General features: G+C 64.2%; 214 protein-coding genes and 1 tRNA gene (2 of these 215 only partly in view). 94 read left to right on the forward strand and 121 right to left on the reverse strand.

Features of this window, described 5'->3' with window-relative positions; genetic code table 11:
* The 4 genes from trpA to truA form a co-directional block, all read right to left on the reverse strand.
* A protein-coding gene (gene trpA, locus NFG58_RS12035) for a tryptophan synthase subunit alpha (protein WP_108133029.1) crosses the window boundary here: on the reverse strand, positions 1 to 346 show its 5' portion. Its footprint begins 458 nt before the window's first position; the window shows 346 of its 804 coding nt (coding positions 1–346); its start codon is at positions 344 to 346; the stop codon falls past the left edge of the window.
* Positions 347 to 361: 15 nt separating this feature from the next.
* Positions 362 to 1576, reverse strand: coding sequence for a tryptophan synthase subunit beta (gene trpB / locus NFG58_RS12040; RefSeq protein ID WP_181248630.1), 1215 nt, complete (start codon positions 1574 to 1576; stop codon positions 362 to 364).
* An 81-nt stretch (positions 1577 to 1657) separates the two neighbouring features.
* Complete coding sequence (locus tag NFG58_RS12045; protein ID WP_108133027.1) at positions 1658 to 2296, reverse strand: phosphoribosylanthranilate isomerase; 639 nt, start codon at positions 2294 to 2296, stop codon at positions 1658 to 1660.
* Entirely contained in the window at positions 2296 to 3318 is a 1023-nt protein-coding gene (gene truA, locus NFG58_RS12050) for a tRNA pseudouridine(38-40) synthase TruA (RefSeq protein ID WP_348826577.1), read from the reverse strand. Before truA ends, NFG58_RS12045 begins: the two co-directional genes overlap by 1 nt.
* 441 nt (positions 3319 to 3759) lie before the next feature.
* Here truA and NFG58_RS12055 point away from each other — a divergent pair, with 441 nt between their 5' ends.
* Both NFG58_RS12055 and NFG58_RS12060 read left to right on the forward strand, forming a co-directional pair.
* Positions 3760 to 11949: an Ig-like domain-containing protein gene (locus NFG58_RS12055; protein WP_348826578.1), complete on the forward strand. Its 8190-nt coding sequence runs from the start codon at positions 3760 to 3762 to the stop codon at positions 11947 to 11949.
* 742 nt (positions 11950 to 12691) lie between these two features.
* Positions 12692 to 14260: a hypothetical protein gene (locus NFG58_RS12060; protein WP_348826579.1), complete on the forward strand. Its 1569-nt coding sequence runs from the start codon at positions 12692 to 12694 to the stop codon at positions 14258 to 14260.
* 113 nt (positions 14261 to 14373) lie between these two features.
* Here the strand turns inward: NFG58_RS12060 and NFG58_RS12065 are convergent, their stop codons facing one another.
* The 5 genes from NFG58_RS12065 to leuC form a co-directional block, all read right to left on the reverse strand.
* Complete coding sequence (locus tag NFG58_RS12065) at positions 14374 to 14961, reverse strand: uracil-DNA glycosylase (RefSeq protein ID WP_348826580.1); 588 nt, start codon at positions 14959 to 14961, stop codon at positions 14374 to 14376.
* Positions 14962 to 15168: 207 nt separating this feature from the next.
* Entirely contained in the window at positions 15169 to 16281 is a 1113-nt protein-coding gene (gene asd, locus NFG58_RS12070) for an aspartate-semialdehyde dehydrogenase (protein ID WP_348814415.1), read from the reverse strand.
* 127 nt (positions 16282 to 16408) lie between these two features.
* The gene (gene leuB / locus NFG58_RS12075) at positions 16409 to 17479 is read right to left on the reverse strand and encodes a 3-isopropylmalate dehydrogenase (RefSeq protein WP_348826581.1); all 1071 of its coding nucleotides are present in this window, start codon (positions 17477 to 17479) and stop codon (positions 16409 to 16411) included.
* 94 nt (positions 17480 to 17573) lie between these two features.
* Positions 17574 to 18227, reverse strand: a complete 654-nt coding sequence (gene leuD / locus NFG58_RS12080) for a 3-isopropylmalate dehydratase small subunit (RefSeq protein WP_045992650.1) — start codon at positions 18225 to 18227, stop codon at positions 17574 to 17576.
* A 3-nt stretch (positions 18228 to 18230) separates the two neighbouring features.
* A complete protein-coding gene (leuC, locus tag NFG58_RS12085; protein ID WP_348826582.1) occupies positions 18231 to 19676 on the reverse strand; it encodes a 3-isopropylmalate dehydratase large subunit in 1446 nt (481 codons plus the stop codon).
* Positions 19677 to 19941: 265 nt separating this feature from the next.
* Between leuC and NFG58_RS12090 the strand changes: the two genes are divergently transcribed.
* A complete protein-coding gene (locus NFG58_RS12090) occupies positions 19942 to 20847 on the forward strand; it encodes a LysR family transcriptional regulator (protein ID WP_124803678.1) in 906 nt (301 codons plus the stop codon).
* A 33-nt stretch (positions 20848 to 20880) separates the two neighbouring features.
* On the forward strand, positions 20881 to 22197 hold the full coding sequence (locus NFG58_RS12095; RefSeq protein WP_348828132.1) for a hypothetical protein: 1317 nt from the start codon (positions 20881 to 20883) through the stop codon (positions 22195 to 22197).
* Positions 22198 to 22253: 56 nt separating this feature from the next.
* On the opposite strand, the gene NFG58_RS12100 is transcribed toward NFG58_RS12095, so the two are convergent.
* Positions 22254 to 22766 carry a zinc ribbon-containing protein gene (locus NFG58_RS12100; RefSeq protein WP_045992653.1) on the reverse strand — a complete coding sequence of 171 codons (513 nt, stop codon included), beginning with the start codon at positions 22764 to 22766 and terminating at the stop codon, positions 22254 to 22256.
* Positions 22767 to 22997: 231 nt separating this feature from the next.
* On the opposite strand from NFG58_RS12100, the gene leuS reads away from it, so the two are divergent.
* The 7 genes from leuS to NFG58_RS12135 all read left to right on the forward strand — a co-directional run bounded on the left by leuS (position 22998) and on the right by NFG58_RS12135 (position 30442).
* Positions 22998 to 25574: a leucine--tRNA ligase gene (gene leuS / locus NFG58_RS12105; protein ID WP_124803680.1), complete on the forward strand. Its 2577-nt coding sequence runs from the start codon at positions 22998 to 23000 to the stop codon at positions 25572 to 25574.
* A 111-nt stretch (positions 25575 to 25685) separates the two neighbouring features.
* The gene (lptE, locus tag NFG58_RS12110) at positions 25686 to 26177 is read left to right on the forward strand and encodes an LPS assembly lipoprotein LptE (protein WP_253551926.1); all 492 of its coding nucleotides are present in this window, start codon (positions 25686 to 25688) and stop codon (positions 26175 to 26177) included.
* A gap of 7 nt (positions 26178 to 26184) precedes the next feature.
* Entirely contained in the window at positions 26185 to 27246 is a 1062-nt protein-coding gene (holA, locus tag NFG58_RS12115) for a DNA polymerase III subunit delta (RefSeq protein WP_045992656.1), read from the forward strand.
* A gap of 201 nt (positions 27247 to 27447) precedes the next feature.
* Positions 27448 to 28524: a GGDEF domain-containing protein gene (locus NFG58_RS12120; RefSeq protein ID WP_348826583.1), complete on the forward strand. Its 1077-nt coding sequence runs from the start codon at positions 27448 to 27450 to the stop codon at positions 28522 to 28524.
* Between the two features lie 148 nt (positions 28525 to 28672).
* Positions 28673 to 29062, forward strand: a complete 390-nt coding sequence (locus NFG58_RS12125) for a PA2779 family protein (protein ID WP_045992681.1) — start codon at positions 28673 to 28675, stop codon at positions 29060 to 29062.
* 13 nt (positions 29063 to 29075) lie between these two features.
* The gene (locus tag NFG58_RS12130; protein ID WP_348826584.1) at positions 29076 to 30020 is read left to right on the forward strand and encodes a PA2778 family cysteine peptidase; all 945 of its coding nucleotides are present in this window, start codon (positions 29076 to 29078) and stop codon (positions 30018 to 30020) included.
* Entirely contained in the window at positions 30017 to 30442 is a 426-nt protein-coding gene (locus NFG58_RS12135) for a DUF488 family protein (RefSeq protein WP_213227178.1), read from the forward strand. The genes NFG58_RS12130 and NFG58_RS12135 overlap by 4 nt, the downstream gene beginning before the upstream one ends.
* A 138-nt stretch (positions 30443 to 30580) precedes the next feature.
* On the opposite strand, the gene sthA is transcribed toward NFG58_RS12135, so the two are convergent.
* From sthA to NFG58_RS12180, 9 genes are all read right to left on the reverse strand, one after another.
* Positions 30581 to 31972: a Si-specific NAD(P)(+) transhydrogenase gene (gene sthA / locus NFG58_RS12140; RefSeq protein WP_253028623.1), complete on the reverse strand. Its 1392-nt coding sequence runs from the start codon at positions 31970 to 31972 to the stop codon at positions 30581 to 30583.
* 113 nt (positions 31973 to 32085) lie between these two features.
* Entirely contained in the window at positions 32086 to 32343 is a 258-nt protein-coding gene (gene nqrM / locus NFG58_RS12145; protein WP_045992660.1) for a (Na+)-NQR maturation NqrM, read from the reverse strand.
* A 341-nt stretch (positions 32344 to 32684) separates the two neighbouring features.
* Positions 32685 to 33917: an NADH:ubiquinone reductase (Na(+)-transporting) subunit F gene (nqrF, locus tag NFG58_RS12150; protein ID WP_045992661.1), complete on the reverse strand. Its 1233-nt coding sequence runs from the start codon at positions 33915 to 33917 to the stop codon at positions 32685 to 32687.
* 63 nt (positions 33918 to 33980) lie between these two features.
* Positions 33981 to 34598, reverse strand: a complete 618-nt coding sequence (gene nqrE / locus NFG58_RS12155; protein WP_045992662.1) for an NADH:ubiquinone reductase (Na(+)-transporting) subunit E — start codon at positions 34596 to 34598, stop codon at positions 33981 to 33983.
* A 1-nt stretch (position 34599) separates the two neighbouring features.
* On the reverse strand, positions 34600 to 35268 hold the full coding sequence (locus tag NFG58_RS12160) for an NADH:ubiquinone reductase (Na(+)-transporting) subunit D (RefSeq protein ID WP_045992663.1): 669 nt from the start codon (positions 35266 to 35268) through the stop codon (positions 34600 to 34602).
* Between the two features lie 2 nt (positions 35269 to 35270).
* Positions 35271 to 36089, reverse strand: a complete 819-nt coding sequence (locus NFG58_RS12165; RefSeq protein WP_108132830.1) for a Na(+)-translocating NADH-quinone reductase subunit C — start codon at positions 36087 to 36089, stop codon at positions 35271 to 35273.
* Positions 36089 to 37315, reverse strand: coding sequence for an NADH:ubiquinone reductase (Na(+)-transporting) subunit B (locus NFG58_RS12170; RefSeq protein WP_348826585.1), 1227 nt, complete (start codon positions 37313 to 37315; stop codon positions 36089 to 36091). The genes NFG58_RS12165 and NFG58_RS12170 overlap by 1 nt, the downstream gene beginning before the upstream one ends.
* Positions 37315 to 38664: a Na(+)-translocating NADH-quinone reductase subunit A gene (locus NFG58_RS12175; protein ID WP_108132831.1), complete on the reverse strand. Its 1350-nt coding sequence runs from the start codon at positions 38662 to 38664 to the stop codon at positions 37315 to 37317. Before NFG58_RS12175 ends, NFG58_RS12170 begins: the two co-directional genes overlap by 1 nt.
* Before the next feature lie 294 nt (positions 38665 to 38958).
* A complete protein-coding gene (locus tag NFG58_RS12180) occupies positions 38959 to 40416 on the reverse strand; it encodes a glyceraldehyde-3-phosphate dehydrogenase (protein WP_045992667.1) in 1458 nt (485 codons plus the stop codon).
* A gap of 183 nt (positions 40417 to 40599) precedes the next feature.
* Between NFG58_RS12180 and mfd the strand changes: the two genes are divergently transcribed.
* Together mfd and NFG58_RS12190 are read left to right on the forward strand one after the other, a co-directional pair.
* On the forward strand, positions 40600 to 44049 hold the full coding sequence (mfd, locus tag NFG58_RS12185; protein ID WP_348826586.1) for a transcription-repair coupling factor: 3450 nt from the start codon (positions 40600 to 40602) through the stop codon (positions 44047 to 44049).
* Positions 44050 to 44166: 117 nt separating this feature from the next.
* Positions 44167 to 45222, forward strand: coding sequence for a L,D-transpeptidase family protein (locus tag NFG58_RS12190; protein ID WP_108132833.1), 1056 nt, complete (start codon positions 44167 to 44169; stop codon positions 45220 to 45222).
* Between the two features lie 475 nt (positions 45223 to 45697).
* On the opposite strand, the gene NFG58_RS12195 is transcribed toward NFG58_RS12190, so the two are convergent.
* The 17 genes from NFG58_RS12195 to NFG58_RS12275 form a co-directional block, all read right to left on the reverse strand.
* Positions 45698 to 45961: an Lpp/OprI family alanine-zipper lipoprotein gene (locus tag NFG58_RS12195; protein WP_045992670.1), complete on the reverse strand. Its 264-nt coding sequence runs from the start codon at positions 45959 to 45961 to the stop codon at positions 45698 to 45700.
* Between the two features lie 198 nt (positions 45962 to 46159).
* Positions 46160 to 46726: a L,D-transpeptidase gene (locus NFG58_RS12200; protein ID WP_231498647.1), complete on the reverse strand. Its 567-nt coding sequence runs from the start codon at positions 46724 to 46726 to the stop codon at positions 46160 to 46162.
* A 216-nt stretch (positions 46727 to 46942) separates the two neighbouring features.
* Positions 46943 to 47410, reverse strand: a complete 468-nt coding sequence (locus tag NFG58_RS12205) for a DUF6586 family protein (RefSeq protein ID WP_045992672.1) — start codon at positions 47408 to 47410, stop codon at positions 46943 to 46945.
* Positions 47407 to 50040: a type I DNA topoisomerase gene (gene topA, locus NFG58_RS12210; RefSeq protein ID WP_045992673.1), complete on the reverse strand. Its 2634-nt coding sequence runs from the start codon at positions 50038 to 50040 to the stop codon at positions 47407 to 47409. The genes NFG58_RS12205 and topA overlap by 4 nt, the downstream gene beginning before the upstream one ends.
* Positions 50041 to 50372: 332 nt before the next feature.
* Positions 50373 to 53108, reverse strand: coding sequence for a DUF3141 domain-containing protein (locus NFG58_RS12215; RefSeq protein ID WP_348828133.1), 2736 nt, complete (start codon positions 53106 to 53108; stop codon positions 50373 to 50375).
* A gap of 224 nt (positions 53109 to 53332) precedes the next feature.
* Entirely contained in the window at positions 53333 to 54334 is a 1002-nt protein-coding gene (gene lipA / locus NFG58_RS12220; RefSeq protein ID WP_045992674.1) for a lipoyl synthase, read from the reverse strand.
* A 67-nt stretch (positions 54335 to 54401) separates the two neighbouring features.
* The gene (gene lipB, locus NFG58_RS12225) at positions 54402 to 55073 is read right to left on the reverse strand and encodes a lipoyl(octanoyl) transferase LipB (protein ID WP_348826587.1); all 672 of its coding nucleotides are present in this window, start codon (positions 55071 to 55073) and stop codon (positions 54402 to 54404) included.
* Positions 55073 to 55381 carry a DUF493 domain-containing protein gene (locus NFG58_RS12230; RefSeq protein ID WP_045992676.1) on the reverse strand — a complete coding sequence of 103 codons (309 nt, stop codon included), beginning with the start codon at positions 55379 to 55381 and terminating at the stop codon, positions 55073 to 55075. Before NFG58_RS12230 ends, lipB begins: the two co-directional genes overlap by 1 nt.
* Positions 55382 to 55524: 143 nt before the next feature.
* Entirely contained in the window at positions 55525 to 56745 is a 1221-nt protein-coding gene (locus NFG58_RS12235) for a D-alanyl-D-alanine carboxypeptidase family protein (protein WP_253551978.1), read from the reverse strand.
* 141 nt (positions 56746 to 56886) lie between these two features.
* Positions 56887 to 57957, reverse strand: coding sequence for a septal ring lytic transglycosylase RlpA family protein (locus tag NFG58_RS12240; RefSeq protein ID WP_348826588.1), 1071 nt, complete (start codon positions 57955 to 57957; stop codon positions 56887 to 56889).
* Complete coding sequence (gene mltB / locus NFG58_RS12245; protein ID WP_222569835.1) at positions 57924 to 58976, reverse strand: lytic murein transglycosylase B; 1053 nt, start codon at positions 58974 to 58976, stop codon at positions 57924 to 57926. The genes NFG58_RS12240 and mltB overlap by 34 nt, the downstream gene beginning before the upstream one ends.
* Before the next feature lie 130 nt (positions 58977 to 59106).
* Positions 59107 to 60264, reverse strand: coding sequence for a rod shape-determining protein RodA (rodA, locus tag NFG58_RS12250; RefSeq protein WP_108132837.1), 1158 nt, complete (start codon positions 60262 to 60264; stop codon positions 59107 to 59109).
* Complete coding sequence (gene mrdA, locus NFG58_RS12255) at positions 60264 to 62150, reverse strand: penicillin-binding protein 2 (RefSeq protein WP_108448861.1); 1887 nt, start codon at positions 62148 to 62150, stop codon at positions 60264 to 60266. Before mrdA ends, rodA begins: the two co-directional genes overlap by 1 nt.
* A gap of 33 nt (positions 62151 to 62183) precedes the next feature.
* Positions 62184 to 62651: a 23S rRNA (pseudouridine(1915)-N(3))-methyltransferase RlmH gene (gene rlmH / locus NFG58_RS12260; protein WP_108132839.1), complete on the reverse strand. Its 468-nt coding sequence runs from the start codon at positions 62649 to 62651 to the stop codon at positions 62184 to 62186.
* Positions 62648 to 63010, reverse strand: coding sequence for a ribosome silencing factor (gene rsfS / locus NFG58_RS12265; protein ID WP_108132840.1), 363 nt, complete (start codon positions 63008 to 63010; stop codon positions 62648 to 62650). The genes rlmH and rsfS overlap by 4 nt, the downstream gene beginning before the upstream one ends.
* A gap of 117 nt (positions 63011 to 63127) precedes the next feature.
* The gene (gene nadD, locus NFG58_RS12270; protein WP_108448871.1) at positions 63128 to 63757 is read right to left on the reverse strand and encodes a nicotinate-nucleotide adenylyltransferase; all 630 of its coding nucleotides are present in this window, start codon (positions 63755 to 63757) and stop codon (positions 63128 to 63130) included.
* 47 nt (positions 63758 to 63804) lie between these two features.
* The gene (locus NFG58_RS12275; RefSeq protein ID WP_083970559.1) at positions 63805 to 65043 is read right to left on the reverse strand and encodes a glutamate-5-semialdehyde dehydrogenase; all 1239 of its coding nucleotides are present in this window, start codon (positions 65041 to 65043) and stop codon (positions 63805 to 63807) included.
* A 176-nt stretch (positions 65044 to 65219) separates the two neighbouring features.
* Between NFG58_RS12275 and NFG58_RS12280 the strand changes: the two genes are divergently transcribed.
* Genes NFG58_RS12280 through NFG58_RS12290 form a run of 3 tightly spaced genes read left to right on the forward strand, consistent with a single transcriptional unit; the run spans position 65220 to position 68497 of the window.
* The gene (locus tag NFG58_RS12280; RefSeq protein WP_045994178.1) at positions 65220 to 66083 is read left to right on the forward strand and encodes a hypothetical protein; all 864 of its coding nucleotides are present in this window, start codon (positions 65220 to 65222) and stop codon (positions 66081 to 66083) included.
* Positions 66080 to 67030, forward strand: coding sequence for a diguanylate cyclase (locus NFG58_RS12285; protein ID WP_045994177.1), 951 nt, complete (start codon positions 66080 to 66082; stop codon positions 67028 to 67030). The genes NFG58_RS12280 and NFG58_RS12285 overlap by 4 nt, the downstream gene beginning before the upstream one ends.
* Positions 67031 to 67090: 60 nt before the next feature.
* Positions 67091 to 68497: a bifunctional DedA family/phosphatase PAP2 family protein gene (locus tag NFG58_RS12290; protein WP_348814425.1), complete on the forward strand. Its 1407-nt coding sequence runs from the start codon at positions 67091 to 67093 to the stop codon at positions 68495 to 68497.
* 93 nt (positions 68498 to 68590) lie between these two features.
* Here the strand turns inward: NFG58_RS12290 and NFG58_RS12295 are convergent, their stop codons facing one another.
* The 3 genes from NFG58_RS12295 to mpl form a co-directional block, all read right to left on the reverse strand.
* The gene (locus tag NFG58_RS12295; protein WP_045994175.1) at positions 68591 to 69214 is read right to left on the reverse strand and encodes a LysE family translocator; all 624 of its coding nucleotides are present in this window, start codon (positions 69212 to 69214) and stop codon (positions 68591 to 68593) included.
* A gap of 120 nt (positions 69215 to 69334) precedes the next feature.
* Entirely contained in the window at positions 69335 to 69976 is a 642-nt protein-coding gene (locus tag NFG58_RS12300) for a flavin prenyltransferase UbiX (RefSeq protein WP_222516574.1), read from the reverse strand.
* On the reverse strand, positions 69969 to 71351 hold the full coding sequence (gene mpl, locus NFG58_RS12305; protein WP_348826589.1) for a UDP-N-acetylmuramate:L-alanyl-gamma-D-glutamyl-meso-diaminopimelate ligase: 1383 nt from the start codon (positions 71349 to 71351) through the stop codon (positions 69969 to 69971). The genes NFG58_RS12300 and mpl overlap by 8 nt, the downstream gene beginning before the upstream one ends.
* Before the next feature lie 451 nt (positions 71352 to 71802).
* Here mpl and NFG58_RS12310 point away from each other — a divergent pair, with 451 nt between their 5' ends.
* The gene (locus NFG58_RS12310) at positions 71803 to 73062 is read left to right on the forward strand and encodes a 6-phosphofructokinase (protein ID WP_124803704.1); all 1260 of its coding nucleotides are present in this window, start codon (positions 71803 to 71805) and stop codon (positions 73060 to 73062) included.
* 401 nt (positions 73063 to 73463) lie between these two features.
* On the opposite strand, the gene NFG58_RS12315 is transcribed toward NFG58_RS12310, so the two are convergent.
* On the reverse strand, positions 73464 to 75185 hold the full coding sequence (locus NFG58_RS12315) for a bifunctional protein-serine/threonine kinase/phosphatase (protein ID WP_124803706.1): 1722 nt from the start codon (positions 75183 to 75185) through the stop codon (positions 73464 to 73466).
* A gap of 302 nt (positions 75186 to 75487) precedes the next feature.
* Between NFG58_RS12315 and ppa the strand changes: the two genes are divergently transcribed.
* The gene (gene ppa, locus NFG58_RS12320) at positions 75488 to 76018 is read left to right on the forward strand and encodes an inorganic diphosphatase (protein ID WP_348826590.1); all 531 of its coding nucleotides are present in this window, start codon (positions 75488 to 75490) and stop codon (positions 76016 to 76018) included.
* 195 nt (positions 76019 to 76213) lie between these two features.
* Here the strand turns inward: ppa and NFG58_RS12325 are convergent, their stop codons facing one another.
* Together NFG58_RS12325 and NFG58_RS12330 are read right to left on the reverse strand one after the other, a co-directional pair.
* A complete protein-coding gene (locus NFG58_RS12325; protein ID WP_348826591.1) occupies positions 76214 to 77488 on the reverse strand; it encodes an O-antigen ligase family protein in 1275 nt (424 codons plus the stop codon).
* Between the two features lie 3 nt (positions 77489 to 77491).
* Positions 77492 to 78505: an NAD-dependent epimerase gene (locus tag NFG58_RS12330; RefSeq protein WP_108132848.1), complete on the reverse strand. Its 1014-nt coding sequence runs from the start codon at positions 78503 to 78505 to the stop codon at positions 77492 to 77494.
* Positions 78506 to 79114: 609 nt separating this feature from the next.
* On the opposite strand from NFG58_RS12330, the gene NFG58_RS12335 reads away from it, so the two are divergent.
* Both NFG58_RS12335 and tviB read left to right on the forward strand, forming a co-directional pair.
* Positions 79115 to 81085, forward strand: a complete 1971-nt coding sequence (locus tag NFG58_RS12335; RefSeq protein ID WP_348828134.1) for a nucleoside-diphosphate sugar epimerase/dehydratase — start codon at positions 79115 to 79117, stop codon at positions 81083 to 81085.
* A 36-nt stretch (positions 81086 to 81121) separates the two neighbouring features.
* Positions 81122 to 82408: a Vi polysaccharide biosynthesis UDP-N-acetylglucosamine C-6 dehydrogenase TviB gene (tviB, locus tag NFG58_RS12340; protein WP_348826592.1), complete on the forward strand. Its 1287-nt coding sequence runs from the start codon at positions 81122 to 81124 to the stop codon at positions 82406 to 82408.
* Positions 82409 to 82760: 352 nt separating this feature from the next.
* Here the strand turns inward: tviB and NFG58_RS12345 are convergent, their stop codons facing one another.
* The 25 genes from NFG58_RS12345 to NFG58_RS12465 form a co-directional block, all read right to left on the reverse strand.
* A complete protein-coding gene (locus NFG58_RS12345) occupies positions 82761 to 83954 on the reverse strand; it encodes a DegT/DnrJ/EryC1/StrS aminotransferase family protein (RefSeq protein ID WP_348826593.1) in 1194 nt (397 codons plus the stop codon).
* A 240-nt stretch (positions 83955 to 84194) separates the two neighbouring features.
* Complete coding sequence (locus tag NFG58_RS12350) at positions 84195 to 85418, reverse strand: glycosyltransferase (RefSeq protein ID WP_348826594.1); 1224 nt, start codon at positions 85416 to 85418, stop codon at positions 84195 to 84197.
* 142 nt (positions 85419 to 85560) lie between these two features.
* A complete protein-coding gene (locus NFG58_RS12355; protein ID WP_348826595.1) occupies positions 85561 to 86673 on the reverse strand; it encodes a glycosyltransferase in 1113 nt (370 codons plus the stop codon).
* 144 nt (positions 86674 to 86817) lie between these two features.
* The gene (locus tag NFG58_RS12360; RefSeq protein ID WP_348826596.1) at positions 86818 to 87741 is read right to left on the reverse strand and encodes a glycosyltransferase family 2 protein; all 924 of its coding nucleotides are present in this window, start codon (positions 87739 to 87741) and stop codon (positions 86818 to 86820) included.
* Positions 87742 to 87771: 30 nt separating this feature from the next.
* Positions 87772 to 88719: an ATP-grasp fold amidoligase family protein gene (locus NFG58_RS12365; RefSeq protein WP_348826597.1), complete on the reverse strand. Its 948-nt coding sequence runs from the start codon at positions 88717 to 88719 to the stop codon at positions 87772 to 87774.
* Positions 88703 to 89689: an ATP-grasp fold amidoligase family protein gene (locus NFG58_RS12370; RefSeq protein WP_348826598.1), complete on the reverse strand. Its 987-nt coding sequence runs from the start codon at positions 89687 to 89689 to the stop codon at positions 88703 to 88705. Before NFG58_RS12370 ends, NFG58_RS12365 begins: the two co-directional genes overlap by 17 nt.
* Positions 89690 to 89716: 27 nt before the next feature.
* Positions 89717 to 91051 (reverse strand): lipopolysaccharide biosynthesis protein, encoded by a 1335-nt coding sequence (locus NFG58_RS12375; RefSeq protein WP_348826599.1) that lies wholly within the window; start codon positions 91049 to 91051, stop codon positions 89717 to 89719.
* Positions 91048 to 91641, reverse strand: a complete 594-nt coding sequence (locus NFG58_RS12380) for a sugar transferase (protein WP_348826600.1) — start codon at positions 91639 to 91641, stop codon at positions 91048 to 91050. The genes NFG58_RS12375 and NFG58_RS12380 overlap by 4 nt, the downstream gene beginning before the upstream one ends.
* Positions 91642 to 91643: 2 nt before the next feature.
* The gene (locus NFG58_RS12385) at positions 91644 to 92897 is read right to left on the reverse strand and encodes a glycosyltransferase family 4 protein (protein WP_348826601.1); all 1254 of its coding nucleotides are present in this window, start codon (positions 92895 to 92897) and stop codon (positions 91644 to 91646) included.
* Entirely contained in the window at positions 92894 to 94102 is a 1209-nt protein-coding gene (locus tag NFG58_RS12390; protein ID WP_348826602.1) for a hypothetical protein, read from the reverse strand. Before NFG58_RS12390 ends, NFG58_RS12385 begins: the two co-directional genes overlap by 4 nt.
* Before the next feature lie 82 nt (positions 94103 to 94184).
* On the reverse strand, positions 94185 to 95183 hold the full coding sequence (locus tag NFG58_RS12395) for a hypothetical protein (RefSeq protein WP_045993990.1): 999 nt from the start codon (positions 95181 to 95183) through the stop codon (positions 94185 to 94187).
* Between the two features lie 92 nt (positions 95184 to 95275).
* Complete coding sequence (locus NFG58_RS12400) at positions 95276 to 96607, reverse strand: DUF4910 domain-containing protein (RefSeq protein ID WP_348826603.1); 1332 nt, start codon at positions 96605 to 96607, stop codon at positions 95276 to 95278.
* A 108-nt stretch (positions 96608 to 96715) separates the two neighbouring features.
* A complete protein-coding gene (locus NFG58_RS12405) occupies positions 96716 to 97696 on the reverse strand; it encodes a polysaccharide deacetylase family protein (protein ID WP_348826604.1) in 981 nt (326 codons plus the stop codon).
* Between the two features lie 94 nt (positions 97697 to 97790).
* Positions 97791 to 98654: an SDR family oxidoreductase gene (locus tag NFG58_RS12410; RefSeq protein ID WP_213227210.1), complete on the reverse strand. Its 864-nt coding sequence runs from the start codon at positions 98652 to 98654 to the stop codon at positions 97791 to 97793.
* Positions 98644 to 99558: a Gfo/Idh/MocA family oxidoreductase gene (locus NFG58_RS12415; RefSeq protein ID WP_348826605.1), complete on the reverse strand. Its 915-nt coding sequence runs from the start codon at positions 99556 to 99558 to the stop codon at positions 98644 to 98646. Before NFG58_RS12415 ends, NFG58_RS12410 begins: the two co-directional genes overlap by 11 nt.
* Positions 99555 to 100403, reverse strand: coding sequence for an SDR family NAD(P)-dependent oxidoreductase (locus NFG58_RS12420; RefSeq protein ID WP_348826606.1), 849 nt, complete (start codon positions 100401 to 100403; stop codon positions 99555 to 99557). The genes NFG58_RS12415 and NFG58_RS12420 overlap by 4 nt, the downstream gene beginning before the upstream one ends.
* Positions 100400 to 101113 carry an acylneuraminate cytidylyltransferase family protein gene (locus tag NFG58_RS12425; RefSeq protein WP_348814436.1) on the reverse strand — a complete coding sequence of 238 codons (714 nt, stop codon included), beginning with the start codon at positions 101111 to 101113 and terminating at the stop codon, positions 100400 to 100402. The genes NFG58_RS12420 and NFG58_RS12425 overlap by 4 nt, the downstream gene beginning before the upstream one ends.
* A 46-nt stretch (positions 101114 to 101159) precedes the next feature.
* Positions 101160 to 102377, reverse strand: coding sequence for a UDP-N-acetylglucosamine 2-epimerase (gene neuC, locus NFG58_RS12430; RefSeq protein ID WP_124803734.1), 1218 nt, complete (start codon positions 102375 to 102377; stop codon positions 101160 to 101162).
* Between the two features lie 25 nt (positions 102378 to 102402).
* Entirely contained in the window at positions 102403 to 103467 is a 1065-nt protein-coding gene (gene neuB, locus NFG58_RS12435) for an N-acetylneuraminate synthase (protein ID WP_348826607.1), read from the reverse strand.
* Positions 103468 to 103614: 147 nt separating this feature from the next.
* Positions 103615 to 104238 (reverse strand): NeuD/PglB/VioB family sugar acetyltransferase, encoded by a 624-nt coding sequence (locus NFG58_RS12440; protein WP_108132864.1) that lies wholly within the window; start codon positions 104236 to 104238, stop codon positions 103615 to 103617.
* Positions 104239 to 104383: 145 nt separating this feature from the next.
* The gene (locus tag NFG58_RS12445; RefSeq protein WP_348826608.1) at positions 104384 to 106201 is read right to left on the reverse strand and encodes an ABC transporter ATP-binding protein; all 1818 of its coding nucleotides are present in this window, start codon (positions 106199 to 106201) and stop codon (positions 104384 to 104386) included.
* Between the two features lie 32 nt (positions 106202 to 106233).
* Positions 106234 to 108498 (reverse strand): polysaccharide biosynthesis tyrosine autokinase, encoded by a 2265-nt coding sequence (locus NFG58_RS12450; RefSeq protein WP_124803738.1) that lies wholly within the window; start codon positions 108496 to 108498, stop codon positions 106234 to 106236.
* A 43-nt stretch (positions 108499 to 108541) separates the two neighbouring features.
* Entirely contained in the window at positions 108542 to 108982 is a 441-nt protein-coding gene (locus NFG58_RS12455; protein WP_348826609.1) for a low molecular weight protein-tyrosine-phosphatase, read from the reverse strand.
* 3 nt (positions 108983 to 108985) lie between these two features.
* The gene (locus NFG58_RS12460; RefSeq protein WP_348826610.1) at positions 108986 to 110158 is read right to left on the reverse strand and encodes a polysaccharide export protein; all 1173 of its coding nucleotides are present in this window, start codon (positions 110156 to 110158) and stop codon (positions 108986 to 108988) included.
* A gap of 807 nt (positions 110159 to 110965) precedes the next feature.
* Entirely contained in the window at positions 110966 to 112225 is a 1260-nt protein-coding gene (locus NFG58_RS12465; protein WP_348826611.1) for a DUF2333 family protein, read from the reverse strand.
* Positions 112226 to 112442: 217 nt separating this feature from the next.
* Between NFG58_RS12465 and dsbD the strand changes: the two genes are divergently transcribed.
* The 7 genes from dsbD to purH all read left to right on the forward strand — a co-directional run bounded on the left by dsbD (position 112443) and on the right by purH (position 120606).
* Positions 112443 to 114362 (forward strand): protein-disulfide reductase DsbD, encoded by a 1920-nt coding sequence (gene dsbD / locus NFG58_RS12470; RefSeq protein ID WP_348826612.1) that lies wholly within the window; start codon positions 112443 to 112445, stop codon positions 114360 to 114362.
* 180 nt (positions 114363 to 114542) lie between these two features.
* Positions 114543 to 115013 (forward strand): acetyl-CoA carboxylase biotin carboxyl carrier protein, encoded by a 471-nt coding sequence (gene accB, locus NFG58_RS12475; protein ID WP_045993976.1) that lies wholly within the window; start codon positions 114543 to 114545, stop codon positions 115011 to 115013.
* Positions 115014 to 115059: 46 nt separating this feature from the next.
* Complete coding sequence (gene accC, locus NFG58_RS12480; RefSeq protein ID WP_045993975.1) at positions 115060 to 116400, forward strand: acetyl-CoA carboxylase biotin carboxylase subunit; 1341 nt, start codon at positions 115060 to 115062, stop codon at positions 116398 to 116400.
* Between the two features lie 86 nt (positions 116401 to 116486).
* Positions 116487 to 117404, forward strand: a complete 918-nt coding sequence (prmA, locus tag NFG58_RS12485) for a 50S ribosomal protein L11 methyltransferase (protein WP_108132870.1) — start codon at positions 116487 to 116489, stop codon at positions 117402 to 117404.
* A 146-nt stretch (positions 117405 to 117550) separates the two neighbouring features.
* Complete coding sequence (dusB, locus tag NFG58_RS12490; RefSeq protein ID WP_348828135.1) at positions 117551 to 118618, forward strand: tRNA dihydrouridine synthase DusB; 1068 nt, start codon at positions 117551 to 117553, stop codon at positions 118616 to 118618.
* The gene (fis, locus tag NFG58_RS12495; protein WP_045993973.1) at positions 118615 to 118947 is read left to right on the forward strand and encodes a DNA-binding transcriptional regulator Fis; all 333 of its coding nucleotides are present in this window, start codon (positions 118615 to 118617) and stop codon (positions 118945 to 118947) included. The genes dusB and fis overlap by 4 nt, the downstream gene beginning before the upstream one ends.
* A gap of 78 nt (positions 118948 to 119025) precedes the next feature.
* A complete protein-coding gene (purH, locus tag NFG58_RS12500; protein WP_108132872.1) occupies positions 119026 to 120606 on the forward strand; it encodes a bifunctional phosphoribosylaminoimidazolecarboxamide formyltransferase/IMP cyclohydrolase in 1581 nt (526 codons plus the stop codon).
* Between the two features lie 193 nt (positions 120607 to 120799).
* On the opposite strand, the gene NFG58_RS12505 is transcribed toward purH, so the two are convergent.
* From NFG58_RS12505 to folE, 3 genes are all read right to left on the reverse strand, one after another.
* Positions 120800 to 122260, reverse strand: coding sequence for an NAD-dependent succinate-semialdehyde dehydrogenase (locus NFG58_RS12505; RefSeq protein WP_348814445.1), 1461 nt, complete (start codon positions 122258 to 122260; stop codon positions 120800 to 120802).
* A gap of 129 nt (positions 122261 to 122389) precedes the next feature.
* Positions 122390 to 122809 (reverse strand): dihydroneopterin triphosphate 2'-epimerase, encoded by a 420-nt coding sequence (folX, locus tag NFG58_RS12510; RefSeq protein ID WP_045993970.1) that lies wholly within the window; start codon positions 122807 to 122809, stop codon positions 122390 to 122392.
* An 85-nt stretch (positions 122810 to 122894) separates the two neighbouring features.
* On the reverse strand, positions 122895 to 123452 hold the full coding sequence (folE, locus tag NFG58_RS12515) for a GTP cyclohydrolase I FolE (RefSeq protein ID WP_045993969.1): 558 nt from the start codon (positions 123450 to 123452) through the stop codon (positions 122895 to 122897).
* A gap of 451 nt (positions 123453 to 123903) precedes the next feature.
* On the opposite strand from folE, the gene NFG58_RS12520 reads away from it, so the two are divergent.
* The gene (locus NFG58_RS12520; protein ID WP_348826613.1) at positions 123904 to 124485 is read left to right on the forward strand and encodes a hypothetical protein; all 582 of its coding nucleotides are present in this window, start codon (positions 123904 to 123906) and stop codon (positions 124483 to 124485) included.
* A 46-nt stretch (positions 124486 to 124531) separates the two neighbouring features.
* Here NFG58_RS12520 and NFG58_RS12525 read toward each other — a convergent pair whose 3' ends face one another.
* Positions 124532 to 125524 (reverse strand): serine/threonine protein kinase, encoded by a 993-nt coding sequence (locus tag NFG58_RS12525; RefSeq protein WP_045993968.1) that lies wholly within the window; start codon positions 125522 to 125524, stop codon positions 124532 to 124534.
* Positions 125525 to 125575: 51 nt separating this feature from the next.
* Complete coding sequence (locus NFG58_RS12530) at positions 125576 to 126388, reverse strand: ComF family protein (RefSeq protein WP_348826614.1); 813 nt, start codon at positions 126386 to 126388, stop codon at positions 125576 to 125578.
* 60 nt (positions 126389 to 126448) lie between these two features.
* On the opposite strand from NFG58_RS12530, the gene bioB reads away from it, so the two are divergent.
* The 6 genes from bioB to NFG58_RS12560 all read left to right on the forward strand — a co-directional run bounded on the left by bioB (position 126449) and on the right by NFG58_RS12560 (position 131583).
* On the forward strand, positions 126449 to 127543 hold the full coding sequence (gene bioB, locus NFG58_RS12535) for a biotin synthase BioB (RefSeq protein WP_045993967.1): 1095 nt from the start codon (positions 126449 to 126451) through the stop codon (positions 127541 to 127543).
* Positions 127544 to 127606: 63 nt separating this feature from the next.
* Positions 127607 to 128779, forward strand: a complete 1173-nt coding sequence (gene bioF, locus NFG58_RS12540) for an 8-amino-7-oxononanoate synthase (RefSeq protein ID WP_222516601.1) — start codon at positions 127607 to 127609, stop codon at positions 128777 to 128779.
* Positions 128776 to 129699: an alpha/beta fold hydrolase gene (locus NFG58_RS12545; RefSeq protein ID WP_348826615.1), complete on the forward strand. Its 924-nt coding sequence runs from the start codon at positions 128776 to 128778 to the stop codon at positions 129697 to 129699. Before bioF ends, NFG58_RS12545 begins: the two co-directional genes overlap by 4 nt.
* Positions 129696 to 130571 (forward strand): malonyl-ACP O-methyltransferase BioC, encoded by an 876-nt coding sequence (gene bioC / locus NFG58_RS12550; RefSeq protein WP_348826616.1) that lies wholly within the window; start codon positions 129696 to 129698, stop codon positions 130569 to 130571. The genes NFG58_RS12545 and bioC overlap by 4 nt, the downstream gene beginning before the upstream one ends.
* Before the next feature lie 84 nt (positions 130572 to 130655).
* Positions 130656 to 131348, forward strand: a complete 693-nt coding sequence (gene bioD, locus NFG58_RS12555) for a dethiobiotin synthase (RefSeq protein WP_348826617.1) — start codon at positions 130656 to 130658, stop codon at positions 131346 to 131348.
* Positions 131349 to 131498: 150 nt separating this feature from the next.
* Positions 131499 to 131583 (forward strand) — tRNA-Leu (locus NFG58_RS12560).
* A gap of 12 nt (positions 131584 to 131595) precedes the next feature.
* On the opposite strand, the gene NFG58_RS12565 is transcribed toward NFG58_RS12560, so the two are convergent.
* Positions 131596 to 132495 carry a site-specific integrase gene (locus NFG58_RS12565; RefSeq protein WP_052704450.1) on the reverse strand — a complete coding sequence of 300 codons (900 nt, stop codon included), beginning with the start codon at positions 132493 to 132495 and terminating at the stop codon, positions 131596 to 131598.
* 92 nt (positions 132496 to 132587) lie between these two features.
* Entirely contained in the window at positions 132588 to 132905 is a 318-nt protein-coding gene (locus NFG58_RS12570; protein ID WP_348826618.1) for a helix-turn-helix domain-containing protein, read from the reverse strand.
* 80 nt (positions 132906 to 132985) lie between these two features.
* Between NFG58_RS12570 and NFG58_RS12575 the strand changes: the two genes are divergently transcribed.
* Positions 132986 to 133282: a hypothetical protein gene (locus NFG58_RS12575; RefSeq protein ID WP_348826619.1), complete on the forward strand. Its 297-nt coding sequence runs from the start codon at positions 132986 to 132988 to the stop codon at positions 133280 to 133282.
* A gap of 220 nt (positions 133283 to 133502) precedes the next feature.
* Here the strand turns inward: NFG58_RS12575 and NFG58_RS12580 are convergent, their stop codons facing one another.
* From NFG58_RS12580 to NFG58_RS12650, 15 genes are all read right to left on the reverse strand, one after another.
* Complete coding sequence (locus NFG58_RS12580) at positions 133503 to 133721, reverse strand: hypothetical protein (RefSeq protein ID WP_348826620.1); 219 nt, start codon at positions 133719 to 133721, stop codon at positions 133503 to 133505.
* On the reverse strand, positions 133718 to 133963 hold the full coding sequence (locus NFG58_RS12585; RefSeq protein ID WP_348826621.1) for a hypothetical protein: 246 nt from the start codon (positions 133961 to 133963) through the stop codon (positions 133718 to 133720). Before NFG58_RS12585 ends, NFG58_RS12580 begins: the two co-directional genes overlap by 4 nt.
* 97 nt (positions 133964 to 134060) lie before the next feature.
* Positions 134061 to 135017 carry a recombination-associated protein RdgC gene (locus NFG58_RS12590; RefSeq protein WP_348826622.1) on the reverse strand — a complete coding sequence of 319 codons (957 nt, stop codon included), beginning with the start codon at positions 135015 to 135017 and terminating at the stop codon, positions 134061 to 134063.
* A 232-nt stretch (positions 135018 to 135249) separates the two neighbouring features.
* Positions 135250 to 135624, reverse strand: coding sequence for a hypothetical protein (locus NFG58_RS12595; RefSeq protein WP_348826623.1), 375 nt, complete (start codon positions 135622 to 135624; stop codon positions 135250 to 135252).
* Between the two features lie 102 nt (positions 135625 to 135726).
* Positions 135727 to 136599, reverse strand: a complete 873-nt coding sequence (locus NFG58_RS12600; protein ID WP_348826624.1) for a hypothetical protein — start codon at positions 136597 to 136599, stop codon at positions 135727 to 135729.
* Positions 136592 to 137395 carry a Rad52/Rad22 family DNA repair protein gene (locus tag NFG58_RS12605; protein ID WP_348826625.1) on the reverse strand — a complete coding sequence of 268 codons (804 nt, stop codon included), beginning with the start codon at positions 137393 to 137395 and terminating at the stop codon, positions 136592 to 136594. The genes NFG58_RS12600 and NFG58_RS12605 overlap by 8 nt, the downstream gene beginning before the upstream one ends.
* Positions 137396 to 137461: 66 nt before the next feature.
* Positions 137462 to 137725 carry a hypothetical protein gene (locus NFG58_RS12610; protein ID WP_348826626.1) on the reverse strand — a complete coding sequence of 88 codons (264 nt, stop codon included), beginning with the start codon at positions 137723 to 137725 and terminating at the stop codon, positions 137462 to 137464.
* 8 nt (positions 137726 to 137733) lie between these two features.
* The gene (locus NFG58_RS12615) at positions 137734 to 137880 is read right to left on the reverse strand and encodes a hypothetical protein (protein ID WP_348826627.1); all 147 of its coding nucleotides are present in this window, start codon (positions 137878 to 137880) and stop codon (positions 137734 to 137736) included.
* A gap of 10 nt (positions 137881 to 137890) precedes the next feature.
* On the reverse strand, positions 137891 to 138142 hold the full coding sequence (locus tag NFG58_RS12620) for a hypothetical protein (RefSeq protein ID WP_348826628.1): 252 nt from the start codon (positions 138140 to 138142) through the stop codon (positions 137891 to 137893).
* Positions 138139 to 138384, reverse strand: coding sequence for a hypothetical protein (locus NFG58_RS12625; RefSeq protein WP_348826629.1), 246 nt, complete (start codon positions 138382 to 138384; stop codon positions 138139 to 138141). The genes NFG58_RS12620 and NFG58_RS12625 overlap by 4 nt, the downstream gene beginning before the upstream one ends.
* A gap of 85 nt (positions 138385 to 138469) precedes the next feature.
* Positions 138470 to 138637: a hypothetical protein gene (locus NFG58_RS12630; RefSeq protein WP_213226956.1), complete on the reverse strand. Its 168-nt coding sequence runs from the start codon at positions 138635 to 138637 to the stop codon at positions 138470 to 138472.
* Positions 138638 to 139115: 478 nt separating this feature from the next.
* A complete protein-coding gene (locus NFG58_RS12635; protein ID WP_348826630.1) occupies positions 139116 to 139394 on the reverse strand; it encodes a hypothetical protein in 279 nt (92 codons plus the stop codon).
* Between the two features lie 12 nt (positions 139395 to 139406).
* Positions 139407 to 139598, reverse strand: a complete 192-nt coding sequence (locus NFG58_RS12640) for a hypothetical protein (RefSeq protein WP_348826631.1) — start codon at positions 139596 to 139598, stop codon at positions 139407 to 139409.
* A 295-nt stretch (positions 139599 to 139893) separates the two neighbouring features.
* Positions 139894 to 140532 carry a type VI secretion system-associated protein TagO gene (locus tag NFG58_RS12645; protein WP_348826632.1) on the reverse strand — a complete coding sequence of 213 codons (639 nt, stop codon included), beginning with the start codon at positions 140530 to 140532 and terminating at the stop codon, positions 139894 to 139896.
* A gap of 27 nt (positions 140533 to 140559) precedes the next feature.
* Positions 140560 to 141309 (reverse strand): XRE family transcriptional regulator, encoded by a 750-nt coding sequence (locus NFG58_RS12650; protein WP_348826633.1) that lies wholly within the window; start codon positions 141307 to 141309, stop codon positions 140560 to 140562.
* Positions 141310 to 141353: 44 nt separating this feature from the next.
* On the opposite strand from NFG58_RS12650, the gene NFG58_RS12655 reads away from it, so the two are divergent.
* From NFG58_RS12655 to NFG58_RS12740, 18 genes are all read left to right on the forward strand, one after another.
* The gene (locus NFG58_RS12655; RefSeq protein WP_045993444.1) at positions 141354 to 141551 is read left to right on the forward strand and encodes a helix-turn-helix transcriptional regulator; all 198 of its coding nucleotides are present in this window, start codon (positions 141354 to 141356) and stop codon (positions 141549 to 141551) included.
* Positions 141552 to 141616: 65 nt separating this feature from the next.
* A complete protein-coding gene (locus NFG58_RS12660; RefSeq protein ID WP_348826634.1) occupies positions 141617 to 142063 on the forward strand; it encodes a phage regulatory CII family protein in 447 nt (148 codons plus the stop codon).
* A gap of 58 nt (positions 142064 to 142121) precedes the next feature.
* Positions 142122 to 142934: a hypothetical protein gene (locus tag NFG58_RS12665; RefSeq protein ID WP_348826635.1), complete on the forward strand. Its 813-nt coding sequence runs from the start codon at positions 142122 to 142124 to the stop codon at positions 142932 to 142934.
* Complete coding sequence (locus NFG58_RS12670) at positions 142931 to 143830, forward strand: helix-turn-helix domain-containing protein (protein WP_348826636.1); 900 nt, start codon at positions 142931 to 142933, stop codon at positions 143828 to 143830. Before NFG58_RS12665 ends, NFG58_RS12670 begins: the two co-directional genes overlap by 4 nt.
* A 2-nt stretch (positions 143831 to 143832) precedes the next feature.
* Positions 143833 to 144567 carry a hypothetical protein gene (locus tag NFG58_RS12675; RefSeq protein WP_348826637.1) on the forward strand — a complete coding sequence of 245 codons (735 nt, stop codon included), beginning with the start codon at positions 143833 to 143835 and terminating at the stop codon, positions 144565 to 144567.
* Complete coding sequence (locus tag NFG58_RS12680; protein ID WP_108448733.1) at positions 144564 to 145127, forward strand: hypothetical protein; 564 nt, start codon at positions 144564 to 144566, stop codon at positions 145125 to 145127. The genes NFG58_RS12675 and NFG58_RS12680 overlap by 4 nt, the downstream gene beginning before the upstream one ends.
* Positions 145124 to 145306 (forward strand): hypothetical protein, encoded by a 183-nt coding sequence (locus tag NFG58_RS12685; protein ID WP_348826638.1) that lies wholly within the window; start codon positions 145124 to 145126, stop codon positions 145304 to 145306. The genes NFG58_RS12680 and NFG58_RS12685 overlap by 4 nt, the downstream gene beginning before the upstream one ends.
* Positions 145303 to 145650 (forward strand): hypothetical protein, encoded by a 348-nt coding sequence (locus NFG58_RS12690; RefSeq protein ID WP_348826639.1) that lies wholly within the window; start codon positions 145303 to 145305, stop codon positions 145648 to 145650. Before NFG58_RS12685 ends, NFG58_RS12690 begins: the two co-directional genes overlap by 4 nt.
* Positions 145647 to 146102: a recombination protein NinB gene (locus tag NFG58_RS12695; RefSeq protein ID WP_348826640.1), complete on the forward strand. Its 456-nt coding sequence runs from the start codon at positions 145647 to 145649 to the stop codon at positions 146100 to 146102. The genes NFG58_RS12690 and NFG58_RS12695 overlap by 4 nt, the downstream gene beginning before the upstream one ends.
* Entirely contained in the window at positions 146099 to 146305 is a 207-nt protein-coding gene (locus NFG58_RS12700; RefSeq protein WP_222569785.1) for a hypothetical protein, read from the forward strand. The genes NFG58_RS12695 and NFG58_RS12700 overlap by 4 nt, the downstream gene beginning before the upstream one ends.
* Before the next feature lie 193 nt (positions 146306 to 146498).
* Positions 146499 to 146891: a DUF968 domain-containing protein gene (locus NFG58_RS12705; RefSeq protein ID WP_348826641.1), complete on the forward strand. Its 393-nt coding sequence runs from the start codon at positions 146499 to 146501 to the stop codon at positions 146889 to 146891.
* Positions 146884 to 147111 (forward strand): hypothetical protein, encoded by a 228-nt coding sequence (locus tag NFG58_RS12710; protein ID WP_222569782.1) that lies wholly within the window; start codon positions 146884 to 146886, stop codon positions 147109 to 147111. The genes NFG58_RS12705 and NFG58_RS12710 overlap by 8 nt, the downstream gene beginning before the upstream one ends.
* Entirely contained in the window at positions 147108 to 147410 is a 303-nt protein-coding gene (locus NFG58_RS12715; protein WP_348826642.1) for a hypothetical protein, read from the forward strand. The genes NFG58_RS12710 and NFG58_RS12715 overlap by 4 nt, the downstream gene beginning before the upstream one ends.
* On the forward strand, positions 147407 to 147748 hold the full coding sequence (locus tag NFG58_RS12720) for a DUF1064 domain-containing protein (RefSeq protein ID WP_108133142.1): 342 nt from the start codon (positions 147407 to 147409) through the stop codon (positions 147746 to 147748). The genes NFG58_RS12715 and NFG58_RS12720 overlap by 4 nt, the downstream gene beginning before the upstream one ends.
* Before the next feature lie 234 nt (positions 147749 to 147982).
* Entirely contained in the window at positions 147983 to 148624 is a 642-nt protein-coding gene (locus NFG58_RS12725) for a hypothetical protein (protein ID WP_348826643.1), read from the forward strand.
* 266 nt (positions 148625 to 148890) lie between these two features.
* Positions 148891 to 149394, forward strand: a complete 504-nt coding sequence (locus NFG58_RS12730; RefSeq protein WP_348826511.1) for a lysozyme — start codon at positions 148891 to 148893, stop codon at positions 149392 to 149394.
* Positions 149395 to 149431: 37 nt separating this feature from the next.
* On the forward strand, positions 149432 to 149746 hold the full coding sequence (locus tag NFG58_RS12735; RefSeq protein ID WP_348826512.1) for a hypothetical protein: 315 nt from the start codon (positions 149432 to 149434) through the stop codon (positions 149744 to 149746).
* A 104-nt stretch (positions 149747 to 149850) separates the two neighbouring features.
* Positions 149851 to 150327, forward strand: coding sequence for a 3TM-type holin (locus tag NFG58_RS12740; protein WP_348826644.1), 477 nt, complete (start codon positions 149851 to 149853; stop codon positions 150325 to 150327).
* 13 nt (positions 150328 to 150340) lie between these two features.
* Here the strand turns inward: NFG58_RS12740 and NFG58_RS12745 are convergent, their stop codons facing one another.
* Positions 150341 to 150487 (reverse strand): hypothetical protein, encoded by a 147-nt coding sequence (locus tag NFG58_RS12745; protein ID WP_222568922.1) that lies wholly within the window; start codon positions 150485 to 150487, stop codon positions 150341 to 150343.
* A gap of 611 nt (positions 150488 to 151098) precedes the next feature.
* Between NFG58_RS12745 and NFG58_RS12750 the strand changes: the two genes are divergently transcribed.
* The 25 genes from NFG58_RS12750 to NFG58_RS12870 all read left to right on the forward strand — a co-directional run bounded on the left by NFG58_RS12750 (position 151099) and on the right by NFG58_RS12870 (position 171380).
* A complete protein-coding gene (locus NFG58_RS12750; protein ID WP_289105843.1) occupies positions 151099 to 151251 on the forward strand; it encodes a hypothetical protein in 153 nt (50 codons plus the stop codon).
* A gap of 2 nt (positions 151252 to 151253) precedes the next feature.
* Entirely contained in the window at positions 151254 to 151562 is a 309-nt protein-coding gene (locus tag NFG58_RS12755) for an HNH endonuclease (RefSeq protein WP_348826645.1), read from the forward strand.
* Positions 151563 to 151570: 8 nt separating this feature from the next.
* Positions 151571 to 151753: a hypothetical protein gene (locus NFG58_RS12760; RefSeq protein WP_348826646.1), complete on the forward strand. Its 183-nt coding sequence runs from the start codon at positions 151571 to 151573 to the stop codon at positions 151751 to 151753.
* A gap of 104 nt (positions 151754 to 151857) precedes the next feature.
* Positions 151858 to 152334 (forward strand): hypothetical protein, encoded by a 477-nt coding sequence (locus NFG58_RS12765; RefSeq protein ID WP_348826647.1) that lies wholly within the window; start codon positions 151858 to 151860, stop codon positions 152332 to 152334.
* Positions 152335 to 152688: 354 nt separating this feature from the next.
* The gene (locus NFG58_RS12770) at positions 152689 to 154200 is read left to right on the forward strand and encodes a terminase TerL endonuclease subunit (RefSeq protein WP_348826648.1); all 1512 of its coding nucleotides are present in this window, start codon (positions 152689 to 152691) and stop codon (positions 154198 to 154200) included.
* Positions 154197 to 155480, forward strand: a complete 1284-nt coding sequence (locus NFG58_RS12775) for a phage portal protein (protein WP_348826649.1) — start codon at positions 154197 to 154199, stop codon at positions 155478 to 155480. Before NFG58_RS12770 ends, NFG58_RS12775 begins: the two co-directional genes overlap by 4 nt.
* Before the next feature lie 15 nt (positions 155481 to 155495).
* A complete protein-coding gene (locus tag NFG58_RS12780) occupies positions 155496 to 156365 on the forward strand; it encodes a head maturation protease, ClpP-related (RefSeq protein ID WP_348826650.1) in 870 nt (289 codons plus the stop codon).
* A 3-nt stretch (positions 156366 to 156368) separates the two neighbouring features.
* Positions 156369 to 157574, forward strand: a complete 1206-nt coding sequence (locus NFG58_RS12785) for a phage major capsid protein (RefSeq protein ID WP_348826651.1) — start codon at positions 156369 to 156371, stop codon at positions 157572 to 157574.
* A 359-nt stretch (positions 157575 to 157933) separates the two neighbouring features.
* On the forward strand, positions 157934 to 158332 hold the full coding sequence (locus NFG58_RS12790) for a hypothetical protein (RefSeq protein WP_348826652.1): 399 nt from the start codon (positions 157934 to 157936) through the stop codon (positions 158330 to 158332).
* The gene (locus NFG58_RS12795; protein WP_348826653.1) at positions 158329 to 158928 is read left to right on the forward strand and encodes a hypothetical protein; all 600 of its coding nucleotides are present in this window, start codon (positions 158329 to 158331) and stop codon (positions 158926 to 158928) included. Before NFG58_RS12790 ends, NFG58_RS12795 begins: the two co-directional genes overlap by 4 nt.
* The gene (locus tag NFG58_RS12800; protein ID WP_348826654.1) at positions 158922 to 159242 is read left to right on the forward strand and encodes a head-tail connector protein; all 321 of its coding nucleotides are present in this window, start codon (positions 158922 to 158924) and stop codon (positions 159240 to 159242) included. Before NFG58_RS12795 ends, NFG58_RS12800 begins: the two co-directional genes overlap by 7 nt.
* Before the next feature lies 1 nt (position 159243).
* Positions 159244 to 159576, forward strand: a complete 333-nt coding sequence (locus tag NFG58_RS12805; RefSeq protein ID WP_348826655.1) for a phage head closure protein — start codon at positions 159244 to 159246, stop codon at positions 159574 to 159576.
* The gene (locus tag NFG58_RS12810) at positions 159569 to 160036 is read left to right on the forward strand and encodes an HK97-gp10 family putative phage morphogenesis protein (protein ID WP_348826656.1); all 468 of its coding nucleotides are present in this window, start codon (positions 159569 to 159571) and stop codon (positions 160034 to 160036) included. The genes NFG58_RS12805 and NFG58_RS12810 overlap by 8 nt, the downstream gene beginning before the upstream one ends.
* 16 nt (positions 160037 to 160052) lie before the next feature.
* Positions 160053 to 160295: a hypothetical protein gene (locus tag NFG58_RS12815; RefSeq protein ID WP_222569764.1), complete on the forward strand. Its 243-nt coding sequence runs from the start codon at positions 160053 to 160055 to the stop codon at positions 160293 to 160295.
* Positions 160296 to 160297: 2 nt separating this feature from the next.
* Positions 160298 to 161101, forward strand: coding sequence for a hypothetical protein (locus NFG58_RS12820; RefSeq protein WP_348826657.1), 804 nt, complete (start codon positions 160298 to 160300; stop codon positions 161099 to 161101).
* Between the two features lie 8 nt (positions 161102 to 161109).
* Entirely contained in the window at positions 161110 to 161475 is a 366-nt protein-coding gene (locus NFG58_RS12825) for a DUF3168 domain-containing protein (protein WP_348826658.1), read from the forward strand.
* Positions 161476 to 161585: 110 nt separating this feature from the next.
* Complete coding sequence (locus NFG58_RS12830; protein WP_348826659.1) at positions 161586 to 162062, forward strand: phage tail tube protein; 477 nt, start codon at positions 161586 to 161588, stop codon at positions 162060 to 162062.
* Positions 162059 to 162448, forward strand: coding sequence for a phage tail assembly chaperone family protein, TAC (locus NFG58_RS12835; protein WP_348826660.1), 390 nt, complete (start codon positions 162059 to 162061; stop codon positions 162446 to 162448). Before NFG58_RS12830 ends, NFG58_RS12835 begins: the two co-directional genes overlap by 4 nt.
* The gene (locus NFG58_RS12840; RefSeq protein WP_206936982.1) at positions 162448 to 162705 is read left to right on the forward strand and encodes a hypothetical protein; all 258 of its coding nucleotides are present in this window, start codon (positions 162448 to 162450) and stop codon (positions 162703 to 162705) included. The genes NFG58_RS12835 and NFG58_RS12840 overlap by 1 nt, the downstream gene beginning before the upstream one ends.
* A gap of 45 nt (positions 162706 to 162750) precedes the next feature.
* Positions 162751 to 165084 (forward strand): hypothetical protein, encoded by a 2334-nt coding sequence (locus NFG58_RS12845; RefSeq protein ID WP_348826661.1) that lies wholly within the window; start codon positions 162751 to 162753, stop codon positions 165082 to 165084.
* The gene (locus NFG58_RS12850) at positions 165084 to 165542 is read left to right on the forward strand and encodes a hypothetical protein (RefSeq protein WP_348826662.1); all 459 of its coding nucleotides are present in this window, start codon (positions 165084 to 165086) and stop codon (positions 165540 to 165542) included. The genes NFG58_RS12845 and NFG58_RS12850 overlap by 1 nt, the downstream gene beginning before the upstream one ends.
* Positions 165543 to 165611: 69 nt before the next feature.
* Positions 165612 to 167708 (forward strand): M14 family metallopeptidase, encoded by a 2097-nt coding sequence (locus NFG58_RS12855; protein WP_348826663.1) that lies wholly within the window; start codon positions 165612 to 165614, stop codon positions 167706 to 167708.
* A gap of 87 nt (positions 167709 to 167795) precedes the next feature.
* The gene (locus NFG58_RS12860) at positions 167796 to 168287 is read left to right on the forward strand and encodes a DUF1833 family protein (RefSeq protein WP_348826664.1); all 492 of its coding nucleotides are present in this window, start codon (positions 167796 to 167798) and stop codon (positions 168285 to 168287) included.
* Between the two features lie 37 nt (positions 168288 to 168324).
* On the forward strand, positions 168325 to 168720 hold the full coding sequence (locus NFG58_RS12865; RefSeq protein ID WP_348826665.1) for a hypothetical protein: 396 nt from the start codon (positions 168325 to 168327) through the stop codon (positions 168718 to 168720).
* A complete protein-coding gene (locus NFG58_RS12870; RefSeq protein ID WP_348826666.1) occupies positions 168717 to 171380 on the forward strand; it encodes a host specificity factor TipJ family phage tail protein in 2664 nt (887 codons plus the stop codon). Before NFG58_RS12865 ends, NFG58_RS12870 begins: the two co-directional genes overlap by 4 nt.
* 19 nt (positions 171381 to 171399) lie before the next feature.
* Here NFG58_RS12870 and NFG58_RS12875 read toward each other — a convergent pair whose 3' ends face one another.
* Together NFG58_RS12875 and NFG58_RS12880 are read right to left on the reverse strand one after the other, a co-directional pair.
* A complete protein-coding gene (locus tag NFG58_RS12875; protein ID WP_348826667.1) occupies positions 171400 to 171693 on the reverse strand; it encodes a hypothetical protein in 294 nt (97 codons plus the stop codon).
* Positions 171690 to 172115 carry a thermonuclease family protein gene (locus NFG58_RS12880; protein ID WP_348826668.1) on the reverse strand — a complete coding sequence of 142 codons (426 nt, stop codon included), beginning with the start codon at positions 172113 to 172115 and terminating at the stop codon, positions 171690 to 171692. The genes NFG58_RS12875 and NFG58_RS12880 overlap by 4 nt, the downstream gene beginning before the upstream one ends.
* A 767-nt stretch (positions 172116 to 172882) precedes the next feature.
* Between NFG58_RS12880 and NFG58_RS12885 the strand changes: the two genes are divergently transcribed.
* The 4 genes from NFG58_RS12885 to NFG58_RS12900 all read left to right on the forward strand — a co-directional run bounded on the left by NFG58_RS12885 (position 172883) and on the right by NFG58_RS12900 (position 177109).
* Positions 172883 to 173287 carry a DUF3302 domain-containing protein gene (locus NFG58_RS12885; protein WP_108132880.1) on the forward strand — a complete coding sequence of 135 codons (405 nt, stop codon included), beginning with the start codon at positions 172883 to 172885 and terminating at the stop codon, positions 173285 to 173287.
* Positions 173287 to 174414, forward strand: a complete 1128-nt coding sequence (locus NFG58_RS12890; protein WP_108132881.1) for an HlyD family secretion protein — start codon at positions 173287 to 173289, stop codon at positions 174412 to 174414. The genes NFG58_RS12885 and NFG58_RS12890 overlap by 1 nt, the downstream gene beginning before the upstream one ends.
* Before the next feature lie 153 nt (positions 174415 to 174567).
* Positions 174568 to 175293 carry a hypothetical protein gene (locus tag NFG58_RS12895; protein WP_124803758.1) on the forward strand — a complete coding sequence of 242 codons (726 nt, stop codon included), beginning with the start codon at positions 174568 to 174570 and terminating at the stop codon, positions 175291 to 175293.
* 229 nt (positions 175294 to 175522) lie between these two features.
* Positions 175523 to 177109: an SLC13 family permease gene (locus NFG58_RS12900; RefSeq protein ID WP_348826669.1), complete on the forward strand. Its 1587-nt coding sequence runs from the start codon at positions 175523 to 175525 to the stop codon at positions 177107 to 177109.
* A 91-nt stretch (positions 177110 to 177200) separates the two neighbouring features.
* On the opposite strand, the gene NFG58_RS12905 is transcribed toward NFG58_RS12900, so the two are convergent.
* Complete coding sequence (locus NFG58_RS12905; protein ID WP_348826670.1) at positions 177201 to 177800, reverse strand: HD domain-containing protein; 600 nt, start codon at positions 177798 to 177800, stop codon at positions 177201 to 177203.
* A 173-nt stretch (positions 177801 to 177973) separates the two neighbouring features.
* On the opposite strand from NFG58_RS12905, the gene NFG58_RS12910 reads away from it, so the two are divergent.
* Positions 177974 to 179248 (forward strand): aminotransferase class I/II-fold pyridoxal phosphate-dependent enzyme, encoded by a 1275-nt coding sequence (locus NFG58_RS12910; protein WP_108132884.1) that lies wholly within the window; start codon positions 177974 to 177976, stop codon positions 179246 to 179248.
* Between the two features lie 248 nt (positions 179249 to 179496).
* Here NFG58_RS12910 and NFG58_RS12915 read toward each other — a convergent pair whose 3' ends face one another.
* Together NFG58_RS12915 and pmbA are read right to left on the reverse strand one after the other, a co-directional pair.
* Complete coding sequence (locus tag NFG58_RS12915; RefSeq protein ID WP_083970432.1) at positions 179497 to 180561, reverse strand: DUF1214 domain-containing protein; 1065 nt, start codon at positions 180559 to 180561, stop codon at positions 179497 to 179499.
* Positions 180562 to 180729: 168 nt separating this feature from the next.
* A complete protein-coding gene (gene pmbA / locus NFG58_RS12920) occupies positions 180730 to 182070 on the reverse strand; it encodes a metalloprotease PmbA (RefSeq protein ID WP_348826671.1) in 1341 nt (446 codons plus the stop codon).
* Between the two features lie 150 nt (positions 182071 to 182220).
* Here pmbA and yjgA point away from each other — a divergent pair, with 150 nt between their 5' ends.
* On the forward strand, positions 182221 to 182724 hold the full coding sequence (gene yjgA / locus NFG58_RS12925; protein ID WP_348826672.1) for a ribosome biogenesis factor YjgA: 504 nt from the start codon (positions 182221 to 182223) through the stop codon (positions 182722 to 182724).
* Between the two features lie 163 nt (positions 182725 to 182887).
* Here the strand turns inward: yjgA and tldD are convergent, their stop codons facing one another.
* The 7 genes from tldD to NFG58_RS12960 form a co-directional block, all read right to left on the reverse strand.
* Positions 182888 to 184339, reverse strand: a complete 1452-nt coding sequence (tldD, locus tag NFG58_RS12930; RefSeq protein ID WP_108448984.1) for a metalloprotease TldD — start codon at positions 184337 to 184339, stop codon at positions 182888 to 182890.
* Positions 184336 to 188262 (reverse strand): AsmA-like C-terminal region-containing protein, encoded by a 3927-nt coding sequence (locus NFG58_RS12935; RefSeq protein WP_348826673.1) that lies wholly within the window; start codon positions 188260 to 188262, stop codon positions 184336 to 184338. Before NFG58_RS12935 ends, tldD begins: the two co-directional genes overlap by 4 nt.
* Before the next feature lie 4 nt (positions 188263 to 188266).
* Complete coding sequence (rng, locus tag NFG58_RS12940; RefSeq protein WP_045993056.1) at positions 188267 to 189730, reverse strand: ribonuclease G; 1464 nt, start codon at positions 189728 to 189730, stop codon at positions 188267 to 188269.
* A 189-nt stretch (positions 189731 to 189919) separates the two neighbouring features.
* Entirely contained in the window at positions 189920 to 190570 is a 651-nt protein-coding gene (locus tag NFG58_RS12945) for a Maf family protein (protein WP_348826674.1), read from the reverse strand.
* Positions 190571 to 190616: 46 nt separating this feature from the next.
* Positions 190617 to 191105 carry a rod shape-determining protein MreD gene (gene mreD / locus NFG58_RS12950; RefSeq protein ID WP_045993054.1) on the reverse strand — a complete coding sequence of 163 codons (489 nt, stop codon included), beginning with the start codon at positions 191103 to 191105 and terminating at the stop codon, positions 190617 to 190619.
* Positions 191105 to 192001 (reverse strand): rod shape-determining protein MreC, encoded by an 897-nt coding sequence (mreC, locus tag NFG58_RS12955; RefSeq protein WP_045993053.1) that lies wholly within the window; start codon positions 191999 to 192001, stop codon positions 191105 to 191107. The genes mreD and mreC overlap by 1 nt, the downstream gene beginning before the upstream one ends.
* A 77-nt stretch (positions 192002 to 192078) precedes the next feature.
* Complete coding sequence (locus NFG58_RS12960) at positions 192079 to 193116, reverse strand: rod shape-determining protein (protein WP_045993052.1); 1038 nt, start codon at positions 193114 to 193116, stop codon at positions 192079 to 192081.
* A 177-nt stretch (positions 193117 to 193293) separates the two neighbouring features.
* Here NFG58_RS12960 and gatC point away from each other — a divergent pair, with 177 nt between their 5' ends.
* The 4 genes from gatC to NFG58_RS12980 all read left to right on the forward strand — a co-directional run bounded on the left by gatC (position 193294) and on the right by NFG58_RS12980 (position 197175).
* Positions 193294 to 193581, forward strand: coding sequence for an Asp-tRNA(Asn)/Glu-tRNA(Gln) amidotransferase subunit GatC (gatC, locus tag NFG58_RS12965; RefSeq protein ID WP_045993051.1), 288 nt, complete (start codon positions 193294 to 193296; stop codon positions 193579 to 193581).
* A 54-nt stretch (positions 193582 to 193635) separates the two neighbouring features.
* Complete coding sequence (gatA, locus tag NFG58_RS12970; RefSeq protein WP_222569743.1) at positions 193636 to 195096, forward strand: Asp-tRNA(Asn)/Glu-tRNA(Gln) amidotransferase subunit GatA; 1461 nt, start codon at positions 193636 to 193638, stop codon at positions 195094 to 195096.
* Positions 195096 to 196550, forward strand: a complete 1455-nt coding sequence (gene gatB, locus NFG58_RS12975; RefSeq protein WP_124803774.1) for an Asp-tRNA(Asn)/Glu-tRNA(Gln) amidotransferase subunit GatB — start codon at positions 195096 to 195098, stop codon at positions 196548 to 196550. Before gatA ends, gatB begins: the two co-directional genes overlap by 1 nt.
* 73 nt (positions 196551 to 196623) lie before the next feature.
* Positions 196624 to 197175, forward strand: coding sequence for a cupin domain-containing protein (locus NFG58_RS12980; RefSeq protein WP_045993048.1), 552 nt, complete (start codon positions 196624 to 196626; stop codon positions 197173 to 197175).
* Between the two features lie 253 nt (positions 197176 to 197428).
* Here NFG58_RS12980 and NFG58_RS12985 read toward each other — a convergent pair whose 3' ends face one another.
* Positions 197429 to 198925, reverse strand: coding sequence for an aldehyde dehydrogenase (locus NFG58_RS12985; protein ID WP_348826675.1), 1497 nt, complete (start codon positions 198923 to 198925; stop codon positions 197429 to 197431).
* A complete protein-coding gene (locus tag NFG58_RS12990; protein ID WP_348826676.1) occupies positions 198922 to 200325 on the reverse strand; it encodes an aspartate aminotransferase family protein in 1404 nt (467 codons plus the stop codon). The genes NFG58_RS12985 and NFG58_RS12990 overlap by 4 nt, the downstream gene beginning before the upstream one ends.
* Positions 200326 to 200632: 307 nt before the next feature.
* On the opposite strand from NFG58_RS12990, the gene NFG58_RS12995 reads away from it, so the two are divergent.
* Entirely contained in the window at positions 200633 to 202546 is a 1914-nt protein-coding gene (locus NFG58_RS12995; protein ID WP_348826677.1) for a Na+/H+ antiporter NhaC family protein, read from the forward strand.
* Between the two features lie 242 nt (positions 202547 to 202788).
* Here the strand turns inward: NFG58_RS12995 and NFG58_RS13000 are convergent, their stop codons facing one another.
* Complete coding sequence (locus NFG58_RS13000; RefSeq protein WP_348814460.1) at positions 202789 to 203130, reverse strand: hypothetical protein; 342 nt, start codon at positions 203128 to 203130, stop codon at positions 202789 to 202791.
* Between the two features lie 243 nt (positions 203131 to 203373).
* Positions 203374 to 204114 carry a gamma-glutamyl-gamma-aminobutyrate hydrolase family protein gene (locus NFG58_RS13005; protein ID WP_348826678.1) on the reverse strand — a complete coding sequence of 247 codons (741 nt, stop codon included), beginning with the start codon at positions 204112 to 204114 and terminating at the stop codon, positions 203374 to 203376.
* Positions 204115 to 204363: 249 nt separating this feature from the next.
* Here NFG58_RS13005 and NFG58_RS13010 point away from each other — a divergent pair, with 249 nt between their 5' ends.
* Both NFG58_RS13010 and NFG58_RS13015 read left to right on the forward strand, forming a co-directional pair.
* The gene (locus tag NFG58_RS13010; protein WP_108448974.1) at positions 204364 to 205740 is read left to right on the forward strand and encodes a glutamine synthetase family protein; all 1377 of its coding nucleotides are present in this window, start codon (positions 204364 to 204366) and stop codon (positions 205738 to 205740) included.
* A 186-nt stretch (positions 205741 to 205926) separates the two neighbouring features.
* The gene (locus tag NFG58_RS13015) at positions 205927 to 207420 is read left to right on the forward strand and encodes a Na+/H+ antiporter NhaC family protein (protein ID WP_348826679.1); all 1494 of its coding nucleotides are present in this window, start codon (positions 205927 to 205929) and stop codon (positions 207418 to 207420) included.
* 119 nt (positions 207421 to 207539) lie between these two features.
* Here the strand turns inward: NFG58_RS13015 and nhaB are convergent, their stop codons facing one another.
* Positions 207540 to 209081: a sodium/proton antiporter NhaB gene (gene nhaB / locus NFG58_RS13020; RefSeq protein WP_348826680.1), complete on the reverse strand. Its 1542-nt coding sequence runs from the start codon at positions 209079 to 209081 to the stop codon at positions 207540 to 207542.
* Between the two features lie 167 nt (positions 209082 to 209248).
* On the opposite strand from nhaB, the gene NFG58_RS13025 reads away from it, so the two are divergent.
* On the forward strand, positions 209249 to 209722 hold the full coding sequence (locus NFG58_RS13025; RefSeq protein ID WP_197037120.1) for a phosphate-starvation-inducible PsiE family protein: 474 nt from the start codon (positions 209249 to 209251) through the stop codon (positions 209720 to 209722).
* A 183-nt stretch (positions 209723 to 209905) separates the two neighbouring features.
* Here NFG58_RS13025 and NFG58_RS13030 read toward each other — a convergent pair whose 3' ends face one another.
* The 14 genes from NFG58_RS13030 to hemA all read right to left on the reverse strand — a co-directional run bounded on the left by NFG58_RS13030 (position 209906) and on the right by hemA (position 225396).
* Positions 209906 to 210466, reverse strand: a complete 561-nt coding sequence (locus NFG58_RS13030) for a glycine zipper 2TM domain-containing protein (RefSeq protein WP_045995242.1) — start codon at positions 210464 to 210466, stop codon at positions 209906 to 209908.
* 413 nt (positions 210467 to 210879) lie between these two features.
* Entirely contained in the window at positions 210880 to 212202 is a 1323-nt protein-coding gene (locus tag NFG58_RS13035) for an FAD-binding oxidoreductase (RefSeq protein WP_348826681.1), read from the reverse strand.
* Positions 212203 to 212496: 294 nt separating this feature from the next.
* Positions 212497 to 213864, reverse strand: coding sequence for a glutamine synthetase family protein (locus NFG58_RS13040; RefSeq protein ID WP_348826682.1), 1368 nt, complete (start codon positions 213862 to 213864; stop codon positions 212497 to 212499).
* A 111-nt stretch (positions 213865 to 213975) separates the two neighbouring features.
* The gene (locus tag NFG58_RS13045; protein ID WP_124803803.1) at positions 213976 to 215043 is read right to left on the reverse strand and encodes a spermidine/putrescine ABC transporter substrate-binding protein; all 1068 of its coding nucleotides are present in this window, start codon (positions 215041 to 215043) and stop codon (positions 213976 to 213978) included.
* A 98-nt stretch (positions 215044 to 215141) separates the two neighbouring features.
* The gene (locus NFG58_RS13050; protein ID WP_348826683.1) at positions 215142 to 215936 is read right to left on the reverse strand and encodes an ABC transporter permease; all 795 of its coding nucleotides are present in this window, start codon (positions 215934 to 215936) and stop codon (positions 215142 to 215144) included.
* Positions 215933 to 216850: an ABC transporter permease gene (locus NFG58_RS13055; RefSeq protein ID WP_348826684.1), complete on the reverse strand. Its 918-nt coding sequence runs from the start codon at positions 216848 to 216850 to the stop codon at positions 215933 to 215935. Before NFG58_RS13055 ends, NFG58_RS13050 begins: the two co-directional genes overlap by 4 nt.
* An 11-nt stretch (positions 216851 to 216861) precedes the next feature.
* Positions 216862 to 218019 carry an ABC transporter ATP-binding protein gene (locus tag NFG58_RS13060; RefSeq protein ID WP_222569730.1) on the reverse strand — a complete coding sequence of 386 codons (1158 nt, stop codon included), beginning with the start codon at positions 218017 to 218019 and terminating at the stop codon, positions 216862 to 216864.
* Between the two features lie 28 nt (positions 218020 to 218047).
* The gene (locus NFG58_RS13065) at positions 218048 to 219337 is read right to left on the reverse strand and encodes an FAD-binding oxidoreductase (protein WP_348826685.1); all 1290 of its coding nucleotides are present in this window, start codon (positions 219335 to 219337) and stop codon (positions 218048 to 218050) included.
* Positions 219338 to 219748: 411 nt separating this feature from the next.
* A complete protein-coding gene (locus tag NFG58_RS13070) occupies positions 219749 to 220684 on the reverse strand; it encodes a LysR family transcriptional regulator (protein WP_348826686.1) in 936 nt (311 codons plus the stop codon).
* Positions 220681 to 221454, reverse strand: a complete 774-nt coding sequence (gene moeB, locus NFG58_RS13075) for a molybdopterin-synthase adenylyltransferase MoeB (protein WP_348826687.1) — start codon at positions 221452 to 221454, stop codon at positions 220681 to 220683. Before moeB ends, NFG58_RS13070 begins: the two co-directional genes overlap by 4 nt.
* 6 nt (positions 221455 to 221460) lie before the next feature.
* Positions 221461 to 221961, reverse strand: coding sequence for an Lrp/AsnC ligand binding domain-containing protein (locus NFG58_RS13080; RefSeq protein ID WP_045995158.1), 501 nt, complete (start codon positions 221959 to 221961; stop codon positions 221461 to 221463).
* 169 nt (positions 221962 to 222130) lie between these two features.
* A complete protein-coding gene (prmC, locus tag NFG58_RS13085) occupies positions 222131 to 222985 on the reverse strand; it encodes a peptide chain release factor N(5)-glutamine methyltransferase (RefSeq protein WP_348826688.1) in 855 nt (284 codons plus the stop codon).
* A complete protein-coding gene (gene prfA, locus NFG58_RS13090) occupies positions 222985 to 224076 on the reverse strand; it encodes a peptide chain release factor 1 (protein WP_108448942.1) in 1092 nt (363 codons plus the stop codon). Before prfA ends, prmC begins: the two co-directional genes overlap by 1 nt.
* Before the next feature lie 54 nt (positions 224077 to 224130).
* Positions 224131 to 225396 carry a glutamyl-tRNA reductase gene (hemA, locus tag NFG58_RS13095; protein WP_213229693.1) on the reverse strand — a complete coding sequence of 422 codons (1266 nt, stop codon included), beginning with the start codon at positions 225394 to 225396 and terminating at the stop codon, positions 224131 to 224133.
* Positions 225397 to 225564: 168 nt separating this feature from the next.
* Between hemA and NFG58_RS13100 the strand changes: the two genes are divergently transcribed.
* Together NFG58_RS13100 and lolB are read left to right on the forward strand one after the other, a co-directional pair.
* The gene (locus tag NFG58_RS13100) at positions 225565 to 227334 is read left to right on the forward strand and encodes a tetratricopeptide repeat protein (RefSeq protein WP_261395448.1); all 1770 of its coding nucleotides are present in this window, start codon (positions 225565 to 225567) and stop codon (positions 227332 to 227334) included.
* Positions 227335 to 227374: 40 nt separating this feature from the next.
* Positions 227375 to 227379, forward strand: partial view of a lipoprotein insertase outer membrane protein LolB gene (gene lolB / locus NFG58_RS13105; RefSeq protein WP_108132915.1) — the 5' portion only. Its footprint extends 610 nt past the window's final position; only the first 5 of its 615 coding nucleotides appear in the window; it begins with the start codon at positions 227375 to 227377; its stop codon lies off the right edge, out of view.

Here is a 227379-nt window from a genome sequence, read left to right on the forward strand (position 1 = left end):
GGGCGAAGCGCTCGATACCCAGGCGCTCGATGGGATTGAGATAGCCCATCAGCACCACCGGGGTGTCGTCGTCCTGACGCCGAAATTCGGCCACCATGGCCAACAGGTCGGTCAGGCGGGTGCCGTGCTTCAAGGCACGCTCACAGGCCTTCTGGATGACCGGGCCATCGGCCATGGGGTCGCTGAAGGGGACCCCGAGCTCGATGATGTCGGCGCCGGACTCTACCAGCGCGTGCATGTAGTCGACGGTCACCTCAGGGGTGGGGTCGCCCCCGGTGATGTAGGGAACCAGCGCCTTGCGACCCTGATCGGCGAGAGAACGAAAGCGTTTATCGATACGAGACATGGAATTCTCTAGCTCCTACAGGTCGATTCCGTCGATCTTGGCAACGGTGAGGATGTCCTTGTCGCCACGCCCGGACAGGTTGACCACGATGTTCTGGTCCGGCGACAGGGTCGGCGCCAGCACCTTGGCGTGGGCCAGGGCGTGGGCCGATTCCAGCGCCGGCATGATGCCCTCGACGTGGGTCAGCTCACGGAAGGCCTCAAGCACGGCGTCGTCGTTGGCGGCCACATAGTTGACCCGGCCGACGTCCTTCCACAGCGCGTGTTCGGGTCCGACACCGGGGTAGTCGAGACCCGCCGAGATCGAGTGGGTATCGCTGACCTGGCCGCCCTCGTCGGACATCAGGTAGGTGCGGTTGCCGTGAAGCACACCGCGGGGCGCGCCGGAGGCCAGGGGCGCGGCGTGACGGCCGGTCTCGACCCCGTCGCCGCCGGCTTCGACGCCATACATCTCGACGCCGTCGTCCTCGACGAAGGGATAGAACAGCCCCATGGCGTTGGAGCCACCGCCGACGCAGGCGATCAGCGCGTCAGGCAGCTTGCCGAACTGCTCGAGCGACTGGCGCCGCGCTTCACGGCCGACCACCGCGTTGAAGTCACGCACCAGTTGCGGGTAGGGATGCGGCCCCGCCACGGTGCCGATGATGTAGAAGGTATCGTCGACGTTGGTGACCCAGTCGCGCAGCGCCTCATTCATGGCATCCTTGAGCGTGCGGGTGCCGGAAGTCACCGGAATGACGTTGGCCCCCAGCAGGCGCATGCGATAGACGTTGAGCTTCTGACGCTCGGTATCGGCCTCGCCCATGTAGACGTCGCAGCGCAGGCCCAGCCGCGCCGCCACGGTGGCGGTCGCCACGCCATGCTGACCGGCGCCGGTTTCGGCGATCACCCGGGGCTTGCCACTCTTCTTGGCCAGCAGCGCCTGGCCGATGGTGTTGTTCACCTTGTGGGCGCCGGTGTGATTGAGATCTTCGCGCTTCAGCCAGATCTGGGCACCGCCAAGCTGCGCAGACCAGCGCCGGGCGTGATAGAGCGGCGACGGACGACCGACGTAGTGCGCCAGGTCGTGGTCAAACTCGGCCTGAAAGTCCGGATCGTCCTTGAGGCTTTCGTAGGTGCGGCTCAGATCGTCCAGCGCAAAACTCAAGGTTTCCGAGACAAAGCGACCTCCGTAGGCCCCATAGTGCCCCCGAGCGTCAGGCCATTGGGTCAGTTCACTGAACTTGCTCACGTCGGACTCCTTGCGGATAAACTGGCTGAATGAAAAGTCGGTGATGGTCGCTCGCCACCGGGCGTGGGGCCTGCTGCCGCTTCAGCGGCGGGCGTCGCCCTGCCCCACGGCGCGCATAAAGGCCTGCATGCGCTCTGGATCCTTGGCGCCCGGCGCGCTCTCGATGCCCCCGGACACGTCGAGGGCGAAGGGCCTCACCCGGTCAATTGCCTCGGCGGCGTTGTCCGCCGAAAGGCCACCGGCGAGGATAACAGGTTTTGCCAGCGACGACGGGATGCGCGACCAGTCGAAAGTGTCACCGGTGCCGCCGGGCACGCCTGGGCGATAGGCGTCCAGCAGCAGTGCCTGGGCGCCGGCGTAGGTGCGTTCGGCCTCGTGCAGATCGAGGCCGTCGCGCATTCTCAGCGCCTTTATATAAGGGCGCGCAAAGCGCTCGCAGGCCTCGGCGCTCTCGCTACCGTGAAACTGCAGCAGGTCGAGACACGGCAGTGCCCTTTCGATGGTCTCGTCGTCGGCATCGACGAACAGCCCCACCCGGGTGACGAAGGCCGGCACCCGCGCCGCGAGTTCGGCCAGCCGCCCCAGGCTGACCGCCCTCTTGCTGCCGGGCCACAGCACAAAGCCCAAGGCATCGGCGCCCAACGCCACGGCGGCGTCGATGTCCTCTTCGCGGGTAAAGCCGCAGAACTTGACGCGGGTACGGTGCGCGGAAGCGATCATCAGGACTCCTTGTCCGCGGCGTGCGCCGCCGAAGCGCCGGCAGGTCCTTCAGCGAAACCGTCGCCGAGCCCGTCGACAAGCCCGTCGGCGAGCTCTTCGGCACGTACCGCCCTGCGCGTCTCGGCGATCGGACGTCCGCGGCGAAACTCCACCATGGGGCAGTCCGGCAGCGGGCGCTCTCCTGTCCACTCCCCCAGGAAGGCCAGCAGATTCGGCCCCAAGGGTTCGGCGGGCAGTTGCCACTCGGGGTCGTACAGGGTGTCGACGAAGTGCAACCCACAGCCTGGCGCCGTCACATCGCTCTGCTTGCGATCCTTGAGTGCCATCAGTCGCGCGATGTAGTCGGTGCCCTGCTCACCCCGTCCCACCGTCACCAGCGCGCCGACGATGTTGCGCACCATGTGGTGCAGGAAGGCGTTGGCCTGAAGGTCCACCACCACCAGCGGGCCGTGGCGGTGTACCTCGATAAAGTGCAGGTGGCGCCAGGGCGTCTTCGACTGACAGCCGGCGGCACGAAAACTCGAGAAATCGTGCTCGCCGACCAGCGCCTGGGCGGCCTCGTGCATGGCGTCGGCATCCAGCGGGTCGCGGCACCAGGTGGCGTTGGCACGCTCCAGCACCGGGCGGCTCGGCTGGTTGAGGATGACGTAGCGATAGCGCCGGCCCAACGCCTTGAAGCGGGCGTGGAATTCGTCGGGCACCTCGCGAATCCAGCGGATCGCCACATCCCGGGGGAGGTTGGCGTTGCCGCCGAACACCCAGGCCTTCTCGGAACGCTCCACCGGCGGGTCGAAGTGGGCGATCTGGCGGGTCGCGTGCACGCCTGAGTCGGTGCGTCCGCTGCAATGCAACGTGATCGGCACACCCGCCACCTTGGCCAGCGCCTTCTCCACCGCCCCCTGCACCGACGGGGCGTGCTTGAGCCGCTGCCAACCGCAATAGTGGGTACCGTCGTACTCGACGCTGAGCGCCAGACGACCCTTGAGGGGGGTACGTTCATCGAGATGGTGAAAGAAGGACATACGACCTGCTGAATACAAGATAATCAATAGAGGCAACCAGATCCGCGCTCCACAGCCGAATCTGCACCGCTGGCGCTAGTCGGCCATTATCGCCTATCCGCGTCGCGGCAGCCAGCCGTGCGCACAACTGGCGTTTTTCGCGTACAAACCAGGACCGGCTCATTACCATTTTTTCCCCCCAGCCATGGCAGCGAACCCCGCATCACGACATCGTCTCAAATACCGCCCGATATCCAATGTAAGGAAAAACCCTTTTAGGCAAAAAAAAGACGAAAAGGTCTTTAAAAACCATCCCACATTTCGGGCATTCAGCCCCCCTCTGCCACCCTCTACTCTGAATCCCTTGCACCCGCCCATGAGTACAATGTCGCCATCTTTTTTCCTTGCATACGTTTAACAAGCCCCGCCTTCCCTAACGGCATCCATGCAAGGAATTACCCAATGAACTTCAACACCGATTCATCATTGAATCAGTCCACTGCCGCCACACTGCTGGCGCAGGACAGCACCACCCAGGTCACCGCCCTGGCGCTGCTGGATGAAGATGGCTTGCCCAATGGCATTCCTGGCGGCCCACAGGATGCGGCTGGCCAGGACACCGTGGCAACCGGCACCCTGGGCTATAACTTCGGTGCCAACGGCCCAGCCGCGACCCACCCCTTTCGCTGGGAAACCACCGGCCTTCCTTCACTGACATCTGGCGGCGAGGCCCTTTCCTATCAGGTTTCCGCAAGCGGCCGGACCTTGTCCGCCTCCACCAGCGATGGCACCACCCTGCTTCAGGTCAGGCTGACCGATCTTGCCTCAGGCAGCTACAGCGTCTCGCTGCTCGGCCCGATCGATCATCCCGACGCAACCATCGAGAACAACCTGATCTTTTCGGTCTACTACACCATCACCGATGGTGATGGTGATAGCGCCACTGCACGCCTGGGCGTGGATATCGACGATGACTCGCCGACCACCACCGTTATCGCGCCCTCGAGCCTGGAAGCCGGCGATACCGTCACCGGTACCTGGTCACAGCAAGGCGGGGCCGACGGCGTCGCCGATACCGTCGTCAACCTCCAGGCCGACGACAACGAGTATCCGCTCGGCACCCCGATCGATACCGGCAAGGGCATCTTGACCGTCAACCCCAACGGCACCTGGAGTTTCAGCGCCGACAACGATGCCAGTGGCGCACTCGATTTCAACATCACCACCAAGGACGGCGACGGTGACAGCTTCAGCTCCAGTGCCCACATCGTCATCTCCGGCGGCAATGGGATAGGCCCCACCACCCCCGAGACGGATGGCAACTCTGCCACCGTGTCGCCCAAGGCAGTGGTCGATGAAGATGGCCTTCCCGGCGGCATCGCCGGTGGCATCAATGACTACCCGGGCGAACGCACCATCGCCACCGGCCGGCTGCGCTATAACTTCGGCGATGACGGCCCTGGCGGCTTCACCTGGAGCACCGCCGGCCTGCCGGTACTGACCTCCCAGGGAAGCCTGGTCAGCTGGGCACTCAGCGCAGACGGACGCTCTCTTCTTGGCACCAGCGCCAGCGGACAGCAGGTCCTCTCGATTGAACTGAGCGATCTTGCCGCCGGCACCTACCGGGTCGACCTGTTCAAGCCGCTGGATCACCCCCGAGCCGATGTCGAGAGCGACATCAACTTCAGCGTCGGCTACACCATCACCGACGCCGACGGCGACAGTGCGCAGGGCATCCTCCGCGTTACCGTGGATGACGACATGCCAGTGCCGGGCGACGATACCGCCACAGGCGACAACAGCGGGCCCATCACGGTTGACGTACTGGACAACGACAACTTTGGCGCCGATGGCCCCGGCGAGCTCACCAGTGTCACCGTCCAGGGCGGCCCGGATGTTGGCACCGCCACCATCAACCCTGACGGCACCCTGACCTTTGTTCCTCACCCTGGCTTTACCGGAAACGCCACGATTGACTACACCGCCACCGATGGCGATGGCAGCACCGTTACCGGCAATCTCAGTGTCGGGGTCGCGGACGGCGGCGGCACAGGTACAGGCCCCACCACGCCGGAAACCGATGGCAATCCCGACACCACCCCGCCAAAAGCGGTTCTCGACGAGGACGGCCTGCCTGGCGGCATCGCCGGCGGCATCAATGACGTGGCTGGCGAACGGCTCGCGGCGATCGGCTCGCTGGGCTACGACTTTGGCAGCGACGGCCGCGGCAGCTTTACCTGGAATACCGCCGGCCTCCCCGTCCTGACCTCCGGCGGCAGCCCGGTCACCTGGTCGCTGAGCGGCAATGGTCGTTCGCTGGTCGGCTTCAACAACGCGGGTGAACGTGTCATTTCCGTCCAGCTCACCGACGTTGCCAACGGCATCTACAAGGTGGTGCTGGCCAAACCGCTGGATCATTCCAACCCCAGTGTCGAGAGCGACATCAACTTCAGCGTCGGCTACACCATCACCGACGGCGTCGGTGACAGCGCCTCGGGCACTATCGCCATTACCGTCGATGACGACACGCCAGTGGCCAACGCCGACGTCGCCACCACCGACAACGACGGCTCCGTCACCGTCGATGTGCTCGGCAACGACCAGTTCGGCGCCGATGGCCCCGGCGGCATCACCAACGCCACCGTCCAGGGCGGCGCGGGTGTCGGTACCGTCACCGTCAACCCCGACGGCACCCTGACGTTCGTCCCCCACCCGAACTTTGTCGGCAATGCCAACATCAACTATACCGCCACCGACGGTGACGGCAGCGCTGTCAACGGCAGCCTCAGCGTCCAGGTGAATGATGGCGGCACTGGCCCCACCACGCCGGAGACCGATGGCAATCCCCACACCACGCCCCCCAAGGCGGTACTCGACGAAGACGGCCTGCCTGGCGGCATCGCCGGCGGCATCAATGACGTGGCCGGCGAACGGACTGCGGCGGTCGGCTCACTGGGCTACGACTTTGGCAGCGATGGCCCCGGCAGCTTTAGCTGGAACACCGCCGGCCTCCCCGTCCTGACCTCCGGCGGCAGCCCGGTCATCTGGTCGCTGAGCGGCAATGGTCGTTCGCTGGTCGGCTTTGACAACACAGGTAACCGTGTCATCTCCGTCCAGCTCACCGACGTTGCCAACGGCATCTACAAGGTGGTGCTGGCCAAGCCGCTGGATCATTCCAACCCCAGCGTCGAGAGCGACATCAACTTCAGCGTCGGCTACACCATCACCGACAGCGTCGGTGACAGCGCCTCGGGCACTATCGGCATTACCGTCGATGACGACACGCCGGTGGCCAACGCCGACATCGCCACTACCGACAACGACGGTTCCGTCACCGTCGATGTGCTCGGCAACGACCAGTTCGGCGCCGATGGCCCCGGCGGCATCACCAACGCCACCGTCCAGGGCGGCGCGGGCGTCGGTACCGTCGCGGTGAACCCCGACGGCACCCTGACCTTCACCCCCAACCCCGGCTTCATCGGCAACGCCACCATCGACTATACCGCCACCGACGGTGACGGCAGCGCGGTCGGCGGTAGCCTCAATGTCGCAGTCGCCGACGGCGGCACCGGCCCCTCCACGCCCGATAGCGATGGCAACCCCAATACCAACGCCCCTAATGCTGTCGTCGACGAAGATGGCCTGCCAGGCGGCATCGCCGGTGGCATCGGTGACGTCCCGGGGGAGCCTACCGTGGCGACTGGCTCACTGGGTTACAGCTTTGGCAGCGACGGCCCTGGCAGCTTTAGCTGGAGCACCGCCGGCCTCCCCGTCCTGACCTCCGGCGGCAGCCCGGTCAACTGGTCGCTAAGCGCCAACGGGCTTTCCCTGTTTGGTACGGACAGCAACGGCAATAGTGTCATTTCGGTGCAACTGACCAACATCGTCAGCGGCGCCTACAAGGTGATACTGGCCAAGCCGCTGGATCACTCCAACCCCAATATCGAGAGCGACATCGACTTCAGCGTCGGCTACACCATCACCGACAGTGCAGGTGACAGCGCCTCCGGCAGTATCGATATCACGGTCGATGACGACATGCCGGTGACCAACGCCGACGTCGCTACCACCGACAATGACGGTTCCGTCACCGTCGACGTGCTCGGCAATGACCAGTTCGGCGCCGATGGCTCCGACGGCATCACCAACGCCACGGTCCAGGGCGGCGCGGCTGTCGGCACCGTTGCGGTCAACCCCGACGGTACCCTGACCTTCACGCCCAACCCCGACTTCGTCGGCAACGCCACCATCGACTATACCGCCACCGACGGTGACGGCAGCACGGTCGGCGGTAGCCTCAGTGTGGCGGTCGGCGACGGCGGCACTGGCCCCACCACGCCGGAAACCGATGGCAATCCCAACACCACGCCCCCCAAGGCGGTACTCGACGAAGACGGCCTGCCTGGCGGCATCGCCGGTGGCATTAATGACGTGGCCGGCGAACGGACTGCGGCCACCGGCTCACTGGGCTACGATTTTGGCAGCGACGGCCCTGGAAGCTTTAGCTGGAACACCACTGGCCTCCCCGCCCTGACCTCCGGCGGCAGCCCGGTGACCTGGTCGCTGAGCGGCAATGGTCGTTCGCTGGTCGGCTTTGACAACACGGGTAGCCGTGTCATCTCCGTCCAGCTCACCGACGTTGCCAACGGCAACTACAAGGTGGTGCTGGCCAAGCCACTGGATCATTCCCACCCCGGTGTCGAGAGCGACATCAACTTCAGCGTCGGCTACACCATCACCGACAGCGTCGGTGACAGCGCCTCCGGCAGTATCGATATCACGGTCGATGACGACACGCCGGTGGCCAACGCTGACAGCGCCACCACCGACAACGATGGCACCGTCACCGTCGATGTGCTCGGTAACGACCAGTTCGGCGCCGATGGTCAAGGCGCGCTAACCGGTGCCACCGTTCAGGGTGGCGCGACCGTCGGTACCGTCGCAGTCAACCCGGACGGCAGCCTGACCTTCACGCCCAATCCCGGCTTCGTCGGCAACGCCACTATCGACTATACCGCCACCGACGGCGACGGCAGCACGGTCGGCGGTAGCCTCAATGTCGCAGTCGCCGATGGCGGCACTGGTCCCACCACCCCCGATAGCGATGGTGACCCAACCACCACCAACCCCACTGCTGTCGTTGACGAAGATGGCCTGCCTGGCGGCATCGCCGGTGGCGTCGGTGACGTGGCAGGCGAGAACACCGTCGCCAGTGGCACCTTAGGCTACAGCTTTGGCACCGATGGTCCTGCAGCCAACGGTGCCTTCACCTGGCGTCTTGCCGGCCTGCCATCCGATCTCGAGACCGCGGATGGTCGTGCGATAACGTTCACGCTTGGCAACGCTGGCAGCACCATTGTCGGTTTTGCCAGCGATGGTAGTGGCGGCACCGAGCAGGTAATCACCATCACCCTGACCGACCAGGCCTCGGGCACCTATCAGGTGACGCTGCACCAGCCGCTCGAGCACTCCCCGGGCAATGGCGAGAACGATCTCGGTTTCTTCGCTGGCTACACCATTACCGATGCCGATGGCAGCCAGGCAAATGGCTTCCTTTCGGTGGTGGTCGATGACGATACGCCCCATGCATCCGATGCCCAGGATGGGCTGCTGGCCTCAGGCACAGTCAACTTTGGCGATATTGCGGGAGCCGATGGCATCAAGTCCGTGCAATTTGGTGCCGGACTGAACGGGGCGGAGGTCAAGAGTGCCAGTGGCGGGATGCTGCTCACGTCTAATGGCGAGAGCCTGACCTACCAATTGAGCGGTGATGGCAAGACGCTGCAGGCCAAGACCGCTGGAGGTGACGTGGCGTTCGAGGTGAGTTTGGCGGCGGATGGTTCTACCTACGAGGTAGAGGTCCTCGATGATGGAATCCGAGCATTTGACGGTACCAGCACGCAAATCAGTGACGGCAGCAAACACATTGTGTTTGAGTTCGGAGACAATGGTTCCGGATCCGGGCATCGCTTCGTCGGCTTTGAGGGAACCGAGGGAGCAGCCGATGTTGTGGCATCCGCCTGGACTTACAATGGGCCTCATGCGTCCTGGCTGCGAACTGACGGGGATACACAGCTGGCTGCGGGCCACGATGACCTGACGGGCTTCAACGAGTCGGTTCGACTCGATTTCGTTGACAACCTCCGTTTTACCAACACCGAAGCAAGCTGGGATAACCATCGCGGAATTACCTATATCCGCCAGTTTATCAATACAGAAGCAACTTTTGCCGATATCGAGATCAGGGCCATTTCTTCAGCTGCTGATGGCACCGACACGAGCGGACATCCGGTTGCCGTCAGCGGTCAGGTGCTGGACCTTTCTAGGAGCGATGTTCGCTTCCTGGATAGTGCCGGCAATGACATCACCTCGTCGGTGACGATTGAGGAAAATGCCGATGGTACCATCAACGTGAGAAGCATTCCCGTCGGTGCTCAGCTGGTGCTTACGACCAGCGAGGCTTTTGAAGCGATCGAGTATCGCGGTTTGGATGGCACCCGGCCATTTTCTGTAGGGGACTTTGTCTACGCCGAAGCGGAGGATTCACCGACACTGGCATTGCCACTGGCCGTAACGGATAACGACGGCGATACAGCCGACGGTACTCTGGCGCTGGCTTTGCCGGATGGTGACCAGCTACTCGTCGGCGGCAGCGGCGATGACAGCACCACCGGTGGCAATGGTGACGACGTCATTCTCGGTGATGCCGGCGGTACCCATACCGTGCTCGAACCTGCGCAGAACCACAATGTGTCCTTTATTCTAGACGTGTCACCAAGCATGGGGCAGTTTCTGGAAAACGGACAATCACGCTTCAAGGTGGCCATCGAAGCGCTACGAGCCCAGCTTACCGAACTGGCTTCTTTCGAAGGATCGATCAATGCCCAGATCGTGACGTTCGCTGGAAAGGTGGCCAACTCGATCGAGTTCAATGATCTGTCAGTAGCGGATCTGGACGACATCAATGCCTACCTGGATAGCAGAGGGGTTATTTCTGGAACCAACTATGAGCAAGCCTTTGTTGTCGCCAACGATTGGATGACGTCTGTCAGTCAGGAGGGCTTCAACAACGTTGCCTACTTCATGTCCGATGGAGACCCCGTTTCTCATAACGCGAACGGAAATATTGGCGTCACTGATACAGGGGAAGGAAACGTCACCACCCTAGGTGATATTGTCAACTCTCTCGAAGGATACGATCCGCTGGCCGCTATCAGTCGGGTAGAGGCGATCGGGGTAGGCGACGACGCCAACCTTGAGGTATTGAAGGTTCTTGACAACACCTCAAGTGGTGGGTTGAAGATGGTGCCCACTCCCCTGGATGCCGGTACATCGGTAGGCGATGCGGAATTTCTTGCCACCTTTAATACGGGAGACACGGGAAGACTCGCATCCATCGATAGTTGGGCGCTGCAGACGGCTGATGGTGGAGTGACCATCGACAGTAGCTCGATCGGCACCTATCTACGCATTCGGGACAATGGCACGGGTGATGGCAGCACGATCGTCACCAGTGACGCTTTCGTCGTGAATGAACCTGCCGGTGTCAACCAGTTCTATAGCGTGTCATTTAACTTCGTGACCGACACCGCAAACGACCTGGAACAGGAAGGAAATATAAACGACAACTTCTCCTGGGAGCTGCAGACGCAAAATGATGAGGGAGGCTGGGATGCCGTTGCCACGGGGTTAAGATTTCGCTCGGGCAATATCAACAATAGTACTAATCAGATTGTGGCCAACGGGCTGGAAGGAGGAACCTATAGGCTACAGTTCGAGGTGGAGAACGCTAGAGGGGAATTCTTCACGTTGTACGTTCAGGATATCTCACTCGATCTTCAAAGCTACACAGACGACCAGCTTGTGCCAGCCGGTGAGGTGTCCATGATTGGCACCCCCGAGGAGTTTGCAACGGCGCTGGACGGTGGCTCGTCCTTCGATCAGCCGGCGGATCTCGGCGATGACGTTCTGGCCGGCGGTGCCGGCGACGACGTAATTTTTGGCGACGAGATCAACCCGGCGGGTGTCGGAGGAGAGAGCGGAAGTGGCTTTGTCGGACTGGTCGACTACCTGACCACGCAGAATGGCGCCGAGCCCACCAGGGATGAGACGGCCGCCTTTATCCGGGACAATGTCGATGCCTTGGCCAGCGGATCGCGCAGCGATGGTGGTGACGATCAGCTATCCGGTGGGGCGGGCGACGACATTCTGATCGGCGGCGGCGGAAACGATCTACTACTCGGTGGTAGTGATAGCGATCTGCTGATCGGTGGTGGCGATAACGATCAGTTGACCGGTGGTTCCGGAGCCGATGTCTTTGCCTGGGGGCTGGATGATGCCGGTAGCGCGGCCACGCCGGCACGGGATACCGTGACCGACTTCACCGTCGGTGAGTTTGGCGTCGATGCCGATGCCGATCGGCTCGATCTTGCCGACCTTCTCCAGGGTGCCGACGAGAACAACCTCGCAAACTACCTGCAGGCCAGCCAGGACGGAGACGACACCGTGCTGTCCATCAGCAGCGAGGGTAACCTCGCCGCCGGAGGCGGCAACGCTGACCAGGTGGTCGTTCTGATCGGCGTTCAGATGGGAGCAGATGGGGACACCTTCCTGCAGAACCTGCTCGACGATGGCCAGTTGAAGGTCGACTAGGGCAACGGAGGGAAAACGGGGTGGGCGGCCCGCCGCCCACCCACTGACAACAACCCGATGGCAAGCATTGGAAAGAACTGAAAATAGCGTCGACAAGTATGACCAGACCCACAATGGCTGGCCATCTCGTTCAGCCGGCGCTCAAAGCCTGAGTCCTGTTGTGTACAGGGTTCAGGCTTTTCGTTTCCGCATGAGGCGTTCGTGGTTGTCACCATGGGTGCACTGGATGCAAGCCTGCTGCGACGGTTCCATCGTGGCGAACGGATTCAGGTGAATAACCTCGGTCTTCAGGATTCAGACGTAGCTCTCCAATTCGCACCCCCAGAGCTGAAGCAACCTCCGCTTCTTCGACACGGCCGCAATCGATTTCTCCTCGAGTCTGGGCATGACCGCGTTGAATGTAGCCAGCAGCCTCCGGCTTTCGGTCTTCAAGACAAGGCGCGATGTACGAGATCGATGCTTTTTCCTCTAGTACATTGTCACACCCGTCGCTATCGATCCCTCTTACGACAATGACATAAAAACCTCTCATTCTTGACATTTTTGCTTCTGACGTCTGCCTATACCACTGATTGTATTACTACCAAAGCATCCCTCCCCTAACCAATAGCCACCCCTGCCCATGAGGGTAGAAGCAGGCGACTGGGTGCGGGGATTCTTCCTTCAGCATACTCTTCATATTCGCCAGAGCGTCGGATTCCCTGCAAACACCCTTCATCACTTACCGGCAAGGATTTTTACCATGAAATCTGGCTTGGATAGTTTCGTTGCCGTGCCCATCCTGTCGCCCCCGTTCGAGGAAGAAGACGATATCAGTACGGTCGCCAGCGTGGATGAGGATGGACTTCCCGGCGGTAATCTCGAAGACCCGAGCGACCTTGGCGGGTCTGCGACGGTGGTCACCGGCACCATCCCCTACAGCTTTGGCAGCCTGGGAGCGGCAGATTTCGCTCCCTTCTCGTGGTCGTCCAGCGGCCTGCCGAGCCTGTCGTCCCAGGGCGAAGCGCTACACTACGTTGTTTCACCCAGCGGCAAGACCCTGGCAGCCAGGACCCTGGACGGCCAGACCGTCTTGCACCTGACCGTTACCGATATCGATACCGGGGCCTATCGCCTTGCCCTGCGCGCGCCACTGGATCATCCCATCACAGGTAACGAGGATGATCTGGCCTTCTCGGTCAAGTACACCATTCGCGACAGCCAGAACAATCAAGCATCTGCCAGGGTAGGCATCGTGGTTGACGATGACTCCCCGACAAATACCATCGATTCCCCCGTCGCCGTGGACGCTGGCGACAACGTGACCGGCTTCTGGCGCCAGCGGGGCGGCGCCGATGGCGTCGGTTCCACCAAGGTGACCCTGGCCGGCAGCACCACCGAATTCGACCTGGATCAACGCATCTTTACTCCACAGGGAAGCCTGACGGTCAACTCGGACGGCAGTTTCACCCTGGACGCGAGCCCCAACATCACCTCAGACACAGAGCTGGTCTTTCAGATTGTCACCACCGATGGTGATGGCGATAGCGTGGCAAGCGAGGGTCGCATCAGCGTCAATGCAGCACTACTGTCTGACGATCGCCCAACGACGCCCTTGAGTGATGGTGACCTTGCAACCTCATCGCCACTTGCCTTGCTCGATGAGGATGGCCTGCCGGGGGGCGAGCCTGGTGGAATCGGCGACATACCCGGCGAAGCAACCGTCGCCATGGGCAACCTCGGCTACGACTTTGGAGACGACGGCGCCGGAGACGTGGTCTGGGAAATCCACAACCTTCCTGATATTTGTTCCGGTGGCACAAGGATCGACTGGCTGCCAAGCGCTGAGGGCAAGCAGCTGTCCGGTCTCGACGCCGATGGCAGGACAGCACTTCACGTGGAGCTGCTGGACGTGGCGGACGGTACCTACCGCGTCACCCTGGCTCGCCCGCTGGACCATGGTGGCGTCAACATCGAGGACAATCTGGATCTGAGCTTTGGCTACCGGATCACCGACAGCGACGGCGACAGCGCCCTGGGTGAGCTGCTCGTGCGCATCAACGATGACTCGCCGGTGAAGGGACGATCAAACCTGGACACTCCCGCAGCCGAGCCACTCGATATCGCCGAGCCACTCGATATCGCCGAGCTACTCGATGACAGCGAGAGCGCTGGCAAACTCACTGACCCCGCCATCACTCCCATCTTGGCCGATGATCCGAGTCCCTCGCCGACAGCGGCGCAGGCCTCTCTCGATAGCGAGATGGCTCCAGCGATCAACGACGATCTGCGCACTCTGCTGGAGGATACGACGATCCCTGCCGATATCTAAGGCGTGCACCAGAAGTGCCTTGGCTCATCGACTTTTCGAATTTTGACTGACACGCAGTCAGACCGCGCCCTGCAAGCAGGTCAATCGAGCGGTCTCGCTGTAGGGAACGCTTTCTAGCGAGCAGGGTCGGCAGTATCCAGCCGACTCATCAGCAGCCTGAGGCCGCGCTCGAATTCGGCCTTGCCGCCGTAGGAAGGGTGGCGCAGGGCGACGACCTCGCGCTCGGGAAAGGCAACCTGGGCCGCCAGGGTGCCCTTTCGCCCTACCCCAGCCACCATCATCGGCGTCGAGTGGGCAGCGACCAGCTGATCCAGCCGCCTGAGCCAGTCGATGCCTTCGCGCAGCTCTGCTGCGCGTGGCGCGCGGTTGCTGTGCGTCCGCGCTATTTGATGGGGGTGAAAGGGAAAGGCGTTCCACACCAGCGGCGTCAGCCCAAGACGAGCGAAGCACTCCCAGGCGATGGTGGCGGTGGCTTCGCTGCCGCCCTCCGGCACCAGGGCGAGGTTCGGCCTCAGCGTCTCGATAAAGGGATGCTTACAAGAGCGAAGTAGTGCTGGACTCGACAACGGGATTCCCGTCTCGCCACCACCCTTGAAGCCCAGTGCTTCGGCCACCAGCAGCAGTCTGGGCCGGCCAGCGGCGGTCGTTTCCCTGGCGTGTTCCAGCATCAGCTCGAGATAGGCCGTCAGGTTGTCGGCCAATGGTTTCTTGCGCCAGGGGTTGGCAACGTCCGGCCCATCTGGCCGCCTGCGTAATCGCCTGACGAATGAACGAACGGTGGTCTTGCCCAAGCGCCCTGCTCCGGTGCTGATCGATCATGTAAAAAACGCGATGGGCCCGCACATCAGAGGCCCAGAACGACGTCGGGGCGCCCAAAAGGCGCCCCGACGAACCGATAGTGCTTTGCCTTAGCGCTCGCGCAGTACCTTGAGCATGCGCTTGAGCGGCTCGGCGGCGCCCCACAAAAGCTGGTCACCGACGCTGAAGGCACTGAGGTACTCACCACCCATGTTCAGCTTGCGCAGACGACCCACCGGGATGCTCAGGGTGCCGGTGGCGGCAGTCGGCGTCAGCCCATCGATGGTGGCGTCCTTGTCATTGGGGATGACCTTGACCCACTCGTTGTGGCTGGCGATACGCTCCTCGATCTCGTCGAGCGGCACATCCTGCTTGAGCTTGATGGTGAACGCCTGACTATGAGAGCGCATGGCGCCGATACGCACGCACAGGCCGTCGATGGGGACCGGGCTTTCCTGGCGGCCGAGAATCTTGTTGGTCTCGACGTAGCCCTTCCATTCCTCGCGGCTCTGACCGTTATCCAGCTTGGAATCGATCCACGGCAGCAGGCTGCCGGCGAGCGGCGCACCGAAGTTGTCGGTGGGGATGGCGCCAGTACGCATCGCCTCGGTGACCTTGCGGTCGATGTCGAGGATGGCACTGGCCGGATCCTTGAGCTCGCTTGCCACGCTGTCACGCAGGCCGCCCATCTGGTTGAGCAGCTCGCGCATGTGCTTGGCGCCGGAGCCGGATGCGGCCTGATACGTCATGGAGGTCATCCACTCGATCATGTCCGCCTCGAACAACCCGCCGAGGCCCATCAGCATCAGGCTGACGGTGCAGTTGCCGCCAACGAAGGTGCGCGCACCGGCGTCGAGCTGGGCGTCGATCACCTTGCGGTTGACCGGGTCGAGCACGATGGTGGCGTCATCGCTCATGCGCAGGGTGCTGGCAGCGTCGATCCAGTAGCCCTTCCAGCCGGCACCGCGCAGGTCTTCATAGACCTTCTTGGTGTAGTCGCCGCCCTGGCAGGTGATGATCACGTCCAGCGCCTTGAGCGCCTCGATGTCGAAGGCGTCCTTCAGCGGAGGCACGTCCACACCCACGTCGGGGCCGGCCTGACCGACCTGGGAGGTGGTGAAGAAGACCGGCTCGATGCCGTTGAAATCTCCATCTTCCACCATCCGCTGCATGAGCACGGAACCCACCATGCCACGCCAACCGACGAAACCGACTTTCAACATGTGAAGTCCTCCAGAAATCGAGTGAGGCAATCATTATACAGAAACCGGCAGCACCTTTCAGATGCCACCGGCACAGTCAGGATGGGCGACGCCCGATTGCCGGGCGCCAGCACCATTAACAAAGGCGTTAAAGCGCCGCCAGCACCGCATCCCCCATCTCACTGGTGGACACCTGGCGGGTGCCCGGATAGGCGATGTCGGCGGTGCGCAGGCCCTGATCCAGCACCTTGCCCACCGCAGCCTCGATGCGCTCGGCCATGGCCGGCTCGTTGAGCGAATAGCGCAGCATCATCGCCACCGAGAGGATGGTGGCCAGCGGATTGGCGACACCCTGGCCAGCGATATCCGGGGCGCTGCCGTGGCAAGGCTCGTACATGCCCTGGCCGCCTTCGTTGAGCGAGGCCGACGGCAGCATGCCGATGGAGCCGGTCAGCATGGCGGCGGCGTCGGACAGGATGTCGCCGAACATGTTGCCGGTCACCACCACGTCGAACTGCTTGGGCGCGCGCACCAGCTGCATGGCGGCGTTGTCCACGTACATGTGCGACAGCTCCACGTCCGGGTACTCGGCGGACAGGCGCTCCATCACCTCGCGCCACAGGATGGTGACCTCCAGCACGTTGGCCTTGTCGACGCTGCAAAGCTTCTTGTCACGCTTGCGCGCCATCTCGAAGGCCACCCGGCCGATGCGCTCGATCTCGCTCTCGCTGTAGACGTAGGTGTTGAAGCCGACGCGCTCACCGTCACGCTCCTCGACGCCGCGAGGCTGGCCGAAGTAGATACCGCCGGTCAGCTCGCGCACGATCATGATATCGAGCCCGGACACCACCTCGGGCTTGAGGGTCGAGGCCTCCGCCAGCTGCGGATAGAGGATGGCCGGGCGCAGGTTGCCAAACAGCCCCAGCTCCTTGCGCAGCCCCAGAAGCCCCTTCTCGGGTCGCTTGGAAAGGTCCTCGATGGTGTCCCACTGGGGGCCGCCTACGGCCCCCAGCAGGATGGCGTCCGCCGCACGCGCCTTGGCCAGGGTCTCCTCGGGCAAGGGCACGCCGTGGACGTCATAGGCGCCGCCGCCTACCAGCGCTTCCTCCACGTCCACGTCGAGCCCCTTGGCCTTGAGCGCCTCGAGCACGCGGCTGGCCTGGGCGGTGATCTCGGGGCCGATGCCGTCACCGGGAAGGACAAGAATCTTGCGGGTCATGAGATGGGGTTCCTGAAAGCTGGCAGAAAGATGAAGATCGAGAGAATCGTAAGCCCCGCCATCGGGCGGGGCCAGCTGTCGATGACAGACAGGTCTACGCCTTGGCCGGCTCGCGGAACAGCCAAGGGCGAGCGGTGCGATGACGCGCTTCGAAGTCGGCGATGGCGGCCTCGTCCTTGAGGGTGATGCCGATATCGTCGAGGCCTTCAAGCAGGCAGTGCTTGCGGAAGGCGTCCACCTCGAACTCGAGGATCTCGCCGCCAGGGGTCACCACACGCTGGTGCTCGAGGTCGATATCGAGACGGTAGCCCTCGTTGGCCTCGACCTCGGCGAACAGCCGGTCGACCTGCTCTTCAGGCAGGGTAATCAGCAGGATGCCGTTCTTGAAGGCATTGTTGTAGAAGATATCGGCGAAACTCGGCGCGATGACCGCGCGGAAGCCGAAATCCTCCAGCGCCCAGGGCGCATGCTCACGGGAACTGCCGCAGCCGAAGTTGCGCCGTGCCAGCAGCACCTGGGCACCCTGATAACGCGGCTGATTGAGTACGAAATCCGGGTTCAACGGGCGCTGGCTGACGTCCTGACCGGGCTGGCCCTCGTCGAGGTAGCGCAGTTCATCGAACAGGTTGACGCCGAAGCCGGTACGCTTGATCGACTTCAGAAACTGCTTGGGGATGATCAGGTCGGTGTCGACGTTGGCCCGATCCATCGGCGCGACCAGACCCTCGAGGCGTTCGAACTTTTGCATGGCTCAGGCCTCCTGGCGAGCGGTGGTGGAATCAAACTGGCGCACATCGACGAAGTGGCCGGCGATGGCGGCAGCGGCGGCCATGGCAGGGCTGACCAGGTGGGTGCGACCACCATAACCCTGACGCCCCTCGAAGTTGCGGTTGGAGGTGGAGGCGCAATGCTCGCCGGCACCGAGCTTGTCGGCGTTCATCGCCAGACACATGGAGCAGCCGGGCTCACGCCACTCGAAGCCGGCCTCGATGAACACCTTGTGGAGCCCTTCCTCCTCGGCCTGGCGCTTCACCAGGCCGGAGCCCGGGACGACCATCGCCAGCTGGATGCTGTCGGCGACCTTGCGACCACGGGCCACCTTGGCCGCCTCACGCAGATCCTCGATGCGTGAGTTGGTGCAGGACCCGATGAACACCTTGTCGAGGCGAATATCGGTGATCTTCTGGCGCGGTGACAGCCCCATGTACTCAAGCGCCCGGGTAATGCCGGTGCGCGCGGTGTCGTCATCGGCCTCGGCGGGATCCGGGACCTCACCGCTGACACCGGTGACCATCTCGGGGCTGGTGCCCCAGCTGACCTGAGGCTCGATGGACGCAGCGTCCAGCGTCACCACCTTGTCGAACACGGCGTCGGCATCGGAGACCAGCTCGCGCCAGTCGGCCACGGCGGCGGCCCACTGCTCGCCGCTGGGGGCAAAGGGGCGCTCGGCCAGATACTCGATGGTGGTGTCGTCCACCGCGATCAGGCCGACCCGGGCTCCGGCCTCGATGGCCATGTTGCACACCGTCATGCGACCTTCCATCGACAGGCTCTCGATGGCGCTGCCGGCAAACTCGATGGCGTAGCCGGTGCCACCGGCGGTACCGATCTCGCCGATGATCGCCAGCACCACGTCCTTGGCGGTGACGCCCTCGCCCAGCTCGCCTTCGACGCGAACCTGCATGTTCTTCATCTTCTGCGCCAGCAGACACTGGGTGGCCAGCACGTGCTCGACCTCGGAGGTGCCGATGCCATGGGCCAAGGCGGCAAAGGCGCCGTGGGTGGCGGTATGGGAGTCGCCACACACCACGGTCATGCCCGGCAGCGTCGCACCCTGCTCGGGGCCGACCACGTGGACGATGCCCTGGCGCGGGTCATTGATGCGAAACTCCTCGATACCGAAGGCCTCGCAGTTGTCGTCAAGCGTCTGCACCTGGATCAGTGATACCGGATCCTTGATCCCGCTGTTGCCCTCGGAACGCTCCTTCACGGTGGTCGGCACGTTGTGGTCCGGGGTCGCCAGGTTGGCGTCCAGCCGCCACGGCTTGCGCCCGGCCAGACGCAGACCTTCAAAGGCCTGGGGCGAGGTCACCTCGTGCAGCAGTTGACGATCGATATAGATCAGCGCGGTGCCATCGTCGCGCTCCTTGACCAGGTGCTGCCGCCACAACTTGTCGTAGAGTGTCTGGCCTGCCATGCGGTGTCTCCTCCGGGGGCTTGGCTCCAGGCGCCACGCTGGCGGTGGGCCTGTCGGTCGTTCTGAAGCCGCCCCTCTCGGTTGATCGAAAACGGTCGTTTGCCGGTCCCGCGGGCCTTGCCCGGGGATGGGATAGGTCGAGTGTCGCGCCACTCGCCAATAAAATCAATTCATGTTATTTATTCAAACGATTCCCAAGTGGAATACATCATTACCCGGCAAATCGTCGCCACGTTTCCTCGTCATCCGCCCCGGGAGCACCGCCATGGATACCCAGAGCCTGCAGGCCTTTCTCGCCGTGGCCGACAGCGGCAGCTTCTCCCGCGCGGCGGAACAGCTTCACCTCACCCAGCCGGCCGTCAGCAAGCGTATCGCCAGCCTGGAGGCACTGACGCGCGCCCGACTGTTCGACCGTATCGGCCGCCGCGTCAGTCTGACCGAAGCCGGGCGGCTGCTGCTGCCGCGGGCACGCCAGATCCTGGTCATGGTCGACGACAGCCGCCGGGCCCTGAGCAACCTGAGCGACGAGGTCAGCGGAGAGCTGACCCTGGCCACCAGCCATCATATCGGCCTGCACCGGCTGCCGCCGGTGCTGGGCAGCTACGTCAAGCGCTACCCGGAGGTGCGCCTCGACCTGCGCTTTCTCGACTCCGAGCAGGCCTACCAGGGCGTGCTGGACGGCGATATCGAGGTGGCCCTGGTGACCCTGTCGGCCCACCCCGACCCTCAGCTTCGCGCCACCAGAGTGTGGGTCGACGACATGACCTTCGTTGCCGCCCCGGAGCATCCGCTCGCCCGGGAGAGCCGCGTAACCCTGGCGACCCTGTGCGAGCATGACGCCCTGTTACCGGGGCCACTGACCTTCACCCGCCAGCTGATCCTCGAGCGGCTGGCCAGGCACGGTCTGGCGCCGCGGGTGGGACAGTCGACCAACTATCTGGAAACCCTCAAGATGATGGCCTCGGCCGGGCTTGGCTGGAGTCTGTTGCCCGACCCCATGGTCGAGCGGGACATCGCCAGCGAAAGACTCGTCCGGCTGGCCCTCGAGGAGCCTGCCATACAGCGCCCGCTCGGCTACCTGGTGCACCGCGACCGCACCCTGTCCAACGCCGCCCGCTCGCTGCTCGAATGCCTCGACCAGGAAGCCGTGGCAAACCCCGCCTCGCCTTGAGCGCACCACCACAGGGACGTCTGTATGACTCGCATGCCTCTCCCTCCACCGCGACACCGTCTGGCCGGCGCACTGACGTTGGCGGGCCTGCTGACGCAGATCGCGGGCCTGGGCCTCGACGGGCTGCCGAGCTGGAGCGTCAGCCTGCCCTTGTGGGCCGCCAGCCTGCTGATGTGGCCGGACATTCCCCGGCGCAATCAGTGGCAGGCCGGCGTGCTGGCGGTGCTGGGGCTTGCCTTTCTGGTGTTGGCGGTGGTGGGCTTCGACGCCACCCCCGACATCACCACCTTGCTCGATGGCAACGCCTTCGTGGTGGCCATGCTGGTAGGGGTGAGCTTTATCGCCTTGATCGGGCGCCCCTCGGAGGGGCCACCGAACAGCGAACCGGTGACCGGGCGCCGAGGTCTGGCCGGGACCTGGCTGGGGGTGCAGCTGCTCGGGGCCATCCTCAACCTGTCCGCGGTCTTCATGGTCGGCGATCGCCTGGAGCGCCGCGGTCGTCTGCTCGAGGTTCAACTACTGGGGCTCAACCGAGGGCTTTCCAGCGCCGCCATGTGGTCGCCGTTCTTCGCCGCCATGGGCGTGGCGGTCTCCCTGGCTCCATCGCTTGAATACACCACGGTGCTGGCCGCCGGACTGCCGCTGGCCTTTGCCGGCGGACTCTACAGCGTGTTCGAACTGTCACGCCGCTTCGACGTCAGCGAGGTCCCTGGCTTTTCACTGTCCCCCCGCAGTCTGCTGATGCCGGCCAGCGTGGCCGGACTGGTGATGGTGTTTCACTACGTCATCACACCGTCTCTGACCATCGTCAGCATCATCACCTTCCTGATGCCGATGCTGGCGCTGGCCGCCAACCTGGCCAGGGGCGCTGCAGCGACCCGAGAACGCCTTATTCGCCACCTTCACTACCGACTGCCGGGCATGCGCGGCGAAATCACCCTGTTTCTGTGTGCGGGACTTCTGACCAAGGGACTCTCGATCCTGGTCGCCGCCGCCACCAACGGTGACTGGACACTGTTTGCCGACTTTGGCGTGGGGCCCGCCATGCTGAGTTATGTGGCCATCGTTGCCAGTGCCATCGCCGGGTTGCACCCGATCATCGGCATCTCGGTGCTGGCCTCGATGCTGGATCTGGATGGCCCCCACCAGACCCTGTTCGGTTTCGTCGCCCTGGCGTCCTGGGGCGTGGGCACCGCCGTCGGCCCGCTGTCGGGCATCAACCTGTCACTGCAGGGGCGCTACGGGATCAGTGGCTATCGCATGATGAAGCACAATCTACACTACGCTCTGGTCATGTCGGCGCTGGTGCTGGTGGCGATCGCCTGTCTGGCCCAGGCCGTATCGGCCTGAGCCGCACGCCAGACGATTGCCACCTGATATTGCGCCGACAGCGCGGTCGGCGGACGTCAGCCGACACGCCCAAAGTAGCGATGGCCGCACTGATGGCAGGGCTCGATGCGCTTGACCCCGTGCAGTTCGACCACGGCGTCGCAGTGCACGCAGGACATGCGTCCCGGCGCCGCCAGTTCGCCGGCGGTGTAGTCGGCACGGGAGGCCTCGAGGTCGTCCTCGAGCTGCTCGCGCTCGATCACGCTGCGATCGGCGATCGACAAAAGCGAGTCGACCACCTTGCGCGACAGGATGGTCAGGTCGATGCCGAGCCAGCTGGCCACGCCCTCGCCGCCGGCAGCCAGGTAGCGGCGCATGTCCTTGAGATCACGTTCGACCCAGGCCCTGAGCAGCGCCAGTTCGTCCTTGGTGTACTCCTCGAGCTCCGCCTCGAACTCCACGGCGTCATCGAGATCCTTCTGCAGGTTGTCCCAGGTGAGGTCCTCGGCCCCTTCCTTGAGCCGGGCCAGTACCCGCTCATAGCCGTCGCGCAGACGATGTTCGCCGGACGAAGAATGTTGATCACTCATGACGGTGTCCTCCTTGATGCAGACAAGGACCGCTCGGGGTAACCCGAACGGAACACTGGCGGCCCACCATAGCCGGACCCCGGGCTGCTGGGGTATCCTTGCGGGCATCATTGCCGCGCCGGTGACAGGGCCGCATCAACCTTGATTCTGCACAACCCTGCCGCCGGACGATACCCATACCCTGCGCGCCGCCTTGGGCGCGCCTTGATTGCAAGGTACTCGAAGACCGCGATGGACGCCCAGTACAAGCCCCACGAAATCGAACACGACGCCCAGCAGTTCTGGAATGAAAACCAGTGTTTCAAGGCGATCGAGGATCAGGATCGCGAGAAATTCTACTGCCTGTCGATGTTCCCCTACCCCAGCGGCAAGCTGCACATGGGGCATGTACGCAACTACACCATCGGCGACGTGGTCAGCCGCTTCCAGCGCATGCAGGGCAAGAACGTGATGCAGCCGATGGGCTGGGACGCTTTCGGCATGCCGGCGGAAAACGCCGCGATCAAGAACCAGGTACCGCCGGCCAAGTGGACCTACGAGAACATCGACTACATGCGTGCCCAGCTCAAGGCGCTGGGCTTTGCCTATGACTGGGATCGTGAGTTCGCCACCTGCGACAGCGATTATTACCGCTGGGAGCAGTGGTTCTTCACCAAGCTGGTGGAAAAAGGCCTGGTCTACAAGAAGATGTCCACCGTCAACTGGGACCCGGTGGATCAGACCGTACTGGCCAACGAGCAGGTCATCGACGGCTGTGGCTGGCGCTCCGGTGCGCCGGTGGAGCGCAAGGAAATCCCGCTGTGGTTCTTGAAGATCACCGACTACGCCGATGAGCTGCTGGCGGATCTGGACAAAGTCGAGTGGCCCGAGCAGGTCAAGACCATGCAGCGCAACTGGATCGGCAAGTCCAAGGGGGTCGAGCTGGCCTTCGACGTCGATGGCGACGAGCCGCTCAGAGTCTACACCACCCGCCCCGACACCCTGATGGGGGTGACCTACGTGGCGGTGGCCGCCGGCCACCCGCTGGCGATCAAGGCCGCCGAGGGCAAGCCCGAACTCGCCGCCTTCCTCGAGGAGTGCTCCCACGGCGGCACCTCGGAAGCCGAGCTTGCGACCATGGAAAAACGCGGCATGGCCACCGGCTTCGAGGCCATCCACCCGCTGACCGGCGACCGTGTGCCGGTGTATGTCGCCAACTTCGTGTTGATGGAATACGGCACCGGTGCGGTGATGGCGGTGCCCGGCCACGACCAGCGTGACTGGGAGTTCGCCACCAAGTATGAACTCCCGATCCGCGCGGTGATCGCCGACGCCGATGGCCAGGCCCCGGACCTGTCCCAGGGCGCCTGGGTCGAGCACGGCAGCCTGATCAACTCCGGCGAGTTTGACGGCCTCGACTTCCAGGCGGCCTTCGACGCCATCGCCAGCCGCCTCGAGCGCGACGGCCACGGCGAGGTCAAGACCAACTACCGCCTGCGCGACTGGGGCGTGGCCCGCCAGCGCTACTGGGGCGCGCCGATTCCGGTCAAGTACGGCCCCGAGGGCCAGACCGTGCCGCTCACCGACGACGAGCTGCCGGTGGCGCTGCCGCTGGAGGTCACCGTGGACGCTTCCGGCTCGCCGCTCAAGAAGATGCCGGCGTTCAGCGATCTGGGCGATGGCTGGACCCGCGAGACCGACACCTTCGATACCTTCATGGAGTCCTCCTGGTACTACGCGCGCTTCTGCTGCGCCGACAACCCGGAGGCCATGCTGGATGAGCGTGCCAACTACTGGCTGCCGGTGGATCTGTACATCGGTGGCATCGAGCACGCCATCCTCCACCTGCTCTACGCCCGCTTCTTCCACAAGCTGATGCGCGACTTCGGCCTGGTCGACTCCGACGAGCCGTTCCAGCGCCTGCTGACCCAGGGCATGGTGATCGCCGAGACCTTCTACCGCCCCGAGGCCAACGGCGGCAAGGAGTGGTTCAACCCCGCCGACGTCGAGGTCAAGCGTGACGACAAGGGACGCCCGCTCAGCGCCACCCTGATCAGCGATGGCCAGCCGGTGGAGATGGGCGGCATCGAGAAGATGTCGAAGTCCAAGAACAACGGCGTCGACCCCCAGGCCATGATCGATCGCTTCGGTGCCGACACCGTGCGCCTGTTCATGATGTTCGCCGCGCCCCCGGAGCAGTCACTAGAGTGGTCCGACTCCGGCGTCGAGGGCGCCCACCGCTTCCTCAAGCGGCTGTGGCGTCTGGTCGCCGAGCATCTGGAGGCCGGTACGCCGGCAGCGCTGGATGCCGCCGCCATCGCCTCGCTCGACGACGCCCAGCGCGAACTGCGCCGCAAGACCCACGAGACGATCAAGAAGGCCGGCGACGACATCGGCCGCCGCACCACCTTCAATACCGCCATCGCCGCGGTGATGGAGCTGACCAACGCCATCGCCAAGTTCGGCGATACCAGCCCTCAGGGCCTGGCGGTCAGCCGCGAGGCGATCGAGGCCTGCGTGCTGCTGCTGGCACCGATCACGCCTCACGCCTGCCACGCACTGTGGCGCTCACTGGGCCATGACGGCGCGGTCATCGATGCCACCTGGCCGGCGTTCGACGAAAGCGCCCTGGCGCGCGACAGCATCGAGCTGGTGGTGCAGGTCAACGGCAAGCTGCGTGCGCGCCTCGAGGTGCCCGCCGACGCCGACAAGGCCGCCGTCGAAGCGCTGGCACTGGCCAACGACAACGTCCAGCGCCATACCGACGGCAAGACCCTGCGCAAGGTGATCGTGGTGCCGGGCAAGCTGGTCAACATCGTAGCCAACTGACAGCTCGCGGCGGGCGTCTCACGCCCGCCGCTTCAGTCTGTCGGTAATACCAGGACATGATGCCGAGGGCTGTGCCTTCGGTTTTTCCCTCACGCTGGACAAGGAGTTCCCATGCAGCGTCGTCACTTCCTTGGTCTGACCCTGGCCTCCGGCGCCGCCCTGCTGCTCGCGGGCTGCGGCTTCCACCTGCGCGGCGTCGGCGGCGAGGTGCTGTCCCTGGACAGCCTGGCGCTCGACGGTGCCGACACCCCCTTCGCCGAGCAGTTGACCAAGCGTCTGGAAAGCCTCGGCACCCGCGTCGACGAGACGGCGTCGCTGCGTCTCAACCTGGGTGGCGAAGACGTCAGCATCCGTCAGGTCGGCGTGCTCGATACCGGCTCTCAGGACCAGCAACTGGTGCTGCGGATTCCCTACTCGATCCAGCGTGCAAGCGATGGCGCCTACCTGGCCGATCGCCAGGCGGTGGAGGTGCTCGAGGAGTTCTCGATCACCGACGACAACCTGCTGTCCCAGGATGAGCTGCGCACGGATGCCCTGGAAAATGCCCGCCGCGAGGCCGTACGCCAGATGATCGACCGACTGCGCGCCATCGAGGAAGCCTGATTCACCCATGAAGGTCTTTGCCGACAAGCTGCCGGACGCTCTTTCCAAGTCCGTACCCCCTGTCATCATCGTCGCCGGTGATGAGCCTCTGCAGCACATGGAGGCCTGCGATCAGGTCCGGGCACGTGCGCGCGAGTCGGGCGTCGAGGAACGTGAGGTGCTCCACGTCGAGGCCAACTTCGCCTGGGGCCGCCTCACCGAGTCGGCGGCGAGCCTGTCGCTGTTCGCCTCGCGCAAGTTGATCGAGCTGCGTCTGGGCAGCGCCAAGCCGGGCCAGGAAGGCGGCAAGGCGCTCAAGGAATACGCCGAACAGGCACAGGGCAGCGACAACATCCTGCTGGTCAGCTGCGCCAAGCTCGACGCCCGCGAGCAGAAGAGCGCCTGGTTCAAGGCGCTCGACAAGCTGGGGCTGTTCGTTCCGGTGTGGCCGGTCGACCCTTCCCGCCTGGGTTTCTGGCTGAGGGACCGCGCCCAGCGCCACGGTCTGTCGATGTCGCTGGACGCCGCCCGGCTGCTGGGTGAGCGCACCGAGGGCAATCTGCTGGCCGCCGACCAGGAACTGCAGAAGCTGGCCTTGATGCTTCCTCCTGGCGCTCAGGTATCCCCCCGTGACGTCGCCGGCGGGGTCGAGAACAGTGCCCGCTACGACGTCTTCACCCTGGTCGATGCCTGTCTGAAAGCCGAGCGCGAGCGCGTCCTGCGTATCCTTGCGGGACTTGCCGCCGAGGGCACCGAGCCGCCGATCATCCTGTGGGCCCTGACCCGCGAGATTCGCACCCTGCTGTCACTGCATCAGCACCTGGATCAGGGCCAGAGCTTCGAGCACGCCTGCAAGGCCCAGAAGCCTCCGATCTTCGACCGTCGGCGCCCCGCCTACCAGGAAGCCATCCGTCGCCTGCCACTCAAGCGTCTGCACAAGCTTCTGATGTTCGCCCAACGCCTGGACCTGTCGATCAAGGGCGCAGCGGACCTGCCGCTGGAACAGGGCATTCAGGACCTGGCGCTGACCCTCGCTGGCGGTCGTGGACTGCTGGCAGAAATGGCCTGGTCCTATCGCGTGGCGCCGTAGCCGACGATTCGTCTTCCTTGCTCTCGCATGATGTGGCCTGGCGTCACCCCTGTGACGCCAGGATGGGATAGGTCAGCCCGGCCAATGGGGGTATGACCCCGCACTGCGGGTACTCTGCGCATAGAATAGGGCAAGCACCTGCATCATTACCCCTTGGGCGCCCAGCGCGTCTGGTCGCCAGCGACCGCGAGTGCCCCCATCATGACCCGTGTCTTCCCGCTGGTTCTGGCCGCCGGCGTCACCTTGCTTTCGACCGCCAGCGCCCTGCTGTTGCTCGGCTACCTGAGCCAGGTGCGCCAGCCCATGGGCGTTGTCCGCGACGCCCTCATCATCGAAACGGCACGGTCTCAGGAAAATGTGGCGAGCATCGCTTCACTCAAGCAGTTTGCCGGCATCGACAACTCGCCCCGGGCTCACGAGCTCACGCAAGTGGCCGACACCCTCCAACACCGTCTGCGGACGCTGGCGGGCACCGCCACGCGACTGCCCACCTCCCAGCGGGACAGCGTGGTCGGCTACCTGCAACGTGCCGAGCACTCGATCGACCTGATCGCTCCTTCGCCTCTCTCTGGCACCACCGCAGACATCGACGACACCTTGCCGGGGCTCGCTTCGACCATCGATGAGCTGGCCATCTATCTGATGCAGACCGAGTCGCACCAGCGCAAGCTCGATCGACGCCTGGCATTGGTGGCCACTGTATTGACGGGACTGGTACTGATGGTCGGCACGGTGCTGTTTGTCGCCCTGCTGCGCCTGGAACGCCACAGCAACGCGCTGCGCTATCTGGCGATGACCGACGACCTCACCCAGCTCTACAATCGTCGCCAGTGGCTCGACCAGGCCCCCCACCTGCTGGCCCTTCGGCGCCCAGCGGACAGCCCAGTGGCGCTGATGCTGCTGGATCTGGACAACTTCAAACGCATCAATGACGGCTACGGCCACCCCACCGGCGACAAGGTATTGAAGTCCTTCGGCGAGATGCTCAAGCGAGTGGCCAGGCGCAGCGATCTGGCGGCGCGTCTGGGGGGCGACGAGTTCGCCCTGCTGATGCCCCAGGCCGACGCCCGCAACGCCGAAACCGTCGGCGAACGAATTCGCCACGAAACCGAGCACTTCGACCTGACCCAGCCGGCGGCCGGCGCCAACCTTACGGTCAGTATCGGCATCGCCGTCTCAAGCCATGCCGATGACGACTTCTCCACCCTGTACCGGCGGGCCGACCAGGCGCTCTACCAGGCCAAGCATCAGGGACGCAATTGCATCCGCCTGGGCTAGAGAAACCAACAACCTGCATGAAATTCCTGTACCACCTTCGTTATACTCCTGTTGTCGCCAACGCATCCGGCGGGCAGGATGCCACTGGATGCATGTCGCCATCACCAAGGATCGAACAATTCCCGACACCATCAACAAGGAAGCCCCCATGACTTCACGACTGCGCCGCTTGCTGTGTACCGTTCTGATGCTGTGCCTGACCCTGGGTGCCGCCAGCGCCGGGGCCGCCACCTCGGTCCCGCTGGCCTCGACCAACGACGTGCTGGCCTCCCAGCAGAGCCAGGACGCCCGAGAACGCATCCATCAGGTGCTGGCCCGCGATGACGTACGCCAGCAACTCGAACTCCAGGGCGTCGATCCCGGTGAGGTCGAGGACCGCGTAGCCGCCCTGTCCGACGCCGAAGCTCAGCAGATGGCCGACCAGCTCGACCAGATGCCCGCCGGAGCCAGCGTCATTGGCGTGCTGTTCGCGGTCTTCGTCATCCTGCTGGTCACCGACATCCTGGGTCTGACCGACGTCTACCCGTTCACCCGCTAAGGACATGCGCGTGATGCGCTCATTCGTCTCGAGCGCCCGCCTGGCGGGCGCTCTTTCGTTGGTGATGTGGCTCACGGCCTGTGCCAGCGCCCCCGAACTGGACCACAGCGTCACCGCTACGCTGCCCCAACGCCAGCTCCTCGAAGACGTCCCCTTTCACCCCCAGCGTGATTACCAGTGCGGCCCGGCCACACTGGCCATGGTGCTCAACCATGCAGGGGTCGACGTCGGCGTCGATCAACTGATCCCCGAAATCTACGTGCCCAGCCGCAAGGGCAGCTTCCAGCCCGAGATGCTGGCTGCCAGTCGCCGGCACGGGCGAATCCCGTTCACTCTGGCGCCGCGCTTCGCCTCGCTGCTCGAAGAGGTCGATGCCGGCCGCCCGGTGGTGGTACTGCAGAACCTGTCGCTGCCGGCCTTCCCGCTGTGGCACTTCGCGGTGGTCAACGGCTACGATCTCGAGAGCGAAGAGGTATTGCTGCGCACCGGCGTCACCCGTCAGGATGCCACCGATTTCGGGCGTTTCGACGCAACCTGGCAACGTTCCGAGCGCTGGGCCTTCGTGGCACTGACGCCAGGAGAGCTGCCGGTGACGATTGCACCTGAGGCGGCCATCCAGGCCACCTCGGACTTCGAACGGGTCCAGGGGCCAGCGCAAAGCCTGCCGGCCTGGCAAGCTCTGGTTGATCGCTTTCCCGAGGAGTCCATGGGGCACTTCGCGCTGGCAAACGCCTACCATGCGGCGGGCCAGCCTGACGCGGCCATCGACGCCTGGCTCAGCGCTGGCGCCAAGGATCCGTCGCTGGCGCCGGCCTGGTTGAACCTGGGTCTCACCCTGGCGTCCCAAGGAGATGACGAAGGGGCTCGAGAAGCGCTCAGGCGTGCGGCTTCGCTTGACGGGCCCTGGCAGCAAAGCGCCAGGGAGGCGCTGAACGAACAGCAAGGAGGAGCTCGATGAGCTACGACATCGTGTTCAAGGGCGTCTACCAGGCGCCCGAGCCCGACGACGGCGCCAGAGTACTGGTCGACCGCCTGTGGCCCAGAGGACGCAGCCGCGAGTCCCTGGCGCTTACCGAGTGGTACCGTGAGGCCTCACCCAGCAATGCCCTGCGACGCCAGTATCAGCTTGAGGAGATCAGTTCCAGGGTCTTCGAGATTCGCTACCGCGGCGAGCTACGCGACCACCCCGACCGGCTGTATCCGCTGATGCGCCTGGCCCGGCGCGGCCGCCTGACGCTGGTGACCGCGGCGCGCGATGTCGACAGCACCCATCTGCCCGAGCTGCGCCAGCGCCTGCTCGAGGCACTGCACCAGGAAGATCAGGAAGACGCCCTGCCCTCCTCGCCGCCTTGCTATGCCCACGAGAGCGGCCAGCACTAGGGCTTGTCTAAAAGTGCCTGCGCTCGTCGACTTTTCGGATATAGCCTAGCGCTCAGGTACCGGATCCAGCCGGAGCCATCCGACCCCAGACAAGAAAGGTGCCCAAGGGCACCTTTCTTGTCGGTCGTGCTGGCCGACTCAGAACACCCGGTTGAGGCCATTCTGGGCGGCCACCCGGTAGGCCTCGGCCATGGTCGGATAGTTGAAGGTGGTGTTGACGAAGTACTTCAGCGTATTCGCCTCCCCTTCCTGCTGCATGATCGCCTGGCCGATATGGACGATCTCCGAGGCCTGGTCGCCGAAGCAGTGGATGCCGTATATCTCCAGGGTATCCTGATCGAACAGGATCTTGAGCATGCCGACGGTATCGCCGGTGATCTGAGCGCGGGCGGTGTCCTTGAAGAAGGCATGGCCGACCTCGTAAGGCACCTTGGCCTCGGTCAACTCGCGCTCGGTGCGACCGAAGGAGCTGATCTCAGGAATGGTGTAGATCCCGGTGGGCACCTCGGTGACGTAGCGGAACTCCCGGTCCAGCAGCTCGTCGCAGGCGTTCAGCCCCTGATCGTAGGCGGCGCTGGCGAGACTCGGCCAGCCGACCACGTCTCCGGCTGCGTAAATGTGGGGCAGCGCCGTACGATAGTGCTCGTCGACCTGCAGCTGACCGCGGCCGTTGGCGGTGAGACCGATATTCTCGAGGCCCAGCTGGTCGGTATTGCCGGTGCGGCCGTTGGCCCACAGGAAGGCGTCGGCGCGCAGCCGCTTGCCCGACTTCAGATGCACCGTGACGCCGTTTTCGTCACCCTCGACGCGCTCGTACTCCTCGTTGTGGCGGATCAATACACCATGCTTGCGCAGATGGTAGGACAGCGCATCGCTGATCTCGTCATCGAGGAAGGACAAGAGGCTGCCGCGGTTGTTGATCAGATCCACCTTGAGTCCGAGCCCGGAGAAGATCGAGGCGTACTCACAGCCGATGACGCCGGCGCCGAAGATGATCAGGGTACGCGGGGTGTGCTGCAGACCAAGAATGGTATCGGAGCAGTAGATACGAGGGTGGCGAAAATCGATGTCCGCCGGACGATAGGGCCGTGACCCGGTGGCGATGATCACCTTGTCCGCTACCAGCTCTTCCTGGTTTTCACCACTGCCCCTTACCATCAGGGTGTGTTCGTCCTTGAAGCGTGCGATCCCGTGATACAGGTCGATGCGATTGCGCGCGTAGAAGTTGGTGCGCATGGACACCTGCTGATCGATGGTCACCCGGGAGCGTTCACGCACCTTGGGGAACGAGAACCAGCGCGGCTCGCCGATATCCCGGAACATGCTGTTGGTGTTGAACGACATGATCTGGCGGACCTGATGACGCAGCGCCTTGGAAGGGATGGTGCCCCAGTGGGTGCAATTGCCGCCGACCCGCGCCTGCTTTTCGACCACCGCGACCCGCTTGCCATGCTTGGCCGCATTGATCGCGGCGCTCTCGCCGGCGGGCCCGGTGCCGATCACCACCACGTCATAGTTGTGGACTGCCATCGTGTCTTCCTTCTCCTGGAAACCGACCCGGATGTGAGATGCCGGGCACTGCTTATCATGAGGACGGCGCCTCGAGAGGCGCCGTCATGGTCAGGGGGCGTCGATGCTGCCGCTCAGCGACGAGTCGCGTCGTAGCCCAGGTCCAGTCCGCGATTCTCGTCGGATTGGCGACGCTGACTGGTGGCGCGCTTCTTCGATTCTTCCTCGCACACCTCATCCTTGCCGCCGCAGATCTCGCAGCCGTCCTTCAGGCCAAGCTGGTTGAGCCCGCCGCAGGAGCCGGCGATGGGCTTGCGGCCAAGAATGACACCGATCGCCATGGCGCCGATGATCAGCAGCATGGCACCGAAAACGATAAGGTAGATGGTCATGATGGACTCCTCGCTGGATGGGGCAGGATAGCTCTGGTCACTTTCTCGCGAACACTTTGTCGCGAACACCATCGCCTGCCTTTCTCCCATTGGACAGCGGTTGGACAAGAGATATCCCTGGGCGGAACAACGAATGGCCGTCGCCATACGCCCGAGGCGTTGAAGGTACCGACTCGACAAGGTCCCGTGTCCACGCAGGGCAGTCCGCGGGGCATTCTCGAGTCAGCGCGACAATTATGCCAGAACTCCTCTCGCGGCAAAATCACAAGGCGCACAAACCAACGAGCCCCGCACGGGGCGGGGCTCGCAAGGTGCCCTTGGGCACACGGACAGGCGCGTGATCAGCCGCCGAAGTCATCCAGCATGATGTTCTCGGGCTCGACGCCGAGATCCAGCAGCATCTTGATGACGGAGGCGTTCATCATGGGCGGCCCGCACATGTAGTACTCGCAGTCCTCGGGAGCCGGATGGTCCTTGAGGTACATGTCGTAGAGCACGTTGTGGATGAACCCGGTCGGCCCTTCCCAGTTGTCTTCCGGCTGGGGGTCGGACAGTGCCAGGTGCCAGTCGAAGTTCTCATGCTCCTCGGCCAGCTTGTCGTACTCTTCGTTGTAGAAGGTCTCGCGCCAGGAGCGTGCGCCGTACCAGAAGGTCATCTTGCGCTCGCTGTTCAGACGCTTCAGCTGGTCGAAGATGTGGCTGCGCATCGGCGCCATGCCGGCACCACCGCCGATGAAGACCATCTCGGCGTCGGTATCCTTGGCGAAGAACTCGCCAAACGGCCCCATCACCGTGACCTTGTCACCCGGCTTCAGGCTGAAGACGTAGGTGGACATCAGGCCAGGCGGGTGGCTGGAGTTGGGCGGAGGCGTCGCGATCCGGATGTTGAACTTGAGAATACCCTTCTCTTCCGGATAGTTGGCCATGGAGTAGGCACGAATGACCTCTTCGGTGTTCTTGTGCGAGACGTCGAACAGACCGAATTTTTCCCAGTCGCCGCGGTACTCTTCCTCGATATCGAAGTCGGAGAACTTGATGTCGTAGGCAGGTGCCACCAGCTGCACGTAGCCGCCGGCCCGGAAGGCCACTTCCTCGCCTTCCGGCAGCTTCAGGTTCAGCTCCTTGATGAAGGTGGCGACGTTGGGGTTCTCGATGACCTCGCATTCCCACTTCTTGACGCCGAACACTTCCTCGGGGACCTGGATCTTCATGTCCTGCTTGACCGGTACCTGACAGGACAGACGCCAGCCGACCTTCTTCTCGCGCAGGGTGAAGTGGCTTTCCTCGGTGGGCAGGATCGAGCCGCCGCCCTCCTCGACCCGGCACTTGCACTGGGCGCAGGAGCCGCCGCCGCCACAGGCGGAGGACAGGAAGATGCCATTGGCCGCCAGGGTGTTGAGCAGCTTGCCGCCGGCCTGGGTGGTCAGGGTGTTCTCGGGATCGTCATTGATCTCGATGGTCACATCGCCCGAGCTCACGAGCTTGGAGCGGGCCGCCAGAATCACCGCCGTCAGACTGATGACGATGATGGTGAACATGACGACGCCGAGCACGATGACTGTTGTATCAACCATGTCGGTTTCCTATTGCTAGGGTTAGGGCCTGCACCGAGGGCTAGAGCCCCCGGTGCAGGGCACTCAGAGCTGGATGCCGGAGAAGGACATGAAGCCCAGGGACATCAGACCCACGGTGATGAAGGTGATGCCCAGTCCCTGCAGGGAAGCGGGCACATCGCTGTACTTCAGTTTTTCGCGGATACCGGCCAGGGCGGTGATCGCCAGCGCCCAGCCGACACCGGCGCCCAGGCCATAGACCACGGACTCACCGAAGTTGTAGCTGCGCTCGACCATGAACAGGGTGCCACCGAGGATGGCGCAGTTCACGGTGATCAGCGGCAGGAACACGCCGAGGGCGTTGTAGAGCGCCGGCACGAACTTGTCGAGGAACATCTCGAGGATCTGCACCAGTGCGGCGATGACGCCGATGTAGGACAGCAGACCCAGGAACGACAGGTCGATGTTCTCGGCGCCGGCGATGCCGGTCCAGGACAGCGCGCCTTCCGCCAGCAGATACTCGAGGATCAGGTTGTTCACCGGCACGGTGATGGTCAGTACCGCTACCACCGCGATGCCCAGACCGATGGCCGAGGATACCTTCTTGGACACGGCCATGAAGGTACACATGCCCAGGAAGAACGCCAGTGCCATGTTCTCCACGAACACCGAGGCAACGAAAAGGCTCAGATAGTGTTCCATGTTACACGGCCTCCTTCGGCTGGGTGTTTTCCTTCATCACGAACTCGTTGTCCTCGACCTGCTCCGGGTTGAGGCTGCGCAGCACCCAGATGATCAGACCGATGATGAAGAAGGCGGACGGCGGCAGCAGCAGCAGGCCGTTGGGCACGTACCAGCCACCGTTCTGCACGGTTTCCAGGATGGTCACGCCGAACAGGCTGCCGGAGCCGAACAGCTCGCGGAAGAAGCCGACGGTCATCAGGATGAAGCCGTAGCCCAGACCGTTGCCGACACCGTCGAGGAACGACAGCGTCGGGGTGTTGGTCATGGCAAAGCCTTCGGCGCGGCCCATCACGATGCAGTTGGTGATGATCAGACCGACGAATACCGACAGCTGCTTGGACATCTCATAGGCAAAGGCCTTGAGGATCTGGTCCACCACGATCACCAACGAGGCGATGATGGTCATCTGCACGATGATACGGATGGAGGACGGAATGTGATTGCGGATCAGCGAGACGAACATGCTCGAGAACGCCGTCACGAAGATCACGGCCAGACTCATGACCAGCGAGACGCTGAGGCTCGAGGTCACCGCCAGCGCCGAACAGATACCGAGGATCTGCAGGGCGATGGGGTTGTTCTTGAAGATCGGCGTCAGGATGACGCCCTTGGGAGTCGGTGCAGACATCGTCAGGCTCCTTCGCTGTCGTCAGAGGGGCTGGCGTCGGCGCTGGCCTGGCTGTCCACGCCATCGCGGAAGCGCGCCAGGTAGTGACCGAAGCCTTCCTCGCTCAGCCAGAATTGCACCAGCTTGGTCACGCCGCGGCTGGTCAGAGACGCGCCGGACAGGGCGTCGACCTCGGTGGACTCGCTGGCACCACCCTTCACCAGCTGGATGGCCGGCTCCATGGTGTCGCTCGAGGCGTAGATTTCCTTGCCTTCCCACTGCGCCTTCCAGCGCGGGTTGTCGACCTCGCCACCCAGGCCAGGTGTCTCGGCGTGGGAATAGAAGGTGATCCCGCCGATGGTGTTGCCGTCACCCTGCACAGACAGGTAGCCGCGCATCAGGCCCCACAGGCCCTGGCCACGAATCGGCAGCACGATCTGCTCGGGGTTGTTCTCGTCACCGACCAGATAGATGGTGGAGAACTGCTCCTGACGGCCGAGACCGGCGATATCCTTCTCCCCGGACAGGGTGCGCGACTGGGCCGGATCCTTGGCGGCCTGGAAGCCGTCATAGGTCTCGGGATCGACCTCATCTGTGTACTCCCCGGTGTCGAGATCGACGACCTTGGCGGTCACCGCCTGGGAGAACTCCTTGCCGACGTCCATGCCCGGCTCGTACAGGTCGGCCACGGCCAGGATGTTGGACTTGCGGTCCAGCTCCTGGTTGCGCTCCTGGCGCGCCTTGAGTCCCACCGCCGCCGTCGACACGATGATCGAGCAGACGATACACAGGGAGAAGGCGACCGTCAGGATCTTCTTGATGGAGTTGTTACCTTGTGCCATCAGGCGGTCTCCTCGGCCACGACAGCGGTGCGCTTGGCGCGACGCTTGATGTTGGCCTGAACAAAGAAGTGATCGATGAGCGGCGCGAACAGGTTGGCGAACAGGATCGCCAGCATGATGCCCTCGGGGAAGGCCGGGTTGACCACACGGATCAGAACCGTCATCACACCGATCAGGGCGCCGAAGATGAAGCGACCCGGGTTGGTCATGGACGCCGATACGGGATCGGTGGCCATGAACACCATGCCGAAGGCGAAGCCACCCACCACCAGGTGCCAGTACCAGGGCATGGCGAACATGGCGTTGGTGTCGGAGCCGATCAGGTTGAGAATGGAGCTCATCGCTACCATGCCGAGGAACACGCCGGCAACGATCCGCCACGAGGCGATCTTCATGCCGATCAGCACCACCGCCCCGATCAGGATGGCAAGCGTCGAGGTCTCACCCACGGAGCCGGGAATGAAGCCAAGGAAGGCGTCCCACCAGCTGTACTGGTCCTGCAGTGCGGCCATGCCGCTCTGGTAGGCGGTAGACAGCGGCGTCGCGCCGGTGAAGCCGTCGGCGGCGACCCATACGGCATCACCGGAGATCTGCGCCGGATAGGCGAAGTACAGGAAGGCACGACCGGTCAGCGCCGGGTTGAGGAAGTTCTTGCCGGTACCACCGAAGATTTCCTTGCCGATCACCACACCGAAGGTGATGCCGAGCGCCACCTGCCACAGCGGGATGGTAGCCGGCAGGATCAGGGCGTAGAGCACGGAGGTGACGAAGAAGCCTTCGTTGACCTCGTGGCCGCGCTTGATCGCGAACAGCACTTCCCAGAAGCCACCGATGACGAAGGTCACCAGGTAGATCGGGATGAAGTAGGTAGCGCCCAGCACGAAGTTGGACCACAGGCTGCCGGCGTCGTGGCCACCGGCGAAGGTCAGCAGGATCATCTCGCGCCAGCCGCCCATGGAGTCGTAACCCGCGGCGATGGCCTCGTTGGCCTGCCAGCCAGCGTTCCACATGCCGAAGAACATGGCCGGGAAGGTGCAGAACCACACCGTGATCATCATGCGCTTGAGGTCGATGCCGTCACGCACGTGAGCCGTGGTCTTGGTCACGCTGGGAGGCGCATAGAAGATAGTGTCCACCGCCTCGTACAGCGGATAGAACTTCTCGTACTTGCCACCCTTGTGAAAGTGCGGCTCGAGATTGTCGAGTGTCTGTCGAATACCCATCATCAGGCCTCTTTCTCGATCATGGTGAGGTTGTCACGCAGGATGGGACCGTACTCATACTTGCCGGGGCACACGTAGGTGCACAGCGCCAGGTCTTCTTCATCCAGCTCGAGGCAGCCGAGCTCCATCGCCGACTCGATGTCGCCGACGATCAGCGAACGCAAGAGCTGCGTGGGCATGATGTCCAGCGGCATCACCTTTTCATACGCACCCACCGGCACCATGGCGCGCTCGGAGCCATTGGTCGAGGTGGTCGGCGCATAGTTGCGCAGGCCCTTCAGGCTCGACAGGTAGATACCCAGTACCGAGTGACGATTGGCACCCGGCGACAACCAGCCCATGAAGGCACGCTTGTTGCCCTCTTCCAGCAGGGTGATCTGGTTGTGGAAGCGGCCCAGGTAGCGCAGGCTGCCTTCGGCGGTGAAGCCGGAGAACACGCCTCCGCTGATGACGCGGGTGTCATCGGCAGACTTGATCTCGTGATCCAGCAGCTCGTCAGTGCTGGCACCCACACGGGTACGCACCAGACGCGGACGCTCGGCACGCGGGCCGCCCACGGCGACCACCCGGCTCAGGTCCAGCTTGCCTTCACTGAACAGCTTGCCGAAGGCGATCACGTCCTGATAGCCGATGTGCCAGACGCGACGCTGCAGCGACACCGGGGACAGGAAGTGAATGTGGGTACCGACCAGGCCCGCAGGATGGGGACCGGCGAAGCTCTCGTGGTGGACGCCCTTGACCTTGGTGCCCGGAATCTGGGCATCGGTGGCGGTGCACAGGAACACCTTGCCCTCGGTCAGTCGTCCCAGCACCTTGAGGCCGTCCTCGAACGCCTCGGCCTGCTCGTTGATGACCAGCGACGGATCGGCGGCCAGCGGCTGGGTGTCGATGGCGGTGACGAAGATGTCGGTGGGTACGGCGTCGGGCGCCGGGGTACGCGAGAACGGGCGAGTGCGCAGCGCGGTCCACAGACCGGACTCCACCAGTTGGTCGACCACGGTCTGACGCTCGAGGGACTCGAGCGCATCGCGGCCATGGGCCGTGAAGGACTCGGCCTCGGCGCTGTCGTCGACCTCGATCACCACCGACAGAAGCCTGCGCTTTTCCCCGCGATTGATCGCCACTACTTCACCCGAGGCCGGCGAGGTAAAGCGCACGCCCTCGATCTTCTTGTCGGTGAACAGTAATTGGCCCAGCTTGACCTTGTCCCCCTCCTTGACCTCCATGGTCGGCTTCATGCCGATATAGTCGGTCCCCAGGAGCGCCACGTGGCGCACCGGTCGCGCATCCTCGATACGCTGCTCCGGCGCTCCCGTGATGGGGAGATCCAGGCCTTTCTTGACTTCGATCATAGACTCGCCCAGTTGATGGATCGTAGATAATGGACGGAGGTTCGGTGGAAATGAGAGGAATTCTTGTTATAAGCCACGCATCACCAGTCACGCCGAGGCGACATCGAACCACCCCGAAAAATCCCCAGCATTATAAAGACAAGCCAGTGGATTGACCACATGATCGAACGTCGCAGAACTGCGTGATTCTGCAAAACCGCTTCCATCCCAAACAGAAAAACCCCTTGCCAAACAAGGTTGGCAAGGGGTATTCAAGCTACCTCAACGCGAGACTCTCGCCCCGCTCGGCACGGACTAGGCGTGACGCGGCAGCTTACAGAAGGCCACGTTGGAGATCTGCTGCAGGATACGAATCACCTGGCAGCTGTAGCCGAACTCGTTGTCGTACCACACATAGACCACCGCGTGGCGGCCCTGGGCGATGGTCGCCTTGGCGTCGACGATGCCGGCGTGACGGTTGCCGACGAAGTCGGTGGAGACCACCTCCGGCGAGTCGACGAAGTCGATCTGCTTCTGGAAGGCCGAGTCGATGGACATCCGGCGCAGGTAGTCGTTGAGCGACTCGGCGTCGGTCTCGCGCTCGAGCGACAGGTTGAGGATCGCCATCGACACATTGGGCGTCGGCACGCGGATGGCGTTGCCGGTCAGCTTGCCACCCAGCTCCGGCAGTGCCTTGGAAACCGCCTTGGCAGCACCGGTCTCGGTCAGCACCATGTTCAGCGGTGCGCTGCGTCCGCGACGGTCACCCTTGTGGTAGTTGTCGATCAGGTTCTGATCGTTGGTGTAGGAGTGAACGGTCTCGACGTGGCCATGCTCGATGCCGTATTCGTCGTTCATCACCTTCAATACCGGCACGATGGCGTTGGTGGTGCAGGACGCCGCAGAGATGATGCGATCATCCTGGGTGATGTCGCCATGATTGATGCCATAGACGATGTTTTTCAGGTCGCCCTTGCCCGGAGCGGTCAGCAGCGCCTTGGACACGCCCTTGCACTCCAGGTGCTGACCGAGGCCAGCCTCGTCGCGCCAGATACCGGTGTTGTCGACCACCACGGCGTTGTTGATGCCGTAGGCGGTGTAGTCCACATCGCTCGGCGAATCGGCGTAGATCACCTGGATCACGTTGCCGTTGGCGGTCAGGGTGCGGGTCTCCGGGCACACGCTGATGGTGCCGTCGAAGGGACCGTGAACGCTGTCACGACGCAGCAGGCTGGCGCGCTTTTCCAGATCCTTGGCGATATCGCCACGACCGCGCACCACGATGGCCTTGAGGCGCAGCAGGTTGCCGCCACCGGCCTTCTCGATCAGCACGCGGGCCAGGATCCGGCCGATCCGACCGAAGCCGTAGAGCACCACGTCCTTGGGCTCGCCATTGCCGGCGTCAGGATCGTGACAGTCGACGATCTCGGCCAGCTGCTCGCGCATGAAGGCCAGCGCATCGCCACCGCCCTGCTTCTTGAATGCCACACCCAGCTTGCCCACATCGACGTGAGCCGGCCCCAGATTCAGCTGGGTCATCGCCTGCACCAGCGGGAAGGTATCCTGCACCGACAACTCGGTACCTTCGATCTTCCTGACGAAACGATGGTCCTTGAGGATGCGGATGACGCTGCGGTTGAACAGCGAACGTCCGAACATGGTGGTGACCACGTTATTGCGACGATACAGGCTGCCGATCAGCGGGATCATCTGCTCGGCCACGGCCTGGTTGTCGTGCCATTGCTGGAAGACGATATCGGGTTGCTGGCTCACGAGAGACCTCTAAGTCTGATGGGGAAACGAGCGTATTATCAGCCCCCCCCTTGAAAGGGGCAATGACTGTATGGTCGCACCTCCTGTAGGCCCGTTACACAAATCGCGGTTTGACTACATGAGCGAGATCGGGCTGGTATGATGCCTGCTCGACCTCTGAACGCCAGCGAAACGACATCCTCTATGCCTACCTTTTCGCCGCTCGATCCGCCGCATCCCCAGGGCGCCCGTGACACCCTGTACCTCACCACGCCCGCCGGCAGCGCCAGCGCCCTGGCGCTTTCGCGCCTGGCTGCCGACGCGCCACTGCTGGTGATTACCCAGGATACCGCCGAGGCACTGAGGCTCGAGAACGAACTGGCCTTCTATGCCGACGTGCCGGTACTGCCCTTCCCCGACTGGGAGACGCTGCCCTACGACAGCTTTTCGCCCCATCAGGACATCGTCTCGTCGCGGCTGCGCACCCTCCGGCATCTGCAGGATGGTGTGCACGGCATCGTGCTGGTACCAATCAATACCCTGATGCAGCGTCTGCCGCCCGTGGACTATATCGCCGGACGGGTGCTGACCCTGGAGGTCGGCGCCACCCTGCAACGGGAGACCTTCCGCGAACAGCTGTCACGGGCGGGCTACCGGGCGGTGGAGACCGTCTTCGAGCCGGGTGAATACGCCCTGCGTGGCGCCCTGATCGATCTCTTTCCCATGGGCAGCGACCATCCGCTTCGCATCGACCTGTTCGACGACGAGATCGACACCCTCAGGAGCTTCGACCCCGACACCCAGCGCAGCCTCGACAAGGTCGAGCGGATCGACCTGCTGCCGGCGCACGAGTATTCGCTGTCACGCTCGGCCATCGCCTGCTTTCGTGAAGGCTTCGAGACCCTGTTCGACGTCGACCCACGCCAGTGCCCGCTTTATGTCGATGCGCTGAAGGGCATCCCCTCACCCGGACTCGAGCAGTATCTGCCGTTGTTCTTCGAGGCCACCGCTTCACTGTTCGACCATCTTCCCGCGGATACCCGCGTCGCCCTGATGTCCGGCTGCCGCGAAGCCGCCGAGCACCACTGGCAGGCGATCACCAGCCGCTACGAAAATCTCGGCGTCGATCCGACCCGCCCCCTGCTGCCGCCCCACCGTGCCTTCATCCCGGAAGCGGAACTGTTCGGGCTGATCAAGACCCACCCCAGGGTCGAGCTGACAGCAGACAGCGAGCATCCTCACGCCCATCCCTCGGATGCCAGCGACGCCCCCCAGGTGGCGATCAATGCCAGGGCAAAGGATCCGCTGGCGGCGCTCAGAGGCTTTCTGAACGAGCACGCAGAGCGCCGGGTGCTGTTCGTGGCCGAGTCCCGGGGGCGTCGGGAAGCGCTGGAGGAGACCCTGGCCCCCGCTACCGGTGCACTGGACGCCGCGGACGGATTTTCCGACTTCCTCGCCGGCAGCTCTCGCCTGGCCATCGCCGAGGGGCAGCTCTCCAGCGGCCTGTCGCTCGGCTCCCCCGCGGTCAGTGTGATCACCGAGACGGAACTGTTCGGCGAGATCGTGCGCCAGACCCGCCGCCAGGCCAAGGCCACCGACGACAACGAACTCGCCGTACGCCATCTTTCCGAACTCAAGGTCGGCGCCCCGGTGGTCCACCAGTCCCATGGCGTCGGCCGCTACCGCGGGCTGGAAACGCTGGAAGCCGGCGGCCAGGCGGCCGAATTCGTCAGCCTCGAGTACGCCGACGGCGCCAAGCTCTACGTGCCGGTGGACAGCCTGCACCTTATTTCCCGCTACGCCGGTGCCGACGATGAACTGGCACCGCTGCATCGACTGGGCTCGGAACAGTGGGAAAAGGCCAAGCGCAAGGCCGCCGAGAAGATCCGCGATACCGCCGCCGAGCTGCTCGACATCTATGCCCGCCGCGAGGCCCGTGAAGGCTTCGCCTGTGCCGCCCCGGATGAGGAGTACGCTCGCTTCGTCGCCAACTTCCCGTTCGAGGAGACGCCGGACCAGCGCGTCACCATCCAGGCGGTGATCCAGGACATGACCGCACCGCGCCCGATGGACCGTGTCGTCTGCGGCGACGTCGGCTTCGGCAAGACCGAGGTCGCCATGCGTGCCGCCTTTCTTGCGGTACAGTCCGGGCGCCAGGTGGTGGTGCTGGTGCCGACCACCCTGCTCGCCCGCCAGCATTTCGAGAACTTCCGTGACCGCTTCGCCGATACCGCGGTGGATATCGAGCTGCTGTCCCGCTTCACCAGCAGCGGCAGTCAGACGGACACCCTCAAGCGCGTTCGCGAAGGCAAGGTCGATATCGTCATCGGCACCCACAAGCTGTTGTCTCGGAAGCTCGACTTCCCGGAGCTGGGGCTGGTCATCATCGATGAAGAACATCGCTTCGGCGTGTCCCAGAAGGAAAGGCTCAAGACCCTGCGTGCCGAGGTCGACGTACTGACCATGACCGCAACGCCGATCCCGCGAACCCTCAACATGGCCATGAGCGGCATCCGCGACCTGTCGATCATCGCCACCCCACCGGCCAGACGCCTGTCGGTGAAGACCTTCGTCCAGCAGCGGGAAGAAGCCGTGATCAAGGAGGCGATCCTGCGCGAGATACTGCGCGGTGGCCAGGTCTATTACCTGCACAACGAGGTCAAGACCATCGAGACAGCCGCCGAGAAGGTCCGCGAACTGGTGCCCGACGCCCGCGTCGCGGTGGCCCATGGGCAGCTGCCCGAGCGCTCGCTGGAACGGGTGATGTCCGACTTCTATCACAAGCGCTTCAACGTGCTGGTGTGCTCGACCATCATCGAGACCGGTATCGACGTGCCCAGCGCCAACACCATCATCATCGAGCGTGCCGACAAGTTCGGACTGGCCCAGCTCCACCAGCTGCGCGGCCGGGTAGGCCGCAGCCACCACCAGGCCTACGCCTACCTGCTGGCGCCGCCGCCTCGCTCGATCACCCGAGATGCGGTCAAGCGCCTCGAGGCGATCGGCCAGGCCGAGGACCTGGGCGCTGGCTTCACCCTGGCCAGCCACGACATGGAAATCCGCGGCGCCGGCGAACTGCTGGGCGACGAACAGAGCGGCCAGATGGAAGCGGTGGGCTACAGCCTCTATATGGAGATGCTCGACCGGGCGGTGAAGGCCATCCGTGAAGGCCGCACCCCGAATATCGAGGCACCGCTGCAGGAAGGCGTCGAGATCAGCCTAAATCTGCCGGCGCTGATTCCCGACGACTATCTCCCTGATGTCCAGCAGCGTCTGGTGATGTACAAGCGCATCGCCAACGCCGATAACGAGGCCGAGCTCAAGGAACTGCGCGTGGAGATGATCGATCGCTTCGGGCTGCTGCCCGCCCCGGTCAAGACGCTGCTGCGCCAGACCCGCCTCAGGCAGCGTGCCGAAAGGCTCGGTATCGTGCGCCTGGACGCGGGCGCCGAGCGCGGACGCGTGCTGTTCGGCGGCCAGACCGCGGTGGATCCGCTGACGCTGGTGGGGCTGATCCAGGGGGCGCCGGAACGCTATCGACTGGAGGGCGCCGACACCCTGCGCTTCCAGGCCGACATGGCCGTCGAGGAGACCCGCTTCGAGGCCGTCGAGGCGCTGCTGGACCAACTCAATCGAAAGACTCAGGCGGCCTGAGCCATCCCTTGCAAGGGACTGGCGCAACGCCGCATTAGCGGGCAATCTATGTACATAGGACACCGCAAATTCCGGCCGGGTGATCCCCGGCTTTCACCCATTATCGAGACTGCTGCAATGACTTCGACTTCACTTCGCCGGCCACTCGTCCGCCTCGCCACCCTGTGTGGCGTTGTGGGCGCGCTGGCGGCACCTCTGGCGGCGGCCGACGACCTGCCCCGGGGCCACTACCTGCTGCCCGAAGAAGGCGACCTGATCGGTGAGGTCTACACCGTCGAAGCCGACGAGGAAGACACCCTCATCGATATCGGACACGAGCACGGCATCGGCTTCAACGCCATCACCCGCGCCAACCCCGACATCAGCATCTGGTATCCCGGCGAGGGTACCGAAGTGACCATCCCGGCCCAGTTCATCCTGCCCGATGCACCGCGCAACGGCATCGTGGTCAACGTGGCCGAGATGCGCCTCTACTACTACCCCCCGGCCAAGGAAGGCGAGCCGCGTACGGTGCAGACCTACCCGATCGCCGTGGGCCGCATGGACTGGAAGACGCCGCTGGGCTCCACCACCATCACCCAGATGGTCAAGAATCCGTCCTGGTATCCTCCTGCCTCCATTCGCCGCGAACACGCCGAGGCCGGCGACCCCTTGCCCGGCGTGGTGCCGCCCGGACCCGACAACCCCATGGGCACGCGCAAGATGCGCCTGGGCATCCCCGGCTACCTGATCCACGGCACCAACAAGCCCGAGGGCGTCGGCATGCGCGTCACCCACGGCTGCATCCGCATGCTGCCCGACGATGTCGAGAATCTGTTCGATCAAGTCGCGGTGGGCACCCGTGTCCGACTGGTCAACGAACCGCTGAAGCTCGGCTGGTCCGACGAGCACCTCTATGTCCAGGCCTACCCCTACCTCGACGAAGAAGAAGGCGCGCCGATCGAGGACATGACCGCCGCTATCGAGGAGGTCGAGGCCGCCGTCAAGGACAAGGACTACGATGTCGACTTTGCGCGCCTGCGTAGCGCCATGGAGACGCCCAGCGGCCTTCCGGTCGCCATGCAGACCACCACCCCGGCAGAACCCAAGCCGCTGCCTGGCAGCCTCTATGACCATATCGAGTTGATCGCCGACGAGCCTGCCCTGCTGGGACAGGTCAGCCACGAAGGCTGAACCGGCGACCACAGGCACCACATCAAGCACGTGACGTGCACGGCGCCCCGACAGGGGCGCCTTTTTTTGGCGCCAACATTTCCAGCGGGGGCCTCGCCGGCATGGTGGCGACACCATGATCCAGCTCAAGCGATGCATCCGCAGCAGTCAGTGGTCAGGCAAAGGAGAGGCAGCCGTCAGGCGACAAGCGACAGGACAGGCAGCCGTCAGGCAGAGGAGAGGCAGCCGTCAGGAGACAAGCGACAGGACAGGCAGCCAGACAGGCAGCCGTCAGATGAAGGAACAGGCAGCGGTCAGACGATTGACTGGCAGCTCCCGCCCACCATCAATCGTCATGCAATGATCACACGCCACAAACGACTGAGGCCCCACCTTTCGGTGGGGCCTCAGCCTATCGTTTCATGACCTGGACGACCTGATTTCGATGAAACCCTGACGTCCTGTCGGTCAATCCCGCGAACGGGATGCGAAACGATTACTTGCGCATGGAGCGCTCGAACATGCGGTTCATCTCTTCGCGGTTCTGCTGAGACAGCTGCAGGGCCGCTTGAGCGTCACGCTGTGCCTGGTTGGCAGTGTTCTGAGCCTGAGTGGCGATGCTGCGAGCTTCTGCAGCGTCGGCCTGAGCGGACTCAGCGGTCATGCGGACTTCTTCCAGAGCGCTGGAAGAAGCACAGCCAGCCAGAACGGCCAGAGAAGCGGCGGCGGCGGTCAGCTTCAGGGTAGTCTTCAGAGTCATGGTGTTCTCCTTGAGTCTTCCTTGGTACTGCGTTGGTGACAGTAACATACCCGATCAGGGTATGTATCCATCAGGCTTCCTGCAAAGGCAGGCCTTTCTTGCAGCGACTTGTGCTGCTAAGCACAGGAGTCAAACGCTGTTTTATAATACACAACGGCGCTTGTCCATAGTCTTGAACGTCCCTTGCGCCCCTAAAGACTAGCGGATGACGACGCGAGTGCCAACATCAATCAAGCCGGAAAGTTCCCGAATTTCATGATTGGTCACGGCGACACATCCGTTGGTCCAGTCAAAGTTGCGATGGATGTCCATGTCTCCATCGCCGACTCCGTGTATGCCGATATAACCGCCCAGGATCGTCTGCTGGGGCGGGCTACGATGCCGGCGATAGTAGTCGAAATAGTCGTCGTAATCCTGCTGACTGTACAGCCCCGTCTCCAGCGCCATCCTGGCGTGGGTGGGCGTCGGATAGTCCAGGCCGATGAAGATGTCGAACTTGCTGTCGAAGTTGAAGCGATTGACGTGGAACTCGCCTCTTGGCGTGGTCTTGTCGCCCATGACCCGCTGGGACTTGGCGCCCCCTCTACCGACCGAAATCGGTGAGTATCGAGCCAGCTCCACCCCCCCGCGATACACCGTCAGGCGAGACTCCTGGTTATCGATCAGGACCCAGATCTCGCTGGAGGAGTCCGGGACAATGGCACGGCGAAGCTGGTCCTCCACCATGTCCATGCTGGCACTGACACCCAGAGGGAGTAGCAGCATGGCACCAAGTATCATTTGGATGAAACGGCGACGTTGACTCTGGGCGAACATGGATAAACTCACTGTGAATAAACGAAAACATCTGTGACGCAGTGTAATCCCGATTCTGCGGAACTTCACGCGGAACCTGGCCGATTTCACGGCAGTCAAACGAGCTCTGTCGCAGCTATCAAACGACGGCGCACAGAAGCGTCGCCGGCCGACGACACTCTGCCTTTACCATTCCTCACTGGTCTGGCGTAAGGCGGCGATCTCGACCTTGGCCGCCTCGAGGCAATGCTGCAATTCCTGCCCCAGATCCGCCTGCCGGTCCACGGCAATTACCCCGGACAATGCCGGCGAGCGAGGTCGACTCGCACCTTCATCGCCATGCAGCGCCTCGAGATGACCGATGACACGGTATAGCCAACTGCTGCCGTCGCGGGCCAGCTCACGTAGCCGATGAACCTCGGCCACGGCGGGTGGGTCATCACCCAGCAACAGGCTTCGCCAGTCATGTTCCGCCAGATGAGCGTGCTCGCAGACGTCGCGCAGCAGGGCGTCGATCGCCAGCTCGAACAACGCCAGGGCGCCCTCCTCGCTGGCCCTCTTTCTGGCGCCCTGGTGCTCGTCATCACCCGGCGCCACGTCCAGCAGCAACTGCGCCTGATACAACAACTGATTGGTGCGGGCCCGCGGTGTCACTTGCGCTTGTCCTCCACCACCCACTTGTTACCGTCCCAGCTCGCCTTCCAGCCACTGGCCTTGCCATTGTCGCCGTCGGTCATCACGAACTGCTCCTTGAGCTTGCGCGAGAAACGAATCTGAGCCGGGCGCCCATCCGGGTCCTGGTCCGGCGCATCGAGCAGGTAGTGGTACTTCTCCGGCAGCTCGGCGGCGTGAGGCTTCAGTTCCTTGACCAGAGGCGGACGGGTCTCCCGGTTCTTCGGGAACTTGCTGGCGGCCAGGAACAGCCCGCTGGCGCCATCGCGCAGCACGTAGTGGTCTTCCACCTTCTGGCAGGCCAGTTCCGGCATGGGAATCGGATCCATCTTGGGCGGAGCTACTTCACCGTTGCGCAACAGCTTGCGGGTATTCTTGCAGCTGTCACTGGTGCAGCCGAAGTACTTGCCGAAGCGCCCGGACTTGAGCTGCATCTCGGAGCCGCACTTGTCACACTCGATGACCGGGCCGTCGTAGCCCTTGATGCGGAACTTGCCCTGTTCGATCTTGTAGCCGTCACAGTCGGGGCTGTTACCGCAGATATGCAGCTTGCGCCCTTCATCGATCAGGTAGCTGTCCATGGCGGTGGAACACACCGGACAGCGTTCCTTGGCGCGCAGGGCATCGGTCTCGGCTTCTTCGCCGGCATCGGCGGCGACAGCTTCTTCACCCGGCAGCAGGTCGATGGTGGTCTTGCAGCGCTCCTTGGGCGGCAGGTTGTAGCCGCTGCAGCCGAGGAAGACACCGGTCGAGGCGGTACGAATCTGCATCTTGCGCCCGCAGGTGGGGCAGTCGATATCGGTGGGTACCGGCTGATTGGGCCGCATCCCCTCGTCGCTCTCGGCCTTGGCCAGCTCCCCGCGAAACTCCTGATAGAAGGCGTCGAGCAGCTCACGCCAGCTACGCTCGCCCTCGGCGATCTCGTCGAGGCTATCCTCCATGCGCGCAGTGAAGGAGTAGTCCATCAGGTCGGGGAACGACTCCTTGAGTCGCTCGGTGACGATGTCGCCCAGCTTCTCGGCGTAGAACCGTCGGTTCTCGAGCTTGACGTAGCCACGATCCTGGATGGTGGAGATGATGGCGGCGTAGGTCGAGGGGCGACCGATGCCGCGCTTCTCCAGCTCCTTGACCAGGCTGGCTTCGGTGTAACGGGCCGGCGGCTTGGTGAAGTGCTGCCTGGGGTCCAGCGCGTCGAGGTGCATCGGGGTGCCCTCGCCCAGATCCGGCAGCGCCTGATCCTCTTCCTTGCGCCCCATGGGGGTCATCACCCGGGTGTAGCCATCGAACTTGAGCACCCGGCCCTTGGCCTTGAGCTCGTAGCCGTCCACCACCACGCTCAGGGTCGACGACAGGTATTCCGCCGGGGTCATCTGGCAGGCGACAAACTGCCGCCAGATCAGTTCGTACAAGCGCTCGGCATCCCGCTCCATGCCCGCCAGGTCGGTCGAGCGACGGGACACCTCGGACGGCCGGATGGCTTCGTGAGCCTCCTGGGCGCCTTCCTTGCTGGAATAGCGGTTAGGGGCTTCGGGCAGGTAGCGATCGCCGAACTCCTCACCGATATAGTCACGCACGCTCTCCACCGCCTCGCGGGACAGGTTGGTCGAGTCGGTACGCATATAGGTGATGTAGCCCGCCTCGTAGAGCCGCTGGGCCAGGGTCATGGTCTTCTTCACCGAGAACCCCAGCCGGCCACTGGCGGCCTGCTGCAGCGTCGAGGTGATGAAGGGGGCGTTGGGCTTGGACCGGGTCGGCTTGTCTTCCCGCGAGGTGATCGCAAGACTGGCCTTGCGCAGCGCAGCGATGCGCTCGAGGGTCTCGCTCTCGCTGGTGGGCCTGAACGTCTTGCCATCCTGACGTACCAGCTCGAAGCGGATGGCCTCGCCGTCCGGCGTCACCAGATCGGCATGAACGTCCCAGAATTCCTCGGGCACGAAGGCGCGAATCTCGCTTTCGCGCTCGCTGATCAGGCGCATGGCCACCGACTGGACACGACCGGCCGAGAGCCCGCGGGCTACCTTGGCCCACAGCAGCGGCGACAGCATGAAGCCCACTACACGATCGAGGAAGCGGCGAGCCTGCTGGGCCTCGACCCTGGGCATGTTCAGCTGACCGGGGTCGGTGAAGGCTTCCTGGATGGCGTTCTTGGTGATCTCGTTGAACACCACCCGGCGATAGCGTTGCTCGTCCCCACCGATGGTCTCGCGAAGGTGCCAGGCGATGGCTTCCCCTTCGCGGTCCAGATCGGTCGCGAGATAGACGGTGTCGGCTTTCTCCGCCAGCTTCTTGAGCTCGGCCACGACCTTTTCCTTGCCCGGCAGGATCTCGTAGTTGGCCTGCCAGCCATGGTCGGGGTCGATACCCATGCGTCGTATCAGCTGGCTATGCGCCTTCTGCTGCTTGTAGACCGCCTTTTCCTCAGCCGACATCTTGCGCGTCGCGGCCGCCTGGCGAGCCCGCTCCTTGGGATCGGAAGCCGCCTTGCCAGAGCCGCTGGTCGGAAGATCACGGATGTGACCCACGCTCGACTTCACGATGAACTCGTTGCCGAGGTACTTGTTGATCGTCTTCGCCTTGGCGGGCGACTCGACGATGACCAGAGACTTGCCCATAGTACTCCACAGTAGTCAGGGCGCCGCGCTCCTTGGCGAACGCCAGTATGTGCCACTCCCGCCGATGGTGGACGGGAAAAATGCGCTTACCCTAACCCAGCGCCGAACGTCGCGCCAGTCACATCGGTTCGAGCCCCAGGCAGGCTAGACGCATGCCCAGCCGTTTCCCCACGACTGACGCCCTGGCGTCCACCTGACATCGCCAAGAGACTAGCCCTTACCTCGACGGCCGACAAGCCGCCCCTCAGAACCGACTTGCCCCTGCACGAAGCAGGGGCAAGCGGAATGGTCGATGTCTCACACTCGATCATCGAAGGCGGTCAGGCGCTTGACTAGCGCTTGCGCCGCTGCCCTCGGGGCGATCCAGTGCTGCGCCGACGGGTCGCTGCAGGCGCCTTCTCGGCGTCATTGCCTCCCTCGCGAGAGGCTGGCGTGGCGGCCTGGGCAGTCTTGGGCTCGGCCTCAGCCACAGGCTTGGTCTCGACCTCAGGTCTGGCCTCAGTTTTAGCGTTAGCCGCCGGTTTGGCCTCGGACTTGGTCTCGGACTTGGCCTCAGGTTTAGTTTCAGCCGCCGGCTTGGACTCGGGCTTGGTCTCGGGCTCGGCCTCGGTTTTAGCGTCAACCGCCGGCTTGGGCTCGGGCTTCGCCTCAGGTTTAGTTTCAGGCTTCGCCTCGGTCCTGGCCTGGGCCTTTGCCGCAGGCGCATCAGCAGGCTCGGCGTCAGCCTTGGGCGCGGCCTGGGCCTGCCCTTCGACGCGGGAAGCTTCGCTTGCAGATTGACGAGTGCCGCGCTTGGCTGACGTGCCGCGTGCGGACGCCGTCTTGGTGCTGCTGTTACCACTGGTCCCACTACTGCGGCGCGCCGTACGACGCGTTGCCGGACGGGCCTTGCCAAACAGCGCCTTGATACGCTCGAAACGAGCGGCGGCGTGCTCGCTGAGCTCACCGCTGGCCGCCAGCACATGCTCGATATGCTCGATATGGCCGTCGATCGTCTTGGCATCGAGCCCCTTGAGCAGCTCGGGAATGGCCTCCAGCGCAGCCTCACGATCCTGCTTCAGGATAAAGAACTGATCGCGCATCAGATGCTTGAAGTCTTCCAGCCGCAGCTCCGGCTCAAGCTCGCTGCGTGACGCCTGCAGGCGGCGGAAATTGCGGCCATCGGTAGCAGGAGCACCACCCAGCACGAAGATCACCGAGCGCATCACGGCCTCGTGGGCGCCGCCTTGCGCCACCTGCTCGCGCACCTCCTGCTGGCGACGCTGGATAAAGCGACGACGCTCCGGCTCGGAGCCAGGCACCTGACGCTCACCCTCCACGGCGCCTTTCAGCCCCACCAGCGACTGCAACAGCGGCTGACCGTAGAGGTCAAGGAAGGCCTTCTCGAGGGCGCGATCGCGCAGTACCCGCCAGGCATCCAGACTCCGCGAGATCAGGCTCGACCCGATGTCCTCATACACTCGGAAGATGTTGTCATCACCGAGTTCATGACGATGCTTGCGCACCGACTCCGCCATCACCGGCAACGACGACATCATCGGATTACGATCGGACAGCAGGCGATAGCCCATGCGATTGGGGTGCATCTTGCGCATCCAGCGAGCCGACTCGGGTGTCGACACGGCACGAATCCAGGGTTGCAGGAACTGACGATAGAGCCCCAGATTGATCTCCGAGACCCTGGCCACCGTGGCGAAACGCAGCTCGTCCTCGGGGCTATGCTTGACCACCTGATTCAGGTCGTCGAGGTCCCGGGTAGAGAACTCCAGCAGGTAGTCCCGCTCGATCAATTCGGCGTCGGGCCGCTCGCTGGCCTTGGACACGGTGGTCTCGTAGAGCCCCGGCGGCAGCACGTCGATGTAGTCCATGTTGGCGGTGAACTCGGCGTGTTCCTTGCGCGAGACGCTGCCGGAAACGAAGATGCCGAGGTGGCCGGTCTTGTCATGGACGCAGTAGACGATGGTCTGCTCGTTGGCGATGATGTCGTCGACGCCGTCGTAGAGATCACGCACCCAGCCAAGCGCCTGAGGCGGCGGCGTGATGTCATCACCTTGTGAGCAGAACACCACCACCGGGGAGCGCACGTTGCGAAGATCGATACGGCGCCCGTCGGACGTCACAAGCTGGGCCGTGGACAGGCGATTGCCGACAAACAGGTTGTCGACGATGTACTGGATCTCTTCTCCACCCAGCACCACATGGCCGCCCCACCAGCGCTCGAACTGAAGATAGCGATCGGCTTCGGTATCGACATGGGCGTACAGGTTGTACTGCTTGTCCCACCAGGTGTTGGCCGGATTGAGGCGTTCGAAGTTCTGCACCAGCCAGGCCCCGTCGAACAGGCCATCGCCCATGTCCGAGAGCATATGGGTGGCCCAGCTGCCGCCGGTCATGCCGCCGGTATAGCGCATCGGCGCCTTGCCGCGCTCCCCGGCCCAGTAGGACAGCGGTGCACCGGCGATCAGGATCGGTCCGAACAGCTCGGGCTCGAGCGCTGCCGCCATCATGATCTGCCAGCCCGCCTGACAGTTGCCCACGACCATCGGTTTTTCGCTATCGGGATGCAGCTCCGCGACGTGGCGCAGGAAGGTGACCTCGGCTTCAACCACGTCCTCGACCCGCTGCCCCGGGACGGGATAGGGCATGAAGGCGATGAAGTAGCAGGGATGGCCGGCGCGCAGTGCGATACCGATCTCGCTGTCGGGCTTGAAGCCACCGATACCCGGGCCATGCCCGGCGCGCGGGTCGACCACCACGAAGGGGCGTGCCAGTTCATCGGTCTCTACACCCTCGGGCGGGTGCACGCGCAAAAGCTCATAGTTGACGGGGCGAGGCAAGGTCTCGCCTTCCATCACGATGTCGGTATCGAAGCCAAGTACGGTGGGGCGGGTCTTCTCGATATGTTCGAGGTATTCGTTGCCGCGCTGGCGCATGACATCCCAGTAGAGGATGCTGCGCTCGACGCTGTCACGCCAGTAGTCGGCCGCGGCACGGCCGAAGCCGAAGGGGTCGAACAGTGGAGCAAAGGGTTCCGCCAGCGCGAACAGGGGCGCGGTGGCGCTTGGCATCAACGCATTCATATAGGCTCCCAGGGTTGCGTGATGCGCAGCAGGCGATCCTTGCGTCTGCGCACTTGTTGCAGTGCAATATAGCGCAATAATGCAGGTACTGCGAAGCCCCCTCCTTTCGGAGCTGCACATCGTGTAGGAGATTCACTGTAGAGCGGGTACGCTCAAAAACACAACGCCCGGCAATGCCGGGCGTTGTGGGTAGCTGAAATACCGCTTTCGCTCTACTTCACTTCGATACCGTGTGCCTGCTGATCGGCATGGTAGGACGAGCGCACCAACGGGCCGGAAGCCACGTGGGTGAAGCCCATGGCGCGCCCCTGCTCGGCGAACCAGTCGAACGTGGACGGCGGCACCCAGCGATCCACCGGCAGGTGATTGCGAGACGGCTGCATGTACTGCCCCAGGGTCAGCATGTCCACGTCGTGGGCACGCAGGTCGCGCATCACCTCGATGACCTGCTCGTCGGTCTCGCCGACACCCAGCATCAAGCCAGACTTGGTCATCACTTCGGGACGGCGGGCCTTGTAGCCCTTGAGCAGGTCCAGCGACCACTGATAGTCGGCCCCCGGCCGCACCTTGCGATACAGACTCGGCACCGTCTCCAGGTTGTGGTTGAAGACGTCGGGCGGCGTGGTCTCGAGGATGTCCAGCGCCACCTCCATGCGACCACGAAAGTCCGGCACCAGTACCTCGATCTCGATGCTCGGGCTATCACGACGAATCTCGCGGATGCAGTCGACGAAGTGCTGGGCACCGCCGTCACGCAGATCGTCACGGTCGACGGAGGTCACCACCACATAGTTCAGGCGCATCTCGGCGATGGCCTCGGCCAGTTCGCGCGGCTCGCGCTCGTTCAGGGCGTTGGGACGCCCGTGAGCCACATCACAGAACGGGCAGCGGCGGGTACAGATATCGCCCATGATCATGAAGGTGGCGGTACCGCCGTTGAAGCACTCGCCCAGGTTGGGGCATGAGGCTTCCTCGCAGACGGTGTGCAGGCCATGACGTCGCAGGGTCTCCTTGATACGGGTGACTTCCTTGGACACCGGCATGCGTACCCTGAGCCAGTCCGGCTTGCGCGGAATCTCCTCCGTGGGGATCACCTTGACCGGGATCCGCGCCACCTTGTCGGCGCCGCGAAGCTTCACTCCCCTTTCGCTGCGGGCGTTCTTCTTGGCCTTGGCGGCGGCGGCCGCCGCCTGGATGGCGGAACTGTCTGTCATTTCACTGTCCTGTGAGGATCGCTCGGGAGACACGTTGCTGTGACGGCCTTCGGCGTGCCCTGTGCGATCAGTCAAAATTGTGGGCGTCGAGCACTCCCGGCAAGCCGGGGCGCTGGATCAGTTCGCGTTGTCCCAGTCGCGTCGCCAGCGTGCGCAATAGCCGACGCGCTTCGGCTTCCATGTCCAGCCTCGAAGAGACCAGATCGGCCAGCCGGGTCATCTCGAGTCCAGCGTAGCCACATGGGTTGATAAACGAAAATGGCGTGAGATCGACCTCGAGATTGACCGCGATGCCATGAAAACTGGCACCCCGTCGAATCCTCAACCCCAACGAGGCAATCTTGCGTTCACCGACGTACACGCCAGGCGCGTCAGGCCGGGCGCTTGCCTCGATGCCATGCTCGCCCAGGGCATCGACCACGCTGTCTTCCAGCGCACTGACGAGGTCTCGGACCCCCAGTCTGGCACGCTTGACATCGATCAGCGGGTACAGCACAAGCTGACCCGGGCCGTGGTAGGTCACCTGCCCGCCGCGATCGGTCTCCACCACCGGAATCTCGCCCGGCATCAACAGGTGCTCGGGCTTGCCTGCCTGGCCCTGGGTGAACACCGGCGGGTGCTGGACCACCCAGATCTGGTCAGGCGTATCGCCATCTCGGGTGTCGGTCAGTTCGCGCATCGCCTGCCACACTGGCCGATAGGGCTTGAGCCCCAGATGATAGACGTCGATCGCCTCCATCACACCACCATGTGCACGCGGCCTGTGGCCTTGAGTTCGTCGAACAACGCCTTGAGCTGGGCTTCACCGGTGGCGCGCATCGTCAACCGCACCGACTGGAAACGCCCATTGCGACTGTCGACCACCTCGAGACTGCTGCCCTCGAAGGTCGGATCATGGCGATGCACGATCTGGCTGACGGTGGCGGCGAAGTCCTCGGCAGCATCTCCGACCACCTTGATCGGATAGTCGCAGGGAAAGGTGATGGTGACATCCGCCGGATCCGGCCCTGCCTGGGTGCGCAGATCGCGAAAGGTCCTGTCGTTCATCCGATGCCCCTTACAATGGATACCCGAGTATTCTACTCAACCTTGGCATCACGACCAAGGACGCCGGCCGAGGCGGCTCACCACGGCCGGCGTCAGGCGACCACAGGGCGCGCATTGACGCCAGGGCCGCACCACAGGGACGATCAGTCGAACCAGCCGCCGACCAGGTCGCTGAAGAAGCGCTGGACCTTGTCGATCATGCGCTTGAACAGCCCACCCTGCTCTACCGCTTCCAGCGCCACCAGGTCACGCTCGCCGACCACCTCGTCCCCGAGGCGCACCTCCATGGTGCCGACCCGCTGGCCGGCGGCGATGGGCGCGGTCAAGCCACTGTCGATGTCCAGGCGCGCGGTGAGCTCGTCATTTCGGTTGCGCGGCACGGTCATGTAGACGCCATTGTCGACGCCCACCTTGAGCTCGTTGGTGCTGCCTTCCCACACCCGCGGCGTATTGAGTACGGCGCCACGGTCATAAAGCTTCAGTGTCTCGTAGTAGCGGAAGCCATAGCTCAGAAGCTTCTGGGTTTCCTGGGCGCGGGCTTCTTCGGAGCTGGTCCCCATCACCACCGAGATCAAGCGCATGTCATCACGCTGGCCCGAGGACACCAGGCAGTAGCCGGCCTCTTCGGTCCAGCCGGTCTTGAGGCCGTCGACGCTGGGGTCGCGCCACAACAGACGGTTGCGGTTGGCCTGTTCGATGCCGTTGTAGGTGAAGTGCTTCTGGCTGTAGATGGCGTAGTGTTCCGGGTAGTCCAGAATGATGTGCCTGGCCAGACGCATCAGATCCCGAGCCGAGGAGTAGTGATTCTCCGACGGCAGCCCGGTGGCGTTCTCGTAGTGGGTGTTCTCCATGCCCAGCTGGGTGGCGTGCTGGTTCATCAGGTCGGCAAAGGGGGCCTCGCCGCCGGCCAGATACTCAGACATGGCGACGCTGGCGTCATTGCCGGAGACGATGACGATACCGTGGAGCAGTTCCTCGACGGAGACACGAGTACCGACCTCGACAAACATCTTCGAGCCGCCGGTACGCCAGGCCTTCTCGCTGATCGGCACCATGTCGTCGGGCTGGATGTTGCCCCGATCAAGTTCACGTTCGACCAGGTACGCCGTCATCAGCTTGGTCAGGCTGGCCGGCGGCAGGCGCTGGTCAGAATTGTGCTCGGCCAGGACTCGTCCGCTGTTGGCGTCGATCAGGATCCACGACTTGGCCGCCAGCTGAGGCGGTGCCGGGATCATGACCTGGGGCTCTGGCACGTCCGGTGTCGGCGAGTCGGGCTGCTGAGCACTCGTCAGGGGCGCCACCAGGGCCGCACATACAAAGGCCACGGGCAACCAGCGGCGAGTAAAGGATGACTTAGCGATCATGGTGAAATGTCTCGTTACAACAATCAGGGAAAGCGGTGATCAGGGCCACCGCACAATGCTTCCAACAGCCGGCCTCACTGGAACCGCCGGCATCGACCGGCCGGGACGATCAGCGAGGCGTCGGCTGCACTTCGTCGACACCTAGCGAGCATCGACGACAAAGGTCTGCGCGAATCCCGCCTGGCGCAAGCGTTCGCGGACCGGCTCCGCCTGCCCGCGGCTCGCCAGCGGCCCGACCTGCACCTTGTGCAGACCGGCGGCGCTGGCCACACGCACCTGCTGATTCAACCGCGTCTCCAGATCCGCCTTGAGGTCTCGGGCGCTGTCCGCCGACCCCAGGGCTGCCACTTGAATATAGATGCCGGGAGTCCCGGCCGCGGGCGCCTGCGGGGCGCTCTGGCCTGCTGCCGGCGACGCGGCGGACGGCGCGCTGGGCGCCGCATTGGCTGCAGTACGGGCTGTAGTACTGGCTGTGGTACTGGCCGTAGTTCTGGTCCCAGTACTGGCCGCAGCGCTGACTGGCGCGGCGCGCACACCCCCGCTGACCGAGTCGCTCGACGCACCCGCGCCGCGACTGGCCTGCCACTGATCGGGATCGATCACGCTGACCCGCACCCGGCCCGTGCCATGGTCGAGAATATCGAGCCGCGCGGCCGCTGCGTAGGACAGATCGATCTCGCGGTCGTCGTGGAAGGGGCCGCGATCGTTGACTCGCACGATCACCGACCGCCCGTTGTCCAGGTTGGTCACCCGGGCGAAGGTCGGCAACGGCAGCGACTTGTGCGCCGCCGTCATCTTGTACATGTCATAGATCTCGCCGTTGGAGGTCGCGTAGCCGTGGAACTTCTGACCGTACCAGGAAGCGGTACCCTCGCGCTGATAACCGCTCGGGTCATCCAGCACATGGTAGGTCTTGCCCCACACCTCATAGGTCGAGCGGTTGCCGGCGCGTGAGCGTGGCTCGTCGCGCGGCACCGCGTCCGGCACCTGACTGACGTCCGGCGGCGTCTCGGGATAGGCGTCGCCGCTCATGGCATAGCGCCCACCCGCCGTCGCCCGCGAATCCTGAGGCGTCGCGGCCGCCTGCTGAGTGGTCTCCGGGGCGGTCCCGCCACCGCCGGCACAACCGGTCAGGGCCACCAGCAGCGACAGGGTCGGCAACAAGGGCGCTCGCAGGGTCATGAACTCACCTCCGTGTCCAGGGCATGCCACCACTGGGGCTTTCCCAGCGAGCGCACCTCGGCGATGGCCTCCGACAGTTCCGTGACCGCCATGGCGTAGAGGTGGCTATGGTTATAGCGGGTGATCACGTAGAAGTTGCCCCCACCCAGGCGGTAGTGGGTGCTGCCGTCTTCCATGTCCAAAGCCAGCGGCACCACCTTGGCATCCCCCGGCAGCGGCTCCACCGGCTGGATGCCCTGGGCTTCCAGTTCGGCAACGCGGGCATAGGGCGGATCGGTGCGGTTGAAGCGAATCGAGGACGGCACCGAGCTGGGGCCTTCGGCCTCCCAGTACAGGGTGCCACCCGCCTGCCAGCGGTGCTCGGCGAAATAGTTGGCGACGCTGCCGATGGCATCCACCGGATCGGTCCACAGGTTGCGCTGGCCGTCGTCGTTGAAGTCGACCGCGTAGGCCTGATAGCTGGTGGGAATGAACTGGGGATAGCCCATGGCACCGGCGTAGGAGCCCTTCAAGGCTCCGGGATCGACGTTCTGCTGGTAGGCAATGTCGAGAAAGGCCTCGAGCTCCCCCTCGAAGAACTCACCGCGCCGGGGATGATGAAAGGCCAGCGTGGACAGCGAATCGAGCACCCGATGATCACCGGTGATACGCCCGTAGCGGGTCTCGACGCCGATAATCGCGGCGATCACCTCCGGCGGCACACCATAACGCGCTTCAGCGCGATCGAAGGCGTCACGATGGGCCTCGATAAAGGCCGCGCCCTCGTTGATGCGCTCTTCACCGAGGAAGATGCCACGATAGCGCTCCCAGGTCAGGTGATGCTCGGCGGCACCGCTCATGGCCTCGAGCACCGACGGCTGGAACTCTGCCCTGGCCATGGCGCGCTCCAGCCACTGGCGCGAGACGCCCTGGCGCTCGAGCCGATCCATCATCGCGTCGACCTCCGGCGAGGCGAAATCCTGCGCCTGGGCCGCCAGCGACAGCGAGGCCAGAAGCCCACACAACGCCGCGCCGAGGCCTTTCCTTCCCTGGACCAGGGGTACTGTCATCGATCTTCTCCCTTGGGGAACCCGCAGGCGCCGCCGCCCCTGCAAAGCCGGCAAGCGCTTCGCTCGCCGGCCCCACCGTGGCCACTGTCGCCGCCTCTCTCCGGGCTCCCGTTAGCCTGGTCGCCAGCCCCTAGCGTGGCAGCAACCGGCGATGTGCATTGACCGCCATGAGAATACCGAAACCGGCCATCAAGGTCACGCTGGACGTCCCCCCGTAGCTCACCAGGGGCAGCGGTACGCCGACCACCGGCAGAATGCCGCTGACCATGCCGATATTGACGAAGACGTAGATAAAGAAGGTCAGCATGATGCCGCCTCCCAGCAATCTGCCGAAGGTATCCTGGGCGGCGCCCGCCAGCCACAGTCCACGTGCGACGATCAGCAGGTAAAGCAGCAGGAAGGCCAGCATGCCGACCAGCCCGAATTCCTCGCCCAGCACGGCCACGATAAAGTCGGTGTGCCGCTCCGGCAGGAACTCGAGCTGCGACTGGGTGCCCTCGAGCCAGCCCTTGCCCCAGACGCCCCCGCTGCCGATGGCGGTGGTCGACTGGATAATGTTCCAGCCGGCGCCCAGCGGGTCGCTTTCGGGATCGAGAAAGGTCAGCACGCGCTGGCGCTGATAGTTGTGCATGTTCATCCACAACAGCGGCAGCGCTGCCCCCGCCAGCGCCACCATGACACCGATAAAGCGCCAGGACAGCCCCGCCAGCAGGATCACGAAGACCGCCGCTGCCGCCACCAGCAGCGAGGTGCCAAGGTCCGGCTGGCGCGCGATCAGGCCCACCGGCAGAGCGATCAGCAGCGCGCAACCGGCCAGCGCGCGCCAATTGGGTGGCAGCTCGTGGCGACTGAGCCAGGCCGCCACCATCATCGGCATGGCGATCTTCATCATCTCGGAGGGCTGAAAGCGCACCACGCCGGGAATCACCAGCCAGCGCTGAGCGCCCATGCCGACGTCGCCGAGGATCTCCACCGCCACCAGCATCACCAGGCCGGCCAGGTAGGCCGGCAACGCCCAGCGCATCAGCGTCGCCGGCGAAAACTGCGCCAGCACCAGCATGACCGCCCAGGCCACGCCGAAGCGAATCGCCTGGGCGGTGACCACGTGAACGTTCTCGCCACTGGCGCTGTAGAGCACCGCCAGGCCACTGCACATCAGCACCAGCAGCATGCCGAGCAACCAGGGATCGACGTGCATCCGCTGCCAGAACGAGGTGCGTCGAGCGATACCGCTGGCCGGGGGACGCACCGGGTGGCCGCGCAACGAGCGCACAAAATCGATGGCCATCAGTCTTCCTCCTCGGCGGCGGTCTCGTCGGTGCGCGGACGACCGGCGTTGTGGTCGAGAATCCAGGCATCGGCCATGGCCCGAGCCAGCCCCGCGGCGTGGGTCGACCCGCCACCGGCGTTCTCGACGATGACCGAAATGGCGATTTGAGGGTCCTCCACCGGCGCAAAGGCCATGAACAGCGCATGGTCGCGCAGACGCTCCCGCAGTTCGGCGGCGTTGTACTTCTGGTTCTGCCCCAGCGAGAACACCTGGGCGGTACCCGACTTGCCGGCCATGCGATACTGAAGGCCTGCCCCGGTGCGCCGTGCCGTGCCCTCGCGCCCGGACAGCACCTTTTCCATGCCGTTGAAGACCCGGGTCCAGTAGTTCTCGGGGGCCTCGATATCTGGCGGCGTGTCGGGCAGATCCACCGGCACCGGCTGGTCGCCGATGCGCTTGGCCAGCCGCGGGCGCACCCAGTGGCCGCGATTGGCGAGCACGGCGGTCGCGGCCGCCAACTGCAGCGGCGTGATCTGCAGATACCCCTGGCCGATACCCACCGACAGCGTCTCGCCGGGATACCAGGGCTGATTGAAGCGTGCCTTCTTCCAGTCTCTGGATGGCAGCAGACCATCCCCCTGCCCAGCCACGTCGGCAGCGACCCGGGTGCCGAAGCCAAAGGCCCCCAGGTTCTCGTCGATACGATCGATGCCGAGCTCGTGGGCCAATGAATAGAAATAGGTGTTGTTGGACACCGCCAGGGCGCGCTCGAGATTCACCCGCCCATGCCCCCAGCGCAGCCAGTTGCGGTAGCGCCGGTCGTCATTGGGCAGCTGATAGTAGCCCGGGTCGTAGATGACCTCGTCCGGGGTAACGGCCCCTTCGATCAACCCGGCCATAGCCATGAACGGCTTGATCGTAGACCCCGCCGGATAGCTGCCCCGGGTCGCCCGGTCGAACAGCGGCAGATCGATATCGCTCTGCAGCCCGCGGTAGGACTTGACGTCGATGCCGGTGACAAACTGGTTGGTGTCGAACCCAGGCACCGAGGCCATCGCCAGAATTTCGCCGGTCTGGGGCGCGATGGCGACGATGGCGCCACGCCTGCCATCGAGCAGATCCACAGCGAGCTGCTGCATGTCCATGTCCAGGGTCAGGGTCAGGTCCTGACCCGGCTCGGGGTCGGTGTGCCCCAGCTCACGCAGCACCCGCCCCCGGGCGTTGGTCTCGACCTTTCTCAGCCCCGCACGACCGTGCAACTGATCCTCGTAGAAGCGTTCCACCCCGGTCTTGCCGATAAAGTGGGTACCGGCGTAGTTGCCCGGATCCAGGCTCTCGAGCTCTTCGGCGTTGATCCTGCCCACGTAGCCAAGCGCATGAGACATGATCTCGGCGTCGGGATAGAAGCGCAGCAGCTGGGCCTGCACCTCCACTCCCGGCAAGCGGTGGCGATTGACCGCAAGCCTGGCGATCTGCGACTCGGTCAGATCACTCATCAACAGCGCCGGCTGGTAGGGACGCTGACGCTGGCGTGAACGCACCTTGAAGGCGTCCACCTCTTCGTCCGGCAGATCCAGCAGCTCGACCAGCAGCTCCAGGGTGGCATCGAGATCATCGACCCGCTCACGCACCAGGGTCAGGTTGTAGGTGGGACGATTTTCGGCCAGCAATTGGCCGTTGCGGTCGTAGATCAGCCCGCGGGTCGGGGGCAGCGGCTCCACCCTCACCCGGTTCTTCTCGGATCGGGTGCTGTAGACCTCGTGCTGGACGATCTGCAGATAGCACAACCGCCCCACCAGCAGGCCGGACAGCAGTACCACGACCACCCCGGCAAGCGTCGCACGCACACGAAAGATGCGCAGCGCGTTCTCGGGGTTCTTGAGGGTTTCGCGACGCTTACGCATGCGAGAGGCAATCCTTGTCTGACGCAGGAGCCATCATCGGTGGTAGGGGTGTCCCACCATCAGGGTCCAGGCACGGTAGAGCTGCTCGGCCAGCACCAGCCGCACCAGTGGATGGGGAAGGGTCAAGGGTGACAGCGACCAGCGCTGGTGGGCGCGGGCCGACAGCGTCGGGGCCAGGCCATCCGGGCCGCCCACCAGCAGCACCACATCACGCCCGGCATGACGCCACTGATCGGCCTCATCGGCCAGCCGCTCGGTGGTCCAGGGCTTGCCGAGCACCTCCAGCGCCACCAGATGCTCATCGCCCTTGAGGCGTGCCTCGATGCGCTCGGCTTCCTGGGCCACGGCGCGCGCGGTATCCGCGTTCTTGCCGCGATGGCCCGGGGCGATCTCTTCGACCTCCAGGCGAAAATCCCGCGGCAGACGCTTGCGGTACTCTTCGACACCGTCGGTCACCCAGCCTGGCATGCGTGTTCCCACCGCCAACAGGCGGACCTTCATGCCTTGGCCTCTTCCTCTGATGCCGGTGCATCGCTGGGAAGGTCCGACCACAGTCGCTCCAGGTCGTACAGCGCACGGGTGTCCGGCATCATCACGTGGACCACCACGCCGCCGAGATCGACCAGCACCCAGTCCGACCCGTTTTCACCCTCGACGCCCAACGGCTGAACGCCATTGTCCTTGGCGTTGGTAATGACGCTGTTGGCCAGCGCCGACACATGTCGTGTCGAGGTCCCGCTCGCCACCACCATCCAATCGGTCACACTGGTCAGCCGAGACACGTCGAGCACCTCGACGTCCTTGGCCTTGATATCGTCAAGCGACTCGATCACGAGCGCCTTCAATGCTTCAATCTGCATAGCCCCTCATCACTGGGTAGTCATCGACCTCCCATTGTACCTGTTGGGAAGCCGAGTGGCAGCGCCAATCCAGCGCCTGATCGAATTTCTCGGACCGCCTTGCCCTGGCTGCCGCGCTCAGACCGCGCGGTACAGGCGTTGCGCCTGGATACGCTCTTCCACTGCCGGGGGCAGCAGGTAGCGCACGCTCTTTCCCTGCATCAGGCTATGCCTAACGAAGGTGGCCGAGATCGCCATCCGCGACGGCAGCGACAGGCGCAGCAGTCGGCCCTGGGGCTTGGCCATCAGGGCATCGCCATGCTCGACCTCACGCCCCTCGATCAGCGCCTGAAGCGCTTCGGGCAAGGGCGCTTCGTGATCGGGGCGTTCGACCACCACCAGATGGGCAAGCGCGAAGATCCTTTCCGGGTTGTGCCAGTTCGCCAGCTTGAGAAAGGCGTCGTGACCAAGGGCCATGACGATGCGCGCCTCGTGGCCGTAGCGCTCACGCAGGGACTCGAGCGTCTGCACGCTGAACGACGGGCCCTCCCGTTCCAGCTCGCAGGGGTCCGCCGCCAGCCCCGGGGTATCGCCGATCCCCAGGCGCAACAGCTCGAGCCGTTTTTCAGCGGTGACCTGGGGCCGATCGCGCAACGGAGGCTGAGCCGCGGGGATCATGTGCACGCCATCGAGCGACAGCGCAGCGCGAAGCTCAAGCGCGGTGCGCAGGTGGCCTAGATGGACGGGATCGAAGGTGCCGCCAAGCATGCCGATGTGCGCAGGACGGCCCTCGACGTCAAAGCGAACGGCGCCACTCACTGTCGAATCTGGCCATCGCCGAAGACCACATACTTGCGCGTGGTCAGCCCTTCGAGCCCCACCGGCCCCCGGGCATGCAGTCGGTCGGTGGAGATGCCGATCTCCGCACCGAGCCCGTATTCGAAGCCATCGGCAAACCGGGTCGAGGCGTTGACCATGACCGAACTCGAGTCGACCTCTGCCAGAAAGCGGCGTGCCAGGCTGTAGTTCTCGGTGACGATGGACTCGGTGTGACGCGAGCTGTAGCGCTCGATATGCGCCATGGCCTCGTCGATGTCATCGACTACCCTGACCGACAGCACCGGCGCAAGGTACTCGGTGGCCCAGTCCTCGTCACTCGCCGTGAGCCAGTGATCGACGATCGCCCGGGCGCGGGCACACCCCCTCACCTCGACGCCCTTTTCCGCGTAGTCAGCGGCCAGGGTCGGCAGCAGGGCCTGCGCTACCTGTGCATTCACCAACAGCGTTTCCATGGCGTTGCACACGCCGTAGCGATGGGTCTTGGCGTTGACCGCGATGGCACGGGCCTTGTCCAGGTCGGCGGCGGCGTCCACATAGACGTGACAGATGCCGTCCAGATGCTTGATCACCGGCACCCTGGCCTCACGCGAAATACGCTCGATCAACGATTTGCCACCACGGGGAATGATCACATCGACAAATTCGTCCATGCTGATCAAGCGACCCACGGCGGCACGGTCGGTGGTCGCCACCAGTTGCACAGCGCCCTGGGGCAGTCCGGCTTCGGCCAGCCCAGAGGCAATGCAGCGGGCCAGCGCCTGGTTGGACGCGCTGGCCTCAGAGCCCCCGCGCAGAATGCAGGCATTGCCCGATTTCAGGCACAGGCTGGCGGCTTCCATGGTGACGTTGGGGCGAGATTCGTAGATGATACCGATGACACCCAGGGGCACGCGCATCATGCCGACCTGGATGCCGCTGGGCCGAGTGCTCAGGCCATCGATCTCACCGACGGGGTCGGGCAAGGCAGCGACCTGGGTCAGGCCCTCGATCATGGCGTCGATGCGGCCGTCATCCAGGGCTAGGCGATCAAGCAGAGCCTCGTCGAGCCCCTTGTCGCGACCGCGCGCCAGATCCTGCCGATTGGCCGACAGGATCTCTTGACGAGACGCGTCCAGCGCCTGAGCCATCGCCTTGAGCGCCTGGTTCTTGCGCGCGGGTGGCAGGCGACGCATATCGGTGGCAGCAACACGGGCCGCCTGGCCCATGGCGGTCATGTAGGCGTCGATATCGGCGACGCACTCGGCGGTGGCATTGGCGGATGAGTCGGACACGGTGAAACGAGTCTCCTGGTAGAACGAGGTCTCCGGGCAAAGAAAGAAAGCTTGCACCGGGATGACAACGCGGACGTGATGCGGATCGTGAACCACAGAAAGGATCATATTAAGACAGCATGCGGAACAAGTACAAAGTCGGCCTGTTCAAGCTGAACCTGTTCGCCGCGGCCGCACTGCTGGCCCTTTGCGCGGCGACCTCGGCGCGGGCGCTGGACACCACGCTGCTTGGTCTGGCCGCGCTATGGCTCGGGATCACCGGCATCGTCATCGAGTTCAGCCACCGCCGCCATGCCTACCGCGCCTGGCTGGTGGTGGCCAGCGTGCTGCTTGCCGCCCTGGTGATACTCTCGCCCGACGCCAACGGTGCCTGGCTGTGGGCCTGGCCTTTCCTGTTGATCCTGCCCCAACCCCAGTGGATGCTGATACTCAACGCCAGCCTTGCCGGGATAAGCTGGTGGAGCCTGATCACCCAGATGAGCCTTCACCATTGGGGCCTGGCTGGCGCGCTCTTGCTGTGCCTGTGCTTTCTTGCGATCGGACGTGCGCTGCCGGGCGGACATTCGCAACGCCTGATGCGCAGGAGAGCCCGTCTGGCGCCCGGACTGCCGCTGTGGTCGGCCAGCCAGCTGGAACGCGACCTGGCTCGGGAAAACAGCCGCGCCACCCGTGACGGCGTCCACGCCGAACTGGTGGTGATCCAGATCCATGGACGTTCTCTGTGGCGGGTCGCCCAGGACATCTGCACACGCATCAAGCGGTTCGAGAACGCCTATCGTCTCAACGGACGTACCGTCGCCGTGATGCTGACCAGTCGAGACGCCGTGCAGGCCAGGCAACGACGCCAGGAACTGCTGGAAGACATCGCCGTGCCGATCACGGTACGCACCGTATCGATTGCCAATCTGGACAACCTGCCCATGGTGCTGGCGGCCCTGGACAAGCAGTGCCCTGTCACCCAGGTGGTGGAGGACGACGCATGATCGAGCCACCCCAGTGGGTCCGTTCCTGGCGTGTCTGTGCCGATGTCATGGGGACCTTGCTGTTGGCGTCACTGGCCCTGTGGCACTATCTGCTGGGGCAATACGAGAGCATCCTGCTGCCGGCGTCCCTGAGTTGCCTGATGGCCGTGATCACGGTCTTCGATACCAGAAGAGCCTCGCGCGTCTCGAACTATCTGCTGCTGCTGTGCGGCTGCCTCGCCCTTTATGACCAGACGGTGCTGCAGGCATCGTTCGACGCCTTCTGGATCAGCGTACCTATCACCCTGATCCTGCTGGTACTGCCCTTCGGCCCTGCTCTGGTGCTGGCGCTGGCCGTCATGCCTATCTGGCTCATGGTGGTCGGCCAGTCTTCGCCAAGCCTCGATCAAATCAAGTTTCTGCTGACCTTCCTTGCGGTCACCTCCCTGGCCGGCTGGGAATACCTGCGTCAGCGCGACCTGAACCGGGCCACCGACCCCAGCGACGTCGACTGCGATGCGATCAATCGCGCCACCCTGCACGAGCGCCTGAACGGGGAGTTCGAGCGCGCCCAGCATCTGGACCAGCGGCTGGCGGTGGTGATCCTGCACCTGCCACAACTGGAAATCGCCAGTGAGCAGTACGGCTCTCGCACTCAGCTAACGCAACTCGACCAACTGTGCCAGGCGGTACGCCTTCACTGCCGTGACCACGATATTCTGGGACGAGAATCCCATGACACCTTCTGGCTGGTACTGCCCAACACCACCGAAAGCGGTGCCATGCTGGTGATCAAGCGACTGGAACAGGCGCTGTCCGAGGTTCGCCTGTCGGACATCGGCCCCTTGACCTTACGCTCACGGCTCTGCGCCCTGAACGCCAAGGAACCCTGGCAGCATTTCGAGCAGCGACTGGCTCGCCGCAGCGAGGCACTGGCCGTCACTCCCCTCCCACCCGGTCGCTCCTGACCACCCTGACTGTGGCAGAATGCCGAAACATCACGACGGCCCAACGCAAAGGAGAACAGGGTGGGAAATGCCGGGGACTGGTTGATTCAGTGGGCGCCTTCGCCCGGACTGTTGCTGCTGCTGATCTTTACCATCGCGCTGGTGGAGTCGCTTGCCCTGATCGGCGTGGTGGTGCCCGGCGTCGTTCTGATCACCGCCGCCGCCTCCCTGGCCGGCCACTACGACATCGCGGTTGGCTGGGTCATCGCCTGTGCCTTTGCCGGTGCCGTGGTGGGAGACGGCGCCAGCTACGCCATCGGCTATCGCTACCGTGAACAGGTCACCGCCATGTGGCCGCTGTCGCACCACCCGGAGTGGCTGGCCCGGGGTGCACGATTCTTCCAGCGTCATGGTCCTCTTTCAGTGCTGCTGGGGCGATTCGTCGGACCGGTCCGCCCCATCGTGCCGCTGGTGGCGGGCATTCTGCGCATGCCGCCGACGACCTTCACCTGGGCCAATCTTGGCTCCGCCCTGCTGTGGGCACCGGCCTACATCCTGCCCGGTTATCTGCTGGGTCGAACCTGGCAACAGTGGCTGGCATTGCCGGACGACCTGCACCCCTGGCTGACAGCGCTCGGCGTCACCGTGGCGGTGCTGGCGCTGCTGTTCTCGCTGGTCCGCCACCACGCCTCGCCTCAGGGCCTGCTGTACCGTAGCTTCGCCTGGTTCAGCCATCACCTGCCCGGCGGGAGGCGCCTGTGGCAGGCCCTGGCCCCCCACCACGAGGAAGAGCCTCCCCTGGCCAGTTGGCTGTTGCTCCTGGGTGCACTGACCGCGCTGAGCGCCTGGACGCTGGTCGTGCTCCAGGCAGACGGACCGCTGATGATGGATACGCGGCTTCACGCCTTGATCGGCGGGCTCGAGCTACCCGGACTTCTGGCGCTGTCCGAGACACTGGCCGAGGCGGGAGATACCCTCGGCGTGGCGGCATTGGCACTGCCCTGGCTGGTGTGGCTGGCCAGCCGCCGTCACTGGGCGGCACTGGGCCACGTGAGCGCTGGACTGATTGCCATCGCCACGCTCAACACCCTGGGCAAGGAGGTGATCGGCCGCCTTCGTCCGGATGCCCCTGACTATCTCGCCCACTCTCTGTCCTATCCCAGCGCCCACACCTCGACGGCGGTGGTCCTTTACGGCATGGCGGCCGCCTTTATCGCCCAGACGCTGCCACGCCGCCAACGCTTCTGGCCCTACTGGGTGGCGATCGCCATCGTCGTGCCCATGGCATTGTCACGCATCGTGCTGGGCGTGCACTGGCTGAGCGATCTCGTCGGGGGAGCCCTGCTTGGCCTGGTGGTCTGCGCCATGGTTCAACTGGCCTGGCTCAGGCGGGACCGGACGGCCCTGACGCCGTGTCCATTACCGGCGCTGCTGCTTGCCTCGCTGGCCCTGGTCAGCGCACGCATCCTGTGGCTGCCGCCGGTATAGGACAGTGACACGCCCCCGAACCGACACCTCTGGCAAGGCGGGCCCGGGGCCTTGTCCAGACATCGATGAGCGCAGGCACTTTTCAGACAAGCCCTAGCCCAGCGCCAGCCACAGGCCCACACCAATCATCAAGGTCCCGGCGATTCGGTTGAGCAACCGTACACTGCCCCCACGTGCGAGCAGGTGACGCAGACTCTTGCCGCCGCTGGCGTACAGCAGAAGGCAGGTGAACTCGAGACTCAGGATCACCAGAATCAACCCCGCCAACTGGGTCAGCACCGGCCGCGCCGGATCGATAAAGGGCGGCAGCAATGCCACGAAAAAGGCCCAGCCCTTGGGGTTGGCGACCGCAGTGACAAAGCCCTGCATGGCCAGCTCCCGTCGCTTCGGCGGCGCGGTATCCTCAAGATTGTCAGGGATCGCCATGCGCCCCCGTGAGCGCCACATCAGCCACCCCAGATAGACCAGGTAGGCCCCGCCCAGCCACTTGAACAAGGCAAACAGCGCCGGCAGCTTGAGCATCAGTGCCGCCACCCCCGCACCGGCGGAGAAGGCCACCAGCCCCACGCCAACCAGCTCCCCCAGCATCATCCACAGCGCCCGCTTCACCCCCTGGGTCATGCCCAGCACCATGGCCAGGGTCATGCACATGCCTGGCGTCAGCGAGACCAGAAAGAAGGTCGGAACGAACACAGAGAGAACGGACAGACTGGGCATGGATTTCCTTATCCCGAGCAGCGCTGGAGAGGTGTCTGACGGCGCGAGGTGATGATGGTATTAGGTGATGATGGTGCCAGGTGATGATGGTGTCTTGTGATAACGATGCCAGCTACGCACTCAGTCGCCGACGGTGGACCCGGAGGACCCCTCGCCCCACCTTGGCATAAGCTGATGATCGATACCCAGCTGATTGAGGATGCGCGCCACGATGAAGTCGATCAGATCATCGATGCTCTGCGGCTGGTGATAGAAGCCGGGTGCTGCGGGCAACACCACTGCCCCCATACGGGTCAGACTGAGCATGTGCTCCAGATGAATCGCCGAGAACGGCGTCTCCCGGGGTACCAGCACCAGGCGGCGGCGCTCCTTGAGCGCCACATCGGCGGCACGCTCGATCAGATTGTTGCTGGCGCCACAGGCCACCGCCGACAGCGTTCCCGTCGAGCACGGGCAGATCACCATGGCACTGCTGGCGCCGGAGCCCGACGCCACCGGTGCCATCCAGTCCTCACGGCCAAAGCAGCGGATCTGGCCCTCGGCCGCCGAGAACCGCTCGCTGAGCGCCTCGGCCAGCAGCGCCGGGCGTGGCGGCAACGACACCTCGGTCTCGGTGGCGATGACCAGATGCGCGGCCTTGGAGATCATCACCCACACCTCGTGCCCCGCCGACACCAGCGCCTCGATCAGCCTCAGTCCGTACTGGGCGCCGGAGGCGCCGGTCAGGGCCACGGTCACAGGGGGCTTGAAGCCTTCAGCCATGGGCGGCCTCCAGCGCCTTGAGCAGGCGCTCGTGGATGCCGCCGAAGCCGCCGTTGGACATCACCACGATACGATCATAGGGACGCGCCTGTGCCACCAGATCGTCGACCAGCGCATCGATCTCGCCACGACGGTGCGCCGGTATCGGCGAGGCCTCGACCAGTGCCTCCACCGACCAGTCTAGCCCCTCGGGCTGGTACCACCAGACCTGATCGGCCTGGGCCACGCTGTCCGCCAGGCGATCGCGCAGGGTGCCCAGACGCATGGTGTTGGACCGCGGCTCGATCACCGCCAGCAGGCGACCGCGCTGGGTCGAAGCGCGCAGCCCGGACAGCGTCGCCGCGATGGCGGTGGGATGATGGGCAAAGTCGTCGATCACCTGGACGCCGCCGACCTCGCCGCGCACCTCCTGGCGACGCTTGGGCGTCTCGAAACGCGACAGCGCAGCGGCGCCGCGCGCCAGATCCACGCCGAACACGCTGGCGGCGGCCAGGGCGGCCAGGGCATTGCGGGCGTTGTAGTCACCGGTCAACCCCCAGTCGACCACGGCGTCCTCGTCGACCCCGTCCGGCCGCCGCTGGATCACCCTGAAACGACTGGCATCGTCACGCTCTAGCTCGATGCGCCAGGCCGAGTCCTGCTGCTGCCCCATGCGCGACACCGGTGTCCATGCGCCTTGGGCCAGCACCCGGTCCAGCGCCGGCGCGTCGTCCGCCACCAGCAACTGGCCACGCCCGGGCACCGTACGCACCAGGTGATGAAACTGGCGTTCGATGGCAGCCAGGTCGGGAAAGATGTCCGCGTGGTCATACTCGAGGTTGTTGAGGATGGCGACCAGCGGGCGGTAGTGAACGAACTTGGAGCGCTTGTCGAAGAAGGCGGTGTCGTACTCGTCGGCCTCCACCACAAAGGGCGCCTGCTCGCCGCCCAGTCGCGCCGATACGCCAAAGTTCCTCGGCACCCCGCCGATCAGAAAGCCAGGCGCCAGCCCAGCGCTTTCGAGCAGCCAGGCGGTCAGGCTGGCCGTGGTGGTCTTGCCGTGGGTGCCCGCCACCGCGATCACCGGGCGCCCCGGCAGCACGTGCTCGGCCAGCCACTGGGCACCGGACACGTAGGACAGGCCACGATCGAGCACCGCCTCGACTTCAGGGTTGCCCCGCGACAGGGCGTTGCCGATCACCACCAGGTCCGGTGTCGTCGTCAGATTGTCGGCGGCGTAACCGCGCATCAGGGCGATGCCGGCCGTTTCCAGCTGGGTGCTCATGGGGGGATAGACGCTGGCATCCGAGCCGCTGACCTGGTGGCCAAGCTCCCGCGCCAACAGCGCCAGGCTGCCCATGAAGGTGCCGCAGATACCGACGATATGAAGATGCATGGCGCCTCCGGTGCGCTGCTGCTGCCCCGTCCCCGAGTCGACGCGCACGGCGCCCCCGGCAGACAACGGCACTCAAGGTTGGCGGCAGCCTAGCATGCCCCGACAAAGGCCTCCAGAGGCGGCGTCACGCCCTCGTCGCTGTTGCCGATCGCCCACTGTTTTACTTCGACGTCGGCGTTCGGCTGCGCCGGGGCATGCCGGTCGGATGCAGGCACCAGGCCGATGGGCTAGAATCGCCGACCATGTTCCGGCGCTGTCCCGGCGATGGTTGCCACGCGATGGCTTGCCACACGATGGCTTTAGTCCGCGAAGGCTTTAGTCCGCGAAGCCCTTCCCGACGAAGGCCTGGCCGACCGCGACGCGCCCACCGATCCTTTCCCTTCGCCACGCCGCGTGGGGACGTTGTTCGTTTCACCGTATTCACGATCCAGAACCAGGAGCCCCACGCCCCATGGCCCAGCACAACGCCTTCTACGCCCAGTCCGGCGGCGTCACCGCCGTGATCAACGCCAGCGCCTGCGGCGTCATCGAGACCTGCCGCCAGAACAGTGATCGCATCGGCAAGGTCTACGCCGGCCACAACGGCATCATCGGCGCCCTGACCGAGGACCTGATCGACGTAAGCCAGGAGTCCGATGACACCATCGCCGCCCTGCGCCACACGCCCGGCGGTGCCTTCGGTTCCTGTCGCTACAAGCTCAAGGACATCGAGAGCCATCGCACCCAGTACGAGCGCCTGATCGAGGTGTTCAAGGCTCACGATATCCGCTACTTCTTCTACAACGGCGGTGGCGACAGCGCCGACACCTGCCTCAAGGTCTCGCAGCTGTCCGAGAAGATGGGCTACCCGCTGACCGCCATCCACGTGCCCAAGACCGTGGACAACGACCTGCCGATCACCGACAACAGCCCGGGTTTCGGCAGCGTGGCCAAGTACATCGCCACCTCGACCCTCGAGGCCTCCATGGACATCGCCTCCATGTGCGCCACCTCCACCAAGGTGTTCGTGCTCGAGGTCATGGGTCGCCACGCCGGCTGGATCGCCGGTGCCGGTGGCCTGGCCGGCCAGGGCGAGGGTGAGCCACCCCACCTGGTGATCTTCCCCGAGATTCCCTTCGACCGTCGCCAGGTGATGGAGCGTGTGGAGTACGCGGTCAAGAACTACGGCTACTGCGTGATCGTGGTTTCCGAGGGCGCACGCTACGAGGACGGCACCTTCCTCGCCGACTCGGGCAACACCGACGCCTTCGGACACCGCCAGCTCGGCGGCGTGGCCCCGACCCTGGCCGGCATGGTCAAGCAGGACCTGGGCTACAAGTACCACTGGGCGGTTGCCGACTACCTGCAGCGCGCCGCGCGCCACCTTGGCGCCAAGACCGACGTCGAGCAGGCCTACGCGGTCGGCGTCAAGGCGGTGGAACTGGCGCTCGAGGGGCACAACGCCCAGATGCCGGCGATCAAGCGCGTCAGCGACAACCCCTACCGCTGGGAGATCGAGGCGGCACCGCTGGCCGATGTTGCCAACCGCGAGAAGTTCATGCCGCGCGAGTACATCCGCGAGGATGGCTTCGGCATCAGCGACGCCGGCCGTGCCTACCTGGCACCGCTGATCCAGGGCGAGGACTTCCCTCCCTTCGAGAACGGCCTGCCGAAGATGGCGCGCCTCAAGCTCGCGCGGGTTGAAAAGCGTCTGCCGGAATTCAGCCTGTAACTCAGTCTGTAACATAGACGCGCCACAGCTCGCTGCGGCCCGGCGCTGCATCACGCACGCACCGCGACCGAGACGCAGCCGACGCGACGCCGGCATGAAAAAAGCCCCGAGGCCTGGCCTCGGGGCTTTTCGTTTGACGCCGCAGGGTGTGTCAGGAAGACCAACGGGCCCGTCTCGCGGATCACCAAAGCCCCAGGCTTTCTCCGATAAGTCGACGAGCGCAGGCACTTTTCAGGCAAGCCCTAGGCGCTGTCCGAAAAGTCGACGAGCGAAGGTTAGACAAGGCAAAAATCGGTGAGAAAGCGCAGTTTACGGGGTGTAAATGAGCATTTTGACCGGGCTGGCGCACCAGCCGATTTTTAACGCCGTATTACCGAGCGCAGGCACTTTTCAGACAAGCCCTAGCGTAGCCACCAGGACAGGATCAACAGCACCAGCAACAACCCGGCGATGGCCTGCCACAGGTTGGCGGGTTCCTTCCAGGCACGGATCGAACGACTGGGGGCTTCAGACACCTGCTGGCGACCGGGCCGCACGCTATAGAGAAATTCCGACAGGCGCCGAAAACGCAGCGATCGCTGCGGGTCCAGGGCACGCTTCAAGGCCTCGTCGAGCTCCGCGCTGACGTCTGGCCGGTAATGACGCACGCTACGGTAGCTCAACTGCTCGAGATCGGTATGACTGCGCAGCTGATGGGTCGGCACCGCGTAGGGCAGACGTCCGCTGATCAACCAGTACACCGTGGACGCCAGGGCGTACTGGTCACTGCGCCGGCCGACCTCGTCATCGAGCGCATACTCGGGCGCACTGTGTTCGTTGAGCCCCACCTGGGCCACCAGCCGTCGGGAGCGCCGGTGCCCGTCGACATCGCGCAGATGGCAGGCACTGAAGTCGGTCAGTACCACGCGCCCCTGATCATCGATCAAGACGTTGTCTGGATGAACCTGCTGGTGAATCAGGTCACGGTGGTGCAACGCCTGCAGCGCCTTGCCCAGCTGCAGCGCGATGTCGAGTCGTTGACCGAGACTGGCACGCGGATAGCGCGCGACCCACTCGCTCAAGGTCATGCCATCGACGTAACGCATCAGGTAGTAGAGATGGCGGCGGGACCGGGAAGGCTCGACCACGCTGACCACAAAGGGCGAGTGAACCCTCTCCACCACCCACTGCTGAAGCAGGAAGTGCTCCAGGTAGGCGTTTCGATTGGACAGTTCAGGACTTGGCGCCTTGAGCACACAGACCCGCTCGGTATCCACATCGCGCACCCGGTAGACCCGTGAGTGGGCGGTGCGTGACATCACCGCTTCCACCACCAGTCCGTCGATCTGGTCACCCACCGCAAGCTCGGGGGGAATCGGCAGATCCCCGTACAGCCGACTGGGAGCGTCGCTGGCCGCATCAGGCAGTTCATCCACCCGGACCAGTTGAAAGCAGAAGGGATCACTACCGTAGCCCCGCTCACGAGCCCTGGAGCTTGCCGCCTCGGCCAGGCGCTCACAGGCCGCGTCCAGGTCACTGGCATCTTCGCGAATCAGCCGCACATAGTCGGAGGGCATCAGGGTCCCACGCACCCCCTGGGTGGTGAACAGAAAGATGTCCCCCTGCTTCAGCGGCCACTCCGAATAGTCGATGTCGATGCCGACATCCATGCCCAGCGCCCTGGCCGGGTAGCGATAGCCCCCCAGGTCGGTGACGTGGTCGCGGCTCAACTGCTCGAACTCGGCTCCCCGAAGCCGAAACACCAGGGTGTCACCTACATGAAAGAGGTGCGCGCCACGGTCCTTGAACACCACCGTCGACAACGACGACACATAGCTGCCGTCCTCCATCTGGCGGGTCATGCCATGACACCAGGCGTTGAGCGCACGCATCACTCGCTGGGCCGACGCCTTGATGGTCCAGTGCGCCGGAGTCGCGTAGTAGTCGTTGAGAAATCCGCGCACGCTGAGATCTCCCGCCTGCTTGGCCAGGGCATGGCCTGAGGCTGAATCGCTGATCAGCGCGCAGGCGCCCTTGGGCTCGCCCTCTTCCGGCAGGCGCACCGACATCGAACTGCGCTGCCGATGGCGTTCGGGCGCCACAAAGGCTTGCCCATAACTCAGAGCGAGACGTGCGGTGGCCAAGATCACCTCCTGTGACTCCAGCGTTGATGACGCGACAAGACGTGGGCCAGTGGGCCGACGCCTTCACCGGCGGTATGATACACACCGAATCCCTGATATGCCTGACAAGTCGCCTTTGGCTTTGTTTACTGTGCTTTGGTGGCACCTCACCCCGCCGTCTCGTCCCATGGTTGTCTTGCGCGCCTTGTTGCAGCGCGTCAAGATACGCCCACCATATTGGTAATCCCGTCATGGGGTTCGTATAATCCGACGGATTTTTTTCCGCCGCCCAGGCGGACATCCGCCCAACGAAGGACGCGAGCATGAACTTCGACAACATCCCCGCCGGCAAGGAACTCCCCAACGACCTCTTCGTCGCCATCGAGATTCCCGCCAATCACGCCCCGGTGAAGTACGAAATTGACAAGGACATGGGTGCCCTGCTCGTCGACCGCTTCATGGCGACGCCGATGTTCTACCCGGCCAACTACGGCTTCATTCCGCACACCCTGGCAGACGACGGCGACCCCCTGGATGCCCTGGTGGTCACCCCCTACCCCGTCGCACCCGGCAGTGTCATCCGCGCCCGTCCGGTGGGCATCCTCAACATGACCGACGAAGCCGGCGAAGACGCCAAGCTGGTGTGCGTCCCGCACCCCAAGCTGTCCAGCCTCTACGACGATGTTCAGGAGGTCACCGATCTGCCCGAGCTGCTGCGTCAGCAGATCGCCCACTTCTTCGAGAACTACAAGGATCTCGAGAAGGGCAAGTGGGTCAAGGTGGAATCCTGGGAAGGTGTCGAGGCCGCCCGCAAGGCCATCGAAAAGTCCGCCGCCGCCTACGCCAAGGCCTAAGCCTCGGCGCAGACGCGCCAGCGACGGTTGCTTCCCCAGGCCACGCCTGGTCCTGGGGAAGCGTCAAAAAAAGCCGCCCGGATTCGGGCGGCTTTTTTGCTGTGCCTGTTACTGTGCCTGTCTGGCGGGCTGGACGCTGCGCTCTTCCGCCTGCGCATCAACGGCTGCTGCTGCGGTCCTCGAGCGCCCGGGAGTTCAGCCTCGCGTTCTCAGCAGGGCAAAGCAGGCGGTGCACATCACCAGATAGGCGCTGAAGGTATGGGGGTCACGAAACATCGTCTGGGTCAGGCCGAACCCCGCATACATCACCACGATCAGCGCGCCGGACAGGGCGAGCACACGACACTGGCCATCGCCATGATCGAGGCGACGCACAAAGCTCGCCAACGGAATCCCATAGAACAGCAGCAGCAGCGCCACCCCCGCAAGGCCACGTCGAGCGGCGGTGTCCAGCACGTCACTGTGAAGCTGGAACCCGATTCCGGCCATGCCCTCGGGCAGCCGGCCCGCCGCGACCAGTGTCTCGAGCCAGGCGACCAGACCATCCTCTCCCCAGCCCCAGAGGGGCCTGGCTGCGAACGCCTCGCCAGCGATGCCCCACAGATGCCAGCGCAAGCCCGCGTTGGTGTCGACGGCCCCCTGGCGCCATAGCAGGACGATATCCTCGGCCAGTGCCCACAGCCGAGGCAGTGCCACCAGGGTCGCCACGCCGATCGCCAGGGTGGCGGTCATCCGGATGGCGAAGCGCCGGCGGGGTGTAAGCGTCGACCAATAGAGGCGCGCCCGCCGGCCGTGACGCAGGACCAGCACCAGCATCACCAGCGGCAGGGTCAGCCAGCCGCCCCGGGTGCCGGACAGCAGCGAGCCAAGCAGCCCCATCACCGCTCCCAGCGCCGCCCACCAGAGGAACAGGCCGCGCCGCCGTTCACTGACGTTGTCGAGCCACCACACCAGGCTGAGCACCCCGAGCACCAGGCTGAGATTACCAAAGGGAATGGCGTTGATCAGATCTCCAGCCCGACGCTCATCCTCGATCAGTCGGTCATACAGCGCCTTCAGCCCGGATAGCACCGCCCCCAGGGTAATCCCACGCCACCACCAGTAAAGCGAGGGAGGCCTGGCACGCCATGCCAATAACAAAAGCAGCCCAAGCCAGGGCCACCAGGGCAGTGACGGCACGCTATAACGCGCCAGGGGCGGCCCGCTACGCCCCGCGTCCAACACCAGCTGACAACCGAAAAGCGCCAGCATTGCCACCCATGCAAGGGACTCGGCGTCCCGGGGAAGGCTGCGCCGCACCAGCACCGCCATCGCCGCCAGTGACACCAGCAGCATTCCGGTGAACCGATACGCCCAGGGTAGCGTCAGCAGACTGGACAGGAAGACGAACAGTGCCAGCCCCTGGGTCGCCGACGAGGACTGCGCCGGCCATCCTCGATAGTGCCTTGCCACACCCGGCGGCGTGCGCATGGCTCAGGCGACAATGCCATGATAGGAGCGATACCAGTCGACGAATCGAGCCGCGCCCTCCTCGACCCCGATGCGCGGCTGATAGCCGGTAGCGCGATACAGTGCAGTGGTGTCGGCCCAGGTCCGAGGAACATCGCCCGGTTGCATTGGCAGGAAGTTGTACTCGGCCTTGCGCCCCAGTGCCGCCTCGATGGCGTGGATAAAGTCCATCAGCCCCACCGGGCTACCGTGTCCGATGTTGTAAAGCGCGTAGGGTGCACTGCTGCGATCCGGTGAGTCGTCGACCACGCCGGCGTCGGGGTCCGCGCTGGGGACCACTTCCAGCAAGCGCACGATGCCCTCGACGATGTCGTCCACATAGGTAAAGTCCCGCGACATCTCCCCGTGGTTGTAGACGTCGATCGGACGACCTTCGAGGATCGCCTTGGTGAACAGGAACATCGCCATGTCCGGTCGCCCCCAGGGGCCGTAGACGGTGAAGAACCTGAGTCCGGTGGTCGGCAATCCGTAGAGGTGGGAGTAGGTGTGCGCCATCAGCTCGTTGGCCTTCTTGGTCGCGGCGTAGAGGCTGACAGGATGGTCGACATTGTCGCGTGTGGCGAAGGGCACCACCTGATTCATGCCGTAGACAGAGCTGGACGAGGCATAGAGCAGGTGCTCTACCTGCTGGTGCCGGCATCCTTCGAGCACATTGAGATGCCCCACCAGGTTGGCATCCACGTAGGCGTGGGGATGGGTCAAGGAGTACCTTACCCCCGCCTGTGCCGCCAGGTGCACGACACGATCGAAGCGCTCGTCGGCAAACAGCCGGTCGACACCCTCGCGATCGGCCAGATCCAGCCGCACGAAACGTACGTTCTGCAGCTTTTCGAGACGTGCCAGCCGCGCTTTCTTCAAGGACACGTCGTAGTAGTCATTGAGGTTGTCCACACCGACTACCTCAAGCCCGTCACGGGCCAGACGTGCGGCCAGCGTCGAGCCGATGAACCCTGCCATCCCGGTAACAAGCACCTTCATCTGTTCCCTACTCCCATGGTGCTGGCAAGATCCGTCCACGGCACTCTCGCCACGTTTGACCGCCGTACTGTAGACGCCCTGAACCGAACACCAACAGGGCTTCACTAGTCCGACGACTGATCAATATCTAATGCTCTACGGCAAAGTCTCTAATAATATTTGCCGTATCAATCAACCGCGTTTCTCCTCCCACCAACAGACTACAACTGCACACTTTTTAACTTCCTGCACAGTAAATCTTACGAAACCCCTGCATACCCGCCATTATCAACACCTTTGCATTGACTTCAATGGAGGAGGAGCACATTTCCCTTGGACATCTAAGAATTTCGCCGCCATGACGTGACTCATTTCATACCCTCACATCATACGCACACCACTAATTTCACGCATAAAAATGACTTCTCTAAATCTCGTCAACCAATTATCAAAACCATCAACCAATAGGAGTTTTTTGACGCTGGTGAAATATTTCAATGCAGATATGATGCAGGAAAGGAATAGCACGTCGCAAAGCCAATCCAGACAACGAGGAAACAGCACATTCGTCCAAACAAAATCCTAAAATATGGACGATTTTCCAAGCAGGGGATCCCTACCATGGGCAACATGATCGAAGCCGCCTTGCGACTCCCTCGTCGCAAGAAAAGGATATTTCAGCTCGTCGCCGATATCATGCTTATCGAGACCAGCCTCGTCGTATCCATGGCTATCAACGGGCTTTTTGGCGCTTTTGTGCGCGCCCCTTCCGCCTACGCCTTGAACGTACTTGTCACGGCGATATCCCTGGTCGTCTTTATCAAGCTAGGCCTCTATCGCGCCGTACTCAGATACGTCGGAAGCCGCGCTATCGTGACCCTGTTCATTGGCGTCGCCACCTCGACGCTGGTGCTTGACCTGCTTGGCCGCGCGATATTCTCCCCGCTTCCTGCAGGTGTCCTTTTCGACTATTTCCTGCTCAGCCTGCTGCTGACCGGCGGCACGCGTTTTGCCCTGAGAAGCCTCTACCAGCATCGTCTGATGAAGGACAAGCCCAGGGTGCTTATCTATGGTGCGGGCTCTGCAGGCTGCAAGCTGGTGGCCTCTCTTCGCCAGGGAAGTGACTACCTCCCGGTGGCCTTCGTCGATGACTGGCGCGGCATGGAGGGTACCCATGTCGAAGGTCTCGAGGTCCACTCTCCTCGTCATATTGCAGAGCTGGTCGAGCGCCTAAACATCGAAAAGATCCTGCTCGCCATTCCCAGTGCCAGACGCAGACGTCGCCAGGAGATAGTGGCGTCACTGGACCCCCTCAATATCACGATCCAGACCATTCCACGCCTGGATGATGTGGTGCAGGGCAGAGCGAAGATCGAAGATATTCGTGACGTCAGTGTCGAAGAACTGCTGGGCCGTGACCCGGTCCCCCCGCGACAGGATCTGATGGACGCCAATATCCGCGACCAGGTGGTCATGGTGACCGGTGCCGGCGGCTCGATCGGGTCGGAATTGTGCCGACAGATACTGGCTCAACGTCCACGCCAACTGCTGCTCTTCGATAGCTGCGAGTACTCGCTGTACCAGATCGAACAGGAGCTTCTGGGGTTCCTGGACAGCCTGAGCCTTGCTGTTGAGCTGAAGCCATTTCTCGGCACGATCCAGGATCAGAAGCGTCTTCGCATCATCCTGCAGGGCTTCAAGGTGGACACCATCTACCATGCCGCCGCCTACAAGCATGTGCCCATGGTCGAGCACAACATGGTCGAAAGCCTCAAGAACAATACCTTTGGCACCCTGGCCGCTGCGCGAGCGGCCATCGACAGTGGGGTATCGACCTTTGTGCTGATTTCCAGCGACAAGGCGGTGCGCCCCACCAACGTCATGGGCACCAGCAAGCGCCTCGCCGAGCTGGTCTGTCAGGCGCTGGCAGAGCAATCGTCGACTACCCGCTTCTGCATGGTGCGCTTCGGCAACGTGCTGGGTTCTTCCGGCTCGGTGATTCCCCTGTTCCGGCGCCAGATTCAACAAGGTGGCCCGGTCACCGTGACCCATCCCGAGATCACCCGCTACTTCATGACCATCCCGGAAGCGGCGCAACTGGTCATACAGGCAGGCGCCATGGGCCAGGGGGGAGACGTGTTCGTGCTGGACATGGGGCAACCGGTGAAGATTCTCGATCTCGCCAGGCAGATGATTCGGCTGTCGGGACTGGAGCCTCGCACGGCCGACAACCCCCATGGCGAAATCGACATCGTCTTCACCCAACTACGTCCTGGCGAAAAGCTCTACGAGGAGTTGCTGATCGGACAGAACGACCAGCCCTCGGAGCACCCTCGGATCATGACCGCCAACGAAGGCTACTGGTCCTGGTCGCAACTGGCCCCCTACCTGGAGCAACTGCGCTCGGCACTGGACAGCGCTGAACTCGAGCGCGTGAGGGAACTGCTGCGTCTGCCGCCCACCGGTTACAGCCCCACTGGGGGTATCGCCGATCTTGTCTGGCGCCAGCACATGGCCCAGCCAGCCTCACCGACACGACGACTCGCTGGCGCCGCAGACCCCAATCCTGCCCCCCTTGCGCTTGCGGCAAAGCCACTCTAGCGCCGATCCCCCAGGTTCTGCTGACACGAGGCCCCCATGGAACATTCACTGACGCTGGACAAGGCACGCATCGCGGTCATCGGGCTTGGCTATGTCGGCCTGCCGCTGGCGGTCGAATTCGGCAAGCGCTACCCCACTCTGGGCTTCGATATCAGTGCCGAGCGTATCGCTCAGTTGCACGACAGTATCGATACCACGCGAGAAGTGACACCAGGCGAGCTGAACCTGGCGCCGCTGCTGAGTTTCACCTATCAGCCGGCCAGGCTGGCCGACGCCAATGTCTACATCGTCACGGTCCCCACCCCGATCGACGCCCAGCACAATCCCGACCTGACACCGTTGCTGGGGGCCAGTGCCACGGTGGGCAGGGTGATTGCCAAGGGTGATATCGTGATCTTCGAGTCGACGGTCTACCCCGGCGCCACCGAAGACGAGTGCATCCCGGTCATCGAGAAGCTGTCCGGGTTGCGCTACAACCGCGACTTCTTCGCCGGCTACAGCCCCGAGCGCATCAATCCCGGTGATCGCGAGCATCGGGTCACCAACATCCGCAAGGTGACCTCCGGCTCGACGCCGGCCAGCGCCAACTTCGTCGATGAGCTCTACGCCTCGGTCATCACCGCCGGCACCTTCCGGGCCAGCTCGATAACCGTGGCCGAGGCCGCCAAGGTCATCGAGAACACCCAACGCGACGTCAACATCGCCTTGATCAACGAGCTGTCCATCATCTTCGAGCGTCTGGGCATCGACACCGAAGAGGTGCTGGAAGCCGCCGGCACCAAATGGAACTTCTTGCCCTTCCGTCCTGGCCTGGTGGGCGGGCACTGCATCGGCGTGGACCCCTACTATCTGACCCACAAGGCGCAGCAGGTTGGCTACCATCCCGAGGTCATCCTGTCCGGCCGCCGTATCAATGACGGCATGGGCGCCTACGTGGCCAATCAGTTGATCAAGTGCCTGGCCAAGCGACGCATCCATGTGCAGGATGCCCGGGTACTGATCATGGGCCTGACGTTCAAGGAGAACTGCCCGGACCTGCGCAATACCCGTGTCATCGATATCATCGACGAGCTGCGCGAGTTCAACGTGGCGGTGGACGTGCTCGACCCCCACGTGGACCGTGACGAGGCGGTGGCCGCCTTTGGCCTTCGCCCTGTCGACGAACCGGAACCCGGCGCCTACGACGCCGTCATCATCGCCGTCGCTCACCACGAATTCCGTGATATCGGGGTCGAGCGAATCCGCGGCTGGGGCAAGCCGGAACACGTGCTGTATGACCTCAAGTATCTGCTGCCCAAGGGCGCGGCGGATCTGCGCCTCTAGCCTTTGTAGCTGCGCCTGGGGACATCTGTATCTGCGCCTCTAGCATCCTTAGCTACGCCTGGGCATCTGTATCGGCGCCTCTAGCGTCCGTAGCCACGCCTGGGGCATCTGCAGCGGCCATCGCCTTGCCTTCCTTCCTCCTTTCCTTCCTTCCGCTGCCGCCTGGCCGATCGCCGCGGCGGTGCAGGCGCAATAGGTGCCCGGCAGACAGCGAAATTGGTACCCCAGAAACGCAATGGGCAGGACCCGAAGGCCCTGCCCATTGCGGTTTTTCCAGAGGCGTAGCCGCGGCCACGCTCAACAGGTTCCACAGGCTCAACAGACTGACGTCGACAGCCCCACAGCGACAACGTCACTCGGGACAGAGTGCAGGCTGCGTTGCCCGCGCCATGACCTCCTCGAGCACCCGACAGGTCTTGTCCATCTGTTCCTCGGTCAGGGTCGGATGGATCAGCAGCATCAGGCTGGTCTCTCCCAGTTCCCTGGCCACCGGCAACGGCCGCGACGGGCGCCAGGGAGTGTTGTCGAAGGCGCGTTCCCGGTAGACCTCGGAGCAGCTGCCACTGAAACAGGGCACTCCCTGGGCATTGAGACACTGCATGATGGCGTCGCGGCTCCAGCCCTCGGCCAGGCGTTCGGGACGGACAAACACATAGGCCTTGTAGCCGGCATGGACGATGTGTTCGGGCGGACGCGGAGCCCGCAGTCCCGGACAGCGATCTGCGGCGTCGAGAATGGCGTAAAGATTGGCGCGGCGGCGCTGACTCCACTGAGCCATGCGCGCGAGCTGGCGTCTTCCCAGCACCGCCTGCATCTCGGTCATCCGCCAATTGGTACCGAAACTGTCGTGCAGCCAGCGGAACCCCGGCGGGTGGGCCCGCTCATGGACCGCTTCCCAGCTCTTGCCGTGGTCCTTGTAGGCCCACATACGCCGGTGCAGCCCAGGGTCGTCGGTGGTGACCATGCCCCCTTCCCCGCCGGTGGTCATGATCTTGTCCTGACAGAATGACCAGGCCGCCACATCACCGAAGGTGCCGACGCTGCGGCCACGATAGCGCGCACCGTGTGCCTGGGCGCAGTCCTCGATGATCGAAAGACCAAAGGTCTGCGCCAGTTCACCGAGGGCATCCATGTCACAGGGCCAGCCCGCCAGATGGACGGCGACGATGGCGCGGGTGCGTGGGCTCAGGCACTCCTCGACGCTGGCGACCGACAGGTTCTGAGAGTCACGCTCGATGTCGGCAAACACCGGGGTAGCGCCCGCATTGACGATGGCCGACACCGACGCCAGGAAGGTCCTGGGGGTCACGATCACCTCATGCCCTGGTCCGATATCCAGGGCATGCAGCGCCAGATCCAGCGCCAGGGTGCCGTTGGCTACGGCGACAGCGTGGTGGGCGCCTGTCCAGGCGGCGAATTCGCGCTCAAACTCGCGGCCCTCGTCGCCGGTCCAGTAGTTGACGCGTTGACTCAGCAGCACGTGCGATACCGCCTCGGCGTCGCCTTCATCGAAGCAGGGCCAGGGTGCGAAGGGGCCATTGAGCATAGGGGCTTCTCTCTACGGAGGTCTTGTCGGTGTACCACCGGCTAGGGCTTGTCTGAAAAGTGCCTACGCTCGGTAATACGGCGTTAAAAATCGGATCAACATGCTCATTTACACCCTGTAAACTGCGCTGTCTCACCGATTTTTGCCTTGTCTAACCTTCGCTCGCCGACTTTTCGGACAGAGCCTAAGGAGATGGGACGCTATCGTAAACTCGCTCCCACTCAGCGCACGTGGCGTGACTCATGGTCGAGTCGATGCTTCAGAAGCTGTTTCGGAAGCTGGTTCGGACGATGCTTCTGAGGACGGTGCAGACGGCAGACTACCGACCTGCGCCGGAAGGCCGATCCGCTGGTACAACTGCCGATACTGCTCAACCACCTGAGCAAGACCGAACTCGCTCACGATGCGCTCTCTTGCCTCTCGTCCCCGTTCCCGGCGCCTGTCGGCAGGTTCGTTCAAGGCTTCCAGCAAGGCCCGGGCGAGGGCCTGGCTATCTCGTGGTGGCACGATGCGTCCGCTGGTACCGAGGATGTAGTCGCTGTCACCGACGTCGGTCGCCACACAGCTCAGTTCGCAGGCCATGGCCTCCGCAAGGGCATTGGGGAAGGCCTCGAGCCATGAACTCTGACAGAACACATCCATCGCCTGCATCAGCTCGCCCACGTCGTCTCGCTCACCCGTCAGCAAGAAGCGCGAGCGGTACTCGTCCGGCACGATGCCCGCCAGCTCCGGCGCATCGAAATCGACGCCACGACCGACCACCAGAAAGCGCGCCTGAGGCATTCGTTCGGCGACGGTGACGCAGGCCCGCAACAGATTGGGATGATCCTTGATCGGGTGGCATCGGGCCACATGCCCCACCACCCATTGTTCATCGTTAAAGCCCAGACGCTTCCGCACGTGTTGCCGGCTGGCCGAATCCGGCGCCACGGCGGCGGTATCGAAGCCGTTGGGAATGACCAGTGCTGCGTCATCGCGGAAGCCGAAGTCGCGATGTTGCCGCCGAGACAGGCGACTGTTGAAGACGATCGCCCCGGGCCCGCCCGAGAGCCGTCGGTTGGCGCGAATGGCCCACCGGGTCAATGGTTTGTGGCGCTCGATCTGGTAGAGGCACTGGCGCACGTTCCAGCTCACCGCCGGCCGCTGGCGGCACAGGCGAGCCGCCATGCTGGCCATGAGGTTGCCGTGGTACATCCAGCCCTGAATGACGTCAGGGGCGAAACGTCGCACCAGAGCACCCAGACGAGGCAGGGTCCAGGGCGCGGGAATTCCCTGGCGCATGCCAAGAGCATGGACCTCGATGCCCAGCTCGCGAATACGTGGCCCGTAGCTACCCTCGTCCATCAGGGCGATCACTGCGACCTCGTCCGGGGCACTGACGCCTGCGGCCAGCAGATTGTAGAGATTTCGCTCCGCGCCACCGGTACCGAGTCCGGTGATGACATGAAGTACGCGCACAGACATGGGCAGACACATCCTGTGATGGGCAAGAAAGCGACAACAACGCAGTCGCTCAGGGAAAACGCAGAGGTGCCACGGAAATGGCGGTGGCCGAGATTTGCCGCGGATGGCCCGAGCACAGAGCCTTGCGCAGGCGCACCAGAACTCAGCCCTGCGACGCCATCGACGATACGCCGCTGTTCAGGCGAACAAGGTAGCGCTCGACGGCCAGTTCGGCGCCAAAGTCGGCGGCGCGCTGGTGAACCGATGGATGCTCGTCACGCGCCAGCACTTCGTCGAGCGCGTCTGCAAGCGCTTCGCTGTCGCCCATGGGAATCAGCCGCCCCCAGCGCCCGCCCTCGAGAATTTCCTGAGGGCCCGAGGGGCAGTCAGTCGCTACCACCGGGGTGCCGCAGGCCATCGCCTGGATCAGCACGCTAGGCAACCCCTCGGCGTAGGACGACAACGCGAAGACCCGGGCCTTGCGCATATACACAAAAGGATTGTCGACGAACCCGGGCAGCGATACGGCGTCGGCCACCCCGAGGCGATGCGCCTGGTCAAGCAGCGTGTCTCGCAGCGGTCCTTCGCCGAGAATCGTCAGTCGCACCTCTCGGTGCTCATGGCGCTGACGCAGGCGTGCCAGAGCGTCGATCAGCACGTCGAAACCCTTCTGCTCGATCAAGCGTCCCACCGCGACGATGCCGACTTCGCCGATATCCTCCACCGACGACTCGGCGAGCTGCACCAGCCGCTTGTCGACGATGGGATTGAAGATGACCTCGATCCGAGAAGGGTCCAGCGCCAGGCCTCTGGCCAGGTCATCGGCGACACCTTGGGAGACCGCCACCACGGCGTCGGCTCGCAGATAGGCATGGCGCATCAGCCGCCGCATCACCCGGGCATTGAAGCCGGTGTTTCTGGCGGTCACTGCAAAGTAGTTGGTGTGCTCGGTCACCACCAGTCGACAGTCGAGGCGGGCCAGCGCCCGCGCCGCCACCGCCACCACGTTGGCGTGGCCCATCGCCGACAACAGGGCAGCGGGCCGTTCGCGCTTCAGATAGCGCACCAGCGCAGGCAGACTGCTGGCGACCCTGGAGGCGCCCAGGCTGAAGTGGCGGATGCCGGGGGCGATTTCCGCCTGGTAGACGTTCTCGTCGCTGGCGGTCACCAGGTCGACCTCATGACCGGCCGCGACGAAGCCATTGGCGAGCAGCACCATGACCCGCTCCGCGCCGCCGCCCCGCAGCGACGGCAGAAACAAGGCAATCTTTTGCATAGGACTTCGAATAGCGCTTCGAATAGGGCTTCCAACAGGACTTCGAACAGGGCTTTGCATGGCGTCCTTTTCCTTTGCTCTTCGTTCAAGCATGACCAATGGTCGGGCGGGCTTGAACGAGCGCGATGGCGTCTCAAGGGAGACTTAACGCTGCATCGCGCTCGATCGGGAGCCCAGGCGCCTCAACCTCAGCGCCAACGTCAACAGCGCGGAGGCAGCTCCGATCAGCACTGGGTGACTGGCCAATCGAAATAGCGCGAGATCCCGCCGCTCGCGCCAGTTTCCAGGGGTGAATATCTCCACCTGAAAGCGGCAGGCGGTAAGGTCTCGTCTGCTCAGGCTGGACAACCACTGGCGTCGGGAAAAGGCGTTGCGATGATGGTCCTGACACAGGTAGCGCTTGACCACGTAACGACTGGCATCCAGATTGGCGCTGGAGCTCATGCGGCCCTGGCGCGTCACGTCCATGACTGCGGTCGGCTGCGGGTCGAACAGTAGACGCTCGCCCTGGTGAAAGGCGCGAATGGCGAAGACCCAGTCCTGGTGCTTGCGCGTCGCGTCATCGAAGCGCGTCCCCTGCCAAAAGGCCTTGCACAGCGACAGGGTGGAAGAACGCACGTCTCCACGCTCCACGAACAGGTAGTGACGCATGTCGCCGCCGCGGTAGGCCGGAAGTCGCGACGCGCTCAGGTGGGAGGCGTCGGCGAGGCGCGCGAGATAGTTACCAAAGATGACGCCGGCGCCGCTATCGCGGTGCATGGCCATGCGGCGCTTGAGTGCCCCTGGTGCCAGTGCATCATCGGAGTCCAGAAAGAAAACGAAAGCCCCACGGCTCTCCTCGAGTCCCCGGTTGCGGGACACGGCGGCGTTGGACCTGGCAGGCTTCTCGATCAGCCTGACGGCTTCGTATCGCTGCACCAGCCGCGAGAGCGCCTCACGATCATCCGAACAGTCGTCCACCAGCAGGATCTCGTGGCTCAACCCTTCGGTCTGGCTTACCACGGACAGCAGGGCTCGCTCGACGAAAGCGGCGCTATTGTAGGTCGGTATCACCACCGAGACCTGCATAGGTTTCCCTCCTGACGGTTCGGCCCTGACTTACCTGGGAGCCGCGACCTTGCCACCGTCGGATCGCCCTGCTGGGCGCTCCTGCGGAAGCCGAAGCAGCGAGCCAAGGTAATCGAGCCCTTCATCGCTGTAGCCATTGTCCATGTTGGCCGAGGGCGTAAAGGTCATCTCACCGAGAACGGGACGGCCGTGCTCGATGTAGAAGTCCACACGCACGAACGCAAAAGGCTCGGCCAAGGCGCGGGCGGACTCGAGCAGTGGTTCAAGACAAGCTGGACGGGCCAGATCGGCAGTGTCGGTGATGATCGGCACCTTGGCAGCCATCAGCTCAAGCGGCCCCCAGTCTCGATCGAAATAGGCGTAGCGAGTCTGCCCCTTGTCCGAGGCGCACAGCAGCACCACCAACGGCTCGCCGTTGAAGCAGTAGACCTTGTAGTCCAGGGGCGCGTCCCTCCCCCCGCTGTCCAGCAGGCGCTCGGCAAAGATCCGCGGCGCGATCTGATCGTAGTGATACTCGAGCTTGCGACGCCCATAGCGTTCGGTCATCCAGCGCGACAGATCCTGGCTGGCCTTGCGCCTTTCCAGGGTCGACTTGTCGTGCACCAGGATGTTGTAGCCGCAGCCGTGATTGCACTTCAGCACGAAGGCGTCTGGCAGGGCTTCCCAGTCGATCTCGTCGACACTGCGATAGACGCCCAGCAGATCATTGAGAATCGCACCCTGGCCTCTGGACCTCGCGTAATCGTGCAGCCCGAGCTTGTCGGCGCACCTGGCCATCAGCGGGTCACGATGAAACAGCTTGAGCCACTGAAGCTTCTCGTCGAAGCGCCTGGGGGTTCGAAGGTCAAGGCGACGCCGGGTCTTGCGTTGGTGCATCAGTCGCGTCGCCTGCTCGTTGGAGAAGGCGTCCAGCCCCAACATCCCCAACGTCCACAGGCGGGACTTGGCCGCGCCCATCCACTCATTCATGACCGCCATTGTCCGCTCCTTGCACGGTTCCATTGAAGCTCAATGACCGACCTGCCGTTACTTCGCGGTCGTGTCGGCAACGCCGGCCCACCTGCGTCAGATCGATCAGGTCGCCCAGGTAGCGCTGTCCGTAGGCGTTGTAGCGCCGTGATACGTTCGCCCCGGGTGTGAACGTCATCTCACCGAGCACCGCCCGCCCTTCCCGCTCGTAGAAGTCGACCCGGACGAAGACAAAACCCCGCGACAGCCGCTCGGCCAGTTCGAGCATCTCGTCGAGCGCTCGAGGACGGGCCACGCCAGCGGCGCTCTGATGCTGCCGGTCATTCAGCTCGAGCCGTTGCCAAGCCGGATCATGGAAGTCGAAACGCATGTCGCCTCCCCTGTCGGTGCAGACCAGCACCACGCAAGGGCGACCATGAAAGCAGTAGACCTTGTAGTCCACGGGCACTCCCCCGGTAGCGGTCTCGATGTACTCCTCGGCCAGCACTCTCGGGGGAATGGCGTCGTAGTGATACTCAAGATAGCGTCGGGCGTAGCGCTCCTTCAGCCAACGCTGCAGCCGTCGCTTGACCGCTCGCTCGTCCGCCTTGCGCTTGTCGTCGATGATCACGTTGTAGCCGCAACCGTGGGTACACTTCAGCGCGAAGCGCGCCGGCAGTTCCTCCCAGACGATCGCATCGACGCCTTCGTAGAGGCCGATCAGTCGACTGAGGGCAACGGCGCAGCCTCGCTCGGCGGCGAACTGTCGGACGGCGTACTTGTCGGCGCAGCGCGAAAGCCCTCGACGATCACCGTAAAGCTTGAGCCACTGCAGCTTGTCATTGAAATCCCTGGGATCGTCGAGTTCGAGCCGCTGCCCGTACTCTCGCCGGTGCACCAGCCTTGTCGCCAGACGCGGCGACAGGCGGTCGACCACCCCCAGAGCGCATCGCCACCCCAGCTTCTCCGTCCTGTCGAAGGCTCGCTGAAATCCTGTCATACGATAATCCCTTGTACAGAAGCGCTCTCACGTCTTGATCAACCCCTGGTCACGCCGTCTTGCCCGCAACAGGGTCACACCGACCAGCGCCAGATTGAGCATGGCGCCGACCAGAGAGAAGGCCACCACCGCAACGAGATCGCTGTGATACACCCGAAACCCCACATACAGCGCGGCCACACGGCCGAGCACGCTGAGTACCTCGTAGATCAGAAAACCCCGCTGCAGGCCCAGACTGGCGATGGAGGCCACACTGGGCTTGTTGAGAAAGGCAAAGTACAGCCAGACCGCCATCCAGCGTGCGTACTCGCCCGCCTGCCACCAGGGGTCACCGAACAGCAGAGCAAACAGACAGGGCCCCAGCACCACCATGGCGCCAAAGGGGACGAGCCCCACCGCCGCCATCACCAGGGTGGTCTTCGCCAGTGACGCAGTAATCGGCTCGCCGCGGTTGACCGCCGAGGCCACATGGGGATAGAAAACGTCGTTGACCGACTTCGCCAGCAGCACCATGGGCGCGGCCAGTACCGAGGCCGCCAGGCTGTAGTGCCCGGCGGCTGCGGTACCGAAGAATGCCGCCAGCAACAACACCGGCAACGACTGCGACAAGGCGTTGAGCGTCACCTGGGGTGCGCGATATAAGGGAAAGTCACGGTGGCGACGCGCCAGTTCCCGCCATGGGGCGCCCCGGCCCCCGCCGACCAGACCATCACCGAGTCGCCGGTCTGCCCACCACAGCAGCAAGGCGTTAAGCCCACTGGCGGCAGCGGTGACAAGCACCAGCGTCACCCCGACCGGATGCAGCACTCCGCCGGTTGCCTTGGCCAGGTTGAGGACCAGGGCATGGATCATCGCCACCTTGGCCGTCACCCCGAACCGCTGGCGCCGAATCAGCCACTGCTGCATGACCTGTTGCATGGCCGCCAGCAGCATGGCCACAGGCAGCAGCCAGATCAGCATGGCGGCAAGCCTCGGATCGAGATGCCGATCCAGCAGTGGTTGCAGCACAGTGAGCGCCGCCACGGCGGCCAGCGCCAGCAGCACCGCCAACCCCATGCTGAGTCGGGCCAGCCCCCGGGCGTCTTCGTCGCGCGGCGGCAACACCATGGCGACCGGGTAGGTCAGGGCCGCCAGCGGCGCGACGACACTGACCAGGGCGCTGAAGGAACCGGCCAGGCCGAAGGCGTCAGGGCTGAACAGACGGGTGATGAGTGGCGCAAAGGCCAGACTCAGCGCCTGTGCCCCCGCCGTGCCACCGGCTACCAGCAACACCTGGGACAGCAAGCGATGACGTCTGAGCGCTGTCAGCCAGCCCCGTTGCGGCAAGACCGCGGCCACCGAGTCGGTATCCCGGGGCGTCATTCATTGCCTCGAAAGGGCTTCATGGTGACGCTTCCTTGGCCACTGATACCCTCGCGGCGCAGCACCTTGACGGCCGTCATGGCCAGTATCCGGATATCGAGCGCCAGGCTGTGGTGGTCCACGTACCAGACGTCAAGCTGGAAGCGCTCGCGCCAGGAAAGCGCATTCCTGCCGTTGACCTGAGCCCATCCCGTAATCCCCGGTCGCACCTCGTGGCGACGGGCCTGGTCCCGGTCATACAGCGGCAGGTACTCCATCAGCAGCGGGCGTGGCCCGACCAGACTCATCTCGCCTTTCAGCACGTTCCAGAGCTCGGGCAGCTCGTCCAGGCTGGACGCCCGCAGCCAACCCCCGAGCGTCGTCATGCGCTGCTCGTCGGGCAGCGTGCGTCCCTGCTCGTCACAGCGCTGGGCGAGGGTCCTGAACTTGATCAAGCGGTAGGGACGGCCGTGCAGCCCAGGGCGCCACTGAAAGAAGAAGGCCGGCTTGCCAAGCCTCAGCCGGACGAGTCCCCAGATGCCGAGCATCAAGGGGAATAGCAGGACCAGCAACGAGGCGGCCACCAGCACATCCAGACAACGCTTGGCCATCATCATCTCACCACGCTGGGGTCGAGCCCTGCCGGGCAGGACGACGCCGTCTCGACCCCCATGGCGTCGAGGATGCTGTGATTGACGCGGTGCACGTCGTAGCGCTCCTCGGCGCGAGCGCGGGAGGCCTGGCCGTGCTGGACGATCAGCGCCGGCGTTTCCAGATAGCGTTGCAACGCCAGGCACAGGGCGTCGACGTCTTTCACCTCCACCAGATAACCGTTGACCCCCGGCGCGACGGTCTCGCGGCATCCCGGCGCGTCGGTGGTCACAACCGCACGCCCCAGGGCCATGGCCTCGAGCACCGTTCTCGGGGTCCCCTCGCGATAGGACGGCAGCACATAGACGCTGCATTCGGCGATGGCCGGACGGACATCATCTAGTCGACCGAGGTACTCGATGGCGCCGTCATCGATCCACGTCTGAAGCTCGTGCGCCTCGATGCTGTCGGGGTTGTCGTCCAGCCAACCCGCCAGGCGAAAGCGCACCTGGGGATGGCGCTGGCGGATACGCGTCGCCGCCTCGGCGTACTCGCGCACCCCCTTGTCACCCAGCAACCGAGCGATCAGCAGGAAGCTGACCGGCTCGGTCGCTGGAGCCACCGGCGAAAAATGCGCCAGATCCACTCCGGAACCGTTGATCACCCGGGACGCCGTGGTATCAAGGAGAATCCCCTCCTCGATGAACAGGCGACGATCATCCGGGTTCTGGAACAGCACCATATGAGCCCGCCCCAGAGCAACGCGGTACAACCGCCGCACCAGCGCCTTGATCAAGCGGCGCTTGTTGCCACCCTGGGCGCCACCCTGGGTGCCCTCCTGGGTGCCGGTAAAGGCATACCCCAGCCCGGTGACCAGCAGGGTGCGCTGGCGCACCCCCAACACCCAGGCAGCCAGTGCCCCGTAGACCACCGGCTTGATCGTGTAGGCAAAAAGCCCATCGGGGCGTACCCGCAGCATCAATTTCATCAGAGCCACCAGGGTCTTCAGATCGGCCAGCGGATTCATGCCGGTGCGCGAAAGCGGGATATCGTGCAGCGTCGCGCCGAGGGCCTCGAGACTGGCTTTAAGACGCGACGAAGCAGCCGAGCGATCGGCGTCACCCTCACCGCCGGCGTCACCGGTAGCGCCCCTGCCCCCCACGGGCGCGGCGACATGGACCTCGATTCCGCGAGCGACCATCTCCCTGATCAGCTCACCGCGAAACCCGACGATGGACTCGGGGTAGCTCGCTACCATCAACAGTCGCTTGATCATCTCGCCACTCCATTTGGCGTACTTTCGACAGACGGCGTAGAGCCCCCGGACGATTCGGCGTCGGTGGCTGTCTGGCGCGGGCGCCCCATGACGGACATCAACAGATAGATAAGCACCGGGGTAAACATCCACTTCTGACGCGCAGCGATGCCCAGATTGGCAGTTGTCATCGCCAGGATGGTCCAGGCCAGCAGCAGGTAAAACCACAGAAACAGTCGATTGGCGGGAGGCGCATTGCGCCCGGTGATGGCGGCGATGCCACCGACCACCATCAGATACAGCAGGATGACGTTATCCACCGAGGACGCCAGCTGGAACACACTGCTGGCTTCCATGGGCAGAGGCCTGAACATATAGGTGAAAAGCTGCATCGGCAGACTCATGGAGGCGATGTCCACCGCACCGCCGCCGGTCTGGTTGTAGCTCTGCCGCAATTCGATGTAACTCATCACCTGATCGGCATCGGAGCCGCTGCCGACCCCGGCGTAATCCAGCGCCAGGGGTACGATGATCGCCGCCCCGGCAAGCGCCGCAGTCCCCAGCAAAAGCCGCTGCCACAGCACGACGCCGGGCTGCAGACAGAAGGCAGCCGCCAAGGCGATCAGCTGTATACCGGCCATGTGCGGTCGCACCACCAGCATGATCATGACCGCCACCACCATCAGCAGGTGACGGCGTCTGAGATCAAGCGCCGCCCACAGCGAAAGCCCCATGGACAGAAACGACAGCGCATCCTTGCCGATGGCGGAGCCCCAGTAGTGCATCGAGGGCAGAAAGAGTACGGCCAGCGCCAGCAGACGAATACCCAGGGCACGCTCGGCAATGGCCTGATGGAGACTGCCGGCGAAGGCCAGCAGCCCGACATAGCCGGCCAGATTGAACACCAGAAAGGTCCCCAGAAACGACAGCACCAGCCCCTGGGTGAACAGCGAGGTGAACACGATCACCCCGGCGGTCCCGAAGGAGAACTCGACGCCGTCGTTCAACGACGCCCGGTAGTACATCAAGGAATCTCCGCCGTCGCCGTTGACGAACCAGGCGTAGAGCACGCAGAAGGCCGTGTGCCAGAGATAGAGCGGCAGACACAGCATGTAAGACAGCCCGAAGGCTCGCCCCACCGCTCTGGCAAGCCACAGACCGAGCACGAACACCGCCAGGGCGGAGTACACGTCCCAGGCGGAAGTGACATAAGGGATGGGAACCATCGGCGGTAAGCTCACTCATTTGACGTGCAGGCATGCCGTTCGACTACCACGGGGGCCAGGCGCTGGACGGACAGCGTCCTTCTCAGGCAATCGCCACATGGTCGATGTCGTCGTGACCGGGATCGCCCACGGCCAGATCGCAGACTCGTCGGATATGAACGTCGCCCTTGAGGTCGACGAAGGTCACCCTGTCGAGCAGATCCAGGCAGTAGAGCTCAGAAGACGAGGAATAGTGATACACCACCAGTTCGTCGACCCGGCTAGCCAGTAGACGAATCCACACCTCGGCGGGAATCCACGGCTGCTCCAGCACCTGGATATCAGCATCGAGCCAGGCGCAGCCGTCGTGGGGATGGGGCTTGAACAGCAACAGGGGATGACGTCGCTTGAGCTCGGCAAGCCTCTCGGCGGAGATATCGCCGCCCCCCCAGGTACCCAGTACCAGCGCCGGCGTTGCCGACGTCAGCCGGTCGAGCCAGGGCGACAGCAGTGCCTGCCAGTCCTCCCAGCCTTGCTCCAGCTCGCCGACGAGCCCCGGGCAATAGCGCGCCTTGTGAGCCAGGCGTGGATTCAATCGGGCGTAGGTCCGCGGCCGCGAAACGAACACCAGGTCGGTCCTGCGGCCGCCTCCGAAACGCAGTCCGCAACCGCGCACCAGGGCCACCAGGCTCCACTTCAACCGCCTGGACAGAGGCATCTCGTAGAGATAGGAGCTGAAGTAGGTGCTGACCCCCTCCTCGTAAAGGCACAGACAGCCTGTCTTCAGCGGCGCCAGCAGTAGGTACTTGCTGGTGCGATCGTTGTCGATGAACAGACTGTCGTAGTGCAAGGCGCCCAGCGCCTCGCGTGCCGCGGCCTGGGTCGGCACGCGGCGTATCTCGTCAAAGAGAGATCGATGGTGGCTCGCTTCGACAAAGGCGTAGAAGGCGTCATACTCGGCGATGCTTTCGGCCACCAGCAGCACCAGCGCCTGCTCGATTCGATAGTGACGAACGATCGAGGCACAGGTCAGAAACTGCAGCGGCTTGCAGCAGATAAAGACGCTTCGGCCAAACGACGCCTGCGTGCTCGTCGCCGGCACTGCCCCCCCTGTGTCGATCCCTTCCTGAAGCGGTGTTCCTGCCCCACCCGACGGATGCGCGCGCTCGCCACTCACCTCCTCCCTCGCCCGGTTCATACCAGCTCCACCAGACCACAATCGCGCCAGCGCTTGAGATAGTCGTGAACCACGCTCTCCTCGAGGCCGACCTCCCTGGCCAGCTGGCGCACGGTGGTCGGGCGCGTCAGGGTCGGGATGGAGTCCATCAACAGGCGCATGCGCCGGCGTGACTCGTCCGGCACGTCGCCGAAGGCGACCTGGCCAGGATCCACATAGAGGTCATGGCGGGGGTGCGACAGGCAGACGTTGCCCTCGAAGCGCTTCTTGATCAGCGGCGAGGACTCGATATCGTCGATGGCGGCGAGCACCACGTCACGCGCCTCGAGCAGGCGCTGCGGCGACATCAAGCCAAGGTTATCGGCGTCGGTGTGATACTCGGGATAGGGATAGCGCGATAGCGAGGCCATGGGGATGCCGTAGGCTTCCCACAGGTACTCGTCGTTGAGCAGCAGGCTCTCGAAGGCGCCCTCGCGGTAGGCGTGCCCACCCTCGCTGAGCACGCGCGACAACGCCTGCTCGATGTTCGATCCGGCACCTCGTGAGCGCTGCAGATTGAGTATGGTGGGCGAGCCCAGCATCTCGAGCATCACACCCTCGAACAGTCGAGCGCGCTCTGCGGCGGGAAGCCGCCCCAGGTAGTACTCGGTGCCCATGATGCCGGGGGCCAGCACCAGTCGATAGCTGAAGCGCCTGGGTCGCGCGGCAAGCGCCTCGAACACGGCGAGCCCCACCGCCACACCGGACAGACCATCGTTGGCGACACCAGGATGATCCAGGTTGGCCCCCAGCACGATGGTCTGCTCGAGCTGACCCGGCAGGTGATAGTCCAGGCAGCGCAGATACCCCGGCGCCTCACGGGTCTCGATCACCACCTCGTAGTCACCAGGCGCAAGACGCTCGACAAGACGACGTGGCACGCAGAACCCCCAGTCACGCTGCCAGCTGGTAAATAGCTGGCGAAAATGGAAAGGGATGCGCTCGTCGTAGCGGTGATCAAAATGCAGGTGGGACTTGAGTTCTTCTCGCGAGACCGTGCCTCGGAACGGCAGTGACAGCGCCATCACCGCCATGGGATGCCAGCGACCATCATAGATACACTCGCCATCCTTGTAGATGGCCGCCTCCAGCACGTCCCACCTGGGCGGAATCACCCAGCCATTGTGGACGTCAGAGGCCTCGAAACGATGTTCCCGGAGCGGCCAGCGCTCGGCCAGGTAGGCCACCGTGGCGTCGTAGTCGCTCGAGCAGATCACCCGATTCAGCGGAGTGAGGTCGGCCAACATGGCCATCATGGCGTCGCCGGCGGCGACAGACGCTGTCGTCGCGCTCTGCGTGCACGCTGTCATGACAAGATCCCTGTGCATGGTAGGTATGCTGGCGGCAAACCGCCGGGGCCGCGCCAGGCTCGGCGCAAATGGGGAAGACGTGGAAGTGGACGAGGATGTGGTCAGCTATCAAACCTGGACGGTCGCCGGGTCGCCAGGGCAGGCAGCGGCCTGGCTGGGCAGATCATTGGTGTCCAGGCGCGGCAGCAGCAAGGGGTCGTCCCGGGCCGGGTCGGCCTGTCGCGACGCCACGGTCAGCCCGGCGGCGCAGCCAAGCTGGCGTAGACGACCCAGCAGCGCTTCGTCGACGCCACCGTAGGGATAGCACATCACCCAGTCGTCGCCGAGCACCCCCAGGTTTCGAAGATGAGCGAGACTGACCTCGAGGTCCCTGCCCTGTTGTTCGGGCGTCAGACTGTCGAACCAGAAGTGCTGATCCCCGTGGCAGCCAATATGCATGCCGGCGTCGTGCAGCTGGCGGACCTCGGCATCGCTCAGATAGAGCGTTTCGGCGAAGGCTCGCTGGTCCGAGCTGACGAAGCGCGCAAACAGCTCATCGATGACGTCATGGCGAACCTCGAAGGGCAACTCCCGCTGCAGCAGACGCTTGAAGAACAGGGTATCGGGGTCATCGAAGCGTCCCTGGCGCGACAGCCGATGATAGACCCTGCGATGGATATCCTCGTAGGTCCCCAGGCCATGACGCTCGCGACGCTTGTCCAGTGCCCTGCCCAGAGCCGGCAGCAACTCTGCGGTGGAAGCGACGCTGGCCAGCACGAACTGGATCTTGTTGACGTCGAGGATCAGGCCGTCGCGCAGGGTACCGGTGCAGGGAAAGAAGCTACCCTGAAGGCCGCGTCGCTCGAGCTCCGGCAGCACATGTTCGAGGTGATCACGATAGCCGTCGTCGAAGCTCAACAGCACCGCCTGCTCGGGCAATGTCTGCTGGCCGCGCCAGGCGGCGATCACCTGTTCCATCGTCACCGGCCGATAGTGCCGCTCGAGATGGTCGAGCTGAGCGCGAAAGGCAGCAAGCTCCAGCGCCTTGAGGCGCGGATAGCGCGACCCGGCCAGCGGTCGGACATAGTGGTACATCACGATGGTCAACATCGAGCGAAACTCCTTCCCTGCCGTTCAACTGGTGCCGTTGATCGGGTGCCGTTCATCGGATGCCGTTTATCGGGCAGCGTGCATCGACGCCGTGCTACCAGGCGCTCAAGCCACCATCCACGTGAAGCGTCTGCCCCGTCACGTAGCCGGAGGCATCCGAGGCCAGAAAGATCAGCGCGCCGACCAGATCGGTCGGCGTTCCCATGCGCCCCAGCGGCACCCTGGCCGAATAGCGCTCGACGAAGGCTGAGTTCTGGCCACTCTCGATGCCGCCCGGTACCAGGGTATTGACGCGGATACCGTGGCCTGCCCAGAGCGTGGCGAGATAACGCGCCAGTCCAGACACCCCGGCCTTGGAGGCGGCGTAGACCGGAGGCGTGTTGATGGCCACCCCCAGGTACTCCGAGCCCTCGTAGATACGCGGATCGCAGCCCATCTCGCCGTAGATGGAACCGGTATGGATGATGCTGCCGCCTCGACCCTGCTCGATCATCTGCCGGCCTACCGCTCGCGACACCAGAAAGACACCGTCGAGATTGACCGCCATGACGTCACGCCACTGGGCCAGGGTGTAGTCTTCGGCCGGAGCGAAGAAGGCCTCCAGGTCTCGCGCCTTGGTCGCCGCATTGTTGTGCAGGATGTCGATGCCTCCCAGCGTCTTGACCGCATGCGCCACCATGGCCTCGACCGAGGCCTCGTCGCTGACGTCACAGCCAAGTCCGAGGCAAGGGCGACCGAAGTCGGTCTGAAGCTCGGCGGCGAAGCGCTCGGCCTCGGCAGCGTCGAGATCCGCGACCACCAGCGAGGCGCCGCATTCGGCGAGTCCTCGACAGAAGTGCCGCCCCAGGATGCCCAGGGCCCCGGTGACCAGTGCTACCCGACCGCTCAGATCGAACAGCGCCGATACCGCGCACGCCTGCGCGGGTACAAGGCCTGCACCCTCATTGTCAGAGCGCATCGAGACGTACCTCCTCTCCCCGTTCGGCCGCCAGACGCCCGGCGATCAACGTCCTGATCACCGCGAGTGTGGTCTGGCATTGATGACGATCCGGCCCCTGCTCGAGCATCCGCCAGAACTCCCACAGGGTGCGACGAAACATGCCGAAGTTGTCGCGGATGTCGGCACTGGTCTGGCCGGCATCACCAAACACCTCGATGCGAAAGACCGGCGGCACCTCGCCGAGCGCATCGATGCTCATCAGGCTGCCGTCACTCATGGTGATGGCGAAGGACTGGTGGCCTGCCCCAAGCGCTCTGACGGACACCGGCGTCGCCGCCGTCAACGGCAGGATGGCGTCGAGCAGGTGAACCCCGTAGCGCTCCCAGTCCTTGACGATGGCGCCCCTGGCCAGGCGCCAGTTGCCCAGCGCCCCCGGCGCCGCACGCAGGGCGTCGAGTTCGCTGGCAAAGCGCATGCCGGAACATGACATCAGGCGCCCTGCAGCCAGGTAGGGGGAAAAATAGGCCAGATCCTGCGGATCCAGGGTCAGCGGCTTGTCGATGAACACCGCCAGGCCCGCCTCGAGAAAGGGAGCCGCCAGTTCGCGGTGGCTCGCCGGATCGTCACGGGCGATGATGACCGCATCCACCTGCCCCAGCATGTCTCCAGGCTCGGCCACGGCCTCGTCGATATGGCAGGCGCGACATAGCCGTTCGGTGACGTCTCGATCCTGGGTCCAGGCACGGGTGACACGCAGATCACCGACGCCAAATTCCGAGCGATGTCGCCGTGCCAGATATTCATGGATCACCGGCCAGCCCGCCTCGGCCATGGCCGCATCGCGGTAGCCATTGAGGATGGCGGAAAACGAAAACGGGTGACCGTTGCCGGGACTCATGCCCAGCATGCCAATACGCCTCATCGGCACGCCCTGTCACTGCTGCTTACGTCCGCGCCACTGCTGTCGAGACCGCTGCTCTCGTCTGCCTCTGGCCAAAGCCGGGCAAAACCTGCCGGCGCGGTCCCCGCCAGCCAGTCGATGCCATCGAGGGACGGCGTCAGCGGTATCTCGTGCCCCAGCCAGAAGAAGCGCCCGCTGGCGCCATCCGCGGGCAAATCCAGCAGATGGTCCAGGGTCGGTAGACAGACCTCTGGCGCCATCGGTGCCTCCGGGGCCATCTTGCTGCGCACCGGGCCGGGGCTCATCAGGTTGATCTTGATATCCACGTCCTGATGTTCTCTGGCGGCGGTCACCGTCAGCGCATTCAGCGCCGCCTTGGAGGCGCTGTAGGCGGCATGCCCGGCGAAACAGTTGAGCGGTGCGCCGGAGGTGATATTGACGATGCGGCCAAAGCCACGACGGCGCATGCCGGGCAGCACCGCCGCCATGAGCATGGCCGGCGCGATGGTGTTGACCTCGAGCGAGCGCCGAAGCACGGCTTCGATGTCGGCGTCCACTGGCGCAGGCCGATTGAAGCCGGCATTGTTGATCAGATAGCCGACGTCGCCGCATTGCTCCAGTAGTGACGCGATATCACTTGCGATCTCACCGCCGGCGAGATCCAGGCAGTGGACCTCGACACCGGGAAGGCTTGCGGCCAGTGCTGCCAGGGCGTTGGCGTCACGCCCCAGAGCGATCACCCGAAAGCGGCGGTTCAGGTGGCGGCACAGGGCCATGCCGACCCCACCGGTAGCCCCGGTGATCATGATCGCCGGGCGCACATCGGTGGCTGCGGGAGTCACTAAGGCTTCGACAGGGTGGCTCAACGTGCTCTCCTCAACAGGCTTTCGACGATGACGAAGTCGTGCTCGCGGTCGATGTCGACCGAACGTTCCGCCGGCATGATCACCGCGCCACTGCGCCCGAACAGCAACGCCTTGCCATCCTCGGGAAGACGATCGGGACGGAAGGCATAGACGGCACCATTGAGCTGATAGGCCATGGGTAACGCCTGTCGCGGCAGCCAGGGATCGCTGCCGTCGATAAAGGCGGTGGGCCGGCCCCGCGCATCCAGCCGCCAGGTACGGTGAGGATTGACCTCGGCAGCCTTGAAGGTGGCCACCGAATCCAGCCCCTGCACCACCAGACGCGACAGGCACTCGGCCACATCCTGGGCACTGCGCAAGGGGCAGGTGGGCTCCAGCAGCACCATCACCTCGGGAGCCTCGCCGCCCTGGTTCAGCTCATCGAACACTTCGCGGATGGCGTCGATCACCAGCGCCTCGTCGGTGGCCAGATGCGCCGACCGACGGTGCACCTCGGCGCCATGCCGGCGGGCCACCTGGGCAATCTCGTCATCATCGGTACTCACGATCACCCGATCGATCGCCATCACCTGCCGTGCCACCTCGATCGACCAGACCAGCAGCGGGCGTCCGCCGAGCGGCCTCAGGTTCTTTCTCGGCACCGACTTGCTGCCGCCCCGCGCCGGTATCACCGCCGTCACCGACATTGCCGCCTCGGACACTGGTGTCATCTTCATTTCCTGAAGGTTGTTAGGGTCGTTATCGAAGCGACGAAGGTCAGCCCATCAGGCCTTTGGTCGGAGAAGAGGTGCCGCCCAGAGGGGACACCTCGTCGATGTCGAAGAACCACTTCTCACGGATGCCGGCATCCAGCTTGACCCGTTTCAAGGTGTTCTTGATTCGCCGCGAGGCGGCTCCATCCTCGAAGGGGTCATAGGGATTGCTCAGGGCGCCCAGCGAACGCTTGAAGGTCTCGCTCAGGGCGGTCTCGATGCCCTTGGCGATGGCCTCCTCCGAGGCCTCGACATTGATCACGTTTGCCGCCTTGAGGCGGCCGTCCTGACGCTTGCCGACATTGACCACCGGCCGACGGAAGGATGGCGCCTCGATCAGACCGCTGGAGGAATTGCCCACCAGCACATCCATGTGCTCGAGACAGCCGTGATAGAGACGCTGTCCCAGACTGTCGACCAGACGCCTGGCCTCGGGGCGCTCGGCACACCAGCGCGCCAGCCGGGCATTGATGCTGCGTCCATGACAGTCGGCGTTGGCCTTGCACACCAGCACGTCCAGATCCTCGAAACGCGACAAGGCCGCGATCAGCGCTTCCACGTCCTCGCCCGTGCCCGCGGTCACCGGGTGATAGGTGACCAGCGCGGTGGGTCGGTCCAGTGGCATGTCCAGGGCCCTTGCAAGCACTGCCCTGGTCGGCGTGCGGCTGCGGTACAGGTGATCGATGCCCGGCGCGCCGTGGACAAACACTCGGCCGGGGTCTTCCCCCATCTGCAGAATCCGCCGACGGTAGACCTCGGTAGCGGGAAAGTGCAGGTTGGCCAGCTTGGTCACCGCATGACGATAGTACTCGTCCAGGGCGCCACGACTGGTCTCGCCCCCGTGGAGGTGGGCCAGGGTGATACCGTGGGTGACCGCCGCCAACGCCACCGGCACGATTTCGAAACGGTCGCCCAGCAGGACCACCAGGTCGGGCCGGTCCTCGACCAGGGCATCGCCGACGCTCAACAGCGCCAGCCCCATGGCCTTGGTCATGGCGTTGCGTGAGTCCGACGCCAGCAGGATCTCGAGGCGTCGATGCAGACGAAAGCCGTCGCGCTCGATCTCGCTGACCGTGGAGCCGAACTCGGTGGACAGGTGCGATCCGCTGGCCACCAGCATCAGTTCCAGCGCAGGGTCTTCGTCGATTTCCCGAAGCAACCAGTAGAGCAGCCCATAGTCCGCTCGAGAGCTGGTCAGGACCCAGATCTTTCTCGGAGTCATGCCAGTCCCCCTCATGCCCAGGCCATCATGTCAGATCCGCCCAGTCCAGCAGGGCGTCACGACCGATACGGCGTCTGGCCACCCGACCGATCAACTGAGGCAGTGCGGCGGCCGGCAGACCGCTGCCAGGCCGCTTGAGCAGCAAATCGCCTTGCGCCAGCACTTCGCCGGCGTCGATATCGCGCCCGGCTACCACGCTGCGACGCACCAGCTCCCGCTGGGGCTGCTCACAGGGCGCCGGGCGCTTGCGCCCATCGCCGAGGGCCTGCTCGATACGACGAATGGCGGTCACCATCGCCAGGAAGGCCTGAGGATCCAGCGAGGCAGCATGGTCCGGCCCCGCCATGGTGGTATCCAGGGTCAGGTGTTTCTCGATGACCACGGCCCCACGCGCCACCGCCGCCAGCGCGATATCGATGCCATCGCTATGATCGGAGTAGCCGACCGGGCATCCGAAGGCCTGGGCCAGGGTATCCATGGCGGCGAGGTTGATCTGATCCACCGGCGCCGGGTATTCACTGACGCAGTGCAGTACCGTAACGTCGCCGGCTCCCGCCGCCGAAAGGGTCGCCAAGGCGGCTTCGATTTCCCCCAGGAAACTCATGCCCGTGGACAACAGCACCGGTTTGCCCTGGGCGCCGATACGTGAAAGCAGCGGCAGATTGGTCAACTCCCCGGAGGCCACCTTGAAGCAACCGACGTCCAGCGCAGCCAGCCACTCGACGCTGTCCTCGTCGAAGGGGCTGGCCAGGAATTCGATGCCACTGTCACGGCTGTACTGGGCCAATCGCCGAAAATCGTCAAGGCCAAGCTCCAGGCGCTTGAGCATGGCGTACTGGGAGCCGTCCTCCGGGCAGGCCTTTCGCTGGTAGCTTGCCTGGGCGGCGTCGGCGGTCACCAGTTGCTCCGCCTTGAACCACTGAAACTTGACGGCATCGGCGCCGCACTCACGTGCCGCGTCCACCAGCGCCATGGCGGTATCCAGGCACCCATTGTGATTGACGCCGGCTTCGGCGATCACCTGTACGCCTGGTGACTCGGCGCGGCTCGATGCCACCCTCCTGGTCTCGACAACCTCAGAATGACTCATTCGTGTCCCCTGCTTGCGCCTCTTGGCAGAAGCGCCTTCCCTGTTTGCGTAGACCTGCTTTTTGCGTAGACCTGCTTTAATTATTTTTTCGCCTTCTGGCGCTTTTCGCTGTGACGTCTTGTGGTGATGCGTGTCGGCCAGGCGCATTCATTGCCGTCGTCGCGCGGGCGTCCCGAGATACACTCCAGGGCGCGTTACGTCCCCTACCACGGTGGCGCCGGCGCCGATCACCGCCCCCGCACACACTTCGACCCCCTGGATCAGGTTAGCTCCGGTGCCGATCATCACGTCCGCCCCTAGCCTGACGCCCCCACTGAGCGTGGCACCGCAGGCGACGTGGACGTTGTCGCCCAACACGCAGTCATGGTCGACCACCGCCCGGGTGTTGATCAGACAGCCTCGTCCCAGACGACTGCCGGTGACCACCACGGCACCATCCAGTATCACGCTGCCGTCTCCCAGCTTCACGTCGTCATGCACCATGGCGTTGTGCGTGATCAACGGCGGGAGGTCGAATCCCTGCGCCAGGAAGGCCTCGATCAGCGAGCGCCGCCAGGGCGCGCTGGTGACCATACCGACCCCCAGGAAGGCGACGCCTGGCAGGCCTTCCGGCGACGCCAGTCGACAACGGTCCTGCCCCAGCCAGGGGACCGGCATGGCCGACGAGGGCTCCTGTGCCACGTAGCCGGCCACCTGCCAGCCAAGCCCGCGCAGTCCATGCAGCAGCACCCGCGCATGGCCGCCGCCGCCGATCACGAAGCACTGCTTCATCGGTGCCCGCCTCCCTTCATCGATGCGCGTTCGCTTTACCAGCGCTCCGTCCGTCACTTCGCCAGCGGTTCGTCCGTCGCTTCACCAGCGCTTCACCCATGCCTTCATCCGCGCCCTCGCTCGCGCCCTTCACCGGAGTCCCGTCTCAGGCGCTCTGCGCCATTCGCTTGAACACCTCGTTGCGCGACATCAGCTCCCGGTAGCTGCCCTGATCCACCAGGCGTCCACGCTCCATCATGTAGATGCACTCGCAGGCCATGACGGTGGTCAGTCGATGGGCGACCAGCACGATGGTCTTGCGACCGGCGAAGTCATGGATCGCGTCCATGATCAGCCGCTCGGTGATGCCGTCCAGGGCACTGGTCGCCTCATCCAGCACCAGCACCTCGGCCTCGTGATAGAGCGCCCGAGCGATGCCGATGCGCTGGCGCTGTCCCCCGGAGAGCTGGACACCGCGCTCGCCGACCAGGGTCTCGATGCCCTGAGGCAGCTCGGCCACGAACTCGGCCAGATGGGCGAGCCGAAGCGCCCTTTCGACGCGGTCGTCGTCGATGCACTCGGGGGCCAGACCGAAGGCCACGTTGTCGCGAATGCTGCCATCGCATAGATAGAGCTGTTGGGAGACGAAACCCAGCGCGTCCTGCCACTGGCGACGATTGGCCTCATCGATGACCTTTCCGTCCACGCTGATGCGCCCTCGCTGGGGCTGCATCAGCCCCAGCAAAAGATCGATCAGGGTGGACTTGCCGGAACCGGAGGCACCTACCAGGCCAATCACGCTGTTGGCCGGGATCACCAGACTGACGTCGTCCACCGCGGGAGAGCGTGCGCCGGGATAGCGAAAGCTGACACCCTCGAGGCGAATCTCGCGCCGGGCCTTGAGGGCTGAGCCGCCCTGGGCCGGGTCATCGCCCTGCCCAGGGGCGCACGCCTGGCCATGGGCATGGCTGGCCCGCAGGTCATTGCGAATTTCCTCGAGCGCATGCAGGTTCCCGCGGATGCTCGAGACACTGGCGTAGATATGCTGAAAAGCCGGCAGCAGCTTGAAACCCGCCAGGGCGTACACCGCCAGTACCGGCAGCATCGACGCCATCTCACCCTGGTGGGTCTTGAGCAGGTAGAACAACAGCAGGATCACCGAGGCGAAGGCCACCACTTCCATCGCATAGCGCGGCGCCTGCTTGAGCGCCTGATTGGTGCCCTGGGCCCGGGCAAAGCGTCGACTGGCCCGATCGAAACGCTCGGTCAGCTGGGTCTGACGCCCCAGCAGCAACAGATCCTTGATCCCCCCGAATCCCTCGGCCATCAGTCGAAAGCGCTGACCCTGGGCCGCCGACAGCGCCTCGCCGTTGCTCATCAGGCGACGCCGGGCGGTGTGATAGAGCAGCAGGTAGGCCAGCGAGTACAACGTCATGGCGCACAGCGCCACCGCGGGGTTGTAGATCAGGATGGCCAGCGACATGAACAGCGCCAGCACCACCTTGGCATTCATCTGCATCAACGGATCGATGACGCCCAGCATGACTCGCTGGCACTCCTGAGCGATCTGCTTGGTCAGATAGCTGCTGCTGCCTCCGGCGTGGAACAGCCAGTCCTTGTGCATGTAGTGGGCGAACAGTCGGGAACCCAGCTCCGCCCCGACGGTGGCGCCGTAGACCGCCAGCCGCCACACCGTCACCATCGACACCACCGCGGCGACCGACAACGCGCCCAGCACCCCCAGCCCAAGCCATAGAAGAAAGCGCTCCGGCGAGTCGGCACCGCTGGCCCGATAGAGCTCGCCCATCACGCCGTCCCCGCCAAGACGCTCCAGATCGCCCACTACCGCCATGAAGGGCGCGATGGAGGCGACGCTGAGCAGCTCGCACAGCGCCATCGCCACCACCAGCACCTGCAGCCGCAGCAGTTGCCGGCGCTGGTGGTGAGTCAGCAGGCCGTAGAGTTCGCGCAGATCAGTCAGCATCTCACCGTCCCTGGTTGTCGCCGCTGCCGTACTTACTGGTAGGCATAGACATAGTGACCATAGCCGTAACCATGCCTGGCGCTGGGGTCCATGGCGTTGAGGATGCAGCCCTTGACCCTGACGTTGGAGGTCTCCAGGCGCCTGAGCGCCACCCTGACCTCCTTGACCGGGTTGAGCTTGAAGCGCGTCACCAGCAGGCTGGTGCCCACCCGGTTACCGACGATGGCGGCGTCGGTCACCGCCAGCACAGGCGGGGTATCGACGATCACCAGATCGTAGTCGCGACTGAACTGCTCCATCAGCGTGGTGAAACGCTCGCGCATCAGCAGTTCCGAAGGATTGGGCGGGCATGCGCCTCGCGACAGATAGTCGAGGCCTTCCACCTCGGTCTGGCGGATGACCTCGGCCACCTCGCTCTTGTCCGACAACAGGTCCGACAGGCCACTTTCGGCCTTGGCGCCGAAGGCGCTGTGCAGGTGTCCCTTGCGCATGTCGGCGTCGATGACCAGGACCCGTTGACCGGCCTGGGCACAGATCACGCCCAGATTCAGCGAGATGAAGCTCTTGCCGATCTCGGGGCTGGGGCCGGTGATCATCAGGCAGTTGTTGGGCGCTTCCATCATCGCGAAGTGCAGACTGGTGCGCAGGCCACGCAACGCCTCGATGGCCATGTCGGTCGGTTGAGTCAGGGCCAGCAGGCCCTTGATCACCGGCTGACTGCGCCGGTCGCTGCGATACTTGACCCGCTTGACCAGGCGCTGCTGAAACTCGGAAAGCGGCACCGTGGCGTACACCGGCAGCCCCAGGTCCTCGAGCTGGTCCGGGCTCTCGATGCCGCGATTGAGCATGCCACGCACCAGTACCACCGCCACCGCCAGAAAGGCACCGATAACGGTGGCCAGGGCCATCATCAGGCCGGCGTTGGGTGCCACCGGATCGTCATCCACATACGCATCGTCGATGACCCGCACATTGCCGATGGTGCCGGCCTTGGCGACCGCCACCTCTTGCGCACGATTAAGCACATTGACATAGATCGCCTGGGTCACCTCCACGTCCCGGGTCAGGCGCACGATTTCCTGCTGGGACTCGGGCATCTCGCTGACACGCTCCTCCAGTCGGGCCTTCTCCTGGTTGAGGATGCCGCGCTGGCGCATCAACGCCTGATAGGTGGGGTGATTGCGGGTGAACCGCTGGACCAGTTCGGCTTCTTGGAAATCCAGGGTGTTGAGCTGTTCCTCCACCGAGATCAACTGCTCGACCACCGAGGCCGCCTCGGAGTCCAGGTCGATACTGTCCACCTCGACGCGATAGGCATTGAGCCGATCTTCCGCCGACGACAGCGAGGCCTTCAATGCCACCGCCTGCTCATCGAGAAAGGCCAGGCTCTGGTCGGCCTGGGCCGACTGCCGCTCGACATTCTGCATCAGGAAGGTTTCCGCCAGGACATCCAGCGACTCGCGCACCCGATCGATGTCGGTGCCGGTCAGGGTCAGGCGCAACATGCCGGTGCTGGCGCTCGAGCCGCTGCCCTGCTCGGTGACCGTCAAGCGAGCCAGCAGCGAATCGATGGCCGACACCTGGGGGCGCTTGGACAGGCTGAACTCTGCACCTGGCGCTGCGGTCATCTCGCGAACGCTCAACACCACATCGCCTCCGTCGAATCTTGCGGTATCGCCGACACGACCGACACCCAACAGATCACCGTCAGGACCAAATAGCTGATAGCCGGCATCGCGGCCTGCCACCAGGCGGAAGGCCGCGCCGCGATAGGAGTCAGCGACCTCGAGGCGCGCCAGTTGCAGCGACTCCCCTGCCCACACCAGATGGCTCAGATCCCATGCCTCGGGCATCAACCGCTCGAGCCATCCAAGCGGAGCAGTCATCCAGCCCAGCTCAGCCAGGTCCTCTCGGGTCACCCCTTCACGCACCAGATAGTCACCGACCAGCGGCAGACGGCGTGGCGACACCTGGGTGTCGAGGGCGAGGCGGTCAACCACCCGCCCCAGCACCATGCGAGACCGCAGTATCTGCACCTCTGCCGAGGTGTTCTCCTCTTCTCCCATCACCGTGGCCAGGTCCCCCAGCGGACTGACCGAGGCCCGACGCTCCACGTGCACCAGGGCGTCGCCCTCGTAGATGGGTGGCTTGAGCAAGGCGGACACATAACCTGCCGCTCCGAACAGCAGGGTGACGGCGAGGATCCACCACTTGTGCCGGAGCAGTAGCCCCAGGATGCGCCCGAGGTCGATATCCTCGCGGCCGGGAGCGGAAGGCAAGCGTGACATTTGGGTCATGACGGCAGGTCCTGTCGGTGGCCTCGAGCGCGGCGATACGAGGTCATGGCGCGAGCCTTCGGTGCCAGGCGTCGGCGGCATCGGAAAGCATCACGAATACCTGACGGTGTGCGTCCAGGCTCTTGCGGTAGGGGTCGGGGATATCGATCCCGTCGAGCCAGTGGGCAAACAGCAGGGTCTTGCCGGTGGCAAAGGGCGCAAGTTCGCTGACCGCCTGGCGCTGGGACGCACTCATCACCAGCACCAGATCGTGATTGGCGATCATCTCGGGCGTTGCCACCCGAGCGCGGTGGGCGCTCAACTCGAGCCCGGCTTCCCTGGCCAGCGCTTGCACCTCTGCGGGCGCGGCTTCACCTTCGCGCACCGCAGAAAGCCCGGCAGACTGAATCTCCATGGCGGGCAGCCGCCTCTGCAGCAGCGACGCACCGAGCGGACTACGACACAGGTTCGCTCGACACAGCACCAGCGCACTGGCAAAACGCACCGATCAGATCTCGCCGATGCGGGTGGTGGTGTCGGCGATGGTGCCGGGCAGCAGTGCCGACGGCAGCAGCAGGCTGATCACGTTGTTCCAGCGTGCCAGCGGGGCCGCGGTCACGTAGACCACGTCCTGGGGCTGCAGCGGGAAGTGGGTGCCCATGGTCAGCGAGGTGGCGTTGCTGATATCAAGCTGATAGACGGTGGCAAGCTTGGCATCGCCCGGCGGCTTGGGACGAATCACGAAGATCCCCGACGGTTCGGCGGTGGTCTCGATGACGCCGCCGGCTCGCGCCAGGGCGGTGGTCAGGGTGATACGTTCGTTGCCCAGCACCAGATTGCCGGGATTCCTGACCTGCCCCAGCACCGCGACGTTCTCGGACTCCAGGGTCGGGATATGCACCACGTCGCCATCGCGCAGCAGGCGGTTCTGGGTCTGGTCACCATGGCGCATCAGCGCGTACAGCGACAGCACCTCCCTGGTGCCATCACGATTGAGTACCACCTCGTGCCAGTTGGCCGTCTCCGATGGCCCCCCGGCCTGGCTGACCGCATCGACCAGGGTCAGCGGGACCGTGGTGATCGGCTGGGCGCCGGGGGTGGCAACCGCTCCACTGACGTAGATCTTCTTGGAATGGTAGGCGGCGACGTTGACGTCCACCTGGGGCTCGGTGATGTAGTTCGACAACATGCCGGTGAGGGTTCGGCGTATCTGGTCCACCGTCCGCCCGGCCACTCGGAAACGTCCGACATAGGGGAAATAGATGCGACCATCGGGCTGTACCGTCTTGCCGGTCTCTTCGGGGCTGCGCTCGGCGCCCCCCGGGATGGTCAGCTCGGGGTGGTCATAGACGGTGATGTTGAGCACATCACCCGGCCCGACACGGTACTCGTAGTCCGTCAACTGGGCCTTGAGGTAGGAAGGCATGGTGCTGGCGATATCGCCGGTGACGTTCTGGCGGAAGTTCGCCACCAATGCCGGGGTGATGGCCTGGATGTCGACCAGATGATCGATGTCCGGCGCCTCGGTCTCGTAGTCGATATGCCCGCCAGGGGCATAGGCACAACCACTCACGGTCAGCGCAAGCAGCACTGCGAAGACGGCACCCGCCAGCCAGCCGGGCGATCGTTGCGACTCGTCCACGACCCTTGTCCACTGGTGTGCCTGATTCACCTCGTCCATATCGTCCCCCTGAGCGTGTGACACGCTACCGCCCCAGGGTGATATCGATGGCATATCCCTGAAGCCCTGCGCGTAGACAGATGGTTATTGTCACCGTCGAGGCTGCGTCTTCTGCGAGACGATCGACCACCGACAGCCCGCAGCACCCGTCGACGCTCGAAGACTCGATGGCCGCCAGGTACTGCGATTTATGCCAGTACGATTGCATAGCCGCGCCGTCCTGGCAGTCCGAAATTCCTGGCGTACACAGGCTGACAAACCCCATATCGGTATCCCGGAAGCATGAGAGCGACTGTTTCCGCTTGTAATTGCGTGTTCCTTCAGGACACGTCGGGGGCGCCAGCGGACAGTTACCGTGGAGAAAGTGTTTCTTTAGCCGAATCATAAGGTTGGAAATGTGCGAAAAAAGCGCTGAGAAACCAGGATCGAGAATGTGGGCAAAGAGCGCGACCATGGGCCCTTCGCAGACGCACCATTGCAGTGCGACAGATCACTGATTCCTGATACGACGAGGTGATCGCTGCAGCAACCTCGGTTCATGCGCCGATATGACGCATCTAGTCATTGGCGACATGGCGCGTCAGCCAGGGGGACGCCAAGCCTCCAATTACCAAAGCGCGGAGCGGCAAAAAGTATCCGGGTGAACGAAGCAAACTGAGAAAAAAATGCCCCCGGCAACGAGGGCATGGTAGCTTGCGAAATTCAGGCAAGGACGAGGGAGAAAATCGGCAACCGGTCTCTCTCACCCCGTCATTGGGCCCCGTTCACGGCTCGGGGCTTTTGACTCGACTCTTGACTCGGCTCTTGCTACTCGGCGCTTTGCTCGGCAGGCTGCTGCTGGTTGGCGCCCTGCTCGTCGCTATTGGCTTCAGCGCTCTGCTCGTCGCCCTGCTCGTCGCCCTGCTCGTCGCTATTGGCTTCGGCGCCCTGCTCGCCGCTATTGGCTTCAGCGCCCTGCTGGCCACCCTGCTCATCACTCTTCTCATCACTCTGCTCAACGCCGGCTGACTCCGCTGCCTCCTCATCGTCGGGGCTACGGGTCACCTCGGTCACCGGCGGTGTCGCAGCCTCCGGGGCAGCGTTGGCGCCACCCAGGCCATCGATCAGGGACGCCAGGGCGCCGTCGAGTCGGCTCAGATGATGGGCCATGGTCAGCGGATAGTTGGCGAAGATGCCGAGGCCACTGCCGCGCAGCACCACCGGGCTCCAGAACTGACGTTGCATACGCTCGATCTCGGCCAGCGCCCGGGCGTAGCTGTCGCCGAGGCCCGCGCTTGCGATCAGATCCGCCTGGTCACGCTCGAGCGCCTCGAGCAGGTGTCCCAGCGCCCAGGTCTGACCGCGGGTCTCGTGGAACACGTTGTCGACGCGGTACCAGGGCACTCGACTGTCCTGTGCCACTTCGATACCCAGTTCCTTCAAGCGCTCGCTGTCGCTGACCGTGGATGACAGCCGCTCCCGCAACGAGGCCAACTGCTGGCGCACCGCGTCCAGATAGAGCGCCAGGCCCTGGCCCTGATCGACGAAGGACGCGCCGACCCCATCGTCGAAACGCGCCAGATAGGCGCGGGCCGAGTTCCCCGCCTGGGCCAGGTGATCCTCCATGGACGGGGCCAGCCAATCGTCGGCGTCCTGTTCGAGGGCAGCGATCAGAGTATTCACCGACTCACCGGCGCCGGGGTCGAAGTCCGCCAGGCTGGCGGCCATCAGCCTCGCCTGAACCAGCACACCAGTTTCCCAGGACGGCATATTGTCGAGCAGCAGTCCCGGCGGCATCAGGTCATTTCGCAGGTACCCGCCGGGCTTGTCCTGCAAGGTATCGATCAGGGTGGCCAGGGTCGCGACCGTAACGGTGCCTCTGGCCGCCGGCGCCGCGGAGATGCGCTGCTCCTGGGTGGCAGTCTCCACGTCGAAGCGCGACGGCGCCAGGCTCCACCAGATCCCCAGCCCCACCGCCACCATCACGGCAAGCACCAGCAGCACGGCGAGCGGTTTCCAGATCCATCCGTACTGCGGGTTCTCGAGCTCCTGACGACGCCTTTCGGCGCGCTGTCGACGACTGCTCATTTCGCTCTCCTTGTCGTTCATCAAAGGCCGGCCAGCCCTGCCTCCAATGAGGGAAAGCGCCGGCGCCAGTGGTAGAATACGCTTGCATCTGATCATAGCGCAGGGTCCGCGGGAACCCCGCCCCGCTTCCACGGTCACACAGCGGGGTCTGACACGGCAGGCGAATCCCGCCACGCCTTGCCCCGTCTTCCACACCCATCGTCAACAAGGATTCGACGTGTTCTTCGCCACACGCCTCTTGCTGTTCGTCTGTCTGCTGCTGTCCCCCTGGGTGGCCCAGGCCCAGTTCTTTTCCTCGTCGTCGAGCAGCGCCGAGTTTCTGCCGGTGAACGAGGCCTTTACCGCCAGCGCCTGGCACGACGGCGATCGGCTCTATATCGGCATGCAAAATGCCGACGGCTACTATCTCTATCGTCACCGCTTCTCGTTGGAACTGCCAGGCGAACCGGACGCCCTGGGTGAGCTGTCGCTACCGCCCGGGGAGGCCAAGACCGACGAATTTCTCGGCGACGTCAACGTCTTCTACGATCAGGTGGTGTTCAGTGCCCCGCTGGCCGACACCCGTCAGGGGCCACTGGACATCGCCCTGACGTTCCAGGGCTGCGCCGACGCCGGTCTGTGCTACCCCCCGGAACGGCTTGAGCTGGCCGCCGCCCAGAGTGAGCCCCCCGCCACCTTTGCCGACGCCCTGGAGGACGGCCAGACGGCCAACGACAACACAGCCCAGGCTACCCCAGCGGACCTCGCCGGACAGCCGCCCACGAGCCAGCAAGCAGGCAGCCTCCCTGCCGCCTCTGTCGATGCAGCTCCGCTCAGCGAAGACGGCCGCTTCCGCGCCCTGATGCAGGAAGCCAGCCTGCCGTTGATGCTCGGACTGTTCTTTGTGGCCGGCCTCGGGCTGACCTTTACCCCCTGCGTGCTGCCGATGATTCCGATCCTGTCGTCGATCATCGTCGGTCAGAACCCCAGCCGCCCCCGCGCCTTTGCGCTCTCGGCAAGCTACGTCGCCGGCATGGCCGCCACCTACGCCCTGGTCGGCGTGCTGATGGGGCTGTTCGGCGCGGGGCTGAACCTTCAGGCGCGCCTGCAGTCGGCCCCGGTACTGATCGTGTTCGCCGCCCTCTTCACCCTGTTCGCACTGGCCATGTTCGGGGTCTTCAATCTACGCCTGTCCTCGGGGCTTGGCTCACGCATCGATGCCTGGCAGGCACGCGCCCAGCGCAGCGGCCCCCTGGGTCTGGCGCTGGCCGGCGCGCTGTCGGTGCTGGTGGTCTCGCCCTGCGTGTCGGCACCGCTGGCCGGCGCCCTGGTATTCATCTCTTCTACCGGTGACGCCGTCATCGGTGGCGCGGCGCTGCTGGCCCTGGCGCTGGGCATGGGCGTCCCGCTGTTGCTGGTCGGCGGCTTCGGCACCACCCTGCTGCCGCGCTCGGGCGCCTGGATGAACGGGGTCAAGATCGCCTTCGGTGTGCTGCTGCTGGGCGTCGCCGTCTGGCTGATCGAGCGTTTGATCCCGGCCCCGCTCACCCTGCTCTTGTGGGCGGGTCTGGCCATCGGCACGGCGCTGGCCCTCGGCGCCCTCGATCTGGCGAGTACGCCGGGCTGGCCGCGGGTCCGCCAGGGCGCCGGTATCGTGCTGCTGGTGTGGGGCATCGCGCTGGTCATCGGCGCCGCCCGTGGCGGTGGCGATCCCCTTCGCCCCCTGGCCGCCGGCCCCATGAGCGCGACGAGCAGCTCTATCGAGGCGGCCCATCCCGATCGCATCGTCGAGAGCCTGGGCCAGCTTCAGGCGGCCCTGGCCGAGTCCACGACCCCCGCCTTCGTCAACGTCACCGCCGAATGGTGCATTTCCTGCAAGGTGATGGAGCGCGAGGTGTTTCCCGACCCCCGGGTACGCGAGGCCCTCGCCGGCTTCCGCTGGATCGACGTCGATGTGACCGACACCGACGCCGTGAGTCGTGAGGTGCTCGACCATCTGGGTCTGTTCGGCCCACCGAGTCTTCTGTTCTTCGACGGGGACCAGGAGCTTCGTCAGGCACGTATCCAGGGCGAACTCGATGCCGCTGCCCTGGCCGGCCATATCGCCGCAGTCAGCCGCGCCCTCGACGGCGCCCAGGCGGCTACCACCAGCGGGTGAAGGTGACAGCGAACAGCGTTCGGCCTCGCTGGACAACCTTCGCAATTTTCGGCAAACTCCGCACTACTCTGAATTCTGACACGATAGAGACGCCAAGAGCCGCCATCTTGCCGCGATCTCTAACGACTTGGACCGGGTTTACAGCGCCCGGTAGACACTTCACACGATCGAGACAACGTCATGGATATTCGTAAGGTCAAGAAGCTGATTGAACTGCTGGAAGAGTCCAACATCAGCGAAATCGAGATCCAGGAAGGTGAAGAATCGGTCCGCATCAGCCGTCATCCGCAGGGTGGCAGCTGGCAGCCGGCACCCGCCGCCCAACCCTGGGGCGCACCCGCTGCACCGGCGGCCGCACCTGCCCAGGCCCCGGCCGAAGCTCCCGCACCCAGCGCCGACAGCGGCCCGAGCTACCAGGGCCAGGCCGTGGTCTCGCCGATGGTCGGCACCTTCTACCGCTCCCCGGCACCCGGCGCCAAGCCTTTCGTGGAAGTCGGCGCCAGCGTGCGCAAGGGTGACACCATCTGCATCGTCGAAGCGATGAAGATGATGAACCAGATCGAAGCCGATCGTGACGGCGTGATCGAGGCCTTCATGGTCGAGGACGGCGAGCCCGTCGAGTTCGACCAGCCCCTGGTTGTCATCTCCTGAGAAGACTTGCGTCTTCCCTGATCATTCACTTTCGGCGGACACCACCATGTTGGACAAGGTTCTTATCGCCAACCGCGGCGAGATCGCTCTTCGCATCCTGCGGGCCTGCAAGGAGCTCGGGATCAAGACGGTTGCGGTCCACTCCAAGGCCGACCGCGAACTGATGCACGTGCGGCTCGCCGATGAGGCGGTGTGCATCGGCCCCGCTTCCTCGGCCCAGTCCTACCTCAATATCCCCTCGCTGATCAGCGCGGCCGAGGTGACCGACGCCAGCGCCATCCACCCCGGCTACGGCTTCCTCTCCGAGAATGCCGACTTTGCCGAGCAGGTCGAGCGTTCCGGCTTCACCTTCATCGGCCCGCGCGCCGAGACCATTCGCCTGATGGGCGACAAGGTCAGCGCCATCGAAGCGATGAAGAAGGCCGGCGTGCCCACGGTGCCAGGCTCCGACGGGCCGCTGGGCGACGATGAAGGCGAGCTGCTGGCCACCGCCCGGCGCATCGGCTACCCGGTGATCATCAAGGCCGCCGCCGGCGGCGGCGGACGTGGCATGCGCGTGGTGCACACCGAAGCCCACCTGATCTCCGCGGTCACGGTAACCCGCACCGAGGCCCACTCGGCCTTCGGCGACGGCACCGTGTACATGGAGAAGTTCCTCGAGAAGCCGCGTCACGTCGAGGTTCAGGTGCTGGCCGACGGCCAGGGCAATGCCATCCACCTGTATGACCGCGACTGCTCGCTGCAGCGCCGCCACCAGAAGGTGCTGGAAGAAGCACCCGCGCCGGGCCTTGATCCGGACGCCCGCGCCAAGGTGCTGGAAGCCTGTCGCGAAGCCTGCGTGGAAATCGGCTACCGCGGCGCCGGCACCTTCGAGTTCCTCTACGAGGACGGTGAGTTCTTCTTTATCGAGATGAACACCCGCGTCCAGGTGGAGCACCCGGTCACCGAGATGGTCACCGGCGTGGATATCGTGCGCGAGCAGCTGCGCATCGCCTCCGGCCTGCCGCTGTCGATCCGCCAGGAAGATGTCGAGCTCAACGGCCACGCCTTTGAGTGCCGCATCAACGCCGAGGATCCTCGCACCTTCATGCCTTCTCCGGGCAAGGTCACGCTGTACCACCCTCCGGGTGGTCTCGGCGTGCGCATGGACTCCCACCTGTACACCGGCTACACGGTGCCGCCCCACTACGACTCGCTGATCGGCAAGCTGATCACCTGGGGCGCCGACCGCGAGACCTCGCTGACGCGCATGCGCAACGCCCTGGACGAGCTGCTGGTGGAAGGCATCAAGACCAACACCGACCTGCACAAGGACCTGGTGCGCGACGGCTACTTCCAGCAGGGTGGCGTCAATATTCACTACCTCGAGAAGAAGCTCGCGCAGTAGCACGGCGGCTTTGTACCAAGAGCGTGACAACGGGGCGGCCCAGGCCGCCCCGTTGACGTTGCACCAGACCGAAGAGGAATACCGCCATGCCCTGGCTTCAACTCAAGGCCGAGGTCCCACCACAGCAGGCGGAACTGCTGGAGGAACTGCTGCTGGCCGAAGGCGCCACCGCGATCACCCTGCAGGACGCCCACGACGATCCGGTGTTCGAGCCGGACCGGGGCACCACCCCACTGTGGGACCAGACCATTCTCACCGGTCTCTACGATGACCTCGACGGCCTGGCGGACATGCTCGAGCGTCTGTCTGCCGCCTGGGCAGAATCCCTGCCCGGCGAGCCCTGCCCGGTCATCGAGCACGAGCTGATCGATGACCGCGACTGGGAGCGCGAGTGGATGGACAGCTTCGAGCCCCTGCGCATGGGTCAGCGACTGTGGATCGTGCCGAGCTGGCACCAGCCGCCCGAGGATGACGCGGTCAATCTGCATCTGGACCCGGGCCTGGCCTTCGGTACCGGCACCCATCCCACCACCGCGCTGTGTCTCGAGTGGCTCGATGGGCTGGCGCTCGACGGCGAACTCGACGGCATCGAACTGCTCGACGTCGGCTGTGGCTCCGGCATCCTTGCCATCGCCGCACTCAAGCTGGGTGCCGCCCGAGCCATCGGCACCGACATCGACCCGCAGGCGCTCAGCGCCAGTCGTGACAACGCCGAGCGCAACGCCATCGACGAGTCGCGCCTGACGTTGCGCTACCCGGAGCAGATGGGCGAGGAGCGCTTCACCCTGGTGGTGGCCAATATCCTGGCCGGTCCGCTGGTGGAACTGGCCCCGACCATCGCCGGCCATGTCGCCGACGGTGGTCGCCTGGCGCTGTCTGGCATCCTCGAGGCCCAGGCCGACGAGGTGATCGACGCCTACCGCCACGAGGGACTTTTCATGGACGAGCCGGAAGTCCGTGAAGGCTGGGTGCGGCTTAGCGGCCGGCGCCCCACCAAGGACTGAACATCGCGCCACGAGAGGCTGTCACCGGGCAGCCTTTCGCATTAAAACGTCTCGAACACGCCTTCACCAACGGTGCTTCGAGGCGTATGATATGCAGCCCCGGAACGACGGCAGCTCCCATGTCAGACCACGATCCCAGATCCCCCATGGTGCAACAGCAAGATTCAGGCATCACCACCTGCATTGGCCCGCATCAGCTGGCCGGCCCGGTGATCCTTGCACCTATGGCCGGGGTCACCGACCGCCCCTTCCGCGCGCTCTGTCGTCGCCTGGGCTCGGGACTGGTGGTGGGCGAGATGGTCACCTCCGATCCCAGCCTGTGGCACACCCGCAAGTCGCGCCTGCGCATGGACCACCGGGGCGAACCCGGCCCCAGGGCGGTGCAGATCGCCGGCGGCGACGCCGAGATGCTGGCCACCGCCGCCCGCCTCAACGCCGAACAGGGCGCCGAGATCATCGACATCAACATGGGCTGTCCGGCCAAGAAGGTCTGCAACAAGGCCGCGGGCTCTGCCCTGCTGCGGGACGAAGCGCTGGTGGCGGAGATCCTCGATGCGGTGGTGGCCGCCGTCGACGTGCCGGTGACCCTGAAGATCCGCACCGGCTGGTGCGCCGAATCCAACAACGCGGTGCGCATCGCCCGGCTGGCGGAAGATGCCGGTATCCAGGCGCTGGCCGTCCACGGCCGTCATCGCCAGCAACGCTATCAGGGCGAAGCCGAGTACGAGACCATCGCCGAGGTGGCATCAAGGGTCAGCATCCCCGTCTTTGCCAACGGCGATATCACGTCTCCCGAAAAGGCTCGGCGCGTACTCGACTATACTGGTGCGGATGCGGTGATGGTGGGTCGAGGCGCCCAGGGCAACCCCTGGATCTTCCGCGAGATCAGCCACTATCTGCGCCATGGCGAAATCCTGCCGGCGCCTTCCGACGCGGAACGACGCGACGTCCTCGGCTCTCACCTCGATGCCCTGCACGCCTTCTACGGTGACCATATGGGCGTGCGCATCGCGCGCAAGCATCTGGGTTGGTACCTGTCCAGCGATCGACGCCTCGACGACGATGGCCGTCGCCAGCTCAAGGCCACCTTCAACGGCCTGACCTCGACCCAGGCCCAGCGCGACTTTATCGACGAACTCTTTCGTCACGACCCCGCCAGCGCCCCCGAGCGCGTGGCCAGGGCCGTGGCACACCATGGAACCCGTGCCGCATGACCAGCCAGCAACCCATCGACCAGTCGGTGTCCGCCTCCAAACTCGACACCTCTCAGCGTGGCCTCGACGGCCTGGCACCCTCCGCACCGCAGGCCAGTGACGAACGTCCCCTGCGCGAGGCCGTGTTCGCCGCCATGGAACGCTACTTCGACCATCTCGACGGCGGCACCGTCACCGACCTCCACGCCATGGTGATGGCCGAGGTCGAGGCGCCTCTGCTGTCGTCGGTGCTCGTCTACACCAACGGCAACCAGACCCGTGCCGCAGAGATGCTCGGACTCAACCGTGGCACCCTGCGCAAGAAGCTCAAGCACTACGAACTGATCTGACCCGACCCCAAGGGAGCCCACGGCTCCCTTTTCTGCGCCAAGGCGCCCTTCGCTTCCCTTCGCAACAGAGACATCCCCATGGCCCAGCCCTCCTCTCTCGCCGTTCGTCGCGCCCTGATCAGCGTGTCGGACAAGACCGGTATCGTCGACTTCGCCCGCGCCCTCGCCGACATGGGCGTCGAATTGCTGTCCACCGGCGGCACCTACCGCCTGCTGGCCGACAACGCCATCGCCGTCACCGAGGTGTCCGAGCACACCGGGTTTCCCGAGATCATGGATGGCCGTGTCAAGACCCTGCACCCCAGGATCCACGGCGGCATCCTCGGGCGTCGCGGCCAGGACGACGAGGTCATGGCCGAGCATGACATCGCGCCCATCGACATGGTGGTGGTCAACCTCTACCCCTTTGCCGCCACCGTGGCGCGTCCTGACTGCAGCCTGGAAGACGCCATCGAGAACATCGACATCGGCGGCCCCACCATGGTGCGCGCCTGCGCCAAGAATCATGCTTACACCAGCATCGTGGTCAACGCCGACGACTACGACCGGGTGATCGCAGAGATGCGTGACAACGGCGGCGCGCTGGCCCAGGCCACCCGCTTCGACCTGGCGGTCAAGGCCTTTGAACACACCGCCGGCTACGACGGTGCCATCGCCGACTATCTTGGCCGTCGGGTCGAGGGAGCAGAGGACGGTTTCCCGCGCACCTACAACCTGCAGCTGACCAAGAAGCAGTCCATGCGTTACGGCGAGAACCCCCACCAGCAGGCGGCGTTCTACGTGGAAGAAGGCGCCAGCGAACCCAGCGTCTCCACCGCCGTCACCCTGCAGGGCAAGCCGCTGTCGTTCAACAACGTGGCCGACACCGATGCCGCGCTCGAGTGCGTCAAGAGCTTCGACGACACCGCCTGTGTCATCGTCAAGCACGCCAATCCCTGCGGCGTGGCCGTGGGCGAGAGCGCTCTTGCGGCCTACGACAAGGCCTTCGCCACCGATCCCACCAGCGCCTTTGGCGGCATCATCGCCTTCAACGTGCCGCTGGACGCCGACACCGCCCGCGCCATCATCGATCGTCAGTTCGTCGAGGTGATCATCGCCCCCGGGGTCAGCGACGAGGCCCAGGCCATCGTCGCCGAGAAGAAGAACGTGCGCCTGCTCGACGTCAGCGCCAACTGGCCCGGCCAGATGGCACCGGCCCACGACCTCAAGCGCGTCACCGGCGGTCTGCTGGTCCAGGACCGCGATCTGGGCACGGTCACCCGCGACGACCTGACAGTGGTCTCCGAGCGCGTGCCCTCGGAGCAGGAGATGCGTGACCTGGCCTTCGCCTGGAAGGTCGCCAAGTTCGTCAAGTCCAACGCCATCGTCTACGTCAAGGAAGGCCAGACCATCGGCGTCGGCGCCGGCCAGATGAGCCGTGTCTACTCGGCCCGCATCGCCGGCATCAAGGCCGCCGACGAAGGCCTCTCGGTGCCCGGCTCGGTGATGGCCAGCGACGCCTTCTTCCCCTTCCGTGACGGCATCGACGCCGCCGCCAGCGCCGGCATCACCGCGGTGATCCAGCCCGGCGGCTCCATGCGTGACCAGGAGGTCATCGACGCCGCCAACGAGGCCGGCATCGCCATGGTGTTTACCGGTATGCGCCACTTCCGCCACTGACGCGGTCGCGTGGCGGCACGGCGGGGCCCCAGGTCCCGCCGGTTCCGGCCCACCCAGGAGCCGCCCGCCAATCTAAGCGCCAATCTAAGCGCCAATCTACGACAAGGGCCCCGACGCAATGCGTCGGGGCCCTTGTGTGTGTGCTATCGCTGAGCGCGCTGCCGCCACCTGCAGGATGGCGGCAGTCTGAGGCTTACTCGCCGAGGTCGATGCACAGGTACTTGGTCTCGAGGAACTCGGCCAGGCCCTGGTGCCCGCCTTCGCGACCGAGGCCGGAGGCCTTGACCCCACCGAAGGGCGCCGCGGCGTTGGAGATCAGGCCGGTATTGATGCCGACCATACCGTACTCGAGGGCGTCGGCCACTCGCCACACCCGGCCCAGGTCCTTCGAGTAGAAGTAGGCCGCCAGACCGAACTCGGTGTCGTTGGCCAGTTCGATGGCGTCCTCCTCGTCATCGAACGGGAATACCGCCGCCAGCGGACCGAAGGTCTCTTCCCGGGCCACCTTCATCTCGCTGGTGGCACCGCTGACCAGGGTCGGCGTGAAGTAGTTGCCACCCAGCGGATGGGGGTGACCACCGATCCACAGCTCGGCACCCTTGTCCACCGCGTCCTGGACATGCTCGTTGACCTTGCCCACTGCCTTGTCGTCGATCAGCGGTCCGATGTTGACACCCTCGGTGGTGCCGTCGCCGACCGTCAGTTCGCTGTTCATGGCCACCGCCAGCTTCTCGCTGAAGGCGTTGATGACGCTGGACTGCACCAAAAAGCGATTGGTACACACGCAGGTCTGGCCGGCATTGCGGAACTTGGCCGCCATGGCGCCGTCCACCGCCGCGTCCAGATCGGCGTCCTCGAACACAATGAACGGTGCGTTGCCGCCAAGCTCCAGCGAGATCTTCTGGATATGCTGGGCCGCCTGGGACATCAGGGTACGCCCCACCTCGGTGGAACCGGTGAAGGTGATCTTGCGCACCACCGGTGATTCGGTCAGGGCCGCGGCGATCTCGCTGGCCGACCCCGGCACCACGTTGAACACCCCACGCGGTACCCCGGCGCGCTCGGCAAGCAGCGCAAGCGCGGTGGCCGACAGCGGGGTCTGACTGGCCGGCTTGACCACGATGGTGCAGCCTGCCGCCAGGGCCGCGCCAGCCTTGCGGGTGATCATGGCGGCGGGGAAGTTCCAGGGCGTGATGGCGCCGCAGACACCCACCGGCTGCTTGGTCACCACGATACGCTGGTTGGCCTTGGCCGCCGGAATGGTCTCACCGTAGACCCGGCGTCCTTCCTCGGCGAACCAGCGCAGGAAACTGGCGGCATAGACGATCTCGCCGGCGGCTTCCTTGAGCGGCTTGCCCTGTTCGAGGGTCATGATGGTGGCCAGCTCGTCCTGATGTTCGAGCATCAGCTCGTACCACTTCATCAGGATGTCTGCCCGCTCCTGGGCCGTCAGCGCGCGCCAGGCCGGCAAGGCGGCGTCGGCCGCGTCGATCGCCGCCTCGGTCTCGGCGCGACCCAGGCGAGGCATCTGGGCGATGGTCTCGCCACTGGCCGGATTGACGATGTCGATCTGCTCCCCGCTGTCGGCCGCCACCCAGCTTCCGTCGATATAGGCAAAGGGGCGAAACAGCGGCATGTCGTTAAGGGCTTTCATGAAGGCTCCTGGCTCGGGCTTGACGGAAAACTGCATTGACTGGCGACGACGCTTCAGCGACTGCGCGACGACGATATAGCTTTCATGCTAAGCGTTCCGCTGGCCGATCGCCAACTCGAAGCCGTCGCCTCAACTCACCGAATCCTGATCCCGCGGCGCCCTCGAGGCCGACAGCGTGATCGATACCGAGTCGGCAAAGCGCAGCGCATGGGGCTTGTCGATCTCCACCTGGGTGGTCAGCACCTGCTCGTGACTCATGATCAGGTCCAGCACTTCGCGGGTCATCCGCTCCAGCAGCTGAAAGCGGTTCTCCTCCACCAGCGCGATCACCTGTTTGGTGATGGTGCGGTAGTTGAGCGCCTGTTCGATATGATTGAACGCCACCGCCTTGTCGGCGCGGTAGCGGATCACCGCATTGATCACCACGTCCTGGCGATTGAGGATCTCCTCCTCCTTGATGCCGATGAAGGTCCTCAACCGCAGGTTCTTGATGCGGATGGTGGCAAGGTCGTGATCCAGGTGCTGGTCACCCAGTACATGCAGGGACATGGCCCCTCCCGTGCGTCATGCTTGAAAGCGGTAAACGAAAAGCATCGGCTTCAGCGCTTCGTGCGGCGGCCGTAGAACCGGCTCCTCAGCGGCTGTTGACCAACGTCAGGAACTCCTGACGGGTGCTCGGCTTCTCGCGGAAGGCCCCCAGCATCACCGAGGACGTCATGCTGGAATTCTGCTTTTCGACCCCTCGCATCATCATGCACAGGTGTCGCGCCTCCACCACCACGGCCACGCCCCGGGCATCGGTGACCTGCAGCACGGCATCGGCGATCTGACGGGTCAGATTCTCCTGGATCTGCATGCGGCGGGCGTACATGTCGACGATCCGGGCAAACTTGGACAGTCCCAGCACCTTGCCGTTGGGCAGGTAGGCGATATGGCACTTGCCGATGAAGGGCAGCAAGTGATGCTCGCACATGGAGTACAGCTCGATGTCCTTGACCAGCACCATCTCGTCGGTCTCGGACGAAAACACCGCACCATTGACGATCTCTTCCAGCGACTGGGTGTAGCCGCGGTTGAGAAACTGCATGGCCTTGGCAGCACGCTTGGGCGTATCCACCAACCCTTCTCGCTCCGGGTCTTCGCCCAGTTCCTCAATGATGTGTCGATAGTGATTGGCGAGTTCGTCAGTCATGATCCAGCCCTTCAGGGGAGTCGTCGGCTCGGGCGAACACCAGGCGGCCCGCCTGGCTCCACAAAACCTGTACAAAGAATTTTTGAAGTATAGCTTTTGCATTGCGTGAGCGATAGTCTACCGCAGCGTGTCGCCTTCCGCAGTTCGCCTGGCGTTTTTGCCCACCGTCCCCCCCCCCCCCCATCATTGGCGAGAAATCGGCGCGACACCCGGTCTTGCCACAGCCCGCGGCAAAAGCCCGTTGCCAAGGTCTATTGGGAGATTGCCGCCACCGTCGCGACGAGGTACGTGACAGAGAGTCGCGCAACGAGAGCGATAGCTGTCCACCCGACAGCCCTGTGCTATCGTCATCAGGTTGTCCATGTGCCAGGCGACACTGTCGGTGGCATGCCTCCATGCAGCTACCCGTCCTGTTGCCCGCATTTCGCCAGCCATATCGCGAGAATCGCCAATGCCTGCCCTTCGCCGCCTGCTTGCCCGGCCCAGCACGCCCCTCGTCGCCATTCTGACCTTCAGCGCCCTGACCAGCATGACGCCCGCTATGGCGGACAGCCTGGAGCTACCCGCCCAGGCACGCATCGACGTCAGCATTATCGAAGGCATCGACCTCGACTCCGCCGGACAGCGGCTAGATGATGTCATGCTCAAGCCCGCCGCCGATGCCGAGGGACGCACCGACCTGCCTCACTACTGCGTGCTGGTCGGCGACGCCAAGCGCGATGGCCAACGCCTGCGTATCACCACCGAGGCCCTCACCTGCGTCGAGACCGATGGCGGCGAAAGCCACATCTACTCCGGCGAACTCATCGCCGGCGCCTATGACGAGGATGGCCAGTTCGGCATCGCCGCCTGCGATGACGACGGCTGCCGCCTGGACGCCGACCGCGTGTTTCAGCTGGAACTGACCGAACCGCTGGCCATCGAGCAGATGCCCAACCCGTCTGCGCAGCTTAACGCCGAACGTCGTGGCGAAGACGCCGACAACGAAGCCAAGCAGGCCACCCCGTCGAGCCAGACCACTCCGTCCGAGTAGCGGCACCTATGGCGGACAGCACAAGACGTCCGCCAGCCCCCATCTGTCAGCCACCCGCCAGCCAGCGCTCGGAATCCGCCAGGGCCAGGCGTTGATGCTCCAGCTGGCGGATGTGCTCGTCCCAGTAGCCGGCGTCGGCGACCCAGGGAAACGCCCGGGGAAAGGCCGGATCGTTCCAGCGCGCCACCACCCAGGCGCTATGGCGCATCAACCTCAAGGCGCGCAGCGGTTCGATCAGGGCGAGCTGCTGGCGATCGAAATCGATCACCTGCTCGTAGCCCTCGATCACCTCCGATAGCTGCATCGCCCTTTCCTCCGGTCCCTGGGCGGTGAACAGCATCCACAGGTCCTGTACCGCCGGCGCCATCATCGCGTCGTCGAAATCGACCAGCGCAAAGCGATCCTCCCGCCCCAGCATATTGCCGATGTGGCAGTCGCCGTGAACCCTCTGCATGGGTGCACTGACACCCGCGGGTGGTGCCAGCGCCTCGATCAACTGCTGCGAGATGCGCTCGTAGGCCTTGCGCTGACGCTCGCTCAACCAGGGACTCTCGAGTACCGTGCGACGGGCCTGCTCGGCCATGGCGCGGGGCTCCTGCCGACAGCGATGGGCGAACTCACCGCGCCGGCCCACCTCGTGGACGCGTCCTATCAGCTCACCCAGGGCGAACAGATGGTCGGGGTTCTCGAGCTCAGGCGCCTGGCCGGGCAGGTGGGGAAACAGCGCCACGCGGTAGCCCCCCGCCCGATGCAGACTCTCGCCAGCGTCGTTGCGCCAGGGGGCCGCCACCGCCACCCCGGCATCGTCGAGCTCACGCAGGAAGGCGTGCTCCTCGCCGATGGCCTCATCGCTCAACCGGTCGGGGCGGTAGAACTTGGCCACCCAACGCTTGCGGTCATCGTCCTGCACCAGATAGACGCGGTTCTCGTAGCTGTTGAGCGCAAAGGGCTCGCCGGGCAGCCACAGGCCCAGTGATTCGATCGCCTCCACCACGCGCTGCGGAGAAAGTTCACTGAAGGGCGTGGGGGTCGTGGTCATGGGGGCTCCGGGTAAAAGCACAAATATCAAACGAGGCGAGAGGCGCCGAGCTTAACAGAGCCAGGGTGGCGGCGTCCTCGCCAGCGCCCAGGCGTCTACCCGGCGCGCCCCCGCCCGGCGACAGGCCTGCGCCAGCCGCTCAAGGGTGGCCCCGGTGGTCATGACGTCATCGACCAGCGCCACGTGCCGAGGCAGCCCTGACGCGATACCAAACATGCCCGACGCGATGCGACGGCGGGCCCGCGAACCGAGCTCATGCTGGGGGCGATCATCGCGGCGCCGCCAGGCCCGCCTCACCGGCACGCCGAGCCGGCGCCCCAGCTCGCAGGCCAGCCACTGGCCCTGATCGAAGCCAAAGCGCCTGGCCCTGACGGGATGACGCGGCACCCCGATCAGAGCGTCAGGCACGCCATTCTCGCCCACGAGGGATGCCTCGAGAAACAGTGCGACCAGCAACTGGGCGCTGGGCAGATGGGCCTCGGCCTTGAAGCGCTGGACGAGACGTCTGATCTCGTCGCGGTAGATCAGCGGCGTCCGCACCTCATGGAAGCTTAAGGGCTCCACCAGACAGCGACCGCACAGGCGTTCACCCGCCGGACGCCGCCAGCGGTGCTCGGGCAAGGGTTCGCCACAGCCCTCGCAGGGACAACGATTGAGTTCAAGCCCTCGGCGGCAGGGATCACACAGCAGGACGGTCACAGGACCCGGCGCAGCAATCACCGCGAGCCCCGATCTTGACCCTGACCCTGGCCCTGGCCCTGGCCCTGGCGCTAGGGTCGCCAGGCAGAACAGGCAGCGATCCGCCATCAGCTTCGCCACGCCATGGTCAACCTTGCCGATCACGCAGGTTGACAGCTTCGCCATACCACTTATCCTTGTCGTCAACCAATCCGATTTTAAAAAGTTGACCATAGCGAGACACCCATGTCTGCCGACTCGACGTCCACAGTTTCCACCCTAGCCGCCGATGCCGCCCCCCGTCACGACTGGACGCTCGATGAGATCGAAGCGCTGTTCGCCCTGCCCTTCAATGATCTGCTGTTCAAGGCCCAGTGCGTCCACCGCCAGCACTTCGATGCCAACGCCGTTCAGGTCTCGACCCTGTTGTCGATCAAGACCGGCGCCTGCCCCGAGGACTGCAAGTACTGCCCTCAGTCTGGCCACTACAACACCGGCCTGGACAAGGAGAAGCTGCTCGAGATCGAAAAGGTGGTGGAGCAGGCGAAGTCCGCACTCGATGCCGGTGCCAGCCGTTTCTGCATGGGCGCCGCCTGGCGCAGCCCGCGCCAGCGGGATCTCGAGGTGGTCATCGAAATGGTGAAAAGGGTCAAGGCGCTGGGGCTCGAGACCTGCATGACCCTCGGCATGGTCGACGAAGCCCAGGCCCACCAGCTGGCCGACGCCGGCCTCGACTACTACAACCACAATCTGGATACCTCGCCTGAGTACTACGGCGAGATCATTACCACGCGCAGCTACGCCGATCGCCTCGACACCCTGGGCAATGTGCGCCAGGCCGGCATGAAGATCTGCTCCGGCGGCATCCTCGGCATGGGCGAGACCGCTCGCGATCGCGCGGGGCTGCTCAGGCAGCTGGCCAACCTGTCACCGCACCCGGAGTCGGTACCGATCAACATGCTGGTCAAGGTCCCCGGCACGCCCCTGGAGGACGTCGAGGACCTGGACCCCATCGAGTACCTGCGCGCCATCGCGGTGGCCCGCATCATGATGCCGAAGAGCCACGTGCGACTGTCCGCCGGGCGGGAGCAAATGGACGAGTCGACCCAGGCACTGGCCTTCATGGCCGGCGCCAACTCGATCTTCTACGGCGACACCCTGCTGACCACCGGCAACCCACAGGTCGAGCGTGACCGCGCGCTGTTCGACAAGCTTGGCCTGCATCCGGAACGTCGCGACACCTGTGCCAGTGACGACGAACGCGAACAGGTCCTGGCCCGGCAGATCGAGCGCCAGGCCAGGGAAGCCAGCAGCGCCCAGTTCTATGACGCTGCGGTCTAGCCCCATGTGCGCCCGCTGCCAGCCCTGCGCTAGTGCGGTGCGTCCCCGCCAGGAGCCCACCCCATGAGCGCAGACTGGCATTCCCACCTGCGCCAGAGTGCCCAGGCACGCCACGAGGCGCATCGCTGGCGTCAGCGCCGTGTCCATCGGCAGGACGCGCAGCGACTCGACATGGCCGGCAATGACTATCTCGGCCTGGCCGCTGACCCGCGTCTGGCCGAGGCCGCCGCCGATGGTGCGCGGCGCTTCGGCACCGGGGCCCGTGCCTCACATCTGGTCACCGGACACAGCACGGTGCACGAGGCACTCGAAGAAGCCCTGGCACGCCTCACCGGACGCCCCCGGGCGCTGCTGTTCTCCACCGGCTACATGGCCAACCTGGGGGTGATACAGGCGCTCTGCGACAGCGGCGTGCATCTTCTGCAGGACCGGCTGAATCACGCCTCCCTGATCGACGGTGCCCGGCTGTCCGGGGCCCGCTCACGGCGCTATCACCACAACGACCTTGATGACCTGGCGCGCCTGCTGGATCGGGTGCCGGACGCCAGCCGCCGCCTGGTCATCAGCGACGGTGTCTTCAGCATGGACGGGGACTGCGCCGACGTCGACGGCCTGGCCGAGCTCAGCCGGCGCCACGGCGCCTGGCTGATGATCGACGATGCTCACGGCATCGGCGTGCTGGGCGAAAACGGCGACGGCAGCGTCGGGCGACGACTCGGCTGCGAGCGGGTCCCCGTGCTGGTCGGCACCCTGGGCAAGGCGCTCGGCACCGCCGGTGCCTTCGTCGCCGGCGATGACGCCCTGATCGAGCATCTGATCCAGTTCGCCCGCCCTTACATCTACACCACCGCCCTGCCCCCGCCGGTGGCGGCGGCGACGCTACAGTCTCTCGAGATACTGGCCGGCGAACCCGAGCGTCGCCGCCATCTCGATGGGCTGATCGCGCGATTCCGCCGCGAGGCCACCAGCCTGAAGCTGCCGCTGATGGCGTCGGCCACCCCCATCCAGCCGATCCTGCTCGGTGATGAGCAGCGCACCCTGGACTGGGCCAGTACCCTCGAGGACGCCGGCATTCGGGTGGGCGCCATTCGCCCGCCGACGGTCCCCGCCGGCGCCTCAAGGCTGCGTGTCACCCTGAGCGCCGCCCATGACGACCACGACATCGACCGTCTGCTCGAGGCGCTCTTGACCTGCCAGAAGCAGGAGTCGGCCACCTGCGCAGGGGCATCCCGATGATCCGGCTGGTTCTGCTGTCCGGTTGGGCCATCGACGCCAGAATCTGGTCACCGCTGGCGAGCCATTGGGGAACCTCGGTGACGGTGGAGGCCATCGACTGGCCTGGGATAGGCGGCAGGCCCACGCTTGCAGACGCAGGTGTCTCGGACGCAGACGCCTCAGACGCAGACACGGGGCTTTTCCAGCAGCAGGCACACCCGCCGTCTGGCCTTCAGACGCTGGCGAAGGCCATGGGGCCTTCCCTGTCGTCCCGCGACGGCGAGCCGGTCATCTGGGTGGGCTGGTCGCTCGGTGCGTTGCAGGCCGCCGCGCTGACCCGGCACCTGCCCGCCCCCGATGGCCTGGTGCTGCTCGGCATGGGCCCGACCTTCTGTCACCCGAACGGGGTGACAACGACCGCGCTGGCTGATTTTCGCGCCGCCTTCCGCCGCGACCCGACCAGGGCCAGAGAGCATTTTCTGCGCTGGCAGCTGTCCGGCGAGCCCTCGCCCCGTGACGCCCTGTGCCGGCTGCGCAGCCTGCTGACGCCTGACATCGGCGCCGATCACGCCACCCTGGAGCAGGGCCTCGCCACCCTGGCAAGCGCCGATATCGGTGACCTGCTTGGCGGCGTGCCAGGCCATGTCTCAGGCCAAGCGCCGGATAATGCAACTCCCGTCCCCGCCACGTCCCTGTGCGGTGCCACGGACCCCCTGCTGGCCCCTGCCGTACGCGCGGCCATGGACGAGCGGATCGAAGGCGCCGGACACTGCCCGATGCTGAGCCAGCCGGCCCGTCTGGCCGAGGCGATTCAGCGACACGCCTTGCGCATGCTAGATGAAGGAAAGGCACCCACCAGCCGTCGCGGGGCTCACTATGGTGACCGCGAAGCTATCGATGCCGACCGCGAAGTCCAGGGGTTTGACGAGGTGACGCCATGAACGCTCCGCTTGTGCAGCGCCAGCTCGAGCCCGCACGCTCCAGCGACACCGCCACGCCGGCCCAGGCTGGCGTCTCCGTAGCGCCCGATGCCACACCCGGTGACTGGCAGCGACGGGTCGCCCGGGCGTTCTCGCGGGCGGCCCCGCGCTACCGAGAACTGGCACGCGCCCAGATGGCAATGGCCGAGACGCTGTGGCCCCACCTGCCAGATCACGCCGAACGGATCCTCGATCTGGGTTGCGGGCCCGGCGACCTGACCCGGGGAGTAGCCCAGCGCTACCCTGACGCCAGCGTGCTGGGGCTGGATCTGTCCGCGGCGATGCTGGCACAGGCTCGCCAAGAGGCATCACCTCATCCGCGTGCCACGGCGTGCGCCTGGGTCTGCGCCGACGCCCAGGCGCTGCCGCTGGCCGATGCCAGTCTCGACCTGGCGATATCCAATCTGGCCATCCAGTGGTGTCCCGACCTGGAGCAGGTGCTGGCGGAACTCCATCGCGTCCTGGCACCTGGGGGACGGGCGGTACTCAACACCCTGCTGCCCGGCACCCTGACAGAGATCGGCCAGGTCTGGCGTCAACCGGGCAAGGCCAGTGGAGTGCTGGACTTCGCAAGCCTCGACGACCACCGGCGAGCAGTGCTTTCCCGCCGCTGGGCCGCCACCGCCTTCGAGCAGCGTGCCGAGCGCTTCTACTACCCGGACCTGGACGCCGTGATGGCCTCGGTCAAGGGCGTCGGCGCCCAGGTCGCCCGTCCCGGCGCCCGTCTGAGCCGTCAGGATATAAGACAGGCGCGGGCCCGCTATGAACACCTGCGCAGACCCGAAGGACTGCCGGTGACCTACCAGCGACTGACCTTGATTCTCGATCGCTGACGCCTGACCACCGCGCCCCTGAGTGAGGTGCCCCATCGTCGTTTCACCGCCACCAAACTTGCAGCACAGGATCCCGCACTCGCCATGCCAAGCTACTTTGTGACCGGCACCGACACCGACGCCGGCAAGACCCTGGCAAGCTCCGGCCTGCTGGCCCTGGCACGCCGCCAGGGCCAGACCACCCTCGGCCTCAAACCGATCGCCTCGGGGTGTGAGTCCACCGCCGAGGGACTGCGTAATATCGACGCCCTGACCCTGCAGGCTCAGAGCGTGCCGTCTGTACCCTATGACGACATCAATCCGTTCGCCTTCGCGCCCCCCATCGCGCCACACCTGGCGGCTCGCTATGCCGGCGAGGACCTGTCCCTCGACCGGCTCTGCCACACGCTGGGGGGAAGCCTTGAGCTCCCCCGTGATCTGATCCTGGTCGAGGGAGCCGGCGGTTATCGGGTCCCGCTCAACGACCAGGAGGACCTGGCGGGGCTCGCCACACGCCTTCAGCTTCCTGTGATCCTGGTGGTGGGACTGAAACTTGGCTGCCTGAACCACGCCCTGCTGACCGCCGAAGCCCTCAAGGCAGATGGCGTCACTTGCGCCGGCTGGATCGGCAACCTTGTCGATCCCGGCGTCGCCGAAGATGAAACCCTCTACCGGGACAACCTCGATCACCTGAAAGCCAGGCTGCCGGGGCCCTGCCTCGGCATCATTCCACGCCTAGATGGCAGCGACCATCGGGCACTGGCCGATCAAGCCGCCGATCATCTTTCGCTGCCATAGCTCGACCTCACAAGCCTCAGCCCCGCCCCCGAGCCGCTCGAAGCGTCCGGGCGGATAGCGGGGCCCTGGCTCGATCGAAGCGAGCGCACCTCACGGAAGTGTTTGACTTGCCAGGCCGGCAACGTAAAATATGCCCCGCCTACCCCGCGTGCGGATGTGGTGGAATTGGTAGACACGCTAGATTTAGGTTCTAGTGCCTTAGCGCGTGGGAGTTCGAGTCTCCCCATCCGCACCATCTTGATTTCCCTCAGCTTTTCCCGAATTCCAGCACATTGTCACGGCGCACTAGATTTTCGGGTGTGACCGGATTGTGACCGAGCCGATTCACTGCTTCCCTCACCCGGTGTGGCGCCAGGTGTGCATATCGCTCCGTCATCGTTATGCTGGAGTGACCGAGCAACTCCTTCACGACTTCCAGCGGCACCCCGTCTGTCACCAGCCATGATGCGGCGGTATGCCTCAAGTCGTGAATGCGCAGATCCTCGAGGCCGGCGCTCTTGCTTGCTTTCTCGAAACCACTGCGCAGCGACTTCACCTGGCCACCGCCTGGCCGGGCGAAGACCCAGGGCGACTGTGGCGCGTTCTCCGCACGCCAGGTCGCCCGCCTCTTGATTGCCGATGCCGCATTGGCGTTCAGCGGCACAACGCGAGGCTTCCCCGACTTCGTGTGCCTGGCGTTGAGCGTGATCGACTCCACTCCTCGCGTCAGGTCCACCCTGGCCCAGTCCAGGTTGAGCAACTCTCCTCGGCGACAGCCGGTGTAGACGGCAACCTCGATAAAGTCAGCGAGGATGTCACCGCTCCGCTGCTGCCGGGCCACCGCGATCAGCCGGCCCGCCTCGGCTCTCGTCAGATACCGCTCCCGGTGGTGTGGCTCCCGCAGCATCCTGCCCTTCACCGGATTCGGAAGATCCCACTCCCATTCACGATTGCAATGATTGATGGCCGAGGACAGGGCCGCCAGTTCGCGGTTGATCGTGGCGTTCGCTCGCCCCTGGTCTTTCCGCTGCCGGCAGTAGGCCTTGATGTCCTGGCCGGTCAGTCCGTTGACCTCCCTGCCCTTGAAGAAAGCCAGCAGGTTCTTCGTCTGCCGCTTCAAGGTCTCCAGGCTGCGCAAGTGCTCCGACCCGCGCAGGTATTCAAGCATCACTTCCTCGAACAGCCGCGGCGGCTTTACCTCCCAGTGCTGTTCTCTATGGGCCTGCGATCGCCACTTGGATTCGATCGCCTTGGCCTCGTTCAGGTCCGTTGAGCCAGTAGAGCGTCTAACTCTTTGGCCGCGTTCTTGGTATGAGGCCCACCAGTACGGTGACCCCTTCCTTCTGTGTGGCATGCAGTTTTCTCCATTTTCTGCACGCCGGGCGCACTGTGAGCGTCATACTCTGGTGCGCCGGCGTCAAGGTCGGCCAGCCGATGAATGCTCCCCAGGGTCACTTTCCGGCCCTTGCCGCTGCTCACGGTTCGCAGCGCCCCCTGGCTCGCCCAGCGCCGTACCGTCCAGTGGCTGACGCCAAGCATCTCGGCGGCCTCGCTGTAGGTCAGAAGCACCTTCTGCATACACCCTCCGCGCAAAAGAAAGCCGCCTCGAGGGCGGCGGTTATCGTTTCAAGTCGAGCCAGGCAACCCAGCCCAACAGGATGAAGAAGGCCAGTGTTTCAAGGCTCATCGCTTACTCCCTCGGCCTCACGCCGACGCTGGTCTCGAAGGCGTGCGAGGCGCTGAACGATGGTGCTGGCAGTCTGGTGCTTGATGCATTGGCAGCCCCCGTTCGTGTGCATGCCATCGGGCTTCTTCACAACGCAGCCTCCATCAGTACAGCCAGGCAGCCCTTCGAACGGCTCGTTCAGAAGCTCGGCATCGCGGCGGGCGAGGCTGGTGGGCAAATCTCTTGCAAATTCGCACAAGGCGCGGTGATCTGCTCCGCTTTCCGCTGATGGCGTGAGGAGGCCCATGGCCCTCGCCTCGGACACCACGTGCCGCAGCGCATCCCTCTCGGCTTCCAGCTCCTGCACTTTCCGCCTCGCACCCTGGTATTGAGTCTGCCAGTAGGTACTGCTCATACCCTTCTCCTCTGCTCTCTGTACGCCCGCCTCGCTTCTCTCAGTACCAGCGCCCCGCCGGCCATGATCAGCAGGCCGAGAATGATGGCCGCGATCATGCCGCCACCAGGCTGATCTTCTTCTCGCGGCCGCAGTGCGCAACACAGGCCCAGGCCTCAATCGTGTCGTACACTCCTGCCTCGCTCTGGTTCGGGGTGTAGCCGCGAGCATCTGGTCGCCACCACATGTGCCATTCTCCGGACCAGATTCGCACTTGGTCGAAGCGCTCCAGCTTCTCGGGGTGCTTCTTGAGGTGCTGGTGTGTCAGCTTCATACCGCCTTCCTCCAAGCCGGTATCCCGTCGAGCGTGCCATCGCGCTGAATCCGCCCGTGCTCGTGCCACTGCCGGATCGCCTCTTGGGCTGCCTCCGGCGCTTTCACCAACCGGTACTGGCCCATCACGGCGCCGAGGCCCGCCGCCACGTGCCGGGCGCTGAACCGCACCGGTAGCCCTTCCCTCACCCTGATCTCCTGCTGCACGGACACCAGGCCGCGCAGCCTGTCTACTCGCTGCATACCCACTCCCTCCACATCTGATCGGCCAGCGCCTGCTCGACAGCCCTGGCGCCGACCTCGCCCCAAACCTCGATGTCGCTGATCCACTCGGCTGGTGTCATGCGGCTCCCTGCCTCAACAGATCATCCTTGTGGCCCGCGCCGTACTGCTGGGCTTCGCCGCCCATCCACTCAACGACGCGATCCACGCTTTCGCCCAGGGCCTGAGCCATCAGCAGGAAGTCGGTCTCGAGGCGGGCTACCGCGTCATCGCCGTCATCAGCCTCGTTCGCCTCGTCAATCAGCGTGTCATCGAAGCGAATTGCCTTGATGGTCAGGTCGTCGTGGAGCACGAAGGTCATACGCCCCTCGAGCCCCAGGGCGAGCTTGCTTGCCTGGCGCCCGCTCTCCAGCAGGTGCTGCATGTCATCGCTGTCCAAGTCCACCTGGCGGCCGCGCACGACTCCGTCATCACCTTTTGCCTTGAGCTCGACCTGATCCCCGATCTGCATGTCGACCGGCCGGCTGCCGGGGTCCGTAAGCCAAGTCGTCATGGCGCGCATCGGAAGGGTCTGCGTAGCAAGCGGTGTGACCTTGAGGCTGCCCAGCGTCTCGCGCATAAGGTCCAGGGCTTCCTCTGCACGCTTGCGGCTCGAGGTGGCCACGCCGATCAGGTTGCGACTCACGTCCCACCACACGTCGAATCGCTGCGTCCGCACGAATGCCCGCGGCAACAGTTCCTCGTAAACCTGCTCCTTGATTGCCTGCTTCTCTTGGCGGCGCAGCTTTCTGCACTCCTCCGCCTCGATCGCCTCGACGCGCTCTTCGACCTCCTCTCGCACTACTGAGACGGGAAGGATTCGCTCTTGCCGGCACATGCTCATGAGGTGATGCCCCTGAAGCTCATGCAGGTAGTGGTCACCGCCGCGCCCGGCCGGCGGCACCCAGCCAACGCGACGTGCTTCGCTGCCACTGAGGGGGCGCAACGCCTGCTCGCCCAGCGCTTGCTCGAGCCACTCCAGGCTTGAGATATGGGCGCTGTGAACGCGGTAGAGATGGAGATTTTTGAACCACATGATCGTGCTCCCATGAAAAAGCCCCGGCGCGTGCCGAGGAGGCTGGAAAGAAATTGCCGCTTCACGTGCGGCACCCGGCCCGCCCTGCCGCCTACTGCTGTGCAGTGAGCTCGCCCGCGCTCAGCACGGGTGGAGCTGAGGAGACGGCGGCCAGCGGGCTGACTCCGTTTTGAGACACGGTGGCCTGGCCTCGGCTCCGGTCATTCAGCGCCACCGGGCACGGCGCGTTTATTCATGCCGCCCTGCGGCGACCTTTGATCCGTGAGCAGACAGCAGCGCGACGCCGGCTGCCATTGCGCTTGGCTCGGTTCTGTACCTCTGTTGGCATGCTGGCGATTCGCCGGTACACGCTTTGAACCGAGACCCTTCTCCCAATGCGGGCCAAGTGCTCAGCGACTTGAGGCACCGTCATCAAGCTGGCCTCGAGACAATCGACGATGATGGTGTCGATCTCTGGCCAGTCGTCTCGCCGGTTCCAGAAGCTGGCAGGCCGGGCTTTGGATAGGCCAATGCGCTGAATGGCGCCGCGCACAGACAACAGTTCCCGCTGCATCTCGTCAGCGATGTCTTCGTCATGCCAGCCTGCCAGCACCAGGCGCTCGAGCATGTCGAGATCCTCGCGAGGCCAGCGGTGGTATTTGCGTGGCATACCGCCTCCCACAAAAAAGGCCCCGGTGTGGGGCCTGGTTCTTCGTCGCCAGTAATTGCTTTACCGATGAAAAGCAATATGGCGGACGTCACCGCGCTGGATAGCAGACAGCACGTCCACCGCCTGGCTGGGGTCGAGGCCCAAGCACTGCAGATCCTCAAGGGCGTCGCCGAAGGGATCAGCGGACGGTACGTCCTGCAACGCGCTGCCCATGCCTTCCCAATCGTCGGAGTCTTCCTGGCTGAAGTCGGTGCCGCCGGCCGTGGCCACATCGCCGGCAGTCGGCTCGGCCGGTGCCTGCTGAGCCTTGAGGCGCTCCAGCTCGGCTTTCTGACGCTCGAGCTCGGCACGCTCGGCGGCCAGGCGTTCGCGCTCCTGGGCGCGGCTGTGCTGGTCGCGCAGCTCGCGCAGCACCCGGGCCTTTTCGTCTTCGGCCTCTTTTGTGACGTCGAAGTAGTTCTCGGTGTCGATGGCCTCGGCTGCGTCGATCAGCTCGACCAGGCCGGCCGAGTCGAGGCCCATAGCGGTGTCGAGGTAGCTGGTGACCTCCTTGTGCAGCTTCTCGCGCAGTCGGGCGATGCGCTCCTCCTTTTTCCGCTTCTCGGCCTCATCGACTTCCTGCTTCGCGTCCCGGTGGGGCGCCTCCAGCTTCTCGATCTCGGCAATCAGGCTCTTGGCGTACTGGTTGACCTGATCGATGAACTCGCGGTGGGGCTTGGTGATGGCCAGGCGCGCCTTGTCGGTACCGGTGCGGTAGGAGGTCAGCTCCTTGATCGAGGCCTTGCCGCAGGCATAGCCCTCCTTGGAGGTGTAGTCCGGCACCGTGCCGTGCTTGGCGCGCAGCTCGGCCAACTGCTTCTCGACGTCGTTGAGCTCGATCAGTTCGGCGGCATAGGGTTGCGAGGTGTCGAGTTTCACTGCGGCGTTACCCATGAGCGCTCTCCTGTGATGTCTTGTTGGCTGTCTTTTCTGCTGCTCGAGCCTGGCGGAGTTTGTCGATGGCTTCCTCAGCAGAGGCTTTGAGTTTTTCACCGGCCACCTGCTGCGCCTTCTCATCTAAGCGTGCGATGCTGGCTCGACGTGGCAGCTGTTCAAGCTGGATCGTGAGCACCTTTTGAATGCTCGCGGGGTGGGGGATCATGTCGAAGCCAGCGCACTGCTTCTCGAGCCAGGTTTTGAACTCGTCGCGCTTCTCCTGGAGAGCGGCGTCGTAGTCCTCGGCCTGCTCCAGCTCGGTCTCGGCCTGGCGCTCCTGCAGGTAGCCGTGGTTGTCGAACTTCCCGCCGTAGACGTCGGCGGCGAAGCCGAGCAGGCTCAGGCACTTCTTGATGGCGTCGGTGACCGACTTCTTCGGTGCCTCGCCGTCCGTCTTCCAGCGCCCGTTGTTCGTGCGGTAGACGGCGCGGGTGTGGCCGAACTGGGTGACCTCACCCTTCTCGCCATGCCAGCGGTACCAGAGCACCAGGCGAACGGTATGGGTCTGCTCGTGGGTGATCAGCTCGCCCGTCTTGGCGTCGAGGATCGGCGCGCCCTGGTCGTAGCGCTCGTCTTCGATGCGGTAACCCCAGCCGATGCCCATGGGACCGAACAGCTCGGTGGCTAGCTGGATCACATAGATCTGGTCCAGCGTCATGATCTTCTGGCCATCGACATCGGCGGGCTTGATCGCCGTCGTCGGCGTTTTCTCGACCTGCCGCCAGAGCGAAAGATTCTCCTCTTGTGGTGCCATGCTGCTACCCTCTCCTCGATACTGTTGGTATCCGCCCCAGTCCGACCGCCATCGGCTGGGGCTCCCTTATTCCTGCTCGGCCTTGTTAAGCCAGTACCTGTGATGCTCAGGCGTACCACCGTAGTCCTTGTCTGTCTCCGCTCCGATATCCACTATGCCGTTCGTCCACACCGTCATAACGTAAGATGGAAACGTTGCCGTTCGGGCAAGCCGCCAGCCATCTTTCTTTGCGATGGCAAGAGAACCTGCCATGCAATGAGTCATCACCAGCAGTCGGTAAACGTCATCGGGATTGGAGCTTGATGCAGAAATTGGCCGGATATCACTCATATCGCCCCCTAATCAATCCCGTGATGAATCGTCCCAGTGGACTGGATCATCGACCGCATGGCGTCGTAGCCGTGGCGATGTCCGAATTCCCGGTCGATCGGCTGGCTGCTACAGCCGGCCAAGGCCAGGGCGGTGATCAAGATCAGTGCTCGCATGCTTTCCTCCTCATGCCGCCCAGGCGTCCCGCTTCTCGTGGTATTCGCTGAGCAGCCGGTCGTAGTCGTCGTCGGTCAATTTCTGCTCGAGCCACGCCGCCGGATAACCGCGGCGGTCGAGGATGTCGAACTCGAATTCCTCCGGCTCGTCGGGATCGCAATCGCCGTATCCCCAACCGGTGGTGCGCATCGGTGCCCCATGGCTGTAGAACGTCACCCGGCACCGGCACGGAATGCCGGCAACAGTGGTCGTAAACGTCATGCCGCCGCCCTCCTCCGGTAGTGCTGATCCAGGGCGATCTCGATCGCTCGATTGACCTCTGAGCCGCCCCGATAGCCGTTGCTCAGAAACACCTCAGCAACGGCCATGATCAGACCGTCCATAGATAACTGGTCAGCCATCAGGGCCTCTTTGATCGCGTCATCGACCGGGTACGCTCCAGGCTCTTTGCCAGCTTCGCGCAAGGCTTCGATGTCACGGCTGTGCTTACTCCATCCGCTCATACCTACCTCCTGCCGCACCAAGCGGCGCCGATGAATGCCAGGGCGTAGAGAAGGGCCGCCACCGCGACCCAGCAAGAATCCGGTGTCATGCCCTACCCCTCGTGCAGATCCACCCCAGAAGGCCAGCCAGGCCGCCCAGGGCTGTGAAGAATGCGAAAAACGAACCCATCACGGTGATAGCGATGGTCTCGTTCGATGCGTCAGGGGGCAGCATGCTGACCGCCCAGACGGCGAACTCGCGGATTGGGTTCATGTGCTGCCCTCCTTGAATGGGGCCCATAAAAAAAGCCCGCACGGTGGCGGGCAAATGCAGGGAACAGATGGTGATGCGGGTGCATCGGGGAAGAGCCTGGCGGGCGATGTACAGTGGGCCCCGCCGCTATACGCCAGTCGCAGCACCGACGGCGCTTCACTTTTAGCCGACCGTGCTGGGTCGACACTCGCCAAGCCCTTCCCCGATGGCCCCGTACTCTGGCCCGGGGCGGGGCGCTGGGCCGCACTGCGTAGCGGATCACGTAACCTTTGGTTCGATAACGACTTCATGCGTCTCTGCGCAGTCGTCGCACAACACCCTCATGTCTCCGACATTCTCCAGCTTGTAGCGGCCGTCCCTGTCTCGCTTGCTTAGGTCGTAGTTGAGCTCTGCGTCATAAAACGCTTTGCAATCGCACATATCGCACCGGTAATAATCTGCTCCGGCCATCACTCCCCCTCGCCCGTAGGCTCCGTTGTCACGCCCTGCGGCGCAGTTCGCTGTAGATGTCCTGCATGAACTCCCGGCCCTGCATTCCAGCCAGCGTCTCGACGCCCGCCTTCTGATCTTCCTTATGGGCATCCAGCGCTTCGAAGGTCTTGCACGCCATGTGCTCGACGGCCCGCTGCGCCTCTTGCGCCACTTCCCGGCCCATCCGAGCCATTTCCGCATCGGTCTCCGGCATGCCGTTCTCGCTGATCCAGCGCTCGGCGGCGAGCAGGTGGTGCGGACTAACCATGTCCTCGGTGATGTGCATCGTGCCCCCTCGCTACTCGTTCATCTCGCAGTCGTCGCGAAGCCCTTCCAGCATGTTGCCGAGCGCCTTCGCCTCTTTGCTCGTGCAGCCATGCAGGCCGGTCATGGCCCGCTCAATGACGATCTGCATCTGCTCCATGTCGAGGCCGTCTTCTTTCAAATCTGCTGCGTCTACCATCGTGCTCTCCTGTCCGTTGTCATCCATCAGCCCTCTCGGCGAGAAGGCTGGTGGATAACCCTTTAGGGTCGCGGCTCGCCCTCTGTTGGGGCCTCGCCTCGCCAGCTCCGACTTCGCTGGGTCTACGGGTCGGCTACATCCGGTAGCTCGGGTGGTGGGCTGCTGCCCTGTCCACGCTTCCAAATATATGCACCCATGCATTCTACGTCAATGCATCAATGCATATTTCTGGCAAAAAAAATGCGCCCTTTATGCAGGCGCCTGTTTTTCGGGCATAAAAAACCCGCCAACGAGGCGGGTTGATGGTTCTCGCTGGGCTTTGCTACCAGTGGCAAGCCTCGCGTAGCGGAGTTATCTCGCTCTCCAGATCACGGACGTCGAATGTGACTGTGATGGGCGACTCGTTGAACGGCGTGGCCCGTACCAGCAGCGTTTCAGCACCGAACATCGACTTGATGACGGGAATTGACTGGCCTCCCCGGAATAGGCCGAGCAGGCTGTTATCAGTAGATGCGTCCATGCCTATAGTTCGTGCATTGCGAGAGTCGACGCGAAGGTCGACGTCACCCCAATCGTGGTAACGACTGCTTGCCATGTGGTGCCCGTTGAACTCGATATAAAGTGCCGTCGTGTTCTCCATGCACCGAAGCTGGAGTCTGGCAGGCGCAGCGCGCCCAGAGCGATATTTATGGGGCACGGGCTCGTTGGAATACGTGGTGAGCCAAACATTCGTCGAGTCGTCAATGGGGGATGTGTTCTGGCTGACCGACCAAGGGGAGCGCGGCTCGGGAGGTGTTGGCGGTAGGCTATCTTGCTGGGGCTCGCTGCCCTTGGCGGCGGAAGAAGGTGAAGTGCTACTCCCTTCTGAGCGCAGCGATTCAGGTTCTTGTCCAAAAATCGTGGCCAGGATTAGGACCAGGCTGGAAGCGCCTATGGCCAGGACTGCATTCTTGCTGGGCACTAAACCCTCCTCTTCATCAATCTGGCATCAAGAGCGCGGCACCCTCATACGCAGGTCGGCCACAACAACGCCAATGATCTGACAATTGCCATTGATGGCAACCCAAGGGTCAGGCCAGCTGGGGTTGCGGGCCTTCAGCATCTTGCCACCGCCTGGCTCCTCGACGTACTGCTTAAACGTCGCTTCATTGCTGTCCGTGAGCACTGCTACAACGTCATCACCATCAAATGGTAGCACCTCGGGATCAACGTACACGATTGTGCCCGGCTCATAGCGGGGAGACATCGACTGCCCCTTGACGCGTAGGGCGAAGGTTCGGTCCGAACAGGCCGGAGGCTTCGGCACCATCTCGTCGCTCAGGAAGTCGACATTGCAGACCTCTGTCCACGCGCCCGCCTGCACCCAAGAGATGACCGGCACATAGCCCTCCATCCTCGGTGGCGGAGCAACATTGGACTCCTTGAATGCCGGGTGCTCTGCGACACTTGCGGCACCAGGCTTCAAAGCTTCCCTCCCCCGCATCTGATCCCCGGACACGCCAAAGAATTCCGCCAGCTTCTCTATCTGGCGATCTGTTGGGTGCTCGATCTTGCCGTTCAGGATCCGCGAAAGCGTCGATTGCGCCACGCCTGACTCTCGCGCCACGTCGATGGCGCGCATACCTGACTCAGCTATGAGCTGCTGAAGAATCTCTCGAACGGGCTTTTTTTGCATGAGTGCAATGATCCCGCGAGGCAGTGCATACGGCAAATGCATTTGCCCTTGACTTAAATGCATGAATGCATATCCTGTGCATATACCCACACCAAGAGGGCTCCGCCATGTTTGGCGAAGAACTGGCCAAGAAGCTGGAGGCCATCCTGGCATCCGGGGCCACCTACAAGGCGGTCGCAGAGAAGGCTGGATGCGACATCTCAACCATCTATCGCATCCGTACTGGCGCGATCGCCAATCCCAGCTATTCGGTTGGCCGCTCCATCGACCTGATGCATTCGAAGCTCAAGAAGCGCGCCGCTTAACCACAACCACAGATTAGCCCAGCCCCGCAGCAGTGGGCAGGTTTCACCACCAGCGAGACATACACATGGACAAACTTACAGCAGCCATTCAGGAAGTCGCCGAGGACTACGGATACAAGCGCCTCGCCGCAGCAGTGGGATGTCCGTACCAGGTGCTGGTGAATCAGTGCAACCCGATCAACGACCGTCCCATCTCGCTGCGCAAGTTCTGGCTGATGTTCTCCATCACCAAGGATATGCGCCTGCTGGTGGCGTTTCTGGATGAAATCGGGGCAGTGGCCGTGGCCAAGGGTAAGCGCGACGAGGACGCCAGCCTGTTCGATCTGGTGGTGAATCACCAAGTCGCCGCCGGGACTGTCGCCCAGGTTATCCGCCAGGCGCTGGAAGACGGACTGATCACCGCCGAGGAAGCGCGGGACATCCGCAATGCCATCCGCGCCGAGATCGATTGTTTGACCGCTCTGGAATCAGAGCTGATGGAAATGGCCGAGCCGAGACTGGCCAAGGCCTAAACGCAAAACGCCCGGCTGGCTGGGGAGCTGAGACCGGGCGCTTCACTACACAAAGGTGATGATCATTATGACCAAAGCGAACGAAACCAGCAACCAAGTCGTTATCGAGCTTGATGGAACCAAGTACGTCATGCTCGGCAAGCTCTGCAAAGCCGCTGGTATTCCTTACAACCGAGGTCTCGAAGTGGCAAGGCTGAATGCGCAAAAGGTCGGTCGCGAGGCGCGACACATTAACGTCGGCAATACCAAAGCCACCTGCATTCTCCTTCCCCTTTCGCGACTCGGGGTTTGGCTGAAACTGCTGGACCCATCCTCGATTGGGGAATCGGCAGTGGCCAAGCAGATTGCTCATTATCAAAAGAAGTCCAGTAAGCCTGGCCGAGCGCCATACCCGCCTCGCATTGCCATGCTGCTGGATCCCGCATCTGGCCGGAGAATCGTCGAGGAAACCGTCGAAAGCATCACCGCTCCGGCAGAATTTTGCGATGCAGTGAGCTCGCCGCATCGCGAACCGCAAGGCCCCCTGGTGAGCATCGCAAGCAAGATTCAGAAGTGCGAGAGCCGTTTGCGAATTTCTGAGAGGGCGGCGGCTGCCAGCAGGAAAGAGCTTGCCGACCTAAAGAAAGAAATGGCCAAGGCCCTCGGCCTCAATGCCGAGCCCGAGTTCTCGACCGTTGCAGACTACTGCGCCCGCAACCGCATCAACCTAGACACCAAGATGGCTAGCGCTCTGGGGCGCGTTGCTTCGCGTTACTGCCAGGACCGCAACATCGAGACCGGGCTTGCCCCGCACCCTTTCTACAAAACCGTAAGAACTTACCCGGTTGAAGCGATTGAGTTCGCCCTGTCCGTTCAAGGTGGAACAGCATGAGCATGATCCTGATGGCCAAGGCATTCGGCATCAACGTGGGCAACGCCAGCCGCAAGCTGGTGCTGCTCAAGCTGGCCGACAATGCCAACGATAAGGGCGAGTGCTGGCCTTCCTATCAGCACATCGCCGACCAGTGCGAAATGAGCAAGCGCTCCGCAATGAATCACATTGATGCGCTGTGCGAGTCAGGCTACGTCTCGAAGCGCTCTCGCAAGGGAGTGAAGGGCAACTCAACCAACCTCTACCAGCTTCATCTTGAGGGTGAAAAACCTGCACCCCTAAACGGATCGAAGGGTGAAAAGGCTGCACCCCCTAGTGAAAATTCTGCACCCCCTAGTGAAACAGTTGCACCAGGGGGTGGTGAAAATCCTGCACCCGGAACCAGTCACTCTTCTGAACCTGTCACTGAACCCTCCAATGAACCAGGGTTAGAGCCGGGGGCTGCGCCCCTCGTCTCGACCGGCGAACTGGTGGAGCAGGGCCAGCCTGCTGACGAACCCCGCGCAGCCATCCCTGCGGACATGCCCGGCCCGAAGGATCAGAACACGAAGACCTTCAAGCCCTGGGCGAACTACGCCGTGACCTACCGCCGCCGCTACGGCGTCTGGCCGATTTGGAACGCCAAGGTGGCCGGGCAGCTTGGCCAACTGGTTGACCGGGTGGGTGCTGACCTGGCCCCCGGCGTCGCCGCGTATTTCCTGAGCATCAACTCGCAGTACTACGTCACCAAGGGCCACCCCGTCGGCCTGCTGCTGGCTGACTGCGAAAACATCGCGATGCAGATGCAGACCGGAAACCAGATGACCGCCACTCGTGCCCGCCAGATGGACGGCACGCAAGCCAACGCCAGCGCCGCCGACGAGGCCAAGCGCCTGCTGGGCAACTGGGGGGAATGACCATGCCGCTGACACGACAGGACGCCGAACAACTTCTCGAACAGCTCTACGCCACCGCCGAAGTGCTGGGCAGCGAAATCAAGCCCGCCGCCGCGTCGCTGATGATCCGTGACCTGAAGGACCGGGAGCGCGGTGAAGTCGAGCAGGCTCTGGCCCGGTGCCGCTCAGAGCTGTCTGGCCGCTTGACCCTGGCCGCCATTCTCGAGCGCATGGCGAGCAGCGATGACCACCTAACGCCCAACGAGGCGTGGGCCAAAGCGCTGGAATCGCAAGACGAGAACGCCACCGTGGTCTGGACCGACGAGATCGCCAAGGCCATGGGCGCCGCCAGCCCGGTGCTGGAGCTTGGCGACAAGGTGGGTGCCCGGATGGCTTTCATCGCCGCCTACGAGCGCGAGGTCTCCGCAACCAAAGCAAGGGGCGATAAGCCTCGCTGGTGGCCCACCCTTGGCGACAGCAAGGAGCTCCGCAAGGAGGCCATTGACGAGGCCATCAAGCAGGGCCGATTGGAGTCGCCCAAGGTGGAGCACCTGCTGCCCGCGCCGACTCGCCCGGAAGACGAGCCAGGATACGACCCGGAAAAGCGCGCCAAGGTCATTGCCCATCTGCGCGACCTGCTGAACCACAACGACGAGGCCGCACGCCAGCGTCGTCAAGAGGAAGTCGAACGCTTCGAGAAGCGCCGCCAAGAAGTGCTGGAGCAGGCCGAGAAGCATATGGCGGGGGTGCGGTCATGAGCGGACGCATCTGGACCGAGGCCGAGTTGACAACCCTTCGCCAGCGCCTGGCCGAAGGCGTCACCCACCGAGCCATCGCCGAGGAGCTTGGGCGGACCAAGAGCTCCGTCAACCACAAGGCGTGGGACCTGGGCCTGACTCGCCAGGCCGGCCCTCGCCAACCTTGGACACGCCAGGAGCTGGACAGGCTCGAGCAGATCATTGCCAGCGGCGCTACCTACCAGCAGGCAGCCGACAAGCTGGGACGCTCCCGCATTTCGGTGCGGGGCAAGGCCGCTGACATGGGGCTGTGCAACCCGGAGCGGGTCGGGGCCTTTCGCCGGAAAGACGTAGCCCTGGTGGCCGAGATCCACGACATCCTGGGCGACTGCATCGACTTCAAGGGCATGAACTGCTCGGAGTGCACCGCCTACCTCAATGCCATCGGCTACGAGGTCAGCAATTCATGGGTACACAAGCAGATCGGCGTGCTGGGCCCTAACTACCGCCGCTGGGCCAGGGAGAACGCCAAACGCCGCCGCTCCCTGATCATGAGCATGCGCAGGAGGGCCGCCGCATGACCACCTTCACAGATTCCGCAGCAGCTGTTGACGAGGCTGTCTGGCTTGCCGAGCAGGAAGGCAGGCCGCAGGCCATCGTCAGGTGCGAGGAAGGCCTTACGGTCATGAGCTACAGCGATGCCTGGTTCGAACACCGGGACATCCTTGAGGCCATCAGTCCAGTGGAGGGCGCGGCATGAGCATTCTTCGCAGTATTCACGACCGCCTGACCGGCGTGCTGGGCCGAGACTGCCAAGGCAAGCCGCTGCGCCCCGGCGATCGCGTCGAGGTGATCGACGACGGCACGGTCAAGGACGATTGGATCGGTTTCCGCACGACCGTGGCCGGCAAGGCGCCGGAAAACGAGGAGTATCCCGGCATGCCTCGGGTGCGATTGGCCAACGGCGCGACGGGGTGCGCACGCTGCCTGATGCGCGTCAACGACAACGACTCCGCAAGCTGGCGCGATGTGGTCAAGTCCACCGGCTGGACGCCTCGCCGAGTCACCACCGAGGAGCGGGAAGACGAGGGGGTGAGCCCATGAGCCGGGAACTGACCTACCAGATCGCCACCCTGCGGGACCTGGGCGGCGTTATACAGATGGCGGCCCGAATGGCTGGCCGGGGCCTGGAAGCAGGCCCTGTCGAGCTGGTGCTTCGCCGGCCGACCGAGATTCGTAGCCTGAGCCAAAACCGCAAGCTCTGGCCGATGCTGAGCGACGTCGCGGAACAGCAGCAGCTTGTCATTGATGGCGTGCCGGAGTGGGCCGCGCCGGAAGACTGGAAAGAGGTTTTCACGCACTCGCTCCGCAAACACCAGCGGATGGCCAAGGGAATCGACGGCGGCGTGGTGTTGCTGGGCGCTCGAACCAGCCGGATGAAGAAAAAGGAATTCAGCGATCTGATCGAGCTGATCTACGCCTACGGCGCCGCGAACGACGTTCAGTGGAGCGAGAAGGCGCTTGCTGTGTTCGACACCTACCGGGAGGCCGCATGAAAGACGAGATTTTCCTTTACAGCCTTGTTGTGTGGCTGTGGGTGGTAGCGACGTTTGTATGGGCGTTCCCGCTCTACTCGGCATGGCAGGCGGGTGTCCATGGCCCTGTGCTGCTCACTGCATTTGTCATTTTCGCAATAGCCACGCCAATCCTGGTGTGGTGCATCTTCAAGATTTTGCAGATTAAGCGAGGCGGCCAATGAACCCGACATTCGCCCTATTCGCCTTCGCAATCGTGGCCTGCCTCGGCGCCTGTGCCGCCCTGGCTTGGGCACAGCGCGAGGGGAAGCGCCGGGCCCGCGAGTCCATCCAGGAGCTGTTGGACAGGATCGACAGGAGGGATTCGTGAGGAGATCAGCCCTCCAGCGGAAGACACCGCTTCGCAGCCGGGCGCCGATGGCCCGCAAGCCTATGCAGAAGCGCCGCAAGACAGCACAGAAGGCGTCGAGCGACGCCCGGTGGCGCAGTGAGCGTTACCTGGCGTTCGTCCGGTCCCTGCCCTGCTGCCTGTGCGGTGGGCCGGCAAACTCAGCGCACCACGTAATTGGCATCTGGCAGCTGAGCGGGATGGGCCTCAAGGCGCCTGACAGCTTCACCATGCCTGTCTGTGATGGCCCGGGAAGCTGTCATGAAGCGATTCATGCGCGCCCGGAAGCACTGGCTTATCAGGCGGGATGGGTAGTCGACACCATCAACCGTGGCCTCGACCACTTCACAGACGAGCCCGTCGTCGGCGCCCTGGCCGACGCCCTCGAGTTCATCGCCGCCAAGGAGGATGCCCATGGCTGACATCGTTAAAAAGCTGGTCCAACGAGGCATCTCAATAGCCAGCCAAGTGGACCTGGCATGGATTGTAGGCACCACGTCGCACTGCATCTGGGAGACAGGAAAAGATAGCCCCTACGGCTACATACGGCGTATCGCCACAGGGAGTCGCGCGCGGGCAATCGTAAACCACGACCGCGTTCTCAACATCGAAGAGACCATGCGCCGGAGGGATGCCAAGTGACTGACCACATCGACAACGCCCTGCTCCGTCATGAGGAGACGCTCGTCAGCGTCAGGGATCTGGCCCGGCCAATCCGCATGGGTGATGAGAAGCCGCGCAACAAGTACCACCGCGAGATCAAGCCTGGCGTGTGGGTTGATGTCTACGATGTCCTCGCCGCCTGGGCCGTCGACAATCCAGCGCTGCAACACCTCATCAAGAAGTCATTGCAGCCCGGCGAACGGGGCCACAAGACCCGCGAGCAGGATCTGGCCGACATCGTGGCGAGCGCCAAGCGCGCCCAGGAGCTGGAGCAATGAGCGATCTAGCCCTGGGCCGCATGAAGGCCGGAAGGATGAACCAGACAGAGGCGGCCTATGCCGCCCTGCTCGAACAGCAGCGCGTTGCCGGCGAGATTGCCTGGTACCGCTTCGAAGGACTCAAGCTGCGTCTCGCAGACAACACCTTCTACTCACCCGACTTCGCGGTAATGCGAGCTGATGGGCTGATGGAGTGTCACGAGGTCAAGGGCTTCTGGCGGGACGATGCCCGGGCAAAGATCAAGATTGCCGCCGACCTCTACCCCTTCCGGTTCATCGCGGTCATGAAGCGCCGCAAGAAGGATGGCGGCGGCTGGTCCGAGGAGGTGTTCGAGTGAGCGACAAGCAGAGCGAGCGCCCGCCAGATCGGCGCTACCACAACAACGACCCGAGGCGCCGGTCGTGAAGTGGTCACGGAAAAGCGCCTACTCGATCCAAAGCGGCGAATTCGTGATCTGCAAGACGACTCACGGCGGCGTCGACCGATACACCCTCTGGCGAGGGTTTCAAAGCATCAGCGAGCACCGCACGGCGAACGAAGCCAAAGCACGAGCAAAACGGGAGAGCGCGGCATGACCATCACCAAAGACACACGCATGGCCTGGGCGCTGGCACGAGATGACGGCATGCGCAGCCAGCACGAGATCATCGTCGCGAGGCTCGAGCAGGGCTGTGACATCAATCCCGGCGCCAAGGGCGGCGTTGGGGCGGGCTTGCTCGCCGACTATGCGCGAGTCCACAGCTGCATCGAATCCCTGCCGGCGCCGCAGCGCCATGTGGGAGACGCATTGAACTGTCGCGGCGTGCTCAGCGATGCCTCCTACAAAAACGCGACGATTCAGGCAGCCTTGGCTGTTTCCCAGATTGCCACGCAGCGGATGCCTGGCTTCCCGCGCTGGGCCCCGGCCAGACAGCGCATGCTCTACTGGGTGGCACTGGCCGCAATCGAGCGCCAGTGGGTACTGATGTCGGGCATCCAGGAGAAGGTCGACTTCAAAGGGCGGGAGGAAGGCCGCACGCTCAACGAGCCCTGGAAGATCGGCAAGTGGATTCGCGGCAAGCATGGGCAGTCGCTCGACCTCAAGAACTGGGGCAAGCAGTGGTCGGGCCCATGGGATCTGCTCCAGGAGGTAATCAGGGAGCTGGACTTCTCGGGCCTGGAGTCTCTCGAAAAGCAGTGCTACATCCCCAAAAGTCTGAGAAAAGTCGGGTAAAGATATTGCCATGGTAGGCAAAGTGGACTAGTCTATTCCCAAGCTGGACGGCTTTGCCCAAACAGCTAACACATCTCAAAGCCTCGCCCTCACCGGCGGGGCTTTTTCGTTCCTGCGCCCTGGCCTCCCGCCGGGGCGTAGTTCGTTATGCCGCCCTGCGAGCCCTGTCCCTCGCCATCGAGTGGGCGGCACCTTTCCCGTGATGACGCCGCCACCTGGTGTCTTTGCCCGTTCCTGCGGGCTGTTTTATTCCCCGAGGTGCCGCCATGAAGACCAGCCAGCGCGGACTGAACCTGGTCGCCGAGTTCGAGGGCCTCGAGCTTGAGGCGTACCCCGACCCCGGTACCGGCGGCCATCCCTGGACCATCGGCCTGGGCACGACCCGGTACCCCGATGGCTCCCGCGTACAGCCCGGAGACACGATCACCGAGGATGAGGCGTTCGCCCTACTCCGCCATGACGTTGCCCGGTTCGAGGACGACGTCGAGCGCCTGGTGGCCGTGCCGCTCAACCAGAACCAGTTCGACGCTCTGGTCTCGTTCACCTACAACGTCGGCCCTGGCGCCCTCGAGACCTCTACCCTGCTGCGCAAGCTGAATGCCTGCGACTACCGTGGCGCCGCTGACGAGCTTCCCCGCTGGAACAAAGCCGGCGGCCGCGTACTGGCTGGCCTGACCCGGCGCCGAGCGGCAGAGCGCGATCTATTCCTGACGCCTGAGAGCGTCCAGTTCCATTGGCTTGACGAGACCGTCAGAGTCTCGCGGCCCTGATCCCTATTCCCATACGCAGGCCCACCCAGGAGGCGGGATGTCTGAAACGAGTCCCGATACTGCCTTGAAGGCCAAGCCTATCCTCGAGAGGCACGTTCAAACCGTGCTCTTAGCCCTCGTCGTCGGCCTGCTCGCCTGGTCAGGCAACACCACCCTGACCCTGATCGAGACATCAGCTCGCCAGGACGAGCGCATCAGTCAACTGATCGCCCTGACGGAACAGCTTCGTGCTGATCTGCGAGAGGTCGGCAACGACTACATGACGATCAACGACGCGGCCATGTACCGCGATCAGATCAACAGCCGCATCGATGCCCTGGGTGCCCGGGTGTCGCGCCTGGAGAACCGGTGATGAACTGGAGATCAGCCGTTGAAGAAGTCGCCAAGTACGCGCCTGCCGTGGCTACTGCGCTTGGCGGTCCTGCTGTGGGCGGCGCCGCAGCTGGTGCGTCTCTCATGGTTACTTCTGCGCTGGGCATCGAGAACGATCCTGCTGCACTGGTGGCAGCGACTCAGGATCCTGCCAAGCGTGCTGAGCTGGTCCGCCTCAACAACGAGCATCGCCAGGCACTGGAGGCTATGCGCCTCGAGGCTGAGAAGGCCGCTGCCGCCGAGCAGACGGCTCGACTGACCGAGACACAGCGCACCATGCGTGCCGAACTGGAGCACGAGGGCTGGTTTAAGAGCGGGTGGCGCCCTGCCCTGGGCTGGGTGTTCGCCTTCTCCCTGGGCTCACTGTCCGCCGTTATGGCCTACACCATAGTGATCGACCCCACGGTCGTGGGTGATCCCGAGTTCACTGGCATGCTGATCTGGCTATTCGTGACCATGGGCGCCGCCCTGGGCATCAACGTCCGCCAGCGCACCGTAAACAAGGCGCTCGAGCGTGGGCAGCAGCCCCGCACGTTCATGGATGCAATCAGAACAAAGTGAGCCCGACAGCTATTCAGTCAGCCTCGCTATCGCGGTTGAGTTTTTCGGCTTCTCGTTCAGCTGCTTCGCAGTCGTGGTAAGAAGCAATGACGTCGTCGTTCAAGTGCGTATCGACCACCTGCCAGTAATCGACCTTAGTGCTGTCGGGGTCAGTGAGCACTGAGCGAACCTGAAATCTAGCAGGCATTGTGGAGCTACCTCGCAATCACAAGGGTCACCCCTAGCATAGCCTAGGTGGCAGGCTCCACATTGAACGCTAGGGCTGCCGCTTCGGCACGAGCATCTTCTTCCAGGACGTGCCGCGAAACAACCTCTCTTGACTCTTCATTGTAGTGCTGAGAAAGCTTAACTACCGCCCACCGGACCCGCCGGCTCTTAGCGGTTAGGTAGCTCTCGACCAAATACTTGTCCACCTCCAGGTCTCCTACAGATCGACTAAGGCGGTGGCAGAGTATGCTGAGAACGAACCTATGGCAACAGCCTACTCATCGGTATAGCAACGGTTTCGATGCACGCCCATGCCCAAGGCTGATGTAAGACGCTTGAGCTTAGCGGTCGCTCCGTACCCACCCAGGCCCTAGCTCAGCACGCTAAACACCCTGCAGCACCCGGAGGTGGTCCCCACCTACCAAGGGCGGACGCTGTGAAGCGCTGCACTCCGTACCAGCCGCCTGAGAAAGCTCAGGCGGTCCCTATTCGATGAGGTCAGCATGGCATGCTCAGGCTGTGCCGCTCGACGTGAGCGCATAAAGAAGTGGAGGGCCATCGCCCATGAGCGAGCCAAGCGACTCTTTGCTCCGCGAGATACTGCTGGAGCAGAAGCGAACCAACGAGCTACTGGCCCTGCTGATCCAAGCCCTGGCCGACGAGGCTGACCCCGACGATCCCCCTACCACCTACCTGGATGGCACGCCTGCGAGGTGACCATGAAGGAACGCCCCTGGCGCCGCCTGTACAACACCAAAGCATGGTATCGACTCCGCGCTGCACAGCTGCGAGACGAGCCGCTGTGTCGCTTGTGCCAGCAGATGGGGAGAGTCACCGCCGCCGGCATCGCCGACCACATCATCCCGCACAAGGGTGACGAGGCATTGTTCTATGACCCCGGCAATCTCCAGAGCCTGTGCAAACACTGCCATGACAGTGCAAAGCAGAGCCAAGAGAAGACGGGGCAACTGCCAGGATGCGGAGAGGACGGATGGCCGCTCGACCCTGGTCACCACTGGATGAAGTGAGGAAGCAGATGGACAAGTCAAAAGTAGCCGCAGCCTTCAACCGCTGGATGGATGAGTACATGAACGACCCGGATGCCTTCGAGGACATCACAGCGACTGTACTGCGTCACCAGAAGGAGAAGGAGGATGGGTCCGAGCCTACCTATGGCGACGACTGTGCAGCCCTTCTGGAGCACTACATGAGCGATTGAGACGGGAGGGGGAGGGTCGAAAGTTCCCAGCAAGGTACAGAAGACCGCCGCCGAAGTCTTCTTTCATCGCTAACCCAGTTTTTCTCATATTTAGGCTTGACAACATGACGAAAAGTAACCGCCGCAAGCGTAGCGACAGCGCGGCTGCCGCTCAGTCGGCGGTTGCGTCAGCGGCGGCCGGAATCATCGAGCCGCCGAAGCACGTTCACCTGCCGACAGCGGCCCGGCCGTTCTGGGACGCCATCATGCAGACCCGCGCCGCCGACTCGTGGACGCCTGGCGATCTGGTGCTGGCTGCCCATCTGGCCAGGGTGAACGCCGACATCGAGCATTACACCAAGGTGGCTGAGGATGAGACGCGCCTGATGGCCGACCAGGCCGGTGTGTCGAAGATCCATCCAGTCCACAAGATCCTGACCGACCTTTCCGCGCAGGCGCTGTCCCTATCCCGCTCTCTGCAAATCCATGCCCGGGCTACTCAGGGCGAATCACGCGACCAGAAGAAACGCAACGGGCTGCATGCCGAGGCGCAACGAACCATGAGCGCTGCCGACGACCTGATTGCGCGACCAATGCACTGAGACGGTATTATGAATAGCAGTTGATGCGACGGCCTGAGCGCGATGAATGCCTGGCGTAACGCTTCAGTACTCTCAGGTTCAAAGTATAGGTGGCGCGATGAGCGAATGGATACTGGCAAGCGAAAGGCGGCCTTACAGCAAACCTGGCACGTGGTCAGAGCCGGTTATCGCACTTACATGGAGCGGGGACATCTTCAAACTCTCCTGCATGGGTGATTATTGGCAGCGCCCGGCTGCAATGGATGAGGGCGACAGTGTCCTAGCATGGATGCCGATACCGCCGATGCCATAATCGCCGCATATGAAACCATAGAGCCCCGCCACTGAGCGGGGTTTTTGATGCCCGGAGCATGTATGACACGTGGCGAAAGAGTCATAGCGTTCATTGAAGCGCTCTGCCGCGTGCCAGAAGGCAAGCTGATAGGCCAGCCGATCAACCTGGCCGACTTCCAGAAGCGCTTCATCCTCGATGTTTACGACAACCCAGTCGGCACCACAGACGGTTACCTGAGCATCGCCCGCAAGAACGGCAAGACGGGCCTGATTGCCGGCATCCTGCTGGCCCACCTGGTCGGCCCCGAGGCCAAGCAGAACAGCCAGATCGTGTCGGGCGCTATGAGCCGCGAGCAGGCGGGTATCGTGTTCAACCTGGCGTGCAAGATGGTCCAGCTTGAGCCCCGGCTGACCGAGATCGTCCACATCGTGCCGAGCGGCAAAAAGCTTATCGGTCTGCCCTGCAACGTCGAGTACAAGGCACTGGCCGCCGAGGGCAAGACCACTCACGGCCTCTCTCCGATCCTCGCAATACTCGATGAGGTCGGCCAGGTGCGAGGCCCGCAGGATGATTTCATCGACGCGATAACGACCGCCCAGGGCGCCCACGACGCACCGCTCCTGCTGGCAATCAGCACGCAGGCAGCCACCGACGCCGACCTCCTCTCTGTGTGGCTGGATGACGCCGAGCGCTCTGGCGATCCCCATATCGTCAGTCACGTCTATGCGGCGCCCAAGGATGCCGAGCTGGACGACGAGGCAGCCTGGAAGGCGGCCAACCCGGCGCTTGATCTTTTCCGCTCCAGGGCGGACATGGAGAAGCAGGCCTCCCGCGCCAAGCGGATGCCGTCAGCCGAGAACACTTTCCGAAACTTGAACCTGAACCAGCGTGTGTCGACGGTCTCGCCCTTCGTATCCCCAGATGCCTGGAAGGCATGCGGTGGTGACCCCGAGCGTCTCGAGGGCCTTGTCGCCTACTCAGGCCTGGACCTGTCAGCTCGAACCGACTTGACCGCTTGCGTGATCGTGGGCCGGGACGCCGACGGCGTGGCTCACGTCTGGCCCTACTTCTGGACGCCGGAGAAAGGGCTTTACGAGCGAGCCAAGACCGACCGAGTGCCCTACGACGCCTGGGTTCGAGACGGATGGCTACGCACCACGCCGGGCGCAACGGTGGACTACTCGTTTGTGGCCGCCGAGATGGCCGAGATCATGGCCGACCTCGACGTCGAGCTGGTGGCCTTCGACCGGTGGCGCATCGACGTCTTCAAGAAGGACGCCGAGCATCTCGGCATGGAGTTCCCGCTGGCCCCCTTCGGCCAGGGCTTCAAAGACATGAGCCCTGCCCTGGACATCCTCGAGGCCGATCTACTCAACGGCCGCATCCGGCACGGTAACCACCCGGTGCTGACGATGTGCGCCGCCAACGCGGTGGTCACGAAAGACGCCGCGGGAAACCGCAAGCTCGACAAACACAAGGCGACCGGCCGCATCGACGGCATGGTGGCCTTGGCCATGGCCCTGGGCTGCGCAGGACACGCCGAGGAAGCCGACGACATTGCCGACTTTCTAATGGACCCGATCATCGCATGAAGACTCAAGTGAAAAAGCCGGGCCGTGTGAGAGCGGCACTGCTCAACTGGCTAGGCGCGCCCATCGGCCTCAAAGACGACGCATTCTGGTCGGCATGGGCATCGTCAGCCAACACGGCGGGGCAGCAGGTCAACGAGAATACCGTGATGTCTCTCTCGGCTGCCTGGGCTTGCACGCGCCTCGTATCAGAGGCCGTGGCCACCCTACCCCTCCACCTTTACGAGAGAACCCCTGACGGTCGCCGGCGGGCGGTTGATCACCCTCTGTACTCGATCTTAAACCGTAGCCCTAATGCCGACTCGACATCCGCAACGTACTGGGAGGCCAATACAGCGGCCATCCTCTTGCGCGGCAACGGGTTCAGCGAGAAGCAGTTATTCAACGGCCGCATGGTTGGTTTGAAGTTCCTGGCACCGCACCGGCTTGGCAGTCGGAAGAAGGCCAACGGTGACATCCAGATTCTCTACACCGAGGAAAACGGCCAGCAGCGCGAGATTCTGGAGCGGAACCTATTCCATATCCCTGGATTCTCGCTGGACGGGAAGTGGGGCCTTTCGACTATCCAGTATGGTGCGGCCGTCTTCGGCAGCGCCCTGGCAGCGAGCAACGCAGCGAACGGGACATTCGAGCGAGGCCTGGCGCCCACGGTGGCTTTCACCATGGAGCACGTGCTCAAGAAGGAACAGCGCGAGGAGTTCAGGGAAAACCTCAAGGACGTTTCCGGTGCTCTCAACGCCGGCAAGTCTCCGCTGCTTGAGGGCGGCATGAAGGCCGAGACGATCGGCATCAAGCCAAGCGATGCGCAGCTACTGGAGTCTCGATCATTCAGTGTCGAGGAAGTCTGCCGCTGGTTCCGTGTCGACCCGTCGATGGTTGGGCACGGCAACAAGGATTCCAACTGGGGCACCGGCCTCGAACAAAAGCTGATCGGCTTCCTGACGTTCACGCTTCGGCCCTGGCTGACTCGGATTGAGCAGGCCATTAACAAGCACCTGCTGTCTCCCCAGGATCAGCGGCGCTTCTATGCCGAGTTCTCTATCGAGGGCCTGCTTCGAGCCGACAGCCAGGCCCGCTCGCAGTTCTACTCGGTCATGGTGAACAACGGGATCATGACCCGGGACGAAGTTCGCCAACTTGAAAACCTTCCCACCATGAGTGGCAACGCCGACGTCCTGACGGTGCAGACGGCCATGGCGCCTCTGGACAGCCTGGGGCAAGCAACCGACGGCGATACAGCTCGAGCGGCAATGGCCGCCTGGCTGAACAACGAAAGCAACTGACCTTCGGAGCAACCGATGACGATCAAGAATCTTCCGGCAGCGCCGGAGGCGCGCCCGCGCGCGGGCGTTCAATGCGACCTGTCGCCCAAAGCACTTGAGGCCTGGAACCCAGGCCTGCATGCCGCCACGAGCGATTCCGCCAACACCATCAGCATCTATGACCCGATCGGTGCCGACTTCTTCGGCGAGGGTGTCACGGCGAAGCGAGTCGCCGGCGCCTTGCGCAACATGGACCCGACTGCCGAGGTCACCGTCAACATCAACTCACCTGGTGGCGATGTTTTCGAAGGCTTGGCCATCTACAACCTTCTGCGCGAGCACAAGGGCCGGGTGCTGGTGAACGTCATGGGCCTGGCCGCATCGGCCGCTTCGTTCATCGCCATGGCCGGTGACGAGATCCGCATTGGTCGCGCCGCGTTCTTCATGGTCCACAACGCTTGGATCGTGGCGATGGGCAACCGCAACGACCTGCGAGAGCTGGCCGAATGGCTGGAGCCCTTCGACAGCACCATCGCTGACATCTACGCGGCCCGCACCGGCATCCCCCTCGACACCATCACCAGCCAGCTCGACGCCGAAACCTGGATTGGTGGACGAGAGGCTGTCGATGCCGGATGGGCTGAGGCGTTTCTCGACTCGGATGCCGTTGAAGAAGACACCGCTCAGAACGGATACCGCATGGCCGCCAAGGCTGTCGACGTCGCCCTGGCCAAGGCCGGCATGCCCCGCTCTCAACGCCGAGAGCTGGTCAATGAATTGAAGTCCAGCACGCCAAGCGCTGCTGGCGGTGGTACGCCCAGCGCTACCGCGACCGACACGCCCAGCGCTGTCGCAATCGACGCAGAGCCCCTGCGTATCACCTTTGACTTCCCGCAAGGAAACTAAATCATGCCAGTCAACATCGAGCAGGAATACAAGCAGGTCCAGAACGACCTGAAGAACGTGAGCGACCAGCTCAAGGCCTTCGCCGAGGAATCCCAGACCGCTATCAAGAATCACCAGCAGCTGTCCGAGGAGACCAAGGGCAAGGTCGACCAGATGCTGACCACCCAGGGCGAGCTGAATGCCCGCCTGCAGGCTGCCGAGCAGGCCCTGGCCAACAACGACTCCGGCCGCGCTGGCCGAGTGCTCACCCTGGGCGCTCGCGTCGCAGAGTCGGACGAGTTCGCCGCCAAGGCGTCAGCGCTCGCTGGTGGTGGCAAAGGCTCGTTCAGCGTCCCGATCCAGAACGCGATCACCGAAGCTGATGGCTCCGGTGCCGATCTAATCGAGCCGACCCGGGTGCCCGGCGTCGTGGCGCCCCCGAATCAGCGGCTGTTCATTCGCGACCTGCTGAACTGGGGCCGCACTCAGTCCAACTCCATCGAGTACGTCCGCGAGACAGGCTTCACCAACAGCGCCGACGTCGTGTCGGAAAACCCCTCCGGCGGCAAGCCTGAGTCCGACATCACCTTCGAGATGGACAGTGAGAATGTGGCGACCATCGCCCACTGGATCCACGCCTCTCGCCAGGTCCTGTCCGATGCCGGCATGCTCCAGAGCTACATCGACGGCCGCCTGCGCTACGGCCTCAAGCTCAAGGAAGAAACCCAGCTGCTCAAGGGCTCCGGCGTTGGTCTGAACATCAACGGCCTGTACACCCAGGCAAGCCAGTACTCCAACCCCGGCGTCGAGGTCGAGAGCGACACCATGATCGACCGCCTGCGCATCGCCATGCTGCAAGTCCAGCTGGCCGAGTACGCGGCTGACGGTCTGGTGCTGAACCCGATCGACTGGACCAGCATCGAGCTGACCAAGGACAGCCAGGGCCGCTACATCTGGGCCAACCCCAATGCCGTCAACGGCCCGACCCTGTGGGGCCTGCCGGTCGTCACCACCCAGTCCCTGGATCAAAGCGAGTTCCTGACTGGCGCGTTCCAGATGGGTGCCCAGGCATGGGACCGCGAAGATGCCACGGTCACCATCTCCACCGAAGACCGGGACAACTTCATCAAGAACATGGTCACCATCCTCTGCGAGGAGCGCATCGCGCTGACCGTGTACCGTCCCGAGGCGTTCGTGAAGGGCGATTTCGTCCTGTCCAGCGGCGCCTGATCGGCTGAATAGGCTGAACCGCGGGGGCCTACGGGCCCCCGCTTCTGTGAGGGATATTTGATGCCAACCGTTGAAGCACTTACCGGTTTCGATCATGGCGGCTCGCGCCGGCGTGGCACTCGTTTCCCGGTCTCCGATCATGCCGCCAAGCAGATGGCACGCGCCGGCCTGGTGCGGATTGTCGAGGACCGCCCCAAGAAGGCCGATGGCGCGAAGTCGTCTGCATCGCCAGCGGCCCAAGCCTCACCGCAGACGACTGCGAAGCCGTCAAAGCGTGGCGGCAGTCCTCGGAAGACCGAGGCGTCATCGTAACGAATACCACCTACCAGCTCTGCCCGTGGGCAGACGTGGTCTACGCCATGGACAGAGCGTGGTGGAAAACCTATCTGGACGATGTGCGGCTCACATTCCGGGGCGACAGGCTGAGCAGCGCCCGGTCGATCAATGGTGTTGAGACCGTTCGCTTCTATCAGGGCGGCAACTCCGGTGCCGGCGCCATGAGTCTGGCCGAACACTTCGGCGCTCGCCGCATCATCCTGTTGGGGTACGACTGTGGCTACGCCGGTGACGGCAAGCGCCACTGGCATGGCGACCACCCCAAGGGGCTGGGCAATGCGGTGTCGATGCCCAAATGGGCGGCACAGTTCGCTGACATGGCCGGCCACCTGGGCAACTGCAAGATCGTCAACGCCTCTCGCAGGTCCGCGCTGAAGCTGTGGCCTCGCCAGCGACTCGACCAAGCCCTGGAGGGCGCATGACCCGTATCGTCTGTGTACTGCGCTCAGGCGGCGAATACGGCACCCAGCACGTCCAGTGGCTCGCCCGCCAGGTCGACATGCTCCAGTGCCTGAGCGACGTACCAGTGCCTGGGGTGCCGCACATACCGCTCCAGCACGACTGGCCGGGATGGTGGGCCAAGCTCGAACTGTTCAGGCCCGACCTGCCCGGCGACCTGTTGTATCTCGACCTGGATACGGTGGTGCTGGGTGATCTTGGTCCGCTGATCGACGCCACCGGCGGCAAGACCACCATGCTGTCCGACTTCTACAAGCCGGACCTTCCAGCCAGCGGCCTGATGTACATCGCGCAGCGGGACAAGGCGGCGGTCTGGAATGAGTGGATCAGAGGTCCGCAGCACCATATGCGCCGGTGCCGGACGCCTCGCCGCTGGGGTGACCAAGGGTTTCTTGCCAGCGTTCTTCGCCCCCAGCGTTGGCAAGACATCGCGCCGGGCCGAGTCGTGAGCTACAAGGCGCACTGCCGATCAGGCCTACCCGCCACCGCCGACGTCGTCTGTTTTCACGGCACGCCCCGTCCATGGGCAGCCAAAGCTGATTGGATACCGCCATGCTGATCCCGCTCGAGACCATCAAGATTCACCTGCGCTTGGACACGGCGCCCGATGCCGTGCTGGACCCCGAGCTCGAGCGTCTGCACGACGCCGCGGTCGACTATGCGTCGCAGTACCTTGGTCGACCCATTCCCTGGGATGACGAAGACACTAGCAGCAGCGAAGCGGTGTTCCCCAAGAGTGTCGAGCAGGCGATCTTGATCCTGATCGGAGAATTCTTCGAGAACCGCGAGCAGCATGTCACCGGCACAATCGTTCAGGAAATTCCAACAGTGACGCGCCTCCTCCACTTCTACCGCATCGGCCTGGGGGTGTGACATGCGTATCGGCAAGCTCCGTCACCGCGTCCGCCTGGAGCGGCCGGCCCGCACGCAAGACCCCGCGACAGGCGAGATGATCGACGGCTGGGAGCTGGTGGCGACCCTGTGGGCAAGCGTCGAGCCGCTTTCAGCCAGAGAGTTTATCGCGGCCATGTCGACGCAAAGCGAGGTGACGGCGCGCATCCTGATCCGCCACCGCGACGACATCGCCCCGGACATGCGCATTGTTCACCGCGGCAAGGTCTACAACATCCAGGGCGTTCTGCCAGATCCGAAAAGCGGACTGCATTACTTGACCATCCCGGTTTCTGAGGGCGTCAACGATGGCTGATCTGTCGTTCAACCTCTCTGGCGTCGATGAGGCGCTGGCGAAGATGAAGCAGGTGGAGACCCTGCCGAAGAAAAAGGCGACGCGGTTTGCCCTGCGCAAGGCGGCGAACCTGGTTCGTGATCGCGCCAAGGATGGAGCACTTCGGATTGACGACCCACAGACCGCCAACAGCATTGCCGAAAACGTGGTGGTCCGGTTCGATAGCCAGCACTTCCGACAGCACGGCGATCTGAAAATGAGTGTCGGTGTCCGCGGCGGCTCGACGTCGAAGGCCAAGAACGCCAACAACCCTGGCGGGGACACGTACTACTGGCGTTTCCACGAATTCGGCACTGAGAAGATGCGCGCCGATCCCTTCATGCGACCAGCACTGCAGGAATCAATCGAGCCGGCAACGGATGAGTTCCTACGCCAGTTCGACAAGGCCCTGGTCAGGGCAATCAAGCGGGCCAGCCGCTAACACGGAGTCAATAATCATGATCACCCCAGGCGCATCAGGGCCCGCCGTCGGCCATTACCAAATCACGCCGAGCGACACCGAAGCCCTTCATCCACTCCCTCGGGCGCTGTTCGCGCTGACCGATGGCCAGGTGGCGATCAAGGCTGCGATTGGTGATACGGCAATCACCTACCCCGTAGCGGCCGGCCAGGTCTACCCCATCCGCGCAGCCTATGTGCTGGAGACCGGAACCACCGCGACACTCGCGGCGTGGTGGTGACCATGATCGGCCTTGGATTCCGCATGGTGCCGACGGGTGCCCCGGCCCAGGCACCGGATCTCATTGGTGACGCAGTCTCGGCAGCGTTTGGATCGGGCCAGCTCGGCGCCCTGTACGTCATCCAGCCTGACTACCAGGGGATCACGATTCTCTGGCAGGACGAGGCCGGCACGATCCCCGCAGCGGCTGATGGCGACCCGGTTGGCCGTATCGATGATCTATCGGGCGGCGGCAACCACGCCACCACGCCTGTGCCAGGCACGCTTCGAGGATCGGCTGGAAACTGGCGCCTCGAGTTCGATGGTGTCGACGACTACTACGACCTGCCGCTGGGCTTGGCACAGAATTCGCCGAGCTTATACCTGGCCTTCGCCGGGGCATACCGCGAGTTGGCCGGCGCAGATAAATCGATGATCTGGTTCTCGACCGGCACATCAAGCACTGGCACCCGGGCCAGGCTGAACACCAGAGCCACGACCTACCTGCAAGCAGCGGGCCGCAGGCTGGATGAGGGCCCCTTCGACACGGGCGTGCAGGCAGAAGTCATTGCAGCCGACGAGCCGTTCACCGCATCAGCATTGCTTGACTACGCCAACGCATCGGCCTGGCTGCGCAAGAACGGCGCCGAGCAAACGAGTGGGTCTTTCTCTACTGCCGGCGCAAGCTCGGATACGCCGTCCCTTGAGGCCTATCTCGGCTGGCAGGCGGGCGAGTACACGACCATGGATGCTCGGGCCTTCGCCATCGTCACCGGCGGTACTGACGGGATCGCTGAAATCGAAGCCCTTCTGTCGAGCCGGATTTAGAGGTGCCCATGCAACCACCCATCTTCACTGTCTGCGCGTCTGACCCAGAGGTCGCCGCGCTTCTTGGCTTGAGCCCTACCCGTCTCTACCCCTGGGGTGAAGCACCTCAAGGCGTGCCCACCCCGTATGCCGTGTGGCAAGTGGTGACCGGCGCGCCAGAGAACTATTTGGGGAGCCGGCCAGACATCGATGGATTCACCATCCAGGTGGACGTCTACGCCGACACTGGCAGCACAGCCACCGACGTTGCCGAAGCTATCCGTGACGCCATCGAGGACAAGGCCTACGTCGTTCGCTGGGGCGGTCAAGAGACTGACCCAGACACGGGGCGGCGCCGTATCTCGTTCGACGTCGACTGGCTCGTGCCGAGATAACCCCCAGCAACGCAACACCCAAGCCCTGGCATCCGCCGGGGCTTTTCTTTTCCACCCTCGCCCGCCGCTGTGCGGGCTTTTTCACGCCCGCAATGCAAGAGGAAACTGTCGTGAGCATTCTCTCTCAAGGAACGCACGTCTACTTCATTGACCCCAACGACGGAACGCCGCAGGTGGTTCAGGTTGAGTGTGCCACCACCTTCAACCCTGGCGGCGCCCCCGCCGATCAGATCGAGGATACCTGTCTCGAGGATTTCGAGCGCAGTTATCGACCTGGCCTTCGCACCCCTGGCCAAGCCTCGCTCGGCGTCAACGCTGATCCGGCAAACACTAGCCACGTCACACTTCATCAACTGTCCGAGATGAACCCCTCGCCCGCTCTCAAGTGGGCAATCGGCTGGTCCGATGGCTCTGATGCGCCGACGATCGGTAGCGATGGTGACTTTGACCTTCCGGAAACCCGGACCTGGTTCACCTTCGAGGGCTACGTCTCCGACTTCCCGTTCGACTTCCAGCAGAACAGCGTGGTGACGTCCGAGGTCACCATCCAGCGCTCTGGTGGATCAGCTTGGATTCCGAAGGTATGAAGCTAAGTCTGGATAGCCTGCAGGAGATGGGGGCGTTCGCCCCCGTTGACCTGGCCGAGGAAACCGTGACCTGGCGCCAAGACGGCGAAGATGTCAGCGCCACTGTGTTCATCAAGCCGCTTTCCTACATCACCGCAGTCTCGGAGATGGTGGCCAGCCGCGAAAACACAGACGCCCTTGCAGCGCGCATCGCTGCCAGCATCTGCGATGAAGCTGGCGAGCCGGTGTTCAGCGTGGGCGACATCACCGGCGAGTCTGACCCAGAGCGCGGGCCGCTCAATCACAGCCTGACCATGGCTCTGCTCGAGGTCATCGGGAGGGCAAATGGCTTGGGAAAGAACAAGAGCCGCTCGGTGACGAAGAAGAAGTCTGGCACGAGCTCGTGATGAACGGCATCGGCGGCCGCACGGTCGCCGAGGCCCAAGACCGCTTGAGCTACCGCGAGTTTCGTCGCTGGGTGGCTTTCCGCCACAAACGAGGGTCGCTGCACGTAGGGATGCGGATTGAGCACGGCGCCGCCCTGGTGGCCTCTACGCTGGCCAACATCCACAGCAAGAAAGGCGGCCACAAGATTTTCGACTTCATGCCGCACATGGACGAGCCGCCGATCACTGTCGAGCAGGCCATGGAAGCCTGGAAGTAACCAAGCCCCGCCACCGAGCGGGGCTTTCTTTTGCCTGGAGAAAACATGGCCGTTCGCTCACTCGGACAACTCACGCTCGACTTGGTGGCCCGGGTGGGCGGTTTCACCGGCCCCATGGATCAGGCGTCCCGGGCCGCCAAAAAGGACATGGCGGATATTGCCAAGTCGTTCAAAGGGGCTGCGACTGCTATCACAGCCACTGCGGGCACCGTGGCTGCCGCGGGCGGCGCAATCGTCGCTCTGACCAAGACGGCTGCTGATAACGCCCGGACGCTGCAGAACCAGGCTCAGGTAGCCAATGCCAGCGTCGAAGAATTCCAGCGCATGGCATACGCCACCCAGTCGGTGCAGATCGAGCAAGACAAGCTCTCCCAGATCCTGCAGGACGTCAACGACCGCGTCGGTGACTTCATGCAAAGCGGTGGCGGGGAGATGGCGGATTTCTTCGAGAACATCGCGCCTCAGGTTGGCGTGACCGCCGATCAGTTCAGGAACCTGTCAGGGCCGCAGGCGCTCCAGCTTTACTACGACAGCCTGGAGAGAGCGAACCTTTCCCAGCAGGATATGACGTTCTACCTCGAGGCCATCGCCAGCGACACCACTGCGCTGATCCCTCTGCTTCGCGATGGTGGCCAGGGATTCGCCGACATGGCTGCCGAGGCTGACGAACTGGGCATCGTGCTGTCAGAGCTGGACATCGCCAAGCTGAATGAGTTTGGGCGCCAGTTCGATCGAGTCAATGGAATCCTCGCCACCACCGGCCAATTGATCGCCGCCGAGTTATCGCCCTACCTGTCCACCATTGGTGACGACCTGGTAGAGCTTGCCGCTGACGGCGACGGTTTTGGCGAGTCAGTCCGCAACGCCGTCGAATCATCGCTTGAGGTGATCGGCTATCTGAGCAACGCCCTGCACGGCATCGAAGTCGTGATGAAGGGCATGCGGGCTGCCGCCTTCTCAGTGGGTCAGGCCTACACCGCCGTGTTTGCCGAGATCACCAACGCTGCCACGTTCCTGATGGATCAAGTGGCCGGCGCGATCAACACCGTGATCGACGGCATCAACCATATCCCGGGTGTCGATGACATCCCGTTGATCAGCTCCTTCCAAGACAGCAGCTACGCCCAGGGCATCCGGGCGCTGCGCGACGAGATGGCTGGCCTTGGCGAGGATGCGCGCCAGGAGTTTGTCGAGGCGTTCAACGAGCCGCTTCCCAAAACAGTCATTGATGAATGGCTCCGCGAGGTTCGCAACAGCACCGATGAGCTGGCTTCCGATATTGCCCTGCCGGGCATGACGGTTACTGGCAGCTCTCTGCCGAATGCGAAGGATCGCGAGGCGGCACTCAAGGCGCAAGCGGCTGCGCAGAAAGAAGTTTCCGATGCGGCTCGCGAGCTGGCCGATTCCCAGCAGCAGTTGCTTGATAGGCTTTATCCCGCCAAGGCTACGTGGGCCCAGTACCGTGAAGACCTTGAGCTATTAAATCTTCGCGAGAAGACCGACGAGACGCTCGATTTAGCTGATGCGCAGCAGCGTTTAGCGAACGAGCTTTCGGTCGGCCTGACAGGCGGGTTCATGGAGCAGTTGGCTGGCGGCGGCGCCATGGAGGATGGCGAGGACGATGGTTACTGGGAGAAATGGCTAGAGGGCGCACAGGAGGCGTTCACCAACTTCGACGAACTGGCGGGCGATACGATCGACAATTTTTCGTCCCGGTTTGGTGATGCCTTCGAATCGATGATCTTTGATGCTGAGTCCCTTGGCGATGCGGTTTACGGGATTGCCGATGGCATGGCTCGATCAATCGTGAATGCCTTGGGCGAGATGGCCGCAGAATGGCTCGCCTACCAAGCAGTGCAAATGCTCGTGGGCAGGACCACCCAGGCCAGCGCCGCGACTACGCAGGCGGCGAATGCGCAGGCCATGTCACAAATGGCGGGCTTGAACGCCTATTCGTCCACCGCTGCCATACCGATTGTTGGCCCCGTCCTCGCCCCTGGTGCAATGGCAGCAGCCATCGCAGCCACTCAGCCGGTTGCAGCGAGCGTGGCGGCGATGTCTGTTGCGGGCATGGCCCACGACGGCATCGACTCGGTCCCACAGGACGGCACCTGGCTTCTCCAGAAGGGCGAACGGGTCACCACCGCCGATACCAGCGCCAAGCTGGACCGTACGCTGGATGACGTTCAGCGCAACCGATCTGGCGGCGATGTCAGCGTCAATGTAGTGAATAACGGACAGCCAATGCAGGCGACCGCTAGCACGAGGATGGAAGACGGCAAGATGGTCATAGACGTCTTGCTGCAAGACCTCAATAAAGACGGGCGGTACATCAAGGCTCTCCGGGGGCAAACCAACGTTCAGCGCAGAGGGAACTAATGGCTATCGAATACCCCAAGGGCCTCCCCCTGCCGCTGCGCGAGGGATACGGCCTAAATCACGTCGACCCGGTGCTACGCACCGACATGGCCAGCGGGCGATCCCGCATGCGGCAGCGGTTCACGTCCGTGCCGTCGCGAGTCAGCGTCTCGTGGCTGCTCACGACGCCCGAGGCGCAGCTGTTCGAGGGGTGGCACGCACACACGCTCAAGAGCGGCACCGAGTGGTTCGACTGGCCGACGCTGACGCCGATGGGCCTCAAGAAGTACGAGGCCCGATTCATGCAGATTTACGACGGCCCGCAGCTCGTGGGCCTCGACTCATGGCGTATCACCGCCCAGGTCGAGCTGTTCGAGCGGCCGCTCATGCCAGCCGACTGGATCGAGATCGCACCAGATTTCATCCTCGGCAGCAGCATCATTGACCTGGCGCTCAACCACGAGTGGCCACGGGCCTGACGCCCAACAATATCCCCTGGAGCCCGCCAAAGAGCGGGCTTTTTTGTGCCCGATCCCAAGGACTTCCCCATGACCAAGTACGCTACCGGAAACCCTGTCCTCCCGAATGGTTCAGCTGATCCGCGCGACCTGTTCGACAACGCTCAAAATCTGGATGTGCTGGTCAATAGCCAGGAGAAAACCGAGCACCCCGACCGCCTGGGCGTTCCGCGCAAGACGTGGCATGGCATGGAGCAGGATTTCCAGCAGTTCCTGGTCAACAGCGGATACACCGGAACCGGTGCCGGCGGCGCGTATGAGGACTATGACGCCGACGGCCCGCTGACCATCACTGCGCTCAACCAGCTTTTCACCAAAGACGGCGAGTTCTACCGCCTAAAGCCTGATCAAGAACTGCCCTACACCACCACCGACTGGACGACCGATGAGGTCAATATGGTGGCAGTGGGTGATGCGGCGCTCCGCCAAGAGTTGGCGTCAGGTGTAGATTCCGGGCAAGGGGGGCTAAAGGTTAAGGGCGCGGTTATCTATGTGGATTCCACTGCGGAGCTGGAGGCGCTGCCAACCGACGCTCTCGCCGATGGTCAGACTGTTCATGTGGTCGACGACGGGCCGTATAATTGGGATGCATCCCAAGGCGAGTTTGTAAAGCAGGATTCGGAGCTCGAATATCTCGGCGAAAAAGACAAGCTGAGCGCGGTGGTAGGAGACCTCACAGAGGGGGCGTCTGACCCAGGGGTGGTCAATACGGTATGGGAGCCTATCGCCCAGCCGCCAGCGTCTGATTTCGTAGACACGTCTAATGGTGGTGCTGACTCAGAGGGTTTCATCAACTCCCTGTGGGAGCCTTTACGCGCTGAAAACCCCGGTTGGGTTTCAAGGACGACGCTAGGCAAGGACGAATCGTCAACGCATAACATATACAAGTACATTTTCTCGCCGCAGGATTATGACAAAACAGTCGTCATAGGCTGCTCAACGCATGGCTCAGAGATCATGAACCAGATAGCCACCGCGTATTTCATGCGGGAGGTTGCAACAAACTGGAAAGGAAGCCAGCTACTTAGGTGGGCTCGTTGGAAAGTTCGCTGGATCATTATCCCTATCGTCAATCCGTGGGGCAGCTCGCAGAATCCGAGGGTTCGCTATAACTCCAATGGTGTTGATCTAAACAGAAACTGGGATTATCGATGGTCTCAGTATGTAGGTGATTCTGCATATGGTCATGACTACAAGGGCGGATCAGCTTTTTCCGAAGTCGAGACTCGTCTATTCAGAAATTTGGCTGCGTCCCACCCGGACGCTGTCGCTATCATAGATTCTCATGACTTTGGCGGGCCGGCATCAGGTATTCACTATCCGTGCTTTGGCCCCGATTACCCACTATCGACATCGAGGTCTTCTGTAGATCGGCTTATCGGAAATCTATCCAAGGATGGAGAGGTTTCATCAAACCGATCAAACGCGAACCCGTCTAGCTTCAACTGGTTTGCATACAACCACAACGTCCACTCCTGGAACCCGGAGTTTGCTCCCGGACTTGTTTCTGGGGTCTCGTTTGATTCGGAAGATATGACGGCTGCAGTACGCTGGTTCGGGAACTTCTATCTACAGGCTGCGACGCTTTACAAGCCCACCCACGATACCCTGGTGGGACCATCTGCGCGACTCTACACCACGACAACTAGCGTCTCGATGTCTTCTGCGAGCTCGTACCAGTCTGTTCTTCCCGAAGATGCATTTGAAGTCGAGACTAATGGATTCATCGAAGTCAACGGACATGCCACGTTTGCAACGAATGCATCGGGCACTTACCCTGAGACAAGGGTGTTTCTCAAGCACAGATTTGGGCAAGATGGAGGCTACCGAGATATCTTCAAGTCTTCAGACAGTTCTGCAAACATCGAGACATATGGAACAGTTGATGCCGGCGGCCGTATTACTCTCCCATTCTCTATGTGCATCCCTGTCTTTGCAGGAATCCCTATCCGCTTGGAGCCTCAAGCATATATAGAAAACATCGGCGGTTCTCTTAACCGTTACTCGGCAGTGCTGAGATTTACGCCGGCGGACGGACCTAGCCATACATGGCTATTCTTTAATGAACCGGTCGATGATAGCAACTGGTTGAGAAGGCTTCCATTTGGAGACGGAGACCCAATTTGACTTGCCCGTATCGGCGCGGCAATAAGCTCAGAAGGTCAATATGTTTGACGAAGGGATATATCAAATGCGATAGCACGGACTCATATCATGGTTAGTATAAATGTGTCATACGCCTCAGCGCCCGCTGGGGCTGTCGTAGTGTCAACGCTGGAAATAAGCCATCCTTCGTTCCCGGCTATTCGCACCTGCTCGGGATTCGTCGATCAGACCGTGACGCTCGAGACTGGCGAGGTGGTCACGTTCAAGGCCTCGGCCCTGGACGTGTCCCTGCCGGCCCGTGACGCTACGGGTCAGCAGAACCTGCAGTTCGCCATCGAGAACGTCACCGGCCAGGCGCAGAACGCCATCCTGGCCGTGATCGACAGCGACGACCCGGAGCCAGTGACGGTGATCTATCGCATGTACTTGTCGAGCGATCTGTCGGAGCCTGCTGAACCGCCGCTACGGATGGTGCTGGTGGCCCCGGAGTTCAAGGGAGCGACCATGCAGGTGGTCTGTTCCTACCTCGACATCATCAACATGGCCTGGCCGCGAGACCGGTACACGACCGATTTCGCGCCCGGTTTGAAATACCTCTGACGCCCCGCCACTGAGCGGGGCTTTTCTTTGGTGCCCCATGATCCAGCCCTACCTGATGAGCGCCTACCGCGATGGTGGGCGTGGCGAAGCCGTGTCCGGACGCCTGGCATACGACTGCTGGGGCCTCGTCCGCGCCGTGCGTAACGAGCTGTTCGGCCTCCCCCTGCTGCCGAGCTACGGTGCCATCTCGCCTGACGACAAGCGCGGCCTGACGGATGCTTACCAGGCCGAGGTCGATGCCTTTGCCGAGGGGCCGCCAGTGCCTGGCGCGATCGCCACCATCTGGAAATTTCGGCTCTGCGTGCACGTTGGCGTGTGCGTCGAGGTCAATGGGCGCCTTGGCGTGCTGGAGACCGGCCGCAAGATCGGTTGCCGCTGGCTGAGCATCGCCGACTTCGAGAGCAAGTACATGACCGTGAGGTACTATTCGTGATCCGCTTCTATCCCAGTGTCCTGCCCGGCGAGCCATTGATCATTGACGAGCCGCGTGGTCAGTCGGTGCGCGAATGGGTCGACGCCCGGGTGCCCGAAGTGGCCCGCGAGCGGGTCACCGTAAAGGTCGATGGGCAGCTGATCGACAAGGGCGAGTGGGCAGCAACGACGTTGCATCACTGGCACGACGTCGAGATTCGCCCGCAGCCAGGCGGCGCGGAAACATTGATAGCGGCCGCAATTGCGGCTGTTGTGGCGGTCGCGGCCACGTTCCTGCTTAAGCCGTCGATACCCAGCCAGTCAAACAAGTCTGGCGGCAAGGGTAGCTCGCTGCTCGAGGCCTCCGCCACGGGCAACAAGGTCAAGACCGGCGACGTGATCCCCGAACTGGCCGGTCGGCACCGGCGGTTCCCCGACTATCTCACTGCCCCGCGCCGCCGCTTTGTTGAGCCCAAGGTGCAGGCCCTGGACCTGCTGCTGTGCGTCGGCAAGGGCGAGTACGAGATCGACCCCGACGAGATCCGCATCGGCAACACCCGGATCGGAGCGCTTTCCTCGGCTGTGGGCTACCAGATTTTCGGCCCGGGCGAGACAGTCACCGGCCACTCTGCGCATCAGAACTGGTACAACACGCCCGAGGTCGGGCCCAGCGTTGGCGCCAATGGCATTCGGCTGCCGTCCAACCGGGATGCCGACAAGTCGTGGCCCGGCCAGCTGACGTTCAGCGGGGACGAGATCACATCATCAGGCGAACTGCCCAATGGCTGGCTGGCCGGCGCCGTCATCGACATCGCTATCCCCCAGTCGGTCACGATCAGCGACCCCGGGGCTGGTGCCGACATCATCGAGGGGGATTTCGATTATCTGATGCTGAGCCCAGGCAATGCGCTCGAGATTGACGGGCTGGATGATGGTTCCTATCGCGTCCTCGACTACACGCCTGGCACCCCTGGCCAGCTGACTCTCGAGGTTTTCGTGATCAACCAAGGGTGGCTTCCAGCTTCTGGGCTTCCCGAAGGGAGCCGGACCATCACCATCACCCGCAATGGCTACGACTATGAGGTCGTGGAGACGGTGACCGACGGGCTCAAGATGACCGCACGCGGCACCACCGGCTGGCCGGGATTCCCGACGCTCACCACCAGCAATGCCTCAGTCACTATCTCGTCCGATGAGCTGGTCGGCTACTGGACTCTGCCGTTTACCGCCTGCCCCGAGGGGGAGGTGACCAACACCCTGGAGTGGGACATCTTCGCTCCCCAAGGGCTATGCGAGATCGGCGAGTCGAGCGGGAACATCTACCGGCTGTACCGCGACATCGAGATCCGCTATCGGCCTGTCGGCGGCACCACCTGGACTACGCTTGGCCAGTCAGTCACAGGCCGCACCCGGGACCAGATCGGGTGGACGTTCCGGCTCACCCTGCCCTACGCCATGCGTCCCGAGGTGCAGGTGCGTCGCGTCAAGGCCGAGTCGAACGACATCCAGATTGTCGACCGTCTGGAGTGGTACGGGCTGCGCGCCAGGTTCGACAATGCACCGAGCCGGTATGAGGGCGTGACGGTGATCGCCCTCACGGTGACCGGCTCCGACGCAATTGCCAGCCAGACCGAGAACCAGGTGTCAGTGGTGGCCACACGCAAGCTCCCAGTGCGTGAGAATGGCACATGGACAGCGCCGCAGCCGACGCGCGACATTGCCCCCTGGTTCGCCCATGTCGCCCGGAGCGTGGGCTACACCGACGCCGAGATCGACCTGGATGAACTGGACCGGCTTGATGCCATCTGGAAAGCCCGCGGCGACCAGTTCAACTTCATCGAGGCTGACGACTCTACCGCAAAGGAATCGCTGAACCGCTGCCTGATCGCCGGCATGGCCGAGCTGACCATTGCCGCCGGCAAGCTGAGCCCGGCGCGGGACGAGCCCCAGGCGGTCGTGGAGCACTCCTACAGCGCGCAGAACGTGGTGAGCGATATCTCGTTCGGCATCACCATGCCTCGCCCTGACGACCATGATGGCGTTGACGTGGAGTTCATCAACGAGACGACGTGGGAAGAAGACGAGGTGCAGTGCCGGCTTCCGGGTGATCAAGGCTTCAAGACCGAGAAGCTGCGCCTTGATGGCGTGACCAGCCGCACCCAGGCGTACCAGATCGGCATGCGCCGCCGCCGCGAGCTCAAGTACCGGCGCAAGGAGTTCACCTTCTCCACCGAATTGGACGCGCTCAACTCACGGTACATGCGCCGCAATGCACTGATCACCGATGTACCCGGCCAGGGGCAGTCAATGCTGCTGGAGGGGTGCGAGGATATGGGCGGTGGCGACTACCGGCTGTTCGTGACCGAGCCGTTGGACTGGCCTGCCGGCGGCGCGCATGTCGTGGCCTGGCGCCGCGCTGACGGCACCATGGCCGGCCCGTTCCCGGCTGCCCAGGGCAGTGCCGAGGACGAGGTGATCATGCAGGGCGTCACGGCTGCGGAAGACATTCCGGTGATCTACCCCAGCATGGAGCCGCCGCACGTCTATTTCGGCCCCGAGTCCTCATGGAGCCATGACGTGCTGATCACAGAGATCGATCCGAACGGATTTGAGTCTGTTGACGTCAAGGCTGTCGGGTATGACCCCCGTGTATATCTGGATGACGACAGCGTGCCGGTGTAGGCGAGCGCCAGGGATGGCGTCACCCTGCCCACCGCCGCCTCACCTGCCCCACCTCTGCCTGCTGATCCTTCGCCAGCCGCCACACGCCATCGCTGATGCCATGCTTGCGGGATAGCAGGTACTGCGGCGTGCCTGGCACCCACCAGTCGTTCTTGAGCTCCTTGCCAAGGATGCAGCGGCCGCTGACTAACCAACCCTGCCAGACAACGTGGTACTCGACTAGCCTGTCGATCGGCGGAGATGACCGGCTCAGGCCGAGCCAGCCCTTACGCTCGAGGCGTTTGCGCCACTGGGTGATCTCGTACTCGCTCATTGGCACCACTGAGTCTTGCTGGCCCCTGGCCGGTATGGCCGTGCCAGCCCTGCCTCCATGAGCTTGTCGCCCAGGTCGCGACCGTCTACCGTCACCCTCGCGAGAATCCGGAAGAAACTGCCGCGCTCGATCTCGTGCAGCTGGATGCGCTCGGCATCACGCAACGCCGCCACGGTGAACTGCTTGGCCTCCCTGGCCAAAGCCTTCTCCCGCTCCTGCTGCTCGGGCGTCGGGCACTGGCTGCGCATCTCTGGCGTATTGATGCCCTCGATGCGTACGGGGATCCGCTCGCCAATCACCGCCGGCCAGCCCTCGATGTCGGCCCGGAACGTGTCGCCGTCAACGATGCTGGTCACCCTGGCGACGGTGGCGCTGCCGTAGTCGGCATGAGAACTGAAAGGCAACCACAGTAGCGCAGCCATAGTGAGAACTGTTGTTCTCAGCACCTTGGCGACGACGTCCTAGCCACGTGCTTGTTTTCACAAACCGTGCACTTCGTGTGAATCTCTTGGCAACCGTGATACTCATGCCACACATGAAAGAGACTGAATCCTTCGTGCGATTCAGGTTGCCACTCTCTGTTCTCGCATTTTGGACAGTACAGATCAATGCCTCCGTCCACGAACCTTGAGACCACTGGATCAATCTGCATTAGCCCACCCTCATCAACACGACCTGCCATAGGGTAGCCCATGGCGCGTTGTGCTGTGACCAGATTGTGACGCCGGCACCACGTAGGCCCGCCTATGTGTGTACCAATCGATGCAAACAGTCACATTGCAGTCGGTGCGCCCGGCATGCAAAGCATTGATATTAGGCCATATTAGCCAAATTCTCACAGGCCAATCGGGATTTAGGTTCTAGTGCCTTAGCGCGTGGGAGTTCGAGTCTCCCCATCCGCACCATCTTTTCGGACCCGTCGAGCGAGCACACTTCATTCGACCTCAGGTCCAGCATTCTTCTTGACCTTCCTCCTGTCGGCTCGGCCCCTGGCCCTAGCTTCGACACGCCCTAGCTTCGATACGCCCTAGCCTCGACGCGCCCTAGCTTCGACACGCCTAGCTCCCCGTTGACGCCGCCTAAGCATCCGTTGGCTTTGTCAGGGCTCGATCCTGCTATCGTTACATGCATGTTCCATGATTGAAATCGACCTCGCACGTTGCGCAGGTCCGCGAAAAAAGGTCATTGCATGCTGAACTACTTTGCCCTCGGCATCCTGTGCTTCGTGGTGTTGACCCTGTTCTACGGTGTCATCGTCATCCACGACATCCCCTACGGTATCGCCAAGAAGCGCGACCATCCGCACCAGGACGCGATCCACGTCGCCGGCTGGGTCAGCCTGTTCACCCTGCATGTGCTGTGGCCCTTCCTGTGGATCTGGGCCACCCTCTACCGGCCGGATCGCGGCTGGGGCTTCAAGCAGATCGAGGAAGAACAGGCGCGAGAGCGCAGCGAGATCGACGAGTTACGCCTCGAACTCGACCACCTGCGCCAGCGACTCGACGCCCAGGAGGCCTCAGCGCCGTCGCTCAAGGCAGAGCAACCGGCTCGCGCCCAATATACGTCCGGCAATACCCAGGGAGGTCAGGACTGATGGATCTGCTTATCGTGCTGACCTATGCGGCGCTGTGTATCGCCGTGTTCAAGATCTTCCGCATCCCGCTCAACAAGTGGACGGTCCCCACTGCGGTACTCGGCGGCATCATCGTGGTCGCGACCCTGGTGCTGCTGATGAACTACAACCATCCCTTTACCCGCCAGGTTCGCCAGGCCTACGCGGTGACGCCGCTGGTATCCGAGGTCCGGGCCCGGGTCAGCTCCGTCGAGGTCGACCCCAACACCCTGGTCGAGGCCGGTACCCCGCTGTTCATCCTGGACGCCACCCAGTTCGAGTCCCGGGTAGAGCGGCTGACGGCGGAGCTCGAAGACGCCCTGCGCAATTCCGACAGTCGCAGCGCCGGCGTTGCCGAGGCCGAGGCCAACCTGGTGGCGGCCCAGGCCGATAGAGATCAGGCCAGTCGGACCCTGGCACGTTATCAGGCCGCCTCCTCGGCCTTCAGCCGTCAGCAGATCGACGAAGCCTCCCAGAACGCCCAGACCGCGGCTGCACGTGTCGCCCAGGCCGAGGCTGCCCTCGAGCGGGCCCGCGCCGAACAGCGCCCCGACGGCGATGACGAGGACCCGTTGGTCGTCGCCAAGCGCGCCCAACTGGCCGAGGCACAATATGATCTGCAAAATACGGTCATCCGCGCACCCACTGACGGCTTTCTGACACAGCTCGCGGTGCGCCCGGGAATGATGGCGGTACCGCTGCCGCTGAAGCCACTGGGGGTCTTCGTGCATGACGAACCCGGCCGCTTTACCGGCGCCTTCCGCCAGCAGGCGCTCAACCGTATCCAGCCAGGCGACGAGGCCGAACTGACCTTCACCGCCCTGCCAGGCCAGGTGTTCGCCGCCGAAGTCATCGAGGTGCTGCCGGCCATCGCCGAGTCCCAGGTCGCCGCCGGTGATCGACTGCTGGGCGCCGACGCCTTCGCCAGGACCGACGCCCCTGCGCTGGTGACCCTGAAGCTCGCCCCGGGCCAGGATATGCCGGACATGCCGCTGGGCATCGGCGCCCAGGCAGCGGTCTACACCGAGCACTTCCACCACGTCGCCATCATGCGCAAGGTGCTGTTGCGCATGCTCGGCTGGCAGCACTATGTCTACATCGACCACTGAGTCGACAGGCGTTTCGCCAACGCTGACCCGCTGCTAGGCTGGCCCCAGTCAGGTTCGCCCAGCGTGGCGAACCAGGGAGCGACAGACAGCACCCAGCCTTTCCTGGTGTACCCGACGAAAGGCACACCAGGTGGCTGGGGGCGGGGGGCAAGGATGCACAGCAGGAAGGAATCAACGCGCACCAATACCTGGGTGGCACTGGTGATCGTCATCGCCAGCGCCGCTCTGAGCTATTGGCTGCTGGACAGTCGCGACGACGTCAACGGAGGTGCAGCGGTATCGCTGTTCTCGTTGGGTCTCGTCAGCGCGCTGGTGATCGGCTATTCCCGTTCGGTCAGTCAGATCAACGCCCTCGGCGCCCAGGTCAAGTTCAACCGCCTGAGCCAGGAAGCCGACGCCACGCGCAAATCGCTGGAGCGCGACCGCCTTCATCTCTACCGCATGCTGATACCGCTGACGCTGAAGCACCCCGAAGACGAACACGCCATCCACGGCGTCGATCCCCGTGTACCGGCACTGCTGGAACTTGACGACAAGGTCGCTACCGAAGGCCTTCAGGCCGACCTGTCACAGGACCTCGCCCGCGCCCTCCATCGTCTGCTGCATAGCCAGTACCACCGCATCCTGGAACTGCTGCCGCAGGACGCCTCCCTGCCTGCCTCGCAACGGACATCATCGGGCCACGACTTTACACCCGCCCAGCTTGGCGAGCTGCTGGATCGGGCCGAAGCCTGTCTCGAGCGCCAAGGCGAGGCGTCGACGTCCAATGACGACAGACAGCGGCTTCACAACAATGTTCGCGTCAGCCGCCGCCTGCTGGCCAGTTACCATCGGCTCGATGACGTCACCCCAAAGGCCCCTTTCGACGCCATTGTCTGAGGTCCGCAGACAGCCTCTCGCTTCTCGTCTCTCACCTCTCACCTCTCGCCTCTCGCCTCTCGCCACCTAGTCCCCGCCCGAGCGAATGACCGATCAGGCTGTGCCGGTTCGCTCCATCCTGTTCGCCGACGTCGGCCCCCAAACTCGGCGTCCCTGGCCCTCGTCTACGCTGAGATGGCGGTACATCACCGCAGTGTCACATCCATCTTCGCGATCGGCGGGAGGCCCCATGGCAGAGTCACTTACACAACAACAGGACGTTGACAGCGACAGCGGCGGACGCTCGCCTCGGCTGATCTGGTCGTTGCGGGCCTTCGGGCTGGCCGGTGCGGCCATGGTCTGGGTGGCCCTTGGGGGTGCCGAGTCGATGTCGCCAGATGCCCGCTGGGTGGCCGCCATCGGCACCCTGATGGCGATCTGGTGGATGACCGAGGCGATTCCGCTGTCGGTCACCTCGCTGCTGCCCATCGTATTGATTCCCATGCTGACCGAACGCTCGGTGTCCGAGGCCACCGCTCCCTACGCCAGCTCCATCGTGTTTCTATTTCTCGGTGGCTTCCTGATCGCCATCGCCATGGAAAAGTGGCAACTGCACCGGCGTATCGCCCTGACCACCCTGCATCGCGTCGGGGTCGAACCTCGTCGTATCGTGCTCGGCATGATGCTGGCCACCGGTTTTCTGTCCATGTGGGTGTCCAACACCGCCACCACCCTGATGATGCTGCCGATTGCGCTGTCGGTGCTGACCCTGGTGGTGGAACGCTCGAGCTCACAGGACAGTGACGCGGTCGGAGAAGACCTGCACAAGGGCGGCCGCGTCTCGGACATCATCAAGGATGACAACATCCGCAGCTTCGGTGTCTGCCTGGTACTGGCCATCGCCTGGTCGGCCTCGATGGGCGGGCTCGGCACCCTGCTGGGCTCTCCCCCCAACGCCATCGTCGCCGGCTACGCCGCCGACGAACTGGGCCGGGACATCGGGTTCCTGCAGTGGATGATGGTCGGTCTGCCCCTGGCGCTGACCTTTATCCTGATCGGCTGGGTACTCATGACCCGGGTGCTCTATCGCTTCAAGCTCGATGAGATTCCCGGCGGCAAGGCGATGATCGAAGACCAGCTCGATCACCTGGGACCGCTCGGCCAGGGCGAACGCATGGTGATGTTCGTGTTCGCCGGCGCGGCCTTTCTGTGGGTGGTGCCGGGGCTGATCGCCAGCCTGCCGCTGATCGGCGACTGGTTTTCGTTCCTTGACGCCTTGAATGACACCGCCATCGCCATCGGCGCCGGTATCGTGCTGTTTTTCCTGCCGGGCAACGCCAAGGGCGACATGGTGCTGGACTGGCAGGACGCCGAGGATGGCCTGCCCTGGGGCGTACTGCTGCTGTTCGGCGGCGGTCTGTCGCTGGCCAGCGCGGTGGCAGCGTCAGGGCTCGACGGCTGGTTCGGCGAACAGGTCAGCGCGCTGGGAGCGCTGCCGATGGTGGCGCTGGTGGTGGCGGTGACGACGATCGTGCTGTTTCTTACCGAGATCACCTCCAACACTGCCACCGCCGCAACCTTCATCCCGGTGCTGGGCGGGGTCGCCGTCGGCATTGGCGCCGACGCCATGACGCTGCTGATACCTGCCGCCTTCGCCGCGACCTGCGCCTTCATGCTGCCGGTGGGCACGCCGCCCAACGCCATCGTGTTCGGCTCCGGCGCCGTCACCATCTCGCAGATGGCCCGTGGCGGGATCGTGCTCAACGTGATCGGCGTCGCCCTGATCACCCTGTTCTGCTACCTGCTGGGAGGGCTTGCCCTGGGCCTTCGCTTCTAGGCTTGTCTGAAAAGTGTCGGATTGTCCTGTTGTCAAGAGCACAGGCGGTTCCCGCCAGCTCCTGTCGCTCTCGCAGGAGGTACCAAGAGCCTCACCTGCCGGTGGGGCTCTCTCCCTGTTGTCGGCGCTGTCGAAGACGGTCCTCGGCCTGCTCAAGCACCTCCCAGGCCAGGCGACGAAGGCCGGCATCCCCCTCGGTCATGGCCTCGAGCAGGGCTCGCTTTTCCTTCAGGTAGAGGCGTGCAAATCCCGGGTCATGCTCGACGATAGAGCCGGTGTTGTGGATCAGGTCGGCGTACTTGATGGTCTGGGCGCGGGCGCCGGCTTGTGCCAGACGCTCCAGCGCCAAGCGCTTGCGCACGGCGCGGTTGCCCACCTCAGGCCCTTCGAGATCGCTTAGCGCCAACACCAGCGCGGTCACCTCTTCCCCGAAGTTGTCGCCCAGTGTCTGGGCCGTCACCTGGGTGTCCTCCAGTACATCGTGCAACCAGGCGGCGGCAACCATGGCGGGTTCGCCGGGACAGTGGCGGCTGACCAGCGCTGCCACAGCGGCGGGATGCTCGATGTAGGGGGTGTCCAGGTACTTGCGCCGCTGACCGATGGCGCCGTGAGCCGCCGTGGCGAAGAGCCGCGCCGCCTCAACGGTGTCGATGCCCGAGATCTCGCTTGCGTCGCTGGAGGGTGTGTCCACGCTGTCGCTCCCGTGTCGTTTCTTTATCGTGCGCCCCGGTCAGGCCCATTGCCGGTCCAGCACCTTTTGCTGATTGAGGCCTCGGCCGCCGCGGCTTAGGCTGTCAGACCCGACCCCAAGACGCCATCAGGCGCTCCCCTGGCCGACCAGGAACCGCCATCAAAGGAACTGCCATGAAACGCGAAACCCTCGCCCTGCACCACGGCTACGCCCCTGACGACCAGCACTCTGTCGCGGTCCCGATCCACCAGACCACCTCGTTTTCCTTCGATGATGCCCAGCATGCCGCCGACCTGTTCGATCTCAAGGTCGAGGGCAACATCTATTCGCGCATCATGAACCCCACCTGCGCGGTGCTGGAAAATCGTGTGGCCGCCCTGGAAGGTGGTATCGCCGGCCTGGCGGTGGCCTCCGGCATGGCCGCCATTACCTATACCATCCAGACGCTTGCCGAAAGCGGCGACAATATCGTCTCGATCAGCGAACTCTACGGCGGTACCTACAACCTCTTTGCCCACACCCTGCCGCGCCAGGGCATCGAGGTCCGCTTCGCCGACAAGGACGACCTCGCCGGCATCGCCGATCGCATCGATGAGCGTACCAAGGCGGTGTTCTGCGAAAGTATCGGCAACCCGTCTGGCAGTGTGGTGGACATCGCCGCACTCGCCCAGGTGGCCCACGACAACGGTGTCCCGCTGATCGTCGACAACACCGTGGCCACGCCCTTCCTGTGGCGCCCGATCGAACACGGCGCCGATATCGTGGTGCACTCCGCGACCAAGTATATCGGTGGCCACGGCACCACCGTGGGCGGCGTGATCGTCGATTCCGGTCGCTTCCCCTGGGCCAGCCATGCCGAACGCTTTGCGCTGCTCAACGAGCCCGACCCCTCCTATCACGGCATCAGCTATACCCGAGACGTCGGCGACGCGGCCTTTATCGCCCGCGCCAGGGTCGTGCCACTGCGCAACATGGGGGCGGCCCTCAGCGCCCAGGCCGCCTGGAATCTGCTGCAGGGTCTCGAGACACTGGCGCTGCGTATCGAGCGCATCTGTGCCAACACCCAGACCATCGCCGAGTACCTCGAGGGCCACGAGGCGGTGTCCTGGGTCAAGTACGCTGGCCTTTCACATCACAAGGACCACGAACTGGCCAAGCGCTACATGAACGGCCAGGCCTCCGGCATCTTGAGCTTCGGCATCAAGGGCGGACGAGACGCCGGGGTGCGCTTCTACGACGCGCTGGGGCTGATCCTGCGCTTGGTCAATATCGGTGACGCCAAGACCTGCTCGGCGATTCCGGCGGTGACTACCCATCGCCAGCTCAATGATGAGGAACTGGCCGCCGCCGGGGTCACCGCGGACATGGTGCGCCTGTCTGTCGGCATCGAGCATGTCGACGATCTGATGGCGGACCTGGACCAGGCGCTCAAGGCGTCTCAGGGCTAGCCCGGGCGGTAGAAGCGCAGCAGGTGTAGGTGACAGCGTCCATCCACAGGGATGGACGTTCCTCTTCTTGTATCCAGCCCGAGCTTTATATCTAGCCGGAGCCCGGCACTGGTAGCCCCACCGGGGTCGGCGACGGTGGCAGCCAATCGCCCTTGATCAGGGCTTCTGCCGGGCGGTAGAAGCGCAGCAGGTGTTGGTGACAGCGTCCATCCACAGGGATGGACGTTCAACTTTGGCTTACCTTTTACCTAGCCAGAACCCGGCACTGGTAGCCCCACGGGGGTCGGTGATGGTGGCAGCCAATCGCCCTTGATCAGGGCTTCTGCCGGGCGGTAGAAGCGCAGTGTGTACGTCCATCCCGGGGCGATCGCCAGGTGGTTGGGTGCCTGGGGGTCGCCGCCAAAGTGGAGGGTTACCGAACCATCCTCGTTGGCGTCGGCCTCGACACTGGTCAGGGAGTGCGCCCCTTCGGCGCCCTCGATCAGACGCCCTCTGGCGTCATAGACGGTCACCGACCAGAACCCGGTGACCGGCACGTCCACCGGCAGAATCAGCACCTGAGGCGTCTCGCCATCATTGTGAAGCGGGCTGACGGTGACGTAGTAGGCGTCCTCGATGGGCTGGCCCAACCAACCCGCGGCCGTCCCCCACAGATGCCGCACCGGGTCGACGCTGTCTTCGGCGCCAAACATGCCGTGGCTGCCGGAGATAAAGGGCGACAGACCAAGCACCGCCTCTCTTACCTCGCTCAGTCGCTCCATATCCCACTCGGGCAATGACAGCTCTCCCGCGTCATCCTGGGACCACTCGATGGCATCCTGCAGCGCGTTGGCTTCGGCGATGTCCGCGCTCGAGTCGGCGTCCACCTGGGTACGGAACATGACCAGGGCATAGCGCGAACCGACGCTCTCTTCATCCAGCACGATCTCGCGTCCGCCGTAGGACATCATCGGGGTGTAGTGGTCCTGATTGACCACCTGCATGGACTGCAGTCGGGTCGCGCTGGCCGGGGCGGTGAAGGTCACCGGTGAGGCCAGATCGAAGACGCCGACGCTGTGCAGGATATCCCGATTGACCCGAACCACCTCGGCGTCTACCGGCAACGGCGCGCGGTCATGCCGCAGGCTGCCAAAATAGCCATCATCGGCATAGTTCTGGAAGTGAGTGTCGGTCTGCGCCCGCACATAGGTATCCAGATTGACCGCACCGTCCGAGCTGGATGGCTCGGTGGCCTCTGCGGTCCCTGCCACTGCGTTCGAGACCAGGCCGCTTGCCATTGCCAGCAGCAGCCAGAAAAACCACTTCATTGTCATCCCCGCACCCCGATTGTCGGTCGCGAGCCCTGGTGGCCAGAGCCCTGCCTCTGGCTCAGCATAGCGTCTTCGCGGCACGAAGGACTCAACGGCATGAAAACGGCGGCCCCGAGGGCCGCCGCAGGTCTCACTACTCAGTAAGCAGTGAATTGACGTTTCCAGAGACTGTCAGCTACCGGCGATGGTCATCTCATCGATCAACCAGCTACCGCTGTGGATGCTGCCACGGGTATCGATATCATCCCCCAGTCCCACCAGACCCTGGAACATGCCTGCCAGGTTGCCGGCGATGGTGAACTCCTCGACGGGATGCTGAATCTGGCCGTTCTCGACCCAGAAACCGGCCGCACCGCGGGAATAGTCACCGGTGACGCCGTTGACGCCCTGCCCCATCAGCTCCGTGACCAGTACGCCCCGATCCATCTTCGAGAGCAGCGCCTCGCGGCTTTCCAGCGGCGCCTCGAGGCGCAGGTTGCGTGCCCCGCCGGCGTTGGCGGTGGTCTGCATGCCGAGCCGACGCGCGCTGTAGGCCGACAGCATGTAGCTGGCCAGACGCCCCTGCTCGATAAAGCGATTGTTGCGGGTCTGGACGCCGTCGCCGTCGAACGGACTGCTGGCCATGCCACCCACCAGCATCGGCTGCTCGGCGAGGCTGAACCACTCGGGAAACAGGGTCTCACCCAGGCGTCCACACAGGAAGGAGGCGTCGCGGTAGATAGCGCCGCCGGCCAGGGCCGACATCAGGTGGCCGATCAGGCCGCTTGCCAGGGTCGGGTCGAACATGACCGGGAAGCGCCCGGTCTGGGGGCGCTGCCCCCCGAGGCGCCGTAGCGTACGCTCGGCGGCACTGCGGCCGACCTCCGCCGGGTCACGCAGCGCCCGTGGATCCCGGGCGCTGGTGTAGTCGTAGTCCCGCTGCATGCCGGATGCGTCCTCGGCGATCAGCAGGCAGGAAAGCGAGTGACGGCTGCCGCGCTGGCTGCCGAGAAAACCATGGCTGTTGGCGTAGACGCGAACGCCCTCGCCGCTCGACAGGCTGGCGCCGTCGGAGCTGCGGATACCCGGCTCGGCCAGGCCCGCCGCCTCGCAGGCAAGCGCCAGCTCTATCGCCTTGTCGGTGTCCAGCGCCCAGGGGTGATGGACGTCGAGATCCGGCAATTCGGTCGCCATCAGCTCGGCGTCGGCAAGCCCGGAGGCAGGATCCTCGCCGGTGTAGCGGGCGATGGCGATGGCCTTCTCGACCACGCTCTTGATCGAGGCGTCGCTGGCGTCGGTGGACGAGGCGCTGCCCTTGCGCTTGCCCAGATAGACGGTGACGGCGATGCCCTGATCGCGGGACAGTTCCACCGACTCCACATCGCCCTCGCGCACGCTTACACCGGTGCCCTGATCGACGCTGGCGCCGACCTCGCAGGCATCCGCACCCAGTCGCCGAGCAAGCTCGAGCGCGGTCTCGGCACGACTTTCCAGCACCGCCTGCTGGGCTCTGGCATCAAACGCCTGTGTCATCTTGTACTCCTTGTCCGACCATAGGGGTCGGCTGAGACTGTCATCCTGCGGCGCCTCGGGCGCCACAGGCTGGTATACTTTCGCGGACGTCGCGCCCGGCGCGACCACCGCCTTTTCGATTTTCCCCGATGCCTTCACCAGGGACCCGGTATGACCCAGGATGACCTTTCCCCCGACGACCGCCCCAGCAAGTCCCAGCTCAAGCGGGAGATGCACGAGCTGCAGGCGCTGGGCGAGCGCTTCATCGCGATGAAGCCCGAGGAGCGCGCCCGCTTCCCGCTGTCGGACGATCTGCTTCGCGCCATCGACGAGACCGACCGCATTCGTGCCCGCGAGGCCAGACGCCGCCATATGCAGTACGTCGGCAAGCTGATGCGCAAGGAAGACCTGGAGGCCATCCAGGCGGTCTTCGACGACATCGAGAAGGCCCAGGTCCAGCGCGACCATGCCTTCCTGCGCCTGGAAAAGTGGCGTGATCGCCTGATCGAAGAAGGTGATGACGCCGTCGAACCCTTCCTCGAAGACTATCCCCAGACCGATCGCCAGGCGCTGCGTCAGCTGATCCGCAACGCCCGCAAGGAGCGCGAGCAGAACAAGCCCCCCACCAACGCCAAGCGGCTCTACAAGCTATTGCGTGATACCGCCGGGCTCTAACCGCCGGGCTCGAGGGCCAGTCTGACGAGTGACTGCGCTCGACGGCGTTACCGCCACCGCCCTAGGGCTTTTCTGAAAAGCGCCTAGGTCCTGCAGGCTCCGCCTTGGCGCCGACACCTCCGTCGGCGCCGCCTTGTCGCTCAGCCAGCTTGCCTCGGCTGTATCAGGATTGGGTGCCACCCACGGTCAACTCGTCGAGCTTGAGGGTCGGCTGACCGACGCCCACCGGCACCCCCTGTCCTTCCTTGCCGCACACCCCGATACCGGTATCCAGTTCCATGTCGTGGCCGATCATCGAGACCTGGCCCATCGCTTCGGGGCCATTGCCGATCAGCGTCGCCCCCTTGACCGGCGCGGTGATCCGACCGTCCTCGATCAGGTAGGCTTCGCTCGCCGAGAACACGAACTTGCCCGAGGTGATGTCCACCTGGCCGCCGCCGAAGCTGACCGCGTAAAGCCCGCGCGAGACGCTCTTGATGATGTCCTGGGGGTCGTCCATGCCGGCGCGCATGTAGGTATTGGTCATGCGCGGCATCGGCATATGGGCGAAGGATTCGCGACGGGCGTTACCGGTGGGCGCCATGCCCATCAAGCGGGCGTTCAGCTTGTCCTGCATGTAGCCGGTAAGGATGCCGTCCTCGATCAGGGTGGTGCATTGGCTGGGGGTGCCCTCGTCGTCCACCGACATCGAACCACGGCGGTCCATCAGGGTGCCGTCGTCGACCACGGTGACGCCGGGCGACGCCACGCGCTCGCCGATACGGCCGGCGAAGGCCGAGCTGCCCTTGCGATTGAAGTCGCCCTCGAGGCCATGGCCCACCGCCTCGTGCAGCAGGATGCCGGGCCAGCCGGCCCCCAGCACCACCGGCATCTGTCCGGCGGGGGCATCGGTCGCCTCCAGGTTGACCAGCGCCTGACGCACCGCTTCCCTGGCGTAGGTCTCGGCGACGCCTTCGTCGCGCAGCCTCGCCATGGGGTAGCGGCCGCCACCACCGGCACTGCCGCGTTCACGCCGGCCGTTCTTGACCGCGATGACACTGACATTGAGCCTCACCAGCGGGCGCACGTCGGCGGCGACGGTGCCGTCACTGGCGCTGACCAGTACCACTTCGTAGACGCCGGACAGCGAGGCGCTGACCTGGGACACGCTGGGATCGGCAGCCCGGGCCACCCGGTCGGCCAGCTTGAGCATGGCGACCTTGTCTTCGGCCGACAGCCCTGACAGCGGGTCGATGCCCGCGTAGCGCGGCTCGGCACTGACCTGGATGCGTGGCGCCTGGGTCAGGGTGGCGCCGCTGCGCACGATGCCCGAAGCGGTGCGGCCCGTCTCGGCCAGGGCATCGGCGTTGATCTGGTTGGAGTAGGCGAAGCCGGTCTTCTCGCCGGCCATGGCGCGCACCCCGACGCCACCGTCGATGTTGTAGCTGGCTTCCTTGACCTCGCCGTCCTCCAGCACCCAGCCCTCTTGCCAGGTCCGCTGAAAGTACAGATCGGCGTAGTCGATGCCAGGGCCCAGAGCGTGCCGGAGACCCGTGTCGAGACCGCCGAGATCGAGGCCTCCCGGGGTCAACAGGGTGGCCACGGCCTCATCGAAGGATGCAGCTTGAGATGTCATTGAGCACTTTCCAGAGTGATCCGGGGCGAGGTCCAGGGACCCTGCACCAGATAGTGAATTCGCGTCACCCGGTCGATGACGTCGCCGAACAGCTTGTCGGCCACAAACAGGGCACCGCCCACGACGGGCGCCCCTACGGCCACGGCTGCCAGCGGCAGGTTGTTGCTGACCGGCACGGTCACGCCGAGCATCAGGTCGAGCTGACGTCGCGCCAGGTCGGCGGAGCCGTCCAGGGTAAAGTCGGTGGCGGGGCCATCGATACGAATCGGCCCTTCGGTTTCCAACACTCCACCATACAGGGTCGCGGCACCACTGACACGGTCGAAGGCGGTACCCTCACCGGTGACGTCCGAGAAATCCAGACGCAGGCGCCGCAGCAGGTTGTCGACGTTGAGCAGTCCCACCACCTTGGCCGAGGGCGAGCTGATATTGGCAAAGGTCCCGTCGACCATATCGACGTTCAGGCTACCGCGTGATCGGGCCAGCGCAAACTGCCAGGGGGCCCCCGGCCAGGCCAGCTGACTGTCCACGTCGAGTCTTTCGGCGCGTACCGCCACGTCCTGCCCGAGCGCCGCTAGCGCGGTCCCGGGATCGCCCCCGGTGAGCGCCAGTCGCGAGCGTGTCAGGCTGGCCTGACTACCGGAGGCCTCCCATACCAGCGACCCCTCTGCCGTGACCTCGCCAAGAGTGAGGGATACCGGCTCGACCGACAGCCGATCACTGCTGGAACGCCATGCGCCGTTGAAGGGCCCGACCCGATTGCCCTGGTACAGAATATTGTCGATATCGAGACGCCCGTCGGGCAGCTCGCGCACTCGCTGCGGGAAGGCCGCAGGCGCGCTGGCGACTTCAAGCTCACCGAACAAAGAGCCGGACTCGGCACCCTGAACCGCCGTTTTCCCGCTCTCGGGAATCAAGTTGTCCAGCACCAGTCGATCGAGATCGAGCACCAATGGCTGGGTAGTGCCCGGGCGGTAGGTCACCTGGCCGTCGACCAGGCTTCCGCCGAGCGCCGCCTGCCACTGCCTGGCACCTCGGCTGAAGCGGGGACTGGCGTCGATGGTCAGCGTGCCGAGACAACGATCGCCGTCGCTCAGGCAGTCGGTGCGGGCCTCCAGGCGTGACAGTCCCGCTCCGCCGCCGCCACTGGAGCCGCCTTCCGGCATGGCACCGGCCAAGGGCTTCAGGGCGTCGGCCCAGGCGCCCAGATCGAGTCGCTGCAGATAGGCCAGCACCGACCACCCCGGCTCACCGGGCCAAGCGCCAGGTGCCGCCCGACCGACCCACAGCTGACCCTGGCTGCCGCCGGGCCCGGCGGCGCGCCAACGGGCGCCGACATCGCGCCCGTACTGGCCGCTCAACACCGGAGAATCGCCGAGGCTCAGGTCCAGCTTGAGCGGTACCGTCTGGGTGGCACGCTTGCCCAGCGGTGCCGGTAGTTCGATCGACAGCCCCTCCAGGGTGCTTTCCAGCGACAGACGCTGGGCATCGAGCTCAAGCCGGCCTTGCCAGGGGAAGGAGCCCGACAGCAGTACCCCAGGCTCGAGCCCCGCCCAGTCCAGCAGCGCCGGCGCATCGGCGCGTCCGGACAGCGCCACGCTATCGTTGCGGCCCTGAAGGTCGGCCGCCACGCTACCACCGAGCACCTGGCCCTCAAGACGACCGGACAATCCACCTTCTTCGCCCTGCTGGGACCAGGTCAGGGGGCCGCTGACGTTCTCGAACTCGAGCTCGGTGCCCTGATGCACGACCCTCGACGCCCGGGCGTCGGCCTCGACCTTCAGGTCCAGGGCATCCGGGTCGGCCATCGGCAGCGACAGCGACAACTGGCCAGTCACACTACCCTCGCCGCGCCAGTTACTGGCGGCCTCGGCGCCCTCCACCGGCATCTCTTCAAGAAATGCCAGCAACTGCGTCAGCGACGCCGACAGCGGCCCTTCGACGCTGAGGACCTCGTCGGCCAGTTTGACGCTGGCGCCTTCGGTCTTCACGCCCTGGCTCTCGGCATGGTCGACGCGCGCCTCCAGACTGTCATCCTCGACGGACAGGTGACCGCTGACGTTGGTAAGCGCCGGCCAGCCTTCGGCGTAGGGCACCCGCCCCTCGACGATATCCAGATCCAGGCTGAGACTGCTGTCGAGCTTCTCGCTGTCGAGGTCGTCCTGCTCACGCAGCGGCACGTGCAGGCGCAGCTGCCCCTGGGGCACCCGCCCGGCCAGACCACTGGCCAGCCAGTCCGCGAGTTCGGCGTCCACATCGTTGCGCAACAGCGGCATCGGCAACCACTCGCTCAAGGCGATATCCCGGGCGTTGACGTCGCGCATGTCCAGCTCAAGACCGAAGCCGCCGCGACGATCGGCGGCGATGGCCAGACCAAAGCCCCCTTCCACCTCGGCGTCGCGCCAGCCGACCTTGAGGTCGCGTCCACTGACGAAGCTGCGCGGCCCGTCGTAGGACCAGATCACCTCGCCGGTGGCGTAGTCGAGCTGCATGGGGGCGGCAAACAGCTCAGGGAAATGCATCGATGCCTGGCCAGCGTCGACGAAGTCCACTCGACCACGGGTGCCGTCGGCTTCCACCCAGACATCCAGCGGGCCGCCGCCGGGCGCACTCTCCCAGGGATCGACCTCGACCCCCAGCGCGCTGACCCGGGCACGCCATTCGTCATCGAGCCTGCCAAAGCCCAGCCCGGTCACCTGACCGCGGGGCTTCAAGGCGTCCACCGCCCGGGCCAGGCCCTCAGGCAGGCGCAGACGCTCGCGCCACTGCGCCAGTGCACCCAGCTCGAAGCCGCTGGCGTTGGCCCACCAGCCGTTTTCGCGGCTTGCCACGTGCCAGTACTGGGGCAAGGCGCCACCTTCCGGCGCGGTTTCGCCGTCGTCGCCGGTCCAGCTCACGTCTTCGGCGTCACCCTCGAACCAGGCCTCCCAGTCATCGACGTCGCGTCTCAGCCACTGACCGCGCAATTCGGCCCCGTTGAGCACGATGCCACCAGGCGAGCCCTCGCCCATCTCCTGGGCGACCGCTGCCGCCATCTCGTCGCGCTGATTGAGCGCCAGGCGCGGTGCCAGTACATCGAGGCGCACATCCGCCAGGCGTCCGTTATCCCAGCGCGCCCAGACGGTGGCGTCCCCGCTGGCCTCGTCGAAACGCAGCACGTCCTCGATGCCGATCAGTCGTGACAAGCCGGTCAGGCTGTCGAGCTGCATGGTGCCCTGCAGGGCGGCGCTGAAATTGCTCGCCTCGCGACTGCCCGGCGTCAAGGCCATGACGATCTCCATGGCCTCGGCGTCGCGATCCTCGATGAATACCTCACCCTCGATATGGGTGCGCATCTCATCGCCGGTCATCAACAGCCGCGGCGCATGCAGGGTGGTCACCTCGCGGCGCCCGTGCAGCACCACGCGCAGGTCATCGACCCAGGCACGTTGGCGCAGCATGACGCCGACCCAGAAGTCCAGACGCTCGAGGTCAAACTGCCCTTCGGGCATCAGTTCGGGGGGGATACGCGCCGGCTGTGGCCACAGCCAACGACGTTCGCGGTCCTGATAAAGATGGAGGGTGACGCCCTGGAAGTGGGCCTTGTCGACCACCGGCAGCCCCTCGTCAAGGCTCGCCAGGGTGTCCAGGCGCACTTCACCGCGCTCGACCTGCAACAACGGATAGCTGCCCGTGGCGTCTTCGGCCTCGAGTCGCAGCCCGTCAAGGGTCAAGCCGGGGTCGAGGCCATGCAGACTGCCTTCGAGACTCACCAGATGGGTCTCCGCCTCGAAGCGCGACGCTATCATCTCGACCAGTCGATCCTCGAGGCGATCGACCTGGCCCAGCGACACACGCAGCACCAGCGACAGCAGCGCGGCCATCGCCAGCACTACCGCCACCAGCGTCAACAACCAGCGAGTCAGCAGGCGGATCGGCCTCATCGGATCACATCAGCACGATGTCGTACTGCTCCTGGGAATAGTGGGTCTCGACCTGAAAACGAATGGTCTTGCCGATAAATTCCTCGAGATCGGCGACCGCGGCCGACTCCTCGTCGAGCAGCCGGTCCACCACCGCCTGGGAGGCCAGCACCGCATAGGTTTCGGCGTTGTAGGCGCGCTCTTCACGCAGGATCTCGCGAAATATCTCGTAGCACACCGATTCCGGCGTCTTGAGGGTGCCCCTGCCCTGGCAGGAAGGACACGGCTCGCACAGGGTCTGCTCGAGGCTTTCACGGGTGCGTTTGCGGGTCAGCTGTACCAGCCCCAACTCGGTGACGCCGGTGCATTTGGTCTTGGCGTGATCCCGTTCCAGCGACTTCTCGAGCATCCTCAGCACCTGGCGCTGGTGCTCGGTGTCCACCATGTCGATGAAGTCGATGATGATGATGCCGCCGAGATTGCGCAGACGCAGTTGACGGGCGATGGCGGTGGCCGCCTCGAGGTTGGTCTTGAAGATGGTTTCTTCGAGGTTGCGGTGACCAACGTAGGCGCCGGTGTTGACGTCGATGGTGGTCATCGCCTCGGTGGGGTCGATCACCAGGTAGCCGCCGGACTTGAGCTGGACCTTGCGCGCCAGCGCCTTCTGGATCTCGTCCTCGACGCTGTACAGGTCGAAGATCGGTCGCTCGCCGGCGTAGTGTTCGATGCGTCCCACCGCCGAGGGCATGAACTCCTCGGCGAACTCGACCAGCTTGACGTGGTTTTCGCGGGAGTCGATGCGCACCTTCTCGATATCGTCGCGCATGACGTCGCGCAGGGTGCGCATGAACAACGGCAGATCGTCGTAGATGACGCTGGGCGCCGGCGCGGTCAGCCGGCGTTCGCTGACCTTGCGCCACAGCCGCAGCAGGAAGTGCATGTCGGCGACCATCTCCTCGAGCGTCACGCCCTCGGCGGCGGTGCGCACGATAAAGCCACCGGAGACCTCGATCTGCTGCTCGGCCGCGGCTTCCTCGACCAGACCGCGCAGGCGCTCGCGCTCGGTCTCGTCCTCGATGCGTTGGGACACGCCGTTATGAGGCGAGTCCGGCATGTACACCAGGTAGCGCGACGGTACCGACAAGTGGGTGGTCAGGCGAGCGCCCTTGGAGCCGATGGGGTCCTTGGTGACCTGAACCACCAGCGACTGGCCTTCATGCAAGAGCTGCGAGATGGACGGCTGGTCATCACCGTTGGCGCTGTGCTCACCGACATCGTGGGCGTGAATGAAGGCTGCACGAGACAGGCCAATATCGACAAAGGCCGCCTGCATGCCGGGCAGTACCCTCACCACCTTGCCCTGGTAGATATTGCCGACGATGCCACGACGCCTGGCCCTCTCTATGAAGGCCTCCTGCAGCACGCCGTTCTCCACCACGGCCACGCGGGTTTCCATGGGCGTCAGGTTGATGAGTACTTCACCACTCATTCGGCAGTCCTTGTCCTTTGATGTCTGGCGCCATTATGACATAGCCGCTGGCGGTTGCGATGGCGCTGGCGCCGGACCTCCCGTCCGGCTCGACTGAAGCAGCACACGCCTGCCGGTGGCCCAGCGGGTGGCTCGCCGTCTCGTCGAGCGGCGGCGCCACTACACCTTCACGCCACCCTCACGACACCGTCACAATAAAGCGCCGTTCCACACAGGCACGCGCTGTCGGCGCAGCAGGCTCGCCGTCTCGTAGAGCGGCAGCCCCACCACCGCGGAATAGCTGCCTTCGACGCGCTCGACGAAGATCGAGGCGAGCCCCTGGATGGCGTAACCGCCTGCCTTGTCGGCAGGCTCACCGGTGCGCCAGTAGTTGCGAATCTCGTCGTCCTGGAGCTCACGCATCAGCACATCGCTGACGACCGTTGCCTCGAGCACCCCGGCGGGTCCGCTGACCGCCACCGAGGTCATCACCTGATGCCAGCGCCCGGACAGCGAGCGCAGCATGACAAAGGCGTCCTCGGCGTCGACAGGCTTGCCGAGAATCTCGCCGTCGCGCACTACCGACGTGTCGGAGCCCAGCACCGGCAAGTCGAGGCCCGTCTCACGCCTGGACCTGGACTCAGACCCAGTCTCGGCTTCTGCCCCAGCCACGGCCTTGGCCCGGGCCAGGCGGGCGACGTAATCCCGGGCCGCTTCACCAGGATGCGGCGTCTCGTCGATATCCACCGGCGCGATCTCCACCGCCACACCGATGCTCGCCAGCAGCTCACGCCGCCGGGGCGAGGCAGAGGCCAGGCGCAGCACCGGGGAATTCACATCAGCATCGAGGGGCTCACTCATTGCTTGCGTCTCCAACGCTTTCGTGGGGGCTCAGGTCATGAGGGATTCAGGTCTTGGCGGAACGCCGGCCGATGGCCTTGAACAGGGTCGCCAGCCAAGGCCACAGCGCCGCCCCGATCAACGATGGCATCAGAAACGACAGGTGCATGGAAAACGGGCCGAACAGGGTACGCAGCCACTGTTCCACCAACTGCACCAGTCCCAGCAGGACGAAGATCAGCACCGCCTGCTGGAGCAGCGAGTAGGTCCTGAAGCGGGGATATACCAGCGCCGAGAGGAAGGCCAGCAACGACAGCGTCAGCGCGCTCTGCCCGAGCGGCGCCCCTTCGATGAGGTCCAGCAGCAGGCCCAGCACGAAACCATGAAAGACGCCCACCCGGTCGGGCTGTGCCATGCACCAGTACAACAGCATCAGGCCCAGCCAGTCGGGCCGCCAGACCTGCCAGCCGTCGGCCATGGGCATGACCTGCAGACACAGCGCCAGAGACAGGGTCAACCATACCCACACCAGGCTGACGCGAGGGGTAGCGGCCATCAGTCGTCCTCCTCGTCTTGCTCGGGGGGCGTCAACAGCTCACCCAGGCGGCGGGCTGCCTCGACGGCCTCGGGGTCCAGTTCCGGGTGCCAGCGTCCTCGCGAGACGTCGAGCGCAGGCTCCGGCGGAAACAGCAGAAGGAAGTGACGCGAGCGCTGCAACTGGGCGACGGGAGCGGCGCTGACCGTGGCGAAGGGCTCGCCAGGATCGTGACTGACGTCGCTGACCCTGGCCACCGGATAACCCGCAGGAAAGCGTCCGGCCAGGCCGGAGCTCATCAGCAGGTCACCGACGCGAATGTCGGCGGTATCCGGCACGTGCAGCACCTTCAGCGCGTCGTAGCTGCCGGTACCCTGGATGATGAAGCGAAGCCCGTTGCGATTGACCTGGATCGGCAAGGCGTGACTGGCATCGGTAAGCATCAGCACGCGGCTCGAGTAGGCGGAAAGCTCGCTGACCTGACCGGCGATACCGGAGGAGTCCATCACCGGCTGGCCGACATAGACGCCATCGCGGCGGCCACGATCGATCACCATCTGGTGGGTGAAGGGGTCGGGATCCAGCGACAGCAGTTCGGCGGTGAGGTAAGGCACCTCGTGATCCCGGGCGGCGTCGAGCAGCTCGCGCAGGCGCACGTTCTCGGCGGTCAGGCTGGCCATGCGCTGTACCCGATGGGACAGGGTCAGCAGCTGCTCGCGCAGTCGCGCGTTCTCTTCCACCAGCGAGCGTTGCTCGGACAGCGCCAGGGCGCCCCAGTTGAGCACGTCACTGGGCAGACTGACGGCCCACTGGATCGGCGCCACCAGCGTCGACAACTGGGCACGCACCGATTCCATTCGGGTGAAGTGGGTATCGACAAACATCAGCCCGCCCGCGAGCACCGCACACAACAGCATGCGGTACCCGGGCACGGAGCCATGCGAGAACAGCGGTTTGATAGGCCGACTCCCTGGAGGTCCTGGGCCAGACGTCGTCAGTCGCTGGAGAGCAGCTCGAAGGTGTGCTGATCGATCATCTCCAGCGCCTTGCCGCCACCACGTGCCACGCACGTGAGCGGGTCATCGGCGACCACCACCGGCAGGCCGGTCTCCTCGGCGATCAGCTTGTCCAGATCACGCAGCAGCGCGCCACCACCGGTCAGCACCAGGCCGCGCTCGGCGATGTCTGATGCAAGCTCGGGCGGTGACTGTTCCAGGGCGCTCTTGACCGCCGACACGATGGAGCCAAGCGGCTCCTGCAGGGCGTCGAGGATCTCGTGGGAATTGAGGGTGAAGCTGCGCGGAATGCCTTCGGCCAGGTTGCGACCGCGCACGTCGATTTCGCGCAGCTCGCCGCCCGGATAGGCACAGCCGATCTCTTCCTTGATGCGCTCGGCGGTGGCTTCGCCGATCAGGCTGCCATAGTGGCGCCGTACATAGGAACTGATGGCCTCGTCGAAACGATCGCCGCCGATGCGGATGGACTCGGAATAGACCACGCCATTGAGCGAGATGATGGCAATCTCGGAGGTACCACCACCGATGTCGACAACCATCGAACCCTGCGCCTCTTCCACCGGCAGCCCGGCCCCGATGGCCGCGGCCATGGGTTCCTCGATCAGGAAGACTTCACGGGCACCGGCGCCCTCGGCGGACTCCTTGATGGCGCGACGCTCGACCTGCGTGGACATGCAGGGAACGCACACCAGGACTCGGGGGCTCGGCGTCAGGAAGGTGCTCTGATGCACCTTGCGGATAAAGTACTGGAGCATCTGCTCGGTCACGGTGAAGTCGGCGATGACGCCGTCCTTCATCGGACGAATGGCGGTGATGTTTCCGGGGGTGCGGCCCAGCATGCGCTTGGCATCGGCGCCGACCGCAGCAACGCTGCGCATGTTGCCGGACTGCCGAATCGCGACCACGGAGGGTTCATCCAGGACGATCCCGCGATGACGCACATAGATGAGCGTATTGGCCGTCCCCAGGTCGATCGACAGATCGCTGGAAAACACACCTCGTAAACGTTTGAACATGGATAAAGATACCTAGTGCAGACCGGAAACCCTGTGCGGACGCAAACGGTATCACTGACCCCCCCTAGCGGCAAGCGTGATGCGCGTCTCCCTTGACCGGCAAGACCTGCCCGACGACGCGCGAATGTGGTACCTTCTGCGGTCATTTCATGGACCCCTTCCGTCGAGGAATTGATCATGGCGCTTGAACACGCCGAGGTCCTCCGTGCCGCTCACCTGGCCCGGATCGACCTTTCTGAGAATGACGCAGCCCACTATCACGACGATCTCGGCCGAATCCTGGAGATGGTCGATCAGCTCCAGGCGCTCGACACCGAAGGCGTCGCCCCGCTGGCTCACCCCCTCGATGCCACCCAGCGCCTGCGCGCCGACGAGGTCACCGAGAACGACCAGCGCGAGCACTTCCAACGCTGCGCTCCCCAGGTCGAGAATGGCCTGTACCTGGTGCCGCGGGTCGTCGAGTGACCCCGCGCCCCACCCTTCTCGACATTGGATTCACGCATACAGGGAGCCAGGCCCATGCATGACAGGACACTGACCGAGATCAGCCAGGCGCTCGACGCCGGCGAGATCTCCAGTCGCGAGCTGACCCAGGATCTGCTCGGACGCATCGACCGCCTCGACGGCACGCTCAACAGCTTCGTCAGCGTCACCGCCGACCAGGCGCTCGAGACCGCAGAGGCCGCCGACCAGGCCCGCGCCCGCGGCGAAGCCGGCCGCCTGACCGGCGTGCCGCTGGCACTCAAGGACATCTTCTGTACCCAGGGGGTCAAGACCAGCTGCGGCTCGAAGATGCTCGACAACTTCGTCGCCCCCTACGACGCCACCGTGGTGGAAAAGCTCAAGGCCGCCGGCACGGTCAGCCTGGGCAAGACCAACATGGACGAATTCGCCATGGGCTCCTCCAACGAGTCGAGCTTCTATGGCCCGGTCAAGAACCCCTGGGATCTTGACGCCGTCCCCGGCGGCTCCTCCGGCGGCAGCGCCGCCGCCGTCGCCGCGGGCCTGGTGCCGGCGGCGCTGGGTACCGATACCGGCGGCTCGATCCGCCAGCCGGCCGCCTTCTGCGGCATCACCGGGCTCAAGCCGACCTATGGCCGGGTCTCGCGCTACGGCATGATCGCCTACGCCTCGAGCCTCGATCAGGGCGGCCCCATGGCCCGCAGCGCCGAAGACTGCGCCCACCTGCTCAACGTCATCGCCGGCCATGACGTGCGCGACTCCACCAGCGTGGCCCGCGGTGTTCCCGACTACACCGAGGAGCTCAGCGCGCCGCTGTCCGGCCTCAAGATCGGCCTGCCCAAGGAATACTTCGGCGACGGCCTCGATGCCGGCGTCAACCAGGCCATCGGCGAAGCGATCAAGGTCTACGAATCGCTCGGCGCCAGCGTGCGAGAGGTCAGCCTGCCCCACACCGCCTACGCCATCCCGGCCTACTACGTGATCGCACCGGCGGAGGCCTCCTCCAACCTGTCGCGCTACGACGGCGTGCGCTTCGGCCATCGCTGCGACAACCCCGAAGACCTCATCGATCTGTACAAGCGCTCCCGCGCGGAGGGCTTCGGCGAGGAGGTCAAGCGACGCATCCTGATCGGCACCCACACCCTGTCCGAAGGCTTCTTCGACGCCTACTACAAGAAGGCCCAGCAGGTTCGGCGACTGATTCGACAGGACTTCCTCGACGCCTTCGAAGAGGTCGATGTGCTGATGGGCCCCGCCGCGCCGACCCCAGCCTTCGACCTGGGCGCCCAGAAGGACCCAGTCTCGATGTACCTGCAGGACATCTACACCATCGCCGTCAACCTGGCGGGCATCCCCGGCATCAGCGTTCCGGCGGGCTTTGCCGGCAAGCGTCCGGTGGGCCTGCAGATCCTCGGCACCCACTTCGCCGAGACCCGTCTGCTCAACGTGGCTCACCAGTTCCAGCAGGCCACCGACTGGCATTTGAAGCGTCCCGAGATGACCGAGGAGAACTCCTGATGCAGTGGGAAACCGTCATTGGTCTCGAGGTGCACGTCCAGCTCGCGACCCGCTCCAAGATCTTTTCCGGCTCCTCCACCGCCTTCGGTGCCGAGCCCAACACCCAGGCCAATGCCGTTGATCTGGGCCTGCCCGGCGTGCTGCCCGTGCTCAACGAACAGGCGGTGGCGATGGCGTTGAAATTCGGCCTCGGCATCCACGCCGAGATCCCCGAGGTATCGGTGTTCGATCGCAAGAACTACTTCTACGCCGACCTGCCCAAGGGCTATCAGACCAGCCAGATGTACCATCCCATCGTCGGCGCCGGCGAAGTGGAGATCTGCCTGGAGGACGGCGAGAACAAGATCATCCGGGTGCACCACGCCCACCTCGAGGAAGACGCCGGCAAGTCGCTGCACGAAGACTTCCACGGCATGACCGGCATCGACCTGAACCGTGCCGGCACGCCGCTGCTGGAGATCGTCTCGGAGCCGGACATGCGCTCGGCCAAGGAGGCGGCGGCCTACCTCAAGGCGATCCACTCCATCGTCACCTACCTTGGCATCTCCGACGGCAACATGGCCGAAGGCTCGATGCGCTGTGACGTCAACGTCTCGGTCAGACCCAAGGGACAGCAGGAATTCGGCACCCGCGCCGAGATCAAGAACGTCAACTCCTTCCGCTTCGTCGAGCGCGCCATCGCCTACGAGGTCGAGCGTCAGATCGAGCTGATCGAGGACGGCGGCAAGGTGGTGCAGGAAACCCGCCTTTACGACCCCGAGGCCGACGAGACCCGCAGCATGCGGACCAAGGAAGAAGCCAACGACTACCGCTACTTCCCCTGCCCCGACCTGCTGCCGGTGGTGCTCGACTGCGCCTACGTCGAGCACCTGCGCGAGAGTCTTCCCGAGCTGCCCGCCGAGAAGCGTGCGCGCTTCCAGAGCGAGCTGGGACTGTCCGCCTACGACGCCGGGGTGCTGTCGGCCAGCCGCGAGATGGCCGAGTACTTCGAGCAGGTCAAGGACATCTGTGGCGACGCCAAGCAGGCCGCCAACTGGGTCCAGGGCGAGCTATCCGGCGCGCTCAACCGTGACGGACTGGACATCTCCGACAGCCCGGTCAGCGCCGAGCAGCTCGGCGGCCTGGTCAAGCGAGTGATCGACTCGACCATCAACGGCAAGGCCGCCAAGCAGGTGTTCCAGGCGCTGTGGAACGGTGAAGGCGAAAGCGCCGACGCCATCATCGAGGCCAAGGGCCTGAAGCAGGTCACCGACACCGGCGCCATCGAGGCCATGGTCGACCAGGTGATCAGCGACAGTCCGGCCCAGGTGGCCCAGTACCGTGACGCCGAGCCCGACAAGCGCGGCAAGATGATCGGCTACTTTGTCGGCCAGGTGATGAAGGCCTCACGCGGCACCGCCAACCCCCAGCAGGTCAACGCCCTGCTCAAGGAAAAGCTCGACGCCCTGTGCTGATGGGCGCTACGGCGACCACCGGCGATGGCAGCGCCATCGCCGGCTTCCACTGGCTTTACCCAAGGAACCCGCGATGTCGGACGATGTCGGTACCCGCCTGAGGGCCCTGCGAAACCTGCGCAACATCTCCCAGCGCGAGCTGGCCAAGCGCTGCGGGGTAACCCATTCCAGCCTGTCGCTGATCGAACAGGGCAAGGTCAGCCCCTCGGTCAGCTCGCTGAAAAAGATCCTCGACGCCATCCCGATGAGCGTCGGCGACTTCTTCACCATGGATCTGGAGAGCAAGAACCAGGTGTTCTACAGCGCCGACGAACTGACCGACATGGGCAGCGGCGACGTGGTGTTCAAGCTGGTGGGCGCCAACCGCGAGTCACGCGCCCTGTCGTTTCTGATCGAGACCTACCCCCCGGGCACCGACACCGGCCGCGAGATGATCACCCACCAGGGCGAGGAAGCCGGGGTGGTGCTCGAGGGCGAGATCGAGATCACCATCGGTGCCGAGACCCGGGTGCTGGGTGCCGGCGAGGCGTACTACTTCGACACCAACGTGCCCCACCGCTTTCGCAACCCCAGCGAGACCCTCTGTCGGCTAGTTAGCTGCACCACCCCAGCGCGAGCCTTCTAGCGGCGAATACCGTGGCGTCGGCTCAAAGGCGCCCCAAGGCAAGGTCTCCGCACCCCCGGCGCCTACCCAGTGCCTGCCGACTGGTCAGCTGCACCACCCCAGCGCGAGCCTTCTAGTAGCGTCGCTCGGACACTGACAGCCCCCTACCCTTCGGCACTGCCCGCCCTGCAAACCACAAAAAAGGCCACGCAAGGCGTGGCCAATCAGGGAGTCATCTCCCATCAGTGCGCGTTGATGACATCGGACCGGAAGTCTAGTTCAAGGCGATCCAGACGCTCTTGAGTTCGGTGTATTCGGCCAGCGAGTGGTGCGACTTGTCGCGGCCATTGCCGGACTGCTTGACCCCGCCGAAGGGCACGCTCTGATCCCCACCGGCCCAGTTGTTGACGAATACCTGGCCCGACTGCAGACGACGACTGACCCGCATGATGCGGTCGACGTCCTGACTCCACACCCCGGCGGCCAGCCCATAAACCGAGTCGTTGGCCAGGGCGATGGCCTGCTCTTCGCTGTCGAAGCCGAACACCGACAGCACCGGGCCAAAGATCTCTTCACGCCCGATCGTCATGTCCTCGGTGACACCGTCGAACACCGTCGGCTGGATGAACAGCCCCGGCCCGCCGAGCGCCTCGCCGCCGGCACGCAGCCGTCCGCCTTCTTCCTGCCCCTGGCGAATGAAGTCGAGGATGCGGCGGTGCTGGGTCGCATCGACAATCGCCCCCATGAAGCTCGACGGGTCCAGCGGATCCCCCGGCTGCATCGACTCGGCCGCCGCCAGCAGGTGCTCGATAAAGGCCTCGCGCACACTGTTCTCGACCAGCAGCCGCGAACCGGCGATACACACCTCCCCCTGGTTGTGGAAGATCGCCTCGGCGGCGTGGTGCGCCACCTGGGCGAGATTCCTGCAGTCGGCGAACACCAGATTGGGGCTCTTGCCACCGCACTCCAGATAGACCCGCTTGAGGTTCGACTGCCCGGCGTACTGCATCAGCTGCTTGCCGACCGCGGTGGAGCCGGTGAAGGCCAGGCAGTCGACGTCCATCGACAGCGCCAGCGCCTTGCCCACGGTGTGACCATAGCCCGGCAACACCTGCAGCACGCCGCGTGGCAGGCCAGCCTCCTGGGCCAGGGCAGCCAGCCGCAGCGCCGACAGTGGCGACTTCTCCGACGGTTTGAGGATGACGCTGTTGCCGGCGGCCAGGGCCGGTGCGATCTTCCAAGCGGTCATCATCATCGGGAAGTTCCAGGGCACGATGGACGCCACCACCCCGATCGGCTCGCGCAGCACCAGCGCGAGCGCCTCTTCGCCGGTGGGCGCGACCTCGCCGTAGAGCTTGTCGATGGATTCGGCCTGGTGACGCATCGCACCGATGGCGCCGGCCATGTCACCCAGCGCACTGGAGATCGGCTTGCCCATGTCCAGAGTGTCGAGCAGCGCCAGTTCGTCGCGGTGGGCCTCCATCAGCTCGGCCAGCCGCAGCAGCACCCGCTTGCGCCGGGTCGGCGCCAGGCGCGACCATTCACCACCATCGAAGGCGCGCCGGGCGCGGGCAACCGCCAGCTCGGCATCGGCCTGATCACAGCTTGCGACCCGCGCCAGCACTTCCCCCGTGGCGGGGTTGATGGTCTCGAAGGTCTCGCCGCTGGCGGCATCGACGAAGCGGTCATCGATATAGGCGCGGGTTTCCAGCCGCGCCGTCAGGGTGTCGGCCAGGGCCTTCCAGCCAGCCTTGTCGAGGGGACGACTCATGCATCAGCCTCCTCGGCGGCGGTGATCTCGACGCCCTGGGCGGTCAGCCGGCGCAGCGTCTCGTCCAGCGCCTCCCGGGCCAGACGCACCAGTTCGTCGATTTCATCGTGGCTAATCACCAGGGGCGGTGAAATGACCATGGTGTCTCCCACCGAGCGCATCACCAGGCCTGTCTCGAAGCAGATATCGCGACACAGGTTGCCCACCGCCAGCGACTTGTCGAAGCGCTTGCCGCTGTCCTTGTCAGCGACGATCTCCAGGGCGCCGATCAGACCCAGCGAGCGCGCCTCGCCGATCAGCGGGTGGGACTCCAGGGACTTCCAGCGCGTCGCCAGGTAAGGCCCCAGATCATCACGCACCCGCTCGACCACGCCTTCGGCCTGCATCAACTCAAGGTTCTTGAGCGCTACCGCGGCGCACACCGGATGCCCCGAGTAGGTGAAGCCGTGGTAGAACTCGCCACCCTCGTCGATCAGCGTGTCGGCGACACGATCACCGACCAGCACCCCACCGATCGGCAGGTAGCCGGAGGACAGCCCCTTGGCGATCGGCATCAGGTCGGGCTTGAGGTCGTAGTGGACGCTGCCGAACCACTCGCCCAGACGGCCGAAACCACAGATCACCTCGTCGACCACCAGCAGAATCTGGTGGCGCTCGAGCACCTCCTTGATCGCCGGCCAGTAGCTGTCCGGGGGAATGATGGCGCCGCCGGCACCCTGTACCGGCTCGGCGATAAAGGCCGCGACCTTGTCGGACCCCAGCTCCTGGATACGCGCCTCGAGCGCCTCGGCGCAGGCACGACCGAAGGCCTCCGAAGTCTGATCTCGCCCTTCGCCGAACCAGTAAGGCTGACGGATGTGGGTAATACCCGGCACACAGGGACCACCCTGTTCATGCATCGGCGCCATGCCGCCCAGGCTCATGCCGGCCACGGTGGAGCCGTGATAGCCGTTTTCGCGACCGATGATCCACTGCTTGTCTGGCTGGCCCTTTAGCGCCCAGTAGCGACGCACCATCCGCAGCACGGTGTCGTTGGCCTCGGAGCCGGAACCGGTGAAGAACACCCGGTTCATGTGCGCCGGTGCCAGTCGACACAGGGTCTCGGCAAGCTCCACCGCCGGTGGATGAGTGGTCTTGAAGAAATTGTTGTAGTACGGCAGCTGGGTGAGCTGCTCGCTGGCGGCGTCCACCAACTCCTGACGCCCATAGCCGAGGTTGACGCACCAGAGCCCCGCCATGCCATCGAGGATGCGATGCCCATCCGCGTCCTGGATGTAGACCCCCTCGGCGTCAACGATGATACGACTGCCTTCCTCCCCGAGCGCCTTGAAGTCGGTGAAGGGGTGCAGATGGTGTTCGCGATCGAGCTCTTTGAGCCGTGCGGCGCCTGGCGAGGTCATGGCCAAGTCTCCCGATATTGGTGAGTTGCTTTGTTATGGTTTACTCAACATAACTACCCTTCTCATGAAAGCCAAGCCCAGCGCAGCATTTCCTTAGAAAAAAACCATAAGTCACTGATTATCGGTCTACGACCATCGTGCAATGTCGATATTTTTTATTTTTAGCCACAAAAAAAATTGACAACCAACGGCCAAACGACCAACTTTCATTGACGCCAAACGGCGCTCTCCACACCTTCCAACAACAACCGGGGCCACCATGAAACCACCATGTCCTTCGCCGACGGGCCGGCGAAAAACCCGATGCGTGCCTTTGCTCTTGCTGTCGCTCTTGCTGCTAGCGGCGAGCCTTTCCACCGTCCAGGCAGCACCCCAGCTGAGCGGCCCAGACATCCTGCTCGAAGGGGTCGCCACCGACGTCCAGGCCAGCGGACTTGATCCCGACCGCCCCTGGCACATCGACGACGGCACTCGCCGCCATCCGCTCGAGGTCGACGCAGACGGGGTCGCTACGCTCAGCCTGACCGTCACCGACGGCCCACGCACCCTGTCGCTTTACGACGCCTCCAACACCCCCGCCGCCACCCTCGAACTCGACCCTGTTCCCGCCTGGCTCTCGCTACTGCCTGCCCTGACCGCCATCACCCTGGCGCTGGCCTTCCGCCAGGTCATCCTGGCGCTGTTTGCCGGGCTGTTGCTCGGCGGCTGGGTGCTCCACGGCATGAACGCCGGCGCCCTGCTCGGCGCCTTCGGTGACTCGGTCAACGTCCACGTGCTGTCCGCCGCCAGCGACAGCGACCATATGTCGATAGTGCTGTTCTGCCTGCTGATCGGCGGCATGGTCGGCATCATCTCGCGCAACGGCGGCACCCGCGGCATCGCCGAGCGCATCGCGCGAGTGATCCGTGGACGACGCCAGGCGCAGAATTCTACCGCGCTTTTGGGTCTGGCCATCTTCTTCGACGACTACGCCAACGCTCTGATCGTCGGCAACACCATGCGCCATATCACCGACCGCGTGAGGATCTCGCGGGCCAAGCTGGCCTACCTGGTGGACAGTACCGCCGCACCGGTGTCCGCGATCATGCTGGTGACCACCTGGATCGGCTTTCAGGTCGGACTGATCAGCGAGGCGATGGATGCCATCGATGACTGGAACGAGTCCGCCTACTCGGTGTTCGTCAACGCCATTCCCTACAACGCCTACCCGATCCTGGCGCTCGCCTTCGTCTTCCTGGTGGCCTGGAGCGGTCGTGACTTCGGCCCCATGCTCACCGCCGAGCGCAAGGCACTGTCCGAGCCCGGCGCCCGCCAGGCACTGAGCAGCCGGGAAGCCATCGTCGAGGAAGCCGACATCCCCACCAAGGAAGGCATTCCCACCCGGGCGCTGAACGCGGTGATACCAATGATCGTGCTGGTGGCGATCACCCTGGGCGGGATCTACGCCACCGGCCTCGATGCCCTCGGTGGCGGCGACCATCAGCTGCGCGACATCTTCGGCGAGGGCGACTCCTTCAGCGCCATGATGTGGGGTTCGCTGGCGGCCTGCGTGACGGCGGTGATCATGACCCAGGCGCAGCGACTGATGAGCATGACCGAAACCGCCCACTACTGGTTCGAGGGCGTCAAGTCGATGCTGCTGCCGATCACCATCCTGATGATGGCCTGGGCCCTGGCCAGCGTGAACGAGGACCTGCACACCAGTGACTTTCTGGTCACGGTGCTGGGCGATAGCCTGTCACCGCAGTGGATGCCGGCGGTGATCTTCGGCCTGGCCGGCTTCACCGCCTTCGCCACCGGTTCGTCATGGGGTGTCATGGGCATCATGATGCCGCTGGTGGTACCGCTGGCCTGGGCCGTACTCGAGCACAATGGCATGGCCGGCACCGCCGAAGGCATGCCGCTGCTGTACGCCTCGGTGGCGGGAGTACTGGCCGGCGCGGTGTGGGGCGATCATTGCTCGCCGCTGGCCGAGACCACCCTGCTTGCGGCCATGGCCAGCGGCTGTGATCTGATCGACCACGTCAGGACGCAGCTACCCTACGCCATGCTGGTCGGCATCGTGGCGCTGCTGTTCGGCGCACTCGGCACCGGTTTCGGCCTGCCCTGGTGGCTGGGCCTGGCGGGAGGCGTCGCCACCCTGACCGCGGTGCTGTTCACCCTGGGCCAGCGCGCGACCGCGGCAACGAAGGTAGCGACGGCCAGCGACGCCAGCGCCTGAGCGCCTCCGGGCGCTGGCGAGCCAGCGCCCGCTCCGTCTAGCGTGCCGACTTCCACTACCTCTACCACACAACGACAGCGCCGCCCTCCTGGGGCGGCGCTTTCGTTGGGACGACTTGAGGTGTTGTGACGACGTTGACAAAGGGTGCCAGCACGACGTGGTGACCCTGTGACTACGGCACCGCTGCCATCTGCTAAGTGATGGGTCGCCAGGAGGCCTGGGGCGATGACCCCGTCGCAGGCTTACTCCTGCTCTTTCATCATCTCCTGACGTTTTTCGGTGGCGGCCGCACTGCCTTCGAGCAGTTCGGCGTTGTAGCCATCCATCTTGCCCTCGGCATTGCCCGGGTCCGAGGAGCCCTCGAGCATTTCCTGACGCTTCTCGGTAGCCGCGGCGGACCCTTCCAGCAAGGTCTCGTTGGTCTGATCCATCATGCCTTCACCGGGCTGAGAACTGGCCGCCTGCTCTTCCATTTCCTGGCGATGCTCATCCTGGGCACTAGACTCCGCCAGGGCCGTCGCCGCGCCCAGAGACAGCAGCGAACCCGCAAGCACCAGCATCAAAGACGAACGCTTGATCACCATGGTCTTCTCCTTCGATTCCTTGAGAGGGGAGATCCAACTGCGAGCATCAGGGGCGATCCTCACCGTTTGAGCATAGAAGGATCTTTATGCCTGTCGAGGCAGCGGACAGCTTTTCCCCACCGACAGTGGTAAGTCGGCACAGTATTCATCGAAGCAGGCAGAACTTAGCGTCAAACACACCGCCGGGCTGACGTCATTGTCCAACTCGGCACGACTGCCAGGCCGACACCGACGCCCAGGACATTACTGCGTCGCACAGGCAGCGGCAAAGCCCTTGAAGATGGCGTCATACAGCGGATGGGACTGGGGCTCCCACTCCGGATGCCACTGTACCGCCAGGGTGAACCCCGGCGCGTCAGCCACCGAGATGGCTTCCACCAGCCCGTCCGGCGCCAGCGCCTCGACGCGCAGCCCCTCACCAAGTCGATCGACACCCTGCTGATGCAGCGAGTTGACCCGCGCGCTGGCCTCGGGGTAAAGCGCGGCCAGACGGCCACCTGGCTGAATCTCGAGGCCGTGTACCGGCGCATACTGCTCGGCCTTTTCACCCTCCGGCTCGCGGTGATCCAGCCGCCCCGGCACCCGCTGCACCGCCTGGTGCAGACTACCGCCGAAGGCCACGTTGAGCTCCTGAAATCCTCGACAGATGCCCAGGAGCGGCAATTGCTGCTCCAGCGCCAGCGGCACCCAGCTCATGGCGGCGGCGTCGCGATCCACGTCGTCCCGGGTATTCTCCGGTTCGCGTTCAGCACCGTAGCGCTCGGGCAGTACGTTGGTGTAGCTGCCGGTCAGCACCAGGCCATCGAGGCGCGCCAGCAGCGCCCGGGCATCTTCCTGGCCCTGCCCTTGCCACACCGGCAGCATGATCGGTTCAAGACCGTAGTCACGCAGGGCGCGCAGATACTTGTCGGTCACCATGTGGGCCGGGTGCCCCTCGACCTCTCGACGGCAGGCGATGACGCCAACCAGCGGACGAATGTTCATCGAACTCCTCGCAGCTCTATCCGTTGTTATGGTTTCCTCAACATACCTTGGTCGGATTTTCTTGCCAAGCCCGGCGCCGAAAATCTTGACAGAAAGACTATCAACTATCTGTTTCTAAGTACTTAAATAAAACAAAGGACCTCTCAACACCTCGACAAACCCCTCACCTCTACGCGTAAATAATTTGACACCATGGCCCGGTCAGCGAAACACTAGCCACATCACAACGAACCAACAAAAGGTGACAGCATGGGCACCCCCAGCGTCGACGAAGCTCGCGACTTTCTGGCCCGACATCCCGAGGTCGACAGCGTAGACCTGCTGATCAGCGACATGAACGGCGTGCTGCGCGGCAAGCGCATCCCCCGTGACAACCTCGAAAAGGCCTACGCAAGCGGCATCCAGCTCCCCGGCTCAGTGTTCGCCCTCGACATCACCGGCAATACCGTCGAGGAAACCGGACTGGGACTCGACATCGGCGATCGCGATCAGGTCTGCCGCCCCATTCCCGGCACCCTGATGGTCACGCCCTGGCAGCGCAAGGGACGCCAGGCGCAACTGCTGATGAACATGCGCGATGACCAGGACGGCCCCTTCTTCGCCGATCCCCGCAACGTGCTGGCGCGCCAGGTCGAGCGACTGGCCGAGCGCGGCCTCAAGGCGGTGGTCGCGCTGGAGCTCGAATTCTATCTGGTCGATCGCCAACGCGACGAGATGGGTATGGCCCAGCCCTGCCGTTCCCCGGCCAGCGGCGAGCGGGCGAGCGATAGCCAGCTATATTCGATCAACGAACTCGACGAGTACGCCGACTTCCTCGAGGAGGTGCACGCCGCCGCCCAGCTACAGCAACTGCCGCTGGACACCGCGCTCAAGGAATGCGCCCCGGGGCAGTTCGAGATCAACCTGATCCACGGCGATGACGTGATGAAGGCCTGCGACAGCGCGGTGCTGCTCAAGCGCCTGATCAAGGGCGTGGCATTGCGCCACGGCTTCGAGGCCACCTTCATGGCCAAGCTGTACGGCGGCGAGGCCGGCAACGGCATGCACGTCCACATGAGCCTGATCGACGAAAGCGGCGACAATGTCTTCGCCGACAGCGATGGCGACCCGCTGGGAACCCCTGCCTTGCGTCATGCCATCGGTGGCCTGATGGAGCTGATGCCTGCTTCGATGGCGCTGTTCGCGCCCAATCTGAACTCCTTCCGACGTTTCCAGCCCGGCCTCTATGTGCCGATGACGCCGACCTGGGGCTACGATAACCGCTCGGTGGCACTGCGGATCCCCTCTGGAGCCAACGCCGCCCGCCGGGTAGAACATCGAGTAGCCGGAGCCGATGCCAACCCCTATCTGCTGCTGGCCACCCTGCTGGCCTCGGTCTGTCACGGTCTGGATACCGCTGTCTCGCCGGGGGAGCCCGTCACTGGTAACGCCTACCGCCAGTACGAGCCCACCCTGACCAACAGCTGGTCAAAGGCCCTCGACCTGCTGGAGCAAAGCGAACCGCTCGGAGAAGCCTTCGGCCAGGCGTTTCTCAAGGTGTTTCTGGCCAACCGTCGCGCCGAGCGCGAACTGGCCATGCAAAGCGTCAGTCGCCTGGAGTACGACTGGTACCTGCGCCACGTCTGAGCGCGGGAAATCACGACGCTAACGCCCCGGACTCCCGTACCGGGCAGGGACGCCCTGTGCGCTCGCCCGGCACGAACGCAAGACCTCAACAACCCGATATAACTCACAGCAATCACGGGTACCTCCCCTCATGACAACCACAACGCCCCTTGTCATCGATCCAGGCCTCGCACTGGAGGTGACGCCATGACCCAGACCAACGCACCGTCCACCCATCCCTTCGCCCCCGGCAAGCCCAGCCAGAAGGGCAAGGGTCGTACCTTTGCCATGGTCGCAGGACTCATTGCCCTGGTGGCCGGCCTGACCTTCCACCACGAAGCCGGCACCCCCTTCGGCTGGATCAGCCTGGTGCCTTCGCTGATCGTGCTGGTGGTGGCGATTGCCACCCACAGGACCCTGGAGGCCCTGGCCATCGGCGCGCTGTCCGGGCTTATCCTGATCGAGCCGAGCGACTATATCGGTGCCCTGGCCGACGTCTCGCTGTCGGTCATGATGAACGAGACCATCGCCTGGCTGATCCTGGTATGCGGCCTGATGGGTGGCTTTATCGCCATGCTCGAGAAGTCCGGCTGCACCCTGAGCTTCAGCCACTTCATGAGCCGCCTGGTCAAGACCCGCCGTCAGTCACTGCTGTGCACTGCGGTACTGGGACTCTTGATCTTCATCGACGACTACCTCAATGCGCTGGCGACCTCGGCGGCGATGAAGCGGTTGACCGACCGTTTCGGCGTATCGCGGGAAAAGCTTGCCTATATCGTCGACTCCACCGCCGCCCCGATCTGCGTCCTGGTGCCGATCTCGACCTGGGCGGTGTACTTTGCCGAGCTGCTGGAAACCAACGGCGCCACCGATGGCCCCGGCATGTGGCTGTACATCCAGTCGATTCCCTACATGCTGTATGGCTGGGTCGCCATGGGCCTGGTCTTTCTGGTGGCCATGAGCATCGTGCCTGACCTTGGCCCGATGAAGACCGCCGAGGCCCGCGCCCGCGCCGGCCAGACGATTCCCGACGGCGCCCCGGATGAGCCGCTTGGCGACGACACCCCGCGTGGCAACCCCTGGCTTGGCCTGTTCAACTTCGTCGCCCCGATGGCGGTGCTGATCGGCGCCAGCGCCTACTTCGAGATCGACCTGCTCAAGGGCGTCATCGCCGCCACCCTGTTCACCATCGTGCTGTTCCTGATGCAGCGCCTGTCCACCTTCTCGAGCCTGATGGACTCGATCATGGACGGCTTTCGCACCATGATGCTGCCGCTGGCCATCGTCGCCGTTGGCTTCGTGCTCAAGGAGGTCAACGACCAGCTCGGCATGACCCAGTTCATGATCGACGCCCTGGCGCCCTACATCACCCCGGCGCTGCTGCCGGCCATCGTCTTCATCTCCATGGCGGTGGTGGTATTTGCCACCGGATCGTCCTGGGGCGTGTTCGTGATCTCGATCCCCATCGTGATCCCGATGGCCGCCCATATGGAGGTGGCGATGCCACTGGTGGTGGGTGCCCTGCTGTCGGCCTCGAGCTTCGGTAGCCACGCCTGCTTCTTCTCGGACTCCTCGGTACTGTCATCCCAGGGCAGCGGCGTCCTGCCGATGCAGCACGCCCTGACCCAGCTGCCCTACACCCTGATCGGGGCAACCGTCACCAGCCTCGGCTTCGTGGCGCTGGGCTACGCACTGGTGTAGTCACAGTAACTGCGGCCCCAGGCCATCCAGCGAGGGCGGAGTGGGGCCCTCGCGACCTACATGCCGTCCTTTCGGGCCAACGCCCGGATGGGCGGCATTCTGGTGACTGTTCGGCAATGCTACAGCCACCCCATGGCCTGCATCGCCTGCTTGGCAGACACCAGCACGTAGCGTACGCACACAAACCCCACCAGGCTGAGTGCTAGGGTATAGGGTGCGGCCATCCACACCATGCGGCCGTAGGAAAGGCGAATCAGCGGTGCCACCGCCGAGGTCAGCAGAAACAGAAAGGCTGCCTGGCCATTGGGCATCGCCACCGACGGCAGGTTGGTGCCGCAGGCCACCGCCACGGCCAGCAGGTCGAACTGCTCGGCGCCGATGCGCGCAGCGCTTAAGGCCGAGTGGATTTCGCTGATGTAGACGGTGCCGACGAAGACATTGTCCGAGACCATCGACAGCAGACCATTGATCACGTACACCAGGCCCAGCTGCTCACTGCCTTGGCGTGACAGCACCAGCTCGATCACCGGTGCAAACAGATCCTGCTCGATGATCACTGCCACCACCGCGAAGAACACCACCAGCAGGGCGGTGAAGGGCAAGGCTTCCTCGAAGGCCTTGCCAAGGGCGTGCTCCTCTGTGACGCCGAGAAAGGCGCTGGCCAGCACGATGACGGCAAGCCCGATCAGCCCCACCGACGCCTCATGGCGAGCCAGCGCCACCACCAACCAGACCAGCACCGCCGCCTGCACCCATAGCCTGGCCACCTCGATCAGCGACTGGCCTGCCCGCTCCTGGCGATCGTGCTCGACCAGGATGGCGCGTACCTTGGCCGGCAGACGCTGGCCGTAACCGAAGCAGCGCAGGCTTTCCACCAGCAGGCAGGTGGCAAGGCCTGCGACCAGCACCGGCAGAGTGACAGGCGCCATGCGCAGCACAAATTCGCCAAAGCCCCAGCCAGCCTGCTCGGCGATGATCAGGTTCTGGGGCTCACCGACCATGGTCGTGACACCGCCAAGCGCGGTCCCCATGGCGGCGTGGAGCAGCAGCGAGCGCAGAAAGCGACGATAGTCGATCAGGTCCTGGTGGCTGACCTCGGGAAGCCCGCTATCATCGCTGTGGTCATGATCGTCGTGCTGCCCCTTCATCGACGCCACCCGATGATAGATGGCGTAGAAACCCACCGTCACGCTGATCACCACCGCGATCACCGTCAAGGCGTCCAGAAAGGCGGAGAGCGCTGCCGTCGTCGCGCAGAAGCACAGCGACAGCAGACGCTTGGACGTGACGCCGATCAGCAGGCGTGTGAACGCCTTGAGCAACAGCTGCTTCATGAAGGTGATGCCCGCCACCATGAACACCAGCAACAGCAGGACATCCAGGTTGAGCGCCACCTCGTGCATCACACTGTCGGGGCCGGTCATGCCGATGGCCACCGCTTCCAGTGCCAGCAGCCCACCAGGCTGCAACGGATAGCACTTCAGCGCCATGGTCAGGGTGAAGATGAATTCGACCAGCAACAGCCATCCCGCAACGAATCCCCCAGACCAGGCATAGACCAGGGGATTGATCAGCAGGCAGATCAGGATGGCGGTCTTGTACCAGTCCGGCGAGGGACCGATAAAGTTGCGAAAGAAGGCCTGGGGCAGCGTCGTCACCATCGACCGGCTCCTTGTCGATACGGCGGCGTTTCAGTATGCCGGTGAAAAGCGGCGTAATCCGCGTGACTGCGTCAACAAACCGCCCTGAACCAACGGAGTATCGGCTTGTCACGCCTACCACGCCGGGCTAGCGTGAAAGACGCCACCACACCGATGAGGAATCGCCTGTGAAATGGGCTCGCACCAGCCGTGACAAGATGCACCATCACGCCGATACCATCGGCAACCTGCTCGTGGAAGGCTTTCACTACCTGGGACTCTTCGTCATCGGCGGGATGATCGCCTGGGCCTCGGTGGTCGCCTTCCTCGACATGCTGACCAGTGGCCACGCCAGCGTCGACGACATCCTGCTGCTGTTCATCTATCTTGAGCTGGGCGCCATGGTGGGCATCTACTTCAAGACCAATCACCTGCCGATTCGCTTCCTGTTGTACGTCGCCATCACCGCCCTGACCCGCTACCTGATCGGTGACATTTCCCACCACCCCAAGCCCGACGCCGGTCTCTTGTACCTGTGCGGCGGCATCTTCCTGCTGGCCCTGTCCGTGCTGGCGGTGCGCTTCGCCTCCTACAAGTACCCCTCCAGCAAGCCCATCGACGCCCTCGGCAAGGTGGTCAACAAGACCAACAGCGATCTGTAGGGCGCCCGGGATCGGCGCCCCTGCCCACGTTCACGTTCACGTTCACGTTCAGGTTCACAACTACAGCGACAACAACAGCCCCCGCCAGCCAGCATCGAAAGATACCGGTTGACGGGGGCTGGGTGTTTACGCGAAGGCTGAAGACCGGAACCAGGTTCCCGTCAGGACTCGATCAGCGCTCTATCAGGACTTGTCGGGGGCACCCCGGACCACGTCCCACTGGGGCTGACCCTGCTCGATCAGCACACGCTCGCCGTCGGGCGCCTGCTCCAGACGCGCCACCTGACGCACGCCGTCATACTCCCAGGCCACGTCGTAGCCCAGGGTCTTTTCACGGGTGTCGTTGACGGTGTGGCACCGCTGTTCGGTGGTGGTATAGGTCTGGCCGGCCTCGACCCGACGCTGCACTTCGCGTCCGGCGAAACCACCGCCGATGGCACCGGCCACGGTGGCGATCTTGCGGCCGCTGCCACCGCCGATCTGGTTGCCCACCAGGCCACCGACCACCGCACCGGCAGCGCTGCCCAGAATACTGTGCGGGTCCCGGGTCGGCGCCTGGCGTGTCACCTGAACGTTCTCGCAGACCTCTCGCGGCGTGGAGACGGTCTCGGTGACCGGCGTGACGGCGGTAATATCGGCGAACTGCGGCCCCTGGGGCGCCTGCTGCACCTGCCAGGCGCCAAATGCCAGGCCACCAAGGCCAAAGACCGCGAGGGTGGAACCGACGATGATCGACTTGCTCATGCTGTTCTCCTTGCTCCGCCAGGACGCTCGCTTAGCGTGCGAGAGGCGCCACGGCAGATGTCTTGGCGATGTGATAGCTCTATCCTAGCCGTTATCGAACACCGTTCGAAGAACCATGGAGCCACTTGCAAGTTGTTTGTGAGGCTGTCGCAACTCACCGACAAAGGTGCCCCCAATCGGCGACGACAGGCGCTGCTGCCCTCGCCTCTCATGCCATTGGCACACCCCCTGCCCACACATCACAACGCCTCGCTGCCAGAGGCAGCGAGGCGTTGGGCGAGACGCGACAATGGGGCTCTCAAGCCAGGAGCGCGGGTCACGGAGCGATCCCGCTGCCATTGTCTTACCCGCACTATCAGTTGCAACGGCCTGCGGCAGCGACTATGGCAAGGCCCCGTGACACCGACCAGCGGCTAGATGCCGAGCTTGTCCCGGGTCTGGTAGTACCAGGCGCCGATGGCGGACAGCGGCACCCTGAGCATGCGGCCGCCAGGGAACGGCAGGTGCGGCAGGCCGGCAAAGGCATCGAAGCGCTCGTCACGTCCGGTCATCACCTCGCTGATCAGGCGACCGGCCAGGTGGGTGCAGGTCACGCCGTGGCCGGAGTAGCCCTGGGCGTAGTAGACGTTGTCATTGATCACCCCGAACTGGGGCAGTCGGTTGAGGGTCATCAGGAAGGTCCCGCTCCAGGCGTAGTCCACCTTGACCGTCTTGAGCATCGGGAATGTCTTTTCCATCTTGGGACGAATGACCGCCTCGATGTCCTGGGGGTCCTCGCCGCCGTAGTTGACTCCCCCGCCGTAGATCAGGCGGTTGTCGCGGGTCAGGCGGAAATAGTCGAGCAGATAGTTGCAGTCTTCCACCGCCATGTTGTTGGGCAGAAGCTCCCGGGCCAGGTCCTCGCCGAGCGGCTCGGTGGTGATGATCTGGGTGCCGCAGGGCATCGACTTGGCCTCGAGCTCCGGCATCACGCCGCTCATGTAGGCGTTACCCGCCATCACCACACGCTCGGCGCGAACGCTGCCGTTGCGGCTCTTCAGTACCACCGGCTGGCCGTGTACCAGCGACTCCACCGGGCTCTGCTCGAAGATCACACCGCCCAGGGATTCCAGCGCCGCCGCCTGGCCCAGTACCAGGTTCAGCGGATGCAGGTGGCCGCCGGAGTGGTCCACCAGGGCACCGGTGTAGCGATCGCTGCCCACCTCGCGGCGACAGGCGTTGCCTTCCAACAGTTCCAGCCCGTCGTGGCCGTAGCGCTGCCACAGCGCCTGATGCTCTCGCAGCCCCTTGAGCTGGCGCTCATTGCAGGCGGCGAACAGGTTGCCTTCACGCAGGTCGCACTGGATGTCGTAGCGGGCGATGCGCTCACGGATGATGCGATTGCCCTCGAAGGCCATGTCGCCGAGGGCACGCGCGGTGTCGGCGCCGTACTTGTCCTCGATCACGTCCATGTCGCGGCTGTAGCTGTTGACGATCTGACCGCCGTTGCGGCCCGAGGCGCCGTAACCGACCCTGGCCGCCTCCAGTACCACCACCTTGAGGCCCTGCTCCGCCAGATGGAGCGCGGCGGAAATGCCGGTGAAGCCGGCCCCGACCACGCAGACATCACAGCTTACCTCTCCCTCGAGGGCCGGGCGCTGGGGTGAGGCATTGGCCGAGGCGGCATACCAGGACGCGGCATGCTGGACCTCGGCGGCCCCTCCACGGGGATCGGTAGCGGTGGAACGGCTGGACATGACGGACTCCCAAAGTGGTTATTTTATTCAACACTAGATCGCATTCTACGCGGAAAAAGGAGACATCTTCAAGATAAAGACATGGAATAATCACCACCACACACCGACGCCATAGCCCCACAACGCAGCGAGCCAGGCACCTGGCCTGGCTCGCTGATGGTGCCTCATGCCACCGTCTCGGGCTTGCGCCACTTTCTCTGGATCGCGCCACCTTCTCAGGCCTACACCACTCTGTGAGCTTCGCGCCACCTTCTCAGGCTTGCGCCACCCCAGGACGTCCTCCTAAGCCGCGGCTCACACCCGCAGCAGCAGGTGCTCACGCTCCCAGGACGAAATCACCTGAAAGTACTCACGGTGCTCGGCCCGCTTTACCGCCAGGTAGCTGTTGGTAAAGCGCTCGCCGAGGATACCTGCCAGGGTGTCACACTCGTGCAGCAGGTCCAGCGCCGGCCCGATATCGTCAGGCAGCTTGTTGCCGCCGGACCAGGCCGAGCCGACCATGGGCGGGCGGGGCTCCACCTGGCCGAGCATGCCAAGGTAGCCACAGGCGAGTGACGCCGCCATGACCAGGTAGGGATTGGCGTCGGCACCGGCCAGTCGGTTCTCGACCCGGGTGGCCTCGGGCCCGGAGACCGGCACGCGCAGGCCCACGGTACGGTTGTCCATGCCCCACTCGACGTTGATCGGCGCCGAGCCCGAGGTCTCGGTACGCAGCAGCCGCCGGTAGGAGTTGACGTTGGGGGCCAGCAGCGGCATCGCCGAGGGCAGGTAGCGCTGCAGGCCGCCGATGAAATGGTGGAACAGACGGCTGGGCTGGCCATCCTCGCCGGCAAACAGATTTCGTCCGCTGGCCGGGTCGATCAGGCTCTGGTGAATGTGCATCGAGCTGCCCGGCTCATTGGCCATGGGCTTGGCCATGAAGGTGCCGTACATGCCGTGGCGCAATGCGGTCTCGCGCAGCACCCGCTTGAACAGCACCACCTGGTCGGCCAGCGCCAGCGGATCACCGTGCTGGAAGTTGACCTCCATCTGCCCGGCGCCCTCTTCGTGGATCAGGGTATCCAGATCCAGATTCATCGCCTCGCAGTAGTCGTACATCTCCTCGAACAGCGGATCGAACTCGTTGACCGCATCGATGGAGAAACTCTGGCGGCTGCTTTCCTGGCGACCGGTGCGCCCCACCGGCGGCTCCAGCGGGTAGTCGGAGTCGGTGTTGGTCTTGACCAGGAAGAACTCCACCTCCGGTGCCACCACCGGGACCCAGCCACGTGCCTGGTACAGCTCCAGCACCCGCTTGAGCACATAGCGCGGCGCCAACTCCACCGGCTCTCCGCTCAGATAGTGGCAGTCGTGGATGATCTGGGCGGTAGGATCGTCGGCCCAGGGCACCAGGAAGACGGCGTTGGGGTCAGGCACCAGCTCCATGTCCCGCTCGGCAGGATTCCAGAAGCGGATGTCGTCATCGTCGGGATAGCCCCCGGTGACGGTCTGGATAAAGATGGAGTCCGGCAGGCGCGGTCGTCCGCCGTTGAGGTACTTGCCCGCGGGCATGATCTTGCCCTTGAGGATGCCGGTAAGGTCGGTGACCAGGCACTCGACCTCGGTGATGCCGTACTGCTTGAACCAGTCGCTGAGCGCTGGGCTTTCCTGGCGGTTACTCATGAGAGTGTTCCGTTACGTGAGTGTCTCACTCGGTGGCCGAGCCCCGACGTCGCCGGGGCTCTTTCCTTGCAGGGCGGCCCGGGGCGCATCAACGCCCCTAGGCCAATCCCTTCACCGAGCCTTTACCTCTGACCACAGTTGCTGAAAGGTCTGCAGTTGCTGACCGGACAGGCTGGGGGTGAAGACAAGCCGCGCCATGTCCTCTTCGCTGGGCTGGGTCGGCGGCTGGGTCAGCACCTCGTCGAGATGCGGGCGCGCCGCCTCGTTGGGGCTGGCGTAGTAGTTGTAGTTCGACAGCTGGGCACCGATCTCGGCGTCCAGGATGAAGTCGATGAACTTGTGCGCGAGCTCCGGGTTGGGTGCCTCGGAGGGGATGACCATGGAGTCGACCCACATCTCGGCGCCTTCGTCGGGAATCACGAAGTCCAGATGTTCGAAGGTCTCCGGGTCCTCATCCTTGAAGTACAGGTAGTCGCCGTTGAAGGACATGCCCACGTGGGTGACGCCCCGGGCCAGCTGCTGCAGGGTCGGTGTGCCGTCGGTGAAGCCCGAGAAGTTGTCGCGATTCTTGGTCTCGATCAGCAGTCTGGCGGCATTCTTCAGGTCATCCAGGCCGCTGCAGTCGAAGTTCGCGCCCAGGTAGGCGCAGGCGCTGCCGGTGGCGACCTGGCCGTCCTGGATCATCGAGAACGGATAGTCGCCGTTGACCTCGGGGTCGAACAGCAGCGACCAGCTCTTGGGCGCATCGGGGAAGGTCTCGGTGTTGTAGACAAGGCCCGTGGTGCCCCACTGGTAGGCGGCGGAGTACTCGGCACCGGGATCGAAGCTCGGATCCTTGAACTGCGCCATCAGGTTGTCGAAGTTCGGAATCTGCGAGCGGTCGAGCTTCTGGATCAGGCCGGTCTCGATCATCCGCGGAATGTAGTAGTTCGACGGCACCACGATGTCGTACTGGGAGGTGCCACCGGCATTGAGCTTGGCGATCATCTCCGGGTTCGAGTTGAAGTAGTTGGTCACCACCTCGACGTCATACTTTTCCTCGAAGGCCTCGATGATCTCGGGGTCCATGTACTCGGTCCAGTTGAACAGGTACAGCTTGCCCTCTTCAGCCTGGGCGACGCCTGCGAGCATGGCGGCTGCCACGGCGAGCCCCAGGGCGCTGCGAGTCTTGTTGAGCATCGTTGCTTTCTCCTTGTATTGCTTGGTCTTGTCTGGGTACGTCAGGTGTTGATCGATCTGTTCCGAGATCGCCTCTGTGTCCGCCGATGGCACAGGCATCAGGCCTTGCGCCGATTGACGACGAGGCTTGCCAGGGCGGCCAGCGCCACCGCCGCGATCATCAGTGTGGCGATGGCGTTGATCTCCGGTGACACCCCCTTCTTGATCGCGCCCCAGATATAGATCGGCAGGGTCGCGCTCTCCGGGCCGGAGGTGAAGAAGCTGATGACGAAGTCATCCACCGACAGGGTAAAGGAGAGAAAGAAGGCCGATATCAACGCCGGCTTGATGGTCGGCAGCATGAAGTACACCACCCGCTTCAAGGGCGAGGCATACAGGTCCTTGGCCGCCTCGAACAGGGACGGATCCAGACCCACGAAGCGCGAGTAGACGATCAGCGCGACGAACGGAATCTGGAAGGTGACGTGGGCGATGATCATGGTGCCCAGCCCCGGCCCCAGGAGCCCGGTCAGCTCATTCACCTTGACGAAGAAGGCCATCTCCGAGATACCGAAGACGATATCCGGCAGCACGATCGGCAGATAGATCAGCACGATCAGCCAGCCCAGCTTGCGGTGACGGTGGCGATACATGCCATAACCGATCAAGCAGCCGATCACCAGGGCGATCAGCGAGGACGTCAGCGCCAGCACCAGGGTGTTGCCGAAGGCGCTCATGATCTGGTCATTGGCGAACAGCTGGTGGTACCAGCGCAGCGACAGCCCGGTCATGCTGGCCGCGCTATTGGCGGCGTTGAAGGAGAACAGCACCACCACCGCCAGCGGCAGGTAAAGAAACACCAGGGTCAGCCACCAGAAGGCGCTCAGACCTCGCTTGAGTGTGCGCTTTCTCATATCACCACCTCCTCACCGCCGCCGAGTCGCTTGCCGATCCGGCGCATGGCATAGAGTCCGGCGAAGGTCGCCAGCAGCATCAGGATGGCGCCGGCGGCGCCCAGCGGCCAGTTCGACCCACCGGAGAACTGGTTGGCCACCAGATTGCCGAGCATCAGCGCCTTGCCGCCGCCCAGCAGTTCCGGAATCACGTACATGCCGAAGGCCGGAATCGCCACCAGCACGATCCCGGCGAGCAGCCCCGGCAAGGTCTGGGGAAAGACCGCGTGCAAGAACGCCTTCACCGGGGTGGCGTAGAGGTCCTGGGCGGCCTCCACCTGGGCGGTGTCGAGCTTCTCGAAGGCGGCGTACAGCGGCAGCACCATGAACGGCAGAAAGTTGTAGACCAGCCCCAGGGTCACCGCGAAGTTGGACGGATACAGCCCCATGTTGGGGGCGATCAGCCCCAGCGACTCGGCGACGCTGGAAAGCGGCGTACCCGGCGCCAGCAGATTCATCCAGCCGAAGGTACGGATGACCTGATTGGTCCAGGACGGCACCACCACCAGCAGCAGCATGATCGGCCGCCATTTCGCCCGGCAGGTGGTGATGTAGTAGGCGATCGGATAGGCCACGATAACGACCAGGCCGGTTGCCACCAGGGTCTGCCACAGCGACCTCAACAGGGTGTAGAGGTTGCCCGGGCTCCAGCCCAGAAAGCCAAAGCCGGCAAGCTGCTTGAACGAATCGAGCGACAGCGGCATCTGCGGCAGGCCATAGGGCCCGTTGGTCATGAAGGCCACGCCCATCAGGTAGGCGCTGGGCAGCACCAGAAAGACGATGATCCAGGCCGCGCCGGGTGTCACGGTAAAGAGAAGATGGCGCGCTTCTCTGACCATGCCCTGGCTGCGTCCGAGGACAGCGGTATCGGTCATGACATGCCCCCTCAGTTGGCCACGGTGACGAGGTCTTCCGGGGCGACCACCAGGGTCACCTCGTCGCCGACCTCGGGCAGTCGGCGCCCGCGATTGTTGATGGTGGCCTGCAGGGTGGTGTCACCGACCGCGAGACGGAACTCGGCGTGGCTACCACGATAGAGCCGTTCGGTGATCCGCCCGACCAGGTGGTTCACCCCTTGATGACGCCCCAGACGCACGTCCAGCGTCTCGGGGCGAATCAGCAACAGCTCGCCGCCTCCCTGCTGTGGCGTGTCGAGGTCGGGCTCGAGCTCCAGCTCGCCAAGCTCGGTGGTCACGCGCTGGCCCTGTCGGGCGCTGATCGGATAGAGGTTCGCATGGCCCATGAAACGGGCGACAAAGGCATTGACCGGGCGCTCGTAGACCTCCCGAGGTGGCCCCACCTGCTGGATGGTCCCGCCATTGAGCACGGCGATGCGATCGGACATCACCATGGCCTCGTCCTGATCATGGGTCACGAAGACGAAGGTCATGCCCAGGCGCTTCTGCACCCTCAGCAATTCAACCTGTAGCTGGCTGCGAAGGCCGGCGTCGAGCGCCGACAGCGGCTCGTCCAACAGCAGCACGTCGGGCTCGCAGACCAGCGCCCGGGCCAGGGCGATGCGCTGACGCTGTCCGCCGGAGAGCTGATCGATGCGCCGATCGATCAGATCGCCCAACTGGATGAACTCGGCGATGCGCTCGACCCGTGCCTCGCGCTCGGCACGATCGACACCGCGCATCTTGAGACCGAAGGCCAGATTGTCGCGCACCGACAGGTGGGGAAACAGCGCGTAGGACTGAAACACGGTATTGACGCTGCGATGGTGCGGCGCCACCTCGGTGACGTCGCGCTCACCGATGGTCAGGCGTCCCTGATCGGCGTCTTCCAGACCCGCCAGGATGCGCAGCAGCGTGGTCTTGCCACAGCCCGATGGGCCCAGCAGGGTAAAGAACTCGCCGGCCTCGATGGTCAGATCGACGCCATCGAGCGCCACCGTACTGGCGCCGAAGCGCTTGTGCAGGCCCTGCATATGGATCGCGGAGGCGGTCCGCTCGGAGCCGTCGGCATCGACGCCCGGGCGTACGCCATCATGGGGTTCATCCCGGCGCTGTGAGTGACGCTCGGCGGTGGAGGTCTCGGTCATAGGGGCATTCCTCGTCGTTGTCGGCAGCTCACAGCCGATCGCGAAGCTTGTAGAAGTGGGTGGCCAGCAGCAACAGCGGTGTTCTCAACAGGCGACCGCCGGGGAAGCGACGATGGGGCATGGCGGCAAAGACGTCGAAGCGCTCGCTCTGCCCGGCGATGGTCTCGGCCAGCAACTTGCCGGCCAGTCCCGCCATGGCCATGCCATGACCGGAGTAGCCTTGCGCATAGTAGAGGTTGGCGGCCAGTCTGCCGAAGTCCGGGGCGCGATTGAGCGTGATGGCCACGTCACCGCCCCAACGGTAGGCGATCTCGACATCATCGAGCACCTTGAACAGGCGCCGGATCTTGCCGTCGATGCGCGCCTCGAGCCCCTTGGGCGGGCGCCCGTCGTAGCTGACTTCACCGCCATAGATCAGGCGTCGATCCGCCGACAGCCGATAGTAGTCGAGCACAAAATTGGCATCGGCCAGGGCGTCATTCTTCGGCAGCACCTGGGCCGCCTGCTGCTCGCTCATCGGCTCGGTGGCGATCAAGTAGTTGGCACAGCGCATGATGCGCCCGCGCATCTCCGGCAACAGGTCGATGCCGTAGGCGTTGGTCGCCACCACCACGCTATCGGCGGTGACCTCTCCGCCGGCGGTCTTCACCCGGGCAGGCTCGCCTTTGGTCACCGCGGTGACCGGGCTGTGCGAGTGGAAGATCGCCCCCGCCTGCTGGGCGGCCCTGGCCAGGCCGAGGGTATAGTTGAGCGGATGCAGATGCCCGCCCTCGGCCTCCCACAGGGCCGCCGGGTAGGCGTCGGTGACCACATGTTCGCGCAGCGACTGCCCTTCGCGCCATTCCAGCGCCTGGTAGTCGTACTTGTGCGCCATGGTCTCCTGGAAGGCGCGCAACTCGCGCACATGGCGCGGCTTGACCGCCGCATGCAGGTAGCCCCAGGCAAGGTCGCAGGGAATGGCGTGACGCTCGACCAGCTGTGCGGTCAGGCGCACCGCTTCGCGGCTCATTTCCCAGATATCGCGGGCCGCCGACAGGCCAAGCGCCTGTTCCACGGTGTCCATGTCGGTACCGAGCCCGGGCAGGATCTGGCCGCCGCTGCGACCGGAGGCGCCATGGCCGACGTCATGGGCTTCCAGCACCACCACCTTGTAGCCTTGCTCGGCCAGATGCAGCGCCGCCGAACAGCCCGTCACCCCGGCCCCGATCACACAGACGTCAGCGCGAATGTCGCCCTCGAGCCTGGATGTCGGCAACAGCTCGACCCGGACGGAATCGCGGTACCAGGAGGCGGCCTCGGACGTGGAGGAATCTGTCATAGAGAGTCCGTATTGGTTGCGCAATGCGCTTGTTGTTATTGAATCTCGCACCTTCGCATGAAGGTGACACCGACAGTGTGCCACTTTCTCGCCACCAGGCGTCAAGTATCCAATAACACTAAATTCCTGACTTCAACGTCAGCGATTCGATACCTAAAGCGGCTGACGCACCAACATCAACACTTCACGTCACGCATCCCGCTCGATGGAAGTCGCCTTGGCGACGCTCACGCTTCGAACGTAAGCCGGCGCGCCCGGAAGCGCTCGAATCCAAGATGCCAGACGTGGAAAACTCAACGCAGAGCAATGACAGAGCGTCAGTCTCTCGTTTCATCGCCAAGAGTATAAGCGAGACATCATGTCAGCGAAGCGAAGACGTTGGCGGTTTGATCAAAGATCCAGGAGGCGCCATCAGTCGCCTGACACACCCGCATCGCTCTTCCCCAGCGCCGCCAGAAAGGCTTCCAGCACCCGATGCGGGCGGCGGTCACGGCGGGTGATGGCGACGAAGGGCGTCTCGTAGGCGGCGCTCTCGGAGCACAGCTCGCGCAGTCGTCCCTGCGCGACCCAGAGATTGGCGTGGTGATCCGGCAGATAGCCGATGTAGGCCCCGGTCAGGATAAGAAAGGCCGCGCCTTCCCGGTCGGAGGCGGTGGCACTGGGCTTGAGCCCGACATGGCGCTCACGGCCGGCTTCCGACAGCGGATAGGACGGTACCACGGCGTCCCACTGCCCCAGCGCCTGCCACCCGCCCAGCGCCACCAGCGCCGTCGATGGCTCGGCAAACAGCGGATGCCCCCGGCCACAGTAAAGCCCGGAGCGTTCGCTGTAGAGCGCCTGGCTATCGACGCTGGCAGGCAGGTTGACCGCCGGAACGACACCGACATGCAGGCGTCCGTCGAGCACCCCGCGGGCGATCTCGCCGGGAGGGTCCATGTGCATGTTGATGCGCACCTCTGGGCCCTGGGCCTTGAGGCTTGCCAGGGCATGGGTGATACGCATCTCGGGTGAGCTGACCAGGGTATCGGTGATGCCGATATTGAGTTCGCCGCGCAGGCTGTGGTGCAGCGCATTGACCTCGGTGCGAAAGGCTTCCAGTCCCGACAGCAGACGCCGGGCCCCTTCCAGCACCTCGCGGCCTTCCTCGGTCAGGGCGAAGCCGCCCCGCCCCCGCCGACAAAGCTTGAGCCCCAGGCGCTTTTCCAGGTCGCCCATATGCAGGCTGATAGCCGAACGACTGATGCCAAGCTCGTTCTCGGCGGCGGAAAATCCACCACACTCGGCCACCGCCTTGAACACCCGCAATAGACGAATATCGAAGTCGGTGACCGGGCTCTGCCGGCTCACGCGCTTCCTCCGCCGGACCGCCCCCGGTCTGCGCAGGCAGGACAGCGTGGATCGCGCCCCAGCCGATAGTGACGCCACTCGCCACTCAGGCCGTCGAAGGTGGCAAGCCCCCGGTGGGGTCTGCCGGCCCCGGACAACAGCTTGACCGCCTCCAGCGCCTGGAAGCAGCCGATCAGCCCCACCAGCGGCGAGATGACGCCACTCTCGGCGCAGGACAGGGCCTCGTCGCCCTGATCATCCGGCGGATACAGGCAGGCGTAGCAGGGACTCGTCTCGTCACGCGGGTCGAACACCGCCAACTGCCCGGAAAAGCGGATCGCAGCGCCGGAGACCAACGGCACCCCGGCGGCGACGCTGGCCGCATTGATGGCGTAGCGGCTGGAAAAGCGATCGGTGCAGTCGAGGATGACGTCGGCCTCCCGCGCCGCCTGGACCAGCTCTTCGGCGTCCAGATGGCGCTCGATGGCGCTGACCCGGCAGCTTGCATTGAGGGCGATGGCAGACTCGGCGGCCGACTGGGCCTTGTTGCGTCCCAGGTCCTGCTCCTGGTGGGCGATCTGGCGCTGCAGGTTGGAGATCTCGACCACATCGGCGTCGGCGATGGTCAGCTGTCCGACTCCGGCGGCGGCCAGGTATAACGCCACCGGCGAGCCCAGGCCACCGGCACCGACGATCAGTGCGCGCGACGCCAGCAGGCGCTCCTGGCCTTCGATGTCCACCTGGGGAAGCATGATCTGGCGGCTGTAGCGCAGCAGGTCCTGGTCATTCATGAAAACTCACTTGTCCTCGAACTCTTCGATATCCGGCACGTGCAGGGCAAAATCTTCCTTCACTTCTTCCATCACCACGTAGCTCTTGGATTCCTTGACCCCGGGCAGGGTCAGCACCACGTCGCCAAGTAGCTGACGATAGGCGGACATCTCGGGAATTCTGCACTTGAGAATATAGTCGAACTGCCCGGACACCAGGTGGCACTCCTGGATCTGCGGCAGCTTCGACACGGCTCGACGGAACTCGTCGAACACCGCCGGGGACTGGGTCTCCAGACTGATCTCGACGAACACCAGTAGATTGGCCTTGAGCATGCGCGGGTTGAGGATCGCCTTGTAGCCACGGATCACCCCGGAGCGCTCGAGGCGCTTGACGCGTTCCAGACACGGCGTGGTGGACAACCCCACCTGGGCGGCGAGATCCACATAGGACACCCGGGCGTTTTCCTGCAGGCAACGCAGAATCTTCAGATCGATACGGTCGAGGGAGCGGTTCTTGGTTTTCATTGTGGTCCTGAACGCTGGTCTGACGGCGAGGGGCACGCAAGGAAAGAATCGACCAAAAAGGCCTGGTCGCAAAGCATTTCACGACAATCTCTCGCGCCCAATCGCTTGGTGGCAAAACATTTTACTGATAATCAGTATCACATGCCCCCAACAGACTCCAGTCCCTGCTTCAACGTTGCCTGCCCCACTGCCCCAGCGTCACCCGAGGGTGGCCCCCCAGGTCATGCACGCTGTCGCAGCGAACATAGCCCAGCGCTTCAAGATGCTCTCGCACCCGCTCGGCCTGCTCGTAGCCGTGTTCCATCAACAGCCAGCCGCCCGGCTGGAGGAAGCTCCGGGCGCGCTCGGCGATGGCAAACAGATCGGCCAGGCCATGGTCGGCGGCCACCAGCGCCGAGCTTGGCTCGAAGCGCACATCGCCCTGCCCCAGGTGAGGATCCTGCGGGTCGATATAGGGCGGGTTGGCCACGATCAGGTCGAAGCGCTCGTCATCGAGCGCATCGAACCAGTCGCTCTGGCGAAATCGAACCGCCAGACCATGTCTCTCGGCGTTGCGCCGCGCCAGCGCCACCGCCTCAGGGGACAGATCGACGCCCTCGACCCGCCAGCCGGGGCGCTCGCTGGCAAACGCCAGGGCGATGGCGCCGGTACCGGTGCCCAGGTCGAGCAAGGCGCCGGGCTGGGCGTCGCTCCTGGCATCGGCCCGGGCCAGCGCGGCCTCCACCAGGGTCTCGGTATCGGGCCGGGGAATCAGGGTGCTGGGCGAGGTCGCCAGGGCCAGTCCCCAGAATTCACGTTCGCCGGTCAGGTAGGCCACCGGCATGCCCTGGGCACGTGCCGCCACCCAGGCCTCGAAGCGGGCCCGGGCCAGCGTCGCCATGGGCTTGTCGCCCCAGGTGTAGAGCCAGGTGCGGTCGACCTTCATCGCCGCCATGGCCAGCACCTCGGCGTCGAGTCGCGGCGTCGGGCTGCCGGCGGCCTCGAGGCGGCGGGTCGCCCGGGCGATCAGCACATCACAGCGCATCAGCCGTCCTGTTGCAGGGCGGCGAGCTGCTCCGCCTGGTACTCGTGGATCAGCGGATCGATGACCTCGTCGAGGCCGTCGCCGGTGACCACTTCGTTGAGCTTGTACAGGGTCAGGTTGATGCGGTGATCGGTGATCCGCCCCTGGGGGAAGTTGTAGGTACGAATGCGCTCGCTGCGATCGCCGGAGCCCACCAGCGAGCGACGGGCGTCGGCCTGCTCCTGGCGCTGACTGTCCTGGGCCGACTGCTTGAGCCGCGCCGCCAGCAGCGACATCGCCTTGGCCCGGTTCTTGTGCTGACTGCGCTCCTCCTGACACTCCACCACCACACCGCTGGGCAGGTGGGTGATGCGGATCGCCGAGTCGGTGGTGTTGACGTGCTGACCGCCGGCGCCGCTGGAGCGAAAGGTGTCCACCCGCAGGTCGGCCGGGTTGATGTCGATGTCACTGACCTCGTCGGCCTCGGGCATCACCGCTACGGTGCAGGCCGAGGTATGGATGCGGCCTTGGGATTCGGTGGCGGGAACCCGCTGAACGCGATGGGCACCGGACTCGAACTTGAGCCGAGCGTAGACGCCCTCGCCCTTCACCCGAGAGATGATCTCCTTGTAGCCGCCCTGCTCGCCGTGGCTGGCACTGACCACCTCGACCTTCCAGCCCTGGTTCTCGGCGTAGCGCGAGTACATGCGAAACAGGTCGCCGGCGAACAGCGCCGCTTCGTCACCGCCGGTTCCCGCGCGCACCTCGAGAAAGACGTTACGCCCATCATCGGGATCCTTGGGCACCAGCAGACGCTTGAGTTCGGCCTCCAGCTCCTCGAGCTTGGCCACGCCCTCCTCGCGCTCCATCTGGGCGAGCTCGCGCATGTCGGCGTCGGCGTCCTCGGCCATCTGCTCTGCGGTGGCCACGTCTTCCTCGACGCCACGATAGCGGCGCCAGGCGTCGACCAGCGACTCGAGCTCGGCGTATTCGCGGGAGTAGTCGCGAAAACGTGGCTGATCGCTGATCACGTCGGGCTCCGACAACAGGGCAGAGAGTTCCTCGAAGCGGTCGACGAAGGCATCGAGGCGCTCACGCAGAGAAGCTTTCATCGGCAAATCCTTGAAATCATGTAAGAAGGCGCATTGCGGTCAAGCCAGGCCCGGCTAGTTCCGGGACTCGGGCTCGCCCAGCAGCAGTTCGACGGCAGCCTCGAGCAGGTCCTGGCGCTCATCGGCGGCGGCACCACGCAGGGCCAGGGTGGGCTGATGCATCAGGCGGTTGGTCAACTGGTGGGCCAGGCGACGCACCACGGCCTCGGGATCCTCACCCTTGGCCAGGCGCTCCAGCGCCTGGGTCTGGGCCTCGTCACGCAGCCGTTCACCCTTGGCACGCACGTCGCGGATCACCTCGCCGGCCCCGCGCACCCGGCGTTCCTTGTGCCAGTGGGTCACGCCGTGCTCGATCAGCGCTTCGGCCTGGTCCGCCGCCACCTGGCGGTGACGTCGGTTTTCCTCGATGACCTCGTGCAGGTCATCGACGGTATAAAGGAAGATGTCGCTGAGCTCGCCGACCTCTGGCTCGATGTCGCGCGGCACGGCGATATCGACCATGAACACCGGACGGTGGCGGCGACGCTTGAGCGCCCGCTCGACCATGCCCTTGCCAAGAATCGGCAAGGGCGCCGCGGTGGACGAAATGACGATGTCGGCCTTTTCCAGGGCGACGGGGATCTCGTCGAGGCTGATGGCCTGACCGCCCAGGCTGCCGGCCAGGGCACTGGCCCGCTCGCGGGTGCGGTTGGCCACCGTCAACTGGTGCACCCCGGCTTCATGCAGGTGGCGCGCCACCAGCTCGATGGTCTCGCCGGCACCGATCAACAGCGCCCTGGCGCGCGAGAAATCGTCGAAGATTCGACTGGCCAGACTGACCGCCGCGTAGGCCACGGAAACAGGGTTCTCGCCGATGGCGGTCTCGGTGCGCACCTGCTTGGCCACCGCGAAGGTATGCTGGAAGAGCCGCTCCAGCTCCCCACCTAGCCCGCTGGCGTCCCTGGCCGCCTGGTAGGCATCCTTGAGCTGGCCCAGGATCTGGGGTTCGCCCAGCACCATGGAATCGAGACCCACGGCGACGCGCATCAGATGGCGCGCGGCGTCGCCTTCCAGATAGTGGTAGGCGCAGTGCAGCAGGTCCTCGCGGGGCAATGCATGAAACCGGCTCAACCAGTCGAGCACCTCGCTCTCCCCGCTCGACTCGGTCACGCAATAAAGCTCGGTGCGATTGCAGGTCGACAGCACCGCAGCCTCATGCACACTCGGCAGCGCGCGCAGCTCGGAGAGCGCCCGGGTGAGTTGCGAGGGGCCAAAGGCCACCTTTTCGCGCACCTCGACGGCCGCGGTTCGATGGTTGATGCCAAGGGCAAGCAGGGTCATGCGTTCGACGTCTTCATCAGATGATGTCCGGAGTGGCCAACCAGGCCGCTCCTGCAAGGCGCATATCCTACCATAGGCAGCTCTGACCTCGCTCCCCCGGGCATTGACCTTTGCCAAGACTCTCCAAGCCGTTATGCTGAGAATTCTCATGGAGAAGATGACGCCTCAATGCCCCCGAACGCGCGCCACGGAAAGCTGACCTGCACTCTGGCCACCCTGTCACTGACGGCGTGGCTCGCCGGCTGTCAGAGCTTTTCCTACAGCCCAGGCAGCGCGTCACAGGCTGACCCCATGGCCGGTGCTCCACCGATCACCCGTGGACTCGATGCCGACGGCCTGTCGACGCTGCTGATTGCCGAAATGGCCGGTCAGCGGGGCGACTATCGACGCGCCACCGAAGGCTACCTCAAGGCAGCCGAGCGCTATCACTCCGCTGCCCTGGTCGAACGCGCCACCCTGGCTTCACGCTTCACCGATGACACCACCCTGATCGAACGCGCCGCTCGACGCTGGCAGGAGCTGGCGCCCGAGGCGCCGGTGGCCGCCCAGATCCTGGGCAACCTCGCCGGTGGTCGCGGCAACTGGGACGAAGCCCTGAAACAGCGGCTGATCGCCGCCGATGACGGCACCGACATCACTCGCTTCGTCGATACCGCCCTGTCCAGTGGCGGCGATCCGGTGGCGCTCGCCGCCACCCTCGAACAGGCGCTCGACGAGCCCACACTCCCAGAGTCGAGGAAAGACGACCTGCGCCTGGCGCTGGCCCTGACCGACTCGGCCCAGGGGGATCATGAGGGCGCCCAGCGACGAATTGCCGCACTGGGAAACGACAGTCGCGATAACCCCCAGCGGATTCTCGCCGAATCACGCATCGCCCTGGACGCCGGCAAGTACCACCAGGCCCGCCTGGCGGCCAAACGCGGCCTCAACCTCTCTCCCGGCGACCCCCGCTTTCTGTTGCTGATGGCGCGGGCCGACATTCGCCTGGGCAACCTGGTGTCGGCCGAGAGCAGCACCGACACCCTGCTCGAGACCCGTGGCGACAACCCCCTCTTGCGGGTCGGCCTGGCCCAGCTCTATCTGGAAGAAGGCCACCACGACCCGGCGCGCCGGCTGCTGCTGCCGCTGGTCGATGATCCCCAGGCACCCAGCGCCCTCTATCTATTGCTTGGCAGCATCGCCGAGCAGGAAGACGAGGTCGACAACGCCCTGCTCTACTATCGCCGGGTACCGCCGGGCCCTGACTTCCTGCTGTCGCGACAGCGCGCGGCCAGCATGCTGATCGAGGCCGACCGACTGCTGGACGCCCGGGCCTTTCTGCGGGTAGAGCGGCTGCGTCACGACGACGCCTATACCGGCCTGGTCATCACCGAAGTGCAACTGCTCGACCAGCAAGGTCTCGAGCCCGAGGCCGAGGCGCTGCTCAACCGTGAGCTGGCGCGCAGCCCCGAGGATGGCGACCTGCGCTACTTCCGCGCTATGCGTGCCTGGAGCGAAGGCGACCTGGACACCTCCGAACAGGATCTGCGCACCCTGGTCGAACAGCAGCCGGACAACGCCGTGGCGCTCAATGCGCTCGGCTACACCCTGGCCGATGCCGGCGATCCGGATGATCTTGACGAGGCCAGGCGACTGATCCAGCGGGCCTACGAGCTCTCGCCGGACAACCCCGCCATCCTCGACAGCCTGGGCTGGGTCGCCTACCGTGAGGGCAAACCGGAGGTTGCGCTACCCTGGATCGAGCGCGCCTGGCGCGAGATCGCCGACCAGGAGGTCGCCGCCCACCTGATCGAGGTGCTGTGGGACCTGGGCCAGAAGCAGCGCGCACGCGAGCTGTTGCAAGAAGCCCAGCAACGTTTCCCCGAACGCCCGCTGATCGTCGATCTCCTCGATCGGCGCCCCGAAATCAGGCCTGAGCCAACGGCAACAGCGCCTTGACCGCCCCGACACCACGACCACTACCCGCAAGGACCCCGCGATGAT

This window comes from Halomonas sp. RT37 (assembly GCF_040070525.1).
GTDB classification, from domain to species: domain Bacteria; phylum Pseudomonadota; class Gammaproteobacteria; order Pseudomonadales; family Halomonadaceae; genus Halomonas; species Halomonas litopenaei.

What these genes read in the sequence shown, in the direction of transcription:
- NFG58_RS12045 (WP_108133027.1), bottom strand. Translation starts at nt 2,296, where the DNA reads ATGATCGCTTCCGCGCACCGTACCCGCGTCAAGTTCTGCGGCTTTACC.
- truA (WP_348826577.1), bottom strand. Translation starts at nt 3,318, where the DNA reads ATGTCCTTCTTTCACCATCTCGATGAACGTACCCCCCTCAAGGGTCGT.
- NFG58_RS12055 (WP_348826578.1), top strand. Translation starts at nt 3,760, where the DNA reads ATGAACTTCAACACCGATTCATCATTGAATCAGTCCACTGCCGCCACA.
- NFG58_RS12060 (WP_348826579.1), top strand. Translation starts at nt 12,692, where the DNA reads ATGAAATCTGGCTTGGATAGTTTCGTTGCCGTGCCCATCCTGTCGCCC.
- asd (WP_348814415.1), bottom strand. Translation starts at nt 16,281, where the DNA reads ATGTTGAAAGTCGGTTTCGTCGGTTGGCGTGGCATGGTGGGTTCCGTG.
- leuB (WP_348826581.1), bottom strand. Translation starts at nt 17,479, where the DNA reads ATGACCCGCAAGATTCTTGTCCTTCCCGGTGACGGCATCGGCCCCGAG.
- leuD (WP_045992650.1), bottom strand. Translation starts at nt 18,227, where the DNA reads ATGCAAAAGTTCGAACGCCTCGAGGGTCTGGTCGCGCCGATGGATCGG.
- leuC (WP_348826582.1), bottom strand. Translation starts at nt 19,676, where the DNA reads ATGGCAGGCCAGACACTCTACGACAAGTTGTGGCGGCAGCACCTGGTC.
- NFG58_RS12090 (WP_124803678.1), top strand. Translation starts at nt 19,942, where the DNA reads ATGGATACCCAGAGCCTGCAGGCCTTTCTCGCCGTGGCCGACAGCGGC.
- NFG58_RS12095 (WP_348828132.1), top strand. Translation starts at nt 20,881, where the DNA reads ATGCCTCTCCCTCCACCGCGACACCGTCTGGCCGGCGCACTGACGTTG.
- NFG58_RS12100 (WP_045992653.1), bottom strand. Translation starts at nt 22,766, where the DNA reads ATGAGTGATCAACATTCTTCGTCCGGCGAACATCGTCTGCGCGACGGC.
- leuS (WP_124803680.1), top strand. Translation starts at nt 22,998, where the DNA reads ATGGACGCCCAGTACAAGCCCCACGAAATCGAACACGACGCCCAGCAG.
- lptE (WP_253551926.1), top strand. Translation starts at nt 25,686, where the DNA reads ATGCAGCGTCGTCACTTCCTTGGTCTGACCCTGGCCTCCGGCGCCGCC.
- holA (WP_045992656.1), top strand. Translation starts at nt 26,185, where the DNA reads ATGAAGGTCTTTGCCGACAAGCTGCCGGACGCTCTTTCCAAGTCCGTA.
- NFG58_RS12120 (WP_348826583.1), top strand. Translation starts at nt 27,448, where the DNA reads ATGACCCGTGTCTTCCCGCTGGTTCTGGCCGCCGGCGTCACCTTGCTT.
- NFG58_RS12125 (WP_045992681.1), top strand. Translation starts at nt 28,673, where the DNA reads ATGACTTCACGACTGCGCCGCTTGCTGTGTACCGTTCTGATGCTGTGC.
- NFG58_RS12130 (WP_348826584.1), top strand. Translation starts at nt 29,076, where the DNA reads ATGCGCTCATTCGTCTCGAGCGCCCGCCTGGCGGGCGCTCTTTCGTTG.
- NFG58_RS12135 (WP_213227178.1), top strand. Translation starts at nt 30,017, where the DNA reads ATGAGCTACGACATCGTGTTCAAGGGCGTCTACCAGGCGCCCGAGCCC.
- sthA (WP_253028623.1), bottom strand. Translation starts at nt 31,972, where the DNA reads ATGGCAGTCCACAACTATGACGTGGTGGTGATCGGCACCGGGCCCGCC.
- nqrM (WP_045992660.1), bottom strand. Translation starts at nt 32,343, where the DNA reads ATGACCATCTACCTTATCGTTTTCGGTGCCATGCTGCTGATCATCGGC.
- nqrF (WP_045992661.1), bottom strand. Translation starts at nt 33,917, where the DNA reads ATGGTTGATACAACAGTCATCGTGCTCGGCGTCGTCATGTTCACCATC.
- nqrE (WP_045992662.1), bottom strand. Translation starts at nt 34,598, where the DNA reads ATGGAACACTATCTGAGCCTTTTCGTTGCCTCGGTGTTCGTGGAGAAC.
- NFG58_RS12160 (WP_045992663.1), bottom strand. Translation starts at nt 35,268, where the DNA reads ATGTCTGCACCGACTCCCAAGGGCGTCATCCTGACGCCGATCTTCAAG.
- NFG58_RS12165 (WP_108132830.1), bottom strand. Translation starts at nt 36,089, where the DNA reads ATGGCACAAGGTAACAACTCCATCAAGAAGATCCTGACGGTCGCCTTC.
- NFG58_RS12170 (WP_348826585.1), bottom strand. Translation starts at nt 37,315, where the DNA reads ATGATGGGTATTCGACAGACACTCGACAATCTCGAGCCGCACTTTCAC.
- NFG58_RS12175 (WP_108132831.1), bottom strand. Translation starts at nt 38,664, where the DNA reads ATGATCGAAGTCAAGAAAGGCCTGGATCTCCCCATCACGGGAGCGCCG.
- mfd (WP_348826586.1), top strand. Translation starts at nt 40,600, where the DNA reads ATGCCTACCTTTTCGCCGCTCGATCCGCCGCATCCCCAGGGCGCCCGT.
- NFG58_RS12190 (WP_108132833.1), top strand. Translation starts at nt 44,167, where the DNA reads ATGACTTCGACTTCACTTCGCCGGCCACTCGTCCGCCTCGCCACCCTG.
- NFG58_RS12195 (WP_045992670.1), bottom strand. Translation starts at nt 45,961, where the DNA reads ATGACTCTGAAGACTACCCTGAAGCTGACCGCCGCCGCCGCTTCTCTG.
- NFG58_RS12200 (WP_231498647.1), bottom strand. Translation starts at nt 46,726, where the DNA reads ATGCTGCTACTCCCTCTGGGTGTCAGTGCCAGCATGGACATGGTGGAG.
- topA (WP_045992673.1), bottom strand. Translation starts at nt 50,040, where the DNA reads ATGGGCAAGTCTCTGGTCATCGTCGAGTCGCCCGCCAAGGCGAAGACG.
- NFG58_RS12215 (WP_348828133.1), bottom strand. Translation starts at nt 53,108, where the DNA reads ATGCCAAGCGCCACCGCGCCCCTGTTCGCGCTGGCGGAACCCTTTGCT.
- lipA (WP_045992674.1), bottom strand. Translation starts at nt 54,334, where the DNA reads ATGACAGACAGTTCCGCCATCCAGGCGGCGGCCGCCGCCGCCAAGGCC.
- lipB (WP_348826587.1), bottom strand. Translation starts at nt 55,073, where the DNA reads ATGGAGGCGATCGACGTCTATCATCTGGGGCTCAAGCCCTATCGGCCA.
- NFG58_RS12230 (WP_045992676.1), bottom strand. Translation starts at nt 55,381, where the DNA reads ATGAACGACAGGACCTTTCGCGATCTGCGCACCCAGGCAGGGCCGGAT.
- NFG58_RS12235 (WP_253551978.1), bottom strand. Translation starts at nt 56,745, where the DNA reads ATGATCGCTAAGTCATCCTTTACTCGCCGCTGGTTGCCCGTGGCCTTT.
- mltB (WP_222569835.1), bottom strand. Translation starts at nt 58,976, where the DNA reads ATGACAGTACCCCTGGTCCAGGGAAGGAAAGGCCTCGGCGCGGCGTTG.
- rodA (WP_108132837.1), bottom strand. Translation starts at nt 60,264, where the DNA reads ATGGCCATCGATTTTGTGCGCTCGTTGCGCGGCCACCCGGTGCGTCCC.
- mrdA (WP_108448861.1), bottom strand. Translation starts at nt 62,150, where the DNA reads ATGCGTAAGCGTCGCGAAACCCTCAAGAACCCCGAGAACGCGCTGCGC.
- rlmH (WP_108132839.1), bottom strand. Translation starts at nt 62,651, where the DNA reads ATGAAGGTCCGCCTGTTGGCGGTGGGAACACGCATGCCAGGCTGGGTG.
- rsfS (WP_108132840.1), bottom strand. Translation starts at nt 63,010, where the DNA reads ATGCAGATTGAAGCATTGAAGGCGCTCGTGATCGAGTCGCTTGACGAT.
- nadD (WP_108448871.1), bottom strand. Translation starts at nt 63,757, where the DNA reads ATGCTTGGCGGCACCTTCGATCCCGTCCATCTAGGCCACCTGCGCACC.
- NFG58_RS12275 (WP_083970559.1), bottom strand. Translation starts at nt 65,043, where the DNA reads ATGACCGCCATGGGCCAGGCGGCCCGTGTTGCTGCCACCGATATGCGT.
- NFG58_RS12280 (WP_045994178.1), top strand. Translation starts at nt 65,220, where the DNA reads ATGCGGAACAAGTACAAAGTCGGCCTGTTCAAGCTGAACCTGTTCGCC.
- NFG58_RS12285 (WP_045994177.1), top strand. Translation starts at nt 66,080, where the DNA reads ATGATCGAGCCACCCCAGTGGGTCCGTTCCTGGCGTGTCTGTGCCGAT.
- NFG58_RS12295 (WP_045994175.1), bottom strand. Translation starts at nt 69,214, where the DNA reads ATGCCCAGTCTGTCCGTTCTCTCTGTGTTCGTTCCGACCTTCTTTCTG.
- NFG58_RS12300 (WP_222516574.1), bottom strand. Translation starts at nt 69,976, where the DNA reads ATGGCTGAAGGCTTCAAGCCCCCTGTGACCGTGGCCCTGACCGGCGCC.
- mpl (WP_348826589.1), bottom strand. Translation starts at nt 71,351, where the DNA reads ATGCATCTTCATATCGTCGGTATCTGCGGCACCTTCATGGGCAGCCTG.
- NFG58_RS12310 (WP_124803704.1), top strand. Translation starts at nt 71,803, where the DNA reads ATGGCCCAGCACAACGCCTTCTACGCCCAGTCCGGCGGCGTCACCGCC.
- ppa (WP_348826590.1), top strand. Translation starts at nt 75,488, where the DNA reads ATGAACTTCGACAACATCCCCGCCGGCAAGGAACTCCCCAACGACCTC.
- NFG58_RS12325 (WP_348826591.1), bottom strand. Translation starts at nt 77,488, where the DNA reads ATGCGCACGCCGCCGGGTGTGGCAAGGCACTATCGAGGATGGCCGGCG.
- NFG58_RS12330 (WP_108132848.1), bottom strand. Translation starts at nt 78,505, where the DNA reads ATGAAGGTGCTTGTTACCGGGATGGCAGGGTTCATCGGCTCGACGCTG.
- NFG58_RS12335 (WP_348828134.1), top strand. Translation starts at nt 79,115, where the DNA reads ATGATCGAAGCCGCCTTGCGACTCCCTCGTCGCAAGAAAAGGATATTT.
- tviB (WP_348826592.1), top strand. Translation starts at nt 81,122, where the DNA reads ATGGAACATTCACTGACGCTGGACAAGGCACGCATCGCGGTCATCGGG.
- NFG58_RS12345 (WP_348826593.1), bottom strand. Translation starts at nt 83,954, where the DNA reads ATGCTCAATGGCCCCTTCGCACCCTGGCCCTGCTTCGATGAAGGCGAC.
- NFG58_RS12350 (WP_348826594.1), bottom strand. Translation starts at nt 85,418, where the DNA reads ATGTCTGTGCGCGTACTTCATGTCATCACCGGACTCGGTACCGGTGGC.
- NFG58_RS12355 (WP_348826595.1), bottom strand. Translation starts at nt 86,673, where the DNA reads ATGCAAAAGATTGCCTTGTTTCTGCCGTCGCTGCGGGGCGGCGGCGCG.
- NFG58_RS12360 (WP_348826596.1), bottom strand. Translation starts at nt 87,741, where the DNA reads ATGCAGGTCTCGGTGGTGATACCGACCTACAATAGCGCCGCTTTCGTC.
- NFG58_RS12365 (WP_348826597.1), bottom strand. Translation starts at nt 88,719, where the DNA reads ATGGCGGTCATGAATGAGTGGATGGGCGCGGCCAAGTCCCGCCTGTGG.
- NFG58_RS12370 (WP_348826598.1), bottom strand. Translation starts at nt 89,689, where the DNA reads ATGACAGGATTTCAGCGAGCCTTCGACAGGACGGAGAAGCTGGGGTGG.
- NFG58_RS12375 (WP_348826599.1), bottom strand. Translation starts at nt 91,051, where the DNA reads ATGACGCCCCGGGATACCGACTCGGTGGCCGCGGTCTTGCCGCAACGG.
- NFG58_RS12380 (WP_348826600.1), bottom strand. Translation starts at nt 91,641, where the DNA reads ATGGCCAAGCGTTGTCTGGATGTGCTGGTGGCCGCCTCGTTGCTGGTC.
- NFG58_RS12385 (WP_348826601.1), bottom strand. Translation starts at nt 92,897, where the DNA reads ATGATCAAGCGACTGTTGATGGTAGCGAGCTACCCCGAGTCCATCGTC.
- NFG58_RS12390 (WP_348826602.1), bottom strand. Translation starts at nt 94,102, where the DNA reads ATGGTTCCCATCCCTTATGTCACTTCCGCCTGGGACGTGTACTCCGCC.
- NFG58_RS12400 (WP_348826603.1), bottom strand. Translation starts at nt 96,607, where the DNA reads ATGACAGCGTGCACGCAGAGCGCGACGACAGCGTCTGTCGCCGCCGGC.
- NFG58_RS12405 (WP_348826604.1), bottom strand. Translation starts at nt 97,696, where the DNA reads ATGTTGACCATCGTGATGTACCACTATGTCCGACCGCTGGCCGGGTCG.
- NFG58_RS12410 (WP_213227210.1), bottom strand. Translation starts at nt 98,654, where the DNA reads ATGCGCTCTGACAATGAGGGTGCAGGCCTTGTACCCGCGCAGGCGTGC.
- NFG58_RS12415 (WP_348826605.1), bottom strand. Translation starts at nt 99,558, where the DNA reads ATGAGGCGTATTGGCATGCTGGGCATGAGTCCCGGCAACGGTCACCCG.
- NFG58_RS12425 (WP_348814436.1), bottom strand. Translation starts at nt 101,113, where the DNA reads ATGACACCAGTGTCCGAGGCGGCAATGTCGGTGACGGCGGTGATACCG.
- neuC (WP_124803734.1), bottom strand. Translation starts at nt 102,377, where the DNA reads ATGACTCCGAGAAAGATCTGGGTCCTGACCAGCTCTCGAGCGGACTAT.
- neuB (WP_348826607.1), bottom strand. Translation starts at nt 103,467, where the DNA reads ATGAGTCATTCTGAGGTTGTCGAGACCAGGAGGGTGGCATCGAGCCGC.
- NFG58_RS12440 (WP_108132864.1), bottom strand. Translation starts at nt 104,238, where the DNA reads ATGAAGCAGTGCTTCGTGATCGGCGGCGGCGGCCATGCGCGGGTGCTG.
- NFG58_RS12445 (WP_348826608.1), bottom strand. Translation starts at nt 106,201, where the DNA reads ATGCTGACTGATCTGCGCGAACTCTACGGCCTGCTGACTCACCACCAG.
- NFG58_RS12450 (WP_124803738.1), bottom strand. Translation starts at nt 108,498, where the DNA reads ATGACCCAAATGTCACGCTTGCCTTCCGCTCCCGGCCGCGAGGATATC.
- NFG58_RS12460 (WP_348826610.1), bottom strand. Translation starts at nt 110,158, where the DNA reads ATGGACGAGGTGAATCAGGCACACCAGTGGACAAGGGTCGTGGACGAG.
- NFG58_RS12465 (WP_348826611.1), bottom strand. Translation starts at nt 112,225, where the DNA reads ATGAGCAGTCGTCGACAGCGCGCCGAAAGGCGTCGTCAGGAGCTCGAG.
- accB (WP_045993976.1), top strand. Translation starts at nt 114,543, where the DNA reads ATGGATATTCGTAAGGTCAAGAAGCTGATTGAACTGCTGGAAGAGTCC.
- accC (WP_045993975.1), top strand. Translation starts at nt 115,060, where the DNA reads ATGTTGGACAAGGTTCTTATCGCCAACCGCGGCGAGATCGCTCTTCGC.
- prmA (WP_108132870.1), top strand. Translation starts at nt 116,487, where the DNA reads ATGCCCTGGCTTCAACTCAAGGCCGAGGTCCCACCACAGCAGGCGGAA.
- dusB (WP_348828135.1), top strand. Translation starts at nt 117,551, where the DNA reads ATGGTGCAACAGCAAGATTCAGGCATCACCACCTGCATTGGCCCGCAT.
- fis (WP_045993973.1), top strand. Translation starts at nt 118,615, where the DNA reads ATGACCAGCCAGCAACCCATCGACCAGTCGGTGTCCGCCTCCAAACTC.
- purH (WP_108132872.1), top strand. Translation starts at nt 119,026, where the DNA reads ATGGCCCAGCCCTCCTCTCTCGCCGTTCGTCGCGCCCTGATCAGCGTG.
- NFG58_RS12505 (WP_348814445.1), bottom strand. Translation starts at nt 122,260, where the DNA reads ATGAAAGCCCTTAACGACATGCCGCTGTTTCGCCCCTTTGCCTATATC.
- folX (WP_045993970.1), bottom strand. Translation starts at nt 122,809, where the DNA reads ATGTCCCTGCATGTACTGGGTGACCAGCACCTGGATCACGACCTTGCC.
- folE (WP_045993969.1), bottom strand. Translation starts at nt 123,452, where the DNA reads ATGACTGACGAACTCGCCAATCACTATCGACACATCATTGAGGAACTG.
- NFG58_RS12520 (WP_348826613.1), top strand. Translation starts at nt 123,904, where the DNA reads ATGCCTGCCCTTCGCCGCCTGCTTGCCCGGCCCAGCACGCCCCTCGTC.
- NFG58_RS12525 (WP_045993968.1), bottom strand. Translation starts at nt 125,524, where the DNA reads ATGACCACGACCCCCACGCCCTTCAGTGAACTTTCTCCGCAGCGCGTG.
- NFG58_RS12530 (WP_348826614.1), bottom strand. Translation starts at nt 126,388, where the DNA reads ATGGCGAAGCTGTCAACCTGCGTGATCGGCAAGGTTGACCATGGCGTG.
- bioB (WP_045993967.1), top strand. Translation starts at nt 126,449, where the DNA reads ATGTCTGCCGACTCGACGTCCACAGTTTCCACCCTAGCCGCCGATGCC.
- bioF (WP_222516601.1), top strand. Translation starts at nt 127,607, where the DNA reads ATGAGCGCAGACTGGCATTCCCACCTGCGCCAGAGTGCCCAGGCACGC.
- NFG58_RS12545 (WP_348826615.1), top strand. Translation starts at nt 128,776, where the DNA reads ATGATCCGGCTGGTTCTGCTGTCCGGTTGGGCCATCGACGCCAGAATC.
- bioC (WP_348826616.1), top strand. Translation starts at nt 129,696, where the DNA reads ATGAACGCTCCGCTTGTGCAGCGCCAGCTCGAGCCCGCACGCTCCAGC.
- bioD (WP_348826617.1), top strand. Translation starts at nt 130,656, where the DNA reads ATGCCAAGCTACTTTGTGACCGGCACCGACACCGACGCCGGCAAGACC.
- NFG58_RS12565 (WP_052704450.1), bottom strand. Translation starts at nt 132,495, where the DNA reads ATGCTTGAATACCTGCGCGGGTCGGAGCACTTGCGCAGCCTGGAGACC.
- NFG58_RS12570 (WP_348826618.1), bottom strand. Translation starts at nt 132,905, where the DNA reads ATGCAGAAGGTGCTTCTGACCTACAGCGAGGCCGCCGAGATGCTTGGC.
- NFG58_RS12575 (WP_348826619.1), top strand. Translation starts at nt 132,986, where the DNA reads ATGAAGAAGGCCAGTGTTTCAAGGCTCATCGCTTACTCCCTCGGCCTC.
- NFG58_RS12580 (WP_348826620.1), bottom strand. Translation starts at nt 133,721, where the DNA reads ATGAAGCTGACACACCAGCACCTCAAGAAGCACCCCGAGAAGCTGGAG.
- NFG58_RS12585 (WP_348826621.1), bottom strand. Translation starts at nt 133,963, where the DNA reads ATGCAGCGAGTAGACAGGCTGCGCGGCCTGGTGTCCGTGCAGCAGGAG.
- NFG58_RS12590 (WP_348826622.1), bottom strand. Translation starts at nt 135,017, where the DNA reads ATGTGGTTCAAAAATCTCCATCTCTACCGCGTTCACAGCGCCCATATC.
- NFG58_RS12595 (WP_348826623.1), bottom strand. Translation starts at nt 135,624, where the DNA reads ATGCTCGAGCGCCTGGTGCTGGCAGGCTGGCATGACGAAGACATCGCT.
- NFG58_RS12600 (WP_348826624.1), bottom strand. Translation starts at nt 136,599, where the DNA reads ATGGGTAACGCCGCAGTGAAACTCGACACCTCGCAACCCTATGCCGCC.
- NFG58_RS12605 (WP_348826625.1), bottom strand. Translation starts at nt 137,395, where the DNA reads ATGGCACCACAAGAGGAGAATCTTTCGCTCTGGCGGCAGGTCGAGAAA.
- NFG58_RS12610 (WP_348826626.1), bottom strand. Translation starts at nt 137,725, where the DNA reads ATGAGTGATATCCGGCCAATTTCTGCATCAAGCTCCAATCCCGATGAC.
- NFG58_RS12615 (WP_348826627.1), bottom strand. Translation starts at nt 137,880, where the DNA reads ATGCGAGCACTGATCTTGATCACCGCCCTGGCCTTGGCCGGCTGTAGC.
- NFG58_RS12620 (WP_348826628.1), bottom strand. Translation starts at nt 138,142, where the DNA reads ATGACGTTTACGACCACTGTTGCCGGCATTCCGTGCCGGTGCCGGGTG.
- NFG58_RS12625 (WP_348826629.1), bottom strand. Translation starts at nt 138,384, where the DNA reads ATGAGCGGATGGAGTAAGCACAGCCGTGACATCGAAGCCTTGCGCGAA.
- NFG58_RS12630 (WP_213226956.1), bottom strand. Translation starts at nt 138,637, where the DNA reads ATGAACCCAATCCGCGAGTTCGCCGTCTGGGCGGTCAGCATGCTGCCC.
- NFG58_RS12635 (WP_348826630.1), bottom strand. Translation starts at nt 139,394, where the DNA reads ATGCACATCACCGAGGACATGGTTAGTCCGCACCACCTGCTCGCCGCC.
- NFG58_RS12640 (WP_348826631.1), bottom strand. Translation starts at nt 139,598, where the DNA reads ATGGATGACAACGGACAGGAGAGCACGATGGTAGACGCAGCAGATTTG.
- NFG58_RS12650 (WP_348826633.1), bottom strand. Translation starts at nt 141,309, where the DNA reads ATGCATTTAAGTCAAGGGCAAATGCATTTGCCGTATGCACTGCCTCGC.
- NFG58_RS12655 (WP_045993444.1), top strand. Translation starts at nt 141,354, where the DNA reads ATGTTTGGCGAAGAACTGGCCAAGAAGCTGGAGGCCATCCTGGCATCC.
- NFG58_RS12660 (WP_348826634.1), top strand. Translation starts at nt 141,617, where the DNA reads ATGGACAAACTTACAGCAGCCATTCAGGAAGTCGCCGAGGACTACGGA.
- NFG58_RS12665 (WP_348826635.1), top strand. Translation starts at nt 142,122, where the DNA reads ATGATCATTATGACCAAAGCGAACGAAACCAGCAACCAAGTCGTTATC.
- NFG58_RS12670 (WP_348826636.1), top strand. Translation starts at nt 142,931, where the DNA reads ATGAGCATGATCCTGATGGCCAAGGCATTCGGCATCAACGTGGGCAAC.
- NFG58_RS12675 (WP_348826637.1), top strand. Translation starts at nt 143,833, where the DNA reads ATGCCGCTGACACGACAGGACGCCGAACAACTTCTCGAACAGCTCTAC.
- NFG58_RS12680 (WP_108448733.1), top strand. Translation starts at nt 144,564, where the DNA reads ATGAGCGGACGCATCTGGACCGAGGCCGAGTTGACAACCCTTCGCCAG.
- NFG58_RS12685 (WP_348826638.1), top strand. Translation starts at nt 145,124, where the DNA reads ATGACCACCTTCACAGATTCCGCAGCAGCTGTTGACGAGGCTGTCTGG.
- NFG58_RS12690 (WP_348826639.1), top strand. Translation starts at nt 145,303, where the DNA reads ATGAGCATTCTTCGCAGTATTCACGACCGCCTGACCGGCGTGCTGGGC.
- NFG58_RS12695 (WP_348826640.1), top strand. Translation starts at nt 145,647, where the DNA reads ATGAGCCGGGAACTGACCTACCAGATCGCCACCCTGCGGGACCTGGGC.
- NFG58_RS12700 (WP_222569785.1), top strand. Translation starts at nt 146,099, where the DNA reads ATGAAAGACGAGATTTTCCTTTACAGCCTTGTTGTGTGGCTGTGGGTG.
- NFG58_RS12705 (WP_348826641.1), top strand. Translation starts at nt 146,499, where the DNA reads ATGGCCCGCAAGCCTATGCAGAAGCGCCGCAAGACAGCACAGAAGGCG.
- NFG58_RS12710 (WP_222569782.1), top strand. Translation starts at nt 146,884, where the DNA reads ATGGCTGACATCGTTAAAAAGCTGGTCCAACGAGGCATCTCAATAGCC.
- NFG58_RS12720 (WP_108133142.1), top strand. Translation starts at nt 147,407, where the DNA reads ATGAGCGATCTAGCCCTGGGCCGCATGAAGGCCGGAAGGATGAACCAG.
- NFG58_RS12725 (WP_348826643.1), top strand. Translation starts at nt 147,983, where the DNA reads ATGACCATCACCAAAGACACACGCATGGCCTGGGCGCTGGCACGAGAT.
- NFG58_RS12730 (WP_348826511.1), top strand. Translation starts at nt 148,891, where the DNA reads ATGAAGACCAGCCAGCGCGGACTGAACCTGGTCGCCGAGTTCGAGGGC.
- NFG58_RS12735 (WP_348826512.1), top strand. Translation starts at nt 149,432, where the DNA reads ATGTCTGAAACGAGTCCCGATACTGCCTTGAAGGCCAAGCCTATCCTC.
- NFG58_RS12740 (WP_348826644.1), top strand. Translation starts at nt 149,851, where the DNA reads ATGGTTACTTCTGCGCTGGGCATCGAGAACGATCCTGCTGCACTGGTG.
- NFG58_RS12750 (WP_289105843.1), top strand. Translation starts at nt 151,099, where the DNA reads ATGAGCGAGCCAAGCGACTCTTTGCTCCGCGAGATACTGCTGGAGCAG.
- NFG58_RS12755 (WP_348826645.1), top strand. Translation starts at nt 151,254, where the DNA reads ATGAAGGAACGCCCCTGGCGCCGCCTGTACAACACCAAAGCATGGTAT.
- NFG58_RS12760 (WP_348826646.1), top strand. Translation starts at nt 151,571, where the DNA reads ATGGACAAGTCAAAAGTAGCCGCAGCCTTCAACCGCTGGATGGATGAG.
- NFG58_RS12765 (WP_348826647.1), top strand. Translation starts at nt 151,858, where the DNA reads ATGACGAAAAGTAACCGCCGCAAGCGTAGCGACAGCGCGGCTGCCGCT.
- NFG58_RS12770 (WP_348826648.1), top strand. Translation starts at nt 152,689, where the DNA reads ATGACACGTGGCGAAAGAGTCATAGCGTTCATTGAAGCGCTCTGCCGC.
- NFG58_RS12775 (WP_348826649.1), top strand. Translation starts at nt 154,197, where the DNA reads ATGAAGACTCAAGTGAAAAAGCCGGGCCGTGTGAGAGCGGCACTGCTC.
- NFG58_RS12780 (WP_348826650.1), top strand. Translation starts at nt 155,496, where the DNA reads ATGACGATCAAGAATCTTCCGGCAGCGCCGGAGGCGCGCCCGCGCGCG.
- NFG58_RS12785 (WP_348826651.1), top strand. Translation starts at nt 156,369, where the DNA reads ATGCCAGTCAACATCGAGCAGGAATACAAGCAGGTCCAGAACGACCTG.
- NFG58_RS12790 (WP_348826652.1), top strand. Translation starts at nt 157,934, where the DNA reads ATGGACAGAGCGTGGTGGAAAACCTATCTGGACGATGTGCGGCTCACA.
- NFG58_RS12795 (WP_348826653.1), top strand. Translation starts at nt 158,329, where the DNA reads ATGACCCGTATCGTCTGTGTACTGCGCTCAGGCGGCGAATACGGCACC.
- NFG58_RS12800 (WP_348826654.1), top strand. Translation starts at nt 158,922, where the DNA reads ATGCTGATCCCGCTCGAGACCATCAAGATTCACCTGCGCTTGGACACG.
- NFG58_RS12805 (WP_348826655.1), top strand. Translation starts at nt 159,244, where the DNA reads ATGCGTATCGGCAAGCTCCGTCACCGCGTCCGCCTGGAGCGGCCGGCC.
- NFG58_RS12810 (WP_348826656.1), top strand. Translation starts at nt 159,569, where the DNA reads ATGGCTGATCTGTCGTTCAACCTCTCTGGCGTCGATGAGGCGCTGGCG.
- NFG58_RS12815 (WP_222569764.1), top strand. Translation starts at nt 160,053, where the DNA reads ATGATCACCCCAGGCGCATCAGGGCCCGCCGTCGGCCATTACCAAATC.
- NFG58_RS12820 (WP_348826657.1), top strand. Translation starts at nt 160,298, where the DNA reads ATGATCGGCCTTGGATTCCGCATGGTGCCGACGGGTGCCCCGGCCCAG.
- NFG58_RS12825 (WP_348826658.1), top strand. Translation starts at nt 161,110, where the DNA reads ATGCAACCACCCATCTTCACTGTCTGCGCGTCTGACCCAGAGGTCGCC.
- NFG58_RS12835 (WP_348826660.1), top strand. Translation starts at nt 162,059, where the DNA reads ATGAAGCTAAGTCTGGATAGCCTGCAGGAGATGGGGGCGTTCGCCCCC.
- NFG58_RS12840 (WP_206936982.1), top strand. Translation starts at nt 162,448, where the DNA reads ATGAACGGCATCGGCGGCCGCACGGTCGCCGAGGCCCAAGACCGCTTG.
- NFG58_RS12845 (WP_348826661.1), top strand. Translation starts at nt 162,751, where the DNA reads ATGGCCGTTCGCTCACTCGGACAACTCACGCTCGACTTGGTGGCCCGG.
- NFG58_RS12850 (WP_348826662.1), top strand. Translation starts at nt 165,084, where the DNA reads ATGGCTATCGAATACCCCAAGGGCCTCCCCCTGCCGCTGCGCGAGGGA.
- NFG58_RS12855 (WP_348826663.1), top strand. Translation starts at nt 165,612, where the DNA reads ATGACCAAGTACGCTACCGGAAACCCTGTCCTCCCGAATGGTTCAGCT.
- NFG58_RS12860 (WP_348826664.1), top strand. Translation starts at nt 167,796, where the DNA reads ATGGTTAGTATAAATGTGTCATACGCCTCAGCGCCCGCTGGGGCTGTC.
- NFG58_RS12865 (WP_348826665.1), top strand. Translation starts at nt 168,325, where the DNA reads ATGATCCAGCCCTACCTGATGAGCGCCTACCGCGATGGTGGGCGTGGC.
- NFG58_RS12875 (WP_348826667.1), bottom strand. Translation starts at nt 171,693, where the DNA reads ATGAGCGAGTACGAGATCACCCAGTGGCGCAAACGCCTCGAGCGTAAG.
- NFG58_RS12880 (WP_348826668.1), bottom strand. Translation starts at nt 172,115, where the DNA reads ATGGCTGCGCTACTGTGGTTGCCTTTCAGTTCTCATGCCGACTACGGC.
- NFG58_RS12885 (WP_108132880.1), top strand. Translation starts at nt 172,883, where the DNA reads ATGCTGAACTACTTTGCCCTCGGCATCCTGTGCTTCGTGGTGTTGACC.
- NFG58_RS12890 (WP_108132881.1), top strand. Translation starts at nt 173,287, where the DNA reads ATGGATCTGCTTATCGTGCTGACCTATGCGGCGCTGTGTATCGCCGTG.
- NFG58_RS12895 (WP_124803758.1), top strand. Translation starts at nt 174,568, where the DNA reads ATGCACAGCAGGAAGGAATCAACGCGCACCAATACCTGGGTGGCACTG.
- NFG58_RS12900 (WP_348826669.1), top strand. Translation starts at nt 175,523, where the DNA reads ATGGCAGAGTCACTTACACAACAACAGGACGTTGACAGCGACAGCGGC.
- NFG58_RS12910 (WP_108132884.1), top strand. Translation starts at nt 177,974, where the DNA reads ATGAAACGCGAAACCCTCGCCCTGCACCACGGCTACGCCCCTGACGAC.
- NFG58_RS12915 (WP_083970432.1), bottom strand. Translation starts at nt 180,561, where the DNA reads ATGACAATGAAGTGGTTTTTCTGGCTGCTGCTGGCAATGGCAAGCGGC.
- pmbA (WP_348826671.1), bottom strand. Translation starts at nt 182,070, where the DNA reads ATGACACAGGCGTTTGATGCCAGAGCCCAGCAGGCGGTGCTGGAAAGT.
- yjgA (WP_348826672.1), top strand. Translation starts at nt 182,221, where the DNA reads ATGACCCAGGATGACCTTTCCCCCGACGACCGCCCCAGCAAGTCCCAG.
- tldD (WP_108448984.1), bottom strand. Translation starts at nt 184,339, where the DNA reads ATGACATCTCAAGCTGCATCCTTCGATGAGGCCGTGGCCACCCTGTTG.
- NFG58_RS12935 (WP_348826673.1), bottom strand. Translation starts at nt 188,262, where the DNA reads ATGAGGCCGATCCGCCTGCTGACTCGCTGGTTGTTGACGCTGGTGGCG.
- rng (WP_045993056.1), bottom strand. Translation starts at nt 189,730, where the DNA reads ATGAGTGGTGAAGTACTCATCAACCTGACGCCCATGGAAACCCGCGTG.
- NFG58_RS12945 (WP_348826674.1), bottom strand. Translation starts at nt 190,570, where the DNA reads ATGAGTGAGCCCCTCGATGCTGATGTGAATTCCCCGGTGCTGCGCCTG.
- mreD (WP_045993054.1), bottom strand. Translation starts at nt 191,105, where the DNA reads ATGGCCGCTACCCCTCGCGTCAGCCTGGTGTGGGTATGGTTGACCCTG.
- mreC (WP_045993053.1), bottom strand. Translation starts at nt 192,001, where the DNA reads ATGCTGTTGTGTGCGGTGCTCGCGGGCGGGCTGATGTTTGTCGATACC.
- NFG58_RS12960 (WP_045993052.1), bottom strand. Translation starts at nt 193,116, where the DNA reads ATGTTCAAACGTTTACGAGGTGTGTTTTCCAGCGATCTGTCGATCGAC.
- gatC (WP_045993051.1), top strand. Translation starts at nt 193,294, where the DNA reads ATGGCGCTTGAACACGCCGAGGTCCTCCGTGCCGCTCACCTGGCCCGG.
- gatA (WP_222569743.1), top strand. Translation starts at nt 193,636, where the DNA reads ATGCATGACAGGACACTGACCGAGATCAGCCAGGCGCTCGACGCCGGC.
- gatB (WP_124803774.1), top strand. Translation starts at nt 195,096, where the DNA reads ATGCAGTGGGAAACCGTCATTGGTCTCGAGGTGCACGTCCAGCTCGCG.
- NFG58_RS12980 (WP_045993048.1), top strand. Translation starts at nt 196,624, where the DNA reads ATGTCGGACGATGTCGGTACCCGCCTGAGGGCCCTGCGAAACCTGCGC.
- NFG58_RS12985 (WP_348826675.1), bottom strand. Translation starts at nt 198,925, where the DNA reads ATGAGTCGTCCCCTCGACAAGGCTGGCTGGAAGGCCCTGGCCGACACC.
- NFG58_RS12990 (WP_348826676.1), bottom strand. Translation starts at nt 200,325, where the DNA reads ATGACCTCGCCAGGCGCCGCACGGCTCAAAGAGCTCGATCGCGAACAC.
- NFG58_RS13000 (WP_348814460.1), bottom strand. Translation starts at nt 203,130, where the DNA reads ATGGTGATCAAGCGTTCGTCTTTGATGCTGGTGCTTGCGGGTTCGCTG.
- NFG58_RS13005 (WP_348826678.1), bottom strand. Translation starts at nt 204,114, where the DNA reads ATGAACATTCGTCCGCTGGTTGGCGTCATCGCCTGCCGTCGAGAGGTC.
- NFG58_RS13010 (WP_108448974.1), top strand. Translation starts at nt 204,364, where the DNA reads ATGGGCACCCCCAGCGTCGACGAAGCTCGCGACTTTCTGGCCCGACAT.
- NFG58_RS13015 (WP_348826679.1), top strand. Translation starts at nt 205,927, where the DNA reads ATGACCCAGACCAACGCACCGTCCACCCATCCCTTCGCCCCCGGCAAG.
- nhaB (WP_348826680.1), bottom strand. Translation starts at nt 209,081, where the DNA reads ATGGTGACGACGCTGCCCCAGGCCTTCTTTCGCAACTTTATCGGTCCC.
- NFG58_RS13030 (WP_045995242.1), bottom strand. Translation starts at nt 210,466, where the DNA reads ATGAGCAAGTCGATCATCGTCGGTTCCACCCTCGCGGTCTTTGGCCTT.
- NFG58_RS13035 (WP_348826681.1), bottom strand. Translation starts at nt 212,202, where the DNA reads ATGTCCAGCCGTTCCACCGCTACCGATCCCCGTGGAGGGGCCGCCGAG.
- NFG58_RS13040 (WP_348826682.1), bottom strand. Translation starts at nt 213,864, where the DNA reads ATGAGTAACCGCCAGGAAAGCCCAGCGCTCAGCGACTGGTTCAAGCAG.
- NFG58_RS13045 (WP_124803803.1), bottom strand. Translation starts at nt 215,043, where the DNA reads ATGCTCAACAAGACTCGCAGCGCCCTGGGGCTCGCCGTGGCAGCCGCC.
- NFG58_RS13050 (WP_348826683.1), bottom strand. Translation starts at nt 215,936, where the DNA reads ATGAGAAAGCGCACACTCAAGCGAGGTCTGAGCGCCTTCTGGTGGCTG.
- NFG58_RS13055 (WP_348826684.1), bottom strand. Translation starts at nt 216,850, where the DNA reads ATGACCGATACCGCTGTCCTCGGACGCAGCCAGGGCATGGTCAGAGAA.
- NFG58_RS13060 (WP_222569730.1), bottom strand. Translation starts at nt 218,019, where the DNA reads ATGACCGAGACCTCCACCGCCGAGCGTCACTCACAGCGCCGGGATGAA.
- NFG58_RS13065 (WP_348826685.1), bottom strand. Translation starts at nt 219,337, where the DNA reads ATGACAGATTCCTCCACGTCCGAGGCCGCCTCCTGGTACCGCGATTCC.
- moeB (WP_348826687.1), bottom strand. Translation starts at nt 221,454, where the DNA reads ATGAATGACCAGGACCTGCTGCGCTACAGCCGCCAGATCATGCTTCCC.
- NFG58_RS13080 (WP_045995158.1), bottom strand. Translation starts at nt 221,961, where the DNA reads ATGAAAACCAAGAACCGCTCCCTCGACCGTATCGATCTGAAGATTCTG.
- prmC (WP_348826688.1), bottom strand. Translation starts at nt 222,985, where the DNA reads ATGCGCTGTGATGTGCTGATCGCCCGGGCGACCCGCCGCCTCGAGGCC.
- prfA (WP_108448942.1), bottom strand. Translation starts at nt 224,076, where the DNA reads ATGAAAGCTTCTCTGCGTGAGCGCCTCGATGCCTTCGTCGACCGCTTC.
- hemA (WP_213229693.1), bottom strand. Translation starts at nt 225,396, where the DNA reads ATGACCCTGCTTGCCCTTGGCATCAACCATCGAACCGCGGCCGTCGAG.
- NFG58_RS13100 (WP_261395448.1), top strand. Translation starts at nt 225,565, where the DNA reads ATGCCCCCGAACGCGCGCCACGGAAAGCTGACCTGCACTCTGGCCACC.